Origin of the sequence: Pedobacter arcticus A12 (assembly GCF_000302595.1) — a bacterium.
Lineage (GTDB): Bacteria > Bacteroidota > Bacteroidia > Sphingobacteriales > Sphingobacteriaceae > Pseudopedobacter > Pseudopedobacter arcticus.
In genome coordinates this window covers 334,894-565,579 of sequence record NZ_JH947126.1, presented here as the reverse complement: position 1 = coordinate 565,579, position 230,686 = coordinate 334,894, and the positions used below count along the sequence as shown (strand labels likewise).

Sequence of the window (230,686 nt, the reverse complement as noted above, 5' to 3'; positions counted from 1 at the left end):
TCCGGTTCAAAAATAACATCTATACCTGATGGAATTAAAGATTGCAGTGGGCTTAAAATAATATCCATGGTTCATGCCAGATTGAACAACATCAACGTTAATCTCGGTAAGATGAAAAATCTTAAATCCTTAAATCTTGCGATGAATAAAATAAAAGTTTTCCCCGAGGAAATCTGCGCATTGGAAAATCTTAAATTTTTAAGTTTTGGGAGAAATTCAATTTCAAAAATTCCTGCTGATATTAATGAACTGAAGAATTTAGAAGTTTTGGACTTGTCTAATAATAAAATAAGCATTTTACCAGCTGGTTTAGCTAAACTCCCGAAACTAAAAAGCTTAAATTTAAATGGGAATTTACTAAGCGAAATCCCACCTGAATTGTTGAAAAGTCATCATATATCAGAGTTTACTTTCTACAATAACCAAATAGCGGATAAAAAGATTTATAACCAAGTGAGAACGCAATATGGTAGATTGGTTATTGAGTAGTTAATCATTCAAACCCTTTCCTTCCAAAATCTGAGGAATAGTTTTTTCAACTCTTGCTTCACGGGTCTTGGCTTGTTTGGGTTGAGAAAAGAAAAGGTTGTAAGCCCGCTGTCTACCCGGTGTTAGTGCTTCAAAAGCTGTTTTTAACGGTATGTTTTGGTCTAGCTTGTTTTGAAATTCTGCCGGAAAAACCAAATCAGTGTGTTTTTTTAGTTCAACTTTTAATCCAGCTTTTTCAACTTCAATAGCTTCATAAACATAAGTTTTTAGCGTTTTTTCAATGGCTAAGATTTGATCTAAACTGGTAAATCGCATTTGACGGGCAGCTTGCACATTCTCACTCTGCTGAATTAACACGTTATCATTGTCTTTCAATAAAGCGCCTTTGAAAAACAGAACGGCACAGTATTCTTTAAAACCGTGAATTAAAACAACGTTACTATTGTTGAAAGTGTAGCAAGGTTGTCCCCATTTTATATCTTCAACCAAGGCACATTGAAGAATAACGGTTCTCAGTTTCTCCATTTCTGGTTTCCAATTTATGGTACTGCTTAAGAGTGTATCAACTTTTGGGTTCATCGGGTTTAGATTTTTTATATACATTTTAAAAATGAAAAACCAGTCGGTAACAAAAAAAGCGACTGGTTTTTCAATGATTTATCCTAAGATTGCTGTAATCTCAATTTCTATTAAAATCTCGGGATCTATTAGTTTCGAAACTTCAACCATTGTAGTAACGGGCTTGATATCTTTAAAGAACAAACCATGAGCTTTGGCCGCTTCTTCCCATTGGCTAATATCCGTTAAAAACATCCGTGTTCTCACTACATTTTCCAAAGAAGCACCGGCCTCTTCCAATACCTTTGTCAGTTTGTCTAAAATGGCTTTGGTTTGGTCGTACATGGTTGTTAGGCTGTTGCCGTCTTCATCTTTTGATGCAGTTGTTCCCGCAATTTCAATGGTGTTACCCACTTTTACGGCTCTGCAATAACCGATAATATCCTCCCATGGAGATCCGGATGTGAAATTTTGTCTGTTTTTCATATAATTTAATAAGCTTGAAATATTTTGCAAAATAGTTTTTTGAATTTGTTTTGGGAAGTATAATATCATCAATAATTAAAACAAATTTTGTTGTCTTTGTGTTTTCAGAATGAGTGGTTTATCTCATTTTAAAAATTATTTTTCAATGCTTGGTAAATGTGACGTTACCTACAAAACTTGGCATTTGTTTTGGACTAAATTTTAATTAATTTAGTTGATTTATAAATCGATTTACTTTCAAAAAAAAAGTTTTAATCCTAAATAAGAACTAGTTTTAATTCTCAAGAGGTTATTATCTGAATATATGCTTAAACTACTAACAGCTGCTCAAACGCGTGATGCAGATAATTTTACCATACAAAGCGAGCCGATGCAGTCATCGGAATTGATGGAGAGAGCTGCCGTTGCTTTTACCAAGATTTTTACTGACAAGTTTCCGGATAAAAAGAAGAGTATTTTAATATTTTGTGGTAAAGGAAACAACGGTGGAGATGGATTGGTAATCTCGAGGTTGTTATTTGATGAAGGTTATCATCAGATACAGACCTTTATAGCAGATTTTACAGAAAAATCCAGCGAAGATTTTGACTTAAATCTTGAGCGTTTGCAGGAAAAAGATGTTTCGATTTTTTACCTGAAACAAGCTAGTGATATCGAATTTTTAGAAGCTGATTTTTTAATAGATGCCTTATTAGGCTCTGGCTTAAATAAGGCTTTAACAGGAGAATGGCGTAACTTGGTCAAAAAAATTAATCAGTTTTCTGGCTATCGGATTGCCGTAGATGTGCCAACAGGAATGCCTTGCGAAGGCGAACTGTTTGATGATGTGATTGTAAAATCCGACTTTACCATCACCTTTCAAAGACCCAAACTCAATTTTTTATTACCGATTTCTAGCGCTTATATCAAAGAGTGGAAGGTAGCCAACATTGGTTTAGATGAAAATTTTATACAAAGCACCAGTTCTCCGTTTTATTGGCTGTGGAAAGGTGGTGTGCAACGCTTTATCAAAGCTCGTCAACCGTTTGAACATAAAGGACTGTTAGGACATGCGTTAATAATTGCAGGTAGTGATGATACTATGGGTGCTGCATTAATTGCGGCCGAAGCTTGCGTTAAATGTGGCGCTGGTTTAACAACAGCCATGATTCCACACAGTGGTTTGCAATCGTTAAACTGTCGCCTCCCCGAAGCGATGTTTACTAACCGCCAGCAATATGAAACGTTAGATTGGAATAAATTTAAAACCGTTGGAATTGGTCCCGGTTTGGGCACTGGTGAAGAAAGTCTATCGCTTTTGAAAACCGTGTTGAAAAACTTTAAAAAGCCAATGGTAATTGATGCTGATGCGATCAATCTTATCAGTGAAAACCAAGATTTGATCAAGCAGGTGCCAGAAAAATCGGTGTTTACACCACATATGAAAGAGTTTGATCGCTTGTTTGGAACGCATGACAGTTGGTGGAAACGCATAGAAACTGCATTACAGCAATCGGTAACATTAAAAGTATATATCGTTTTAAAGAACAGATATACCATGATTTTTACGCCAGAAGGGATCTGTTATTTCAATTCGTCTGGTTCGCCAGCAATGGCAAGTGGTGGTATGGGCGATGCTTTAACAGGAATGATTACAAGTATGCTTTCTCAAGGTTATGAGGTGGAAAGAGCAGTACAATTGGCTGTATTTACCCACGGATTTGTGGGAGAACAGCTTGCACAAAAAATGTATGTAGTACCCGCTAGTGTTTTAATAAAACAACTGCCCTACGCACTGAGGGAATTTTTTCTGAAATAAAACCTTGTTAAAAACCAGAGGCTTCCTAGTTTGGAAGCCTCTGGTTTTTTATATGATTATTCTTCGATTTTTGGTGCTGGTGGATCTTTAGGGTCAACTAAAATTCCTTTTTGCAATTTTGAATGCTTTTTGCTGTAAACAAAATAAATAATTAAGCCTATCAATAGCCATATAAACAATCGTAACCAGTTGATCCATCCTAAACCGTAAATCATAGCTCCACAAACAATTATCCCTGCAATTGGAACAAACGGAACCCAAGGCGTTTTAAATTGTCGAGGTAAATCTGGATTGGTTTTTCTAAGGATAATAACCGCTGCACAAACTAGCATAAACGCGAACAATGTACCTATACTTGTCATGTCGCCAACAATATCACCCGGAACAAAAGCTGCAAATAGACCTACCAAAACCAAAATCATCAAATTGGCTTTATAAGGCGTTTTATATTTCGGATGTAAATCACTGAACATTTTAGGCATTAATCCATCAGCACTCATGGCGTAAAAAACTCGAGATTGCCCTAAAAGCATTACTAAGATAACGGATGAAAATCCAAATAATATAGCTACAGTTACGGCCTGGCCAAGCCACGTATAACCTATCATGTATTTATTAATTGCGAAAGCTACAGAAGCTTCTTTTCCGGTAGTTCTAAAATCTTCTACAGTTGCAACGCCTGTTAATACGTGTCCAAACAAAACATATAAAATAGTACAGATTACCAAGGAGCCCAAAATACCTATCGGCATATCGCGTTTTGGATTTTTTGCTTCCTGAGCTGTTGTACTTACCGCATCGAACCCGATAAACGCAAAGAAAACTACACCTGCGGCACCTAAAATTCCCATAATACCTCCATAATCATAAGTAACTCCCTGTGTGTCGGTGTAGGTACTTGCTGCTGGGATATAAGGAGTGTGGTTCGCAGGATTTATAAATCCCCAGCCAATAACAATAATTAATATTACGATAGAAACCTTTACCACCACAATAATACCGTTAACCAATGCAGATTCTTGCGTTCCTTTAATCAGCAAAAGCGTAAGCATCGTTACAATAAATAAGGCAGGTAAGTTTATAAAGCCGGTACGTAAACCGTCTAAACTGGTTTCAAAAGGCGAATGACTAAGTTCAAAAGGTATGGGTTTTACACCCACAACGGTAACCAATAAGTTATTCAGATACTCTGTCCAGGCAATACCAACTGTTGCAGCACCTACGGCATACTCTAAAATCAAATCCCAACCGATAATCCAGGCAACCAGTTCGCCCATTGTAGCGTAACTGTAAGTGTATGCACTTCCTGCAATTGGAATAGAGGAGGAAAGTTCTGCATAGCAAAGTCCGGCCAAGGCACAACCAATTGAAGCAACTATAAAACCTATTGTTACAGCTGGTCCGGCGTGTTGTGCAGCTGCAGAAGCGGTTCTAACAAATAAACCAGCGCCAATAATAGCTCCAATTCCTAAGGCAACCAAAGAACTGGCCGAAAGAGTCCTTTTTAAACTTTTTTCCGATTCTGCCGCATCTAGCAACAGTTGGTTGATTGACTTTTTTATGAATAGACTCATTTTAGGGATGTTGATTTTAAGATTATCACTTGATAATCGCCGTCTAAAATAAGTTTAATTTGATAAAATATCTGGTTTTTTTTATCCCGAAATCTATAAAAAATCATCGATGTGAATTGAGGCTAAAAGATGGCCTGTTAATGTATAGATGTGGTTTTGTTGGGGGTTGTTTCTGTAAAAACTAGACTTTTACGTTGCCAAACTAATCTAAAATACACTATAGGTCTACTTTTTTCGGAACAAAAAAAAGGTCCTGAAATTAAATTCTCAGGACCTTTTCTGTGGTTTTTATTTACCGATTATAAAGCTTCAGAAACTACTTCTTTAACCTCCGGAATCATTCTCTGCAACAAACTTTGTATACCAGATTTAAGCGTGATGGTTGAAGAAGGGCAACCACTGCAAGAACCTCTAAGTTCTACGGTTACAATTCCGTCAACATAAGATCTATACGTAATTGCACCGCCATCTTGCTCAACAGCTGGCCTTACATAATCGTTCAAAATCTGCTGAATCTTTATCTCTGTTTCTGTTCCTTGGAAATCCAGATCTTCCTCTTGTTCTTTATCCTGTACGGCGTATTCAGATTCGATGGCTCCTTTTACAAACTCCTTCAATAAAGGTTCAATATCCGCCCAGTCAGCGTCTTCTGTTTTGGTAACAGTTACAAAATTACTTGCAAAAAATACACCGTTAACAAAATTGAATTTATAAAGCTCAGATGCAAATTTAGAGTGTTCGGCACTTTCTTTAGTTGCGAAATCTACACTGCCATTAATCAAAAGCTTATTTACAATAAACTTCATTGTTGCTGGGTTCGGTGTTGACTCTGTATATACTGTGATATTCATTTTATGCTTTTTTTTGTAAAAGTACTTATCATTACGATAAACAATGCATGCCTTAACCTGTTTTTACCTCTTGATGACTTTTTTAAATTCCCGTATAATTTGATGGTGAAATTGCTTTTAACTCCATTTTTATACTATCGCTTACAGCTAAGGTTTCTATAAAATCGCTCATCACCTGTGCATTTATCTGTGTGTTGGTACGCGTTAAATCTTTCAATGCTTCGTAAGGATTTGGATAGTTTTCTCGTCGCAATACGGTTTGTATAGCTTCGGCAACTACTGCCCAGTTGTTTTCCAGATCTGCTTGGATTTCTTTTTGGTTAAGCAATAGTTTATTTAATCCCTTTATGGTTGATTTTAATGCGATGATGGTGTGTGCAATTGGCACCCCGATATTTCTTAAAACGGTAGAATCTGTTAAATCACGTTGCATCCTGCTCACCGGTAACTTAGCCGCCAAGTGCTCAAAAAGAGCATTCGCAATTCCAATATTTCCTTCCGAGTTCTCAAAATCAATTGGATTTACTTTATGAGGCATTGCAGACGAACCAACTTCGCCTTCTTTGATTTTCTGCTTAAAGTAGTTCATGGAAATATAAGTCCAAAAATCACGGTTTAAGTCTAAAATAATGTTGTTTATTCTCTTTAAACCATCAAACTGTGCAGCCATATAATCATAGTGCTCAATTTGGGTGGTATTTTGTAAACGTTTAAGGTTTAATTTTTTGTCGACAAAGTTGTTTCCAAAATTTTTCCAGTTAATTAAAGGAAAAGCTACGTGGTGCGCATTAAAGTTTCCCGTTGCGCCACCAAATTTCGCACCGTAAGGAATTGCTTTTAAAAGTTCGATCTGGTTTTCTAATCGTTCAACAAAAACCATTACTTCTTTACCTAAACGGGTAGGAGATGCAGGCTGGCCATGCGTATGTGCAAGCATAGAAATATGCTTCCATTCTTTTGCAAGATCAGTTAGGATATTTACCAGCTCCTGTAGTTGTGGGTAATAAGTAACCATCATTCCCGCTTTAAATGAATAAGGAATTGCGGTATTGTTTATATCTTGTGAGGTTAAACCGAAATGGATATACTCCTTATATTCAGATAAGCCTAATTCGTCGAATTTTCGTTTGATAAAATATTCAACTGCTTTAACATCGTGGTTTGTTGTTTTTTCAATTTCTTTTACCGCTAAAATATCTTCTTCACTAAGGTCGTTTATGGCTAATCTAATTGCGTCAAAGTTATATTGAGCTAATCCTTTTAATGCAGGTAATGGCAATTCGCAAAGCGCAATAAAGTATTCAACCTCAACAAATATTCTGTATTTAATTAAAGCAGCTTCAGAAAAATAAGCACCTAAATCTGCAGTTTGTTGGTGGTAGCGTCCGTCTATAGGAGAAATAGCATTTAAAGTCGAAATGTTCATTGTGTTTTTTTGTACGCAAAAATACAAAAATGAGTGGCTTTGTAAACTTTGTTTGAGGTTTTGTAGCGATTATCGCTTAAACAGCGTAATTGTAATGTAATTTATTTTCTTGGAAACTTTGGGAATGAAAAAAGTTTCCATAGTTTTACGCCGAAATAAATAACGCATGGTGAAAGTTGATAATTACATTTTAGATGAAGCAGAGAAGTTGTTCATGAAGTTTGGGATGCGAAGCGTTACCATGGATGATATTGCAAAGCACTTGAGCATCAGTAAAAAAACCATTTACGCAAACTTTAAAGATAAGAATGAGTTGGTGCTGAACATGGTTTCGAATATGCTGATCAAAGATGAGTGTAATATAAACGAATGCCACGCTAAAGCGGAGAATGCAATTGATGAGATTTTCTTGGTTATGGATTTTTTGAAAGAAATGCTGTCTGCAATTAATCCTATTGTGTTTTACGATTTAGAAAAATATCATAACGAAGCGTATAAAATGATGATGAATTTTCATGAAGTGCGGATTTACAGTTTGGTGAAAGCTGGATTAGAGCGGGGTATTAGAGAAAATATTTTTAGAAGCGACATAAACGTAGATATTCTAGCAACAGCCCGTGTGGCGCATATCAACTGGGTTTTTCAGTCTGATTTGGTAAGGAGCGGGAAATACAGTTTATACCAAGTGATAGAGGAACTTACCACGCATTTTCTTTTTGGAATTTGCACATTAAGTGGACATATATTAATTAACAATTATACAAACAGAAGCAAAGAAGCCATATAAATGAAAACAAAAACAATGTTATTTACCGCTGTTTTAAGTTTTACAGTTTTGGGTTTATGGGCACAAACAGAAACCCCTAAAACCTATACTTTTAATTTAGAACAATGTGTAACCTATGCTTACGAGCATCAAACAACCATGTTAAATGCAGCAATAGACCAGAAAATAGCCGATGCAAAGGTTAAGGAGACAATTGGGATAGGTTTGCCACAGATTAGTGGAACGGCTGACTTGAAAGACTTTCTTAAAGTGCCAACGTCCTTATTACCAGGTGAATTTTTCAATCAGCCGGGAACCTACGTTCCGGTAAAATTTGGAGTAAAATATAACTCTACCTTGGGAGCATCAGTAAACCAGTTGATTTTCGATGGAAGTTATCTGGTTGGTTTACAGGCATCAAAAACTTATAAAGAATTATCGCAAAAAACATTTAACAGAACACAGATTGAAACTAACGTAGCCGTTACCAAGGCATATTATATGGTTTTGGTGAGTAACAAACAGTTAGACTTGCTAAATGCAAATGTTTCGCAACTTAAGCTACAATTGGATCAAACTACAGCTTTATTTGATAATGGTTTTGCCGAGAAAATTGATGCGGATCGTTTAAGAGTAATCTACAACAATCTGTTGACTGAGAAACAGAATATCGAACGCTCCTTAGGTTTGGGCATTACTACACTGAAGTTTCAAATGGGAATGCCGGTAACAGATCGTTTAGTTTTATCTGGCAGTATTGAGGATGTTAAATTAGATAAAACTGCTTTTAATAAGGATAGCACTGCATATGCCAACAGAATTGAATATTCTTTAGCACAAACCGCTATAAAATTGAATCAGTTAGATTTGAAAAGATATAAGTCTCAATATTTACCAAGCTTGTCGGCTTTTGGTTCTGGATCTTATAACTATCAAAATGATAATTTTAAAGACCTGTACGATCAAAGTTTCCCCTCGGTTTTGGTTGGTTTACAGCTAAACGTTCCAATTTTTAGTGGAGGGCAACGCTACCAAAAAGTAAAACAAGCTGAGTTTGCGGTAAAGAAGTCACAAAACGATCTGTTCCAAGCAAAAAACGCCATCAATTTCGATATCGAGAACAGCATTACCAATTATACCAACAGCATAAATTCTTTAGAAAGCCAACAAAGTAATCTGAATTTAGCCAACGAAGTATTACGGGTTACCAAAATTAAGTACGAGCAAGGTGTAGGTTCATCCATAGAAGTTACTCAGGCGCAAACATCGCTTAAAGAAGCAGAGAACAATTATATCAACGCATTATATGATGCATTGGTATCTAAAGTAGATACCGAAAAAGCAACCGGATTAATTAAATAGAGATTCACATTTTAGAATAATATAAAACAATGAAAAAATTATTAATAGCATCACTAGTTCTGTTTTTAGCAGCTTGCGGAAACAATCCGAACGATAAAAAAGCAAAGCTGGAAAAACTAAAAAAGGAGCAGGCTAAAATCAACGAACAGGTTGCTGAGTTGGAGGCTGAAATTGGTACACAAAAGACAGCAGTTTCTAAAGATGTTGAAATTTACACGGTAGCGCTTAGCACTTTTAGAAATTATATAGAGATACAAGGCAAAATTGATGCGGAGCAAAATGTGCAGGTTAACCCAGAAGCAATGGGTGTAATTACCAAGGTTTATGCAACAATTGGTCAAAATGTTTCTAAAGGACAAGTGCTTGCACAGATTGATGATGCAGTATTGCGCCAAAATATAGCGCAGCTACAGACTTCTTTAGATTTAGCCAACAATTTATATGGCCGTCAGAAAAACTTATGGGACCAAAAAATTGGTACCGAAGTACAGTTTTTAAATGCTAAAACTCAAAAAGAAGGTTTAGAGAAGCAGATGGCTGTTTTAAAACAACAGGCATCTATGTATAAAATTAAATCTCCAATTTCTGGTACCATTGATCAAATGGACTATAAAGTAGGCCAAGCGGTACAGCCTGGAGCTCCCGGAATTAGAGTAGTTAACGCAGATGATCTGAAAGCCAAAGCACAGGTTTCTGAAGCTTACGCAGGAAAAATTAGCCAAGGCGACGATGTTTTGGTGATTTTACCAGATGCGGCTGACTCTGTTAAAGCAAAAATTTCTTTTGCATCAAAAACCATTGATCCAATGAGCAGAAGCTTTAATGTAGAGGCCAAATTACCCAGCAGAAAAAGCTTTAGACCTAATATGATTTCGGTTTTAAAAATTGTAGAGTACACCAATGCAAAAGCCACTACTGTACCTATCAAAGCGTTATTGAAATCTGAAGCAGGTGATTACTTAATGGTAGACGAAGGTGGAAAAGCGAAAAAAGTACCCGTAAAAGTTGGAAATATTTATAACGGACAGGCCGAAATTTTAAGCGGTATTAAGGCTGGCGATAAAGTGATAACCGTTGGGTTAAACGGTTTAAACGAAGGTGATACGGTAAGAATATAATTTTACATTTTATTTATCCTCCATAAAAAATACGCTAAGTGAAAGATTTAGATAAAGAATTTAAGCCCTCAAGTTGGGCCATTGAAAATAAAACAGCGATATATGTTTTAACCTTTATGCTATTGATAGCGGGTTATATCGCCTATTTGAATTTACCAAAAGAAAATTTTCCAGAAATATCTATCCCTAAGATTTTTGTACAAACCGTTTATCCGGGAACCTCTCCGGGTAATATGGAGAATTTGGTAACCAAACAAATTGAAAAGCAGATTAGATCTACGCAAGGTTTAAAAAAGGTAACCTCTAATTCTTATCAGGATTTTTCGATCATCACCGCAGAGTTTAACTCTAACGTTGATATTGTGGTTGCCAAACAGCGTATTAAAGATGCTGTAGACAAAGCAAAAACAGATTTACCATCGGATATGCCAGATGATCCCGTGGTTATGGATATAAACTTATCTGATCTGCCAATTATGTTTTTAAATATTTCTGGAGATTTTGACCTAAAAACCATTAAGCGTTACGCTGATGATTTAAAGGATAGGATAGAAACGCTTCCAGAAATATCGGGAGTGGATATTGTGGGTGCTTTAGATCCAGAAATGCAGATTAACGTGGACATGAACAAAATGGCTGCTGCCCAGATTTCGTTCATGGATATTCAAACTGCCATAGGTTATGAAAACAAATCTGCTTCTGGCGGAACTGTACCTATAGATGGGGTTAGAAGGACTTTAAATATTAAAAAAGAGTATAAATCTGCAGAAGAAATTGCAAATACCATAATCAAAACACCAACGGGTGGGTCTGTTTATTTACGAGACATTGCCGAAGTGGTTGATGGTTTTAAAGAACAGGAATCTTTTGCGAGACTTAACGGTAAAAACGTAATTACGTTAAATGTTAAAAAGCGATCTGGCGAGAATCTGATTGAGGCATCTGATAAAATTAGAGAGATTATTGCGGAGATGGAAGCCAAGCAGTTTCCAAAAGGTTTGGACATTGTAATAACTGGCGACCAATCCGATCAAACACGTGTTACCCTGCATGATTTAATCAATACCATTATTATAGGATTTATTTTGGTAACATTGATTTTGATGTTCTTTATGGGAATAACCAACGCATTGTTTGTGGCAATGTCTGTTCCTTTATCAATGTGTGTTGCATTTTTAGTGATGCCAGTCCTCGGGTTTACCATGAACATGATTGTACTTTTTTCTTTCCTTTTGGCTTTGGGAATTGTAGTGGATGATGCCATTGTGGTGATTGAAAACACCCATAGGATATTTGAAAATGGAAAGGTGAGCATTAAGCATGCAGCAAAAATGGCCGCGGGGGAAGTATTTTTACCAGTGTTTTCTGGTACAATGACAACGCTTGCACCTTTTGTTCCACTGGCATTTTGGCCGGGTGTTATTGGCGATTTTATGTTCTTTTTGCCAATTACCCTTATTATTACATTGTTAGCGTCGTTAGTGGTTGCTTATATTATCAACCCTGTTTTTGCGGTTGATTTTATGGAATCTCATGACGGACACGAAGCGCATAAGCCAAGTTTTGATAAAAAAGTTAAAAAGGTTTTAATATGCTTTGCTATCGTAGCGATAATTGCTTACTTAATCAGCTTTGCTTTTGGGAATTTTGTAGTAATTATAGCGCTGTTCTACTTGTTGCAGCACTTTGTGTTAGAGAAAGTAATACGCAGATTTCAGACCGAACTTTGGCCACGGGCACAAGCAAAATACGGTAGGTTTTTAGACTGGGCCTTGCATCGCCCTTACACTATTTTGGGTAGTACGCTTGGGCTACTGATTTTTTCCGTTGTACTCACCGGTGTTTTTCCGCCTAAGTTTGTTTTCTTTCCCTCATCTGATCCAAATTTCGTTTACGTTTATACTTCCCTACCTGTTGGTACAGATCAAGCATACACTAACGAGATTACCAAAAAGATTGAGAAGAGAGTAACGGCAGTGGTAGATAGTCTAGGTAATCAAAACGTGTCGTCTATTATATCTAATGTAACAGTTGGCGTAACAGATCCACAAGATGAAGATCAAGGGAATTATCCAAATAAAAGTAAGGTTACTGTTGCTTTTAAAGAGTTTGGAAAGCGAAAAGGAAGACCTTCTACAGAATATTTAACGGCAATCCGTAATGCGATTAAGGGAATTCCAGGTGCCGAAATTTCGGTTACGCAGGAACAATCCGGTCCGCCAACTGCAAAGCCAATCAGTATAGAAATTACTGGCGACGATTTGGATAGTTTGGTAACCACTTCCGAACGTTTAAAAAGTTATTTGGTTGCAAAAAGTATTGGGGGTATTGAGGAGTTAAAGTCGGATTTTCAGAATAACAAGCCCGAAATCATTTTCGATATTAATAGAGAAAGAGCCAATAGACAAGGAATTGCAACACAGAGTGTGGTTTACAATGTAAGAACTGCATTGTTTGGGATGGAAGCTTCGAAGTTTAGAGATTTGGACGAAGATTATAAGATTAATGTAAGAGCAAAAGAAGACCAAAGAAACAGTTTGGAGGCGCTCAGAAATATTCAGATGACGTTTAGAGATATGGCGATGGGCGGTGCAATCCGTCAAGTCCCAATTTCTTCTTTCGCAGATATCGATTATGTAAATACATACGGTGGTATCAAGCGTAAGCAAGGTAAACGTATCGTGATTTTATCGTCTAACGTACTTACCGATTTTAATCCAGGAGAGGTAAATAAGAATATTGAAAGCGCTATTCGCGATTTTAATGGACCAGACGGAGTGGTGATTAAGATGGGCGGTGCAGAGGAAGAACAAGCAGAAACTTCTGCTTTCTTGGGTATGGCTTTGGGTGTAGCTTTCTTTTTAATCTTGATTATTTTGGTAATCCAGTTCAATTCTATTGGTAAACCTTTGATTATTTTGAGTGAAATATTATTCAGCATCATTGGAGTGCTACTTGGGATCACTATCTTCCAAATGGAAATGTCGATAGTAATGATGGGTATTGGTATTGTAGCCCTTGCGGGGATTGTGGTGCGTAACGGTATCTTGCTGGTAGAATTTGCCGATTTAATGATTGAGCAAGGAATGACCCCGTATGATGCTATTTTAGAGGCAGGAAGAACCAGAATGACACCTGTAATTTTAACAGCAACAGCAACGATGTTAGGTTTAATACCTTTAGCAGTTGGTTTAAACCTCGATTTCACGTTACTATTAACAACCGGAAATCCACATCTTTATTTTGGTGGAGATAACGTTGCTTTCTGGGGTCCATTATCGTGGACAATGATTTTTGGATTAAGCTTTGCCACTTTTTTAACCTTGATTTTGGTACCTTCTATGTACCTGATTAGGGCTAAGGTTAAAGCCAGAATTGCAAAATGGAGAAACAAAGAATCAGTTAAATTAATCGAAGAATAGTAATTTTATGATAAACAACAAGGCCCGATTGGATAGCTTCCAATCGGGCCTTGCTTTTTGCTCCGTTTTTATAGCACTAAATTTTTCTCCTCGGCCATTTTCTTTCCCGTCATTTGAGAGATTTTAATCCGATAAACTACAGTAACGCCTGTTGAATAAACATCACTCGTAAATTCGCTGATAAACTGTGGTTTTCTATTTTCTTTTTTGCTGATTACTCTTTTAACACCTTCGGCAAATTCATGCAGTATAAATTTAGCTTCTGGTCCATGCATTTCCTCAAAAGTACCATGAACCAAAACAGAACGCCACTGGTCAACGTCGATGATTTCGTTAACCTGAAGTGAAACATTGGGATTTTTCCGCATGGCTTCGATTTTATGACCTTCGCTAGCGTATGCCAAAATCGAATCTTTTTGGTTGTAATAATAAGTAATCGGAATTGTAAATGGTTTGTTGTCAGCAATAAATGCTATATGACCTATATAATTCTCGTTTAATAAACTGAGATTTTCTTTGTTTTCTAGATTTTCCATGACCGAGGCATTTAATGGGTTAACTGATTATTCAAAAGTATTGAATCTTTTGCTGAGCATAAATGACGGGCATCATAGGCAATTACGTAAAAAATCAAATTTTGTGAAAATCCAAAACCTAAGTTTCTGTTTTTTTGCTATTGAGCAGATAACCTCGCATTTAAATTTCCAATAGTAGAAATATCAGGCTTTGCCGTAAAAATCCCTGTTTGCAAATCACTGCGTATTCCTCTTAAAAAAAGATAGATTACGCCGCCAAATTGATATTTGTAGTTGAAGTTAGGTAAACGGCTTTCTAAGTATTTTTTTATTGCTAAAGCGTAAATAAGATATTGCAAATGGTAGTTGCTTTCGTTCATTGCTAAGTTTAGATTCCCTTGTTCATAATCAGCTACAGAATCGCCTAAAAAGTTTGATTTCCAATCTAAAACATAGTACTTATTATTGTGCTCAAAAAATAAATCGATTTTTCCATTCATAACACCTTCTAAAATTGGGAAGGGTTTGGCATCAACCAATATATCGGTAGTGCTCAGCTGGTTTAAATTTCCCGGAATAAAGTTTTCTACGTTAAAGTCGAATTCTAATTCGTGGATACATTTAAAAGAATTTACTTCGGATAACTTAAAAGACTCGTCATCGATGCTTATGGTAGCGCCTAAAACATGGTGCAACATTTCCATTAACATGGGTTGGTAAACGTTTTCTTGTTGAGGTACAAACCTTTGTATGGCTTGTTCAATTACGTTTGGCCACTTTGAATTATCATGAAAATGGATGTTTTCGAAGATAAAATGAAGCATGTTACCTGTTTTTGCTCCTTTTCTTAATTGGTTGAAAATGAAATCATCATAACCTTTTAACTCAGTTTGTTGTTTTAGTTTGATGCTCATCGGGTGATCTGCCCGAAGCATAGAATAACTCATTCTCCGCCAATTTTCTTGCGATAGCTTAAAATCGATTGGCTTTATTGGATGGGTTGTTTCGTCTGCACCGGTTTTTTTGTATTTATAGCCCGCCGGGATAGCTAAGTCGTCGCTTGATTTAAACCTAATGAGCTTGGTTTCCAGCTTTTTTAAAGTATCGGTAAAAAAGCTGAGCGACGATGTTTTATAATAATTGCTTTTGTAGATGTAGCATTGAGACACTGCTCTGGTGATTGCAACATAAACCAATCTTCGGTTTTCTTGTTCTGCCTGTTTAACAACCTCGGCTAATTCCTCTGGTGTTAAATCAGCTTTTTCGGCCGAAATATAATCTCCATTTTCGCTCCTAAAACTACAGTCGGTATGTTTGGTGTTGGTTACTAAATCCAAAGTTGGCGCAAATACAATTTTATATTCTAAGCCTTTGCTTTTGTGTATTGTTACAATTTTAATCGCATCTTCATCATTTTCAATACGCTGTTCAAACTCGTCGCCATCGGTTTCCATGCCTTCAATTCCACGTTTTAACCAGCTGATTAGTTCTAAGCTATTTAAGTTTTTACGGCTTTGGGTTTTGTGCAAAAGTTCAATTAACTGATACAGATTGGTGATGGTTCTTTCGCCATCGCTGTTTTGTGCGTTTAGTAGCTGACTTTCTATCGAGAAATCTTTAGTAAAAGCTTTTAACGCGGTGTAAATCCCATCTTTATCCCAAGCTAGTTTGTAGCGCCTAAACAGCTCAATAATTAGATCATGATCTAAGGCTAAAATATTGTCGGCGGTAAAACCGGTGAAAGGGGAGAGCAAGGCTTTGTTTATACTTGCTCCACTGATGTCTGTAATTGCTTGTAAAAAATAAAGCAAATATAGCGCTTCTTCAGACTGTAAAACTTTTCCATCATCAATGGTTATTGCCGGAATCCCATGTCTCGTCAGTAGTTTTTTGATCTTGATGCCCGCTGCCTTATTGCGGATTAATATGCCAATATCTTTGGGCAAAATACCTCTCGTTACGCCATCAGCTTCAATCTGGAAGTTTTTATCGTTAAACAAGGTAATAATCTGAGTAGCAACAGCCTCGTATATACCATCATTTTTAGCACATTCTGTGATTTCGATAGGTGTTGTTGGCGAATTATTGTACAACAGATTTCCTTTTTTGTTGTTGCTTGGGGACGCTACTTCCAAATAATTTATACGCTGTTCTAGCGATGCATTGCCAAAATGAAAAGTGTCAAAGTTTTCTTCAGGTTTAAAAAAAGTATTCATCGCATCAATCAATTTTGTTGATGATCGATAGTTCTGATTCATTCCATACTTTTTATCGACTGCGTTTTTTGCTTCAAAATAAGTGTAGATGTCTGCTTTTCTAAAAGCGTATATGGATTGCTTTGGATCGCCTATGTAAAATAAAATGGTGTTTGTGCCAAATGCTTTTTCGAAAATCTCATATTGTAAACGGTCTGTATCTTGAAACTCATCAATAAAAACAGCTTTGTATTTTTGCTGTAAACAGTCAACCAGCTTGGTGCTTTCTCGTTTTACCAATGCATGGTGAAGTTTTGAGATCAAATCATCGAAACTAATTTGATTGTAACGGTTTTTGTAATAGGCAATACCGGCAGAAATCTGTTGGATTCCGTTACAGGTTATTTTAACAATTACTTTTTTAGTTATGGCAATTTTTTGCTTTTTTAGCTCGTCTAATTCAGCTAAAAAGTTTATAATTTCGGGTAAAGTTTTTTGTACGTTAGCTTTATCGCGTTTGCTGTTAACCGCTTCGATAAAACTTTCTGCATCATTGATGTAAGGAAGTATATCTTTTCTGCAATAAGCATTTCCTTCACAACTTTTTACAAGATCTGCCTTATTGTTTTGGCAATAATCAACAATACTTTCCCAATGCTTATCAATCTCCTGCTGTTTTAAATCTATTTCTTTCGCTGCATATTCGTAATCGGCGTCGCACATGGTGTAGTTTTCTCCCACCTTATAGTGGTAATAGTTTTGCCCAGAAAGATGGCTACGGACTTTATTTTTAATTGCGCCTTTAGCAAGTCCATCATTAATCAAGATCCCTAACATTTCTGTGGGGATTGTAGTAACAAATTGCCGCCAAAATTTATTGGTTTCATCCTCTAAAATTGCAGAACCATCTTGCATCAGGTCGATACCGAAAAGCTGGTCGGTCTCGAATGCAAATTCGCCTAAAGTCTGTTGGCAAAAACTGTGGATGGTTAATACCGATGTTTCATCTAAAAACAAAATGGCTTCTTTTAAAAGTTCTTCAATTTCTTGCGGACTTTTATCGCTTACGTTTTTTACCAAAGCGGTAATTGTAGCGTCTTTAATTGTTTCGCCTTGAGCTACTTTATACGCCAAACGCACAAATAAACGAATGCGTTCTTCTAATTCGGCAACAGCGGCCTTGGTAAACGTGACCATTAAAATTTCTCTAATGGCAATGTTTTTCTCTAATAATAAACGCAACACCAAAACCGCAATGGAGTAAGTTTTTCCGGTTCCGGCACTTGCTTCAATTAAATTGCTACCTGCTAATTCTACGTTGCTCGCGTTAAAATCTAAAAATTCTTTGGGCATATTTAATGATTGAATTTTGAATGATAGAAGGATTGAATTTTAAATGAATGTTTTGTCTTGTTTCTTGAATCTTTGCTGTTGAATCTTTTTACTACTTATAATAAGAAGGAAAAACTTGTACTAAGGGGCTTATGATTTTATTGTAGTTCTCTTTAAAACTTACGAAAACTTCGTTTTCATCCTGCTCATCAACAGCTAGTTCATTGTCGAAAAAGCCGTCTCTGTATTTTTGTAAAATATAGGGATCATTACAAGGGAACTGGAAATTGTTTAGTTTGTCATCCACCGCTTTTCTGAACTTTGTATAAGTTATTGTTTCAATATCTTTTGGTTCAATTTTGAAATCGGGGTAAAAAGAAAGGATTTCATCATGTCCTTTAATGTATAAATCACTAAGCTCCAGTAATTTGTTTTTGGCTGTGGCGGAGTCAATTTTACTTGCTTTATAAACCGTTGCGTGGTTACTACTGATAAAGTTTAGTTCCAGGTTTAAACCAGATGCCTGCGCCATAAGGTATTTTAAATATGCTTCTAACAGATATTTAGTTTCATTTTTAGACCAAGAAATCATTATCATTTTATCTCCATAAATTCCATCGATTTTTCCAGAAAAACGAGTGCTAGCTTCTTCGATATTTAAATCAATAGTTATGGTTTCTTCACCATCCTTACCTATACATGCTTTAAATAAATCTCTAATCTCGGCTACCGTTTCTTCTGTATTTGTAAAAACCACTTTTGCCATGTTTTTAAGTGGTAAACTACCTGTTTTTAACAAGCGCTGCTGTAAAGAACTTTGATCATTTACATCGGTTAAAAGCAGGTTTTGCTTCAAATTCCAGCTTTGTAAGTTGTCTAAACCAAATATTTCAGTCTCTGTTAAAAGCGAATCTTCTGAATAATAATTGATCGATAAAACTTTGTTGAAATATGCTTTAAATGGATTTTTGAAAAAATTGATAAACTCGTTGATACTGATGTTGGCGAAGCTTAAAGTTTCTTTCTGTTGCGTTACCAAAAATTCGCGTTTGGCAGTTTCGCTTGTTTCTATATAATTGATTTTCCCGTTTTTGTTGTTTTTAGGGCTAAAACTATGTAAGCTGTGTTTTTGAACGATGGTGTTCGCTAACTCATCACTTTCTGGGAATTTTGCCTGCAGGTAATCAATTAGCTCATCAACCAAAGCAGATGGCGGAATGGTTCCGTTATCTTTTACACTTTGCCCGATGTAACTGATGTAAAGGTAATCCTGTGCAGAAAGTAGGGTTTCTAAAAACAAGTGTTTGTCGTTTTCTTTTACGTTTCTATCGCCCTTACGGGGATTTTGAGTAATTAAATTGAAGTTGATCTGATTCTCTTTCCTTGGGAATTTATCGAAATTTAAACCCAACAATGCAACCACTTTAAAAGGGATGCTTCGCATGGGAATGAGCGAACAGAATGTAATCCCGCCCCCAGCAAATGAGCCCGAACGCACTGAAGCGCTAACAGCACCTAAAAAACTGTGACTAAATAAAGGATAGCTTATTTCATCAGTCACCAAATCGTTTACTACGTTGTATTTTTCTAATTGCTTTATTAAAACGGTATAATCTTCGTCGGCATTTTCTCCGGGGTCAAAAACCAAATCAATAAGTAAGCGTTCCACATATTTCACCCAGTCGCTGATGCTGCGGTTTTTATCCCTATCGGTGAGTGTAGCAATTAGCACTTCCACAAAATGTACAAACTTAATCAACTCGTACGATGCACTTCCCTCAACCATATCCAAGGGAAATAAGCTATTATCTTCGGTAAAATATTCTTCTTCGCCACTCATGCAAATGCCATAGATAATACGTTGTAGTCCATAATTCCAGCTTACGTAAACGCTGTCATCGGAAAGGTCGCCATTTACACCAAACCTAATATTTGCGTGGTTTACTACTTTTCTTATCAAAGCCAAATCAGTAATACCAAACCGTTTTCTGATGTAGCCAAAATCCAAAAGCTGTAAAACTTCCTCCGCTTTTAAGTTTTGGAGGTTCATTTCCATCAATGCAATAAGGGAAGCTGCAATGGTGTCATTTGAACTAAAACTTTCATCGGCAATGCTGAAATAAAACTGGTAGGGTGCATTCCTAAAAATGGCTTTAATGTAAGGTGCGTAGGTATCAATATCACTAACCATTACCACAATATCTCGTGGCGAAAGCGCCTCCTTCTTCTGGTCTACAAGTCCAACTAAAAAGTTGTACAAAGCTTCAACTTCGCGGGCAGGAGTGTAGCAAGCGTGGATGCTTAAAGAACCGTCATTAATGTCCGCGAAATTTAAATTCTCTCTTTCTGCATCACTTAAATTATAGAAAATATCACTTTGAATTTTATGCAGTAAACTATCTTTTCTGGGTGCTAACAGTGCAACTTCTTCGTAATTGTTAATTAGGTCGTCACTTTTAAAAAGCATGGAGAAAGTGTGCTGAATTACTTTGCCCCAACTGGTCAATAAATTGTTGCCGAGGTTACTGTCGGCTTTTTGCATAATGCCTTTCCGTTGCAAGCGGTAAGCTTGTTTCTCGCTTAAATCCTCGAACCAATAAATGTTTGGAGAAGGATTGATGAGGTAGTACGAAAAGTCGATAACATGCCCAACTTCATGAAAAATATGCAAGTGGAAATCGGTAGTTACGGATAAACCAAAAAGAAAAACAGCAGGCATTTTATTTTTTAATTGCTGTTGCTTTGCCGGATCTTTTAACTGCGCTAAAATGTAATCGCCAATTCTAGTTTTATCTGGAATGTTATCATTAGTCAGCTGGTTTGCCTTTACCCAAAGGTATTGTTGCCAGTCGTCGACACCAATATTGTTTAACCCTTCGGTATTCCATTTTTGGATAATTTCCTGACGATAAATTTGATACTGGTCAAACAAATCGGCAATTTTTTCTGCTAAGGCAATGCGTTTTAAATCTTTGTCTGGAGTGTCGGTGGTGTAATAAGTAGAAATATCTTTAAAGCGCTTAATAAAATCTTTTTCACCTAAGATCTTAAAAATCAGCCAAGCTAAGTTTTCTTGTGTAAGCGCTTGCAAAAACTCGCCGCCTAAGGCTGCGTAAATCTGGTTAACTAAATCATTTGGCTTTAAAAACTTGTAGTTGGCTGCAATACCCAGGTTTTCTGCCAGTTGTAAACGCAACCAATTATTCATTCCCTCGGTTTGGGTAACCAGATAATAAGGTTTAAAAACAGCGGTATTTTGCTGCTTTAAGTCTTCGCAAAAATACTTTGCTAGTATGGATAAGGAATTGGAAACCTGTAAACGGAGTGCCATAAAAAATACCTGATAATTTAACCGTGAGTTTTGGATCTTATTTAAATGTGAATTTCACCTCTGTTGCCTTTTCAGCACAGCCTTGCCTGCCCTCATGCCGGGCATCGGCATTTACTTTTTTTCCGCAAAAAAGTAAACAAAAAACTCTCGACTACGCCCTTTGCTACAAAGGGAGTGTTTTTACTCCCCTCATCTATACCGCAAAGTTCTAATGTCGAAAAAGACGTTAACATTGGTCTGTGCTTGGTCTGGATTGAACGGAAAACAGTCGTAACTTGCATTATTCTAAACATATCATATTCTATATGATCACAATTAAACCAAAACTCACCTTTAATTTAAAAATCTGTTACTTATGCCCGATGCTCTTTTTACTTGTGCATTGGCCGCATCTAAAATTGAATTTGTGGTAGCTTGTAAAACCACTTTGTTTTTTGCTCGTGTAACGCCTGTATAAAGCAGTTCTCGCGTTAAAATGTTAATACCTTCACTTTCTGGCAATACAATCAGTACTTTTTCAAACTCCGAACCTTGACTTTTATGTATTGTCATCGCAAAAACCGTTTCTGCGCCTGCCAATAAACCAGGTAAAAAAATGCGTTCTTCACCGTCGCTAGGTTCAAAGTGTGCCTTTAAAACACCGTTTTTATCTGTCCTCACAATCCCGATATCGCCGTTAAATAAACCTAATTCATAATTGTTTTTGTTCATAATAATAGGTCTATTCTCATAAAACTCTTTATCTAAGGTCAGCAGGTTTTTTTTGGCTAAGTATTGTTCAATTTTTTTGTTGGTCATGTATAAGCCATGTTCACCTTCGCGTATGGCACATAAAACGCGTAACTGGTTAAACTTTTTTAAAGCTTCGTATATATCTATTTCTTTAATGTAAGCTTCGTAACCCAAAATAAACTCTTCAAAAACCGATGGTTTAAACTCCGTATCAATCAACACGCGTTCATCATCATTCAGCTTTATAAAATTGTTTAGTTCCTGAACGTTGTTGCTGATAATGGCATTGCTAAATTTACCAATACCTTCTTCACTATTAAAGCGATGGCTAAATTGTAGTTCTACAATATGTTGAAAAAGTGGGTGCTGCGACTGTTGGGGTTCGGTTCTGATTTGCGAGGACGCGTCTGTGATAAACGAATTGATAAACATTTGCCTTTCGGTGTTGAAAATGTTCAATTCGGGTTGTGCCATACATAAATCACCAAACAAGCTTCCTGCTTCTACAGATGCCAACTGGTTTTTATCACCAAGTAAAATAATCCTAGTTTTGCGATCAACAGCGTCTAACAGTTTCGAAAATAGAGCAACATCAATCATGGACGATTCGTCTACAATAATCACATCGTAGTTTAAAGTATTGGCTGCGCTATGCTTAAAATACGGCGAATCCGGTATGTAACCCAATAAACGGTGCAATGTAGAAGGCTGTATTTCTTGAAATTTTTGTTTGATGCTTTCGGAAACGTTGAGCTTTGCATTTTTCAAAGATTCTGCCATCCTTGCAGAAGCCTTTCCGGTAGGCGCCGCTAAACCGACTTTTAAATCGGGGTTTAGGTGAAAAAGGATGGCTAAAATATTGGCGACGGTAGTGGTTTTTCCCGTTCCCGGTCCGCCGGTAATGATGCTGAAATTATTGATATAACTACTTAGTGTAGCCACCAGTTGCCAATTGGTAACGTTAGGTTTATTTAAAAACAGTGAACTTATAAAATCTTTAATCTCCAAAAGTTCGGAAACTCTGTTTTCTTCAGTCTCGTTTTCGCTAGCGACAAAAGCTTTTATCCGGTCTAAAATTTTGCTTTCGTAATTAAAATAACGTTGCAAATACAAGCGATTTTGGTGTAACACAAAAGGCTGTTTTGCTTGAGGATTTTGTGTCACTAATTTATTATTGGGCAAACTTTTAATTGCCTGTTCAAAATCTAAATAATAAGGTGGGAGCTCGCTTTCTTGGATGTCTTTATCTTTTAAATCGATGCAAATATGCCCTTCTGATAGTTTTTTAGAAACTAAATAAGCCAAAGGTTTTAACGATTCGCTTTTAAAAAAGGACGCAAATTGCTGGTGAATATCGTTGTAGGTTTGCATGTTTTTAAATGTTGGCGTAACCCTCCTTAGGTCGGGTCGGGCTATTCGTTACAATCTTTATCTGCCGCTGGCTGATAAAGGATTTTCACTACTATCCCTTACGCAAATTAACCTTCGTTTTTATATCGCTTCAAGATATGAAAAAAGTCTTTTCGACTAAGGAATTGTGGAAAGCTTTTCTGAATTTTCATTGCGATTTTCTAATAATCCACTGATTATCTTATTACCTTCAACCTTTAAATTTATTTTTTAAAAGTGCTAAAAAGTATATGCCCTAAATTACCAATGCGTGATAAAGCAATCACTATTGGGTATTATGAGAAGTTAGGCTTCAACATTATCGGTAATTACGAGGGATATTTGATGGTAACGAAAGATGAAATAGAAATTCATTTTTTTGAGTACAAAAATCTTAATCCTTTAGAGAATTACGGACAGGTTTATATCAGAGTGGAAGATATTGCAAAATATTACCAAATACTTTTAGATAGCAATGTTTTAATTCACCCAAACGGAGCCTTACAGCAAAAGCCTTGGGGCCAAAAGGAATTCGCCGTTTTAGATCCTGACCATAACTTACTCACTTTTGGACAATCTTTGTAATTAAAACACATGGACAAACAAATATTATTGGATTTAGTTAAAGAACGAATGCACTTTGGAAAGTATAAAGGACGTTTACTTTGCGATTTACCGGTTTCTTACCTCGAGTGGTTTGCATCCAAAGGTTGGCCTCCCGGAAAATTAGGACATCAATTAGCAACCATTTATGAAATTAAGATTAATGGTTTAGAGGACTTGTTGAAGCCTTTTAGAAGAGGTTAAACTATCCGTTCTTTTTTAAAAGAGAAATTACGTTGCGAAAAATAGCTGAATAAGGTTACTACTACAAATGTGAGCATATAAGACGGCGTTGGGTACCATCCCCACAGATCTACAAACAGTTTCATAAATACGTAATTCAGCAGAATACATACGCTAACTACCGAAAAATAACGAATTAGCTGAATTCTTTTGAGTAAATAAGAGCCACCAAAAACTACGTAAGTATTTAAATAAAATCCAATTGGGAATGTAATGCCAAAAGCTACCAAAAACGAGAAAATGTGTGAGCTGATTGCGATGTTTGGTAGCACATGAACAATCTGCTTTTTTACAATAAAGTTTTCTGTTACCGCAAAAATGATGAAGTTTAACACCGCATTTCCTCCGCCACAAACTGCGTAACGGTACGTTTGTAAAGGCATCAGCTTTTTAAATAGCGGATAAAAGCTATCGATGATCATTAAAAGGAATTTCTGAAATTGTTTGTTTAAGCTACTGATCATCAGAAAATGGATTGTTTGTTTTCTTTATTTTTAGTTTGTGCGATTTAAGCTTCTGTTTGCTAATATTACACTAATTAAAACCAATATTGAACAGAGTAAAAATGGCGCTCCAGGAAAATGAATTGGTGTGTCATCTGCTGTAAAATAAGAAAATATCCCCGTCATTAACGGTGGCGCAAATATAGTAGTTGCACTCATTAAACTTGTTAAGGCTCCTTGTAATTCGCCCTGTTCGTTAGCCGGTGCATGACTGCTGATGATGCTTTGTAAAGCTGGGTTAGCAATTCCACCTAAAGAGTAGGGGATTATAAAAGCAAACATATATATGCCATTTGGAGCAAATGCGAATAGTAAAAAGCCAATGCTGTATAAAGTTAACCCAATGTAAAGACTTCGTTCCTGTCCAAACTTGGGTATTGCCCATCTAATTAAACCACCCTGTACAATACCAACCACTAAACCAATAAATCCTAAAGAGTAACCAACCCAAGCTTCGTTCCAACTAAACTTCTCCATTCCGTAGTATGACCATACACTTTGCAAACCATTATTTGCGGTATAAATCAAAATTAGGGTTATAATTAAACCACTTACGGCCGGATATTTTTTCAAGGCCATTAAAGAACCTATTGGATTTGCTCTTTTGAGTTCAAACGGACGCCTGGATTCTACCGGTAAGGATTCTGGCAGCACAAAAAATCCGTAAAGCGTATTTAAAAAACTAACGCCTGCTGCTGCAAAAAACGGAACGCGAGAACCAAATTGGCCCAACAACCCACCTATAACTGGACCCAAAATAAATCCCAAACCAAAGGCTGCACCAATGATCCCGAAATTTTGCGCTCTCTTTTCTGGTGTGCTAATATCTGCTATATATGCAGAAGCGGTAGTAAAACTTGCACCAAATATCCCTGCAATAATTCTACCCACAAAAAGCCACCATATTGTTGGCGCAAGCGCTAAAAACAGGTAATCAATTCCAAATCCGAATAAGGAAAGCAATAAAACTGGGCGTCTGCCAAACCGATCGCTTAAATTGCCGAGTATGGGTGCAAAAATAAACTGTGTAAATGCGTAGGCAAAAGTTAACCAACCGCCGTAGCTGGCTGCCTGGCTTAAATCGCCTTTGATAAGTTCTTTGATTAAAGTTGGTAATACCGGGATAATTATTCCTAAGCCGGTAACATCCAATAATAACGTTACGAAGATAAAACCTAAGGCCGCTTTGCCGTTTTTAGCCATTTAATGTATTGATGATTTTTGGGTTGTAATGTTGTATAAGTAATATGCCCAAACTTTGTGGATTTGGGCATATCGTTTTTTTAGATGTATTTATTGCCGAATTTCTGTTTTACATCGGCAACTACCTGCTTAACATGCTGTTCTTTATCTCGCGGACAAATCATTAAGGTGTTGTTAGATTCTACCACAATAAAATCGTGTAGATCTTGTAAAATAACCAGCTTGTCTTTAGGTACGTTAACCATACAGTTAGAGGAGTTGTACATCATCACGCCTTCTTGGTTAATTACCGCATTGCCTACGTAATCCTTTTCTGCTAATTCGTAAACAGATGCCCATGTTCCTAAATCAGACCAGCCAAACTCGGAAGGCATTACATATACATTTTCTGCTTTTTCCATAATCCCATAATCAATAGAGATATTGGTGCATCGCTGAAAAGCAGATTGTATAAAATCTTTTTCTGAAGCAGAGTTATAGTGGTTTTTTCCACTTCTAAAAATCTCGCTCATTTCTGATAGATGCTTGTCAAAAGCATCAATGATCGCAGAAACACTCCAAATAAAAATCCCAGAATTCCATAAAAAATCGCCACTTGCTAAAAAGGTTTGGGCAATTTCTAGCGAAGGTTTTTCGGTAAATGTTTTAACCTTGTGTAAATTATCCTCGATACTTGCTTCTGAGTATTGGATATAGCCGTAACCCGTATCCGGACGAGAAGGCTTAATACCTAAAGTAATTAAACAGTTATGCGCTTTACTAGCGTCTAAAGCGGTGTTAATGATGTTTACAAAATTCTCTGTTTCTAAAATCAAATGGTCTGATGGCGCTACAACAATTTGTGCATCAGGATTTAACTGCTTTATTTTATAACAACCATAAGCAATACAAGGTGCTGTATTACGCATAATTGGCTCGCCAATAATCTGGTTGTCAATTAATTCTGGTAACTGTTCTTTTACTAAGTCAAAATAGTTTTCGTTGGTAAGGATGTAGATGTTTTCAACAGGGACAATTTTTTTGAATCGTTCAAAAGTATTCTGGATTAAGCTTTTCCCTGTTCCCAAAACATCTAAAAACTGTTTAGGGTATGTGGTTCTGCTTACAGGCCAAAACCTGCTACCGATACCACCTGCCATGATCAGGGCATAATTATTCTTATTCATAGGTATTTTATATAATTCCTTCTCGTAATAAGTCGTGTAAATGTACCACGCCTTCGTATTTATTGTTTTTTGTAACAATTAACTGGGTGATGTTAAATTCTTTCATCCGGTTAAGCGCAACAACTGCCATCTCGCCTTCGTCTATCGTTTTTGGGCTTCGGTTCATAATGTCAACGGCTTTCAAATTTTCAAAAGATTGATACTTCTCCATCATTCTTCTTAAATCACCATCGGTAATAACGCCGCTAAGTTCAAGATTTTCTACAATAGCCACAACCCCTAATCGCTTTTTGGTGATTTCTAGTATCGCTTCCTTTATAGATGCGTTGATGCCGATTGTTGGTTTCTCGTTAAGTCTGCTTAAATCAGCCACTTTTAAATATAATTTTTTCCCTAAAGCTCCACCCGGATGATACTTTGCGAAATCTTCTTTTGAGAAAGCCCTGCATTCTACCAAACAAATAGCCAAAGCATCACCTAAAACCAGTTGAGCGGTGGTACTGGTGGTTGGTGCTAAATTATTTGGACATGCTTCTTTATCGATACTTGCATCTAAAACATAATCGGACTGTTGGGCTAAGTATGATTCTTTTTCGCCAACAATACAAGCCAAAGGGTTGTTGCCTTGTTTAAGCAATGGAATAAGGACTTTTATTTCGGCTGTATTTCCGCTTTTTGATAAGCAAAGCACTAAGTCGTCTTTCTGTATAATGCCCAAATCGCCATGAACGGCATCCGCAGCATGCATAAAAATAGCGGGGGTTCCGGTAGAGTTAAAAGTTGCAACTAATTTTTGAGCGATGATGGCGCTTTTGCCAACACCTGTAACAATCACCCGTCCTTTTATCTTTAATATTTTTTTTACGAGCTTTTCAAAATCATCGGTTATTTGAGTGGACAGTTTTTTAAGAGCCTCTGTTTCAATGGAAATTGTGCGATGTGCAATCTCTAAAATTTCTTTAGATGACTTCAAATTGTAAAAGTTTATAATTAAATCTATTTATTTCACAAAAATATGTTATTTTGATTGCTAAAATCAGCATGAGCTGTTTTTTTTGATGATAAAAATGCAGATTAAGAAATCGTTAATAGACAATTTACAAACATTTTTTGGATTTGATAATTTCAAAGGTGACCAAGAAGCTATCATAGACAGTGTATTAGAGGGAAATGATACCTTTGTAATTATGCCCACGGGTGGCGGCAAATCTATTTGTTATCAGTTGCCCGCTTTAATGAGTGAAGGTACGGCTTTGGTGATCTCTCCATTAATTGCGTTGATGAAAAACCAAGTGGACCAATTAAGGGCTTTTGGAGGTCGAGAAAGTATTGCGCATTTTTTAAACTCATCTTTAAATAAAACGGAGATTGCTAAGGTGAAGCAAGATGTGCTTGCCGGAGAAACCAAGTTGTTATATGTTGCGCCAGAGTCTTTGACAAAGCAAGATAATATTGACTTTTTGAAGCTTTTGAAAGTTTCTTTTGTAGCTATTGATGAGGCGCACTGTATTTCTGAGTGGGGACATGATTTTAGACCCGAATACCGTAAAATACGCCAAGTAATTAATAATATTGACGATAGTATAGCTTTAATTGCTTTAACTGCCACCGCAACGCCTAAAGTACAATATGATATACAGAAGAATTTACAGATGACAAACGCCAATCTGTTTAAATCTTCTTTTAACCGACCTAATCTTTATTATGATGTACGCCCGAAAAACAACGTCATCAAAGAAATTGTCAAATACATCAAAAATCACCAAGGCAAATCCGGGATTGTTTATTGCCTAAGCCGTAAAAAGGTGGAAGAAGTGAGCAATGCTTTAGCCATCAACGGTATAAAATCTTTGCCTTATCACGCAGGCTTAGATCCAAAAGTGAGGGCAGACACACAGGATAAGTTTTTGATGGAAGATGTAGATGTGATTGTAGCTACAATTGCGTTTGGGATGGGGATTGATAAGCCAGATGTTAGGTACGTAATTCACCATGATATACCTAAAAGTATGGAAGGCTATTACCAAGAAACCGGTAGGGCGGGTAGAGATGGCGGAGAAGGTGTTTGTGTAGCTTTTTACTCGGAAAAGGATATTGATAAACTGGCCAAATTTATGAAAGATAAGCCGGTTTCTGAACGTGAAATTGGTACACAGATATTAAAAGAGGTTATAGATTACGCTGAATCTGCAGTTTGCAGAAGAAAGCAGATTTTACATTACTTCGGCGAGAACTTTAACGAGGTAGGCTGTAACAACAATTGCGATAATTGTAGGGCACAGAAACAATATTTTAGTGCAGATGCACCTTTGACCAAGGTTTTAACCATGATTAAAGAATTTGGCGAAAAGTTTGACGACCATTATATTATTAATGTATTGATGGGTGTGGAGACAGCTCAGATTCAATCATACAAGCACCACCAAACAGAATATTTTGGCTCGGGTAAAGAAGATGGAATTCTGGTATGGAAATCTGTTTTGCGCCAAGCTTTATTAGATAATTACATTGCAAAAGACGTAGATAATTTTGGATTATTAAGACTTGCAAAATCTGGTCGTAATTATTTAGAAAACCCTCACTCGTTTCGTTTTATTTTAAATCGAGAAATGGAGGCAATCAAGGATGATGAAGATGACCATGGTCAGCAGGGCGGGGCAGTAGATACGCAACTTTTACAAATGTTAAAAGATTTGCGAAAAAAACTAGCCAAGCAGAAAAATCTACCGCCGTTTGTTGTTTTTCAAGATCCATCTTTAGAAGAAATGTGTACGCATTATCCAATAAATATGGATGAGCTGAAGCATATTTCGGGTGTTGGAAATGGTAAAGCAGCAAAGTTTGGTTCGGCTTTTATAGAACTGATTAAAAAATACGTCGACGATAATGATATTGACCGCCCTATTGATTTTGTGGTAAAAACAACCGCAAATAAGTCAGCATTAAAGGTTTCAATTATCCAAAATATTGACCGACAGATTTCTTTAGAAGACATTGCAGCTTCAAAAGGTATTTCTTACGAGGATATTTTAAAAGAAGTGGAATCTATTGTAGGCTCCGGAACCAAACTAAATCTTAACTATTTTATTGACGAAGTTATTGATGATGATAGGCAAGACGAAGTTTTTGACTATTTCAGAACTGCTGATGTTGATTCTATAGAAAAAGCGCTTGAAGAGTTAGGAACTGATGATTACAATTTTGAAGAAATTCAGTTGATGCGTATTAAGTTTATGTCTGAACTGGGGAATTAGTTCGCTAAGTTTAAAGTAGAAAGTCAAAAGCTTAACGCAGACTGCGGTGAGAAACAATCATTCACTCATTAAAATAATTACAAAAAAGCATTCATTCACTTATTCAAAATGACCTTAAACATTCCAAAACTAAAAAATACAGATTCAAATAATTTCTTTTTAATGGCTGGGCCTTGTGCAATAGAAGGCGAGGAAATAGCATTTAGAATAGCCGAAAAAATTGTAAAAATCACTGATAAACTAAATATTCCCTACGTTTTTAAAGGTTCATACCGTAAGGCAAACCGTTCAAGATTAGATTCTTTTACCGGAATTGGAGATGAAAAAGCATTGATGATTCTAGAGAAGATTGGAAAAGAATTTGGTGTTGCAACAGTAACCGATATTCACGAAAGTGGAGAAGCTGAAATGGCGGCCGCGTATGTTGATGTGTTGCAAATCCCAGCGTTCTTGTGTAGACAGACAGACTTATTGATTGCTGCAGCAAAAACGGGTAAAGTTGTCAACGTAAAGAAAGGGCAGTTTTTGTCAGCTGGATCAATGAAATATGCGGTTGATAAAATCACCGAAAACGGGAATCCAAATGTTTTACTAACGGATAGGGGAAATACCTTCGGTTATCAAGATTTGATTGTAGATTTTAGAGGAATTCCAGAAATGCGGGCTTTCAACGTTCCGGTAATTATGGATTGTACACACTCTCTACAGCAACCAAATCAGGCTTCGGGCATTACTGGTGGAAAACCAGCTTTAATTGAAACCATTGCTAAAGCAGCTATCGCTGTTGGGGCTGATGGTTTATTTATAGAAACCCATCCTGATTTAGCAAATGCAAAATCTGACGCGGCAAATATGTTGCAATTGGATTTATTGGAAGTTTTGCTAGAGAAGTTGGTAAGAGTTAGACAGGCGGTGATTTAATTCTTTAATATCCGGTTTAGTACCATTTAACAATAAACAAAGTCCCTTAAAAATAATTCTAAGAATTATTTTTAAGGGACTTTTTCGTATAGATGAGTTAGGCAAAACTTATTTCATAGTTATATTGAATATGAAGTGTTTTGAATCTGCTTCAATTTGGATAAATCGATCTAGCATCTCAAGCCATACGCAGTAATCAGGAACTGTGTTTTTTTACCAATTTCAATCTTAAGATATATTAAGCATATAATCACGATAGATTATTCATGTTTTCTGTTTCTATTTCTCTTAAACACGGTATTTACAAAGCCATATAGTCAAAATTGAAATTAAAATAACCAAAATTGGAAGACGAAATGACTGCTTCTGGATAAGTTTGGAGTAACCAATTAATAAAATTCATGAAAAAAAAACTAACCTTATTGCTAGGGCTTTGTTGTATGTCAGTAATTGTGCTTGCTCAAATCAAGGGCAAGGTTATAGATGAAAAACAAACACCTCTGCCAGGCGTTTCTGTTACCGTAAAAGACGGTAAAAGCGCAACCGTATCAGATCTAAATGGAGCTTTCTCTATCAATGCCCCGTCAGGATCAACATTGGTTTTTTCTTATATCGGATTTATCCAACAAGAGAAAAAGGCAAATGGCAACACTATTTCTGTTGTACTTGTTGATGATGTTAAGGCACTTAATGAAGTAGTAGTTACCGCATTAGGCATCACCAAAAAAACAAAAACCCTTGTTTACGCTACGCAAACAGTAGGTACTGATGAACTTACAAAAGCTAGAGAGTTGAACGTAGTAAACTCGCTCACCGGAAAGGTGGCAGGGCTTGATGTTGTTCGTTCTTCCTCTGGATTAGGCGGTTCTTCAAGAGTTACTTTACGTGGCGACCGATCTATAAGTGGTAATAACCAAGCGTTAATGGTAGTTGATGGCGTACCAATTGATAACTCGAGCACTCAAGCTACTCGTGTGAATAGCGGAGGAAGAGACTCGGGCGATGGTATTTCCAGTTTAAACCCTGATGATATAGAGTCTATCAACGTTTTAAAAGGTGCCTCAGCAACCGCATTGTATGGAAGTAGGGCTTCTAACGGGGCAATTATTATTACTACAAAAAAGGGGAAACAACGCAAAGGCGTTGGTATAAGTTATACTGGCGGTTTGCAAGTTGAACAGCCAATTTTCTTGCAAAAATTTCAGAATGAGTACGGACAGGGCGCTTCTGGAGTTTTTAGTACCACAAACGAACAAAGCTGGGGTCCAAAATTAGATGGAAGAATGGTACCAACTTGGAGCAATGACCCAGCCGATGCCGGAAAAACAAACAGCTATATTGCGCATCCGGATAATTACAAAGATTTTTACAGCAACGGTACTAACCTAGTGAATAGTATCGCGTTAAATGCTGGTTCAGAGCAGGCACAGGTTTATTTCTCGTATACCAACACAGATGCTACGGGTATAATTGATAATAATACTTTAACCCGTAATAATTTTAACCTAAGAGCCAGCGGAAAGCTTGGCGAACGGTTTACTGCTGATGTAAAAGCTACTTACCTAAATCAACAAATTGCAAACAGACAAGCTATTGGTGGCGGAAATGATAATCCTAATCTTGGTATATACAGGGTGCCACGAAATATTGATCCCGAAAACCTTTTAAATTACGATTACCTAACCGGTTCTGGGTTTTTACGTCAAAACTATTGGAATCCTGGAGCCACTGGGGGTGCAAATCCATACTGGACAAAAAATCGAAATCTGTCTGATGAAGAAAGAAACAGAATAACAGGATTCGCATCGTTAACTTATAAAATTTCCCCAGTATTAAATGTAATGTTACGTTCGGGTATTGATAGCTATAACGACGATGGTGAATTTAAGTTTTACAACGATACTTATACAATTGCGCCACTTGGAGACTATCAGCTTAGTAGAAGAGATGTTAGAGAAGTTAATCACGACATCTTATTTTCTTACAATAAAAGCTTATCAAAAGACTTTAACTTGAGTGCAAACTTTGGCGGTAACATTCAAAAAAATAATATTATTAGTACTGGTACGCGAAACAATAGTTTAATCATCGAAAACGTATTTACAGTAGGTAATACTCCCTTATCAACTCCCACAAGAGATATTTATCAGAAGGAGAAACAGGCTATTTACTTAACAACAGATTTAACGTATAAGGATTATTTAACTTTAACGCTTACTGGTAGAAACGACTGGTCATCAACGTTGCCGAAAGAAAATAATAGTTATTTTTTCCCGTCGGCGGGTATTAGCAGTGTAGTGTCCGATATCTTTCGTTTACCAAACTTTATCAGCTTTGCTAAAGTGAGAGGCTCTGTTGCGCAAACAGGTAATGATGCCGACCCGTATAACCTTTCTCAAACGTATACTTCTTTTCAGGGTGGTAACAGCGTTACAATTGGTAGAGATCCTTCAAAACCTATACCGGGACTAAAACCTGAAATTACCACTGCTCAAGAGGTGGGTTTAGAAGCTAAGTTTTTTAACAACCGCTTGGGTTTTGATTTTACTTGGTACAATAGTAACTCTAAAAATCAATTGTTAGCCATAACACTTCCAGCTGGTTCTGGTTGGGCTAGTCAATACATTAACGCAGGTAATATCAAAAACGATGGTATTGAAGTAACGCTAAACGGCACACCAGTAAAGACCAAGAGTTTTAAATGGGATGTTGCAGTTAATTATGCGAAAAACAATAATAAAGTGTTAGAGATATCCCCAACGCTAAACGAGTTTCTACTTACAACTGGTGGAGATTTTATGAATAGCGTTAAGATCGTAAAGGGCAAACCTTTTGGTGAGTTATATAGCCGTGGTTATATACGTAACGCAACTGGTCAAATTATGGTTGATGGTAACGGTCTTCCAATGATTAGTGGTGCACAGAATGTATATGTAGGGAACACCCGTCCAGATTGGACTGGAAGTTTAATCAATAAGTTCTCCTATAAAAGTTTTTATACAAGTTTTGTAATCAGCGCCCGCATGGGAGGTGTGGTTTCATCGTTTACCAATGCTAATATTTACGCTGATGGAGTTGCAGCAAAAACAGCAGAAAACAGAGATGGATTTGTGTTTGACGGTGTGCTTGCTAACGGTACTCAAAACACTAAGCAGATTACTGCAGAGCAGTACTGGAAAAAAGTTGGTGGAAAAAATACGCCAGCCGGTGAAGTGTTTACTTATGATGCGTCTAATATTAGGTTAAGAGAATTTGTGCTTGGGTATAACTTAAGCGGTAAGTTAGTGAACGGAACGCCGTTTCAATCGGCTAGTATTTCCCTTACAGGCCGTAATTTATTCTTTTTGTTAAACAAGGCTGATGGCTTTGACCCTGAACAAGTAATTGGAAGTGGAAATTCAACAGTAGGTATTGAAGCTTTTTCGCCACCAACTACGCGTAGTTTCGGATTATCTCTAAATCTTTCTTTTTAATATTATCATACCCGAAAAATAATTCATACAAAATGAGATCTTATATAAAAAACACGTTGAGTGCGTTGCTTATGGCAACCGTACTCCTTTCATGTACTAAAAACTTCGAGGATTTAAATACCAATAAAACTAAAATTTCTACGGTTGATAATGCAACGCTTGAATATTTGTTTTCAGCCGCACAATACAGAGGTGTTTTTGGTTTAAATACCACCAATGCTGGAGCTACATCATATCAGCGTTTCTCTCATCGTTATTCGGATGCACAGGCGCAATACTTTGCAAACACTTCTCAATCGGCAGAATCAGACCGGAATGTAATGGTAGGTAGCTGGCTTGATTACGGCTGGGTGCATTTTTACAGCAATGCTAACGCTCAATTGAGTGTGGTTATGGAGCAAACTAAAGATGGTGGTCCATTGCAAGATCCCATCAAACATGCTATTGCAAAAGTTTGGAAAGTTTACATGTTTATGCCCGTGACAGATAATTTTGGCGCTATTCCGTATTTTCAAGCAGGTAATGGCGAAACCGAAGTTATGTATGATAGCCAAGAAGATATTTACAATGATTTCTTTAAATTACTGAAAGAAGCCAATGCAACTTTATCTGCCTACAGCGGTCCGACTAAATTTTTTGAAAAAGGCGATCTTATTTACGGTGGCGATGTAAAGAAATGGACAAAATTCTGTAATTCTCTTTGGTTAAGAGCCGCTATCAGGGTTTCTAAAAAAGCACCTGCGCTAGGTAAACAACAAGCTGAGGCTGCGGTTGCAGCAGCGGGAGGAATGATTATCACCAATGCTGATAATGCATTTATGAAAGTTAGTTCTTCAACACCTAACCTTACTGCATCCATATCATCATTTAATGAGTTTAGGATGAGTGCTGCAATGGAAAGTGTATTAAAAGGCTATAACGACCCTCGTTTACAAAAGTTTTTTGACCCAACAAGTTCAGGGACTTATAAAGGCATCAGAAATGGTTTGTCACAGGTTCAGCTAGGAATTGCACAAAACGCGGTTGCAAATAATAGTAATATTAATTCTTCGTTTGGTTTTGCTAATCGTGGTGTTGCTCCATGGAAAATTTTTACTGCATCAGAAACCCTTTTGCTGCTTGCTGAAGCAAAGTTAAATAACTGGAATACCGGGTCGTTAACTGTGCAAACTTATTACCAACAAGGTATTGATGCGTCTATGGCACAATGGGGAGTTACCGATGCCAGCGTAATTAGCACTTATAAAGCAGGTACAACTACACCAGCCGCTTTGGGTGATATTTACAGCACACCTGGAATGGTAGGCACTCCAGTTGCTTTTGGAAGTACTGAACCTGTACAGCGAGAACAAATAGCTACTCAAAAGTGGTTGGCACTTTATCCATACGGACAAGAAGCTTGGGCAGAGGTTAGGAGAACAGGTTTTCCGAGATTGTACCCTCGCTTAAATTCAGATAATATAGATGCACCTGCTAGTGACCCAACGAGTATCAAAAGACTTACTTATCCACCTATTGAAGCGTCTTCAAATGCAAATGGCTTAGCGTCTGGTATAGCTAAACTAGGAGGTCCGGATAAAGTAACTACAAAACTTTGGTGGAACCCTTAATATTAGAAAGGTTTACAAAGAGAAAAGGTTTTGCAATCTGCAAAACCTTTTCTGTTTAGTAGGAAATTATTCTAGCAAACCATTATTCGCAGTTTATGAAATAAGGCTAGTCTGTTTAACAGAACCATATTAACTGTTGTAGTAGAGTCTATCCAGCAATAAAAGGGTTTATAGAGTCATCTTTCTGAAGAGAAATAACTCGTTTTTTGCGTAGCTTAAACAACAATGAAACCAATTTTTAGATTGTTTCCTTACTACGGAAGTATTTAAGCATTGCTTTTTTTAGTTTTCTTGTAACTGAAGCATATGCTTTGTCTTGTACCACATTAACTTTCTCCAAAGGGTCTTTCTGGTAATCATATAGTTCATCTCCAACCACAGAAGAAGCCTTAAACGGTTGGTTACTTCTAAAATTATCCATCCAGATGGTGTAGCGATACCTTTTTGTACGCAAAGAATAACCCATCACTTTAGCAGTTGAATCTATCATTCTTTCCGTTTCCTCTGCGTTTGAACTCCGCGGATATTGACTCATGGCAAACTTTTTTATCGACGCTTTATTGTTTCGCATTAATGGGACAAGGTTTTTACCATCAAGATGAGAAGGAACGGGGAGGCCTGCTAAATTACACAGCGTTGGAAAAACATCTACAAACTCTGAAATAGAAGTTGTCGATGAAGGTTTGATACTTGGAGCCGAAAAAATTAAAGGGCTGTGCGCTGCTTGTTCAAAATTGGAGTGTTTACACCAAAGATTATGATCACCTAAGTGCCAGCCATGATCGCCCCACAATACAATAATTGTGTTTTCAGTTAATCCCAATGAATCAAGTGTGTTTAGCAAAATTCCAACTTGAGCATCAACGTATGAAACCGCAGCGTAATATCCTTGTATTAATTGCTTTTGTCTGTTTAAGGGTAGGGTTACGCCGAAATCTTTTTGATCTGTGAAAGAGAGTAAAGGAGGGATATCCGAGTAAGCCCTTAACTCTCCAGAATTATGATAGGCAACATCCACTCCATTTTTGGATTTTTCTTGAAATTCGGCAACCGGCATTTCATCTTGGCGGTAGAGGTCCCAGTATTTCTTCGGCGCATTAAACGGTAAGTGCGGTTTAAAAAAACCCATCGCGAAAAAAAATGGTTGTTCTTTTTGATTGAGTTGTTTTAAAATATCTATTGCCTGCAGGGTATTTGCTCCATCAATGTAGGCATTATCAGGTACGTCAACGGTTTCCATTGACGGTCTTATGGTAGCTAATAAATCTTTGTCGGTTAAATATTTTTCAGGAGAATCGCTTCTCCGCTTTTCAACAATAGCTTTAGTTTCTTTAGCCTGGTAATAATTTAAAACGGGCTCACCTGTAGAGACAGCGTAATATTTTTTGTCCGTTCTGTAATGCGGAACGGTCCAACTTGGCTTATCCAGATATTCATCTACGCACCGTGGATCGTAAATTTTACCAATGGCTTGAGTTGAGTAGCCTTGACTAGCAAAATATTGTGGGATGGTAAGTATATCTGGATTAACATCTCGCATTCTTGTTTTGAGATCCCATATTTTAGTTACATCCGGACGCATTCCGGTCATAATACTTGCTCTGGTTGGTCCACAGATGGCTTGCTGACAATAATTACTTTTAAAAACGGTTCCTCGTTTAGCCAAGCGGTCAATATTGGGTGTTTTAATTAGCTGGTCGCCATAGCATCCTAAAACAGGCTTTAAATCATCAATCGCAATAAATAGAATATTGGGTTTATTTGATTTTTGAGCAAGGGTTACAAAACTATTTGTAATTAAAACTAGTAAACAAGCTAGCCATGTTATTTTGGGTCTTATAATCATGATTTTTATTTTTTACCCAGAGATATTTTTATGGTCTGAGGTTTATCAGAAGCCGTAGTAAAGTTAATGGTAATTGGATATGCTTCTACACCAGGAAACGGCGACCAATATTTATCTTCATCTACGCCTAATACTATTTTGTATGGTGCGGTGCTGCTTAATATTTTTAGTTTCCACTCATTTTTTGATGAAGCCGATTTGATGATAACAGTACGGCGGTTTTTTAGATGAAATGTTGATCCTTCACTTTTTACAATAGGTTCGATAATGCGATAATTTTGTTGGGTTCCATTTAAAGTTATTTCTTTTACCAAATGCGTATTATAAAAGCGGTTTATTATGTTGTATCTAACATCAGATTTAGAGCCCTTGATGGTCTGCATATTTCCAATAGTTAGTACTTTAATATGATCAGCTTCTTTGGATACATCCATGGAAGCTTCTGCTTCGAATAAATTTGAATAAAGGTTAGTGTCTTGGTTAAATTCGACCCGTGGTGTAAGGGGCAGAAGCTCAGTTTCAATGGGCATGTGCATTTCCTCAATTCTTTGATACACGGAAGTGGATGAAGACTGTAAAAAGCCATTCGCTCCAAATCCATCATACCATAAATTGGTGACACTTCCACCTCTACAAACAGATTCGCGAGGATATCTTCTTATTTCGCCGTATGCAGAAACAGTAGCCATCATTTTAGGTGTACGGATAACGGCAACTTTAATATCAGGGAAAAATTTATACCAGCTATCTGTTTGGGTGTTTAAGGAAGACTCACGCTGTGTTTTCGACTTTGAACCGTATTCTATGGCTAAGGCAATACTTTGTGCTCTAGCAAAAGTACTGTAATTGCAGGGTGGCGAAGTGCTTATGTGGTTTATTGCGCTTGGACCATAACCAATCCAGCCATTTTGCAGGGATTGAGTATTTAAATAGTTCAAGCATCGTAAACCGAGCTTTTCGAATTCTGGGTCCATATCTGCCAGTAAGGCGAAACTGAAATAAACACCGGGTGCAGTTTTTGTTCCACTTTCGTAATTCCACTTAAAAGATCGGGTTCCCCAAGAGTTATCAACAGATCCGTTGGGGTAAACGAATAAGCTATGTGTTTTAAGTAGGTCGGCAGCAATTCTTTTAATTTTTAAATCATTTTTTAAGATAGCGTAAAGAGCGATATAACCAATGCTTTGCGCAATATTATAACCCTCGTCAACGCCTTTTCCTTCGCCATGTAAAAGGTTATCAGCGGTAATTTGATTTAATGTACTGCTGTTCATTAACGAGTCTGCTTTTAGCAACCATATTTGTTTTGGTTTATCGGTAACGTGGTAAGTGTATAGTAAAGTAGCAGCACCTGTGGGGTTATAGTTTACATTCCCGATTGGAAATGTTCTAACAATATAATCGGCAGCCAGCGTCATGGCATAATTCCATTCGTTAATTTCGGCTGGACTTAACCAAGGCTTTAAAATTGCATATGAGCCGGCTAGCGATATCAATTGATCTGTAGTAGTTCCATACCAACCTTTTTGTTGGGGATCTGGCCAACTTTCGCTCCATCCTCCTTTTTTCTCACCGCGAAGATCCTGGTTTTTTATCAGCCAATTACCTAATTTAATCGCCGCATCCCGATATTCTGGTTTATTGGTAAGTTTATAAGCTACTGAAAACGGATAAACTGCCTCCGCTGAACGGGAGTGTATAGGATGATCATCAGGATTTACGGACGGACAAACTAAAGCGCCAAAATTAGGGTCGGTAGGGGAGTTTATTTGAGTGGTGAGTAGCACATCACACAAAGACCTTAAGGTAGCCTGGTATGTATTCACCTGTGCCGATACATTGCTGATTGAAATGATAAATAGAAAAAAAGCGAACGGTTTCATCTTATTATTTATTTTCGATTTCATAATATCTATCAATTATTTTTATAATAAATAAACTGATATCATCTGTTGGCAATATCATAATCACCTACTGAATTTCTTTCGGGTAATAGAATTTCCTGCCTGCTTTGTTTTTTTTGATGCCCTCTTGTATATCTGCTTGTGTATAGAGCTCATCTATGGTTAGTGCACCAAGATTTACAAGAATAGATCTCACTTTTACACCCAGCCCCATACGGTCTTGTTCCTTTTTATCTTGTTCTGCAACAATAGACTGAAAAGTAGCTGTGTAATTCTGAAGCTTTTTCTTTTCAACAGGGTACCAAGTCAGGGTTTCTAAGGATGAATATGCCGGGTCTGAATTATCTTTGAATAAGCTAATCAATTTCTTAACCCCTAAATCAAACTCGCCTAGGTAACAAACAGCTTCGGAAGCCATTATAGCAACTTCGGGAACTTTGTCATTCATTGCTTGCTTTACAGCAACAGGGAGTTTGGTGATTTTCTTTTGCGAGCCTAATCTGCAAAAACCAACGACTCCCCAGTATCTAATCTCTGCATGTGGACTCTTTAAGTATTTTAACAATTGTGGAACATCGGCTTTACCGGCTACACTGGCCAATTCAACTGCATTATAAAGTTCATCTAATGGAAAATTAGTATCTCTTACCCATTGGTAAAGGCCATTTTTCTTGGTGCTACGTACTTCTCTTGGAAAAAAGCCTAAATCTTTTGTAGATCTTATCTGGTTTGAAACAGCTGTTCTAAAAAATGTTAGCTTTTCTTTGTAGGCAGGGTTTTTAGCAAGGTTGTTTAATTCCCAAGGATCTTTTTCAATGTCGAAAAGCAATTCACTTTCCTTGGCTTTGTACTCCATCAACCAATCTTCATTGGTGCATTTACCAGATAGCACATATCTATCCCAAGCCATGTTTGCTGGCATACCGGATTGGTATAAGTTCCTTAACGCAAAAGGCTTATAGGTAATGTAATTTCTAATGTATTTTAATTTACCATCAGTTACTGTACGGCATGGGTCATAATGGTAGTTTTCTTGATTAGATCTGAAGCCATACTGTAATTCTCTTGGAGCCGTTTCATACTTACCTAAAAATGCTTTTCCTTGCATGTATGCTGGAGTTTTTTCTCCAATTAAACTTAAAAACGTAGGTGCAAAATCAACAAATCCAACATTTTTAGTTTCCACGGTGTTTTCTTTGGTGTTCATCTTTTGCTGTAACGCGGGAGGTATGTAGACAACCAAGGCGATACGTAGGCCACTTTCAAAGGGGAAACCTTTACCTCTTGGTAAACAACCTCCATGATCGCTAAAAAAGAAAACAATGGTATTGTCTGCCAAACCTTTTGCCTTCAGGTTGTCAAGGTGTCCTTTTACCCAAGCATCAGACTCTTGCGCAGCTTTTAATTTATAGGCTTCATCAGACCTTGTTTCTGGAAAATCTGGAACATGTGGTGGAATAAAAATTTTGTCTACATCAATACCAGAAGCTTTAAAGTCGGGTCTTCCCTCTGTGGTGATGGTTCTAATAAGCCCCATGTGAGTAGCTTCGGTATTAAACACTGCAAAAAACGGCTGACCTGGTTTCCGCTTTTTGCTATTGTAAGTGGCTAGCTTTCCAGATTCATCCCACATTTTTTGAGGGTCTGCAGTACTGTTGTAATCGGTTTTAGCATTGTTTGTGCAAAAGTAGCCGGCCTCCCTTAAAAAGGTAGGATAAAATATGTTTTGTGGGGTGATAAACTCTTCACGGTGGATATCCATTCCATAAGTAGTGGCATAAACACCTGTAATAAGCGTAGATCTAGCTGGAGAGCAATGTGGAGCATTAGCACTCGCGTTCGTGTATCTAATGCCTTTTTTAGCGAGGCTATCTATTGTTGGTGTTTGAATAGACTTGTTTCCATAGCAACCGAATTGGTAAGGGCTCGTATCTTCTAAAACTAAACAAACGATGTTAGGTTTTGATTGTGGTAAGGTTTGGCTAGTTGCAGGTTGCCATAAACCTGTTAAGAAGAGTAGTAGAAATAGTTTTTCGATTAATTGCATAATTAGGATATTAATGGAAAGAAAGGTTCGAAAATTTATAACTAAGTATTGATGATCTTTCTAAGAATGTTTTCCAACGTTGCTAAGAGATGCTGATGGGCATATTCCCGCCGTTTCAAAATTCCAGAAATCACATCTCTTAGTCTTAACTAATGAGTTCGAATACCGAACTCATTAGTTAAATACATGTTGCTTTTAATGATTTATTGCATCAAATTGTTTGAAAATCAAAGAGTTTTAGATGTTCAAAAATTCACTTACAGTGTTCATGTACTTAAGTAGCTATAATCCTATCTTAGAAAACGATAGTTTCCTTCAGTTCCTTCAAAATAAAGGATGCCGTCATCGCTTCTTACAGAAAGGGCCGGATATATTACCTTTCCATCTTTTAAAACTTGCCAGGTTCCTGGTAAAAGATCAGTGATGGTAAATTTAAATGTTCCTTTACCGTTAACAGCAAAGTTAAAAGGAAGGTTTACTATTTCTGAGTTTTTACTGAAAGTAACAATCCTATCTGCAAGTTGAACACCAACTATTTTATCACCATCAATACGTTTAACGTCGTGTAATTTTTGTTGCGTATTGTCGGCAACCTGCATTACATTAAGGTAATAATCTTCGGTAGCAGCTTTTTTAGGAGTAATTTCCACTCGCCATTCACCGCGTTCCATTGCTTCGTCTGTGCCTGGTTTGCGGTCATTGGTGTAATTGGTGCCAAAAACCCAGAACTCTTTACCTTTACCGCCCACCGCTTCAATATTTGCATTGGCTAAATCAGGTAATAAAGCTTTGTTCACTAACATGCCGCTATCACCGTTTTTTGTACGCTTAATCGTCATCTGATTTCCTTTAATTTCGGGCTTTTCGATGCTATGCAACAACCAAAACTTTTTAAAACTTGGGTCAGCAGCAACAACTTTATCAAAAACGATTAAAGCCGCCGGAACTTTGGAATCTTTTAAATTAAAGAACATGAAAGAACGTTTTACTTCTTTTACTTTTTTGGAGTAAGCTTCGGTGATGTCGCCTTTTAAATAGGTGTAATCAGGTGCTTGAACGTTAGAGCCGAAACCTTGAGCAAGAATTTGTCCGGTTTTAAAATCACCAGCCAGCATTTCCTCCAATTCTTTTGGCGCAGTCCAACCTTTTCCAGGTAAGCGTTGGCCTCCGTCATTTGTTGCGAATGGTGTTTGACCTTCTCCGCCGTATCCAGAGGTGCTGAAAGTTTCTTTTGGGTCGTAAATCAGTAAACTATTGTGTGCAATAGTCCGCTTAAAAAAGTTTTTATTGTGCGGACTGTTATAACCGCCAGAAGAACCAGTATAAGATCCCGCGTCAATGGCTAGCGGACCTTTGTAGTAAATTTGAAATGCGCCAGCATCTTGGTGCTGATGATTTAAAAAAGAGTATTCGTTGATTTTCATTTCCGCAATCACACTTTCCTCTCCCCAGCCGGTACGGGCAATCATCCATCCAAAAGGAGAACCAGAATATCGTGAAAGTGGTAAATCATCTGGTTTTCTGCTACCTAGTTTGGTATCTCGCCACAAAAATTCAAATAATTTGGTATGTGGTTCAAGTTTAGGATTTTTCAAAAATTCGTAGTTCAGATATTCGTCTTTATAATAACTGCCAGCCAGTAAAGCAGGCATTGGATAATACTTCGGCTTTTTTCTGGAGTAATCCATATCGCCACTTGCCAAAATCTGACCATCAGGGCGACGTTTGTAAATCATATCATAAAGAACAAACTGTTGGCCTGGATTAAAAACATTGCCAGCACCCATACGATCTAATATCCATAAGGCAAAAAGATCATTGGTAAACCTAACGTTTAGGTACGACATTCCCTGGTGGTAATTGTGGGAAGGGTAGAACCAGTTACGAGCAACCAAATGTTCTTTAAAAAAGCGACCAGCGGCCAAATTATACATTTCAGGAAACTCATCGTAAATAGCTATACCTACGGATAAAAGATCTCTCATAATCATCCACTCAGATGCGTGGCCTACGATAGATTTATCTTTTACCGGTGGATAACCTACTTCAAGCATCTTAGCAAGCCTTACAAAAGCTTTTACAAAACGTGTTTTTTCTTCTGGCGTTAACTGATCATAGCACCAATCATAAACGATGGCACCAGTAACCATAAACAAGCCAATACCTCTAGAAATATCTCCAGCTTTTTTAAAAGTTGCTATTTCTAGCGTGTCTATTATCGTGGTAATGGCTTTTCTTCCAACTTTTGGGTCCTTATTCATCAAATAGTCCAAAGCCAAAAGTTCTGCCGTTACCGTAATCCCTTTTTGGTTAAAGTAAAAACGGAAATCTTTAACTGCAGGAATATCTTCTGGTTTCCAATCTTCCTGCATCTTTACGATATCGGCATAAACTTTTTTCAGTTCCGGATCGTTCATCCGGTTTTTGAGATCGGCAACCTGGTTTCCACGAAGGTATAACCGCGGATGGGCGTTTGGTGGTGTTGGGATTGATACGCCATCTACATCTTTCCAAACCACATCAGGTAACGTTTGAGCTTGTACTTTTATCGCGGTAAAGCAAAGAACAACGATGGAAAAAATCAAATAGTGAGCTAGTTTTTTTTTCATAATCAAGTTTTTAGTATCGGGTTGTAGTCTGGTTAATTAGATAAGAGCTGTACTTATAATAATTTATCCTTTAAAAATGTCTTTAAACGCTATCGTTTTATTGGCTATCAATGGCTTGGCATAATTGGCTAGAAACAAAATGTAACCTAACGTTATATATAAAAACATCATCGCATAGCGGAGACCAATAAAATCGCCAAAGAAACCTATGATAAAAGGTACAAGCGCACCACCAAATATTCCTGAACATAATATCCCAGAGAAAGAACCATGGTGATCTTTGTAAGAGTTAAGTGCTAGAGAAAATATAATAGAGAACATTACTGATATGCAGAAACCGCTAATTGGAAAAGCGTAAAGCGATACTTCTTTTTCGCCAAAAAGCGCAAATGAAACTGCAAGAATGGTTAGTAGTACTGCTGTTTTAAGTATGATTTTAGAGTCCCAAATTTTTAGTAAAGCTAAACCCAGAAAGCAACCTAAAGACATTAAGCCCCAAAACCAAGCAATAGTTGTAGCGCCTTCCTCTGCCGGATTAACGCCGTGGTAGGTTCTTAAAAACTCCGACATCCAGTTGGCTAAAGCTTGTTCTGTACCTACATAGGCAACAATCCCAAAAAAGAAAAGGATTACTTTTTTGTCTTTTAAAAGGCTAAAATAAACTTCTTTGGTGCCTGTTTTTTCATCGTCTTTAAGTTGTACCGTGGGTATTTTTATCAATAACAGCGTTGCAATGATCAAAATGAAAATAAAGCTAAAAATCCAATATAGAATAGTCCAGTTTAATCCGTTTACTGCAAGACCAGACAGAAAAGAAAGCAATGCATTGCTCTCTGAGGATGCAGAGAAAGAACCGATTAGGTAAGAAAAAGCAAAAGGGCTTACAAATGATGCTAGGCCAAAGACTAACTGTGCCAGTACAGAAAAGAAAGCGAAATTTTCCTCGCCACCCGCGGTACGCATTAAAGGATTGATAATAACCTGAAGCATGGCCATCCCAATTCCAATAGTGAAAAGAGAAGCAAGCGCAACCAAATATTCGGGGTAGATAGCAAAAGCTAAAGAGCCAAGCAGGTTTAAGGTAAATGCAATAAGCATCGCCTTTTTTTCTCCTAATTTTTCAATAATTATACCAGCCGGAATAGACATGATTCCGTACGCCAAGAAAAATGAAAAAGGTAAAAACGCGGCTAAAGTTAAGCTAAGATGATAAGTTTCAATAATGATTGGCATTAATGGACCTAAAATGTTTGTAACAAAAGAAATTACAAACCAGATCAGCAGGATAACGCCTACTAATAAATTGTTACGCTTCATGTTTTTGGAGTTGGTTTAAATAAGATAAGTTTTGGAACACAAGTCCGGCACAACCTAAGAGTCCGGCATTGTTTTCTAACGCAGCAGCTACAATTTCTGTATTGCTAATGGTATCAGTCATTACTTTTTTATAGACTCTTTTTTTAATTTCCTCAATGTAGAAACTGCCAGAAGCAGAAATTCCACCACCGATGATTACTTTTTGCGGACTGAAGATATTAATCAGGCTAATTACACCTGTGGCGAGGTAGTCAAAGTGACTTTGCATAACTTGTACAGCTTCTACCTCATGCTCTAGATACTTTTTTGTAATTAACTTACCGTTTACCGTTGCTGGGTCTTGATTGGTGAGCTTAGCATAGTTTTCAACCAGAGCAGTTACAGATGCATAGGCTTCTAAACATCCAATGCTTCCACAGTTACACTTAATGCCATCATGTTTGATAATCATATGCCCCATTTCTGTACCTCGGTTTCTAAAACCACCATATAATTGGTTGTTGATCACTAAGCTACCACCTATACCTGTACCTACTGTTAGAAATACAACATCACTGCAGCCTTTTCCGGCTCCGTACATCGTTTCTCCCCACGCCATCATATTTGCATCATTATTTATAATGACCTCTAGTCCGGTTGATGAATAAATACTGTTTTTAAGATTGAAATTTGTAAAGCCGGGTAGGTTATCCGCACCGCCTAAGATTACTCCGTTTTCTACAATGCCAGGAAAGCCGATACCTACACCCACAATGGGTCCTGGAGCATGATTAGCACATTTTCTAATGGCCGCATTGATCAGTGCAATTACTTCTCCTTCTGTAAATGCATCATTTGATGGCATTAAAAAAGAGTAAATAATTTCTCCGTCAATATCTACTAATCCACATTTTAAAGCGGTGCCGCCAACGTCTATCCCTATAGCGTATGTCTGTGTCAATTTTATGTTTGGTTAAGGTTTATGGAAAAGCGGTTAAATACCGCAATCAATAATTATTAATCGAAAGTAGTGGAAAAGCGATTTAGACGATTTTAATTATGTCTTTTATTGTTTCGATTTTGATTTAAAAGACTTATTCTAACTCTTTTTTGTTATGTGTTTCACTCTAAGCAGGGTTTCTGTTTTTGAGAATCTTGTATTTATTTATTACATCTCAGATTTTAATATCAAAATCCTCCCGGCTCATTGCCGCCGGAACGGCTATTTCTTTTCGGATGAAAGAAACAAAAATCTGTTTTTGTTGCACATCAGAAAATCAAGTGCGCTGATTTTTACTCGTTCCAGTGCTGAAACAACGTTACTACGACTCCGACGTAAAACCGCTTTCGCTATATGCTTGGTAGTGCTGTCACAATATTTGTGCTACTGATTTTCTGATTTCCTAGCACTGCCACCGCTCCTTATATTATGGAAGCCTATGTTACGGATAAATTTAAACAGTTTCTTATTCTAACTCTTTTCTCGCAATATATTCTGTTGGCATGCAATTGTAATATTGCTTAAAAGAAGTTGAGAAGTAGGAGGGAGAGTTAAAGCCAGACATGTAAGCAACCTGTGCAACAGTGTATTTTTTTGTTTGTAGCAATTCAATTGCTTTTTTAAATCTTATTCTTTTGATAAAGTCTGTTGCGGATTCGCCAGTGATGGCTTTAAGTTTTAAGTAAAGGTTAGAGCGGCTCATCCCAATTTCTTTACTGAATTTATCTACAGAGAATTCTGCATCAGTTACATTTTTCTCCATAATAGCAATGGCATTACGTAAAAAATCTTCATCCAAACTATTGAAAGCGATGTTTTCTGGGACAATTTCCGTTGAGCTTGAGTAAAATTCTTTTAGCCTTCGTCGAGAGCGCACAATGTTTTGAAGCTTAGCTTCTAATATTGAAATAGAAAAAGGCTTGGTCACGTAATCATCTGCACCAACTTCTAATCCTTTAATATGATGGGTTGTTTCGTTTTTGGCAGTTAACAGAATAACCGGAATGTGGCAGGTACTGATATTTTGTTTTATTTTTTTACAGAACTGGATGCCGTCCATTTCAGGCATCATCACATCACTAATGATGAGGTCGAAATTTTCTTTTTCTAACAGCTCTAATGCTTCTAAGCCATTGTGGGCTACACTGGTGTTGTATGTTTTACTAAAATAGTTTTTTAAATAGGCTACAATTTCGTGGTTGTCGTCTACAATCAGTAGCTTTTCAGTATCTGTACCTGTAAAGTTAGTTTCATCATTAATTGTTTCTGGCTCAACTGTCTGTAAATCATCTGTTGGGGAGTCATCATCGATAGCGATTGTATGATCAATAAACTCATGTTGTAAATGCTCATCCAAAACGTAATAAGAATCGCTTATTGGTAAGCTTACAATAAAGCTAGAACCGTTGCCTAATTGGCTATCTACTTTAATTTCGCCGTGGTGTAGTTCTACCAATCTTTTGGTAAAAGCTAAGCCAACACCCGATCCAAGGTTCATCTCGTTGTTGTTAACTTGGTAAAATCTTTCGAAAATCTGCATTTGATCATTTGGCGAAATACCCACACCATCGTCACTAACTTTAATAATGATTTTATCACCGTTAAGGGATAACTGCATACTTATATTGCCTTCTTTTTTAGTGTATTTAAAGGCATTTGATAAAAGGTTGAAGGCTATTTTCTCTAGGGCATCAGCATCAAAGCTAAACCACAGCTCGTTTATGGTAGTCTCAAATTTAAAATTGATCAAATTTCTTTCTGCAAGTGCAGAAAACGACGAATGAATATCGCGTAAAAAGCTAACGATATCACCGTTTTTAACCTGCAGTTTTTTTGTGCCTAATTCGGCTTTTCTAAATTCGAACAACTGATCAACCAAATGATAAAGCCGTTTTGCATTTACCAAAATAAGCTCGTGATATCGTTTTAACGATTTTTCTAAAGGTGCTTTCTGTATCAGTTCTTCTAACGGTGCAATAATTAGCGTAAGTGGCGTACGAAATTCATGAGATATATTGGTGAAAAATTCCATTTTCACTTTGTTGATATAGTCTACCTTTTCTCGTTCAAGATGGGCTATTTTTAACTCCTGCTTGGTACGTATTCTTTCGGCAATAATTTTGTAAGCAACATAAACTCCACCTATTATAAAGCAAGCCATTATAAGGTAGAACCAATTGCTACGCCACCAGGGCGGTAGTATTTCTATTTGGAGTGTTCTCTCGGGGCTTGTTTCCCCAAGCGGGCCCACAGCTTTTATGTGTAGGGTATAACTACCAAACCTGAGGTTGGAAAAGGTTGCGCTATTTTTGTTTTTACTTGGTTGCCAATCATTATCAAAACCAGTTAGTTTGTAGTGATACTTGATTTTATTGGGAGAGATATAGTTGAATGTGTTGAAAAAAACGGTGAACTGTTTATAGTCTGCGCTAAGCTTTATCGTTTCTTGGTGATCTATTTGTTGTTGCAGAATATCATAGCTGTCGCCAACTACAACGGGTTTGTTTAAAACCTCTAATCCAGTAAAAGTTACCTTTAAACTAAAAGGTTGCTGCACAATAGATTTTGGATAAAAGTAGGTGATACCATTTATTCCCCCAAAAAGAATCATACCGTCTGATGTTTTACAAAAGGCATTAAGATTAAACTGACTGTTTTGTAGGCCGTCTTTATTATCAAAAAGTTGAACTTTTTTTGAATCGGGGTCAAACTTGATCAATCCGGTGTTGGTGGAAATCCATAAATTCCCGCCGTCATCTGGCTGTACACCATAAATAACCCCTTGTACTAATTTATTTGGACCGTTTAGCTTAGCGAAATTCCGTTTGTTTTCGTTGTATAGGTTTAGGCCATCTCGGGTGCCCACCCAAATTCTTCCTTTTTTATCTTCGGTAATGCAAGAAACCACATCATGGCTCAACATTTCCCCTTTATAGATTTCTAGCTCTAACCTATCCGGGTAAAAAATATTAACGCCTTTGGTAGTTCCAATCCATATTCTTCCTTTACTATCTTCTTTTAAGTAGGTTATTTCATCAGAGGTTAGTCTTTGTCCGGTTTTGTCTAAATAAAAACGGGTGAAAGTTTTTTCTGAGGGATTGAAGCGATTTAAACCAGACCGCGTACCTACCCAAATTCTGTTTTTTGAATCTGTTAATAGTGCGTAAACCATATCGCCCGATATGGAAGAGGAGTTTTCTGGGTTATTTTTATAACGGGTAATTCGATTTGTTTTCCTATCTAGGTAATTAAGCCCCATATTATGCGTTCCAATCAGTACATTTCCGGTAGCATCAAATGCTATTGATTTGACGTTGTTGGAGCTTAAAGAATTTGAATCTCCTTCTTTGGCTGTAATGTAACTGATAACGTTCCGCTTCCTGTCCCAAAAGTTAATGCCTTTATCGTTGGTGCCAATCCAGATATTTAATTGCGGATCTTCTTTTATAACGTTTATTACTTCATCGTTGAGCGATAAAGGACCCATGTTTTGGTTCAATAAACGGAACTTTATATCGTTCTGATGATAGTAATTTAAACCGCCATAATAAGTACCCAACCACATTCCGTTTTGCCTATCGCGATAGATGTAGCGTACAGAGTTTTGGCTAATGGTATAAGGTATTGTGGATTGATGGTAGTGGTTTTCGAAAGTTTTAGTACTTAAATTAAAGACAGATAGTCCTCTAAACGTACCAATCCAGATATTTCCGTTATTGTCTTTAGCCAAACTTCTAACATCATTATCTGCAAGGCTTGATTTGTTGCCAACGGAATGCTGGTATTTTTGCAGATTTCCGTTTTTAGTGTTGAAAACGTAAAGTCCTGCACCTTCTGATGCAGCCAACATATCATCATCATTGAATAAAATCTGGTTTATTTTGGTTTTTCTTTCTTTGAAGTTTATAAACTGGATAGTTTTAGCGCCTAAAGCCATTCGGTAAACCCCAACATCTGTGGCTATATAAATGGAGTTGTTATGGAAAAATAATTGCGATATGTTGCTGATCTTAGCTTGGGTGTTATTGTAGTTATGTACTTGAAATGTATCTGATTTGGAATTGTACGAGTAGATTTCTCCAGTACTTGTACCTAACCACATTTTGCCAGTTTTATCTTTAATAATGGTTGTTACGTACCATTCTCCGGTACGTATAGGTAGGTGGTAATTTTTAAATTTTTCTGTTTTAGAGTCATAGCTGCTAATTCCTTTATCACCGCCAACCCAAAGCACACCAACATTATCAATTAAAAGGCTTCGGATAAAGCTCGATTGCAAACTTTGCGGATCATTTCTATTTGGTCGGTAAACTTTAAATGCTTCACCATCGTATCTGTTAAGCCCATCTTGAGTGGCAACCCACATAAAGCCCAAAGAATCTTGAATAATAGAATATACAGTGCTTTGTGATAAGCCCCGATCTACAGATATGGTACGGAAATACTTTTCTGCTAATTTTTTATCAATGCCGTTGTCTGCAAAAGCAGTGATTGCTAACAACATAACTAGTTGTAGAACAATTACTTTGTTTAGGAGCTTTTTTAGAATTAGCATGCGCATTCGATTTTTATTTTTACAAGTTGTTTAACTTCGCTTAAACAAGTAATATCTGATACATAATACGGAGATTATCCCGTACTGATACTATTGAAATGCATTATTTTTTAAAAACTGTGTTTTTATAGAATCTGATAAGTTATCCATAAATCTAACTGTTCTTGAAGCTTGCTTGTAAGTATCGAATTTAAGAGCCTGTTTAAAATTTATCTAATAATTTGTTTATGCTTTTTTTTGGCTACAAAATTTGCCTTGTTTAGCTCAAAAATAACCTATAAACATTCTTACAATACAAATTTAAACAGACTTAATAACTAATTCCAAGCATTAAAAGAATCTCCATGTTGTGCACCCCATTGCTTAAGGTGCTTGCGCATAGCTACAATTTGCTTTTTAAATTTGGTGTTTGCTGCTAAGTTGTTGGTTTCTCCAGGGTCTTTTTGCAAATCAAAAAGCTGTTCGCGGATATCGCCTTTGTCATAAACAATGTATTTATACTGATGTGTAATTACGGCTCTGCCTTTAATGCCCAACATGGTGGTATTATCTGCAAAATCAGTTTCTATTACCAAAGTATCTCTTAGCTTGTACTGAGGGTTATCAATTGCTTTTTTAACATCGGCACCTTTTAAATAGGAGGGGCCTTTAATACCAGCGTAAGATAAAATAGTAGGCATAATATCAATGCCGTTACAGACCAGGTTATCGTTTGTACTAGGTTTCCATTGACCCAGTTTGGAGACAATAAATGGAACTTGTGCAGATTCTTGATAAAGAACTTGTTTTTGGTTCCATTGGTGTGCTGCGTATCCATCGCCATGGTCACTGGTGAAAATAATGATGGTATTATCTTCCAAGTCGTACTTTTTGAGTCCGGCTAAAACCATTCCTACATACTCGTCTACTTTTTCTACCAAGCGGTTATAAGTCCAGCGGTATTGTCTCCATTTGTTTTCTTCCCAATTTACAGAAGGGTAGGTTCTTGCGTTAGATAGCTGTTGCTCACGAATAATAGCAGGTTCATTAGCCTGAATTCTCCAGTTTGTTGGTAATACTGGGCATAATTCTGGTGCAGGCGCTAATGGAAACGGATTCATTTTCATTTTATCGTCTCTGGCCCATTCGCAGATATCATGAGGGTTTAGAAATGAAGTAACCAATAGAAAAGGTTTGTTTTTATTCGTTTTCATAAACTCAGTAGCCGCTGCCGGGTTGGCTGCGTCCATAAAATCACGGTTTTCTACGTTCTGCATATATTCAAAACCATGTTGACTCACTTTATCAATTGGAATTGGTAAATGCCATTTTCCAACGTAGCCCGTTTTGTACCCCGCATCCTTAAAAATCTTCCCCATTACCAATAAAGAATCAGGCCATTGGCCATCTTTCTCTTCTCTGTTACCTACAAAACCAGTTTCTGTAGGCATTCGTCCGCTAAAAATAGAAACCCTAGATGGCGTACAAAGTGGTTGGGCACAATAGGCTTGGGTAAACCGAACGCCATTGGCAGCCAATAAATCCATTGAAGGTGTGTTTAGCTCTCTGTTTCCTGCGTTACTCATCGCTTCTGCCGTTTGTTGGTCGGTCATGATGATGAGGATATTAGGTTTTTTAGCAACTGCTGTTTGTGCATTTGCATAGAGGCTTGTTACAGAAAGTAGTATTGCAACTACTGCTTTTTTATTGAACATATTAAACATGTTTTATGATGATGTTATATTCTTAAAATCGGTTTTTTTTTCGGTTAACGATTGCAGCGACATCCTTTTTTTGTCCTTCGACTCCGCTCAGGATGACAAAAAAGATATAGCGTAAAGCGTGTGTAAATGCCCAAAACATTTTTAACGCTAACGAGGTTGTTTTATTTAAACCAAAAAAGCGCCTTCCTTAATAAAAAGGAAAGCGCTTTATTTATCAAATTTTATTTAAGATAATTGTACATGGTATCTAAACCAAATTCCTTAATAGCTTCTTTGCTGGGTTTTGGTGTTTTATCTATCTCGCTGAAATAGTCTGTGCTATCCCAAATAATTTTCCCGCCTGTTTCTCTGGGGTCGTTTGTCTTTTTTAAATAAGCAACCATTTTATCCGAAAGGTCTTTTTTTACCTTAGCAAACTTAGGGTCGTTAGCGATGTTGTGCAATTGATCTGGATCGTTTGCAACGTCAAAAAGCTCTTCGGCAGGGCGTTTAGCAAAAGCTAAATCATACATTGGTTTTACAGCTGGCTCATCTTTATGTTTTAATATATAAAACTTAGCCGGACCAGGGTAGTTTAGCATGTAAGGGTCAACATCTCCGTACAATGGTGGGTCTCCAGCTGGCCATCTTGATGCTTCGTAGTTTTTGATGTAAAGAAAATCTTTGGTTCTAATGGCTCTGCCAGGGTAACCTAAACCTTGTTGGCGTACAAAAGCATGGCGTTCTCTGGCTAAAACCACAAAGTCTCTTTCTTGATGCTTTGGCGCATCTTTTTGTACAATTGGCAAAATGTTAAAACCTGTCATCTGCTTTGGTATTTCTGCATTCGCGATACTTAAAAATGTAGGTGCAAAATCTGCTAAAGTCATTAGCTCATCAGTAACTGCATTGGTTTTAAAGTTTTTAGGCCATGATATAATCAATGGAACACGGGTTCCGAAATCGTAAAGATTTGCTAAACCACGTGGCATCTGCCAGCCATTGTCTGCAACAACAATTACAATGGTATTGTCTAATTCGCCAGTTTCTTTTAGCTGTTGCATAATTATGCCCACCTCATCGTCAAAAGTTTGAATCGCCGCGTAATAATCTGCAATATCTATACGCACATCTTTGGTATCTGGCAGGTATTTTGGAACGGTAATTTTACTTAAATCAATCCCTGCTTTTTCTCCAGAACCTACTACATAAGGGCGGTGTGGGTGTAAGCTGTTGAACCAATAGCTCCAAGGTTCTCCTTTTTTGCTGTTTTTGATAAAGTCTGCAAAGTTTGCGTATTTATCACCTCCTGGGTTACGGGTTCTGCCGTTGGCCTCGTAACTTCCGGGGCCCCATCCTTTACCATCAAAACCAACTCTATAACCTGCTTTTTCTAAAAGGTCGGTAAAAATTGGAAACTGCGTAGGCAAAATTCCCCATAAGTTTGCGCCTTCTTCTATTCTCCATATATCCTGCCCGGTGAGCATAGCCGCTCTGGCTGGCGTACATGACGGAGAATTACAATAAGCATTGGTAAAGCGGACGCCTTCTGCAGCTATTTTATCAATGTTGGGTGTTTTTACCACATCATCACCATAAACACCAACGTGGTTCCATGACTGGTTATCAGACATTAAGAGTAAAATGTTTGGTCTGTCGGGTTTATCCTCAGATTTACAGGCTGCCATAAAAAGTATAGCAGCTAAAAAGATGTTTCTAGAAAACGGTTTCATAAAAATCTATTAATTATTTATAGTTGGATTAGTGTCTTTATATTGTTTTTGGAGCTTAGTCAATTGAACTTTTAGGTCAACAAGTGTTTGCTGGTAAGCAGGGTCTTGGTAAAGATTATGCATTTCATGCGGATCTTTTGCTAAATCATAAAGTTCCCACTCGTCAATATCATTGTAAAAATGGATGAGCTTATAGCGTTGCGTTCTAATGCCATAGTGCCTTTTTACCATGTGCCAGCTTGGGTATTCGTAATAATGATAGTAAACTGCTTTGCGCCAATCTGCGGGAGTTTTTCCGGCATTATCCATAATTGGTCTTAGCGATTTTCCCTGCATATCTTCGGGTATTGTTACACCTGCATAATCTAAAAGGGTAGGAGCAAAATCCAAGTTCATAGCTAGGGCAGTTGTTTTAGAACCAGCTTTAATTGATTTTGGATATCTTACCAAAAGCGGTGTTCTTAGGCTTTCATCGTACATAAACCGTTTATCAAAAAAGCCATGTTCGCCTAAGAAAAAGCCTTGGTCTGATGTGTAAACGATGATGGTATTGTCTAATTCACCAATTTCTTTTAAGTAATCTAGCAAACGGCCTACGTTTTCGTCAACAGAAGTTACACACGACATGTAATCTCTCATGTACTGTTGGTATTTCCAACTAACCAATTCTTTGCCTTTTAAGTTTAATGTTTTAAACTCGGCAATTCTTTTACTGTACTCTTTGTTCCAAACGGCTTTTTCTGTACGGTTCATCCGGTTATAAACTTCAAAAAATCTTTGTTTATCGGTTGATTTATCGTTGGCGTTTTTGAAATCACCTTCTTTACTGTCTTTAAATTTTGCTTTTTGCGGAGATTTTTCAAAAGCATTAAGTTCTTCTTCTGAAACTAATTTTAAGTCCCAAGCATCCATCATATCTGTAGAGATATTCATCATCTGCTCTTTTGCAGCTCGGCCTCTGTTGCTAAAATCATCGAAAAGATTAGCTGGCTCTGGAAATATCTTATCATCATACATTCCTAAATGACGAGTAGCGGGCATCCAGTTTCTGTGTGGTGCTTTTTGCTGATAAATCATCATAAAAGGTTTGTTTTTATCTCTTGCTTCTACAAATTTGATGGCTTTATCGGTCACTAAATCGGTAACATAACCTTGTTCTGTAATCAGTTTTCCGTTTTCTAAAAAATCTGGCTGGTAGTACTGCCCTTGGTTTGGTAAAATGCTGTAATAATCAAAACCCATAGGTGTAGAGCCTAAATGCCATTTACCAATCATTGCGGTTTGATAGCCTGCTTTTTTTAGCAATTGTGGGTAAATAACCTGGGTGCTATCAAACACTTTTGAATTATCGGTTAAACCGTTTAAATGGCTGTATTTTCCTGTTAAAATGGTTGCCCTAGACGGGCCACAAACGGCGTTGGTTACAAAGCAGTTTTCAAACAAAATACCTTCGTTGGCTAACCTGTCTAAATTTGGTGTTTCAATATATCGCTTATCATAAGCACTCAAAGCCTGGGTGGTATGATCATCAGTCATGATGAAAATAATATTGGGTTTCTTTTCTGTTGGCTGATCTTTGTCTGCACATGCGCCAAGCAATAGTAACAGCGCAAATGCTGCTATGTATTGAAATTTTAAGCCGTTTGTTATCTTCATTTTTAAAAAATGTATATGTAAAGCTGATGTTAAGCTTTTTATAATTGGAACGTGAAATTAGCGAAGGTAGCCGGTTTTAGCTTTTGGATTTGTTTAAAATGCTTTCGATTTGGTTGAAACCAAAATTAAATGGTGGAAAGGTACGCTTATAACCTGCTTTGGCAATTACTAGGGAGTTTTATAAAATGGGAGCGATAATGTTTGAGGAGTGTGATGTGTGCTTGCGAAATAAGAAATTGGGCAAATGATTAACAATTCCACTGAAGTGATGTGGAGGTAAAAAGAAAACATCGCATCACTATTTGATAATGATGCGATGTAGAAATTTGAATGCTGGTTTTTAACGCAAATGGTATTTTAATTTATGAGATTTTCCGTCAACCGTTACTTTAACTTTTAGCGTATTTCCGTTTGTTTTTAAGAATTTAGCATCAATGCTAGGCACAACTGCTATGCCGCTAAACGGAACAATTACCGTTAAAAACCGAGGTGTTTGGTTTTCGGTTTTGGGCATTTGTATTGCAAAAGCCGGACGTTTTATTTTCTCGTTATATTTGTAGGAAACAAAATTTTCTTCGGCCACCATATTAGCGTTTTGTGGTGCAAAGGTTTTAAGGGTAATATTATTTAAATCGGCGTTGGTGGTGGTTATAGATTTTGAAATATAATCTGCGTCAACTACACCCTCTTTAAATGCAAAATGAATTGCAACATCACCGGTTGCTTTGCCAATAGCTTCATCAGCAATTACAAAAAACTTTTTGTTGACAAAAAACACTGATCTTCTATGTTTTAGGTTTTCGTAACTAGGGTTTTCGTAAACCAGTACGTCTAATTTGTTGCTTGTACTCCATTTTAGTTCTTTGGCATCAACCGTTAAATTCTGGTTATCTAGCGTTAAAGTGTTGTGCAGTTTGGTTTGGCGGAAATAGTCTCTCTGTTTGTTAACTGCTGCATTGCCCGAGTAAAGAAAAGCTCCTGGGTCGGGCATAAAATTTCTGCCTTTTACCCAAATCTCAAAAGTTCCATTATCTGGCTGACTGTGCCAAAAAGCTGGTTTACTTGCTTTTAATATCAAATTGGTAGAATTAGTGTCCCAACCACTTCTGAAAGCGTAGATGCCGCCGTCTGGCAATCTGTGCGAAGTGTGATTTGGCAACGAACCTTCTTTACCATCTGTTGCGAAATATTTTAAAACTTTGTTGTTAGGGTAAACTGAAGACCAATCTTTAAAGTTTTTCATCATTACAGATTTACTTGTTAACCACGAATCACTGAACATTGGGTGGCTATAATCTGGGAATGAAAACTCGACAACAGCCATCATCATTTTTTCTAATCTATCAAGGTAAAATTGCGGAAACTGGGATGCTATGCCATTTAAATCAAGCATCCTCAAAGCTTTGTAAAAGGTGTTCGCACTGGCAATATGGTAATGAAATGCCAGTTCATCATGCATGCCATCAGCAAAAACCTGAATGCCAATTTGCTCGTTTAACTTTGTTATTCCGCTTTTTTGCCAGTTTTTTGCATCGGCTAATTCTGGAAAAACAGTGCCTGCGTATATTACGCGTTGCGCTTGGAACAATAGATGATTTCCCTCTGTAGAGTAATTGTTGATTACCCGTTCGGCCTGTTTGGCATAGTTGGTTAAAAAAGTAACCAAAAAATCTTCGTCAAAAGCTTTTGAGTTGATGAAGTAGAAGAACAGTTTTGATTGTAGCTCTAATCGCTCACTAACCTCTAAACTTCTCCAAGCAAAATTGTCGTTATCTTCAGATAAACCTATCGGGTTTTTACGAACCCAGTCTGCGTACTCAAATACCCATTCCTTAGCATAGCGCTCGTCATTTGTAGCAGTGTAGGTTTTAGCCATAGCATCCCACCAAGCCATACGGTGTATTTGCCATTTGAGCTCATTGTCTTTAACTGGCCAATATTGCCAGTTGATGTCTTTTCCATAATCAAAGGCTGGGTAGCCATTCATAACAAAAAAGGTGTGGTTTAAAGCGTCGTTTGCCCTTTTTAAATCTGTTTCGGCTAAAGTTCCAACAATTGGTTTTCCGGTACTAGCATTTACTGTTAAATCCGGATGGATGATGTTTTTTCTGGTTTTGTAATAAACCAATAAACTCTCAATAGCTTTATCTGCTTTGCCTGCCAAGTAATAGGTTTTTACTTGAGCTAAGCCAGACCGGTTAAGGTCTAGCTTAGCAAGTAATGTTGTTTTGTTATTTGTTTGTGCAACTGAATAGCTGACACTGAATAGAATAATTCCGCAAATAATGAGACTTAACTTAGACGAAATCGCCGTTACTACTCTAGCAGTTTTAATTTTTGTTTTATTTTCCATGTTAGCCTTCAGATGTTTTTGTTTTGCCCACACTCATCTTTAATTCATTATTGTGTAAATTAAAAGAGGAAGAGGACTTAATTAAGTGCAGTGATTTTTACGTCATCATGGTATGCAATACGTGTTAAAGCGTTATCAGTAAAGCTTGTTCCAGCTTCTCTATACACTCCCCATTTAATGTATCCATGTTGTGCTGCAGTTCCAGTGTAGGTAACTGTATTGAGACGTTGTAATCGGATGGTGTAATTTTGTTCTCCAGGATACCGAGTGTAAATCTTTAAATAGCCAGTTGTTGTGTTTGACCAAAGCACATCAATCCGAAAATCAATCCATTGATTGATGTAAGGTCTGAAGTCTGTAACAAGATTATCTTGAGCAGTAGCACCAGTTCTGGTTACAATTGAGTTTCTTTTGGTTAATATTCTAATGGGTACGGATGCGCCGGAAGTAATTTTACATTGGAAAAGATTATCGCCGTAGGGTGGGTTACTTGAATTCCATTGCTCCCAGTCTTTTAAGTAAACACTAAATTCATAGCGACGCTCATCACCGGAAGCAAATCTGGCAGCGGGAATATTGTCTGCGTCACTTTCACTTCTGTAGGCGTCGTTTGAAAAATAGCCAGGAAGTCCGAGCGTAACTTTGTGCGCAACTGCATAATTGCCATTTCTGCCTGGGCTTACCATGTAAACGGCATCGGAAGCAGTAGCGTTGGTGGGGTTTACACCAGTAATTCCAGAGTTGGTGGTACCTGTTTCATAATCCACATTAAGCAAAACACTACCACTTGCTTGTGTTTTAATACTGGAATGTGCTATGCCATTTTCTGTGGTCAGAGAAGCTTGTTTTTCTACCACTCCATTATTTTTGGTACAGGCAAAAAGTAAAGTTGTACAAGTTATTAACGTGTAACTTCTTAAGTTAAATCTGCTTTTTCTCATTTCATTTTATTTTTAAAAGGTTTAATTAAAAAAGTGAGGATGATATTTAGAACCTGTTTAATTACATAGAGTCATTATTTAATTTCATAATCAATCATTATAATGTGTTATTATAAAGGTTTTTAGCTTTAGGCTTTGTGCATTCTGCTTTTAGCCTTTATATAAAACTCCATCAAATCTCCAATTCTGGCAATTGATCTTTTAAAGAAACAGTTTTACCATTTTCTTTGATTACTGTAGTGCCGTCGTAAATTACACTTAGCGGTTCTTTTGTGTTTTTTATAGCGAAGGTTGCTTTGCCTGTTACAGCTAAGTTTACTTTAATAATCCAGTTATCAACCTCAATGGTATTTGCGTCAATATACTTAGGTGTAATTGCTTTACCGTCTTTACTGTGCGTACTAATTACCGTTGCAAAACGATAAACTTTACTATTGGGAGTTGTGGCTGTAAAATGCCAATGATTTTTGTAAGGTTTAAATACACCGTTATCATCGGATTTTAACCAGTTTATTGCCGGAACAAAAAACTTATCGGTTTGGGTAGTCTTCAACTTATCTTTAGAGAAAAGGTAAGCGTCAGAAATTCCGTTTAGGTTGTTTGCCTGTACATGAACAAAATCTTTATCATTTGCTACCGTCATTGGGTTTTCAATGCTATGCAGTAAATAGCTCCAGGTTATTGCACTATCGGCTTCTAATTCATCATAAATAAAAACCAGATCGGCGCCGCCCAAACTCACAATGTGCCTGCGAAATGTTTTCACATGATTGGTGTCCCAGCCATTTTTTGGCGAGTATTCTAATTTTGAAAGTCTTCCTCTTTCTAACCAAAGGGGCGAAGCTACCTTACCATAAGCATTAGAAGCATCACCTAAAAAGTAACTGATTTTTTCGCCGTTATAATATCGTGGCATCCATCCGTAACCTTCGGTACCTATTTTTTGTCCCATTCCGTTGGCCAAAATACTGTTATGCGCCCTGGTGCTTCTGTGGCTGTAAACACCATGCTCGTCGATAAAACTGGTGTGGTGCCCACTGCTATAAAATAGAGGTTTACCTGCATAAAAAGTGTTAAAGGCATTCTGATTTGCTAAAGCATGAGAGGTAGAACCATATGGGCTCGATCGAAATGACAGCATGGCGCTTTGTTTGATGTTGCCCCAATTAGACATTACACTTGCTAAACCTGTATTTGGGAAAACATACGATAATGATAAGTCTTTAAGGCCCTTACCCTTTGGTAAAGTTTTATCCGATTGTAAGCGGAACCAAGATAAATCTCCTGGTTTAGCCATAAAGCCTGTTTTTAGGATGTTTGGCTCTTCTTTTCTAATTACATTTACATAGTCGGCTAAATAAGTATTGTTGGTCAATTTAGCAATAGCATCTGCATAACCAACCCTGGTGCCGTTTGGTTTTACAACATTTTGATGCGAGCTTCCGTTACCTCCTGATTTTGAAAAAGGAGGTTGCTGATAAATTACGTACATAGCAGAACCTCGATACCAGGGGTCGCTAAAAAAATCGTAACCACTCAGCTGACTATAAAAATACGGCACTTCTACTAAGGTTCTGATGTTTACATGGAAATAGGAATCTCCATTATGCCAGCCACCATCGTTATTTACGCCAGGGAAGCGGGCAATCCATAAATTGTAACAGTAATCTGCCCATTTTGCTGCTTCGGGCAGCTCGCCGTAAGCAGAAAAAGCAGCCATGGTTAAAATACGGAGCGTCATTTGTACAGAGTGGTTATCTGCAATATGTGCTTCTAAATGGTTTGCAAATTCCTCAAAAAAACTATTGCCGTTTTCTTTAATCTCTGCTAAAAGTAATCGCTTCTGATCTTTAGAAAGTATGTTGTAGAAAGAATCATAAGCCATTGAACTTAATGAAAGCAGGGTAGATTGGTTAAAATCGCCAGCTAATAAGCCACTGTTTCGCCAACTGATGATTTCTTTTACCCTATCCATTGCTGCTTTAAAGTAACGCTCGTCTTTAGTTAGCAGATAGGAACGGATTAAAACTTCCGTGTTAGCCTCTTCCTTATCTACAACTCTTCTGCTTTCGCGGATGAGCATTGCTTTTTGTTTAAGTTTATCGTTTAGTTCGGCAACTTTACTGGTATCGATAGTATTACTGATATGAAGTATTTTTGTTTTTAGAAGCTGGTTAGCTTTATCTAAATACCATCCTCTTTCTTCTTTACCAACACTATTTTTTATAAAAGTATCCCACGTGTTTTGCTGCGCCCAAACTCTGGGGTGAGTTTTAGGAAGTTTTGCGATTAAATCTTCAAAAGTTGGTGTAGAAAATTTAGCTGTACCATTTTTAAGCGTAAAACGCAGCGTTTTAGACCAAGTGGTTTTTCCCTTATCCACGTAAGCGTATTGCCAATACCAAAGACCACTTTCCATTTCAACAGCTGGGTTATAAAATGCCCATGAAGTCTCTGCAGTGATTGTACCTTTCTTAAATTTTTTGTTTTTGGAGATCCGTATCTTGTAATTTACGGCGTTAGGATCTGGTTTCTTTGTTGAAGTATCAGAAACGCCGTCCAAAACAGAACCGGCGTTTCCTTTACCCAATAAAGGCCACATAAATGCTACTTTTTTATTAATTATCACAGCGGCATTTAACGGAAACGGCGTAGCTCGCATCTCGTTCATCAAATTTTCTTGATTTATCTTTATTCTGGGTTGCGCAGTAGCTTCAAATGCGAAACATATTACAATTAAAGCACTAACAAGTTGCAATCCATTAGATAAAATGCGCTTCATCATTTAGTAATTAGGGTTTTGTGTTAAGTTAATATTTAGTTCTCGCTCTCTTGTTGGGATAGGGTATAACTCGTGTTTATTATCTACAAAATAAGTTCCTGCGATATAAGGGAAGCCGGTAGAGTAAGCTTTTAACGCTGTTTCGGCACTTCGAAGTGTTTCGCCTAAAATATTCCATCTAATTAAATCCCCTTTTCTCAATCCCTCGTATGCTAGTTCTAAAACTCTTTCTTCTTTTATTTTTTCAAAAAACGGCAAGCCTGTTACAGTAGTTGGAATATCTACCGCACTAACTGTTCCCAACGGTAAACCATAAGCTCTTCTTCTTACTTGGTTAATCGCTAAATAAGCTGCAACATTTGGTTGTTCATTATTAGACATCCATTCTGCTTCTGCTCTCATGAGTAGCACATCCGAATATCTTAACAAAGTCCAATTTAAATCGGTATTGTTTGTGCTTTTTGGTGAAGTTCCCTGCCAGTTACGTCTCCATTTACCCGGCGCCCATTTCCGGTCATTGTTTGTTCCTGCTTTTAATGTGGTGGTATCGCCAGTAGCGGTAATTTGGAATGTCGCAATAGTTACTTTTTTCCTAGTATCTGTTGCTGCAAACTTTTTGTAGAATAAAGGAGATACTTTATAAAACGAATTAGCTCTTCCAAAAGGGGCAGCGGCATCACATATTGGACTGTTCCATGAACCCACATAACTGCTATTGTCATTGTCGCCGGTTGCATTGTAAAAAGCAACTTCAAACATCGACTCCTTTGGTTCCAGTTTAAGAGTGCAATAGTTTCTGAAGATGTTTTCGAAGCTCAAATTTAACGAGTGCTCCCCCGACTCCATGATTTCTTTGGTTAGTCTAGCAGTTTCTGCATAATAATCTTTATAATTAGCAGGACGTTTTCTGGTTCCGTCTTGTCTTAAAGAATATCCTCCTCTGTATAGATAAACTCGAGCTAAAATACCTTTAACTGCACCTTTGCTCACGCGTTCATCATTTACTTTCTGTGATACTTCTGGAATATCATCAATCGCCTCTTTCATATCGGTGATGATTTGATCGTACACTGTTTCTCTGTCAGTTCGAGCTAACTTTAAATCGTCTGATGCTTCCGTAAACTTTAACTTCAGGGGCACATCGCCAAATAAGCGTACCAAATCAAAATAATACATTCCTCTTAAGAATTTAACTTCTGCTAAACATCTTTTCAAGTCTTTCTTTTGTGCCTCTGTTCCATTGCTGTACAAATCCATGGCTGGTATTTTAGCAATAGCCAGATTGGCTCTATCTATTCCGTTATACAAACTAGTCCAACTTTTTCTGGTGTAATTATGGCCCGGAGATACATTGTAGTGAGCGATAGTTCTGTTGTCATTGCTTAAGCCAGTTCCGTCCATATGACCAATGTCTGAATCGATATCATAAACCAGGGACATGTAAAACCCGTAAGTCTCTAACTTCGACATGGTTTCATAAACTCCTAAAGTTGCTTTTTTAGCATCATCAACCGTTTTAAAATAGGTTTCTGCAACATATAGGGAGTAGGGGTCTTCTTCTAGCCATTTTTCGCAAGATGAAGCCAAGGTAAGCACTGACGCGGCTAAAAGTCCGACTACTGCGTACCTTGATATATTTTTAGAGATGCTTTTATTCACTTTTCTCATGATATTATATTTAATTGATTAAAATGATAAGTTTAGACCGGCAACAAAAGAGCGACTTCTTGGGTAAGCCCCAAAGTCGACACCAGGTGTTAAGCCGCTGCTGTTTCTTGTGCTTACTTCCGGATCATAACCAGAGTATCCGGTTATTGTGCCTAAATTATAAGCAGTAACGTATGCTCTTGCTTTGCCAATTTTTAGTTTTGACGTTAATTGCTTAGGTATGTTATACCCGAAACTTATGTTGTTTATTCTTAAGAAAGAACCGTCTTCAATTATTGAATCATAAAGTTTAACATCTGTTCCGGCACCGTTATAGGCTGGAACTGTTTTACCTTTATTTAAATCGGTTAAAGCCTGAGGATCTGTTAACCTATTGCCACTAGCATCAATAGTCAACCATCTGTCTGCAACAAAGCTTAATGCACTTCTGTAATCTAATCTGGTTTGGCTACTGTATAACTTATTCGCATTATAAACATCATTACCGTAAGACCAGTTTAAAAATACACTTAGATCAAAGTTTTTGTAAACGAAAGTGTTGGTTAAACCACCCACATGAATTGGATAAGCGTTCCCAATTACCACCCTGTCGTCTTCTGTTGTAATAAATAAATTATCAGCAGGGTTTTGATTCACCAATTTTAAAAAGCCAGGTTGTGGACTGTTATTGGTATCGTAAGAAATACCTGGTTTTAAAGTGTAAACTTGGGTGGTTGGGTTAAAATCGAAATCATTCACTTGGTAAAATCCATCAGACTGGTAGCCGTAAATTTGACCCAATGATTCTCCTACACGAACGATATAATCACTTTCTGAAAGTACACCCCAATTAGATGATGCATACATGAATGATTCTCCGCTGGTTAAGCTTAACACTTTGTTTTTATTAAAAGAGATATTAAAACTAGTGTTCCATTTAAAATCTTTTTTATTGATGTTGGCGGTGTTTAGGGTAAACTCTAAACCTTTATTACTGGTTGAACCTGCATTGATCAGCATGTTGGTGTAACCAGATAGCATTGGTACTTCCGCGTTAAGCAATAAATCTTTGGTTTTGTTACTGTAAGCCTCTGCTGTTAACTGAATTTTGTGGTTAAGAAAACTTACATCTACCCCTAAATTTTGCGAAAACGTTTGTTCCCATTTTAGATTGGGATTGGGTAATGTATTTGGATAAACCGTAACATTATTTGCATCTCCTAGCGGATAGTTACCCACATTTAGTAAAGATAATGAGCTATAATTGGCTATACGATTGTTGCCGGCATTACCAACACTTAAACGTAACTTCAAGTCAGACACTACCGTTTGATTCTTCATAAAATCTTCTTCGATAATTCGCCATGCGGCCGAAGCAGCAGGGAAGTAGCCATATCTGTTACCTGCTCCAAATTTTGAGGAACCATCTGCTCTTAAGCTCGCAGAAAACAAATACTTATCCTTAAAAGAGTAATTAGCTCTTGAAAATAAAGAAAAAATCTTCTCATCTTCAATGTTACTGGTGGCTAAAAAAGTAGCTGCTTCTGATAGCTTGTTCAATCCTAACGTTTCAAACGGGAAACCATTAGCCTGGATGTTTTTGTATGTGGTAATGGTGTAGTTTTGCTCCTGACCAAGTAATAAATCAAATTTATGGAGCTTATTGAAGGTGTTGGAATAGGTTAAGGTATTAGAATAGTTCCAGCCATGTCTGTTATTATCGCTTATTTCTCCAAACGGTCCGTTGTTTCTTCTAGCTACTACAGATCTACTATTGTTAAATATAGTTCTGTTAGAATTCGCATCTCTAAAACTTACCAAACCTTTATAAGTAATGTTTTTTAGCAGTTTATATTCTAAACCAGCGTTTAAATAAAGATATTTGGTGAAATTCTGTCGTTGTTGAGATTCTGCATTGGTTAAAGGGTTCTGTAAAGTATTGCCAGAATTTCCCTCCAAAATAGGATCTTGATCTAAATCCACTAAATCTTGGTCATTACCTGCTTTTCCAAAAGTTGGCCTATAAGTTAGTACGTTTTGCAACTGGTTAAAATTGGAGTTTCCTTCTCCAGTGCCAATTCCATTTACTTTTTGGTCCGAATAGCTAATGCTTCCGTTAAGTTTAAGTTTTTCGTTAGCTGTATGGTTCAAACTTAATTTCGCTACCTTTTTCTTTGCACCACTGGTAACCATTATTCCTTCATCGTTGTTGAAGGAATAGAACAAGTTGAATCTGGTTTCTTTATTTCCGCCGTTTACGCCAACCTTATGATATTGACTATTTGCAGTACCAAAAACTTCATCTTGCCAATCAATTCCTGGTCTGTTTGCGTAAAGCGATGCTAACTCTGCGAATGCTCCATAGTTAGTGATAAAAGAAGCAGTTTTAGTTGCATCGCCTAAGCTTCTTTCATATTGCAAAATTGTGTATTGGTAAGGGTTTAATACATCTAACGTTCTTGCAATTTTTTTAGCTCCGTAATAAGTATCGTAGGTAACTTGGGTTTTGCCTGGCTTATGCTGTTTTGTGGTTACTAAAACTACTCCGTTTGCTCCCCTTGCCCCATAAATAGCAGTGGCCGCGGCATCTTTTAAAACATCAATACTTTCTATGTCTGTTGGGTCTAAAAAGTTTAACCCTTCCGTTTGGGGAATCCCGTCAACAACGTATAGTGGCTCATTGCTTTGCGTAATAGATCCACCACCTCTTACAGTGATAGATATTCCAGCACCCGGCGCTCCTTCAGAAGCAGTAACCTGTACACCAGCCAAACGCCCCGTCAAAGCAGAGGCAACATCCTGCACCGGAACATTACTTAATTCATCTCCTTTAATAGAAGATACAGCACCGGTGTAATCTTTACGCTTGATGCTTCCGTATCCAACAACAAGTACTTCATCCATCATTTTATTGTCGGCACCCAGCTTTACATTCAAGCTTGATTTATTGCCGATTTTTTCTTCTACTGTAGAAAATCCAATATAGGAAAATGATAGTACCGCATCTTTGGAAGCCAGTTTTAAAGCGTATTTTCCGTTTAGATCTGTTACGGTGCCGTTTTTGGTTCCTTTTTCTTTAATGTTGACTCCGGGAAGAGGAATGCCCTCGGTATCTGTTACTGTTCCCGTTACGTTTAATGATTGTGCGAAGGAGGTATTTGCACAAATCAATAATACGAGCAGCATAACTGCTCTACTTAGTAGTTTTAGCTTCATGTTAGTTATAATAATTGGTTAAACGAATTTAGCTATTATAGTTAACGAGGACTTTTAAATTCATCTTAAACTCTTTCGTTTTTGTTGAATTGCCCCATCATAATCGCTTAAGTAAACCCAAAATCGATCTTTCCTGATTAACATGTAAAAAACAGGAAACAGGGTAATATTCAGTTTTAATCTGTCTTGCTTAGCGCTTATTAGGCAAAATCTTTTGGTAAAATTTATAAGGTTTTTTGTGCTGGATTTTGAAACTTTAAAAAGGGCAGTTTAATGTTCGCTATATTTTTTTAAAATAAGCAATCATCGCAATACACGCTAATTTTTTAATATTTTTTCTGATTTGGAATGAGAGTCAGCAGTGAAAACTAGATGTGTTTGCAATCCGTGAATAGAGCGTGTGAAAAACTTTGTTATTTAACATGAAAACAAAGATTAGCCAATATTGAAATCATATTAATCAGAAGTGAAATACATAAAAATAGATTTAAACGAGATTTGCTAAAACAAGGACACCAAAAGTAAAAGGATTTAGATCCGTTTAACCAAAACACCAAAAACAAACCATTTATGCCAATTAAACTGTGAGTATGAAGTATTTCATTTACGCCATTACACTTTTTACACTTCTTTCGTGTAAAAAAGATCCGATCAAGCAAGTCAACACTAACCCTGGAGGCACTGGAGCCATAAAACCTAACGGAGTGATAAACACTCAGATTTTTGAGGTAATTAATTTAAGCTATCCAGGTTTGGAAAAAGCTAAAGCATTACACGATGCAGACAAGCCTTACGAATCTGTTAAAGCTATTCTCGAGTATTATCGATCACGTACAACCGTTGTTAATCCAAGCTTGTCGTTAATTAACGTAAACTCATCAGAAGATGATAAGCTTAAGGCTGATTATGCACTAGATAACAATAGGTTTTTTGTAAATAACTATTACGAAGATGCTGTTAAGAAAATGCCTTACTCATTGGGAACAGGAACTATCAATTGGTTATTTAAGCCAGCCGGAGCTGATGATGAATATCAAAAGCAATTACACAGGCACCAATGGTTTGTTCCGCAAGCGAAAGTTTACCGCACCACTAAAGATGAAAAATATATTCAATCTTGGATTAGCGTATATAAAAACTGGTTAGAGAAAAACCCCATGCCAGAAACAGGTACCAATACCACAACATGGTGGCAATTACAGGTTGCTGAGCGTGTTATGGTACAAACTCAGTTGTTTGAGTACTATAAAAACTCCGTAAATTTTACGCCAGAGTGGTTTTCTGAATTTATGGTTCAGTTTGCCCAGCATTCAGATTTTTTGGTGAAGTATCCTTATCAGGATGGAAATATTTTAATATCTCAAGGCGGTTCACTTGCCTTTGCCGGAGTGTTGTTTCCCGAATTTAAAAATGCATCTGGCTGGATGAATACAGGTTTTCAAATATTGGGTACAGAAGTTAAAAAGCAGTTTTTAGACGATGGTATGCACTTTGAGCTTGATTTAAGCTACCATATTGCTGCCATAGCAGATTTTTACGAAGTACTTAAACTTGCGCAGGCCAACCCATTAATTGTTGGTAATGCAGGTGCCGACTTTAACCAATACCTACTTAAGGCCGCTCAAGTGGTAATGAATTTCACCTATCCAAATTACTTCACAAATACAGCTTCAAATAGCCAGTATGTTCCTGGTTTTAACGATACCCGCCAAAGCTCTTGGAGCAGATCGGTACTTAACAAAAACTTTGTAAGGTATCATGAAATGTTTCCAGATGATAAGGAGCTATTTTATATGTCTTCTTACGGAAAAAGCGGAACGGTTCCTTCTTCTGCGCCAAAAGCTTTTACAAAATCTGGCTATTACGTATTGCGTAACGGTTGGGATAGGTTATCAACCATGTTGGTTTTAAGCAATAATTACTCAAATGATGCTTTTGCGGTTTGGAGCCATAATCAACCGGATAACGGTACATTTGAACTTTATCATAAAGGGCGTAATTTCTTCCCGGATGCAGGTGTATTTGCCTATTCTGGTACAGATAATACAGACAGAGAATGGTATCGCCAAACAAGGGTGCATAATACCATGACGCTGAACAGCAAAAATATTACTACTGGAAAAGGTAAATCATTAGCTGTAGTTTCAAACGGACCAACAGAGGTAATTGCGGTTGAAAACCAAGGATACAGCAACTTAAAGCACCGCAGATATGTGTTTTTTGTAAACAAATCTTTCTTTGTGTTTGTAGATGAAGGAATAGGAAGCGCAACGGGAACTGTTAATCTTAACTTTAATCTATGCGAAGGCGATACTGAAGTTGTTTTAGCGGGAGATAAGAATGGCGCATACACAAATTTTTCTGATGGTAATAACGTGGTTGTTAGAACCTTCGCAGACGAAACTTTAACCACTGTTCCGTTTAACGGAAAATTATCTTACACGCCAGGTGTGGAGTTTAGCCGTAAAGCCTACGGCGTAAATATGGTGAAAACTGCCGGACAAACGGCTCGTTACATTACTGTGGTTTACCCAAGTATCCAAGCGAGTGCAGTACAGTTGAATGCGGTATTTAAGCAAGCTTTTAGTGAGAACGGCGTAAGCTTAGAAGTTACCGTTGATGGCACAAAATATAATCTAAATTGTAATCTATAAAATCATATCATATGTTGAAGTTGATAAATACAAAACCAAACGTAAAGCGATACATTTCGTGGGCTTTTGCACTGCTCTTTATTGTGGCAGCTTGTAAAAAAGAAGAAGTTATTGATAATGGACCTTTTACAATCTACTATAACGGTATGACGGATATTGGACCATCCATGAGCGGGATTATTTCTTCTCCTTCTTACAACGGCGGTAATCCTAGCGCTTTCGAAATTACAGGCATTACATTAGATGGCGTTGCTTATACAGGAACTAGCTTTGAGGTTAATCCCGATAACGGATCCATCAGTATTAAAGACACCAAGGATTTGTCTATTGGTTTATATAAACTAACAATCAGTTGCATGTCTGGCGGAAAAATGTACCAGTTTAAAGATGCGGTTGAAGTTAACATGATGAGACCTGTACCGGAAGGTATTACCGTAGAACCAAACAAGCTTACTGTTAACTATGCAGATGTGATTGATGCAGCTAGTACTGTAGAACTGCCTACTGCGCAGGTAACTACGAATGGCGATCACGTTTCTATCAGAAAATACGAGATAGCTAAAACCGACTATTCTAAATACTTTGCCGTTTCTTCTACAGGTTTAATCTCTATTGTAAGGGGCGACGCAACGTTATTACCAGGCAAATATGTGCTTTCGCTGAAGTTAACAACGGGAGCATCAGCAGGAGATGAAGGAATTTTTCAGAACGCAATAGAAATCAACGTGATTTCTAAACCCTTGGCATTAACTTATGCGCCAGCTACTGGGAAAATTGAAGAGGAGAGTGTACAAAGCGGAAAAACCTCTTATACCAGTACTGTGCCAGCGCTTAAAGGTTCTTTAGATAATGTGGCATATGCAATTACAAATGTAACACCTACTACAGACAAAATTAAGATTGATGCAAAAACGGGTGTTATAACGGTTGCAGAAAACCACAGCTTTACAGCTGGGCAACAATATAAGGTTAACGTAAATGTAAAAAATGAGTACGATCAAGCTGGCGTAGTTTTTACAAATGCATTTACTTTAGATGTGGTTGAGTTTATTGAGCCAATACAGCAATTCACTTACGCAAATAAAAATGCTATTCAAGCAGTAGCGTTTGACTTAAGCCCTGCGGCAGGTTTTAAAGGAGACGAAGTTCGTTTTGAGTTTGTAGACTTACCAGCTGCTTTACAAGGGAAAATTACTTTAAATGCGCAGGGAAAAATTAGTGCGGTTAAAGGCAACAGCATTGCTTTAGGTACTTATACGGTTAAAGTAAAAGCAACAAATCCTAAAAATGAATCAACAGCTAGTTTTGCCTTAACAATAGCCGAAAATCCTAATTATTTTACTTACGTAAGATATGGTAATAACCTTGGTTTAGCCCCAGCACAAAATTATGCCAATCAGTTTAGGGTAGCTTCTGGCGCTGCACTTTCAACAGTACAGCCATCACCAACAACAGATGCAAAGGTAAGTGTGACTTACGAAATCAGAAACGTTCACCAAGGATCTGGAACAACCATAGATGCTGCCACCGGAGAAATAATTCCAAAAGGTATCAGTGCTGCACAAATTGGTGTTTTTATGGTTACGGCTACGGCAGGTAAAGGCACACCAGAAGAGTTTTCAGTACAAACACCAATATTTATCCATAACTCACAACCTGTAAAATCAGCTACCAGTACCGAAATGGTTACTGTAGAATACTCTCCTTTTGTTTATCAGGCAAACCCTACCAAAGGCGGACGTTCAACAGTTCCTGTAATCGCCGGCGTTACTGATAAATCTAAGTTTACGTTAGATTACAGACGTACATTCAATTACTATAACTTCTTCGGACCACATTTAGACGGGCAACCATCTGTAGCAAATTCATTCCTACGTGGACTGTGGGATAACTATGCAGCCGGTCGGGGTATTAGTCCAAATTATGGGTCAAGAGATCCACTTTCTTATTACGGAAATGTTAATAGCGTTACACAGGCTATGGCTTATGTAGATGCAGCCACGTTTGAAGTTGTAGTTAACCCAAATAAATGGATTGTGGATGGAGAACCAGCAAACGGAGTAATGAGTGGGCAGATCACTTTTGGAACAGATGGAAAGGATCCGCAAAGTGGAGGACAATTGTTTCCGATTATTTTATGGTTTGATTCGAAATTTTAAAGAGAACAAAAATGTATAATATGATAAAGAAAGCGAATATGTGTAAGGGAGTACTGATGGCTATTGTAGCTGTGATGTTTTCGATAAGTACCTACGCACAACAGGTTACATTAAAAGGGAAGGTGTTTGGGGAGGGCTCAACTCCATTGGCAGGTGCAACAATCACCATTATAGGAAAACCAGCCAACGCCATAACCGATGAAAAAGGTGCTTTTCAATTGCGTGTGCAAAAAGGAGAAACCTTAATGGTTACTTACGTTGGTTACGTAGAAACTGCACTTCGTGTGAGTGATCAAAATGATTTGGTAATAAGACTAGTCCCAGAAAACGCAGCTTTGCAAGAAGTGGTGGTTGTTGGTTATAGTACAGTAAAACGTGGCGATCTTACCGGAGCGGTTGCAAGTATTAAAGGTAAAGATGTTGAAGGTTTTAAGGCAGGTTCTGTTTTAGCTGCTTTGGGCGGACAAGTAGCCGGCGTACAAATTACCCAGTATGATGGTGAACCAGGTTCTGGTTTTAATGTCAACATTCGCGGTGTAGGTACCTTGACTGGTGATGCCTCTCCACTTTATATTGTAGACGGATTTGAGGTGGCTAATTTAAGTTTCTTATCTAATTCTGATATTGAATCTATCGAAGTGCTAAAAGACGCATCGTCTGCTGCTATTTACGGAGCAAGAGCAGCAAATGGAGTAGTATTGGTAACCACAAAATCTGGAAAAATAGGTAGCCCAAAATTGACTTATAGTGTTGCAAGTACCAATCGCCAGATTGATAAAACATTGGAGCTTTTGAGTCCTTATGAGTTTGTTAAGCTTCAGGCAGATGTAAACCCAGCATATGCTAATACCTATTATAGATTAGGAGATGATGTTGATGGTACACCTTTCAAATACCAATCTGCAGAAGATTATATTGGGGTTAAAGGTATAAACTGGCAAGATGAAACCTTCAGACCAACTTGGTCAACAGATCATAATATTTCTGTAAACGGAGGGATAGAAACCACCAAGTACAATTTCTCTTTCAATAAATATAAAGAGAACGGTATTTTCAACAACAGTGGTTTTGATAAAACCGCTGCGAAAATCAGAATAAACCAAAAATTAACTAAAAGCGTAACTGTAGATGCAACCATAAATTATGCAAACACAGATAGGTCTGGAGCTGGAACAACAGCAGACGGCGGTAGGTTTAATATGCTTGCGCAAATTTTTAGTGCGAGACCAACAGGTGGATTAAAAGTAGATGATGATTTGCTTTTATCATCGGCTATTGACCCCGAAATTTTGGAAGATGGAGCTAGTTTAGCTCAGGTAAACCCAATTTTACAAACTCAATCTGTTGTAAATAACAGAAATGCAGAATTATGGTCAACCAACTTAGCTGTTAATTGGGACATTATGAAAGGTTTAACCTTCCGTTCTGCGGGAACTTATAACACCAATAATACCCGTAACGATGTTTTTTACAAAGATGGTTCAAAAGAAGCGTACCGTAACGGACAAAAACCTTATGGACAAACGCAAATGGGTAAAAGTGTAAGGTGGATCAACTACAACAACTTAACATATAAAAAGAAGATTGATAAAAAGAACAGCTACGATGTAATGGTTGGTCAAGAAATGTCTTTTAATAGCTCCGAGTACCTGTTAGGACAAGCGATGGATTTTCCGTTTGATAATTTGGGAAACAACAACCTAGGCGTTGGTGCAACTCCTAGCCGTGTTGAATCAGATTATTCAGATAAACAATTACTGTCATTTTTTACCAGAGCTAATTATAACTACGATAATAAGTATTTACTAACAGCAACGTTAAGAGCAGATGGTTCAACCGTTTTTGCCAACAAAAACAAATGGGGCTATTTCCCATCTTTTGCGGCAGCATGGCGAGTGTCTCAAGAAGATTTTATCAAAAATATTGATGCTATTTCTGATCTTAAGGTTCGTTTAGGTTGGGGAGTTGTAGGTAACGATAGAATCTCAAACTTTCTTTCATTAGATCTTTACGAAACCAGTAAATACGGTATTGGTGGTTCAACTGCTACTGTATTAACGCCTAAACAACTTAAAAACGATAACCTAAAATGGGAAGGTTCATCAACCATTAACCTAGGGATTGATTGGGGATTCTTAAAAAACAGAATCACCTTAACAACAGATTTATTTGTTAAGGATACAAAAGATCTATTGCTAGCACAATCTCTTGCACAGGTAACAGGTTTTTCTTCTCAATACCAGAATATCGGAAAAATAAGAAACAAAGGTTTGGAGCTAAGTATAACAGGAAAGCCAATTCTTCAGAAAAACTTTTCTTGGGAAACCAATTTCAACATTTCCTTTATTAAAAATGAGCTAGTTGCTTTACAGTCAGGTACCAATGCAATGTACACACGTTCTGGTTTCGATAGTAACTTTACCGAGAATGATTATGCAGCAATCGTTGGTCAGTCTTTAGGTATTATTTACGGTTATGAGTTTGACGGTATTTATCAGTCAAATGATTTTAACACAACCCCAGACGGAACTTTAGTGCTAAAAAGCGGCGTCACCAATAACAAGCGCTTAACAGGTTTAGCTCCAGGAATGGTGAAATATAAAGACCAAGATGGAGATGGTATCATTACAACCAACGACCGTACAGACATAGGTAACGCAATACCTAAATGGTTTGGTGGTTTTAACAATACGTTTAACTACAAGAAGTTTGATATGGGTGTGTTGGTTCAGTTTAATTACGGAAACGATATCTACAACGCAACTCGTTTATACGCAACACAGTCTCGCTCTGGTCGTAGAAATATGCTTGCAGAAGTTGCAGACAGATGGACACCTACAAATGCGTCTAACAAAGTACCATCAACCAACGGATATACTACAAACGATGTGTATTCTCGTTTTGTTGAAGACGGCTCTTTTTTAAGGTTAAAGAGTATTTCATTGGGTTATAACTTACCAACTCAGTTTATCAAAAAGGCAGCAATGTCAAAAGCTAGATTATACGTGTCGGCACAAAACCTAGTTACTTTCTCTGGTTACAGTGGTTACGACCCTGAAGTGAGTACAGCGGGCAATAACCCAATGACACCAGGCTTGGATTGGGGTGCATACCCTAGAAGTAAGGTGTTCACATTCGGATTAGAGGTTCAATTTTAATTAAAAAAGAAAAAGAAATGAAAAGAGTAATTTTTATTCTAACATCACTTGTGCTTATGATAAGTACCTCGTGTAAAGATATCTTGCTTGAGGAGTCAAAAACAGACATCGACAAAAGTAAGTATATGTTGAATGCGGCAGAAGCCAAAAACGTACTGTTGGGTGTTTACCGAAACATGGTAAGCGATGATTTATATGGCTATCACTTATCTATCCTACTTACTTTAGGAACCGATATCGCACAGGTAGAAGGAAGTACAAATGAGAACTTCCGTATCATCCCAACCAATTCATTTACTGCTAACCAAGCAGAAGTACAGCGCACTTGGGGAACTTTGTATAATTCTATTTATAATGCCAATGATTTTATCGAAAGTCTGGAGCAAAAAATGGTAAATTATACAGAAACAGATAAGCAACTGGCACAAATTTATTTGGGCGAAGCCAGAGGTTTACGTGGGCTTTACTATTTTGAATTGGTACGTAGATACGGTCACATTGCTTTAATTACTAATACGGCAATGTCTAACCAGGCACCATCAACTTTTGTGCAAGAAGATCCGGCAAAAGTTTATGAGTTTATAGAGCAAGATTTACAGTTTGCTATTGAAAACCTTCCTTACGCCACAGATGATACTTTTAGAGGAAATAATAGTTTCCGTTTTTCTAAAGGTTCTGCATTAGGTTTGTTAGCTAAGGTTTACGCAACATGGGCTGGTAATCCGGTTAAAGATGTGTCTAAATGGGAAATGGCCGCTAAAACTGCTCAAATATTAATTCAATCAAATAAACATGGCTTGCTACCTAATTATGAGCAGTTGTGGAAGAATTCTGGCGCAGGTGTTTGGAACCCAACAGAGAGTTTAATTGAAGTTTCTTTCTTTTCTCCAACCGCCAGCTTAGGATCTGATCCGATAGGGCGTATTGGTAAATGGAACGGTGTAAAAGCTACAACCATTGCTGGCGAACGTGGAAGTAATGCCGGTAACGTAAAGGTAGTTCATACTTTTGTGCTCGACTGGCGTAACTCTCCGCTAGATTTAAGGAGAGATATTTCTATAGCTAACTATCAATATAATCCATCAAAAACTTTATATGCCCAGAGTGCTTCTGATACAGATCTTATTGGCCAAGCTAACGATGCTGATCCAACAAAAAAGCAAAAGGAAAAGCAGAATTATACCCCAGCTAAGTGGGACACAGAAAAATACGTTCCGCAAAGCAACAAGTTAATCAATAATGATAAATCTAATGTAAATTGGTATGTGTTGCGTTATGCCGACGTATTACTGATATACGCAGAAGCAATGAACGAGTGGAAAAAAGCACCGAATGATGATGCTTATGCAGCTGTTAATATGGTACGCAGACGTGGTTACGGTTTGCCAACAGGTAGCGGTAGTTCTGTTGCAGATTTAACCGCTGGCTTAGATTACCTAGCCTTCCAAACTGCAGTTCGTAAAGAAAGAGCTTATGAATTAGCCTTTGAAGGAAGCAGAAGAATGGATTTAATACGTTGGGGTATTTATTTCGAAACTGTAAAAAGTACTAGTCAGCAACTTGGTATATGGTGGCTTTCTGCTGGTGCGCCAAACTATGCAGTAGCCACTCCAGGTTATACTACTAAAACCAAACACGATTTATTTCCTATCCCACAAAGAGATATGGACTTAATGCCAAAGTTTGATCAGAACTTCGGTTGGTAGGTAACACCAAATAAGATTATCAGCATGATTGGATTATAGCAATCATTTTTGTCCAAGCAGGGTCTCTCGCGGGAGGACCCTGCGTAATCAAGCTTAACACAATTTATTTTAATCCCCAATTCGAAAGAATTGGGGATTTTATTTTTAGGAATTTTGACAAGCTATATAAATTGTATAAGGAGGGTTCTTCGGTTTTTAAAATCGAATGATAACTGGTGTAATTTCTATTCCTTTCTGACTAGCAAATTTTCAATTTATTCATCGATAAGCTATTGTGGCGGTAGTTTTAGAGGTTTGGACGATAGCGAATACGATAAATCGTTAATCTATTTATGAGTTTGCCGGTAACATTTGATTTTTTGTTCAATAGACGACGCCTAGTGAATAATAGCTCTTCTAGCCGGTTCGCCTTTAATCGAAGAATGCATCTTCTGTTATAATTTCATCAATCTTTAAAGAAGGGATGATAAACTTATTGAACCGAGTGTTTTCTGTTTTTGCAAACAAAACCCCTCTTGTTGTGCCAACAGTGATGATTAAAAGGTGTGATAAAAAATCTTTTGGGATTTGTAAACCTTGCTTTTGTGCATGTTTGAATTGTTCCCAGGAATGATTAGGGATTTCGAAATGGCAACTCACTTCTATTTTTATAAATATCTTTTTTGCTTGTGAAAATGTGAAATCTGCAAATACGCCAACTTGCATAGTTTCTTGATCTAACCTAAAAGATACAGATGTAGCTAAAGATGTTTCGTTTTTTGGATTATAGTTGTCCTCCAAAATAGCAAACTGTTCAGTTTTAATCTGTTGGAGTTTAAAATCAATTTTTTTTACTTCCTTTTTCATTACATCTCTTCTAACCAATCGTCGCCTTTATTTATCCTTTTTGGTAAGGTTATTATCTTCCCTTGCTCGGTATAACTTTGATGAATTGCAGAAACAGCTGGTTTATAGGATTCATCTTTTTGAAAACTTAAAATCTCTTCAGTATGTTTAGATGATTTTTTTTCATAATAACTCGCAAGAATAGGAATGTCTAATAAAACTTGTAGTTTAATTTGTGTTTCAATGGTGATATTCTCTTTCCCTTTTACAACCTTATTGATGTATTGTGGACTAACATTCATTTTTAAGGCTAAGTCTTTTTGGCTCCAACCCAATACGTCTAGTTTCAAAATCACCTTTAAAGCAATGCCTTGAGCTTCCTTAAGCATGCTTCTGTTTTTGATTCTGTTTTTGTTTTGTTCTAGCGTATCCGTTTTTACGGGGGATACTAGTTGTATGAATTTTTCTTTATTAGTCATTTTCTTCAGTTAATAATTCAAAGAATGATCCTGAGTCATATACATCATTTGCTTTCAAATATTGTTGAGCAAAATTTAGTTTAATTAGTTCATTTTTGGTTTCTTCATGGTCATCCATTTTTTGACTCATTTTAATGGCACCTCCTGTAATTACAAAACAATGTTCATCTATTTTAACAGCATAAATACGTAGTTTGTTTTTTGGAATTTTACCCTTTTGAAGAGATAGGATTTTAAAACCAATCTCATGATTGTGAAGTGGCATGAAATAGCTTTCAAGACGTTGTGTTTTTTGTTCAATTTGATATAAAATATCCTGTAATTCATCTGCTTCTTCTAAGCGTTCTAGAACAAATTCTTTTATAGAATGAATATGGTTTTTGATGGCAAAATTTTTCAAATAATCTACATCTGTCCAAAGTTCCATTAATCTGTCATACTCATTTATAGTGCCATTTCCGTAACAGAATGAAAATAAATAGTCTTCAAATATAGAAACGATTTTCATATTATCAACCTATAAGTTTATTTTAGTTTAAAAAAATTAAGAAATATAGATTGATAAGTCATTGATAACAAATGTGATGTTTGATCTTTAGGACATATTTAATCAATTGTCGGTTTTAAAACAAATTATTTACTCAGTTTTTACTGTTTGTTCTGTACGTTAAATTTATATGAGCTATTTGAAGTTGCTTTTTGTAGTGTTCAGAAAGTAATCTAAATGAAGTAAATAAAATACAGATTTCTTTTCAGTAATCTTCTAGCCGTAAGCAGACTCACACAAGACGAAAAGCTCGAAATCTTGGTTTTATTCAGTTTATTCTATCCACAAAGCCCACATTCAACAAAACCTAAACTAATTTAGATAATACTTAAATTCAAATTATCCTTCCTGTGCTACCTTCATCATTAAATTATAAACGATATATTAACATGAAGAGAATCGCAAGTCTACTTATCGGTTGTGCGCTTATCACAATTGGTAGCAGTAGTAATCTACAAGCTCAGGAAAACTTAAATTGGTTAAAAAATGCTAAAACGACTATTGTCCAACAGTTGAAGAAAGCTGGAGATACTTATACGCCTGGGTTAAACCCAAGATCTGTTTACCCGACAGGAAAGGTAAGATTAACACATAACAATGATTGGACAACCGGTTTTTTTCCGGGAAGCTTATGGTACGGGTATGAAATGTCCGGAGATAACAAACTTAAAGCCGATGCCAGAAAATTCACTTTAGCTTTAGATTCTGTACAATATGTTAAAGATAATCATGATGTTGGTTTTATGCTTTATTGTTCTTATGGCAACGGCTACAGATTAACGAATGATAAAATTTATCTACCACCTTTAAAGAACGGTGCGCAAAACTTGGCTAACAGATTTAATCCAACAGTTGGTGCAATAAGATCTTGGGATTTTGGAAAATGGCAATATCCAGTGATTATTGACAATATGATGAACTTGGAGTTTTTATTTTGGTCGGCTGATAAATTTAAGAAGCCAGAGTTTGCAAAAGTGGCCGAACAGCATGCCATTACCACGATGAAGAATCATTTCAGAGAAGATATCAGCTCATATCACGTGATAGATTACGATACGCTTTCTGGAAGAGCAATTTCCAAAGGAACTTATCAAGGTTTAACCGATGAATCAGCATGGTCTAGAGGACAAGCATGGGGTTTATATGGCTATGTAATGTCATACAAAGAGACTAAGAATAAAATATTTTTAGATTTTGCCGTACAAATTGCGTCTTTTATTATGAACCATCCAAACACAGATGTTGATAAAATACCGTATTGGGATTACGATGTACACAATAACGGAGAAAGAGCTTTTAAAGATGCTTCTGCCGGGGCAGTAATCGCTTCTGCATTGTTAGACTTAAGCAAGGAAGTAAAAGACGGTCAGAAGTATTTTGATTATGCAGAGTTTATGTTGAAATCCTTATCGTCTCCAGAGTATTTAGCAGCACCAAATACGAATCATTCTTTCATTTTGAAACATAGCGTAGGAGCTTTGTTGTATAACTCTGAAGTTAATACTCCTATAAACTATGCAGATTATTACTATTTGGAAGCGTTACTAAGATATGCATCGTTAAAGAATATTGATTTAAAAACCATCAACTAAAATAAATCCATGAAACTCAAAATAATTTCTAGTTTACTTTTCCTGTTGCTGCCATTTTTATCCAGCGCAGTTGCAAAAAGCGACCTTACCAAAGAAAGCTTTGATGCCATTAATTTGGAATCACCAGGTTTAGGGAAAGTTAAAAGTTTGGTAGTCAGCAAAAAGTACGATGCGGCTGCAAAAGCTTTGTTGAAGTATTACCAGCAACGTAGCGACATTAAACACCCAGACTATAATAAGGAAGACAGAGCTAGTTACGCTGGCAAAAAACTACCTGCTGGTGTACAAGAAAAAGCAGATAAAGCTTTAGATCACAAGTTTTTTGTACATAAAGGTTATGGCTTTATTGATTATGGCAAAGATATCAACTGGCAATACTGGCCAATTAAAGATAACGAAATCCGCTGGCAGTTACACCGTACTTATTGGTGGGAACCTCTGGGTTTGGCTTATTGGTCATCAGGTGATGAGAAATATGCAGCAGAATGGGTTTTCGAATACTTAGATTGGATCAAAAAAAATCCGCTGGGTTTATCTAAAGAAAACGACAGGTTTGCTTGGCGCCCCTTAGAAGTTGCAACCCGCATACAGGATCAAACAGGTATGTTTAATATGTTCATTAGCTCTCCGCATTTTACTGCCGATTTTTTGATGGCCTTTTTAAACAACTATCAAAAACATGCTAATTATATTTTGAACAACTATTCCGAAAAAGGTAACCATTTGCTTTTTGAGGCACAAAGAATGATTTATGCCGGTGCATTTTTTCCAGAATTAAAGGGTGCAGCAACATGGAGAAAAAGTGGGATCGAAATTTTAAATGAAGAAATCAAAAAGCAGATTTACCCTGATGGGCTTCAGATTGAATTATCGCCAAACTATCATGTAGCTGGAATCAATATCTTTTTGAAAGCTTACAGAATGGCTCAGCTAGCTAATATGGCTGATGAATTTCCAGCATCGTACAAAAAAACAATAGAAGAAATGATTGTAGCAACTGGAAATTTTTCTTTTCCAGATTATACTTTTCCTATGTTTTCTGATGCGAAGTTAGAGACCAAAAGTAGTATGATTAAAAATTACAAAGAATGGGCAAAGGTTTTTCCAGATAATAAACTAATTGAATATTATGCAACCGACGGGAAAAAAGGACAAGCACCAAATTTTCTTTCTAAAGCATTAAAAGATGGCGGTTTCTACACTTTCAGAAACAGCTGGAAAGATACGGCAACAGTAATGGTTTTAAAAGCTAGTCCGCCTGCGTTTTGGCATAGCCAGCCAGATAACGGCACTTTCGACCTTTGGGTTAAGGGGCGTAATTTTATGCCAGATGCTGGTGCTTACGTTTACGGTGGCGATGCCGAGATTATGAAGTTGAGAAACTGGTACCGTCAAACTAAAGTTCATAAAACTTTGACGCTTGATAACCAGGATATGGATACCTGCGATGCCAAGTTGATGATTTGGAAAACCACGCCAAAGGCAGATATCTTGGTTTACAGCAACCCGAGTTATAAAAATCTAAATCACGTAAGAACGGTTTTGTTTTTAGAGAATAAATATTTCGTAATTTTTGACCAGGCCAATGGCGATGCTACCGGAAACGTTGGTGTTCACTTTCAATTGGTAGAAGGCGATGCAATTTATAACAAAGCAAAAAATAGTGTTCAAACTAACTTTAAAGATGGTAACAACCTTTTAGTAAGGAACTTCGATGTAAATACAGCGAAGTTTACCGAAGAAGAAGGTAAAGTTTCTTATGGTTATAGAGAAGAGCTTAAACGCCCAGCTTTTGTTTTCGAAAAACAAAAAACGGATGCTAAAGCAGTAAACTTTACTACGGTATTATATCCTTTTAACGGTAAAAATGCACCAGAGATTAATTTAATCGAAGGTAAAACTAACAACCCACAGAAGGGTATTATTGATATGATCATTACCATTGATGGTAAGCAACATACTATAAAACAGAATTTTTAATTATTCGTTTTTTTAAACTTAGAATCGCCTGTGTTATTTTTTAGCACAGGCTTTTTTTGTGTCAAAGGTTTAGCTATAAGTCATTTAACCAAAGGTGAGTTTTGGGTCTATCGACATTATCCAGCCCAAGCACTACCCTTAATTGAGCTCCTTTTCGCCCTTGGCGGTTGCGGAAACGATGAAGAAATTAAAGCACTTCCATTGTAGCAACCGGCGCAGGCGAGAGTTTTTTGTTTACTTTTTTGCGGAAAAAAAGTAAATGCCTTTGCTCGGCATGAGAGCAGGCAAGACTGTGCGGGAAGGCTAAAATTACCATTTAGGATAGTTTTATACAAAAGAAAAGACCCATAACTCACGCCATTTGTAATAAATCCTTAACTAAAAAAAATGAAAGTCTCGTTTGTTTTGCTCATAAACAATCATTCAACAAAAACGAAATAGAATTAACTAAAATCAAAACTCGCTGTAGTCTATCTCTGCTACATTAGTTCTATCAAATAATAACCAATTTATTAAAATCAAAAATTATGAAAAGAACATTTCTACTCTTATTAAGTATTGCTGTGTCACAAGTTTCTATGGCACAATTTACCGCCGACAATTTGGTGGTGGTTAAGGCGACTTCTCCATACCCAGGAACTCCAACTAATTATAAAAATGTTGGTTCGGTATCTTTAGTTGAACTGAATACGAGTGCACCTAACCAAACAGGAACAGAAACCGCAATTCCTAATTTTTTGGTAGGGCAGTCGGCTAGCACATTGAGCACTGGCTACCTCAAATTATCATCAGATCGAAACTATTTAACGATGTATGGTTATAATTTAGGGTCCTTACCTGCTGATGCGGCGAACGGAAATCTACAACCTTCTACCAACTCTCGAACACTTGTTGTTGTTGATGTTGCCAAGACGGTTAGTAGCATCAATATTCCCAATATCCCGGCACCTACACCAGAAGATCCAAACGCAGTACTTGTACCACATTCTGGAACTCATCCTCGTTCAGCCATAGCGTTTTATAAAAGCGCAAATACATATGGTGTGTATTTTGCTGGTGGGAGTGGCGTAGCAAATGGGGGTATTCTGTATACAGAGCTGAACACTGTTTCTAAAACTTTGGCAGCTCCAACTCAAATCGCTGATTTAAATACAGGTAGTATTTCAATTTTTAACGGAGAGTTAAACAGTTCTACAGGCGCTACTAACAATCCTCAAACAAACATGTTTAATCAAATAGGATCGGGGTTACCAACTTCAGCAGCTACAGCCGTTGATCTTACAGCTAAGATAGCTGTTAGTCCAGTAATTCAACTTCCAGGTGATTTTGTGTTTTTTGGAAACAATCTACTTTATATTGCTGATGAAACTGCAACAACTGGAGGAATATATAAGTTTTACTCTGCTGATAACGGTGTAACTTGGACAGCTAAAGGAAAAGTTGATTCCGGGATATCTGGTGATTTGTTTTTTAGAGGTATGACAGGAAGATTAGAGGATGGAAAACCTACATTATATGCTGTAACAAGCAAGTCGAAAGGGAATAATGTTGTTAAAATAATTGACAAAACCGCCGCAAACTCAACCATTTCTAATACAATTACAGATGCAACAGTATCAGTTCTAGCCACCGCAACAAGTTCTACCAGTTTCCGTGGTATTTCTTTTACACCGGGTTCTACCATCACTTTACCTATCGCTTTAGATAACTTTACAGCTAAAAATGTAAACGGCGCAGTAGAACTAAACTGGTCAACAGCATCAGAGCAAAACAATAGAGGTTTTGAAGTTCAACACTCAACAGACGGGCAAACTTTTACAACCATTGGCGAAGTAAAAGGTAACAACAATTCAAGCGCAAAAAACACGTACAGCTTTACAGATAAAGGCGCTGTTGCAGGAACCAATTATTATCAATTGAAACAAGTAGATAATAACGGTGATTTTAAAATATACGGACCAAAAGCAGTTTCTATATCTTTTAGCACTAACGATCTAAGCGTTTATGCAAATTCATCGTCTGTAAACGTTAACCTAAACAGTGCTTTAAATTTAAACAACGTAAGTATAACAGTGGTTAACGCTAATGGCCAAAAAGTAGCTAGTAGCAACGTACAGCTTGTTAAAGGAGCAAATGCAATTACAATACCTGCAATGCTTACTAAAGGTGTTTATGTACTAAACATCCAAGGCGATGGTTTAAACGATGTTAAAAAGTTTATCGTTAAATAATAAAAAATAGAAGCAATCGGTTTAATATTAAGCCGATTGCTTTTAAATATATATTGAGTTTAATTCATTAAATATCCCATGGAAATAATAAAGATCTCACTGCTTTCTGCCTTTTATGTTTCGTTAGCGCTGGTTAGCCACGCTCAGAATAAGAAATTAACACCATTACAGGCTAGGGTAGATGTGCAAGGTGACTCAGCTAAAAAAAGTCAGATTATCGGTGGCGAATGGGTAGGCGTGGGTATTAAAAAGCCTGAAGCTATCCAACTTGATTACACAAATTCGTTTAAAGGAAAACCTTCCTATAAGTTTTATTTAGGCGCAGATGATAATACTTTAGCAGGATACAGCGAGGGAGAAACAAAAGGTAGAGCAGAACTTTCTTATGCTTACGCTACCCATGCTGATTTTCAAAAATATCCCACAAAATATTTTGATGATGCACAAAAAATGAAAACCGTTTACCACCATGGTAAAGGGATTATCCCACAAGGCTCGTCAAGTACTTTTACGTTTTCGTTTTACTTACCATCATCTTTCCCTAAAGATGGAAAAACCATTTTTGCGCAGTGGCATGGTATGCCAGATCGCACCTTAACATCATCACCAACTGGTGAGGTGAGAAAGCTGAGTACCGACGAATTCTTGGCGCTTTATGATAAAATGGTTTTCAAAAAAGATCAAGGTTATGATATCATCAGTAAAACTGAACAAAAAGGAAAAACCGTAATTAAAGTCGACAAAAAGCCGAACGGTTGGTTTGTGGAACAAGGTGGTTATCCGCCTTTAGCTTTCGGATTTTCTGATGGTTATTTTTATATCAAAGCCAATTCTGATCGTAAATATCTAACTGATAAAAGCGACCGCACCAATGCGAGCCTTAAACGAGGTGGAAACATGGCAGTAGAAAAATCTGATTTTAAAGAATCTACGATTGCCTATAAAATGCCATTCGAAGATTTCCCGAAAGATACTTGGATAACTTTTAACATAGCTATTGATTGGACCCAGTACGGAGGCGAGAAAGAAACCATTGTTAAGCCTGGGAAATTAGATATTAACATGTCTTATTTAAAAGATAAAAAACAGCTAAACAACCATATCGTAAATAACGAGAAAATTATGATTGGGAGAAATGATGAAGACGGTTATTACTTTAAATTCGGGATTTACCGAGTTGGCGGTAGTACGGTACCCGTTGAGTACAACTTATCTAACTACTCGCAAAAGATAAAATAATTTTATTGCTTTAACAGCTAAGCTTAGGTTTATTAATTATAAACTTAAGCTTTTTTTTTGCCTAATTCCGGAACTCGTATCTAAGTTAAATAGTAGAATCCTCTTCAAATTGTATTAACAAGCTTTCACTGGTTTTGAACTATTTTTTAATTCAAATTACTCAAAACCGAAAGCATTTTACCGAATATCAAAACGCTTTAAACGCTTATAAGCCTATTTTCGATAAATCAATTATTAACCAATATTGTACAATTACCTTCTTAAGCCTATTCAAAAGCTTAGTCTAAAAATTTTTGGCGTTTTACACCTAAAGTTTTAAGCTATTTGAGTGCTAATGGATTGATGAGGATTTACAAACAACACTGACCAATAAATGAAAAAAACGATAATTCTGCTCCTAATTGCAACGCTAAACTTTTCGGTAGCTAAAGCTGATGATATTGATGACATTTCTAATAAGTACATGTCGTGGATTTTAGGCTCCGCTCAAATTGACTATTCAAATTCTTTAATTAAAGAAAGGTATAAGGCAATATTAGGCTACGTAGATAAAGCTAACAAAACCTATAATCGTTTCAATTTCGATTCAACTGATGCTTACGTACTAACCGCCAAAAACGGTCAGGAGGAGGTGAGAGATATATTTCGAAATATTTTATTCCCGCTCTCTTTGGGATATCAATTACCAGGAGGTCCTGCAAGCCCCAATCCTGATTATAAAAACCCCAACACTTTAAAGAAAATTATTTCCGTATTTCAATACCTCCATAAGAAAGGATGGAAAAAAGGATTAGATATGGGTTACGGCAAGTTAGATTCCTACAAAGAAACCGGCGTTATAGGTTTTGGTGGATCTATGGGGAACAATGTTTTGCCTTATGGTCTTTCTGTATATTTAATGAAAACCGAACTATCAGCAAAAGGTATGTTTGCTACTGAAATTGAGATGTTAGACTGGATTTCAAATTCTGCTGGCACAGCATCAGATTTCCCTTTACTTTGGGAAGAAACAGGTTATAACAGCGATGGTGTTAGAGCGATGTTCAACACCAGACTTTGTTACATACTGAGCTTACCAAAAGACAGTCCATCGAGGAAAACGGAAATGCTTTTTTTGCAAAAACTTTTCAATAAAGCTTTACAAATTTCAAATGGTTGGGCCGATTTTATCAAGTCCGACTATTTAGGTTATCACCATAAAGGTGCTTATCTGTCCGCTTATGCTCCCGGGGCTTTGCACACGGCATCGCTAATGACTTATCTTTTAAAAGGCTCGAGCTATGAAGTTGGAGAAAAAGCGATAGAAAATCTTTCAAAAGCAATCTTAACCACGCGTATTTATTCCAATAAGTACGATGCACCAAGGGCTTCGAACGGAAGGTTTCCAACAAACTTGGGAGACTTGCTTTACAATATGCCTTATTTCTTATATGTAGCTAATAACGATAATCCTTTACAGCAGGAATTGAAGTCGGCATTTATGAGACTCTGGAATCCGAAGGAAAATGATTTTAAATCTTTTTTAGACGATGTTACTGGTGGCATTATGTATCATGGTTCATTAGGTGCTCTTGAATTAGCCATTAATACCACTCATCAAAATATCGCTAGCGAAAAGGCGCCAAACGGTTATTGGTATTTCCCTAACGGAGGACTGACTATTTACCGTCAACATGAGTGGCTGGTATCATGGAAAGGAGTTAGCAAGTACATTTGGGATTATGAATCTGGTCCGGGGCAGAATGTTTACGGACGGTACGCTAGCGCCGGGGTGTTAAGTATTTTGGCAAGCGGAAATCCAATATCTACCGTAGCAAGCGGTTATGGTATTGACGGTTGGAACTGGACAAGGTTGCCAGGAGCTACCACTTTTGATTTGCCCAGCGAAAAAGTAAAGACTCGTAAAACCCGAAGTTTTATCCCCGAAAGTTACTTGGGAGGAGCTAACCTAAACGGCAGTTTTGGTGTAAGCGGAATGAACTACATGGATCCTTTTAGTAGTTTAAAGGCAAACAAAAGCGTTTTCTTTTTTGATGATCATTTGGTTGCTATAGGTAGTGATATTACCGCGATAAATGACGAGCATTTGGTGCAAACTACTTTAGCGCAGTTGTCTATCACTAAAGAAAATAGTATTTCTTATTTTAACGATAAAAAGATAACAAGTTTAAATACCAAAATCAAAAATGATGGTGGCAAAGTTGCAACCTATGTTGATGTTATGGGACATGCCTATTACATTAAAACATCAGACGAAATCTTAGTTGAAAGAACAACGCAAACAGAGCCACAACAATCCGGTAAAAAAACCGCCTCGGGTGATTTTGAGACCGCTCGAATCATTCATGGTACCAACCCAAAAAGTAGTTCGTACCAATACGTAATCAATGTAAACGGAGGGATACAAGGAGCAAAAGCGCTTAAAAGTAATTTTAGTAAGCTCTTTAAAGTTGTGCAACAGGATAGTGTTGCCCATATCGTAAGCTACCTACCAAAAAACATTACCGGGTACGCAATTAGAAAAGAAAATACCTCATTAGCCGATGGACTGGTTCTTAGTGCCACCAAACCTTGCTTTGCCATGGTTGGCCAAGAAAAAGGAAATCAAATGAAACTGTCAGTTTCAAATCCTGAGTTGGGGAGAACAACAGAATTTAAACCATATAACGATATCGTTTCAAGAGAATTATGGCATGCAAAAAGTACCGTTCAACCAGTCCGACTTACTTTAAAAGGAAGCTGGAGTATAGCGCCAGGTTCAACGCCATCTGATGCGAAGATTATTTCAAAAGGTGCAACCACTGTTATTGAGTTTAATTGTTTCGATGGAAAAACAATCCAAGTTGACTTAGTTAAAAAATAAAATAAGCCTAACTAGATAGGTTCAATATTCCATATGGGCGTTCCAATTGATATTGAGAAAGGTTCAAACGGACAAGATGACGAAGCGTCTTGGACGCAGCATTTAAATAAGCCAAGGTGACGAATGGAGAAGAAAGGGAGAAGCCGATGCAGTGATGGAAACCCAAAATCTAAATTTTACATGAAAAAACTATTACCATTTTTTTTAGGGCTGTTTTTAACTTCCCAAACCTTTGCGCAAGAAGTTCTTTTGGCTAACTATTTCGATATTAAAACGAATCAAGTAGCAGGTACGTCCGTTACGGGGAAAGTCAACCTAAAAAGTAATAAGGATGTGGAGAAAACCCCCATTCCAGCTTCTTACAGGTTTTCGATTGAAAATAACGCAGATATTTTTGAGATAGCAACTGAGTTTGACGATAAGGGAAGAATTTTCGGTGTTTTAAAAGTAGCTACGGGTAAAAATTCGGGAGGTGCTAAAGACTATAATTTAAATATTCTGTTAAAGGATGGAGCCACCCTAAAAGCCACAAAAAGCATTGTAATTCATGTAGCAGAAACAACGCTTTGGACACAGTTAAAAGATTACTATACGCCGATTACCATTTCAGAATCCAGAATGTATGGACGCACAAAATTTTCTGATAGTCAGTTAGTTTCTTATTTAACACAATTAGAGAATAACAATGGAAAGTTTTCTGGGTTTTCATTTTACACCAAGCATCCATCAACGTTTGCTAGTGGCGTGTTGGAAGCAGAATATCAAAGTGTTTCAGAATTGATAGGAGGCTTGGGCTACGCCTACGCAAAATCGACAACTTATGGCATTCCTAGCGGAAACGCAACAAACATGGCTCGTTTAAAGCGGGCTATTTATAAATCGGTTATGGCGTATATGAATAATGTGCCAATTTATGGGAATGATTTATTGATTGGGGGCAAACCCATTGGAACAGAGCTGGGCGATGGAATTAGTAAAATGAGCGAGCGTGGATTCGTCAGTCATAATTTTTTAACGCACCAGTGGCGAGCAACTGACGCTTTAAGTGCCCCTTTAGTTTATATCTGGCCAGAACTGTTAAAAGATATCGAGTTTAACGATGCAGAAGCCAAACAGGTTTATAGCTCGGTTATTCGCTTTTATCAACTGTTTTTTTCTGAAGTTCCTAGCATGAGAGTGATGAATGACGACGCTGGAGTTTGGGGAAATATATCCAATCTAAATTATTCTGAGGGTGCATGGTCTGATGGTAACCTAAGTCACCGCATGCGCACATTGATGACGCTACCGATTTTATGGGCAGACTATAACAGACCAATTACTTATGTGCCTTACTGGTATGATGACTATTATAACAACACACCATTAAAAGGAAAAACGTTTGCTCATAATTGGTCACCAAACGGCGTGTTGGCTGATGTAAAGCATTGGTGCGGAAGGTTGTCAACACCAACCCAAGCATTTGATCAATCTGGTTTTCATCCTGATGGAACAGTGACTCACCATAAAGGTTATAATGCTTCAGACGTGGCCATGGTTGCCTACGGTTTTGAATGGCTGATTACAAATAATGATGCCTCTAAGTACTTTAAAAACACGCCTTTGGAAATGGACGACAAAGGTTTGCAGTTCGTTTCCGATCGTATAAATTACTCGTACAGAAGACTTATCTACAAAAACTCGCTAGACTTTTTAGTAACGGGACGTAGTTTTTTTGCAGATTTATCAGCTTTTGGATCTAAGGATATTAAAAATACGATTGATGATTTGATGATCGCTAAGAAGTCTTCTACAGTAATTGCTAACCAAACAGAATTGTTAAGCTTAAGGGCTAATTTAGTCAACGGAACACATACGCATACCGAAACTACTTCTTTTTGGGATGCTGATTATTTGATGCACAGAAAAGAAGAGGGGAATGAAAATTACTATTTTTCGGTAAAAAACAAATCGGTAAGAACCGCAGGATCGGAAGATTTTGACAAGATCAGAAAATCATGGCATGCGGGAAGTGGTGTTTTCTTATTGCGGGTTACAGGCAATGAATACAACCAAAAAGTATTGCAGAATTTTGATTGGCATGTATTGCCTGGCGTAACCGAAGAGTGGCGTACCGATGCAATGCCAACCGGTGCTGCTTCGGATTCGAAACCTGGAGGGAATATTTTTTCGGGTATCCTTTCTGATGGAACTTACGGAATATCGGGTTATCACCACAAACCAATCGACACTTATACCGGTGCAGAAGCTTTAAAATCATATTTTTTAATTGGTAAATACGGCACTGCTGTTGGCACCGATGTAAAACGAAAAGCAAGTTCGTCTGGAAAAGAGATTGTAACAACAATTGACCAGTCGGAGCAATTAGAAACAATTACCTATAATATCAACGGCACAAGCAAAACAGTTACAAAAGGATCTAGTGTGAATTTGGTTGAACCTTTAACAGGCCCAACTTGGATTCATCATAACGATAAAGGCTATCTGGTATTTCCAAAAACGGGTCAAAATTTATTGATCAAAACCGGGAGCAACATTAACATTACAGCAACAGATTTGGGATTAACGCAAAGCACAAATTATATTTTAGCCTTAGACCACGGTGTAAACCCAACAACCCAAAAAAATGGCTACAAATATGTAATGGTTGCAAATGTAACCTTGCAGGAAATGCCTGATGTTTTAGCTTCTTACATTGCTAACACCCAAATTTATAGTGCCGATGGAAATTATCATGCGGTTACAGATGGTGTTGAACAGCTTAAACAAGTGACTTTTTTTCAAGCTAACCGTGTCAATTTCGACGATGGAAAATGGATAGAAGTTGACAAACCAGCTTTAGTGATGACAAAAGAGTTTGAAAGTGATTTAAGACTAACAGTTCTTAACCCATTACATAGTTTGAGCACCTCAGAAATAACGGTAAAAATACCGCAGGTACTTAAAGCAGGGACGTACAACTACAGTCTACCAGGCGTTTCTAGAATTGCGGGCGAATCTGCCCGTGTTACAACCAATGGAACCACAGAATCTACCATTGTAGTTTCCTTGCCGAGCACTGGCGACGGTATTTTATATAATTACCAAGAACAGGTTTATGCAGGTGCTCCAATAGTAATAACACTTCAAAAAGGTATTCCGCTTTCTATAGACCTCCCAATAAGCGTAAAAAACACTAAAGTAAAGATTTACCCAATTCCTGTTAAAGACAATAGTGTGGTGGAGGCAACAGATGGTAGCTCTATACGTAAAGTTGAAATTTACAACATGTTGGGTCAGCTCCTTACAAGCCAAAGCTATACCGGTAAATTATCAAAAGTAAAGCTACCACTTGAAAAGTATTTAATAGATAAGCAGGAAAACTTGGTGGTTAAAGTAACAACATCCAAAGAAATAACATTTATTAAGTTGATGTAAGTGGCGAAAAATTAAAATAGAATTGAATTATCTCAACCCAAAGTCACAATTAGCTTTATTCTTGCTTATGTAACAAAGTTCTGCTATCATCGGGGTTAATCATTAAAATTAAAAAATCATGTTTAAAAAGCTGGTTGCTGTTGAACCTTTAAATTTAATTACCTCTGCCGAGGAAGCGCTAAAGAATTTTGCCGAAGAAGTTGTGATGTTCCACGATGTGCCTGCTGATGCAGACGAAATGGCGCTAAGAATAGGAGATGCCGATGCCGTTTTACTAAGTTACACGTCGCCATTGGGGGCTGAAGCGTTAGACAAATGCCCAAATGTTAAATACATTGGCATGTGCTGCTCTTTGTACTCGCCAGAAAGTGCAAACGTTGATATTAGGTATGCTGAGGAAAGAGGAATTGCCGTTACGGGAATCCGTGATTATGGTGATGAAGGGGTGGTAGAATATATCGTGAGTGAATTGGTGCGTTGCCTACACGGTTTTGGAATTACAACAGATGGTAAACCCAGACAACCTTGGGATGGTGTTCCTAGAGAAATCACCGGAATTAAAGTCGGGATTGTAGGTTTAGGAAAATCAGGTGGTATGGTGGCTGATGCTTTAAAGTTTTTTGGCGCAGAGGTGTCTTATTTCTCTAGAACCAGAAAGCCCGAAGAAGAACAAAAAGGCTTTAAGTTTTTGCCTTTAAAAGAATTATTGGCGCAAAGCGAAGTGGTAATTACCTGTTTAAATAAAAATACCGTTTTGCTACACGAAGAAGAGTTTGAAGCTTTAGGCGACAGGAAGATTTTATTTAATACAAGCTTATCACCAGCATGGGATGCAGAACCGTTTGCAAAATGGATAGCCAATGATAACCTGCTTTATTGTGATACGCTGATTGCTTTAGGTAACGATAAGCTTTTAACGCATCCACATGTAAACTGTATGCGGGTTTCTGTTGGGCGTACTCGCCAGGCTTTTGATCGCCTGAGCGAGAAAGTTTTGGCCAACATTGTTGATGTTCTTAAAAAGCAATAGGAGAGGTAATGTTCCTCAATGTGTTTACTACGCTCCACCCAGCAATTTGCGCAGTTGAGCTATAAACATCAATCACCGCATGGACTTGGTCATTTTTGACCTCTATGCGGTGATTGTCACCTACAAAACCTGGAGTTGAAGTCATAGAAACTTTCATCTGCTCTGGTCCAACGGAAGCTAAAGAAGCTGCCACAGCTACATTTACGGAAGTTGGAAAAAGTGCGATTGCCTCAACAGCATCACCTTTAAAAACCTGTCTTTTTTCGGTTTGCAAAGCGTCATCATAAACAGAGGAGTTTCTTAACGAATATGGTCCTTTCTCGGTATCAAAAGTAGCAGTGCAATTTCCCATCAAAGCAGCTGTACGCAAAACATCAAAACCTCCAATCGCTCCAGAAGCTAAGTGCATTCTAGTATTGTTCTCTCTAGCGACTTGCTGAACTTCTTCGTAAAACTTTTGATCTGCCAAGGCACCAATAGATAATGTTACAATAGAAGAACCTCCTTTTAAAGCTGTTAGCGCAAACTCGCGTAAGGAAGCGGGAGAAGCGGTTTCTACAATGTAATTTGGTTTTAAACTCAATAATTCTTCCATAGAATCGCAAGCTTTAGCTCTAGACCCTTTTGCTTTTTCTGCAATATGTACTGCTTTTGCTTTGGTTCTTGAATAAGTAGCAATAAGCTCGTAATCCAACAACAAATCTTTGTTTAAAGCATCAACAATAATGGATGCTAATTTACCGCAACCAACAATGGCTAAAGTGTATTTCTTCATAAGTTACAACATAGCCGTTTTTCAAGAATTGTCAAAATGCTAATCGCGTTTAAATGCCTTTGTTACGTTATTTTGACGGTAAATCAAGTGTTCTCCTAAAAAGAAAGGGATCAGAGAGTGGATTTAACGAACGATGCTGATTTTCTGCGAATAAATTTTGTTCCCAGTTTTTATAGTTATGATGTAATTACCAGTTGCATAGTTTTTTACATTTATTACATCAGCTAATTTGCCCAAAATATTGTTTTGCTTTTTCTCATAAACGATTTGCCCGAATAGGTTGCTGATAGAGATATCAACGTCCTCTTTCTTCAAAAGCTGTAAACTATAATTTAGTATTTCTGATGCTGGTACTGGGAAAATTTTAAGACTGATTTCTTCTGGGTCTGCTGGTTTGATATTTGAAAATATGTAATTGAAATTGGCTGATTTAGAATTACACCCTGAAGCGCTTATTGTTTCAACTTGGTACACACCCGATATTGTGGGCGTGTAGGTTTGATTGGTTGCACCAATAATTACCACATTATTCAAATACCATTTATAATTATTTGCCGAATTTGTTGTTAACACAGTGCCGTTTTGCGTAATCATCGGTTTAGCAACGGTAACCGCCAACCTGTTAGCGTTAGAACATCCCAAAGATTTGAACAGCATCCTATAAAAATAATAGTAAGCATTGGTGATTGTGCCATTCGTTTCTGAGTAAGCACCACTTAGCTTAACAAGATCATTCTCCAAACTTATTGGGATATTGTTTACACCAACATTACTCCTAAAAATAGTTGCGCCATTAAAATCTATACCAATATAATAAGTGCCGGCAGCCGGGAATTCTAAACCGATTTTGAACATTTTGCCGGGGTCATTAACATCATCATCTATCAGATTAGCTGTGGTTTCCACATCAGTAGTTGTTTTTGTACGTACTACATCAATGGTTTTTGAACTTAAGATTAGCCCATCTGGTGTTTCAACCGTGAAAGTAAGCTGTCCGCTTTTGCTGATATACAATAAAGCACTGTCTAACACCATTGGTGCTGCTACGGTGATGATCGGTTTAGGTCCAAAATTTCCAGAATAACTGCCACCTGCGTAAACCTTTTTATTATCAGCACCAAAGTAAGTTCTAAAATCGTTTAAACCAACATAAAATGTGTTGGCGATCGGTTGTCTATTGGTGAAGGTATTGTTGCCGTATTGAAAAGGTACAGTTGCATTTGCGGTGCTGTACCAATATAAAGTGCCATCGCCATTACCATTAAGTTGATAATAGCCCGAAACATTGTCGCAGGCAGCAACACTTAAATCGGTAGGGTTTTGCGGACTTGTAGTTGTTATGGTTTTGCTTACTGCATTGTTTTTTGAAATAACATCGGTGCTGTAAGCGGTTTTAATATCTACTGTAAATGTGGTATTGGCTGGCAAATCTACACTTGTTGCGAAAGTAAAGTCAGCTTCAGCGCTAGGCTCAATTGTGCCCGTAAAGTTTTCTGTAAAGGTTTTTAATACGCTACTATTGCTGGATAAAGTAAATATTACCGGAATGTTAGCAACAGCAGCGCTTCCAAAGTTCTTTATTTTAACCGAAAAATTCTTAGTGGTAGCAGCACATAAATTATCCAGTTGATCGTTGATTGCGATAGCCCCAACATCAGTGGTAGATTTAATAAAGTTGATTTTATAGTCCTGCGTTTCTCCTTTTTCGTAAGTACCACAAGCAGAAACGTTATCGGCATTATTGGTTTGGTTAAGCACAATGCGTAATAAACTTGTATTGCCAGCAATTACACCTTGAGGAATATTCATAGTTCCAGTGAACGTTCCGCTACCATTATATACGGCAGATTTCGCTACGCTTTCGTTAACATCATCAAAGTCGCCATCACCATTCCAATCCGCATAAATTGCGGCAATCTTATCGGCATTTACTCCGCAACTACCTACGTTTATCGAAAAAGGATAAGTCTTACCTTCTTCTAAATCAGTGCTTAAGGTGGTGTAATTGCTATAAGTTCTACAACTGACCGGGATGCTATTGTTTATACTCCCAATCTGTACTTTTTCAATAATTGCATCACTGCTGGATGATGGAATAGAGCTGCAATAGACTTTTCCACCAATGCCAGAAACGACGATTGAATATTTTTGCGGCCCTTTTACCAATGTGCCTTTATGCGATACTTTTAGGGTATAAGTTTGCCCCGGTGTAGCGTTAGCAATGTAAATTTGTTCTACGTTATCTAAAATATTGTCGCCCGTTATTGTGGCAGCTGTTGGGTTTAAGGGATCTAGTTTAAACGGAAAGTAGGTTGTTGCGTCTTTTGATAACCTTAAATCTAAATCGTTAACCAGTTTCGGTGTTCTATCGTTGATGGTTCCGTCGGGCTTAGTTGCTCCTTCAGGGTCTGTCCAGCAAATGGTTGCTCTTAAAGGGCCAAAGCCAGATGTTGTTAGCTGTAAGCTATAAACTTCTCCTTGCGCTAGGGTACGCTCGCTGATGATGCTTTTTGTACCGTTCAATTTAATGAGCTTTCCTGCGTTTTCAACGTTCAATAATCCCCAGCCAAAAATATAATCTGGGCCAAAAGAAGTTCCTGCTTCATCAGTAGTGTTAATTGCCAATCCTTTCAAAGTGGCAGAGCGCATAAAAGAACCACCATTATTCTGTGCGTAATACTCTTGCAAAAGCACTAACGAGCCACTTACGTTTGGAGACGACATGGAAGTTCCGCTTAAACTGGCGTATGCTTTTGGATTGTCGCTACTGGTGGAAGTAACTGAAACCCCATCAGCGACTAAATCTGGTTTTATTCGACCATCATCCGTAGGTCCCCAACTGCTAAAACTTGCTATCTTAATATCTGCTGGTTTATTAGCACCATAGGGTAGCCCTGAAACCGCACCAACAGTTAAAATATTTTTAGCAGTGGCCGTGGTTGCAATAATATCATAACCATTGTTTGAGCTAATACCAGCAGGTCTTTTTCCTTTGTTCACAAACGTAGAACTACTTGCGCTTTCGTAACCGTAATAATCTTCACCTATTGCTGGTCCATTCAAATTCCGGCTGTTGCCAGCAGAGGAAACTGGTAAATAATAAGGTGCATTGTAGCATATAATATCCCAATCTTTTGCACTGGAATCGTAAAAACCAAATTTGTAATCTTCTGTGCTACCAGGCGCCCCGTAATATTCCCAGCGTGGAGGGTTGGTGTCTGAATTATAATCCCAACCCGCGATATAGCCATAAGAGTGGTTTGATACCAGCATTCCAGCTGTGGCGGCTTTAGTCATCTCCGAGGCATCGTTATTAAAATCCCATGCATAAAGCTTTTGCAAACCCCAAGCCATGCCTTTTGCTTTTGCATAAACCCCTTTCGCCATCATTGTACCTGCTACGTGGGTGGCATGTAAGCTCAAACTCGATGGATTATCTTTTTGTTCGATACGGTTTACGGCGAATTCCTGATGGCTTAAAAGTATGCTTCCACCATCCCAAATACCCACTTTCCCAATTAAACTATTACTAGAACCGTTAATATTTGCGCCTAAACTACCCCCAGCGTATAAACTATTTGTTCTGGTTGTTCCTGCAGCAATGATGTTATCGAATGTTTTAAGGTATAATGGGAAGCCGAGATCATCCAATCCCTGTAAAGAAATAATTGAACCGTTTTTTTGTACCCTAAAGACCGGCCAATTGTTCTTTTTGGCCATAGAAAACGCTTTTTCTCTGTTCTGTTCTCTCTTGGTAGAAAGATTAACAGCGAGCAACGTTAGTGTCTCGGTCTGTTTTTTTGTAACTAATGTTTGTTGATCTTGTGCAAAAGCTGTTTCGCCAAAGAAAGTAACAATCAACAAAAATATTAGAGTTCTTAGCATATATGGTTTAATGCCTTGGTTTTTAGGTTGTATAACACAATTCAATTTAAAAAAAAATACCAAGTGCTTATGGTACTGCTACAGTTTTTTATTTTGGTTCAATTTTAACTCAATTTTAATATCCTTCTCGTTCTTTAATCCAAACAAATAATTCATCAATTGGTTTTTCTAATACTTTTCCGAAATTGATATCGTATTTGTCTGTTACTTCTTTTAATATTTCTTGAAAATGGAAAGCTATGGAACCCACAAAATGACAGTAGTGGTCTTTGTAGTTGGGGTAGGTGAGGATGTGGGTTTTTACAAATTCATCAAAACCAGTGTATAATAGGTTTTGTATGTAAGGATGATCGTAACAAATACTCATGAAAGGCGCAAAAGATGCCAAAAAGTGATTCGGCATTGCTTTCTGGTACAGATTCTTAATAACCGTTTCCTTATCTAACCTGTATTCTTTGTTGAATGCTTTTTGTATATCCTCTGGTGCTGTTTCGTACAAAAAGTCTGTTATTAATATCTTACCAAAGTATGTTCCAGAACCTTCTTCGCCTAATACATAACCTAAACCTAAATTGCTAGGAAAATCTTCTTTACCATTATAAAACGATACGCTAGAACCCGTACCTAATGTAGAACAAATGCCTGATGTGTTTTTACAGCAGGCAATAGCAGAACCTAAAGAATCGTTTTCTACTGAAATAAAAGCATTTTTAAAACGGGTGCTCAGTGCGTTTGATACCAACTCTCGTCGGTCTGGGCTTGTACAGCCAGCACCATAAAAATAGATTTCTGTTACCTGATCGGCAATGGTGTTAAAGGGCTTAAAATTGTTTAAGCTTCTGATGATCTCTTTTTCTGACCAAAAAAAAGGGTTTACGCCTCCAGTAGTATGTTTTTCTGTGCTATTGTCGTCTAGCTGTAAAATCCAGTCGGTTTTAGAGGAACCGCCATCTGCAACAAGTAGCATTCTTAAATTGTTTTTAACAAGTCAGTAGTCAAAGGCTTGCCTAAGAAATCGGTTACGTTATTGAATTCAATCACTTTTTTATGATCATTTGGATCTAAAGAAGAAGATAATATAACGATTTTAACGAATTGTTTATTAGGAGATTGTAAGTCTTGAAACTCTACCAAGAAATCAAATCCTGTTTTAACAGGCATTCTGATATCTAAAAAAATTACTTCGGGTAGGTTCTTGTTGTTTTTATCTAAATCATGCAAATAATTAATTGCAGATTCACAGGACTGTTTGATTACGATTTCTGCGGCAAAATCACAGGTTTTCAAGATTTTTTCATTGATCATGTTGTCAATAAAGTTGTCATCGACCAATAATGCGCTATTGTACTTGTAATCTGGCATAAGTGAAAAATTATATACAAATATATAAAAAGTATATGTTAAAGTTTTTTTAAGTAATGTATTGTTTATAAAGCAATGGTTCCTGTAATCTCTTTTAAAGTAATTTCGCTTATTTTGGCTTGGTATAAAGCATTTGCATACCTCGCTGTAGCATCCATATAGTTTCTTTGAGCCTCTCTAAGCTCTAAAGGTACAATGCTTCCAAGTTTGTATTTCTCTAAGGTGATTTTTAAATTTTCTTCCGCCACTTCCACATTCTTTTCTTCTAGCGAAATCAGCTGTAAGCTGGTTTGGTAATTTTGAAAGCTGGTGAGCAATTGTGCATCAACATCTTGTTTAATGCGTTCAAGATCTAGTCCAGAGTTGTCTGCAAGTAGCTTGGCATTTCTCTCCGAACGGTTTTGTTGCCCACCGTTAAATATATTCACAGATGCAGTTAAGCCATAGTTAAGTCCTCGGGTATTAGATCTTAAAGGTGCAAAACCATTTTGAAGTGGTGTTGATTTTGCAAAGTTATAACCCGAGTTTAATGAGATTACCGGATATCTATTTGCCTTAACCTGCTTTACATATATTTCTGATATTTTTTTATTGATTTGAGCAGTTTTTAAATCTGGGTTCTGGCTATCTATCAATGTTTTTAAAGTTTGGTAAACCAAGTCTTTATCAATCAATATGTCATCGTCAATTTCAAAACTGGTTTCCAAGTTCCGGGCCATCAACTGGTTTAAATTGACTTTTTCATTTCTAATACGGTCCTGTTGCATCAAAAGTTGCGTGGTATCGGCATTTAAATCAACCTTTGCTGCCAATAGCTCCAATTTAGAACCTTTACCTAAAGTATATCTTGATTTTGCATTGTTTAAACGTATAGTTGATACTTCTAAAGCAGTTTCTATAGCTACCAACTGCTTTTTTTGCGATGCTAAATTATAGTAGCTTTCAACAACAGCGGCAATGGTGTTTTGTACGGTGAGTTGTGCATTCAATTCGCCCAGTTTTTCAAGTTCTTGCAATCTGTCGTAGTCTGCAAACATTTTAAACCCGTCAAAAACTTTCCAGTTTAAACCAACTCCGTAATTTAGGTTACTCGTTTTCGCATTATTTACATCGCGAACATCCCCGTTTGCTAAATCTGTTTTAGAAGTTTGAATATTGTTAACGTCAGTTAAGTTGCCGGTAACACTCGGTAAAAAGCCCGCGTTTGCATAATTCAAATCGTTTTTAGCAATGGCATTTTCGTTATTGCTGAGCTTGATACTATAGTTGTTTTCAAGCGCTATGGTTATGGCATCTTTTAAGTTCAGTTTTTCTTGGGCAAATAAATCGCCAAAAGGCAAACAAAACAATAAAGCGCTATATAAAAAAGTGGTGTGTTTCATTTTAGGCATTTTTTTCTGCGAGTTTAATTTCTCTTTCCGCTTTCTCTGCTCTGCTCTCTTTGTATTCTTTAGACCAGTAGGAGTAGATTGCGGGGATCACAAACAAGGTAAGTAATAACGAAAATAAAGTTCCACCAATAATCACGGTACCCATACTCATTCTGCTTTTTGCAGCTGCTCCAAATGCCATTGCAATAGGTAAAGCACCTAGCGCAATTGCTAAACTGGTCATTAAAATAGGACGTAAGCGAGACACAGAAGCTTCTCTGATGGCTTGGGCAACCGGCATTCCTTTTTCTTTGAGCTGATTAGCAAATTCTACAATTAAAATACCGTTTTTGGTTACCAAGCCTATGAGCATAATGGTTCCGATCTGGCTAAATATATTCCAAGATTGACCCAATAACCATAGCGAGAAAAATGCACCGGCAACAGCCATTGGAACCGTTAAAATGATGATAACAGGGTCTATAAAGCTTTCGAATTGAGCGGCTAAAATTAGGTAAACCAATAATAAAGCTAGTCCGAAAGCAAAAGAGGTGTTTGAATTACTTTCGGCAAAATCTCGGGACTCGCCAGCTAAATCTGTCGAAAAGCTGTCATCCAATATTTTGTCCTGTGCTTCTCGCATGGCTGCTATTCCGTCGCCAATAGATTTTCCGGGCACAACCGCACCAGACACCGTTGCAGAAACAAATCTGTTATTACGGAAAAGCTGTGGCGGACTGCTTTTTTCTTCCACGTTTACCAGGTTGTCTAACTGGATGAGTTTACCGCTAGCGTTTCTTACATAAATAGCACTTAAATCGTAAGGATCGCTTCGTTTGTTCTTATCGAACTGACCAATTACCTGATACTGTTTGCCATCCATAATAAAATAAGCAAACCTTTGCCCGCTTAAAGAAAGCTGTAAAGTTTGTGCAACATCTAAAACAGAAACACCTAAATCCTGTGCTTTATTTCTATCAATTGATACGTAAAGCTCTGGTTTGTTAAACTTTAAGTTTACATCTGTATTGGTGAAAACTGGGTTCTTGCCAATTTCATCCATAAATAAAGGTAGTTTCTCTCTAAGTTTTTCAAAGTTGGGCGCCTGTATTACAAACTGTATAGGTAAACCTCTAGACCGGCCCACAGCAATAGTTGCTTGTTGAATGACAAAGGTTTTTGCACCGTTCAGCTTTTTTAAATCTTTGGTGAGTTGCGTAGCGATATCACTTTGTGATCTTTCACGTTTGCTGGCATCTTCTAACCGTAATCTAAAAAAACCCGTATTTGCTGCGCCAGAACCCGAAAAGCCAGGCGAGGTAACGGATAAATCTGCTGCCACTTCTGGGATTGAATCTTGTATCAGCTTGTTTACCTGCAACATGTAATCATCTGTGTATTCAAAAGAAGAACCTTCTGGAGCGCTAATGGATAAAGAAATATAACTTCTATCGTCTAAGGGCGATGTTTCTTTAGGGAGGATTTTCCAAAACAATACAATAATGCCGATACAAACAATTACAATAGGGAAGGCCAACCATCTTTTCTTCAAAAACTTTTCCAATCCTTCATGGTAGCTGCTGTTCATTTTTTGGAAAAACGGTTCGGTTTTGATGTAAAACTTAGATTTTTCTGTTCCTTTAATAAGGTATGCGTTAAGCATCGGTGTAAGCGTTAAAGAAACAAAAGCAGAAATAAGTACCGCAGCACCAATTACAATCCCAAATTCCCTAAAAAGCCGCCCCACAAATCCTTCTAAAAATATGACAGGTAAAAATACCGCGGCTAAAGTAACCGAGATGGAAATTACCGCAAAAAATATTTCGTTTGCACCTTTAATGGCGGCTTCAAAAGGCGACATTCCTTCTTCCACCTTTTTATAGATGTTTTCTGTAACCACAATACCATCATCCACCACCAGACCGGTGGCCAGCACTACCGCAAGCAAGGTTAATACGTTTACCGAAAACCCGAAAAGGTACATGATAAAAAACGTAGCGACTAAAGAAACCGGTATATCAATTAACGGCCTAAAGGCGATGCTCCAATCTCTAAAAAACAGGTAAATGATCAAAATAACCAACACCAAAGCGATCCCCAGTGTTTCTGCAACCTCAATTACCGAGCGTTTAATAAACACGGTATTATCTAACGCAATGTTTAGGGTAAAATCATCTGGTAGTTCTTTTTTTAGCTCATCATAACGTTTGTAAAATTCCGTAGCTATATCAAGATAATTTGCGCCTGGTTGTGGAACAATAGCTGTTGCAACCATGGGGGTTTGGCCAGATCGTAGTACAGTTTCTTCATTCTCGGGACCCAGTTCTGCATGACCAATGTCTTTCAGCCTGATGATGTTTAGCCCGTCATTTTTGATGATTAGATTGTTGAACTGTTCTGGGTTTGATAGGTTACCAACCGTTTTTACGGTTAACTCGGTGTTCTGTCCGGTAATTTTTCCGGATGGAAGTTCAACGTTCTGCTTATCTAAAGCATTTCTAACGTCGAGCGGAGTAAGTGCGTAGGAGGCAAGCCTGTCGGGATCTAACCACATGCGCATGGCATATTTCTTTTGTCCCCAAATCTGTACCGTAGAAACACCGGGGATTGTTTGTAACCGTTGCGCAATTACGTTTTCGGCGTAATCGCTCAGTTCCATAATGTTGCGCTTGTTACTCTGTATCGTCATCGATATGATAGCGTCAGAGTTTGCGTCGGCTTTTGATACTACGGGCAAGCCATCAATATCTTTAGGTAAACTACGTGATGCTTGCGATACTTTGTCTCTAACATCGTTGGCTGCTTCTTCTAAGTCTTTATTTAAGTTAAACTCAATGGTAATGGAGCTCGAACCTTGGTTGCTTGATGAAGATATGTTTTTGATACCGTCAATTTGGTTGATGTATTTTTCTAAAGGCTCGGTAATCTGCGATTCAATAATATCGGAGTTTGCGCCAGGGTAATTTGTACGCACAGAAACAACCGGTGGGTCAATTGACGGGTATTCCCTTACGCCTAAAAAAGCGAAACCGATAATCCCAAAAATCAACAATAAAAGGTTAATAACAATGGCTAAAACCGGTCTTCTTATACTGGTGGTGGATATACTCATGCTATTTCTTTGTTTCGTTAGCTAACCTAACCTCAACCGGAGTGCCTGCTTTTAAAGCCATAATACCGCTCGTAATTACGGTGTCGCCAGTATTTAAGCCATTGCTAACTAGTAATTTATCAGCAGTTCTAACGTCTGATACGATGTTTACTGAAGTTGCTTTTCCGTCTTTTACTACAAAAACCTGCTTACCGTTTAATACTGGTGTAACGGCAACAGAGGGAATTAACAATGCATCTTTAATTGACCTAAGCGTAATTTTTACGTTTGCAAAAGTTCCTGGGATAAGGTAATTGTTACTGTTTTCTGCCAAAGCTTTTATCACCAATGTTCTGGTAGTGATATCAATTGCAGGTTCTTTTGCGTAGATCACGCCATCAAAAATCTTTGAAGTACCAGCTACGGTAAAGCGTATTTTTGAGCCATCGTTAACTAGCTGACTATATTTTTCTGGGATAGAAAACGATATTTTAACTGGGTTTATGCTTACTAAGTTTGCAATAACTTGGCTTGGTGTTACGTAAGCACCATTGGAAACGTTCCGTAACCCAATTCTTCCAGAGAAGGGCGCTCTAATAGATGTTTTCGCTAACTGTGCTCTAATTAATTGTGTTTGCGCCTGTAAAGATTTTAGTTCAGCTTCGGCATTGTCAAACTCTTCGATACTTATTGCTTCAGACTTTAAGAGCTTAGATGCTCGGTCTGCAGTTTCACTAGCTAGCTTTTGTTTGGTTAATGCTTGTGCATATTGCGCTTGTAATTCGCTATCGTCAATTTTTAACAATAATGATCCCTTGCTTACTGCGGTACCTTCTTTAAAGTTGATACTTTTGATCAATCCAGATATTTCACTACGAATCTCAACTTGCTCATTTGCCTCAATACTCCCAGAAACACTCACCTCATCAGAAAAATCTTCACTAGTTGCTACCACACCATTCACTACGATTTTATTGGAGTTTGCATTTTTAGAAAATCCTTTACCTTTTGTGTTTGTTTGGTTATTTTTATTGATTCGGTTATAGATTAAATAACCTAGCAAAATTGCGATAGCAGCATACAGAATGTATTTTATCTTCATAGCTTATATTTTTGATTTGATGTAGTTGACAGTGATTTGGTGTACATTATCAATATTTAAATTAATTTCCAACTGTTGGATAACCTCGAAAAATAGCGCTTTGTTTGCGTCGCTAATGCCGTTCAAAGCTAAATTATTTGTTTTTTCAATGGCTTGGTTAATCATTGGGATATATTGATGCGCCTTTTCTGTGAGTTTAATTAAATGCTTTCTCCTATCCTCCATACTAGTTTCTCTGTAAACAAAACCATTGTTTGATAGGTAATCAATCATCGTTACCATAAAAGATTTATCAACGTGGAAGTATTCCGCTAAATCTTTCTGGGTTAGACTTTCTTTATGATCGTAAATATACAAAAGAGCGTAATGATACCTCTCTAGAGGAATATGATGTGTAAAGTCCGCAAAGGTACTTAAGTACTTTTTTGTAATCACCATTAAATGATGTATGATAGGCTGATTGGTTTTATCAGTGGTTAGCATCTTTCAAAAATAATTATTTGTTGCATGTTTAGTTGGTAGTATCAACTATATTACACTTTTGTGATTATTTAACTAAATTGGATTTTTTAAAAACACTAACCTAGCTTATAGAAGTATGTTTAAACGATTATCACCTTTATTTTTTATTATTCCAGTAATATTTATGAGCATAAACAGTCAGGCGCAAAACAACAGTGATATTGCATTCGAAGTGTCTTTTACCGAGCCTCAGGCCCATTATGTTGATGTTGAAATGACCATCAACAACATTAAAAAAGACGACATTATTTTGAAAATGCCAGTATGGGCACCGGGATCGTACTTGGTAAGGGAGTTTTCAAAAAATGTAGAAGATTTTACAGCAAGTGCGAATAATGAAAGACTTGCTACAGAAAAAGTAAGGAAAAACGCCTGGAAAATCAATACCAAAGGTAAAAAATCCATTACAGTTAAATACCGAGTTTACAGTTTTGAGGTTTCTGTGCGTACCAGTTTTGTAGACGAATCACATGCGTTTTTATCTTCCACGGGTGTTTTTATGTACCCAGAAGGAAGTTTAAATCAGCCATCAACTGTTACTGTTATTCCTCATAAAAACTGGAAAAAAGTTTCCACAGGTTTAGAACCAGTTGCGGGTAAAAAATTTACCTATTATGCCAAAAACTTCGATTGGCTTTTTGATTCACCAATAGAAGTTGGTAATCAGGATGTTTTTGAATTTATGGCATCGGGTGTGCGACATGAAGTTGCTATGGTAGGCGGCGGTAATTACGACAAGGAAAAGCTGAAGATAGATATGGCTAAAATTGTAGAACGTGAAACTGCTGTATTCGGCGAAAATCCAAATAAATATTATGTCTTTATTGTGCATAACTACCTGTCGGGCGGTGGTGGTTTAGAGCATTTAAACTCTACCGTATTAGGCGCTTCTCGCGATGGATACACCAATCCAAAAACTTACCAGGGCTTTTTAGGTTTGGTAGCTCATGAGTATTTTCACTTGTGGAATATCAAACGTTTGCGCCCAGTAGCTTTAGGACCTTTTGATTACGATAATGAAAACTACACCACCAACCTTTGGATTGGCGAAGGTTTTACCGCTTACTATGATAATATAATAGTACAGCGCATTGGTGCATATACGCCAAATCAGTGGCTCAGCGTGATTGAGGATGAACTTAATGCCGTTGATAACAAGGTAGGAAACAAATCACAAACCCTTAGCGAAGGCAGTTTTGATGCTTGGATAAAGTATTACCGACCAAACGAAAACAGCAACAATACCACCATTTCCTATTATATGAAAGGTTCTTTGGTAGCCTGTTTGTTGGATTTACAGATTATAGAGGCTTCGGGTGCAAAACAGTCTTTAGATGATGCTATGCGTTATGCTTACAACGAATATTATAAGAAAAAGGGTAGGGGTTATACCGATGCCGAATTTAAAGCTGTTCTGGAAAAATTCACCAAACAGAATCTTGATCAGTTTTATGCAGATTATATCAACGGTACAAAAAGTTTGGACTTTAATAAATACCTTAATTATGCAGGTTTTAAATTGGTTGAGCAAGCAACAGATCAAACCAAACCATATTTGGGCATTAGCGTATCAAAAACCAATAGTAGTGAAATTGCTACCGTAAGTAGAAATACTGCTGCTTGGAATGCAGGTTTAAATGTAAAAGATGAGATTATTTCTATAAACGGCCAAAGGGTAAGCAATGCCTTAACTTATGTAGAAAATGTAGCGGTAGGTGATGAGTTGGATTTTTTAATCAACCGCGATGGGATTATGAAGAACATCAAAGTAAAAATAAAAACTAGTCCTTCTAAAAAGGTCCGCATGCAACAGTTAGAAAGCCCTACAGAAAAGCAGAAAGCTGTTTTAGAAAAGTGGCTGAGCTTGTAAAGAAAGAAAGCCTTAGGATTTTAAAATCTCCTAAGGCTTTTAAATTTAAACTTAAATCTGTTTTTTGATATTAAAAAGTGTACCTAATGGTAAGCGCTACCTCCATATCTAAAAACGGACCTTTTGCCAGTTCTAACCTTGGGTGTAAATCTAAAGAAGCAGCTATTGGAATATCTGGTACCTGCCATTCCAATCCCAAAATACCATCAGCACCTAGTAAAATACCGCTATCGCCGTAATACCTGTCTTTTCCGTAGGCTTCATAGTAACGGTCGCCACTTATTCCACCAATATGTGCACCAGCACCATAAAACCAATTTAATGATGGCTCTGCAAACGCAATCGCCTGTTTTTCATATAAACCTGTGAAAACAAATCCACCTCGCCTAAATCCTAAAATACCTTCTAAAGCAGTATCCGAACTGATGAAATGTTTCAACGAAATTCCGTTTTCATAACCTCCTACTCTTAAGCCAATTGCAGAGTTGTAGTTGGATTGCGCAGCTACATTGGCAGTTAACCCAAACGTAAATGCCAATACAGCCACCAGTTTTAATAAATTCTTTCTCATTTTATGTTAAATCAATTTAATTCGCTCAGGCACAAAAGAGATGCCAAGCGGTATTTGAATTACTTTAACGCTTGTTTTATTTATAAAGTGCTGATTTTTATTTAATTAGTTTTTGAATCTCCAGACTGTTAAAATGGCAAACGGCAGTCTAGTAATAATTTCAATACCTAAAAACTATAAATGAGAGATTTCTTAGGTTTTGTGCTTTAATTTTTTATTTTTGATTAAGGGCGTTTTATGTTTTTATTAGGCCTTATATAAACCAATTTATCTTTTAATCTTAGTAATTATGGAAGCTATAAGTAGAATTTTTGACTTGTTGAAGCTCAACAAAGAAAAATATAATAGTCAGGATATTTTAGCAACAAAAGTTAAAGGTAGTTGGGAGAAATATAGTATTGATGATTTGATCAATTTTGCCAACGATGTAAGTAGAGGCTTGTTGAAGCTAGGTATTAAAAAAGATGATAAAGTCGCTATCATGTCTCCCAATCGCCCCGAGTGGAACTTTTGCGATTTTGGAATTATGCAGATTGGTGCAGCACAAGTGCCAATGTATCCCACATTAGCAGAAAATGATATTAATTTTATTCTACAAGATGCAGCCGTAAAATTGATTTTTGTTTCTGATGAAATACTTTTTAAAAAGATTGATAAGATTAAACAAGAACTAAATCTTGAGCTTACCATTTATACTTTTGACAAGGTTGACGGAACTAGTTATTGGAAAGAAGTGCAAGAGCTTGGAAAGCAAAATTCGTCCATCGACCTAGAACCGCATAAAGCTGCCATCAAGGCTGATGATTTACTCACTTTAATTTATACCTCTGGCACAACAGGAACACCAAAAGGTGTAATGTTAACGCATGAAAACCTCATGAGCAACGTGTTGTTTTCTGCGCCAATGTATCCCAAAGAAATACGTAGAGCGCTAAGCTTTTTGCCACTTTCGCATATTTTTGAAAGGATGGTGGTTTACATGTATTGTTATTTAGGGATTTCTGTTTATTACGCCGAGAGTATGGAAACCATTGTAGACAACCTTGCAGAGGTTAAGCCACATTGTTTTACAACTGTTCCAAGGCTGTTAGAAAAAGTTTACGATAAAATTGTAGCAAAAGGCCATGCTTTAACTGGTGTTAAAAAGAGCCTTTTCTTCTGGGCTCTGGCTTTAGGACATAAATATGAACTAGACGGTAAAAACGGATTTTTTTATGAGCTACAACTAAAAATAGCCAGGAAACTTATTTTTAGTAAATGGCAAGCGGCTTTGGGCGGAGAGATTATTGCTATTGTTTCTGGCGGTGCTGCTTTGCAAGAACGTTTAGCAAGGGTTTTTTGGGGCGCTGGAATAAAAGTGTTAGAAGGTTACGGTTTAACGGAGACTTCACCGGTAATTGCAGTAAACGGGCCCTTCCCGGGGCAAACAAGGTTTGGTACGGTTGGTAAGGTTTTAGAAAACGTAGAAGTCAAGATTGCCGAGGATGGTGAAATTTTAACCAAGGGACCAAATTTAATGAAAGGCTATTATAAAAGGCAAGATGCTACTGACGAAGCAATTACAGACGGTTGGTTCCATACTGGTGATATTGGAAATTTAAAAGATGGTTTCTTAGCAATTACCGATAGAAAAAAAGAAGTGTTTAAAACTGCAGGTGGAAAATACGTTTCGCCACAAGTGTTAGAAAACAAACTGAAAGAATCGGTATACATAGAGCAGGTAATGGTGGTTGGCGAAAATAGAAAATTCCCTTCGGCGCTGATTGTACCTAATTTTGAAAAGCTATTGGAATGGGCTTCTAGAAATGGAGTTAGCGAAACGAAACCAGCTGAGCTGATCAAAAATGAGAAGGTTTTAGATAAGATTTGGTTAGAGATTGAAAAACTAAACGCCAATTTCGGAAATTGGGAAAAAATCAAAAAGTTTGCAGTTTTACCCAATGAGTTTACGATTGATGGAGGTGAAATGACACCTAAGTTAAGTTTGAAGCGTAAAGTTATTTTAAGTAAGAACGCAGATTTAATCGAAAAGATTTATGCGGAAGGCGGGAAAGAAGATCATCATGTTTAGTAACGTTCGTCATTTCGGGCAACGGGTAGCCACAGTCCTCACGCTGGTTCGAGCTTGTAGCTCGTTCCAATGATGTTTATGGAATAAAAAAAAGAACGAGCTGCAAGCTCGCACTAGCACTGATTAAAACCACGCTGGTGCGAGCTTGCAGCTCGTTCCAATGATGTTTTATGGTAATAAAAAAAAGAACCAGCTTCAAGCTCACACTAGCACTAAGCTGGAACGAGCTTGCAGCCCACGCTGGTTTGAGCTTGTAGCTCGTTCCAATGATGTTTTACGGAATAAAAAAAGAACCAGCTAGAAGTTCACACCAGCACTGATTAATACCTGCTAGCTTGGAAGCAAGTATTTCATATAAATCAATATGAAACGATGTTAAGGCTCAAATTTGTCACCAATACAAGGGGGTGTCACCCTGAGCGGAGTCGAAGGGGAGCGTTGGGCTTTATGCTTCGACTCCGCCCAGCAGGACATAACGACTCTGATAACCACGCTAGTGCGAGCTTGTAGCTCGTTCCAATGATGTTTTATGGAAAAAAAAAGGACCAGCTGCAAGCTCGCACCAGCGGTGTTAGAGTTTTAGAAATAGATTATGTTTGAAATGAAAGAGGTATATAGAAAAGGTACGAGCTGCAAGCTCGCACCAGCGGTGGAACAATAAACCAGATGAAGAAAAGAAAAAAGGATGAAGTTTAGCGACCTCATCCTTAACCATTAATTTTTAACAAAACCTGCAATAAATAAAAGAGAGCCTTACCCATTTAAGCGCTATTGTACCAGTCGCGATAAAACATCAGAATTAGCTGTTTGCCCTTTTCTACCTACCGCTTTCATACGTCCGTAAATTCTTAAACCGCTACGTAAACCCTTTAGGGTATATTCTCTGGTACTGGTAGGCACAAATTTCCATTGCGTTGTTTCTGCAGGTACTTCATCTGTATATTCTACCAAGTAAGAGACTGCGTTCATCACCCTTTTACAGCTAAATTTTAATTCGCCAGAATTAAGGCCATCCAAAATTTTGAAATCATTAGGAATACCAATACTTGACGAAGCCTCGTTTGTGCTCGCCAAATCAAAGCCACTGCTCAACAGCATGGCTTTGTCGCCATTACCCTGCGCATCAATATCCATTGCTAATTGACGCATGCCCGCCAATAAATCTTCTCTAATCTTATTTTTTGAAGCTATGTACTGTCTATTGCCAGATAAAGAATCATTTAAGGCACTGGCGTACGCAACTTGCAATAAGGTAAAGTTGGCTAGGGATGGTGTGGTAGTTGGAAAATTCGGATTGCCCGTTAGTCCATTAACAATACTTATGGCCTTTAAGTTTAAGTTGGCATCAGATAAGCGCCCATAGTCTAAAATCAATTTCTGATTTTTCATATAAATGGTGATAACATTGAGGTTTATTCCCCAAATCTTAACCCTAAATTAGGTATGTGCTAAACCAAACCAATACCCAAGGAGCAGATTAACCATAATTGAGTTGAAATGAATAAAATTGATTGTAAAATGATATAGTCCACCCTAAACGATAAATTATAGGAGATTTGATAGCTAAATGCTTTAAAATGGAACGTTAAAAACATATACAGCCCTTTGTTTAACAAACAAAGGGTATTGTTTTGTTTACAATACCTTTTGTTGAGGCTACAAAGCTTGATGTTTTTTTTACAAAGCTTATTGAAGCGCAAACAAAAACACTTGCTTTTTTAACATGGAATAATGTATAGGATACAATGGGACGTGTTTGCTTAACAAGCCGTTTTGTTTAAGCTACAAAAGCTTTGGCATGCAATACCAAAAAGAGTATTTGGTAAATTTCGAAAAAAGAGGTGCTTTTAAATTGAGATACGATCAATCCTGTTTATCATCACCCAAACAAAATCCATCCACAATATCCTCTAGGGTGAGCTTAAGAAGGTCTCTAAAATGATAAATGGTTAAAGCACTGTTTTTATTTAAGCCCAACGTTTCTTGATACTTGCCATAGTCTTTGTAAACGGCACTATCTGATTTTCCAGACCAGCGTTTAAGATCGGCAGGATATACTGCTATCCTTTTATATTTACGACTCATAGGTTTTAGGTTATTAGGTAAACACAAGATAAACAGTTTGTTACGAATTATCAAAATTTTTGTTACAGTTTTTTTACGTTTAAAGAAATAAAACATGGCAATGTGCGCCTGTTTAAGTAATAGGCGTTTTTATGTAACTATGAATCTTTAAAAGAACAAAAATTTATAAAACGTAAAATTTAAGATGATTTGAGCGATAAATTTTATACATTTAAAAAGATATAGGTGGATGGTGGATTGGTTGTATACAACAAGGGTGTGTTGTATATGTCTGACTGAGCTGCACATATATGTAAGTTAGCGGTAAGCTTAAAACAACTCTAATGAAGGACAAAATTATATATTTAATTATTTTACTTATTGTATGCTTTGATTGTGTTGGTCAAGTAAATCCAAATTATCATTATGTTAAGGGACATATTAGAGCAGATGGAATATATGTCAGGGGTTATTACAAGACGAATAATAACCAAACTAATAGAGATAATTACTCTACAAAGCCCAACATCAATCCCTGGACTGGAGAAGCAGGTTATATAGAACCTGATGTCTATTATTCTGAAAGTTACAGTTCTACAAATAAATCTGAATACTTATCTGAAGATTTTAACAAGGCGATAGAGCTAAATGATAACAAGAACTATGTTGAGTCTATAAAAATTTGTAAAGAGGTAATTAAAAAATATAATAAGGCAATATTTACAACAGAACTTTTAGGCTGGAATTATTTAGCTATTAATGAAAAAAAATTGGCACTCGAAGCTTTTAAATTCAATTATGAAAAAAACTCCAAATTATCTTTTTCAGCCAGCATTCTATATTTAGCATATTTAATAAACAATGAGCCCTTAAAAGCTAAAGAATTAAAAAGCAGTCTAAAAGATGGTTTAAATAGTTTTAATGGCAATCTGATAGAAAATATTAGAAAATACAATTTGATGATAGGAATACCTAATCTAGAAATCTTAAAACTGATTCTTGATAATGAAAACCTGTATTTAGACCAAAACCTTCTTGTGGCGTCTGGTCAATGTTCGAATTGCAAAATTGAATTCATTTCTAATAATATTATTGATGTTGGAGAAAAATTTCTCAAAAAGAGGTTCATCTTGGAAGACGGTATCGAAAGTAATTGTGTATCTGTGGAAATAGAATGCCCAATTGAATTTAGAGAATCTATTAAAAATGTCTTAAGCGAGCTTAATTTCTCTGAGAAAAGATATATCCAGAAACCAGTTTTAAGAAAAAAAGGAGACCTAAGAGAAAAGTCTATCACATCTGAACTGTATATACGAGAAAAAAACAACAAATTATCTGGCGTAATTATATGCGATTTAGATTTAGATGGAGAATTGAATAAAAGTTTTTTCACTATTATGATTCGAAAATAAATGCCTAACCGCAAACAGCAAATTCCTACTCAAAAATGGCCGACGGTGGTTCAACTTAGGTTTTTTGTTAATTATTTAGTTTTATGAGGTACGACATAGGTTCTGCAAGCAATGCCGTTCCTGCACAAATGCGCCAACCGTTGGCAATAAGCTTAAACCCAGAATATCTATACATTTTCAATCGTTAATTTTATGAATAATGAACAAATTAATAAACCCTCCTACAGACTAGAAAAAAATCCTAAAGTTGACGTTTTAATTAGGATTTATGACCTACCTCCTGTACCAACAAAACAAGATGCGTATAAACCATTAAATGCATGGCAAGTTAACAAAGATGGGACAGAACAAATATTAAATAATATCTATTCAAGAAAACCCAATAATAATACAATTAAAGATTTTCACACTTTGCTAAGCAAAATAGCTAAAGAACACTTTCCCGAAGGACAAATTTTTAAAAAGCCTTCGCATGTTGAAGTTATAATTAGTATTTCTGTAACAGAAAAAAGATTTAAATCGGTTGACGTTGACAACTTGGCAAAGACCGTACTGGATGGACTGAATAATATCGCATTTGAGGATGATTCACAAGTTGTAAGTTTGATTTGCAATAAACATATACACCCAACGAAAAAGAATGGAATCCTCATTGGGATAACAAAACTGACAAACGAAAATCAAGGTTTTATTGGCGACATTACATTATATAATATGATACCGAACGACGATTTGTTAAGACTAATGAATCCTATTATTGAAAAGCTAAAAAAAGCCAACCGCTAACCACAGGTTTGCAAAATCGCGGACGAAGTGCTGATACTTTCTTCAACTTTTTTTATTTAAATTGGTGCGGGCAGAAAGTTGTTCTCGGGGTAATCTCCCGCAACTTCGCAAACCCGCCAATCGTTAGCGGTCATTGTAACAGACAAGCACTAGAATGTCAAATAGACGAAAAGAAATAATAATATCGGAAAATAGACAATGAAGCTCAATCACATCAATTTAGTTGTTTCAAATGTTGCAGACGCAATAATTATTTTTGAAACATATTTCAATTTCAAATGTACCGACATAAAGGGAGACAATATTGTTGCAGTTTTAAAAGGTGCAGACGACTTTACACTTGTTATAATGAAAAATAAAGACGGACAAGTGAATTACCCTGACGCTTTTCATATAGGTTTTATGCTAGACGACACAAACTCTGTGACTGAAACGTATGAAAAACTTAAAAGCGGTGGCGTTGCAGTTGGACAAGAGCCAAGAAAAATAAGAGATAGTTTTGGGTTCTACTTCACCTATGACAACGTAATGATAGAGGTTGGACATTATCTAAATGAAATTGAATGAAGAAAAACAACGAACCGCTAACAGGCGTTTGGAAAAAAAGCGGGTTCTGTGGCATTATGGAGAAACTACTAACCAGCTGTGTTAGAGAGTTCAGCGAAGCATCTCTCCAGATTCAATAGCGTAGCTGAGGTACTACAATACCCATTTGGCGAACCTAAGATTTATGCTTTGAAGCAAGGTTACCAAGAAACAAGCGCTTTGATGGGGTAACAATTTATAAGATCAGTTGATATATAGCAAAGAACTTAATATCAACATTAAAATTAAATCTTATGAAAGCCTTAAAAAATATATTCTCATTATTAGTGGCTATTGCTTTTAACTATCAAGCCAATGCGCAAAGTAAAGTGGTGAACACAGTAGCAGATCAAAAATCGTACTGGCAAATCTCTGCAAGGGGCGGTTATGACTTCCCTCTTTTTCAAGAAGATTTTCAATACATAGATTACAAAGGTGGTTTAATGGGCGGTATATCTGTCAATCATTATTGGAAATGGATTGGTATACAAGCAGATTTTGATTATATCCAAAATAAACCCGTTACGAATATTGGTGATTCTACGAGTTATTATACAACCGGACCTAATGGTCTTACAAATTATCCGTTAGATGTAGTTACCCAAAGAACCACACTAACCAGAATGTTTGCTGGAGTTGGTCCATCATTTAAGCTCCAGAGTAAAAATAATAAGCTTACCGCAGAACTCGCCCTTTTGGGAGGTATGGCGCTTATTAATGGAGGCGAGATTTTGGTAGAAGGCAAAAATTCAACCTTGACCCCTCAAAATGTACCTTTAACCTATCATTCGGGTTTCGATAATGAAAAAGCATTGACCGGCAAAGCACAAGCTAGATTTAATTATTTCTTTACCAACAGCTTAGGGATTAATGTTGGCGCTTATTACATGAATCATTTTGGAGTGAATGAATCTCAAAAAAACCAATTGCTAATTGATAACGGCTACCTCGCAAATAATACGAATGGCGGGTTATACTATGGAGCAATGGGAACTATCCAAAACCCAGATATCAACGAGGGAAACCCAATCTTTTCAAATTTCAAAACCGAATCAATCAGTAGAGTTTATGATGGGCAGGGCACCAACCAAAGAGAAAAAATAAAATTATCATCTGTAGGTGTATTTGCTGGCTTAACTTATCGGATAATGCCTAAAAAACAAAAACCAATTGTAGAAACTAAAACGGTAGTCACTACCCCAATTGTACAAAGATACAATCTGCAAATAACAGCCAAAGATAAATACACCAAAGAGGTTTTACCAAATACGGATGTAGCTTTAAAAAATAGCAAGGGCGAAGTTTTAAAAACCGGTAAAACGGATGCTTTTGGAGCTGTTTCCTTTAAAGATATCCTTGCAGATGATTATTCGATCGCTGGTATTTTAAATACAGTTGCGCTAGACAGTGCCTCGGCAAAAACAGGCGATTTTAAAAACGGAGAAACATTAAGAAAAGAAATTTTATATACCGACAGGAACTTTATAGTTACCGGGAAAGTGTTTATGTGCAACACCAGTACTTTCTTAACTGGAACCAACGTGATTTTAGAAAACAACGATAAAGCCTTTAGAAAATCTACCTTATCAGATAGTGAAGGTAATTTTAAGTTTCAAATGCCAGAAGCTGGAGTTTATAAATTGTACAGCAAAAAAGACAACTACTTCTCTCAAATTGAAGAGATTACGGCATCAAATTATAACAGAGATAAATCACTTTTTGTGAAACTTGAAATTTGTGCTGAAGAAACGGATTGTGGCAAAGCCATTAACCTTAAAAACATTTTGTTCGATTTGGATAAGTTCGTGATTAGGGAAGATGCTAAAAAAGAATTGAACAAGTTAGTGCGCTTTATGCAAGACAATTCATTGGTTAAAGTAGAATTAGGTTCGCATACAGATAGTAGAGGAAGTGCGAAATACAACCTAACTTTATCACAAAAAAGAGCAAATGCTTCAGTAGCTTATATCATTTCTCAAGGTATAGAAAAAAGCAGAATAGCTGGTAAAGGTTATGGAGAAAGCAAACTATTAAATGAATGTGCTGATGGTGTGGACTGTGAAGAAGCACAGCATCAATTAAACAGAAGAACAGAATTTAAGGTAATTTGCCCTAAATAAAATAGCTCATTCCTTTTATCAAACCCAATCAGTTTCTTATATAACTGATTGGGTTTTTTAGTGCAACAGAGGTTTTGTAATGGAGCCTCATCTAGCGCAAGTCTTATGAACGTTGGAAAAAGAGAAGTCGGTGATTTATGCTTTAATAATGTAAACGTATAACAGAGTTAATCGACTAAACTGTTAACTTATTTTAGGACGATACCTATTAACCAAAGCGATTAATGCGTAAAAAAAGATTTAGAATAAAGAAAAGCCCTCGCTGGTGCGAGCTTGCAGCTCGTTCCTTCAATGTTTTAGAGATAGACTTGGTATAAAGAAGTAAAAAAAGAACGAGCTTCAAGCTCGCACTAGCGGCGATAACCACCTTATAGAATTAGACACACATACTGAAATGTTTGAACAAAGACTGGATTATCTGCACAATAACCCGGTAGATGCTGGTATAGTTGAAAAAGCAGAGGATTATTTATATAGCAGTGCGAAAGATTATCAGGAAGGTAAAGGGTTAATAGAAATAGATGTATTACAATAAAATATATACCTGGAATTTAGCTCATTCTTCCGAGTGAAGGCAAATAGTGTTGGGGTTGAAAAAGCACAAGTCAGGCTTTGGCACAAACCAGCCCGCTAAGACTTGCGCTAATGGGGGAACTATCCAAAGCACTTTGTCGGTAAAAAACTGCAAAAGGGTAGCTTCTACGAAGCACAATACCTATATAGCAGCAGAGGTTACAAAGCGGTAGCTCCTAACGGAGCAGGTTAATGTTTTCCTCTCGCTGGTGCGAGCTCGCAGCTCGTTCCTTCAATGTTTTAGAGATAGACTTGGTATAAGAATTAAAAAAAGAACGAGCTGCAAGCTCGCACTAGCGGCGTGTACTAAAGTTTCTTGTTCCTCGAAATGACGGCGTGGGGATAAAAAAAGCTATCTTAAAAATAGCGCTGAATGATAAGACGAAACTCCCTTAAAACAAAAAAGCTACTTCAGAAAACTGAAGTAGCTTTTTATAAGAGTTAAAACTAACCTTAGTTAAATAAGGTAAATTCAACTCTTCTGTTGTTTTGACGACCTTTTGCGGTAGCTATTAGTGTCAATTGGCTGGCTTTCGCCGTAACCCGTAGCTTAAACTCTCGCTGGTGCGAGCTTGCAGCTCGTTCCTTCAATGTTTTAGAGATAGACTTGGTATAAGAAGTAAAAAAAGAACGAGCTGCAAGCTCGCACTAGCGGCGTTTCTTGTTCCTCGAAATGACGGCGTGGGGATAAAAAAAGCTATCTTAAAAATAGCGCTGAATGATAAGACGAAATTCCCTTAAAACAAAAAAGCTACTTCAGAAAACTGAAGTAGCTTTTTATAAGAGTTAAAACTAACCTTAGTTAAATAAGGTAAATTCAACTCTTCTGTTGTTTTGACGACCTTTTGCGGTAGCATTAGTGTCAATTGGCTGGCTTTCGCCGTAACCAGTAGCTTCAATTCTAGAAGCGTTTACACCTTTACTTACCAAATAAGCTTTAACAGATTCTGCTCTTTCTTTAGAAAGCTTCATGTTGTAAGCATCACTTCCTTGACTATCTGTATGACCAGCTAATTTTAAGCTTAAGTTTTTAGATGAAATTAAGTCAGCAACTTTGTCTAACGTAGCAAAAGATGTAGATCTGATTGTCGCTTTTGCAAGATCGAATTCTAAGTTTTTAATTGCATCTGCAACTACTTTTTTATCTTCTTCAGAGATAATGTAGGTAACAGGTTTTTGTACAATTGTTTTACTTACTGGAAGCGGACAACCTGCACCATCAACTGCAACACCTGCTGGCGTATTTGGGCATTTATCATAAAAATCAGAAACACCGTCGCCGTCTGCATCACTAGAAAGTTTGTTTACTTTGTCGGCCATTGCAGGATCGTTCTTGTTAGCATCGAGTTCAGCTTTTAAAGCGTCATATTTAGCAATGTAGTTTTTTTCTAATATTGCTGCAGGATTCGCGAACGCTAATTGTGGTTTTGCTTTGTTTCCTAAAGCAAACTCTAAACCTGCGTATCCGTAAGAAAACTTATCGGCTGATTCTCCTCTTCTGTAGCCATCTAAATTATCAGTATCTACAAAATTCATTTTGTAACCAAGGTCAATATTTACACCTCTAGCAACCATAAATTTCAAACCCACACCAACGGGAACTACCAATTCGTGGATGTTCTCTCCGCCATTCAACGTTGATTCAGCGTTTGCTAAATCTGTAGTTGTTGGTCGGTAACCCATTAAGCCTGCACCTGCAGAAATGTAAGGAGTTACATAACTTTGACGGCTTAAGATATTGAAGTTAGCGATGTTGTATACCGCACTTAAGGTACCGCCCCATTTTATTTCGGTCTCAAAGCTTTTGTAAGGAGAGCCAACTGGTGCAGTACCTGTTGAATTATCAGCCTTAAGCGTACCCCTAAAGAAATCTCCCTGGATACCGAAGTTGTGCGTAAGTTGTTTTTTTAAGTATCCACCGTAACCTGCTCCAAGTTCAGAATTAGAGAAATCGTTTTTTCCACCGATAAATACAGATGGAGTCATTACGCCACCAATTACGCCGAATGACCATGTTCTGTAAGCGCCTTTTGCGAATGGTTCTGGTGTGGCAGTATTGTCTTGTGCGCTAGCATATGTTGTCATAGCAACTGCTCCTAGCAACATTATACCTTGTTTTAATATTGTTTTCATAATAATTATTTTGTTTTATTTTAATACCCATACAGTCATAATTGCGCCAAACCTTAATTATAGAAATAATTATTTTCAAATACTTGTAAATCAGTGTTTAATGGAACAAAAAAAGACCTAGCGATTAGGCTAGGTCTTTTCTGATAGTATTAAATACAATACAAATTACCAAAGTTTTGCAGGGTAAACCCCTTCTTGAACCAATTTGTTGATGTTTTCCTGTACAATTTCTTTGTCCTCTTTGTAAGTAACACCAAACCACTTTGCATCCGTTGGGATTACTTTAAAGCTTGCAATATTGTTTTTGATCAGGTAATCGGCAATTAAAGGAATAAAAAATTCCGACTTTGGATCATTCTCATTATTGGCTACAAAATCAACAAAAAGTTTTTCTGTGGTTTTAAACACTTCTGGTGTAAAGCCCCAAAAATTCATAGAAACCGGAGTTGAAGCATCTAAAGGAGTTTCTGTGCCATTCTCTTCGAAAACAATACCACCATCTTTTGGGTACACTTTAGTACGTTCTGTAATTTCTGTCATGTTTCCGCTAGCATCTGTTTTACAAACACCACGAGATACAGAACCGTTCGCTGATAAAGTATTACCAATTTTATAACCTACAATACTATATTTATTTTCGGAAGCTTCGGTGGTTAAAAAATCAACCATGCTTTTAAAAGCTTCGTAACCGTAGTAATCATCGGCATTAATTACGCAGAAAGGCTCGTGAATCTGATTTTGAGCTTCTAAAATAGCGTGACCCGTTCCCCAAGGTTTAGCTCTTTCAATTTCTTTGTCTATACCATACTTTTTAAGGTCAAAAGTTTGGAAAACATAATCTGTTTCAACTTTGCCAGCCAATTTAGCATCGAAAATCGCTTTGAAGTTTTCTAAAAACTCTTCTTTAATGATGAAAGTGATTTTTCCAAATCCAGCATTTATAGCGTCGTAAATTGAGTAGTCAATGATGGTTTCGCCGTTAGGTCCAAAACCGTCAATCTGTTTCATACTTCCATATCTGCTTGCCATTCCTGCAGCAAGAATTAGTAAAGTAGGTTTTTTCATGTTATAAGTTATTTAGTTTGTTAATTTTTTAGTTGATTCGTTTGTTAGTTCGGTTGTTAGGTGGTTCGTTTGTTAGGTGGTTTGGTTGTTAGACGACTGGCTTTAAAATCCAAACAAGCCACCACTTCTGCTGGTTCGCGGTTTTTTGCCGGTAATCATGCCAAAGATTCCTCTTACAATTTCACGACCTATTTGGCGGGTTATTGGTGCATTTAATGCCTGTTCAACCATGCTTTTTTCTGCTCGTTGCGATGTTGTTTTTGGCGCAACAGCTATTTCTGCTTGTTTTTCCTCCATTTTTTGCTGTACCCTTGCATTCAGAATCTCAAAAGCACTTTCAGGATCTAAGGTTTCCTGGTACTTTTTGTACAAGTCAGAAGACTGCATCAATTTTTCGCAATCTATGTTAGCCATAGGTCCCATTACTGCTCTCGGCGGTGTAAGATGTGTGGCTACTACCTCAGTTGGAATTCCTTTTTCGTTAAGTACCGTGATTAATGCTTGGCCTGTGCCTAAGCCTGTTATTATTTCATCAATTTGGTAAAAGCTAGATTTGGGATATGTTTTTACTGTTTTTCTGAGTGCATCAACGTCGTTTGGTGTAAAAGCTCTTAAAGCATGCTGTACTCTGTTTCCTAGCTGTCCTAAAACACTTTCGGGGATATCCGTTGCGGCTTGGGTACAAAAGAAAACACCTACACCTTTTGATCTGATGAGTCTGATTACCTGTTCAATTTGCTCTAAAAAAGCTTTTGATGCATTATTGAATAGGAGGTGGGCTTCATCAAAGAAGAAAACCAGTTTTGGTTTGTCTAAATCGCCGGCTTCTGGTAAACTGTAAAAAAGTTCTGCCAGCAGACTTAATAAAAAGGTAGAATATAAGGCTGGTTGATCCTGCACATCTGCAATATTCAACAGGCTTATTACGCCTTTGCCGTCAATTTTTTGAAATAGATCTTCGGTATCAAATGAGCGTTCGCCAAAAACAGCACCTAAACCTTGTTGTTCAACTGCCACAATTTTGCGTAATACTGTTCCGGCGGTAGATGATGATATTTTGCCGTAGTCACTTTTAATTTCAGCAGCGCCGTCGCCTTCAGATAAATAACTTAATAATTTTTTTAAATCATTAAGATCAATGATGGCCATTTTGTTATCATCGGCATATTTAAAGATCGCCGCTAAAACACCAGTTTGGGTGTCGTTAAGATCTAAGATCTTACCTAACAAAACCGGACCAAATTCTGTAACGGTGGCTCGCATGGTTGCGCCCAGCTTTCCGCTCAAGGAATATAGCTCAACCGGAAAACCGTTTGGCGAGAAAGGTTTTTTTAATGCTTCTCCACGTTCTTCGAGTTTTGCGTTGGTTTGCCCAGCTTGATTTAAACCAGATAAGTCGCCTTTTACATCCAACATAAATACTGGAACGCCAGCTTCTGAGAGCTGTTCGGCAATAAGTTGTAGGGTTCTTGTTTTACCGGTACCTGTTGCGCCAGCAATTAAACCGTGGCGGTTCATCATCTTCAACGGGAGGTTAACTTCTGCTTCCGCAATAATTTCTCCATCTAAAATTCCAGCACCTAAATAAATGGAAGCTCCGGATGTTGTATATGATTTGATAATCTTGTCTGCAAATAAATTAGGATCGTGTGCCATAACGCTAAGCTAATAAAATTTACTTTTTGTTTTTAACATAAGTGTCTAACCAAGTATTCATCTCCCAAAGCATGTGTAATATAGATTCTTTAGCTCGGTAAGAGTGCGCTTCGGAAGGTAACAGCACTAATCTTGAGGTGGCGCCAAATCCTTTTAACGCACTGTAGAACCGCTCACTTTGCATAGGGAAAGTTCCCGAATTATCATCTGCTTCGCCATGGATCAATAATAATGGAGTTTTAACTTTATCAGCGTAAGCAAAAGGCGACATTTTATTGTAAACATTTGGTGCTTGCCAGTAGCTTCTTTCCTCGGCTTGAAAACCGAAAGGAGTAAGGCTTCTGTTGTAAGCACCACTTCTTGCAATGCCTGCAGCAAAAAGCTTGGTATGCGCTAATAGGTTTGCCGTCATAAAAGCACCGTACGAGTGACCACCAACGGCTATTCTTTTTGGATCGCCGATACCCATAGCAACAATTTTGTTCACTGCGGCTTCCGCATTTTCAGTAAGTTGTTCAATAAAAGTATCGTTTGGTTGATCGTTACTTTCGCCCACAATTGGCATATCTACGTTATCCATAACGGCGTAACCTTGCGTTACCCAATACAAAGGGGAAGCCCAAGAAATGGTATTAAAACGATAAGGAGAGCCTTTTACCTGTCCTGCTGCGTTAGCCGTTTTAAATTCGCGAGGATAAGCCCACATTAAAACAGGCAACCTTCCTTGTGCAGGTGTGTAACCTTGCGGAAGGTACAGCATGGCGCTCAAACTTAATTTATCGGATCTGGTGTAGGTAAGCTTTTGCTTGATGATGCCGAAAAGTTGAGGGTATGGATTTTTGAAAAAAGTTAGCTGCTGCGTTTTTCCTTTTCTAAAATCTAGGTTGAAATAATTTCTTGGTTCTATTGCCGATTCTCTGCTGATCACTAAATTGTCTTTATTATCATAAAAGATTGGGAGTTCGTAAAAAGGTGCTCTCGAACGGAAAAGCGTATCGGTAACTTTTGTTTTTACGTTAAACTGCAATAGAAAAGGCCTGTCGCCCTGTGGAGATGCGCCTTGAGAAATTGAAAATATATTTACATTATTTGGGTCGGCAGCTCGTCTAATTACATTGTATTCCAGCAATAAAACGTTGCGGTTATACTGGTTTCTTGTTTTTACAAACTCTCCCGGATCCGAGTAAGCGTCTTCAGAATACCTATCCCAAAGGTTTACACGGTAGTTAGCATTTCCAGGTTTTATAAAAACGCGTCTTTCTCCGCGGGTTTTCCACCAACGTTCGGTAATCAAGGCTATTTGATCGTCGCCCCAATCTATAGAATCAAAACGCAGGTAACAGTCGGCCAATTTTCTCCTGTTGTTGCTTCCCGCTTCTTGCGTATAAAGTATATCTCTAATTGTTGTTCTGTTGTTTGGATCGCCACCGTCTTGCGCTTCTGCCCAAAAAACAGTTTGTGGTTTATCAGCTCGCCAAGCAAAAGCTCTCGGCCCTTTAACCACGGCATCAAAGCCTTGTGGTAAATTATCAGCTAACGGAACTTTAGCCAGTTCACGTGTTAATTTTCCATATTTATCTCTAAGCTCTACTTTGTAAGCAAAATAAGAAATAGGTACTAAATAGGAGTAGGGCTTTTGAATTATCGAAAGCATGACCAAATCGCCATCGGGCGAAAAATCAAAGTTTTTGTAGATTTCTGGTCGGCTGAAATTAATGTTTTGCCCGTTAAGATAAACCAGTTTTAGTTGCGAGGTGAGGTAGTATTCGAAAGCTAGTTCGTCGTTCGCGTTTTTTAATAAATCTTGGTAAGTACGGTTTGGCGCTGCTTCTCCAGTCGATTGGCTAATATTTGGTCCGTTTTCAACAGCGCTTAAGTTTTGTAAAGGTTTTTGATCTGCTATACAGTTCGCCAAAATGGCATTTCCGTCTGGTGCCCATTTATACAGTGTGCCGTAAATGTCATTCAGTGTCACATCTGCTAATCTTCTCGCGGTTTTAGATGCTAAATCACCAATCCATAGCTGTATCTGGTACTCTGTAGTAACACTAAATGCTACCATTTTTTCATCAGGCGAAAAGCTGAAATCCTTTATTTTGGAATTCTTTGGAATACCCGAAAGTTCAAATTCGTCGCTAGTTCTAAGATTTTTTACGGTTAGGTTGGTGTAATAACTTGATTTGGCATTGCTGCGATTTTCAGGGTCGACCCGTAAACCAGCCAGCTTTACAAGGGGTTTTGATATTTCCGTTATCGATGGGTAACCTTCACTTTCTAAAATAAGCATGAAATTTCCGCTCCCACTAACGATTACAGCTTTTGAGTTAGATGCTTCAACAATATCAACGAGGTCTTTCGGAGGTTTCTGATAACCAGAACCCTCCTGTGCTAAAGACCAATTTGAATGTGCTATTAAAAGTGCAAAAAGGGTATAGTACCCAAGTTTTTTAAGGTTAAACCCCATTGGTTTTATTTGATGTATTTAAAGTCCTGATCTTTTTTTATAGCCAACAAAGAATGATAAATTAAGCTGATCACATTGTCAACATCTTCTTTATGGATCATTTCTACCGTGGTGTGCATATAACGTAAGGGTAAAGAAATTAGTGCGGATACCACACCTTCATTTGAGTAAGCAAAAGCATCAGTATCGGTTCCGGTTGAGCGTGAGGAAGCTTGTCTTTGAAACGGGATGTTGTTCTTTTCGGCAGTTGCTACCAATAACTTGTTCAAATTAACCTGAACCGCTGGGGCATAAGAAACTACCGGACCTTTACCACAGGCCAAGTCACCTTGGGTGATTTTATTGATCATCGGAGTGGTGGTGTCGTGGGTTACGTCGGTAATAATCGCTACATCAGGTTTGATACGGTGTGCAATCATTTCGGCACCACGCAAACCAATTTCTTCTTGTACAGCGTTAACAATGTATAGTCCAAAATCTAGTTTCTGCTTATTTTCTTTAAGTAAACGGGCAACTTCGGCAATCATAAAACCACCTGCTCGGTTGTCTAAGGCTCTACCAACGTAGTACCTGTCGTTTAAAATCATAAATTGGTCTTCGTAAGTAATTACGCAACCTACATGAACGCCCAGTTTTTCCACTTCTTCTTTGCTGGTGCAACCGCAATCCAGAAATATATTTTTTAATTGTGGCGTTTCTTCTTTCTCACCACCGTGGCGGGTATGTATTGCTGGCCATCCGAAAACAGCGGTAACAGGACCATTATCTGTATGGATAATTACGCGTTTTGATGGTGCAATCTGATGGTCAGAACCGCCGTTTCTAATCACATAAATTAAACCATCGCTGGTAATGTAATTTACGAACCACGATATTTCATCAGCATGCGCCTCAATAACTACTTTGTATTTTGCCTTTGGGTTGATTACACCAACTGCAGTTCCGTAATTGTCTACAAAAGTTTCGTCAACATAAGGCTTAATATATTCTAACCAAAGTTTTTGACCTTCCCACTCAAAACCAGTTGGAGATGGGTTATTGATATATTTCTCTAAAAACGATAAGGACTTTTTATTAACAACTGAAACGTGTTTATGGTCTTTTGTATCTTCTTTTTTCTTAGCCATTATTTTTTATGTATTGATTATAAACAAATATAAAAAACCTGAGATAAGTGCAGGTCATTTAATTTTTTTCTTTACCTGCTTTGAGTGTTAACCACCCCAACCCCCGTCCGCCGGCTGGCGGGGGGACACTTGTATTGCGGAAAGCTGAATAGGTGAAATTGATGAAAATGTTACTTAGTGAATTTGCTGAAGAAATCCCAAAGCACAATGCCTGTGCTGATCACAATATTAAAGGAATGCTTAGTGCCAAACTGAGGTATTTCTAAGCAAGTATCAATATTTTGCATCACCTCTTCGCTTACGCCGTTAACCTCGTTTCCAAAAAAGAAAGCGTATTTTTTTTCTTTCTCAGGATTAAAATCTAATAAACTCACGCTGTTTTCAGCTTGCTCAATCGCTACAATCTGATAGTTGTTTGCTTTTAGTTTTTCTACCGCAGCTAAGCTATTCTCAAAATATTCCCATGCAATGGATTGTGTTGCCCCCAAAGCGGTTTTTTCAATTTCCCGGTGTGGCGGTTGTGCCGTTATTCCGCATAAATAAATGGCTTCAACTGCAAAACCGTCGGCCGTTCTAAATGCAGAACCTACGTTGTGTAAACTTCTTACGTTATCTAAAACTACAACTACCGGTAGCTTTTCTTGAGTCTGAAATTCTTCGATTGTTGGTCTATTAAGCTCATCAAGCTTTAGTTTTCTCATGTGCGCAAATATAGCAAGCTATTGTAATTATTAGGGATTACGTTTTGTGTTTTAGGTGATTAAAAAAACTATTCTTCCAGATCAATAGCTTCTGTTCTAAATTTATGGGCGTGACTACTTGCCTCAATTGGTTTTTTTAGCTTATTGCTGATGGCATCAACTAAAGAGACACCATAATAGAAGATAAATGAAGAATAGAAAATGAACAGCATCACCAATAAAATCGCACCTGATGTACCGTAAATTTCGCTGATGTTGGAATTGAGTAACAGGGTGCGCATAACCAGTTTACCAACCGTTAACAAAACGCCAGTAAAAACAGAACTCAGAATCACGGCTTTCCAAACAGGTCGCCCGTTTCCGGTAAACCTAAAGGCAATGCAGAACCATAACGTTGTGGTCATAAAAAACACCACCTCATTGATAAAACCATTTAATATTGGGATTGTGCTGTGTAGTTTGTTCTCTAAAAACAAACGAACCCCTTCAAAAGCAAATGCAATAAACAACAAAATGCCTCCCATAGTAATAATTCCCAAAGATTTCAACCGTTGTTTTAAATTGAAATAAAACCCCGAATTCTCGTTCAGGCGAATACACCAAAGTTGATTAATGGAGTTTCTGATGATGATAAAAAGTGTGGTTGAAACAAAAAGCAGAAATACAAACATCAAAATAGCGAAGAACCAATTGTTGCCTAAATGCATTAAATTCAACAGTATATGACGGATTTCCTCGGCACTATTGTTTCCAATAATGGTGGTTAGTTTATCAATGATGTTGCCACCGAACTTCCGGCGGTTTAAAAACGTTCCGAAAATCTGCAGTATTACCACTAAAATAGCTGGGATTGCAAACGTCCCAAAAAAAGCTGTGGACGCAGCAATCCGCAAGGGGTCATTATTCACCAGGTTTACCGTAGCTTGCCGTAATACAGAAAAGGTTCTTTTTAGATTTTTATTTTTCAATAATTGCATTCGATAACGTTTTAACAAAGAATGTGCTATCTTTTTAATTTGCACATTCTGAATGGTTGTTTTAAGATACGTTTATGTTTTTGTACCCTAATATCTTAAATTCTATTATCTTTGACGCATCAAATAGGGGTGCCCTAAATTTTCGGGCTGAGAACATACCCATTTTTGAAGTATAAAGTCAAAAGTATAAAGTTAAAGCATTTAGTTTTTAACTTTTAGCTTTCCACTTTTAACTTTAGAAAGCACCTGATCCGGATAATGCCGGCGTAGGGAAATAGGTAAAAGAGAATTTTTTCTCCCTTGTTTGGATTAATATTTTAATATTTTTTCAAATGAACATTTCAGAATGGTTTAATTTATTAGTGAGTCAGATCTTAGCCACCGGATGGCTGGAGTGGGTGGCGGTGCTTTTTGGTGTAACCGAGGTTTTGTTGGCCCGTAAGAACAAAATTTTGCTTTATCCGGCCGGAATTATTTCTATTGTAACTTCTGCATTTTTATTGATAGAAGCTAAGCTTTACGCAGAAACTGCGCTAAGTATGTATTATTTGGTGATGAGTATTTATGGTTGGGCAGTTTGGAACTCACGAAGTAAATCTGCTGCCAGTTCAATCACTAAGAGCTCTAAAAAAGAGGTTGTTATTACGTTGAGCATCGCTTTTTTAGGATGGGGATTTCTGTACATCATCTTAAAAAACTTCACCGATTCTGACGTACCGATAATGGATTCTTTTGTTTCGTCAACCGCTTGGGCGGGTATGTGGCTTTTAGCTAAACGGAAGCTCGAAAATTGGATTTGGTTAAACATTTCAAATTTGGTAGCCATACCTTTACTGTTCCATAAAAACTTGGTGATGTTTGCACTGCTCACCATATTTTTATTTGTAGTTGCAATTTTTGGTTACTTGGATTGGAAAAAAATATTGAAACAGAAAACACATTTAGGCACTCAAACGTTGTAATCTGTAAATAGAATGGAAAGCTCCTTAGAAAAGATAACTAGCCAATTGGCTCAAAAAGCAGAAGAAATAGCGCAACTACCTGCCGAATTGTTAGCTGTTATTTATGAAGAAAAATGGTTTAAGTTATTTGTTCCAAAATATTTGAACGGCTTAGGCTTAACTATGCCTCAAGCTTTAGCAGTGGAAGAAAAACTGGCTAAAAAAGATGGTAGTTTAGGATGGACGGTAACACTTTGCGCCGGCGCAGCCTGGTTTGTTGGCTTTTTAGATCCCGATTTAGCAACAGAGGTATTCAAAGATCCAAAAGTTTGCTTTGCCGGTAGCGGTTTTGTTGGCGGTACAGCAGATAAGATAGGTGAGGGATACTTGATAAACGGAAACTGGACCTACGCCAGCGGTGCACTCCATGCCACCCATTTAACAGCCAATTGCCAAATTTTGGAGAATGGGCAGCCTGTTTACAGTAAAAGTGGAAACCCTTTAATTAAAGCGTTTCTGTTGAAAAGGAATGAGGTTGAGATTTTAGATGGTTGGAGTTATATGGGAATGGTAGCTACCGCTAGCCACGCTTTTGAAGTGAAAGCGAAAAAAGTACCATTAAATAGGAGTTTTGAGATTTTGCCAGAGCAAACCACTTTGCCAGATCCGGTGTTTAAGTACCCGTTTTTACAGTTGGCAGAAGCTACATTAGCAACGAATGTGCTGGGTATTACCTTGCATTTTATTGACCTGGTTGATGATTGTTTTTGGATAAGAAATGAAAAACGTAAATATGATGCGCTACATTTAAACTATTACAAAGAATTACGGGCTAATGCGCTTCAAGATATTTTGAACCTAAAAATGGAGTTTTATAACATCATTGAAAAATCTTGGGAACAGTTGGTAGCCAAGCATAAGATTACTGAAGATACCTTAAAATCAATAAGTGAGATTAGTAGGAGCTTAGCTGTAACCTGTAGAGAAAGTAGTTCAAAACTTCATCCATTTGCAGGATTAGAAGCAGCCAAAAGATATACCGAAATCAATAGGGTATGGCGGGATATGAATACGGTGAGCCAGCATGCATTATTGATTTTCCCATTTTAAATAATCCAATCATTTTTGCGACTTTTAATTTAATAAATACGGTTAGATCAAGTCAAAAGCTCTTGCGTATTTGGTCAATTCAAAGAAAGAGTTTGTCCCTAGTTTTTTTCTGATATTTTTTCGATGCGTTTCCACAGTTTGCGAAGAGATAAATAATTTTTCTCCACAATCTGTAGCGCTTTCTCCTTTTGCTAGGTATTTCAATATTTCAAGTTCGCGTGAAGTGAGTTTTGAAAAAGTATTGATATTTGCTTTTAAAAAATTGTTCTCTTCTAAGATCTTTTCCGCTTTTAAAGACATGGTGTGCATGGTATCAATTGGAATTGATTGGGTAATTATTAGAACGGGGTTTTTAAGATGATCACGCATAAATATGCGGGTGCTGCTCATGTGCCAAGTCCATTCCTCTTGTCCATTTATTTTAACTTGCTGAAAATAAGACACACATTCATCATCATTATTCCTTTCTAGCAAGCCAAGTATTTTAGGAATATAGTCTTCAGCATCTTCTGGATTAAAATACCTGCCATAGTAATCGTCTTTCCCTAAACTTGTTAGCGTGTTTAAATCTATATCCAACTCTTTTAGCCCTCGTTTGCACATCCATAAAATAGAAGCGTCTTCTATTTTATGCACCATAGTAATACACGGCGACAGTTCCGAAAACTTCTCAATTATTAACAGTTGAGCTTTTGCTTTTTCGTTTAGATCCATGTGAAAGGCATTTGCCTCTAAAATGGGTAATTTGTTTTACATATCTACCCATTTTTGGGTAGATATGTAAAATAGTTTAGAATAGGGATTGAAAATTAGGGCTTTTAACTCCTGTTTTAGGTTAAAGTAATATGGATTGAAAGCCAAAAAGAAAAGACGACCATTTTTCTTTTCTTAAATTGTTTTTTTTAAATCTAAACCCAATCATAATCCCGCTTTAAATCCAGCCCACGGACCGTCAATTTTCATTTTTGCACCTTTGCTGTTAACGTCTGTTTTGGCAAATACCTGTTACAGTTTTTAGTTTAAATGTTGCATAAACATCATAACCTTAACTTATCAAAAACACTAAGAATTGGGTATTTTAAAATCCAGATATTATTAATATAGAGATTAATGAAGCAGTGTGCTGTTATGGTAAATGTGGGTTCTTAAATCTTCGATCAATTTTTTAGTTCTAATTTCACGACCGTTTTTATTAAGGTGATAAACAGTGTCGTAAAATAAAGGATCATTAAAAATATAAGCTTTAGGCTTGTCTAAAAACTCAATCTCGGGTAAGTTATTTCGTAATTTTACATCTAGTGCTTCAATTCTTTCTTTGTTTTTACCCACGTACTCAGATTTAGGGTAGGGTGGGTAACTGATGAGAACGCTTACTTTACTTTTTTTACACTTTTCAGCAAAGTCCTTTAGCAATCGTAACGAATGGCTAAGCTCTATCGGCTTAATTGGTTTACGATCAATCAAAGTTGGAGGCGGGGTTTTGTTTAAATGTCCCAGATTATCTCCGTAAATATTAAATCGTTGCCTATTGAAAACTGGGTCAACTCTAAAATCATCAGGTGTAAAGTATTTTTTAAACTTTTCATAAACACCCTCTAAAGTTTCTTTGGGTGTAAAATGATAGTACACTTTAGTATTTGGGTCTATTTCTTGCATAAACTGGATAAGGTCAATATCCGGATTAAAATCGTCAAGATATAGTGGATACTCAGGAATCAACACGATAACATCGCCTTTCTTCATCAGATGCGCAGCTTGGTTCAGCATAAAAGTTAAACTCAAACCTGCGTGTAAACCTAAGTTTGCAACTTTTACAGGGAGTTTTTCTTCTATTAGTTTGGAGTTTATGCCAAAAGCAAGGTTTGAACCTCCTACAATAATCATACGATTACTATCCAAGCTATTCAATCGAGCTTCTTTATCAATCAGCGTAGCTAGGTAATCTGTTTTTAGATCGTACTTGCGCTTAAAGTTAAATGCGAAATAGAATACCACAACAGCAATAAGCAAAAGAAATATAGCAGATTTTATAAAAAACTTTTGCATAAACTTAAAATTGGAAGTAAATGAATTGTTTATCGTCAAAAACTCCTGTTAACAATATAACCATCACCAGTATAAAATAAACGAACCATCGTAAAACCATATGCGATTTTAGAAACTTAGTGGTGATATTGTATTTGTCTTGTAGGTAATGTACCGTTTCTAAAAAGATGATTAAAAATATAGGCCAAGCTTTATTGGTTCCTAAGTATTCAAAAACAAGATTTCCATGCATGAAGTCGCTACACATTTGAGGCAGGCCATTGAATATATTTGTTAAAATATACATAGCGATGTGCAAATTGTCGGCTCTAAAAAAAATCCAGGCAATACCCACTAAAATAAAGGTTGTAAGTGATGCTAGTAATGGGATTTTATCTAAAAAAAGTCTTTTGCTTACCTGGTTTCGGAATTTCTCTGTTACGCTGCCAAAGATGATATAGAAGCCATGTAAGGCACCCCAAATTACAAATGTCCAATTTGCGCCATGCCATAAACCGCTCACTAAAAACACGATAAATATGTTTAGATACCATCTTGGTATAACCACTCGGTTCCCGCCCAACGGAATGTATAAATAGTCTTTAAACCAAGTAGAGAGGGAAATATGCCAACGCGTCCAAAACTCATTAACACTTTTTGATTGGTAGGGACCATTAAAATTTTTCATCAAAGTAAAGCCCATTACCCTTGCTGCACCAATTGCCATATCTGAATAGCCCGAAAAATCACAAAAGATCTGGAAAGCAAAAAATACGGTAGCGATAATTAAACTAGAGGTAAGGTGTGCTTCCGGATTGTTATAAACCGTATCTACAATAATAGATAAACGATCTGCGATAACTACTTTTTTAAATAAGCCCCAAAGCATTAAGCGTAGGCCACTGGTGATACGGTCATAATCAAAATCGTACTTTTGTCTAAACTGATGTAATAAGTTTTGAGGTCTTTCAATTGGCCCTGCAACCAATTGTGGGTAAAACATCACGTACAAGGCATATATACCGAAATGCCGTTCTGCTTTTTGATGGCCGCGGTAAACTTCAATAGTGTAACTCATGGCCTGAAAAGTGTGGAAAGACAAGCCCACAGGCAGTAAAATGTTTAGATATGGGATAGGATCTTTTAAACCAAAGCCATGCATTAAAAATGCAAGGTTATCATTTAAAAAATTATAATATTTAAAAATGCATAATACGCCAATATTGGCAATTAAGCTGATAATGAGCCACCATTTTCTTTTTTTACCTTGAGCGTTTTCTATAAATATCCCTGCGTAATAGTCAATAACAATAGTAAATCCTAGTATGAGGATGTATATCGGCACAAATGCCATGTAAAAATAGCAACTAGCTGCCAGCAGTAAAAACCAACGTTTGTTATAGGGTAATGTAAAGTAAAGGCTGGTGACAATTATAAAAAAGATTAGAAACTGGAAAGAGTTAAAAAGCATTTCTTTTAAATAATTGTTGTTTTACGGTAGATTTTTAAGTTTCCAAATATAGTATTTAAAACTTTTATTGGAAATAGAAATATTAATGTTGCTATTTTGATGTTTGTTTTCGGTAATAAATAAAATTCTATCTGAAATTACGGATTATAACTTAAGTCTTTTACGTTTGTACTATAACTGATATTATCTATTTTTGCAATCCAAAGAAATAACATTATGGCTAAAGCTGGAGATTTAAAAACAGGAAACGTAATTCGCTTCAACGGCGAGTTGGTTACAATTGATGAGCTGATACATCGTACACCTGGAAAAGGTGGTGCTTTTTATACTGGTAAGATGCGTAGCATTAAAACTGGGAAAATTATTGAGCTACGTATGCGTACAGATGAAGAAGTAGACATATGTAGAGTAGAAACTAACGATTACCAATATCTTTATGAAGACGGTGACTATTATGTGGTGATGGATAATGTAAGCTTTGAACAATTTAATGTTCCTAAAACGTTGTTCGGAGATTCTGCCCGTTTTTTAAAAGAAGGAATGAATGTGCTAATTTCTATGGAGAGCGAAGAGCCAATTATAGCGAAAGCACCTAATAATGTGGAGTTAGAGATTGTTTACACAGAACCTGCAGTTAAAGGAGATACATCTACAAATGCTTTAAAAAACGCAACGGTTGAAACGGGTATCGAAATTAAAGTGCCAATGTTTGTAAACCAAGGAGATAAAGTACGTGTTGATACAGCAACTGGTGCTTACATTGAGCGTGTGAAGTAAGCTGAAGGCTTAAAGCGGAACGCTGATTTGCAAAGTTTATATTCGTTCAATTTTTGAATGAAAAAGATCTAAAATAATTCAACAAAACAAAAAAGCAAACTTTTCAGTTTGCTTTTTTGTTTTGAAGTAAATATATGTTCGTTTTCGGCTTTCTGCCTTTAGCTTATCTAAACCAATTCGCCGTAAAGCGCTAAACGTTGTTCTTTAACTGTTGCGTTAGTGATATACTCGTCATAATCCATCAGCTTGTCTAAAACACCTTTCGGTGTTACTTCAATTACTCTGTTTGCAACGGTTTCTGTTAATTCATGATCTCGTGATGTAAATAAAATAACACCTTTAAAATCAGTCATACCGTTGTTTAATGCGGTAATAGATTCCAGATCTAAGTGGTTGGTAGGTTCGTCAAACAATAAAACGTTTGGTGCTTCCAACATCATTTTAGAGAACATACAACGCATTTTTTCTCCTCCCGAAAGCACACTTGATTTTTTAAAAACCTCTTCTCCAGAAAATAACATTCTGCCTAAAAAGCTTCTGATAAAGGTTTCGTCTTTTTCATCTTTAGAATACTCACGCAACCAATCTACCAAGTTGTCATCTTTTCCTTCAAAATAATGATGATTATCTATCGGTAAGCTTGCAGGAATCACGGTTACACCCCACTTGAATTCGCCTTTATAATCAGTATCACGTCCGGCTAAAATATCGTGTAATGCGCTAGTTGCTAAAGAATTTTGCGAAAGCAAAGCTACTTTATCTCCTTTATTAATGGTAAAGCTAATGTTTTTGAAAAGTGTTTCGCCGTTAACTACTTTGCTTAAGTTTTCAACCTGTAAAACCTGATCGCCTAAATCGCGACCCATTTGGTTAAACATAATTGCTGGGTATTTACGGCTTGATGCTTTGATCTCGTCCACATTGATTTTATCCAAAGCCTTTTTACGAGATGTTGCCTGCTTGGATTTTGACGCATTTGCCGAAAAACGACGGATAAACTCCTGTAATTCCTTGATTTTGTCTTCTGCTTTTTTGTTCTGATCAGAACGTTGACGCAAAGCCAGCTGTGACGACTCGTACCAGAAACTATAGTTACCCGTGTAGATATTCATCTTGCTGAAATCGATATCAACAATGTGCGTACAAACGGTGTCTAAAAAGTGCCTATCGTGAGAAACCACCAAAACTATATTTTGATAATCGGCTAAGAAGTTCTCTAGCCAACCTACGGTTTCAATATCTAAATCGTTGGTAGGCTCATCTAGTATTAAAATATCAGGGTTTCCGAAAAGAGCCTGTGCTAAAAGTACCCTTACTTTCTCGTTACCATCTAAATCTTTAATTAATTTATAATGCTTGTCTTCTTTGATTCCTAAATTGCTCAATAAGGTAGCCGCATCATTCTCTGCATTCCAGCCATCCATCTCTGCAAAAACATTTTCCAGTTCGCCAGCTCTTAAACCGTCGGCTTCCGTAAAATCTTCTTTCATGTAAATAGCATCTTTCTCTTTCATGATGGCGTAAAGCTCTTTCCAGCCCATCATTACGGTTTCTAAAACCGAGAACTCATCAAATTCATAATGATTTTGGTTTAAAACCGCCATCCGTTCGCCGGGAGTAAAGCTGATTGAACCGCTTGTTGGGTCAACCTCTCCAGCCAATATTTTCATAAATGTAGATTTCCCTGCACCATTTGCTCCAATAACTCCGTAGCAATTTCCCTGTGTAAATTTGAGGTTAACGTCCTCAAACAATGTACGTTTTCCAAAACGTAATGATAAATTTGAAACTGTAATCATAATTAGCGCAAAGGTAAGGTTTATGTGTTACAAATTTTAAAGCGCAAAACATTAAAAATGTAATTGATAATTTGCTGACAATTGTACCAAAAAATAAGGCTAGGGGATATTACACGATGGTTTTTTTTGAAATCATTTTTCTGATCAGCAATACAGCTAGTAAGCCGAACATCAACCAAAAACAAATAAGGGCAATTTTAGCCAATGTTGTATTGCTACTCACGTAGGCTAATAAAAAAGAAACAACAGTTAAGGATGCAACAAGGTAAATGAAACGCATTAAAAATAATTTTCATCTAAATTAAATGCCCCGGATTATGAGGATTTATAAATGCTTTTTTAGACTATTTTTAAATGCTATAAGTACATTAAGCTTGTTCTTTTTTTGAGTTTTTGATGATTTTTCCCGAAAACTCTTTTGGGTTTACCTGATATTTAGCTTTGAACAGTCTGGAGAAATAACTTTTGTTGGCAATGCCAATATTGTTGGAGATTTCGCTAATGTTAAGTTCGCCAATCATCAATTGGTCGCGGGCATACTCTAACCGCAGTTTGTTTAGATAGTTGTTAACCGTTAGGCCGAAAGTGTACCTAAAACCCTCTTGTAATTTACTAGGATTTGTACCTATTTCTTTTGCAAGTTCTGCAATGGTTAACGGTGAACTTAGGTTTTGTTTAAGTAAGCTGGCTGCCTTTTGGATATTACCCAATTCAGATTTTCTTAGAATCTGTCGTTTAGGCTCTTTTTTCCTATCGTCTTGGTAGTCTTGTATTTGGATGCTTAAAATCTCGTTTGATTTGCCTTCCAAAAACAATCTTCGTGTAAAACCATCAAGTCTGGTAGTTTTGATATGGTCAATACAATCAGACATGGCCATGCTGTAATTGCCGTGATAATAAAAAAGATTACGAGCATTTAAATCTCTAAATAGCTTTCTAAGATTTACATCAACATGGTTTAAATCACAGTCGATTTTCTTTTTAAACTCTTTCCTGCTAATCTCCAAGCTGTTTAAATGAATGTTTGTGTTTCTGGGGAAAATCAAAATATGCCCGTTTTTGGCTGTGCTTGCAACAATTGCCGTTTGGAACTGGTCTATGGTTTGTAGCGTATTCTTTTCTTCGAACTGGTGTTTGATTGCCCCTTCAGAACAGTAAATAAACTTTAAAGGATGCGTTTGATTGACCGAAAAATGGATTTTTAGCGAGCTTTTAAAGAAACAACGATACTCCAACAGTCCAAAGCCGTTATCGAAATTTATTCCTCTGATAAATCCAGATCCAAATTGTTCTGGAATATTAATTTGATATTCATGACAACGGTTAAAATAAACCGTATCAAACGCCTCTGCAAGGTTCGCAATTACATCCTTTAAAGGCAAAGATTTTACAAATATTTCTGTCATACAAATTCAAATAAAGCCGAATTTATAGATAAAAAATGGATTTAAATTTGGCGATTTTTGATTTGAATAAATTTTCAGAGTTAAGCTTTGGCTTGCAATAATTGCTGAATTCTAATCCAAGTCGATTGATTCAATTACAAAAATAAGATCTATTTTTGTTACTTATTTTATGCATAGATAATGAAAAAACTAGTCGTCGTTTGTTTCTTCGTTTTATTTTCTTTGTTGTCTAACGCTCAAGAAACCGTTAGAATTGAGTTTTACAACAACTCGGCAGGCGATTATGACCTGATGATAAAAAAGGTATTGGAATTAAACGGCTATACAGCCTTTGTCAACTATGGCAACAACAATAAGAACGCAGATTATGTTCTTAAATATTATACCCAAGCAAGAGAAAATTATGATGAATTGCAAAGTTTTCGATTTGAATTATTTACTGCGACCGATAGTTTGAAAAACCGAGTAGATAAAGATATTTCTTACTTTAACTTAGGTATTAATGAGCAAAAAGAAATATGTAAAGGTTTAAGTAAGCTTTTTAACAAGAGCTTTGCTGTTGATAGCTTTAAGAAAAAAAAAGAGGTTAAGTATTTCAATATTCAGTTTAATGTACACAAGCTGGATTCGGCAATCTATGCCATCACTGCTAAGGGAGCTGCAGTTAGATCTTTAGAAGCGGTAACAGTGGCTTTTAAGGAAAAAGCATCACAATATCTTGCTTCATATGACTACTTTGTGGCAGATACAGTTTATACTTACGGAGCTGGTTACAAAGGTTTTAAAGTGTATGGGGTTATCAAGTCTCCTACAAATTTGGATAAAATAGAACAACTGTCCGAACCGCCGATAGTTTTTGTTGAAGAGTTTTTTAAATAATAATAGCGATAGACCCTACTCATATTTACAGTTAAAAAGAATTGTAAAAGGCATAGGAGCTAAGCACCCTGCGGGAAGCTGTGTTTGTAATTTCAGCAATTCCGAAGCAAAGAAGAATATCAGATAGATCAGTGTTATCTTTGTCCAAGCAGAGTCTCTTTTTTTAGGGACTCTGCTTTGTCTTAGTGTGCCTTTTTTACTTTTAGCTTGTAGCAGTCCTTTTGTATTTAGGTCACCCTCAGGTATGTTTTTTAACAAAGATGAAAAATCATTAGTGAACGCATAAGAGCAGTATATCTTAGATTTACCGTTCCATCAGCTCGTAAGTTGCCAGCTAGTATGTTTAATCTTTTATGTGGGTAGATGCTCTTCAAAATAAAAACTTATTCTACTTTATAATGTGCGTTCCATCTTCTATTTGAGTGATATAAACATTCATTCCAATGTTCATTTTATTAAAATAAGCTTCTTTGATTCGTTGTACAATTCCTTCAAGTTGGTCTTCTTTTACTAAAGAAATTACACAGCCTCCAAAACCACCACCCATCATTCTTGCACCTAAAATACCATCTTCTTTTTTGGTACATGACACTATAAAATCAAGCTCAGGGCAACTCACTTCATAAAGTTCACTTAGTCCGGCATGGGTTTCGTACATTTTTTGTCCAAAATCAGCAATCTTATTTTGCTGTAAATCTTGGCAAGCAGCTAGTAAACGGTTATTTTCTTCCACAACGTATTTACATCTGTCGTAAATATCATTGCTTTCGTTGGCTAAACATTCTTCAACCATCTCTATTGTAGCATCACGTAGTGTTTTTACTGCTGGATATTTCTTTTGGATAATGGAAACTCCTTCGCTGCACTGGCTGGTTCTAACGTTATATTCTGATGATGCTAGCGAGTGTTTTACCATGGAATCAAACAATACAATTTTAATTCCTTCTAACTCAAACGGAACGTATTCGTATTCTAATGAACGGCAGTCTAATTTAACCACGTGGCCTTTTTTGCCAAAAACACTGGCAAACTGGTCCATAATTCCACAATTCACACCCACAAACTCGTTTTCGGCCTTTTGCGCCAATTTTACCATTTGCATCTTTTCTAGCGATAACCCGAAAATTTCGTTCAGCCCGAAAATGGTTGCACATTCTAGCGCTGCAGATGAAGACATTCCAGCACCCAAAGGCACATCTCCAGAAATAACAGCATTAAAGCCGCTCACATGTTTATTGATTTTTTGTAACTGCTCAACAATACAAATTACATAATTTGGCCAGCCCTTGTCTGAATAGTTAAGTTTTGAAACCTCTGTGGTGTAAGATTCATCTAAATCTGCTGCAACCACAAAAATAGTGTCATCATCGCGTTTGGAAATCGCAATATAAGCAGCCTTATTTATCGCAGCAGGCAATACAAAGCCCATGTTATAATCGGTGTGTTCGCCAATTAAGTTTACCCTACCCGGAGAACAAACCACCAACGGCTCTTCATTAAAGGTTTTAAGAAAAATGCTTTTCACAAGAGTTTGCGGATCGTTCATTGTATAGTTTTACGTTTTATGAAGGTTAAATGGTTGATTATAAATTTATTCGAAATTCAATGCCAGCAAGGTATCATATGTGTAAAATAATAAACTAGATTATTTTATGATAATGTTGGATTATTTTATTACGTTTAATTTCTGCTTTTAGCAGTCAATAGCAAATTACAATGGCAAAAAAAAAACAAGGTTTTGCAGGGCAACGTATCATTGAGCTTTCAAAAGAAGCGATAGGTGGCTATTGCGCTAAACACCCCTCGTTTAAAAATGGCTATTTTACCAAGGTCGGCTTTTTTCCGGATGCGAAATATCAATTTATCGAAGAAAATGACGGTAGAGCGGAATACGTACTCATTTACTGCGTAAAAGGTTATGGTGTAGCAATTATCGATCATAAAATATTTCATATCTCACCTGGCGATTTCTTTCTGATTCCGTCAAACACTCCGTTTTCGTATTACTCAGATAAAATTAAGCCTTGGACAATCTATTGGTTTTTTTTTAAGGGCGAAGCTATTCAAGAAATAGCAGATTTGTTCGTTAAATCAGCCAAGTCATACAAAGGGTATCTGCCTTATAATGATGAACGTGTTAAGCTTTTTAATAAAATTTATAAATTTTTGGAGCAAGGCTACGGGAAAGAGAACCTCATTTTAATCAATATGTGTTTGCTAAATTTGATATCATCTTTTGTGTTGATTACAGCAGATATTAGTATCAAAACGGATAAGTTTCAGCTTATCATCAATAGCAGTATGCAGTTTATGAAAGAGAATATCGAAAACAACCTCAATCTAAATCAGCTTGCAGCTAATGTAAACCTTTCTGTGTCTCATTTTTCTTCCGTTTTTAAACGGATCACTGGAGTTTCGCCGATGAATTATTATAATGATATTAAAATTCAAAAGGCCTGTGAATATTTGAAGTATAGCAACACTTTGGTAAAAGAAATATCTTACAAATTAGGGATTTTTGATGTTCACTATTTTTCAAGATTGTTTAGTAAAACCATGGGCATAACGCCATTAAAATATCGGTTACATCATCGGTCAATTTAGTTGGAACCTTTTACTTATTTTGCTGTTTTGGCGCTATTGTTATCACTTTTTTGCTAAATAAAGCGCACTTTTTATAAAGTGACTATAATTATGTTTATTTCTGCCAAGTGTTTACATTCGAATTTTTTATTATTAATTTTAACCTTATATTAATTACCAAAATAACAATCAAATAACCGGTATTCTTGTTTATATACTCAATTTAAAAACTTTTATTAGCGATTTTTGTTGAAATAGTGTTAAAAAAACCATTTTAAACATAAAATAGGGGTTATTTATTTGGTTATTGATGGTTGCTTATTCACATAATTATTTAAATTTGTAGCAAAGCGAAATATTACTTTATGTCAGAAACTGCCCAACTTATACTAGACGGAATTACTTACAATTTACCAATTGTTGAAGGTACTGAAAACGAAAAAGCTATAGATATAGCTAAACTTAGAGATCAAACAGGTTATGTGACATTAGATAGTGGCTTTAAAAACACAGGCGCTACTAAAAGTGCAATTACGTTTTTGGATGGAGAAAAAGGTATTTTAAAATATAGAGGCTACGGAATTGAACAGTTAGCAGAAAAATCAACTTTTTTAGAAGTTGCTTATTTGCTTATTTATGGTTCTTTACCAAACCAAACGCAGATACAAGATTTTCAACATCAGATTAGCCGACATACATTGGTTCATGAGGATATGAAAAAGTTTTTTGACGGATTTCCGTCAAAATCTCACCCGATGGGGCAACTATCATCCCTAGTATGTTCATTATCTGCTTTTTATCCAGAATCTTTAGATCCACAAGCAACAAAAGAAGAGTTTGACCTAACAATTATCAAATTGTTGGCTAAAATGGCAACAATAGTTTCTTGGATTTACAAAAAATCTTTAGGCCATCCGGTTATTTATCCCAAAAATAAATTGGATTATGTAACCAACTTTCTGAATATGACTTTCGGTCAGCGGACGGAAGAGGTAGTGATAGATGATGTGGTTGTAGACGCCATGAACAAGCTTTTGATTTTACATGCCGATCATGAACAAAACTGTTCAGCATCTACGGTAAGAATAGTTGGTTCTTCTGATTGTAATTTATATGCTTCTATATCTGCAGGTTGTTCGGCGCTTTGGGGACCGCTACACGGCGGTGCTAACCAAGCGGTAATTGAAATGCTTGAAAAGATAAAGAATGATGGTGGCGATGTTGACAAGTGGGTTAACAAAGCAAAAGATAAAAATGACACATTCAGGCTGATGGGGTTTGGACACCGAGTTTATAAGAACTTTGATCCGAGAGCAAAAATCATTAAAAAGGCTTGTGACGATATTTTAGAAAAATTAGGAATAAATGACCCTGTTTTAGATATAGCTAAAAAATTAGAAGAAGTAGCTTTAAGCGATCCTTATTTTGTAGAAAGAAAATTATACCCTAACGTAGATTTTTATTCAGGAATTATTTACAGAGCATTAGGTTTCCCTACAGAAATGTTTACGGTGTTATTTGCTTTAGGCCGTTTACCAGGATGGATTGCACAATGGAAAGAGATGAGAGAGAACGGTGATCCGATTGGTCGTCCACGCCAGATTTACGTTGGCGAAAACGACAGAGAATACGTTGATATTAGTAAGCGATAAAAGCTTTTACTTATAAAGTAAAAATCCCTTTTCTAAAAAAGAAAAGGGATTTTTTTATGTGTCTGTTTTAAAAAGGCTATACGGAAAAATTTAGATTACACTAAAAATCACAAGTGCGTAAATATAAAAGCGTAAGAATCTAAAAAGCGCCCAAAGTAAATAGTGTTTAAAATTGTATTTGATTAAACCGCAGGCAAAACTCACAATAGAGTGAGGCAAAGGCAACATTGCGCCAACCACCACAAAAATACTTCCCCATTTACGTAAGTTTTTAATATGTACTGCAATTTTATTTTCAATATAGTTTTGGACTGCAGGTATCAAAAAGGTTACTTTCCCTAAGTAATAAGCTGTTATGCCGCCTAAATACGAAAGTGTAGCTAAACCCGTAAGGTAAAGCCACGGATGACTCATTTTAGAGCTCCACGCTATAAAAATTTCGGGTGGTAAAAGACCTAGAATAGTCTCAGAAATATAAAATATAATTAAAATAGTTTCTCGTGAGTAATTGTTTACCAACGAAGCAAATATTGCTTTTGTATCCAAAAAGAAATAATCAACAATAATAAAAAGCACTACAAAAACAGCTATAGTAGCACCTCCTTTTATAGCGGTGCTTTTTAAAAAATCGTAAAACTTGGTTATTTTATAATAGCGGTTAAGCGCTACCATCTTATTTCTTCTGCTCAAAATTTTCTACTGTAATTTTATATCAAACTATATTGAGGTGTGTTTTATTGTTCTCAAATATAATTTATATTTCGATTTAAAATCAATTGATAATACATATTAGGTACTTATTCTTTTAATCTGGAAATTACTTAGAATCTGAGAAGGATTGTTGATAATTTGGACGTTTTAACACGCTATATCTTTTTCGTCCTATTCTTCGACTCCTTTCGGTATGACGTGGTGGTGAGTATAAATTAAAACAAAAGCCCTCCATCCATTTACGGATGAAGGGCTTACAAATATATAAACGAACAATTTATTCTGCTCTTTTCAAACCGAATTTATCAATCTTGCTGTATAAATGACTTCTTTGTATTTCTATATCTTCTGCGGTTTTTGATACGTTCCAATTGTTTTTTTCCAGTTTAAACTTGATAAATTCCATTTCTGCATGGTCTTTAAAGTCTTGGAAATTAGAGAAACCCTCATAATCAAATCCTTTAGTCGGAGCTGAACTCTTAGTTTCAAAGGCGTTTTCTGGGTTATAAATACTTCCGGTTGGGTTAGCAAAAGTTCTTACATTTTCTTCGGTAATTGTTTTGTCGCTCAAAATGATCAAACGTTCAATTACGTTTCTTAGCTCCCGAATATTACCGGTCCAAGGCAAAGATTTTAATGCGCTAAAAGCTTCGGGACTTATTTTTTTAACCGGCATATTGTACTCGTTGCAAATTTCTTCACAGAAACTTTGAGATAAAAGTGGAATATCTGAGGTTCGCTCTGCCAAAGGTGCAACGTGGATATGAATTACATTTAAGCGGTGGTATAAATCCATCCTAAAATTGCCAGCTTCAATTTCTTTCAACAGATCTTTATTTGTTGCGGCAATTACTCGAACGTTTACGTCTATCTCTTTTTCGCCACCTACGCGTGTAATTTTATTTTCCTGTAAAGCTCTTAGCACTTTGGCTTGCGCCGACGGACTCATGTCGCCAATCTCATCTAAGAAAATAGTACCACCGTTAGCTTGTTCAAACTTTCCGATACGTTGCTTAATTGCCGATGTAAAAGAGCCTTTCTCATGCCCAAACAGTTCAGATTCTATCAGCTCCGATGGAATTGCAGCACAATTTACCTCAATTAAAGGAGCGCTTGCTCTGCTTGATTTCTCGTGTAACCAACGGGCAACCAATTCTTTACCGCTTCCGTTTGCGCCAGTTACCAATACTCTAGCATCTGTAGGGGCAACTCTTTCGATAGTTTCCTTAACTTTTGCAATAGCCGGAGATTCACCCAATATTTCACGGGTTTTTGATTTGGCAACTTTTTGCTTAAGTACTTTGGTTTCAGTGACTAAAGTCCCTCGGTCAAGAGCGTTACGTACAGTAATTAAAAGCCTATTTAAATCTGGTGGTTTAGAGATAAAATCGAAAGCACCTTTTTTGGAAGCTTCAACTGCTGTTTCTACCGTTCCGTGACCGGATATCATAATAAACGGAAGATCAGGATGCGAGAGCTGAGCACTCGTCAATACTTCCATTCCGTCCATACGATTCATTTTTATATCACATAAAACCAAATCGTAACCGATGTTTTTAATCATCTCTAAACCATCAGCACCGTTGTCTATATCGTCAACTTTATAGTCTTCGTATTCTAAAATTTCCCTTAGTGTATTTCTGATTGCTCTTTCGTCGTCAATGATTAAAACTTTAGCCATAGTAAATTATTTGTTTGTTAAAAGTGTATATAATTTTGGACAATTTATGGGTTTAGGAAACAAAAAAAGTCCTGCAAATTGTTGCAGGACTTCAAAATGCTTGTAATAATGCAAATTTGTAAGCCGGGTTCTGTCATCCCAAAACAATTCAGGATGTCTCTATCATTTATCTTGCCATAATATCGCTATTACAGTCTAACGATCTACCCTTCCTGATAGTGATTGAACACAGCGGAACGAGTCGCTCCGGCGTTCAGGATTTATTTGACCTTTCAACTCCTGAGGTTTACCACGATGCATGTCGCCATACAAAGTCGTGAGCTCTTACCTCACGTTTTCACCCTTACTATGCCGAGGCATAGCGGTTTATTTTCTGTAGCACTTTCTGTCGCTCTATTACAAAACGCCTTCCCGTTAGGAAGCAGGATACTCTGTGTTGCCCGGACTTTCCTCCGCCCCAAAATTAATTCGAGGCCGCGATAGAGCCATTTGCGTTACAAAGATAAGGATTTATGCAGGCAAAAAGCGAACTGCAGTAAGCCAAAAGCTAAAAAATGTTTGGCCCTGTATGCTCTTTAAAAGTCAAGTTACTTAATCACACTTCCTTAAATTTTTTTCTACTTCTGATAATTCATAAATTCCTTGGTTGTTGCCGAAAGTATTGGTGATGTAGGTCAGTAACTTAGCGATTTCTATAGGTGCTAAATGGGTTTCGGCAGGCATAACGCCATCATAAGTTTTCCCATTGATTACAATGGTGTCTTTGAGCCCGTAAACTATAAAGCAGGCTAGCTTTTCGCGATTGTTTTTTAAAAATGTAGTGTCTGTTAAAGGTGGAATAAGTGCTTCTAATCCTTCTCCATCATCCATATGGCAATTACTGCAATGGGTCTTGTAAAGTGCCGATCCGCTAGAATAGTAACTTTGGTACTTGATGGTTTCCTCGTTACATGCGTTCAAGAAAATGATGATCACTAATCCACAAAAAAAGAATGGAAGCAACAGTCTTCTCATTTTTTTACCGATTTATACTCATTGAGCAAAATGTCAATATCGTTGGTTAAATTTTCTACCTGTTGTTTGTCAGTACCATCATAAGCACCTCTAATCCTTCGGTCTTTATCTACCAAAATAAAATAACCCGAGTGTTCCACTCCGCCCGGGATGTCGGCGTTTTCCTGGGCATAATTCATATAGCCATGTCTGGCGATATTATAAACAGTATCCCGATTACCTAACAAAAAACTCCACTGTGTGCCTTCAACGCCAAGTTTATTTGCATATTTCTTTAAAACAGGGATGGTATCATGTTTAGGGTCAATCGTGTGTGATAAAAAACGAACTTCATTATTTCTCTTGTATTTTTTGTAAACAGAGAGCATGTTTTTGCTCATGATTGGGCAGATTGAAGGGCAGCTGGTGAAAAAGAAATCGGCAATATAGATGCTGTTTTTTAAAGAATCGTTATTAATGACCACACTGTCCTGATTTACGAAACTAAAGTTGGGAATGGTTTGGTAAAAAGTGTCTATCACTAGTTTTCCGCCCTCCATTCTGTCAATCGTTTGCATCTCTCCTAAAAAAGGTAATCTTTTCCCGTTTTGGCTACATGAAAAGAGTAGAGTGCTTATTGATAAAATGGTGATGTATTTTAAAAATTTCATAATTTTAGTTAATTGAGCTCATTTAGTTTATTAGTTCATTGAGTCATTAGACTTTGTATTGAGGGTAGTCTGTTCATGAGTAGATTTGCTTTGAAAATCAGCAATGAGAAGTTTTTATAATAGAAAAATCGTCAAGTCTAGCTTCTTATATTTCACTACTCACTACTCACTACTCACTACTCACTACTCAAATCTAAATAATCCTCAACTTAGCGAATTTTAGTAACAATTGCTTCTGTCCAATCTCTTTAAAAAAGATGGTTGCTTTGATGTCTTGCTTGCTTCCTTCTAAAGTTAAAACTTTTCCATAGCCAAATCTTTCGTGTTCAACCTCGTGACCAACCTGTAAATTAGACGTGTCGCTAGGAGCAAAGCCCTCACTTGGAACATGCGCTTTAGCCAATAATGATGTTGTTTTTAAAGGCTTGGCTGCAGGTTTTGGTTTCGAGTAAACATCGCCTTGCGCTTGTGTGAAACTTGATTTGCTTTGCCATTGCGAGCGTTCATCGTCGAAACCGTCTTTATTTGAAGAAGATGCTCTTTTTGGAGTGTCAATTTCTAAGTATCGGGTGTCAATCTCGTCTAAAAAGCGAGAGGGTTCACAATTGATTAAAGTCCCAAATTTAAATCTTGATGTGGCATAACTGACGTGTAGTTTTTTCTCGGCTCGAGTTACTGCTACGTAAAATAACCTGCGTTCCTCTTCCAAATCGGCTCTAGAATTTAAAGCCATTTGCGAAGGGAATAGATTTTCTTCTAATCCCACAATATAAACCTGTGGAAACTCTAATCCTTTGGACGAGTGAATGGTCATCAGAGAGACCGTATCGTTGTCGTTACCCTTGTCTTTATCGTCATTGGTGAGCAAAGCAACATCCTGCATAAAAACATCTAAACCACGATCTTCAATATCCTCACGTTCCGAAAACTCCTTAATTCCGTTTAACAATTCCTGAATATTCTCGTATCTACTAACACCTTCTACAGATTTATCATCATATAAATCTTTCAATAAGCCAGATTGTTGCGCAATGTGCAAGGCCGTGTCGTATGCAGTATTGGTTTTTGCAGTTACCGCAAAGCTTTGAATTGCAGTTGCGAAATTACCAACTGCTACCGCTGCTCTGTTCTCTAAATATTGTGGTGCATCACAGATGATCTCGAATAAGGTTTTGTTTTCGGTGCCGGCTGCTAAAATGATTTTATCTAGGGTGGTTTTTCCAATGCCACGAACTGGATAATTGATTACCCTCTTAAAAGCTTCTTCATCAGCTGGATTAAAAGTAAGCCTAAAGTAGGCAATTAGATCTTTGATTTCCTTGCGTTGGTAAAAAGAGGTTCCTCCGTAGATTTTGTAAGGAACGCCTAACTTCCGCAACGCTTCTTCCATGGAACGCGATTGTGCATTGGTACGGTAAAGAATGGCAAAATCTACCCAGTTTAAGGATTTGTCTGCCCGTTCCTGAGCGATGGATTCTGCTACCTGCTTACCTTCTTCATTATCGGAAAAAGAGCGACTGATTTTTATTTTATCGCCAGTCTCGTTATCAGAGAATACATTTTTCTCTAACTGATTTTTGTTATTGGCTATAATGCTATTTGCAATGTTTACGATATTTTGCGTGGAGCGGTAATTCTGCTCTAATTTGAAAACCTTAACATCGGGATAATCTTTTTGAAAGTTGAGGATATTTTGGATGTTTGCACCCCTAAAGGCGTAGATACTTTGCGCATCATCACCAACCACACACAAATTCTCTCTAACTGCGGCCAATTTTTTTACAATCAGATATTGGGAAAAGTTAGTATCCTGATACTCATCCACCATCAGGTATTTGAATTTCTGCTGGTATTTATTTAATACCGAAGGATGTTCTCTCAGTAAAACGTTTGTTTTAAAAAGTAAGTCGTCGAAATCCATAGCACCAGCTTTAAAGCAACGGTTAACGTAGGTTTCGTAGATCTTTCCCAGAAAAGCTCGTCCAGATGTAAAATCATCTGCTTGGATTTGCTCATTTTTTTGATATTCGGCTACAGAAATCAGGTTATTTTTAGCCATTGAGATACGACCGTAAACATAGTTTGGATGATAAAGCTTGTCATCTAAACTCATTTCCTTTAAAATAGTTTTTACTAGGCTTTTACTGTCGTCTGTATCGTAAATGGTAAAATGGTTTGGGTAGCCAATGTGGTGCGCTTCCACCCGGAGTATTTTAGCAAAAACAGAGTGAAAAGTACCCATCCAAATGTTTTTAGCTTCGGCACCAATTACCGTAGTGATACGGTTACGCATTTCTTTTGCGGCTTTATTGGTAAAGGTTAGAACTAAAATATGGAATGGGTCAACCTTTTTTTGAATAAGGTGCGCAACGCGGTAAGTAATTACCCGGGTTTTTCCTGATCCGGCGCCTGCAACAATCATTACTGGTCCTTCGGTTTGCTCTACAGCTTGTCTTTGAGTTGGGTTTAATCCTGCTAAATAATCCAAATTGTATCCTGTTTTAAGAAAAAGCAAAAGTAAAAAAAATGAGGCGGAGATTTTAGTTCCGCCTCATTTTAAGTTCTTAACAAACCTAGGTTAGCTTAAGCCTTTTCTGCTCGAATCATGTAAGGCCTCGTTTATTCCCATAATTTGTTCATCTATATCATCTACGCATTTTTTTATTTGTGGCGCAACTTCTGCACTTTCCACAAGTTTATCTTCCACCAACATCATTAATCCTTTTAGAGTTGCAACTGGACCCCTGATTTGGTGGGAGAGGTGAGAGGAATATTCGGATAATTTTTGATTTTTGATGATGAGATCTTTTGTTCTTTCTGCGATAAGCTCTTCCAACTGATGGTTAATTCTATCGACGTTATTTTTTTGCCTAATTACTTCTTCATTAAGTATGGTAAGCTTTTCATTGGATGTTTTTGATTTTCTATTGGTTTTTACCAATAAAAAGATAACAAAGAAACAAAGTATAGCAACACTGCCAATCGCCAAGGATAGGTTCTTTGCATTTCGCTGGGCTTGGATCGTGAGCTCATTTTCTTTTTGGGTTTGCTGTTGCTTTATGGTTTCTTGGATGAGGTTGATGTTGGAAGTAATCGTTTTTGTGTAGTTTATGCTATCAAGTATGTTTATTTCTCTTAAATAATAGAGCGCCTTTTTGTAGTTTTTCCGTTTCTCCTCTAATTTATAGCTGATAAAAGTTAAATCGTATGTTTTTTTTTGGTCACTGGTTAATTTTGAGAGCGCAATCCCTTCTTTGATGTATTCTTCCGCCTTTTTGAAATTATTTTTCTTCATATATATTGAAGCCAACGTCATATTCATTCCAGCTATAGTATTGTTTAATTCATGTTTTTTTGCTTTTTCATGGGCATCAAGTAATAATTTCTCGGATTGCTCTAAATTATTTAGATGGTAGTGGATCACGCCCATGTTCTGTAAGCTTAGGGTAGTACCGACTGGATTATCGATTTCAGTAAATACGCGATTACTTAATTCAAAATATTTTAAAGCGGTATTATACTGCTTTTTGCGGTAATAAGTATTTCCTATGTTCATGTAGCTACCGGCAATCAAATCTTTTTTATTATATTTTTTAGCAATTTTTAAAGCCTTCTGATAATAACCTAACGTTACATCGTAATCTATTTCTGTCCATAAGTTACCGATATTGTTCAATACTTTTGCTTCGCCCAGTTCGTCATGGATATACTGAAACTGTTTCATAGCAAGAAGATAACGGTTTAATGCGGAGTCTTTTTCCGTCAAATAATAAAACCCTATTCCAATCACCCGGTTAGCTTCGGCAATTTCTTTAGTAAGATTCAGCTCAGTGGCTATTTCATGTGCCTGTTTTCCGATAGCTACCGTCTTTTTAGGGTCCGTTAAGCGAATATCATAGGCTTTTTTATTTAATGCTTTAGCCGTTTGTTCGTCGTGTTTTATAGCCTGTTGCTGAAATCCTTTTGCGCAGCAACAACATAACATGATGACTAGGAGTATTTTGTAGCGCATGAATAAGTTAATTCAATTGAGATTTAAAGGTATTTATAAAATTTTAATTTATAACCAATTCTATAAAATACATACAGAATTTAATTGAAACGTAATAATTTTTTAATTGAAACGGGATATTGTTTTTTTGTATATGAATATTTCGTTTAAAATAAATTTACCTTAACATTTGTACTGTATTCACCATTAAAAGTTTCAAAAACATGAAAAAGATATTAGTAGCATTATTAATTGTTAGCGCAATAGGCGTAACATCTTGCAAAAAAGATGCAGAAACAGCACCAGTAAAAACTTTAAAAGTAAATGGGTCAAGTACTAACCTTAACAGAAACGATACAAGTACTTGGGACTAAACCACCTCCTCTATACTTTAGTTATAAATTAGCTAAAGTATAAAATCATATATTTGCATAAACACGTATTTTATGCAAGTAGTAAAAAATTATATTGAGCAAAACCGTCAACGTTTTCTTGACGAATTGTTTGAGTTATTGAGATTCCAGTCTGTGAGTGCAGATCCTAAATATAAAGGTGATGTGCTTAAGACTGCAGATTTTGTTGCCGAGAAACTTAAGGAAGCAGGTGCAGACCAAGTTGAGGTTTGTACAACAGAAGGCTATCCGATTGTTTACGGTGAAAAAATAATAAATCCGAATTTGCCAACGGTTCTGGTGTACGGACATTACGATGTACAACCACCGGAACCGTTGGAACTTTGGCATACGCCACCTTTTGAACCAACCTTACGAGACGGAAAAATTTACGCTCGTGGAGCTTGTGATGATAAAGGCCAGTTTTATATGCATGTAAAAGCTTTCGAGCTGATGATGCAAACTGAAACATTGCCTTGCAATATCAAGTTTATGATTGAGGGCGAAGAAGAAGTGGGTTCTGATAATTTGGGGAAATTTGTAGCCCAAAACACCGAGCGTTTAAAAGCTGATGTTGTTTTGATTTCAGACACTTCCATGTTGAGCATGGAAAATCCATCCTTGGAAACCGGTTTACGCGGATTATCCTACATGGAAGTTGAAGTTCAAGGACCAAATAGAGATTTGCACTCTGGTGTTTATGGTGGTGCAGTTGCAAACCCCGCAACAATTTTGTGTCAGATGATTGCATCTCTGCATGATGAAAATAACCATATTACCATTCCGGGTTTTTATGATAATGTAATTGTACTTTCCGAGGAAGAAAGAAAAGCATTAAATGATGCTCCATTCGATTTGGAAGAATACAAAAAAGATTTAGGAGTTGATGCTGTTTGGGGTGAGGATGGTTATTCTACAATAGAACGCACAGGAATTAGACCAACTTTGGAGGTTAATGGTATTTGGGGCGGTTATACGGGGCCAGGTGCAAAAACAGTTTTACCTGCTAAGGCCAACGCTAAAATCTCCATGCGTTTAGTTCCCGGTCAGGATTGGAAAAAAATATCAGACCTTTTTAAATCACATTTTGAAAGTATTGCTCCAAAATCTGTAAAGGTAAGTGTGATAGCACATCATGGTGGTACGCCTTATGTAACTCCTGTAGATTCTATAGCTTTTAAGGCGGCTTATAAAGCAATCGAAGATGCTTTCGGGAAAGAGCCAGTACCAACCAGAGGCGGAGGAAGTATTCCTATTGTTGCATTATTTGAGCAAGAATTAGGCATTAAAACAGTATTAATGGGTTTTGGTTTAGATAGCGATAACCTGCACTCTCCAAACGAAAAATATGATGTTTTCAATTACTATAAAGGAATAGAAACTATTCCCTTGTTTTATAAGCACTTTACGGAGTTGAGTAAGTAATAACCATATTTTTTAGCATATTTTAATTTTAAAGACAGCGCCAATAAGCACTGTCTTTTTTTGTTTTGCATCTTTTTTTTAAAATAAAAACGAAACATAATCAACATGTAACCGTCATGAGAATGTTTTAGGTTTACTGTTCGATTAATTCTTTATATTTTTGCGCATTAAAAAACGAATATACAGCGTATTAATATGCCAGTTAAAATACCAGATAATCTTCCAGCAATAGAGCTTTTAAAAAAAGAGAACATATTTGTAATGAGTGACTTGAGGGCAGATATTCAAGATATCCGCCCAATGCGAGTGCTAATTCTTAACTTAATGCCTATTAAAATTACCACAGAAACCGATTTTGTAAGGTTATTGTCTAACAATCCCTTGCAGGTAGAGGTAGAGTTTTTACGGCTAGATTCTCATACATCCAAAAATACATCCGAAAAGCATCTACAACAGTTTTATAAAGGTTTTAGCAAGGTGAAGGATAATTATTACGACGGAATGATTATTACAGGAGCACCTGTGGAGATGTTGGATTTTGAAAAGGTAAGTTACTGGGATGAGGTAACCAGTATTTTCGATTGGGCCAAAACACATGTTACGTCAACATTATATATTTGTTGGGCATCACAAGCAGCGCTTTATCATTTTTATGGAGTTCAAAAAACACCTTTACAAGAAAAGTTGTTTGGCGTTTTTAAACATACCGCAACGGCTAATAAACATCCCTTATTCCGCGGTTTCGACGATGAGTTTTTTATTCCCCACAGCAGGCATACAACCATCCTGAAAAATGATATAGAAAGCAAGGAAGCTGTTTCTGTTTTGGCAGAGTCTGACGACGCGGGGATTGCAATAGCATCGTCTAGGGGAGGGAGGGAGTTTTACTTAACTGGGCATTCGGAATATGCTCCATTAATGCTTCATAACGAATATCAGAGAGATATTGATAAAGGTCTTTCTGTTCCTGTTCCATTCAATTACTACAAAAACGATAATCCAAAAGAAGGACCATTGGTTTGTTGGACCGGGCATGCAAACCTACTTTTCAATAACTGGTTGAATTATTTTGTTTATCAAGAAACTCCTTTTGATTTAAAAGATGTGGCGCATTTGGGCGAGTTGAAGGATCATAGTTAATGTCTTGATTCTTGCGGTTTTACAAGCTTCGTTCAAATTCGGCTTAATTGTAAAGGCCTCGTTTTTAAATAAAAAAGGTTCAATGTATTATTGATACATTGAACCTAAATAATTTTAATAATAAATTTTACTTATTGCTTTTAAAGCGTTTGTCTGGTGTGCCGTCTTTTTTAAGCGGACCAGCTGCATTAGTTTTTGCTTTGTAACGTTTGTCTGGCGTTCCGTCTTTTTTAAGAGGAACGTTTGATGTGGTTGTTACCGTATTTTTTGTCGTTACCGTTTTTGGAGCGGTAGCAGTTTTAGCTACAACCGTTTTGCTTTCATCTTTCTTTACAGCCATCGCCTTCGACTCAGTGATTACCTTTTTTTCTGCTTTTTTTGTGCTTGTTTTTACAGGAGTTGTTTGTGCAAATGTGGAGCTCAAGCCAAATGCAACGCCAATGGCGAACATAAATAGTTTTTTCATGATCTTAAAATTAGATTCAAATGATTAACATAAATTTAAACCTTTTTTGGTGTTATTTATGAATGAAATAAAACGTAATTTTTGGATATTAAAATATTTAAAAAGGAATATGTTTTTATTTGATAACCACAGCTTTTCGACGTTGGCTGATCAGTGAATTTCAGAGCGTTTAAAATTTGTGTATGCTGTCAACTAGTAACGCTAAAAATCACATAACAAGCGTTTCATTTCACAAAACTTATTAGATTTTAAAACATGGCTTTGTGTTTTACTCCAACTCGAAATCGGCGCTTAAAACCAAATCAAGCTTTAATTGCCCATCTTAATTTTGCAGATCTTGCCCTTGGGTTACTGTTGATTTCTTCAGCCGATGCTTTGATAGGGTCTGGCGCAACTTCACTGTAGATACCACCTCTATAAAAAGCTTTAAATATTTTTTTCACCCTGCGGTCTTCGCCAGAATGAAAAGAAAGTATGGCAACTCTACCCCCTGGCGCCAAAGCGTCCGGAAGCTTTTCTAAGAATTTTTCTAATACGCCAAATTCATTATTTACCTCAATTCTTAAAGCCTGAAAACAGCGTTGACAAGTTTTTTTAACTTCTTCCGCTCTATTAGTAGGCGGAAGGAAAGTCAAACTTTCCTTAATAACCTCTTTTAAATGCGTGGTGGTTGTAATTTGTTCGCCTCTTTTAATTGCCTGTATAATTGATGTTGCTACTTCTTCGGCGTAAGGTTCGTCGGAATTATCAATAAACAGGTCTTCTAGTTTTTCATGCGATATTTTTTTTAATAAAGTAGCGGCGGAAATTCCGCTATTCGGGTTAAGCCGTAAATCTAAGGGACCATCAATTTTAAAAGAAAAACCTCTGTCCGGGTTATCTATTTGCATAGATGAAACTCCTAAATCTGCGAGTACAAAATTTAAGGGACCAGCTTCTTCTGCGATTAAGTCGATATTGGAAAAATTCATTTTCTTAACGGTCAAAATCTCAGAGCCATAACCTAAAGCAGCCAAACGATCTCTTGTTTTTGGCAATTCAAAGGGGTCAACATCTGTAGCATATAAATGCCCATTCGGCGCCAAACATTTCAGTATTTCCAAACTATGTCCGCCATAGCCCAAAGTAGCGTCCATTCCAATTTGTCCGGGTTGGATATTTAAAAATTCCAAAATCTCGTGTACACAGATGGAACGATGCATTCCTGCTGGTGTACGTCCTTGTTGCATCACTTTCTCTACATCTTCCGAGAAGTTTTCGGGGTTCAGTTCCTTATATTTTTCTTTGAAAGATTTAGGGTGAGTGCCTTTATAACGAACGCGACGGGTGCTTTTTGGTGTTTGGTCTTCCATGGAGGCAAAAGTATGGAATTGTAGGGGAATAAATTAGGTTGACCTGTACTTGAAGGTAACTCTTTTTATCAAAAGGTTTTGTTCTCAGTACCTCTGTGGTACCATTAGCCAGTTTTACCTTTATCCTATGGCAAGGAGATACTTGTTAAACTTGAGCGTGGGAGAAGATTTTTTTGAACTACAAACAGTTAAAAAAATCCAGATGCTTGGGATTAACATCTGGATTTTTAGCAGTTAATGATGTGTGTCGATTATGATTAAGGTTTTACCAATCGCAATGTTTTGTTGTATTTATCATCGATATATTTTAATAAATATATTCCCGGTGCGTACTCATTTATATAGGGCACAAAACCAAACTACCATAAGCGGAAAAATTAAAAAGTGGCAAAATTAAGCCTTTAACACAACGTTAAGGGCTTTTTTGTGCGTTTTATTACGCTGGCATATTTGATACCAAACTTCTAAAAATACCATTTGCTACCATTTACCTACCATTATAACCGGCACAACTAGCCGAACCATACACCAAACTACCACTTTACCCATTAAATAGCCTTTAAAAGGGAATTAAAGCGGATAATTATGCCTTAAATATCTTGATAATTTGGGAGTTTACGACGACAAATATTAAATTTTATATACGGGGAAAATTTGGGTAAATTTTATTTAGGCGGACAAATAGACGGACAAATAGACGGACATTTTATGTTAAAAAAGGACGCTACAAAACCCCTATAAGTATAAAAAAATACTACTTTTTGCTATAAAATACACGATAGAACCCCCTATAAAACCATAGGTAATTGAGCAAAAGCAATCTTTAAGGCTATTTAGTGGACGTTTTTGAGGCTTTTTTGAATTAATGAGTTGTGAAACGTGGTTATTAGGTGCTTTTTGTACTTAGTTCTCTCGGTACGGTCCGAGAAGAAACATGGGTATTGTCCGGCGGGCTGGTGGGGCTTTTATCCTTAGGAGAGATTAAGCGGTCTTGTAGGTCTATGATTTTACTTTGCAATACGTTTATTTTTTCTTTTAGCTCATTTATCTCAATGTCTTTTTTAGTATGGTAAATACTTTTTGGCTCTGCGAATGCTTCGGAGTTAGTTTCGACATCTCCCAAAACATACTCGTAACTTATTTCGAGCTTCTTTCGTAACATGATGATAAAATCAAGTTTTGGCACAACCTTTTTGCGGTAATTTCTGATATTAGCCTCGCTTGTCTGCATAAAATCCGCAAATTTCACATTATTTCCGTCAAAATACTTTAAAGCTATCTCGTTGATTTTCTTATTGATACTCATATTATTTTAAATAAATCGAAACTTATTTCGTTTTATACTTGTATAAGTCGAAATAAGTTTCGATAATTGTATCGTTACCAGTAACGAAATTAAAAACAATGGAGCAGACGAAAGAATATAATGTGAAATACCCTGAAAACCTCTACTTGAAAGAGGAGGTTGATAAAAGCGGGTTGAAAGTAAAATTTCTTGCTAAGCGTGTTGGTGTAAGTTTAAGGGTTACCAGTCAGGTAATCAACGGACACTACAAAGGCGACAACATTGTGCCAAAATTGAGAATAGAGTTAGGACTAGATAAGTAATATCATACATGATAACCGAGCAAGAATACAAGGCGCACAAAAGCTTGTCAAAGCATTTTTTCATTGACAGAAAGTACTTTAAAGAAGTTTACGGGCTTCCTTTTTTACCTGCTACTTATCAGCAATACATCATTTTAAGAAACTTATTTAATTCAATAATCATGATAAAAACAGAAATCAAACACGAATTGACCCCAGCCGGTGGCGAAACCGAGAAAATGAGAGTAGAAAAAACCGTGAAAACGGTTAAACTATTCGGGATAACAATATACCGAAAGGTGTACCATTACCCCGAATTAGAATACTACGATGTAGTAGGCATTTAACTAATGCCAGTTTTGGAGAATCTTTTTTGCCTCAGCAAAAAGTTCTTTAAGGTACGAGCTTGAAGGCGCTGAACGGGTTTTACCCTCTAGTTTTTCAACACGCTTTGCCAAATGCACAAGCACAGCCTCAAGCTCTTTAACTTTTTCATCATTCATAATGCTACAATTTTAAGTGAGATTATAAAAGTAGCAAAATTCCCGAAAGCGTTACCCTGTCATCGCTACAGGGCGGGAACATAACAAAGCTAAAACATGAACACATCAGCTTACGAACTTTACAACGACAAAATAGGCATCAAACTGAGCTACCTCTTATCTGATATTGATAAGTGTACTGATGATAGTTTGGCTGTGTTGAGCTATTCAGCTTACGAAAAAAGGGCGTTGCGTGTTCCTGGCTTTAGATTGAAAGAAGGCAGAGGTCCCGGAAACGAGGTGTTAATCGATATCGACGCTATGCCATCCGATTGGTACGATATGGCTGTTAAACGCTTTTCGTTGCCAAAGCAGGAAACCCACCCGATGGCAAACTTTTTTAAGATGGATGCCGATGCCCGTATATTTTACGATAAATATCAGTTTGAAAGCAATGGCGAATTTTTAACGCCTGCACAGCGGAAGCGTTACACCATTAACGCCAGCGTGATGGGCGCACTGGCAAGCCTTAAAACTGTTAGAGAAATGGCTAAAAAAAGCCGTGGAGGCAGAGCCACCGGTATTTGGGCAAGTTTAGTGGGCGACTGTATTTCCTTTAACGATTATCTGAAAGCTAAGCACAGCTGTAGCCACTCGCTACCAAAATCTGAAAAGATGTTGCGAGAGCGTTATAACCGATGGATTGACCACAATTACGAAAGCATTATTGACGGACGTAACAACAACAGCAATGCGCAATTAGTAACGCCAGAAATGATACGCTTATGGCAGGATATTTACGCCGGACAGCTTCCGTACAAGCCAAGCTACAACGAGGTAAGCGAAAGATACGACCAGTTTTTAGCCGGTCAAATTAGCATCGGCATTAGAAAAGATTCTAAAAATGAAGATAGCCCAAATTTTAAGTACGCTGGCGAGATTTACGACAACACTTTAGAGTGTTACAAGCCCGCAAGCGAAAGTACTGTTTACGCTTACCAAAGCGCATGGGAATTAAAAGTTGTTAGCCACTCTTTACGTAGTGGAGATAGGCAACGTTTTAAAGGGCTTTACATACCATTCCATAAATTAAAACAACCTGATTTTGCAGGGACTATGATATCCATTGATGATAGAAAGCCACCTTTTGAATATGCTAAGGGTAAAAGATTATGGTTTTACTGCGGTGCTGATTTAGGTAGTGAAGTAATTACAACCTATGTATATGGCGAAACTAAAGAGGGAATTATAGAAGAGTTTTACCGCCAAATGGTTCGCAATTATGCGGGCTGGGGCTTAAGTCTTCCGTATGAATTAGAGTGTGAAAGTTCTTTAAACAGTACCTATAAAGATGATTTGCTAGCACCAGGCTCAATGTTTACCGAGGTTAGGATTGAGGCAAACAATGCAAGAGGTAAAGCAATAGAGCAGTACTGGAGACAGATACGTTACGGAAAAGAATTTGATAAAAAACACCACGCTTGGATTGGCCGCCCGTTTAGCGTAGGCGAAAATAACCAAAGGGCAGTTGAAAAGGTGGAGTTTATGCCGAAGGTTGATATAGTTAAGAGTTCTATTGACACCATCCAACTTTGGAACTCGCAATTACACAGCAACCAAACACTACACCCGGGCATGACCCGTGAGGATGTGTTCTTAGAAAAACAGCACCCAGAGTTAACGCCAATTAATTGGGCGGGCATTCTTCCGCATATCGGTTTCTCTCAAAAAAGCAGTATGAAAGCTGGGCGTATCATTCTACAGGGACTGCACAGAGTAGTCGGCTTTAACGGGGAGGTTGCTCTTGGAGAAATCCTTATCCAAATTCTGCAAAAAATTGAGGGGCAAACGGTACAGCTTTACTGGCTTGATGATAATGAAGGCGATGTTTTAAAAGCCTTGGTTTATGATTTACAGGGCACACAGATTTGCGAGTTACTGGGTGATTTAGAATATAGCAGGGGTAAGTTAGAAAGTAAGGATAGTGATAAAGATTATCGCTCGATAATGAGCGCATACGAGGCAACAGTACAGGGCTACATTAACCGCAACGCCAAAGAGATCAACAGCATTACAATTATTGATGAGGAAGTTAAGCCAGCCCGAAAAAACAGGCTACAGTTTAAAAACGTGGAGCAATACCGCCCAGCGGATAAGCCCGCAGAAATGTTGGCGCCAATTGAAAGCGAGTTTGAAACTCCTTTAAAACCAAATACAAGTTTCGACACATCAACTAAATCACGTTTCAGATGAATTTAACAGAAGATTTTAAACAAAAAGTATTAGTCGCCTTAAAAGAGCAACGCAAAAAACACGGTGGAAATGATAAGTCTTTTGCTGTCAGCTATGGCATGAACCCATCTATTTGGAGCAGATTAAAAGGCGGAGAAGCACCAGGGCAACTTATCAAAGAACCTCACTGGATTGATATGGGAATGCGGTTGGGCGTTAATAATAATGTAAAGGCATGGAATTTCGCAAAAACAGAGGTTTACGATTCAATTAAGAGCGATGTTCTTTTTTGTAAGGAGAACTCAAAGGCAATGATTTTTGTTGACGACTGCGAGATAGGTAAATCAGCCAGCGCAAAACACCTCTCTAAGACTATAGAAAACTGCTTTTTGATTGATGCTAGCCAGTGCCCAACTGAGCATTTGTTTGTTAGGGAATTAGCGTCAAAACTTGGCGTTGACAACAACGGACGTATCAACGATGTTAAGCAACGCATTAAATACTACCTAGCCAATGTTTTGATAAAACCGATTGTAATTATTGACGAGGCGGGTGATTTGGATTATAAGTCTTTTAAATTCTTAAAAGCATTATGGAATGCAACGGAGTGGGTTTGTGGATGGTATCTAATCGGTGCAGACGGATTAGAAGAAATCATTACTAAAGGTATCGAAAGAAAAAAAGTGGGTTATCGGGAGATACTAAGCCGTTTTGGCGGGAACTATATGAGTATTACACCGGTAGACCCACAAGAGAAGCAAATGTTCTACAGAAAATTAATAACGGATGTTTTGGAGCATAATGTAGAAGACAAAAAGCTGATTCCTAAAATAGTAAAAAGCTGTTTAGCGAGCGGTTTAGGATTGGCAGGGCTTAGGAGAGCAGATATTTTATTGCTTTTGGAAAAGGTTGCTTAATGGCGGAAAGGATAAAGCGGGCTTGGACTCCCGATGATATTTTAAATAAAAGCTATGAGGTTATTGAATGGGGCGAAAAATGGCAGGCGGCATTTGCTAAACCGGAAGCATCTGGGTTGTGGTTTATTTATGCCCACAGTACCAACGGTAAGGGAGCATTTATGATGCAGTTGGTTAAAGAGCTTTCAAAACTGGATAGACGAATTGTGGTGAACGATATGGAAGAGGGCGACAGTATGACCATCCAAGAGGCGCTAAACCGTCACGGCATCAATAATAGCAACACCAAGGGCAAGTTGATATGGACTAAAGAAACCATGAAGCAACTGGAAGAGCGATTGGCTAAGCCGAAAAGCCCTGGGGTTGTCATCATCAACAGCTACCAATACACCCGAATGAACTTTAATAAGTTCTACGATTTTAAAGAACGGTTGCGGAAAAAGGGAAAGTTGATCATTGTGTTTTCGCAGATGAAAGGCAATAACCCAAAAGGACAGGCGGCCATTGACGTAATGTACGATGCGGATTTAAAAATATTTATAGAGGGATTTGTTGCCTACAGCAAGGGCAGATACATAGGAGAAAACGGCGGGCAATTCGTCATCTGGCAAAAAGGTGCAGACGATTACCACGGTAAAATTTAACAAAGCAAATGAAAACAACCACCACCAAAAAGCAAACCCACATAGCCAAGGTAAGGGCTACGCACCAAACGCAGAAAGAGCGGGTGTGTGAGATTTTAAACTGGAGTGAGGAGCGTTACGCTGACCACCAGTTTGAAGTTTATTTAAAGGTTTTAAACAAGCTACATATTGGTTGCCCCTTGATAGAGCAACGCTTGGCTTACTCTTCTGTTTTCCGTGGGTTTTTCAATAACGAGTGGGAGCGCCGTAACCGTGAGGAGTTTTTGAGTATTGTGGGAGTACAGGACGGTGGGTTGTGCATTAATGTAAATGGCGCAATTGATTTTTTGGAGGAGCGCAAAGAGACTGACGATTACAACTATCAAGAATATATTTTCCTACACTCCGCAGATAGGCTTTGCCAGGATCATGAGTTTTTAACTGCGCATGAGTACATAATGGACTTAGTTTTTTAGGATATGAATTTACAGAATGAAATAACCGCTGTGATGAACGCAATAAAGCCCCGCATAGCAAATACTCCAGAGCAACTGCTTTTAATGGTTTGCCAAAAACTGGGCATAAGCACAGCCGATATAAAAGGCAGTAAACGTACGCAGGATTTAGTAGAGGCAAGAATAGTTGCCACACAACTGATCAGAAACAATACCACCCTAAAAGACGCAGAAATTGCCGATGTGCTCAACCGTGAGCGGACTACGGTTTATTACTACCTAGATATGTTTGAAGTGGTTAAAAGGCAGAAAACAGGCGCACAAAAAATAAAATTGGTTAATGAGATAGATGTAAGGCTATGCGAGATATAGAGCAAGAGATTGCCGATATAAAAGACCGGCTGGCGAGAATACCGAACCACCAACTTGATGGACGGATTGAACTCCGCAGAAAATTGGCGGACCTATACCGTGAAAGCCTTCAAACAACAGATAAGCAAAATTTAACAAAACCCGATAGATAATGAAAATCACAGATTTAACACCCGAGCAAAAAGCCGAGCTAAAAAACGAGCTGGCTAATGAAGAAAAAGCCGAAAAGGCAAAGCGTGAAGCCGACAAAGTGGCTTTAAGAGAAATGATTGATACGATGGTAACCAACAAAACACCCGAGCTGGTTGATTTTGGCGCAATGCAAAACAAAGTTGTGGATAGTGTTTTCAAAGATTTTGAATCTATCATCAGCCTTAAAAATGAGCTGTACGGAATTAAGGAAGGGCAAGCCAGCCACACGTTTAGCGCAAGAGACGGAAATTCAAGTATTACCATGGGCTACAATGAAACCATAGGATTTGACGGCACAGAGGGCGCAGGAGTTGCCAAAATTAAAGAAGTGATTGCCAACCTATCATCCGATGATGACAACCGTGGCGTACTTGCCGACCTGCTTAACACATTTATGAAGCCCGACAAAAAAGGTAACCTAAACCCAACCCGTGTTGCCGAGCTGAACTCTAAAAAAGAAAAGGTAAACAACCCGCTGTTTACCGAGGGCGTGGACATCATTATTGATGCCCAATTTAAAACCCGTACCAGCATGTACATAAGAGGCTGGCAACGTATTACGGGCGAAAATGGCAAGGAAGTAAAATTAACATTCAGCATAACCGCAAACTAACATGGCACACACCACCAAATATTATAAAGCTAATAAGTACCTGAACTGGCTCATGTACTTGGTTGTAATAGTTTGGGCGCTGGCAGTTATTCACATTGCTATAACTCATCTTTTTAAATAGTTAACCCGACTGGTAGTCGCCACGGTTCGAGACCGTGGCGGGTTCGATGGTAATGTTGCCACAAATTAAATTCAATACAATGATCACTCAAGCAAACAAAGTTAAAGTAATGCGCTCCTTGCTGAACAACTTTCCAAGTCAGAACATTAAGGGAGCGGTAAAAGACTCTGGAGATGTGGAGCAAATTGCTTTCAATACAAATGAAATTAACCATGATCAAATAGTTTCATTAGCGGATTTGCACTGCGAGACACAATGTCAAATCAGCTTAAAGCGGTCAGGTACTGGAATTACAATTAAACTTTTTTAACCAACCGCCGCCTTAAACTGGGGGCTTTAATAAAACAAACATAAAATAATATGAAAACAACGATCAACATCAACAACCAAGAGGTAGAGATACAACTCACTACCGAGCAAGTAGAGGCTATTAAAAAAGCTTCCGAAAAAATTACGGACAGGGTAAAGACTTTTGACGATGCGCTTAAGATAGTGGGTGCATCTGATAACTTGAAAACCCTGCTTTCATACAACGGACAGGATACCGATATGATTGCAAGCGTAGCACATGCAAAATTAGGAATTGTTGCCAAAGCCCTAAATCAAGGCTGGCAACCCGACTGGAGAAACTCAAACGAAGCCAAGTATTATCCATGGTTTAAAACGGTTGGTTCGGGTGTCGGTTTCTCGTGCCACGACTACTACTACGGTTACTCGAGTTCGGGTGTCGGCTCCCGCCTCGTGTTCAAAAGTAGCGAGCTAGCTGTTTATGCAGGCAAACAGTTCATTCAATTATATAACGACTTATTCACTCTTTAAAAATGAAGCATTTAGAAACTTTTGAATCGGCTGCAAAGTCGGTGGGTATTGACCCAGCAATTTTACCGGTAGTAACGGGATTGCCCGAAGCACACGGAAAAGCAATTATAGCGGGCTATAAACTTTTTGTCATCAGCCAAGCTTCATGGGAAGGTAAAAAAATTGATTGGAACGATTACGATCAGCGTAAATACTTCCCTTGGTTTGATATGGAAACGTACGAAAAGGACAAAGCAGAGCAGGTTGGTTCGGGTGTCGGTTTCTCGTACGACGTCTACGACTTCGATCGCTCGGTTACGGGTGTCGGCTCCCGCCTCGTGTTTCCTACTAGCGAAATTGCAAAGTACGTGGGCAAAACCCATTTATCAATTTACCGCGATTTAATGGTGATTGAGTAATTAATTAACCGGTGGTGTACCGCTTTAGCTGTAGTTGGTTCAGGTGTCAGTTTCTCGTACAACGACTACGACTACGATAACTCGAATACGAATGTCAGCTCCCACCATTGTACAAAGAAACAAGCGGTACAGACCATGCCCACATGGCAAAAAACAACAACAAGTTGAGGGCGCTTTGGTAAGCTTATAAAAGTTGAAAAAGAGCCAATATACAGAGGCAAATGAAAAGGATAAACAATTTATACGAAAAGATTTACAGCTACGACAATCTTTATTTGGCTGATGAAATTGCAAGAAAAGGCAAGGCAGATCAGTACGGTGTAATTACCCATTTAAAGAACCAAGATGCAAATATTTTCAAACTGCATAATATGCTGGTTGATAAAACCTACAAAACGTCTGCTTATGCAACGTTTAAAGTTTTTGAGCCCAAAGAGCGTGTAGTTTATCGTTTGCCCTACTTCCCCGATAGAATTACACATCACGCTGTAATGAATGTGCTTGAGCCAATTTTTATGGCAACGTTTACCAATGACACTTACAGCTGTATCAAGGGTAAAGGAATACACGCAACTGTTAGAGCCGTTAAGTCGGCTTTAAAAGATGTGGAAAGCACTAAGTATTGTTTGAAGCTAGATATTAAAAAGTTTTATCCCAGTGTTGGCCACGATATTTTAAAATCGCTTTTACGTAAAAAGATAAAGGACAGCAACCTGCTTTGGTTATTGGATGAAATGATAGATAGCGCAGACGGATTGCCAATTGGTAATTACCTAAGCCAGTATTTTGCCAACTTTTACCTCAGCTATTTCGACCATTGGATCAAAGAGCAAAAAGCGGTTAAATATTACTTTAGGTATGCGGATGACCTTGTGATACTTTCATCAGATAAAAAGCATTTACACGCTCTTTTATCGGAGATTAAACGCTATTTAAGCACCAATTTAAAGCTAGAGGTTAAGGGGAATTATCAAATATTTCCGGTTGATGCCAGGAGCATCGATTTTGTTGGATACCGCTTTTACCATACCCACACACTTTTAAGAAAATCAATTAAACAGCGCTTTGCCCGCATGATGGCTAATAGAAGAAACAAAGCCTCAACCGCCTCATACATGGGCTGGGCAAAACATTGCGACAGCAAAAACCTAATCAAAAAACTATTACATGAAAACCTTTAAGGATTTTAATATTACCGTGGCTCACTCTGCCTTTACGGGCGATAAGATAAAAATAAGCAAAATTTTAAACCGTGAAATAACGGTTAGCGATTACAAAATAGACGATTCAAAGTTTAAAGGGAAATGCCTTTGCCTGCAAATAGAGCTGAACGGTACTGCGCATGTGGTTTTTACCAGCTCCATTATTTTAATGGAGGCAATAAAGCAAGTACCTAAAGACGGAATGCCATTTAAGACCACCATTATTCAAGAAAACGAAAGATACGAATTCACATAAATTTTTAAACAAATGACAGTTTACACCGCAATATCAAAAAAAATAGGATGGGAAGGCACAGCCACCATCCCCACCATAGCCGAGGCTAAAGAGCTTAAAGAGCTGGTACAAAAAGCAGACGCTTACGCCTTTGAGAAAGTATTTAGAATACACCGATTTGCAAGCCATGACCAACTAAGCGAAGCGAATGAGGAGGCAATGAAAATTATTTATGAAGCCTTTTGTTTAGGCGATCCAATATTTAGAGCAAAGGAGGCAAAAGCATGAGCGAGACAGAACTATTAGAAAAAGTACAGGCGATTACACTTCTTATTGAAGTTGCTAAAAACAAGGGAGAATCTATTGCCTACCTCAGCGGTAAAGTGACTGGATTGTTGACGCTGGACGTAACAAAGAAGTTTGCGAAGGACGCCGAATTATTGAGGTTAAACGGGTATTTCGTTTTTAACCCAACCGAATGGATAGATGCCGATTGCCACTGGCAAACTGCAATGAGGCTATGCTTGGCAATTTTACCGCTTTGCCCCGTCCTCTATATGCAAGATGACTGGTTTGATAGTGAGGGCGCATTTTGGGAGGTAAGCACCGCCCGCCGTTTAGGCCATAAAATTTTAACTCTTTAATTATGACTTTAGGATTTTCACAACAAATTAACGGAAAGCCCAATTATTTTATCGACAAAATTTGGGAGGGATTGTTAAACGATCCAATTTCACTCGATTATACAAATTATTTAGAGGCGTACAAAAATAAGTTTGGCAAACATTGGGACAGAAAGTTTCACGAGAACGGTGATCAAAAAGGCGACTTAGTAAATATTGCACCAAAACTCCACACCATTAGAGCCGGACACCGCTGGCATGTTGGAATGCTTATACACCCGGTAATTGGTAACCGCACAAAAAACCGCTTTCAGTTTGCTCCAGTAATACCATGCGTAAGCCAACAACGCATCTTTATGACTTACGATTGGCGTTTTGAAGTTTCAATAGGCGATAAGTATTTATACAAGCCTGATTTGGAGATTTTGGCTGTAAATGATGGATTTGAAAACAGAGAGGCATTTGAAGACTACTTTATAAAGGCGATGGGAAGAGAAAAAAAGTTTTCCGGACAAATTATTCACTGGACTGATTTAAGGTACTAATGAAATACATCATCCAACCAATTGCCATGGGCATATTCTTTATTTTAAAATTTATACTGGTCTTGGTACTGCTTTCTATTTACGTAATGATTGGGATGATCTCTTTTTTATGGAATTTCACTTGGGAATCTGAAGAGTGGAATTTAAAGGATAACTTTTTAGGGCTTGACACAGTGAGATCAGGAGAAACCCAAACCTATTACAAAACCCCAATTGATTTTTTGTTTGATAAAAGGAGTTATAAAATTAAGGAGTAATGAAAAGAGATTACCGCCCCATCTTCGCTATTTGCAAGGCAAACGGCTTAGAATACAAAGATAAGGTTGCCGAATTTACCAACGGACGAACCGACAGCCTAACCGCCCTATCCGATGCGGAGTTTAGGGAATTTAAAAGGCAGATGCACCAGCTTAGCCCCACCGAGTTTGTGGCAAAGCCCGGCGACAAACAGCGCAAAAAGATGATAGGCTTAGCCCGCAGTATGAGAAAAGAAAACCCCTTGCAAGCTGTTGACGACTGGTGCATACAATACGGAAAATTCGCCAAGCCTTTAATGCAACACAGCGTTGACGAACTTAACTATGTGTTATACATTTATGAGCATAAGGTTTATAAGGAATTTTTGGAGGAGCTGAATAAGTAGGTTTTAAGTAGAAAGTTTAAATTAAAAAGTATGAAAAAGGCTGGCGTTTCAGAGCAAATAAAAAAGCATTACAAAAATGAATTTAGTTCTTATCCAAAAAGCATTGATGAAAATGAAATAGCTTTCATTGAAGAAAATGACTGCCAATGTACAAGCTGTGGCAAATCAATATTTGAACTAGATGACTTTCCGAAAATTCTGATAGAGGATAAGGAGCTTTTATGTGAAGATTGTTATGATGAAAGGTATAGAGAAGATTGTCCAATATGTGAAGAGTACTACGATACTAAAGATTACACAAGTGACTACATAGTGATAAACGAGGAACTATCGAAAGAAACCCGAATGACCTCCGGAATTTATAAAATACTCGAAAGACCTTTTTTCTTTGGTAGCATTTTATCAGGGTTTGATGCTTTTTTCGATAATACGTTAGAGCTGGTGGTAGATATTAAAATTAATGAACATAAAAAAATTGATTGTGGAGATAATTGTCAAGAGGTAAATTCCGGGTGTATATGTCCTGACTGTGAGCAATCCTTCGTTCACGAGAAAATGCTTATAAAAACAGAGGGAAAACCGTGTATTTTATTTAATAAACACAATGATTTTTTTAAAGATTACACCCAAGAATGCCTGCGTAAAAGCAGGCAACATTTAATTAACAATAGAATTACGCTTAGGGGTATGATTGAGAAAGGCAGGATTAAACTGGATTTAAATGACCATTAAAGAGATATTAAATTTCTGCCACGCACAGATAAAAGAGGGCAACCACCCGGACGTGATGCGGGCAATTATCAAAGCATTTACAGATAAGAAGCCGAAAGCTCCGCCCAATTACCAACAGTCGGTGCAATTATACAAGGCTTTTTTAACGCAACACAAACTACCGTTTTTAATGGATGCCAGGAACGGAAAAGCGTTAAAGGATTTATTGCAAAAACTAAAGAACATTAGCACAGAAAAAACCGACGAGAGCGCACTGCTAAGCCTGCAAGCCATATTGAGCAACTGGCAGAAAGTAGGCGAGCATTTGGGCAAACAAAAAAGCATCAGCGATATTAACCGCAACCTTTTAGAGATTATAGACAAAATAAAGAATGGCGCAACAAAAAAACAAACTCATACTGATAGAGCCTCTGATAGAGCCGAGCTTGGTAACCTCGCCCGCCAAGTACTTTTATCAAAGCAAAATCAAAACGGCGGTGGCTAGTTTGCAATCTGCAAAGCCAAATATTGCAACCATTGCCAAAGCAGATGAGGAAACGCTTGTTGCTGCGCTTACTATTTTAATTACAGATGTTGCCGATTTCTTTAACGTAGGCAAAAACTTTAACGCCTCGCAAATACAAAGCACCGTTTATTTAATGATTGAGTGCTACCCATATTTTAAAATTGATGACTTTGTAATTTGCTTTAACACTGGGAAAAAAGGGCATTACGGCAAGCGTTACGATAGCATGGACGGTAACATCTTGCTTGACTGGTTAAATATGTATGATGATAAAAGGTCTGCGGATATTGAAGCCTTAAGAGCCTCCGAGAAGAAAACGCAAGAACTTGAACTTGTCAAGCTACACGCTGGTACAGATAAAAAACCTTTTGAGCTCCCGCAAGAGATTAAAGATTTTATTAACCGACCGCCCGATAATAGGCGAAAGGAAATTAAACCGCCCGCCGATATTGAAAACCCAATAAAAGAAATTTTGGTAGATAAAGCAAAGCGAGATATTGAACGCTGGGACAGGCAGTTTAACAACCTTTATTACAAATATAAAAAGCTCTCGGTGTGTAACGGTGGGCGTAGGTTTTTAAAGGTTGGAGGGGTTTGTTTGGGGTTGCAGGAGTATTTACAGTATAAAATGAAAAATAAATAAATTAACATTATGAACTTATATCAAACAAAAAAACGGGCCTCCAACTCAGCGCATGACTTTGAAATTAAGAAGTATATAGTCGCCAGTTCTTTAGCGGATGTTGCTAAAGAATATCCTGAGGCGGATGAGATTATTTTTATTGAAAAAAATATTACAATAATTGGTGAACAAATATTAGAAAGATAAAACTATGAATTGGAACGATTTAAAAATCTTTTGCAACTCATTAGATGAGGTGCAATTACAACAGAATGTAATTTTGTGGCGTGAAGATGAGGCGGTAACGGACATTAAAGCAATTGAATTGGATAAAACAATTACTTTGTCAGAAGGCGACGAATCTATTAAAGACATCGACGCTATTCAGTTAGATTCAGAGCAATATATTGAGCCGGAAGTTATCGGAGAGGGATGCTTTCCAAAATGGGAAGCTGAAGATATTGTAAAAAACCAGCCAGAAGACTACCCAAACGGTTTGGCACACTTTCAAAAGGTTTACGACAAAGGGCATCCAGTATTAACGGAAAACTTTTAATATTATAAAGCCCGATTAATCGGGTTTTTTTATGCTTTTTACTTTGATTAAATTTTGTATGTTTGTGTTAAAGCAAAATATTATTTTGTTTAATGGCATATCACAGAGGCAATCATCTTAAAAAAGTTAATTTTATTATGCAAGTTTACGCCTCGGTAAAAGAGGAGGATGTACCTGATACCCGTATTTTACGCCATGTGTTCCCAAAGCATGGTATTTTCATAAGTTACCGCCAATGGATGAATTTAAAAGGCTTAAAACCGAGTGAGTATAAAGGGCAGTTATCTTTATTTTAGTGGCTATTTAGTCCATAGTCCATAGTCCATGGTCGGCAGTCCATAGCCTGCGTGGCTAGGCTTCGACTCCGCTCAGCCTGACAAAGAGCCTAGCAAAGAGCCTAACAAACCAACCACCTAACCCCTAACAAACTAAACAGCAAACACTACCGTATTAAATGTCAAGTTCATTACTTTCAACTGGTCTCTGCGGTTTTCTTCAAGCATGCTCGTTAGCTCTAAGGGTTTGTTAAATACAGTTAAGTCTATTGCGCCGTCTAGCTTTGCTTTTACGGCATTAACCAAGGTAAAGTAGTCTAAGCTTTCGGCTAAAAGTTCATCACTGGCGGTGCTGTCTGTTGTACCGCTATAATCCCACACTAATTTTATGATGATACGGGCGGTGTACTTTTTAAGCTTGCTGTTGTACTTTTCTATTTTAGGAAAATCCACTTTAATTAATGAGGCGGGAAAAGCAATTGGCGGATGGCTCTCGTAGCTTGCGGTTTGTCCTTTGTCGGCATCTGTCCAAGCGTTGCCAGGCGTTGCCATTAGTTGGGTGCGGAGGTATTTGAATAGTTGGTCCATTTTTTCGGGTTGTTAGTTTGTTAGGTTGTTAGGTTGTTAGATTTGATTACACAGATTTAGGGATTACACAGATTTTTGTTAGGTGGTGCTGTATGCTATAATTCGTTTGATAATGCGTTGGTTAAGTTCTTTGGAATAGCCCATAAATTGGCGCTGTGGCATGCTGTATTTATAAGCTTTAAAGCTGTAGCCTTGGGTGTTGTTTGTAGCGCCACGTTTAAACCTGCCCTTGTTTATTCCTTTTTTTACTCGGTTGCGCATAAATGTTTCAGACCTTGCAACTCTGCTGATCTGGTCGCCCTCGTTATGTACTCTAGCATAAGGCACTTTTGAACTTCCGGCTGACATGATTACTTTTTGCGGTGATATGGTTGTAGGCCTAATGCTATTTACCAAGTTTGAGCTCCGCACCATCATTGTCCCGCTTTTAGGCTTGTAGCTTTTGTTTAGTGCTGGCCAGGCTTTGCCGTCAAATTCTTTTTTAACAAAACTTTCCCTAAACACCTCGTTTGCGGTTTCGGCAATTATTACCGGTACTTGCTCATCAAAGTATTGGTTGAAGCGGTTAAAAAAATCGGTTAACTTTTGTTTATTGTCCATCATTGTGCTATACTTGTATATAAGGTTCTTTTAAATCGGTAAAGAAGCGCCAACACCTTGCAGATGACGGGGGCACAACTGGCTGTAAAAACAGCGATTTAAAAGAATTACAATCTGTATAAAGCCTGTGTTTAAAAATGCAGGCTTTATTTTTTTGCAAACAATAGCAAGCCCTTGCGCCAGCGTTCTATTACTTTTTTAGCCTCCTTCAGCGGAAACCACGTCGCCAGCTTTTCAACCTCGCCACCCTTAACTTTTGCCGATACTATGAGCGTTACATCTTCATAATACTTGATATAAACCATGTCCTCTAGCTTATCGCCTTTCATCCAAACCTCGTTAGGGTTTTGCATGGTGTCTTTTAGCGCATCCATGTATTGCACCCGGCTTTCCTTGCTTTTGGTGGTGTGGCTTTTTAGGGTGTTTTCGGAAAATTCTACAGGTCTGTTTTTATAATCTTTTAAAACCTTTTGCCCGTCCAGCTCGTCCAGCTTATTCCAAAAGTCATCAGCTGTGCCCTCGTATTTGCTTACGGGTTCTGTGGCTTTCTTTTTAGCCTCGGCATAAGATTTTAAGCCATATTGCTGTGGCTTAAGCTCGTTGATTTCTCTTGCGCCGGTTTTCGGGAACTTGTTAATGTATTGTTGGTCTGCGGTAAATACCTCGCCACTTTCTGCCCGGTTTACGCCCCAGCCTTGCGCCTCTGCCTTGGCAAACTCTGCGCCCTCTAAAAATCCGTCAACTGCTTCACGAGAGCGTTTAATATCTGCGCTGGTCACTTCATGCTTCATTTTGGCAATTACAAAGCACCTGCATTTCCATCCGTTAGGCGGAAATATCTTTTTCCACCGGGGATCGTTGTATGGCAAAACAATGTTGTGTAATAGCTGATGCTCAGGGCGTACGGCGTCATCCTCAACGGTTTTATATTGCCAGTACGGAAACGCCTTGGTGTTTGCCATTAAGCGGTGATAAGTGGTGGCAGATGCGCCCACGGCAATGGCGTTGTTATACTCGGTCTCTAGCCACGTTTTATTAAAAACGTCAAGCTTTAATTTGGCGTTTTGGTAAAATTGGTCGAAGCTTTTTGCATCTCTAAACAGTCGGTTAAGCTCTTGCGATTCGGCAAGGGTTTTAGCAGCTGAAAATCGAAACAAGTTAGCCTCGTAAGCGGTAAGCATTGCGGGGTCATCTTTGCCATACTCTAAACCTAAAGCCACCAGTTTAACGCCCTCATCTTTCCAGCCCTTTTTAAAGCCTTTTAGTAGGGTGTTGGCGGTATGGTAAAACAAACCGATATCAAAACTTAGTGTGCCTTTGGCATCGTAAAAACGTTGTATTAAATCATCATCGCTCCAAGTATTACTCGGTAATGCCAAAGTGAGGTGATTGCAACACAAGTGAACCGCCCCGCTTATCCACGGGGCTTGGGGAAAAAAACTTAACTTTTCTCCTTTCTTTTTTGTTGGATCCGGCTCGCCGGGATCATCCTCTTTTTTTGGTGGGAGTTCCTTTTTCTTCTGGGTAACTTCAACGCCAAATTTTTCTTTGATCCATTTGGGCTCAACATCATAGTCTGATAAAAAGCCTTTCGTGAATTCAAACAGCTGTTTGGTGTCCTCCGCTTCGCTGAACTCAAAGCTTACGCCTTGCGGTAATACGCCAATATTTACCAATGCTGGGAAAATAGTGTTGTTCATGTACTGCTCAACCAAGCGCATATCTGCCTGCACCAATAGCCACAGCATTTCTTGCGCTGCCTCATCTTTTGAGCGACTGCCGTTTGTTGTATCCTGCCCAATTAATGCGCCGGTGGTAAGCAATGAAATTTCGGAGTTACAGAAAGCAATCAAAGATTTGTAAACATCGCCATTGGTGGCTACGCCTTGAGCAAAATCCAACTGCTCGGTTTCGTCGATAATGAAATATGCAGCTGCGCCCATGTCCTTCATCATCTGCTCGCTACGGGAAAGCATGGCGGTATCTTGGGTGTTTGTTTTTAATACCCTTGGCGGGATGCCGTATATTTCGCAAAGCTCGCTCCAGCAAGATTGCGCAAAGCGTTTAAATAGTACGTGTGGTACTGCTTTGTTCAATAATCCTAAGTCGCCGTTATCAAATTCTAAAACCCAAGTTCCAAACTCTCGTATTTCACGGTAAGGTGTGGGGCTATTATCATCGGTATAATCTTTATAGAAAAGCCCTTTTTGTGGCACTACGTTGGTACGTGGCAATGTTTTGGCAACTAATTGCCCTTTGTCAAAGGAAAGCTCTACCAAACTATTGCCGTAAAACTGGCTTTCAAAAATTGCCGTTACTAAACTAGAATAGGCTTTCATATTGCTGAGGGCTTTACTTGCACCGTCTTGCACCTCGTCATTCAGTTTTATGCTGAACTGGGCAGAAAATAGCTGTTGCTTTCTGTTTTCCAATTGGGAAGTCAACAGCGCATCTTTCATGATCTCGTTATACAAAAGCTGTTGTGGCCAAAGCTTAGGCTCTTCCGCAAATTGCGCCATTGACTCGCTTTGTTTCCAGCTTTGTATATCCTGCCTGCTTACGCTCACGCTTTTAAGCTTCCACGGTAATACAGATTTTTGGGTGGTTTTGCCTATTTTGCTATTAGTTGATTGCTTTGCCATTGATTAGTTTGTTAGTCATTAGTTTGTTAGGTGGTTAGGGCTTCGACTCCGCTCAGCCTGACAGCGTGGCTACTCGTGGTTAAACTTTGGTCTGCTACCCATGCGGAATGTTTTATTGATGCTTTCCGCCTCGGTTGGCTCGGGTAAAATGGGCAGGGTTAAATCTGTGGCATCTCCGCTGGCTAAGTCTTTTAAATATTCTATCGCCCTGTCATACCTTGCCTCTATGGTTTCGTATTGCACCCCTGCGTTTCCTCTTACTATTAAATGCCACATTGCCACCAATTTGGTATATGCCAGGATCAAGGGATTTCTTTCCTCGCCTGTTTGGGCAAAAAGTGCATCAACATCATAACGGGTTCGCCCGTCGTAAGCTTCCCGCTTGCTTGATGGCGTTAGCCTGCTCCGCACTTCGGTAATTGCCGAGTTAACGCATTCTTGTATAATGAGGTCATCTGCACCGGCTATAACTTGTATATGCTCTTGGCGGGCAATGGTTTTTAATTCTTGGATGGTTAGAAACATTTTTTAGTTTGTTAGGTGGTTAATTTTAGTCCATAGTCTGGGTGGTTAGCTATTTATGGCAAAAAATGGATGTGTGTGATAAGCCAGTAAATGCCCGTAATTATTTTTATTGCGCCGTAAACAATTCCAAACAATGCCATTACCAGCATGAAAATCCAAAAGCCTTTAGGCCCTAAATCAAAACCGCCCATTATGCCCTCCTTTTTAATTTAGCATTATGCCCTAAGCGGTTGCGATTGCTTTTTTTGATGTTGCTTTTGCCATTGCCGTAACGCTGTCCGTATTCTTTTGGGCTAAGCCCGTAGTTTGGGTGTATGGTCTCAATATCTAGCCCACTATAATGGTTGTTGATGACCACGTTTTTTCTGCCGATGTTTTCCACACGGGCGGCCTTTTGTTCTTGGATTTGTTGCGCTTTAACCAATGAAATACTAGGTATTGATACCATAGCGCCAATAGCTCCCGCTAATCCCAATCCCACTACTGCAATTTTTCTTAAGTTCTTTTTCATGTATGATTAAATTTGGTTTGCCCCTAACCCCTAAGGGGGATAAGGAATTGTTTAATAATGTCTATTTGCTCGTGGCATGCTTCGGTAGTTATTGGCTTTTTTGTGCGTCCGCATGTTTACATAGTTGAATGCACCGTGTACGGCATCGGGTCCGTCATCATGTGCCTGGCTTCCTTTTTCAAAGGCTAATAGCTGGTCAATGAGGGTTTGCATATCGCTGTTGCGCATGGTACTGGAGAAAAAAACGTTATGTCGTTCAAAATGTCCGGATAGGCTTTCTATCCTGTCGAACTTATCGCCTTTGGCTCTTTTATCAGCAACTACTGGGATATGATAACCTCGTGAGTCGCCCTCTAAATCAAAGTCGTTCACAAAGTCATCCATCGCAAACAATCCCTCAATTAAGTAGCGGATATTTACATTTTGCAACTTGTTATCCTCGTAGGTATCGTAAAGCCAGCGGGCAACATCGCCCCGTGATTTTTGGCGCACATAGCAAATTAGGATGTGGAATTGCCTGCCCTTTTTGCCCACTAATACCAATGCTTTATAATCGCCCTGGGCTTTATAACTTAAATCGCCGTAAAAGCATAAGGCATCATATTCTTTAAGCTTGTAAGGCTCGCAGTAAAGAATATCATCAAATTTGAAAATTGCGCCGTCCTCTATATGGGTGTTCATATATTCCCGCATAAAAGAGCGGTAAGGCATGTTCTCAAATTTATCCCGCCAATAATCTGCGGTTGTTTTCTCTGGCCAGCTTGGCTCAAAAGTGGAAAGGTCTTTTACCGCATTTACCGAAAGAATCTCGAACAGGGTTTCTTTAGCCCTTATTTTGGTTTTGATATTGTGCTTTCTGTCTGATTGCCTTTTATCAACCTTCTTTTGGATTTGGTCTTTATAATAGGTTTTAAGCCTATTGGTAATGCTCTTTTTGTTAAAGTTGTTATTTGTATAAACAAAGCGTTCGGTGGCGTCGTCATCGGCATCAAAACAGCCCCAAATATCTTCGGTGATATAATCAACGCTATCCTCCATAATGCGGTCATTATTGAGGTGTTTTTTACCATCGACATCATCGCAAACTATGTAGTCGGGGCGTTCGGCATCTTCACGCACACCACGGGGATCACTGCCGAAACCTAAGGCCATAAACTTTACACCATCGGAAGTGGTAAAATCGCCATCAGCCCAACTGCCATGGTTGAACTTTTCGCCATAATCATTAATTAATCGCTTATTGAATTGCAACTGCCCTTGTATGCCCGATATTAAGGTGTTTGCCTTGCTTTGATTTTTGCCGATTAAAAGCATAAACTTTAATTCGCTTTTAACCAGGTATAAAAACAGGGGAATCCCCATTGCTACGTGGACGGACTTTCCCGCAGACCTGAACATTTCAGCAAGTAGCCTTATCCGCTTACTGGCTATGAGTATGGCGGCGAGTTTGATGTGAAACCAAGCGCACTTTTTTTTTGCAAAGTTTGGGAAGTAGTATTCAAACCATTTTACATAATCTTTCTCCAGCTCCGCTATTCGATCCCGCTTTTGGCGTTCAGTTTCGTGTATGTTAACCGTAGTAGCCCTTGCAATGCGTAAGCAATGCTTATCATAATCGGCAATTAACCGCTGGTATTTAGTGCTGTTTGCCATTATTCAAGGTCAATTCTATGCTGTAAAAAAAGTTTGTGGTATTTGGTGCATTTGCCAGCGAATGCCGGATCGTCAACAGATATAAAATTGTCGAGGTCTTTTAAAATTCGATGCACCACAATGGGGTCGGCTTTGCTATCGCACCTGTCTAGGCTTGCCATTATTTTACTTAAAGAATCTGCTTGGATGGTTGGCTTATTGCCCTGCGCTACCAGCATGGCTTCACGCTGTAAAAGCTGTTTTATTTTTACGGGCGAGGAGTGATAGTCTAAGCGCTTTTCTTCCCAGTTGTACTTCTTGCTCCATGCGCCGACTGTCTTTTCGGTTATCTTAAATAGTTCGGCACATAATTTTTGTGATCCGTCGTTATTTTCGATGTACCACTCTTCCGCCTGTTGCCTTTTCTTATCTAGTTTACCTGCCATAGCCTTAATTATAAAGGCAAAACAAGCCCTAAAAACAGCCGATTTTAAATAACTGCGCAAGCATTGCACACATAATTTGCCCCCCTGTTTTTGTACCGCACTTTTGGGCTTTAGCAAAGAGCAAAGCAGGTATCTAGTATCAACACATGGCAAAAAAGAGCTTCATTTTAAACGACGAAACCCAAACCAATAGCAACGGCTTTAGAGTGCCGAATGATAAAATTGATTTGGAGCGGTTTAAAGCAAATGCGGTGCTTTTGTACATGCACAAGCGTGGCGAGGTACATGGGCGGTGGGAAAACATACGCATTGAAGGAACTAAGCTGATGGCTGATCCGGTGTTTGATATTGATGACCCCGAAAGCAAAAAAATAGCTGATAAGGTTGAGCGTGGATTTTTAAACGGTGCCTCCCTTTACTTAGCCTTTGGTAAGAATACCACATTTGTAGAAGGTGCTGACGGCAATTTAGAGCTCCACAACACCGAAGTTCATGAGGCGTCTATTTGCGATATCCCAAGCAATAAGGGCAGTATTACACTTTTTGCAGATGGCGAAGAGCTGACCGGCGAAAAATTAAAGGGCATTATGCTCAGCCTCACCGCAACCCTCTCCCAAGGAGAGGGAGCTAAAAACCTTTCAGAAACGAAAAAGAACGACGATAAATCAAAACAAACAGAAATGGAAAAATTCAAATTATCAGCGGCGGCGGTTGCCGTACTGGTTGGCTTGGGCTTAAGCGCCACGGCAGAATCAGAGGGCGAGGTGAATAGCCTAATTACGCAAATGGGCGCAAAGCTTAGCGCAGAAACTACGGCGCACAAATTAGAGAAAGAAGCCCGTGAAAAGTTGGAAAATCAGGCGAAAGCTGAAAAGGCGGTTAAGTTGACTGCTTTAGTTGACCAAGCAGTTACCGACGGTAAAATCGTGGCAACACAAAAAGAAACTTTTGTTGCCCTGGGCTTTGATAGCGCAAGCGCAATTTTAAAGGACTTGCCGGGCAAAGTAAGCCTAGGTGCACAGGTAGACAACCCTGCTGGTGGCGGAGCGGTTAACCCAAAAAATACAGACGAGTTTCAGGCGCTTTCTTTAGAGCAACAGTTGAGCTTTAAAAACGGAAACCCTGCGGGCTACGCCAAATTATTTGCATAACCGCCAGCCACGGTGTATTAACAAATAATTTAAACTTAATTTTTAGAAAAAATGGCAGGCAATTTCCCTGAAGTATGGAAGCGTAGAGTAAAAGAAAAACTTTCTACAGACCATGTAGCAAAATTTTTAGACGGTATTGATGAACTGGAAGGACCGGTAAACGTTGACCCGATTACGGACAAAAACACCATCAACATTCCGTTAGAAACCTTTACGCCGGGCGTATTGTTAAACAATACAACTTACCCTATTGATGTTGAGGATCACACGGATGGTAGCAAAACCATCAATTTGGATAAAATCCAAACTAAGGCGACCAGGATTGCCGAAGACGCAGCGTTGGGCGCAGCTTACGATAAAATTGACAGCGCCACTAAAGGGCACATCAAAGTTATCAACCGTACCAAGTACAAAAAAGCAATACACGCTATTGCGCCGGCTTCAAACTCGGCAAGTACTCCGGTTATTTTGTTGCCAGCAAATTACACCTCTGACCATGTGTATCAAGCGTTGGTAACCCTTAAGGGCAAGTTTGATGATGCGCAAGTTGATGAAGATGGTAGACGAATTGTTTTGTCATCTCGCCAGTACAACAAGCTGTTGGAGGATAGAAACCGCTTTGGCGATGTGCTTGTTGACCATGCAACTGGTAAGGTAAATAAGTTGATTGCAGGCTTTGAGGTTTACACTTATATAGCTAACCCATTTTATACAAGCGCAGGCGTTAAGCTGGCTTGGGGCGCAGTGCCAACCACAGAACAACAAGCTTCTGTAGCTTTCCAAGTTGATAACATTGGTAAGAAGACTGGTATTTTGAAACAATACTACGATATGCCGACAACAACTGGTCAGGCGCATTTAATTAACTACCGTCATTACTTTATTGCTTTGCCAATCAAAAATGAGGCAATAGGCGCTATTGTAGAAGGAGCCTAAGAAATGCGGAACTACTTTGAAAGGCTGTTACAAAGCTTTGATTTTGATAGTGCAAGCTCGTTTTATGCGAGCCTTGCACCATCATCAAAGTATGCCTACTTAGGTAGTGCAACTGTAGCCGTTAGCTCGGTTTCGGTAGTGATAGAACGGGTGTTTGGGCTAGATAGCCTAGCATTTATACTGCTTCTGTTTGGCTTTTTGGTAGAAGTTGGCAGTGGCTTAATAGCCTCTATTGTTAGCAAAGTGCCCATTGAAAGTTTTAAGGCAACACGCTTTACCGTTAAAACAGTTTGCTATATGTTACTTATTGCCCTGCCCTATGTGCTGTCTGTAAGTTTCGAAGCGAGAGGAAAAACGGCAATTACGGTGGTATTCGACTGGCTTTATCTGTTTTTTCTTTGCCAAATAGTTTGGGAGCTAACAATAAGCATTCTTGAAAATGTTGCGGTAATCAGCGGAAAAGACAAAACCCACTGGATTAAAAAACTACAGGATAAAATTGGAGGATTGCTACAATGAAAACCGTCACGTTTATAGTAGAGGCCGCCAAGTATTACGTAGGCTATACCGAAAAAAAAGGAAACAAGGGCTTTACCAATGCCAGCTTTGAAAAGGAGTTAAAATCTGTTGGCTGGTACGTTGGCGCTCCGTGGTGCGCATTCTTTGTCCGCTTGATCCTGGTTAAAGCTTACCGCAATAACCCCGAGTTATTGGCAAAGGTTAAAACACTAATGAGCGGTAGCACACAGCTAAGTTATAACGCATTTGTAAATGACGGAACATTTACGGTTGATGACACGCCAGCGGTTGGCGCAATAGTGATTTGGCAACACGGCGATAGCACAAGCGGGCACACCGGAATAGTGCAAAGTTTTGATCTGGCAACTAACACCATGAGCGTGATTGAGGGCAATACAAATGCAAGCGGAAGCCGTGAAGGCGACCGGGTAGCAGTTAAGCTACGAACAGTTAACCGATCCGTTAGGGATGCAGGTTTAAATTTAAAAGGATTTATTCATCCCCTTGAGGCATGAGAAAAATATTAGCATTACTTATAGCATTGTCTTTATCCGTAGTGGCTGGATGTAAGAGCAGCCGAAATATGCAGTTGAGCAAAGTTAGCACCGAGATGAAAGCTACGTCAACTGAAAACGTACAACTAAAGGCTGAAACCACCTCGCAAAAAAAGACAGTGCTATTGAGTGATGAAACCGGGCAATTGGTGGCAGTGCTTACCAATTTCAGCGGAAAAATTAACCCCGACGGAAGCGTTGAGGGAACGGCGGAAAGCGTAGGGCTTAATGCCAAAAGCCGAAAGCAAAAAGCGAAAAGCGAAGACACCAACACCAGCACCAAAAAAGATAGCACCGGTTTAAAGAACAATAAAACAGCGTTTAAACAGGATTTAAAAGATAAAGAGACGCACACAGTGCGCAATGGTTTACCGTGGTGGGTTTGGTTGATAGGATTGGTTGCCTTAATGGCAACCGTCCTATTGTTTAATCCTAAGCAAATATTTCAAAAACTTAAAACAGCATATTATGAATTTAGAGGACAAAAAAAGAGCGGTGTTTAAGCAACACCCCAATGAAAAACAATTCCACTTTACAAGTGACGCCACAGCATTTTATAATGAAAGTGACGCCAAGGTTTATGCCAACACTTTAGAAGACAATAGCGTGGAGCTGGTTAAGCGAAGCGATGTTTTGAAAGTAGTAAGTAGTAAGTCGGAAGTAGAAAGTACTGGTGAAGTTGAAAGTAAAAAGTCGAAAGTCGAAAGTACTGATAAGGGCGAAAGTAAAAAAGCGAAAGTAGAAGGTACTGGCGGGGATGATGAGCGTACTGGTCTGTTTGCAAAACTGGAAGCCTTAGGAGGTAAAGCCCCAAAGAATATCGGTTTGGAAAAACTGAAAGAGAAAGTGGCGGAACTGGAAAAGGTTGAAAGCGGAAAGCAAAAAGAGGAAAGCCCTGAGGGCGATAAGTAGCAAGCGTTCAGTATCAAGTATCAAGACGTTGCAAGGCTCTTGATACTTGATACTAGCATCTTAATACTATCAAAAAAATCAAATAATTAATCATTAAAAATAACGAACGATGTTAAGTTACGGAGTTACAAAAGCAGAGGTAGGCGTTTACAGCAATGTAGATGGCACTGTTGCCGGATGGGCAGAAATGGATGTTTATAAAGACACCTTTACGTTAGAAGAGGCTGACCCTACAAAAACAGAACACTTTAAGCAGGGTGAAGCCAGCCCAAAATTGGTAAGGCAAAAGGCGGCAGGTTTAACTATCAAATTTTCTTTGATGGATTTAAGCGCTACCAATAAAGTACTTTGGATAGGCGGTACAAAAACAACGGTTGAAACTGTAGATACTTGGCATCCACCAAGGGTAAAAACTGGGCTAATTAAGGCGCTGCGCTTTACGCTAGAGGACGGCTCTATTGTTACCATCCCTAAAACGGATTGCTTTACAAAAGCCAATGTTAAAGCGTCTGATGCAGACATCAATTTAATGGAGGTAAGCGGTTCAATCCTTGATCCTGGGTTTGAAGATGTTTTCGTGATGGCATGGACTGATGCACCTGCGGTATAAGCCATAACAATGGAGCAACTGCATACAGAACTGCATGTGGCCAATACCTTATTACAAAGGGGCGTGAAGGTAAAAGCCCACGCCCCTTTGTTTTTGCGAATGTTTGGCAAAAAAACCATTACCCTAACACTACGCCAACTACACGCAGGCACTATCCACAGGGCAAGCATATACTACTTGCAAACAGGAATAAGCCGGGCACAACTGCAAGATATTAGCACCGAGGAAGCCTTGGTACTAATGGCAACACACGGGAAAAGCATACATAAAGCCGTAGCCTGCTCAATTATAAACAACTGGCTTTTGGGCTGGTTTTTTACAAAGATTTTGGCGTTTTACTTACGCGAAAGTTTGGGAGAAAAGGCAATAACCACGCTAATGGACATAATAATTACCTACGGCGGGCTTGCGGATTTTATGACTACTACCAGATACATCAGGGGGATGAGGCTGACCGCTCCGATGCTGGGCCAAAAAGCGAAGGGGAGTTAGAAGCCGGTGGCATGAATAGCCCCTTCGGACTGATTTACAAAATAGCACAGGACACCGGCTGGACGGTGCATTACATACTTTGGAAGGTAAGCTGGGCGCAAATACAAATGATGCTTGCCGATGCGCCAGGTCTCCGAAAAAAACCAAAACAGGTTAAAAAAGGCACAAAAGACGAAACCTTGGCAATGATGAAAAGGAATTATGGAAAATCTTAGTATAGGAGTTGAATTTCCGATTGAAAACGATAAGTTTAAGACAGATGCTGCCGTGAGCGAGCGTATCGCCACGGGTGTCGGAGATACCGTAGAGGCGCAAACTAAGCGGGTTGCCAATAAAATAAATGAGCTTTCTAAATCCTACGCTAATCAAAACGGTTTAATTGAAGAACAAAACACTTACTTAAAGGAACTCAATCAGCTAAAAGATAAAAGCAACGATGTTACCGCCATAGCCCGTTATAATCGCAGAATTGAGGAAACCACCGAAAAGCTTAACCAGCTAAAAAACGCTGGGCGTGTTGGTTTTGATGAGTTTGGAAATAAAGAAGCCATTGCTTTAGAAAAACCTATAGGTAAACTCAACAGGCTGATTGCATTGCAGAAATATTATGCGCAGGCTTCTGCAAAATCATCAGACCCAAAGTTTATAGAGCAATACAACCGGAAGCTTCAGGAAACAGAGGTGCAAATTACCCGTACCAAAAACGTAGGCAAAAAAGGATTTGACGAACTGGGGAATGCAATAAAAGGCAGTACAAACTATTTAGGTAAAGCTTGGGGCGCAGTGAGACAACTTGCATATCTATTGCCAGGCTTTGGCGTTGCTGGAATTTTAGCTTTCGCTTCCGAACCCATTATAAAATATATTGTTTCGCTTGATCTACTCGGACTTAAACTTTCAGACACCGAACAGGCGCAAAAAGATTTAGCCGATAAAATGGGGCAAGCTGGTGAAGCCAGCGGAAAAGCAACCATTGAAATTGATTTGCAAAAGCAAGCTTTTGAGCAAGCCCGTAAAGGAGTAATTACCAAAACAGAGGCGTTAAAACTTTACAACGATAAAATAGGGAAAACTTTAGGCTTTACAAACGACATCAACGTTGCCGAAGAGCGCACCATTAAAAACGGGGATGCGTATATCCAATTGATGTTTAAAAAGGCTAAGGCTGCTGCGCTTTTGTCTCTTTATCAAGAGCAAATTGCAGAGCAAGCAAAGGTTGATGCTAAAAGTGATGACGATGCGGGCGGTTATATCAATAGCGGGTTAAAAAACGGGGGCGCTGGGGCCCAAGCATTATTTAAAAAAGCGGCGCAAGGCAATAGGGATAGAGAAAAAGCGCCTTTTGTTGCTAAAGCAAAAGCATTTGAAAAGCTGATTTTAGAGACTGATAATGATATTAAAAACTTTGCTAAAAAGAACTCACTCAGCTTTGATGAGCTGACAAACCCCGATAAAGACGGCAAAAAATTTGCAAGCGCAGCTGCACAAGCATTAAAAGCTATGGCGGCACTCCAAACCCGTGTCGACGATTTAAACGCAGGTGCTAACCGCAAAACCTTAACCAAAAACGAGGAAGAAATACAAGCGATAAAAGACAAGTTCAAGAAAATTAGCGACGAGGTTACTAAGTTTAACGCTGACCCTAAAAACAAATTTAAGGTTGACGGAAGTAAACTAAAGGGCGCTGAAGATGGCGCAATAGCTGACGCAACCTATCAACAAAAAACCGTAGCTATTAAAACGGAGCTTGATAAACAAAAACAACTTTATACCGATTACGAAGCCTATAAATTAGAATTCGGCAAGGAAAAAGCCAACGAACGCTACAAAGACGAAATTGATGTTACAAAAACCTATCTGCAAAAAGTACAGGACTTGCAAAAGCAGTTTGACGGCAAAACTTTAAATGGTGGCGAAAAAGACAGGAAAAAAATAATTGATGACGTTGCAGATGCCACGGCAAAAAATGAAAAGGATAAAAGGGATAAAGACTTTGCCGACGCCTTAAAAGCCTCCGAAACCTACGAGATAAAAAAGCAAGCCATTGCCGATAAATATGCCAAACTAAAAGGCGATTTGCTAACGCTCCCAGCAGACGAATATGCCAAAAGAGCGGCGGTGCTGGATGAAGCCCTAAAAGCCGAAAATGATAAATTAAACGATGATCAAATAAAGAAGCTTAAAGTTTTTGAACCTCTTTTCTCTGGTTTTGAAGAGCTCAGCAGAAAGAGCGCAAAAGAAGTCATCAAAAGTTTAACTACTGTTTTAAATGGCATGGTTAAAACCGGTGATATTTCAAAAGAGTACGCCGATCAGATAAAAAAAGCATTAAAAGCCACGGATAAATCTGTAACAGATAAGTTTTATACCGGTATAGAAAAGGCCGCAACGGCAGTTGGGCAAATGGCTGGTTTTGCCTCTGATTTTAACGGTCAGCTAGGTGACAGTTTGGGCTTATTGGCGAACGTTTTATCAAACGTCAAACAGGTAGGCACAAGTTTAAAAGACTATCAGAAAGCCAAGGACGACGGCGATACAGGCGGACAAATAACGGCAGGGCTTGGAATTGTTGGCGCCGCGTTTAGCGTTGGTAAAGCCGTTGTTGGTTATTTCAAAAATTTAAAGGCCGCGGCGGCGGCGGCCAGGGCAGAGCAAAAGAAATTTTACGACGATGCCATAAAAGGCGAACGCGAATACCAAGCACTCTTGCGTTCGCGTGAGCGGGAAAGTGCGAAAGCACAAGCCGACAGAATTTCGGGACTGCAAAAAGAATACGCCCTTTTAAAGTCGCAAAGTGGTGATATTCAAAAAGAGTATGACACCATCATGCGTAAGCTCCAAAAAGAGCAATCAATTACTGGTAGCGAGTACAAACACGGCACATGGGTACGAAAAGCCAAAACAACTTATAGTTACGATAGCCTTGCCGGTAAAGATTATAATCAGCTGGAGCAACTTTACACACAGGGCAAACTAACCGCAGGCGCAAAAGATTTATTCGAGCAACTTAAAAAGCTGAAAGAAGAGGGTGGTGATGTTGCAGCGGCCTTAGAAGATGTTGCCAAACAGGCGGCCGAAATCTTCACAGGCACAACCGCCGATGCACTTACGGATAGTATTGTGCAGATGTTTAAAGACGGTAAAACCAGCGCCCAAGATTTTGCCGATTTCTTTGAGGATGTAATGAGCGATGCGGCATTGAGCATTTTTAAAGACAATGTTTTAAAATCATCAATGCAGGACTTTTATAAAAAATTTGCAGAGGATGCCCAAAGCGGAGGCGTATTGGATGCCACCGAAAAGGAAAATTTGAAAGCACTCTTTTTAAAGCTCGGCGAAGATGCTAAAAAACAGTTCGACGATTTACAGTCGATAACCGGGACTAAAATTGGTGGGGCTGATCCCAACTCAAACCCAAACACCATCCGTGGCAACGTTCAAAACATTACCGCCAACCAAGCCGACGTATTAAGCGGAAACATTGGCGGGATGCGCTTGGCAGTAATTGAAAGCAACGGCATCCAGCGGGAAGGTTTCGGCAAGATAGCCCTCAGCGGAAGCGAACAGTTAGCCATGCTAAAAACCCAGCATTTAACACAAATGGAAATAGCATCGAACACATTACGGACGGCTAACAATACCGATAGGTTAAAAGCAATTGAGGAAGGTATCACAAAAATGGCAAATAGCTCCAACGGAGTGCGAGCGGTTGGCGGCCCTTAAAAAGGAGCAGAGATGGAAAGAGCCAAGAATAAAGACAACCTGCAAAGCCTAACAAAAATCTGTGTAATCCTAAAATCTGTGTAATCACATGACAAACTTCAAAATTAACGACATACCAACCGAAACCCTAGGCATAACCATTTTAGAGGGCGTATATAGCGAGCTTTTGAAATTGCCTAAACCTAAGGACACGCTGGTTAACAACTGGAAAGATGAACACGGTACAGAAAGAGACTTGGCGGCCAGGGTTTACGAAAGCGCAGTGATCAACATTCCTGTTTTATTAATAGGCTCAACCGTTGCCGATTTTGTAGCCAAGCGTACGGCTTTTAACGCTATGATGTTAAACGGTAGGTTCAATTTAAAGTGCTTGGATATTAACCGCCAGTTCGATTTGGTTTATACCGATACCACCAATTTTAAAGGCGATGATTATTACGCATCATTTACACTCGTTTGCGCTGATGATTTTCCACAGTTGAATACACCGATAGTTTAAAGTAAAAAGTAGAAAGTATCAAGAGCCTAACAAAAAAAAATCTGTGAAATCCTTAAATCTGTGAAATCACTTTAAAACTAACAAACTAAATGCTATACCAATTCTACAGACCAACCAGCGGAGCAGACTTACTAATAAAAGAAGTCTACCCAACAGGATCACAAAGCCCCGAGGCAATGGGTGCGGACGTGGTAGATATGGCGTTTGAACTGCCCGAATATATTGATTTTAGGATCAATGATTTTTGCATGGTTTACGGCAAAAAGTATAAAATTAACCGTACCCCGACCGTAACCAAAGAGGGAAACCGACACTATATTTATAAAGTTCAGTTAGAGGCGCATTGGTATGATTTGGCGAAGGCATCTTACCAATTCCTTAATCCGGCTAACGATTTGTTGGAGCAAGATTTTTCCTTAATGGGGAACGCCTTAACTTTTGTTACGCTGGCAGTTCAAAATGCAAATCGTCAATCGCCCGGGTGGACGGTTGGCGTGGTAGATGATACCGATTACAAAAACCTTCCGTTTAACAAACAAAACTGCTTGCAGGTTTTACACCAGCTGGCGCAAGTTTTTGAAACCGAACTTTGGATTGATAACCAAGTTGTCCATTTGACCAAACGTGAGGTAAGTAGTGGATATACGTTTGAATATGGCAAGGGCAAAGGTTTAAACAGCGTTACCCGCCAAAACAAAACCGACATTAATATTTTTACCCGCCTTTATGTGCGTGGTGGCTCAACCAACTTACCAACTGGCTACGGCTCGGATGCCTTATTGATGCCCGGTGGCGATTACTTTTTAGAAGACCCTGCAAAGGTGGCGATGTATGGCTTTGCCGAGGACAACGAAGAGTTTACCGATATTTTCCCAAAACGTGAGGGCACAGTAACAGGCGTTACCGCTGGCGATGACAATTGGATGTATCTTTTTGATACCGCCTTAGATTTTGATATAAATGAGCAAGCCTCGCCCGTTGGCGATGCTAAAATCGCTTTCAACACAGGGCAACTGGCGGGCTACACATTTACAATCGGAAATTACAACCACGCCACCAAGCGCATAACCATCAACAAAAATACCGAGGAAACTAACTTGGATATTCCGAGCAACACCTTGCGCCCAGGCATCGGCGATAAATACGTGTTGATTGATATAATTATGCCTACCTCTTACGTAACGGCTGCCGAACAACTATTGAAAGATACGGCGCAAATCCATTACGATAAGGGTAGCGACCCAAAGTTTCAATTAGCTTACTCCGCCGTTACCGATACGCTATTTATGAAGGCGAACAACATCGATGTAGTTTTAGGCACTACCGCTATTTTGTTGGATAATCAGATAGGCATCAACAGCGAGTTGAGAATCGCAAAATATACCAGAGACTTACAAAACCCCGATTTATACACCAACATCGTGTGGAGCGATACCATTGGCGCAAACGAGATTATCCGCCAGTACCAACAGCAAAAACGCACTTTACAATTGTTAGAAAGTAGCGGTTTGCTCGATATTAACCAGCTACGCAAAAACATTTTTTTAAACCGATTGAGCGAAAGCGAAGGCTATTTGTACCTAGCAGGTCAAAAAATAAAAGCAGGCTTAGCCGATTTAGCAACCAACGCACTACACGCCGATTTAGCCGATTACGCCTTAGATGCCGATAAATGGGACGGGCGGGATTTTGCCGACTACTTAGATCAGCCGGTTAGAGTTAACGACGATGTTCGCTTCAAATCCATTAGCTCACCATCTTTTGTTAGCGGTGCGCTTGGGAGCGGATTTAGAATTGACGAATACGGAAATGCAACTTTTGACAATTTAACCGTACGCAAAGAGTTCAATGTTTACGAGTTGGTTTTAAATAAAATCAGTGGCACAAATGGCGCTTTAGCTGTAACGGATACCATAAAAATTGACACCGTAACCGAAACTATAGACGGCTACGATTGCACCATTGACACAGGCGAAAACACCGTTGCCGTTCCATTTCAAGTTAATGATTTGGTGCGTTGCCAAGTTTTTAACGGCACTGCGGTTAAATATTATTTTGCACAAATAACGGCAGTTGGTAGCGGTACGTTTACCATTGTAAAAGCTGGTAAAGTTGGCGCAGGCATTCCCGCACCGGGCGATACAGTTGTACGCTTTGGTAATACCACCGATGCAGACCGCCAAGGTTTATTATACTTAACTGCTAGCGACAGCGGAGCACCTTACCTAGATGTTTTAGACGGCGTAACCTCTGATAATTTAACAGGCAAAACAAAGGTTCGTTTAGGGAAATTGGACGGTATTATTGATGCAGATTTAGGGGCGCTGAGCGGTTACGGTTTGTATGGACAAAATGTTTATGTTAAGGGTAAAGTTCATGTAACTGGCGGTAATGCTCAAACAATTGCAGGTAGCCAAGTGCTGGCGAATGTTGCGGAGGCTAATGCTATTTCGTTGGCTTCTTCGGATGCACAAACTAAAGCCAACTTGGCGCAAGCGAATGCGGCGGTCTTGAGCCAACAGCTGGTTAATGGGGTTAAAATTGGTGGGCGTAATTTAATTTTAAATTCAGCAAATATTACCACTTCGCTTGCTTCTTACTTTATCGAGGGGTTTAATGATGGCGAAGAGGTTACTTTACAGATGTGGGGGCGTGGCGTTATATCATTATGGGCTGATAACGGCTGGACAAACTGGTCGGGCAACCTAGATACAAGAACTGGCGAGCCATATTGCAAGGTAACACAGATTGTGAATCCTTACACATCTAGACCCGACAAAAACAACGGAACTGTATTGGTGCGCCTACAACTCACAACCGCTGTAAAAATAAAGTTAGAACGCGGCAACAAAGCCACCGACTGGACACCAGCACCAGAAGACGTACAAACCGCAATTGACACCGCAAACGCCTTAGCACAAACCGCACAGAACAGTTACAACGCTTTAACCGCCAGTTTAAAAAGCATGGCTTACCAAGATGTTGTAGAGCTGAGCAAATTAGGTAGTACTTTAATTGAGGGCGGTAAAATAAAAACCACTTTGCTGGATGCCGATTACATTAGAGCAAACGTGGTTAATGCCGGCTACATTAACACCTTGGAGCTAAGCGCATCAGTTATTAAAAGTGGCACTATTGACAGCGCAAGGATAAATGCAAGCCAAATACTGGTAAACGCTGGCGGAGCAACTACTGCACAGGTGGCAACTGCCAAAACCGAAGCGATAACCTCTGCAACAACGCAGGCACAGGCAGACGCAACGGCGAAAGCCAGCGCAGCGCAATCGGCAGCAATAAGTGCAGCGGCGGCGGATGCTACAGCAAAAGCCAACACGGCACAGGGTAACGCTTCCGCCGATGCCCAAACAAAAGCAACGGCGGCACAAACGGCGGCAGAAAATTATGCGACAGCACAATCAGCTTATGAGCGTGAAATTGCCAAAGCTTACGCTGATGGAATAGTGAGTGCAGAGGAGCTGGCAAGAATTGCGGATGTATCTGCAAAACTTCAATTGGCAAAAGATGATGCCACCGCAAAAGTAACGGCAGTGCAAGCAGTTGTTAATGGCTACACAGATACCAAGTCGTTAGCTACTTTGTCCAGTGCGCAATCTTATGCCGATGCAAGCGCAACATCTAAAGCTAACGTAGCACAAGCCAATGCGGTTTCCTTGGCTTCTTCTGATGCCCAAACTAAGGCGGATGCAGCGCAAGCGGCGGCAGCGGTATTGAGCCAACAACTGGTTGATGGGGTTAAGATTGGGGGGAGGAATTATTTCGGAAAAAATATAGAAACATCTGGGTGGAGCGGTAATGATGGCGGATTTGGCTCTATAAATTATACTTTAGGTTATCTGCGATTATCTAGTGGCTCATCGATAGGGATTTTTAGATATATTAATCTGACAGACGACCTGCTTAACACGCAACTTACATTCTCTTTTGATGCGAAGAGTGATGTCGATTTATCACATGCGGCATTATATTTTGGAAGCGGAAACATCGGTGGCGACTTTAATTTCACCACAAATTTTAAAAGATACTCCTTTACTTTCTCAACGCCAGTTAATAACCAACCTATTATTATTACTAGCGTTACACCTTCTAGAGTATTACATTTCAAAAACATTAAACTCGAAAAAGGCAACAAAGCCACCGACTGGACGCCAGCCCCCGAAGACGTACAAAGCGCAATTGACACCGCCAACGCCTTAGCAGTAACCGCACAGAACAATTACACCGCCTTAACCGCAAGTTTAAAGAGCATGGCTTACCAAGATGTTGTAGAGCTGAGCAAGTTGGGCAGTACATTAATTGAGGGCGGTAAAATTAAAACCACGCTGTTGGATGCTGATTATATACGGGCAAATATTGTTAATGCGGATTATGTACGTGTAAAGGTTTTAGAAGCTGATTTTATCCCCGGCATTATTACCGATACCATTAACGCTGATTATATCAACGCCTTGGAAATTGTGGCTAATACCATTGAGGCTGTTAGCGGCACTATCTCCGGTTTTGTTTTGCATGATAATTTTATAAAACAAGGTGATACAAGCGATTATATCATGATTGGTGGCGAATCGGGCGGTAAAGGAATCAAAGTTTCGAAAGACACAAAAGGTTATGTAGATATAAGTGCGGGTACAATTGTGGCGTCAAGTTCGACAACTACACCGGCATTGGTGACCAGTGGAAATGCGATCATGTACGGTTTGCCAACTACCGCCACCATGACAGGGTTTAAATATTTAGTAATTAAGGATAGTGATAGCAAAATTTATATAAAGACGTAAAAATCTAGTATTTAAACTCAATGGTGTCATTAAAAAAATCCTGACCGTTGACAATAATACTGTAGGTTTCATTTGGTATAACATCATGCATAAAGGTGTAATTATAGGGGCTATTCCTCACAAAAGTATAAACAGCGTTAAAATTGCGAGGAATGCTTGTCACGTCAACCTTATCGTATTTAAGGTCGAAAATAAAAGTTTTAAAACCGAATTGAGCCCTCGGGTCATTAGGTATAGGTACACGGGCGGCGAATTTGATATAAGTTAAACCGCCGACAATGTTTATTGTTCGTTTTGAACCATTAGCAGTCATAGTTGCAGAAAATGGAGGTACTGTAATCGTTGAATCCTCTTTTTGTACAGGCGTTATTGCTGGAGGATTAATAAAGTTGTCGTCTTTTTTGCAAGAAGCAAAAACAAATAATAAAATGAGAATAGGTAGTAATTTTTTCATACACAAAAGTAGCAAATAACATTAAAATGAAAATAGATTTAAAAGCGATCGAAATTAAAGACTTAAACGGTGTCGTTTACAAGGTAGATGACCTCCCTAAGCAAATTGGAAACTTAATATTTACCAACGCCAGCACCATTGAGGTTAGCGATATAGCCCGCAAGCTTCACGCAGGCAAACCAGCCGAGGTAAGTAATGATGAGCTAGAGCAGATCACTGCAATAGTAGAGCAACATCCGTATTACAAGCCATTTGCCCATGTGCAGATATTGGCGTATTTGAAAGAAAAATTAACAATTGAATCTGTGAAATCCTAAAATCTGTGAAATCACAACTAACTAACAAATCTGTGAAATCCTAAAATCTGTGAAATCACAACTAACTAACAACTAAAAATCAATAACATGAAAACTAAAAGAACAAATGTACAGACCACCACCAAGTTTCAAGATGAAATTGTTGGCGACGGATTTAAAACCTCATTTGAGTATGAAACTTTAAACGGCAAAGTAACCGGGAGCGTTAAAGCTGAAATCAAGAAAAACGGTAAAACGATTTTCGTAAACAAATCTGTGGACGGCAACGGGCAATCCGTAAACGGCGACTTTGCAGATGAGTTGGAATTGCTTGGCGTTACAGTTACTGAGATTAATGCCATTATAGCTGAGAACAGCGAGCCAGTAAAAAAAGGGTAAAAAAACCCTCGACTTTGCTTCCGGTTGTTTCTCAGGCAAACCGGAAAACAATTAAGGTACGACTATACCAAGCCAAGGGCAATGCCTTTGATTGCGGTATAGTCGTACCTTTTTTTATGAATGCCTGAGAGCAACAAAACTAAACAAATAATTAAATAAAATGGGAAATTACACGTATAAAGAGCAGTATGGCGTTGTCGTCATCTGTAAAAATGAAAAAGAGCAAAAGCGCATTTACGCAACGCTTAAAAAATTAGGTTTAACCCTTAAAGTTGTAGTAGTATGAAAGTAGAAATTAAACACAGCTGTGCGGAGTTTGATAGCTACAGAGCGGCAAGGGTGAAAAGTTTGTTTAACGCAGAAAGCGGGAGCAATTGGGAACATGTGGCTGATATTCCATTAGAAGATGAGAACTGGCGAATTGGCGTGGTGGTAGGTCCCAGCGGATCGGGCAAATCTAGTATTGGTAACGCCGTTTGGGGCGGTAATCAAATTGCTGACTTATACGCCGGTTGGAATTCAGAGAAACCATTAATTGATGACATCGCACCCGATGACGAATTCAACAAAGTTACCGCTGCACTTTCGGCGGTTGGGCTTGGCGATGTTCCGGCGTGGCTGAGACCGTTTAAACTCCTAAGCAACGGCGAGCAGTTTAGGGCGGGCTTAGCAAGGTTGATTTGTGAAGCTCCGGAAAAAGCGATTGTAGATGAGTTTAGCTCGGTAGTGGACAGGCAGATTGCAAAAGTCGGCGCATCGGCATTTGCTAAGTCCTGGCGCAAAACCGGAAAAGGGCAAATCATTTTATTAAGCTGTCACTATGATATTTTAGAACACGTCCAACCCGATTGGGTTTACGACACACGGGAGGCTCGCTTATCGCGAGACTGTCTTCGGCGACCATCGGTCGAGTTGGAAATATATCGTATCTCAGGCAGGGCATGGAAATATTTTAAGCCGCATTATTATTTAGACCTTCCACACCCAGTGGCGGCGCAATATTTTGTAGGCGTTATTAACGGCGAGGCGGTGGCGCATTTAGCGGTTTGCCCGTTGTTCACAGCAAACGCTTACCGAGCTACTCGGTTGGTTGTTATGCCCGAATGGCAAGGCGCTGGCGTTGGTACACGGTTTTTAAATGCCATTTGTGAAATGCACTTACAAGGTGGCGGGCGTTGTGAAAGAAAGCTTGGTACTTTCTTTCATACCTCGCACCCGCAGTTATGCGGAGCATTGAGAGCCAGCCCACTTTGGAAACAAACCAACGGAACGCTTTACGGCTCAAACAAGGCAAGGAGCGCAAAGAGCATGGCAAAAACAGTAACAAAAGAAAGAGGCGCTAAAACGGGATACGGCGGACATTTTAGAGCCGTTCAGGCGTTTAAATATATAGGAGGTTCAAATGAAGTTTAAAGTGTTTATAAGCGGTCAAAAATGGTTTGGCGAGCAAGTGCTAGATTTATGCCTAAAGAAAGGCTTTGAGGTTGTGGGCGTGTGCTGTCCCATTGGAGATAAGTATATTGGTAAGGCGGCGGCCATTCGGGATATACCAATTATCAACGCCAGTACATTAACCGCCGATACAATGCCCGACGGTGTCGATTTAGGTATTACCGCCCACTCATTCGATTATATAGGTAAGCTTACCCGTTATAAGCCCCGGCTTGGCTGGATTGGTTATCATCCGTCGCTCTTACCACGACACCGTGGGCGTAGCTCCATTGAGTGGGCAATACGCATGGGCGATAAAATAACCGGCGGTACTGTGTTCTGGCTGAACGCCGGAATAGATAGAGGCGATATCGCTTATCAAGACTGGTGCTGGATTCCGCCAGCACTTTTTAATAAGCCACCGCCTGATGGCGCTAAGTGGCTGTGGAATGAGGAGCTTTTACCTATGGGATTACGCTTATACTCGCAGGCTTTAGATGATATTGGCAACGGGGTTATCATTAAGACGCCTCAAGACCCAACGTTAAGTACGTTTGAGCCATCTACAAACGTCAAAGATGTTTACAAGCCTGATTTATTAATGCTGGAATGCTAGTTGATTAAAGCCTGTTTAAATTAAATTTAAACAGGCTTTAAATTGTTATTCTGTGATTTTTTCGGAAATTTGGTTTTGCAAACTCGGAAATTTGGTTTTGCCGTTTATATTTATCCCTAACAAGGTAGCTTGAGATGATATCTTAATTTCTTTTAGCAGCTTGCCAGATAAATCTAACAGTTGGGCCCTTGCCGAAGTACCAATTTTACCTGATATATATAGTTTTGAATCAGTAGTTATTGGATTTGGTGCTATCCATAAATCCTGTTTAAAAAGCAGGGCAGATTGAAGCGCTATAATTTTAGAATAACTGCTTTTACCGTTTAAGTCTACTTGTTTAAGGCGGTAATAATTTACACCCGTATCAAAATTTAAATCATTAAAACTATAATTCAATAAAGTTTGACTTGTGCCTTGTGGAGCTTTGCTCTCAACCTTAGCCAAGCTAATAAAGTGATTCTCATCGGTGCTCCGCTCTATCAAAAAATGACTGTTGTTATTCTCCGAGGAGGTTTTCCAGCTCAATAAGTTATAGTTTCCGAATATTTTTCCTTCGAAACTTAATAACGCTACAGGCAATGCGCCTAGCGTAGATTCTTGGTGAAAACCTTGCGTTAAAATAGCGCTGTTTCCGATGGTGGAAGTAGCTGTTTCGCCCACCGTAAAATCCATAATATATCCCCCGGGTAAATTAGCAGTAGCTCCTGAGCTTGCAATTACATAGGGCATAGCTTCTTGTGCTTCTGCACTACCTAACGAAACCATGGTTAATAACAGATAAACAGCTGCTCTAAATTTCTTTTTCATTTTTTTAAATTTAAAGTGTGGAATATTAGTCAATGTTGATTCCGCCACTTGCATAGCCATTGATCGTATTAACCAATGTTAAGCCTGTAGCTGTTGCACTGTAAACCATTAGGTAGCGCTCTCCTGCCGTAACGGTAATATCCAATCCGGTATTGCTTCCATTTACGATTTGACCTGCCGAAGCTATCCCCGTCAATCCGGTCATACTTGCAACAGCGCCAGATACAGGGGAGAAGGAGTTGCTACCGGCACTGGCTTTATAAAGTTGTGCAGTCAAATTTACAGTGGAACCAATTAAGGACATTGCTTGAGTAATACTATACATTGCATAGATAGAGGTGATTTTTCCGTTTCTCGGCATGATAAAAGCCAAATTAAGCAAGGTGCCCGTTTGTCCGGTAAGGTCAATCATGCCAGATGTAATAGTTGCTGTTGCCGAATTACCAAAACCTAATACCGCTACATTACCGCTTAAACCGCCAACCACGGTTGTTAAGGTAGTTGTACTGCCCGATGCGAAAGGAATAATTGCACCTGTTGTATTCGGCTCTGGCGTTTTACTACCGGTAGCTAGCCTGTTCCATAATGTTCCATCGTAAAAGTAAAAGCCTGGGGCATCATCTGTTTGATAAATCAGCAAGCCATTTACGGCTGAAGCAGGTCTATTAGCTTTAGTAACTCTTGGAATTAGTAAACCTTTGTTAGTAGCAGAAATGTCCAGTTTTGCACTGCTTTCCGCACTGCTTCCAATACTTACTGTACCCGTATTATTGTTCTTAATGTTGTTTCCAGTAATATCCCAACGGTTATCATCGCTAGTGCCCGCGTTTAGGGAATATGGAACGCTTACCAGCTCCACGGTTGATACATCGGTGTAGCTATTGCCACCTGCAATATCCACTTCCAGCTTAAGAAATTTATTTCCCGTAGCCCATTCTATACTTGCTAATGTACCACTTAAAATAGTACCATCTCCAATTTTGAGGTTAACCAGGCCAAAAGCATTGGTTGAGATTTGATGCGTTTCTGCATATTTGGTAGTACCTGATGCTCCTTGTAGGATACTGATTTTCAAAGACACCGCTTGGTTGATGAGCGCTTGACCAGTAGTGTTTCTTATTACTGCTTGGTAATTGATTTTTTGAGGCACTTGTGCCGTTATTGTTAAACCTGAAAATAAAATCAGTAGTACTAGAAATAATTGGGTTTTCGCTTTAAATTGTTTGATTAGTTTCATGTTTATTGAGTTGTTTGTAAAAAATTAATGGGTACTTGATTTAAAAATAATAGAAAAGTATTAGCTATTGGATAGCCCTTAAAAGCATTTTATACTTGTTTGAGCCAGCGTTAAGGGAATTGTATTTGGAATAGATAAGATATGGGTGCAATGTGCTTGCTAGATGATTTGTAAGGAAATGTGGCAGAATGCTTGTGGATTTAAATTGAATTGCTCAAATGAATTTTTACTTCTATACAAAAAATAAACCCAGCAATAGTATGAGCGCTTGCTCCATTATGGCTTTTTAAACGATGTTTATGCTACAAAGGTTACAAAAAAAGGGATATATAACAAACTTTAGATTTTATTACCTGGTTAGCAGCTTCTATAGCTCGTACAACATCAAAAAAAGCTTATAGAAGTTTTTTATATTAGCATCATAAAAATTTATCGTTTGGAAAAAAATCACGCAGATCAGTTTTATATAGACGGGTTACTGGCTAATAACAGCAAAGTGATCAGCCAGATCTACACAAAATTTGCCGATAAGGTAAAGCGTTACGTTGTTGCAAATAGTGGAGACGAGGATGATGCTGGAGATATATTTCAGGAATGTTTGATTGACTTGTACAACCAAGCAAAGTATAAAGGATTAAAATTGAGCTGCCCGTTTGAAGCATTTTTTATGATGGTTTGCAAACGCAAATGGTTGAACGAATTAAAAAAAAGAGCAGTTATACCGGTAACAAAAAGCGAAGACGATTTATTAAACATTAGTGAGGATGTATTTCGTCAGGCTGATGAACTGGAAGAACAACAGCGACAATCTTCTCTTTATTTAATGATGTTTCAAAAACTGTCTGAGCGTTGTCGAGAAATTATTACGTTGGCGCTATCAGATGAGCATCAGGAGAAAATTGCAGAACAGCTTGGCGTAAGCTACGGTTATTTAAGGAAAAAAAAATCGGAGTGTTTGGCATCTTTAATTCAAATGATTAAAACGGAGGAGCATAAAAATCATGGATAAGTTTTCTGAAAAAGATGTAATCAATTATGAGGATGGCGAAATGGAAGCCAACGATATTCCTGGGTTTGAGGAAGCGTTGAGCCAGCGCTCCGAATTGCAGGCCAGTTTAAAGCTCTATAGAGATATAAAGGGAACTTTAAAGCCCAGTTTATCGCCAGAGGAAAGTGATGTGGCTTTTAAAGCAAACCTAGCACAGTTTACGAAAGAGCACTTTAAAAAGCAGAAACCTAGCGCAAAAATTATCGCGTTTAGCAAAATATGGTATGCTGCAGCAGTATTGGTAATTGGGTTACTGGTTTGGGCACCTTGGAATAAAAATTTGTATAATAAATACAGTGATACAGAAATGATTTCTTTTGCTGAGCGTGGCGAGAATGATCAAACAGTGCAACAGAAAGCAACCGATGCTTTTAATAGTGGAGATTACGAGGAAGCAAAGGTGCTATTAACATCAATAATTACCAAGGAGCCAAATAACGATATGTTCCGATATTACCTGGGTATTGCGCAATTGAAATCAGCTAAAGCTAGTGAGATTGATAGCGCAAGATCTAACTTAACAACTGTTGCTGCTAAAGAATCACTTTTAAAATACGACGCTATGTTTTTTATCGCCTTGAGCTATCTAAAAGAAAAAGATACGGCAACATGTAAAACTTGGTTAAACAGAATACCAGAAGATGCCGATGTGTATGATAAAGCACAGGCTTTGTTAAAAGATCTTTAAAAAAATTAGATCATAATCCGTTTTAAATAATATTCCAAGGCTTTCATTACAATGAAAGCCTTTTTTTTGCAAATTTCCCCAACATCATCATGTCTTAGAGGGTATGTTAATTAATGTTAATTCTGACGTTTGCCGGATAGGCCGGTTAAACCTTGGTTCTCCGTATGCATCATACCTACAAACAATGAAATTTAAATAAAACAGATATGAGGAATTTAGCAAAAACACTAGCATTGTCAGCCACTTTGGTTTTAGGTTTAACGATTGGCGCATCTGCTCAAAGCAATGATAAGCCAGTAGGAAAAATGGAAAGGGCTGAACGTCCGGAATTAAATTTAACGGATGCCCAAAAAGCGCAGATGAAAGCAAATCGCGAAAGTATGAAAGCAAATCAAGAGAAGTTTAATGCTTCGCTTAGTGCAGATCAGAAAGCAATTATGCAAGACAGGACGCTAAAAGGAAAAGAAAGAATGGAAAAGCTGAACACAACGCTTAATGCAGATCAAAAGGCGGTGTGGAAAGCGAACATGGAAGCAAGCAAAAAAAACCATGAAGCGTTTAAAGCAAGTTTAACCCCAGAGCAAAAAGAGAAGATGGAGGGTATGAAAGGTGGACGAGGAGAACGTGGTTACGGTGCTCATAGTAAAGGAAAGAAAAATTAAGCACCGAATTATCTTTACGCCAAAGCGCAGGCTAAATAATATATTTTTCCTGCGCTTTTTGCTGTAATAATTTTCGTTTTTGTAGGATTTAGTTTACCAATCCCGGTTGCATCGTACCGCGATTACCTTAAGGAGCGTACGCATTTACAAAAATACATATAGCATATTTCATCGATATTTGACCCAATGCAAAAGTGGAATTGGTTGATGTATAAATGTTTAGCTAGAATGGGAGTAGCTTGTTGAAATCGCCCTCATATTTTGAGCAATTAAAAATAAAATTATTTTAATAAACCGTTTGTATAACAAAAGCTAAATCATATATTTGCAATCCAAAATAATCACAAATTATTTTGGAAAATACAATCCTAAATGCGGAAGTGGCGTAATTGGTAGCCGCACCAGACTTAGGATCTGGCGCTTCACGGCGTGGGGGTTCGAGTCCCTTCTTCCGCACTTAAAAACGTCCCTCCCACAAAATGGGAGGGATTTTTGTATAGAGACGTAGCAATTAAAAAAAATTAATTCAGCATGAATATTACACAGGAAAAGATCGATGATCTTAATGCAGTATTAACCGTTAAAATCACTCCTGACGACTACCAGGAAAAAGTGAATAAAGCAATCAAAGACCAAGCGAAAAAAATGAAACTTCCAGGATTCCGTCCGGGAATGGTTCCATCTGCACATGTGAAGAAGATGTATGGCAGAAGCATTTTGGTTGAAGAAGTTAATACCTTACTATCCGAATCCGTAAGTAACTATATCCAACAAAACGAAATTGAAATTTTAGGTCAGCCTTTGCCAAAAGAAGACGAAACTCAGTTTAACTGGGATTTTAAAGACGAGTTCGTATTCCAATATGAGTTAGGACTGGCGCCAGCTGTTGACGTTGCGTTTTCTGATAAAGACAAATTAACCCAGTATATCATTAAAGTTGATCCAGATACTTTAGCCGCAAGAACTAAGAATATCAGAAAAAGCTATGGTAAAATGACCAATCCAGATGTTGTTGCAGACGGAGATGTTATTTTTGGGCAATTTCAACAATTAAATGCCGACGGATCTATTTTTGAAGGCGGTATAGATGTTACAACTTCTTTAAGAACAGAATCTGTTAAAGATGCTTCCGCATTAAAAGCTTTAATTGGGTTAAAAAGAGAAGATGTTGTAGAAAGCTTTGATTTGGTTAAAGCTGTTGACGACGAAAGACAACTGGTTAAAATTTTAAAACTAGATGAGGAAAATGCAATTATTCCAGAGTCGAAATTTAAAGTAACCGTAAAAAACATCAATAGATTAGAGGAAGCAGATTTAAATCAAGAATTTTTCGATAAAATTTTTGGAGAAGGAACCGTTAAAAATGAAGAAGAATTTACGGCAAAGATTACAGAGGAGTTAGAATCAATGATGACTCAGGATGCTGATAAGAAACTTGCTGGCGATTTATACAAGTATGGTTCTGAGAAAGCAACGATGAAATTGCCCGACGAGTTTTTAAAGCGTTGGTTAAAAGTTGCCAACAAAGAAGTTAACGACGAAGAATTAGAAAAAGGTTACGAAGATTTTGCTAAAAATCTAAGATGGACTTTGGTTGAAAACAAAATTGTTAAGGACCAAAAGTTGGAGATTAAGTACGAAGACGTTTTTGAAGCTGCGAAAGCAAGATTAGACGGTCAGTTTAGGATGTACAGCCCAACACCGCTTACAGAAGAGCAATTAGGTCAATACACCGCTCAGTTTTTACAAGAAAAAGAAAATGCTAACCGTATTTTTGACGAAGTAAAATCATCAAAAGTATTTGATTATCTGAAAACAGTAATCAGTTTAGATAAAAAAGAAATTGCTTTTAATGAGTTTGAAAAATTAGCTAACGAAGCTTAGTTGCTAAAATCAAATATTTAAAATAGAGCAGTCGAATTGTCGGCTGCTCTATTTTTTTAAGGAAATGTCCCTAAAAAAGGAGATGTTGCATGAAAATGGAGAGAAAAATCAAAAATTAGTCCCTAGACATTTAAATAGACTCTTGATTTCTTTGGTATGGATTTTACCATTTACAGTAAGTTTTTCATCAAGTTATAGAAATTCCAATTCCGGCATTTCCTGGGATGTGATTTTCAATTTCATCTAATTTGTTTGAGCTGATCATAAATTCAGATCGTGAAAATCTGCCCCTAAAATCAAAACCAAACTGCCGATTTGTTAAAAAAATAAAATTCCTTCAATTCTCCCTATTCCTTCCGCATAAATTTCATAATTTCACAACATGTCAGTAAATGTAAAAACAGCACTTATTACAGGGGCAACCGCTGGTATAGGCGAAGCTTGTGCAAATATTTATGCTGAACACGGCTTTAATCTCATCATCACAGGACGAAGAGCAAATCGGTTACAAAAACTTAAAGAAAAACTCGAGTCGCAATTTCAAGTTCAGGTAATTACATTAAACTTTGATGTAAGCGATAAAAATGCTGTAGAAACGCAATTAAACAGTTTGTCTTCGGATTTTAGGAAAGTTGATGTGCTCATAAATAACGCCGGATTAAGTCAGGGCTTGGACGATTTCCAGGATGCACTATTAAGCGACTGGGAAACCATGATCGATACCAATATCAAAGGTCTACTTTACGTTTCCAAAATCGTTTCTAACTGGATGATTGATAACAAAAAGGGGCATATTGTAAACTTAGGTTCAATTGCAGGGAAAGAGGTTTATGCAAAAGGCAATGTTTACTGCGCTACAAAACACGCTGTTGATGCGCTAAGTAAATCTATGCGTATAGATTTGTTAAAACACAAGATTAGAGTTACTGCAATTCATCCCGGTGCGGTTGAAACCGAGTTCTCTGAAGTACGCTTCCATGGAGATAAAAAGAAAGCAGAAAAAGTTTACGAAGGTTATCGGCCCTTGCTAGCTAGTGATATCGCCGAGACTATTTACTTTGCAACCAGTAGACCGGCTCATGTAAACATCAATGATCTGGTAATTATGCCAACCGTTCAGGCATCAGCTTTTTATTGGGATAAAGGTTAGTTATTTAGTTTTTAGTTAGTTAGTTTTTAGTTTCAAATTCATTTAAATTTAACAATATGTTAGAAACCACCATAAATCAAGATATAAAAACTGCCATGTTGGCAAAAGAAGAAGCTACGCTAAGAAGTTTAAGAGCAATTAAAGCGGCTTTACTTTTAGCTAAAACAGAAAAGGGTGCTGCCCAAGAAATTACCGAAGAAGTAGAACTTAAAGTTTTACAAAAACTGGTAAAGCAGAGAAAAGAATCAGCGGAGATTTACCAAAGCCAAAATCGTGATGATCTTTATAAAATAGAAGCAGAAGAAATTGCAGTTATCGAAAAATATTTACCAAAGCAATTATCAGAAACAGAGTTAAACACTTATATTAAAGCACTGATAGAAAAACTTAATGTGACTAGTGTTAAGGAAATGGGGAAAATTATGGGTGTAGCCAACAAAGAACTTTCTGGCAAAGCTGATGGAAAAGCCATTTCTGCAGCTATAAAAACTTTGTTACCTTAAAACTAAATATTTATTTAAAATAGGTTAAATCATATTTTTTTTCTCAATTAGCATAGTTTTTATACCCAAATTAAAAACAGACTATTAATTTGCACAATTAATGCACAACACCTTTGCGATATTTTATGGAGTACTTAATTAAAGAAGAAGACGGTTTTAAATACATTGAGGAAGGCAAAGGGGAGGTTTTACTTTTACTGCATGGCTTAATGGGTGCGCTAAGCAACTGGGAACATGTGATTGAACAGTTTAAAGATCGCTATACGGTAGTAATCCCAGTCCTCCCGATATATGATTTACCGTTGCTAACCACAGGGGTAAAAACACTAGCAAAACACATACATAAGTTTATTAAGTACAAGAAATTTGAGAAAGTAACACTTTTGGGAAATTCTTTAGGCGGACATGTAGGTTTAGTTTACACCTTAGCCCACCAAGAATTTGTTAAAGCGTTAGTGTTAGCTGGAAGCTCTGGCTTGTACGAAAACGCTTTCGGAGGTTCTTTTCCAAAAAGAGAAAGCTATGATTTCATCAAAGAAAAAGTTGAATATACCTTTTATAGTCCGGCTACAGCAACCAAAGAAATGGTTGACGATGTTTACGAAACTGTAAATAATAGAAATAAAGTTATAAGAATTTTGGCAATGGCAAAATCAGCTATTCGACATAACATGGCCAAAGATTTATCTAAGATTAAAGTCCCTGTGGGATTGATTTGGGGTAAAAACGATAAAATTACACCGCCAGAGGTTGCCGTTGAATTTAATCAGCTTTTACCAGATAGTGATTTAAGCTGGATTGACGAATGTGGACACGCACCTATGATGGAACAACCTCAAGAGTTTAACAAACTACTTGAACAATTCTTAGCAAAGAGAGGCCTTTAATGATTGCAAGTGAACTTATATCTGCTGTAATATCTCCATTGAAAATTTCTGACACTGTTCAGAAGGCTTTGGATTATATGGAAGATTTTAAGGTTAGCCATTTGCCAATTGTAGATGGTTCGCACTTTTTGGGTTTGTTATCAGAAGATGATCTAATTGAGGAAACAAATACCGAAGAGTCGGTAGCGCTAATCACGCTTTCGCTGATTAATCCTTACGTGTTAGAAAATCAGCATGCTTACGATGTTATTAAAGCGTTTAGTGAACAAAGGCTTAGTGTTTTGCCCGTACTTGATGAAAAGATGAATTACCTGGGCACCATTGTTATAGATGATGTTGTAACGTATTTAGCAACTTTAACAGCCGTTGCGGATCCAGGTGGAATCATTGTTCTTGAGATAGGAAACCGCGATTATTCATTGGCTCATATCGCCCAAATTGTAGAGTCGGATAATGCGCAGATATTAAGCGCATACTTAGATGAGCATACAGATTCTACAAAACTTACCGCTACTATCAAAGTAAATAAAATAGATGTTACGCAAATTGTTGCAGCTTTTTTACGGTATGATTATGTGGTATTAGCCACATTTAATAACACCAATCAAAAAGCCGACGGTGCAGATAGGTATGATTCGTTGATGAATTACCTGAGTTTCTAAACAAATTAAAACGAAACCATCATAAGTTTATCGAATACATGGTATTTATAATTATGATTGCTTCATCACCAAAGAAAAATAAATAAACAAACAGATGAAAATAGGCGTTTACGGCAGGCAGTTTAACAACACCGTTATCCCATACGTTCAACAGGTTTTTGATTGTTTGGTGACTTGCGGGGTAGAGGTTGTAATTTATCATGATTTTTACGACTTTTTGAAAGACAAGCTGTTTTTACCTAAAACTTTTAATGCCTTTGAAACTCATGATGAGCTGGTTAGCGGAAAAGTAGACGTGATGATTAGTTTGGGAGGCGATGGAACAATGCTGGATACGGTAGCGCTGGTGAAAGACTCTGGCATCCCGATGATCGGAATCAACTTTGGGCGTTTAGGTTTTTTAGCGAGTATTAATAAGGAAGGTATAAAAAGCGCAATTGAAGGTTTAGTTAATCGAGATTTTACGCTGGATGTCAGGAGGTTATTGAAAGTTGAAACTTCATCTGGTTTATTTGGTGACCTTAATTTTGCATTGAATGATTTTACCATCATGAAACGCGATACTTCTGCCATGATATTGATTCACTGTTATTTAAATGGCGAGTTTTTAAACTCTTATTGGGCAGATGGCTTAATAGTAGCAACGCCAACAGGCTCAACAGCTTATTCCTTAAGTTGCGGTGGACCGATTGTTTTTCCACAATCCGGTAATTTTGTAATCACTCCAGTTTCTCCGCATAACTTAAACGTAAGGCCAGTTATCCTTTCGGATGAAAATGAACTGACTTTTGAGATTGAAGGTAGAAGCCCAAAATATTTAGTAAGCTGTGATTCAAGAACAGAAGTAATAAATGCAGGGACTCAGTTGCGTTTAAAACGGGCAGATTTTGATATAAATTTAGTGAGGTTGAGCAATCAAACCTATTTATCAACGTTAAGAAATAAATTGCTTTGGGGTATAGATACCAGAAATTACTAAGCCATCTTAATGACTCATTTTATCAAAGTATTTATACTTTTTGTTCTAATTAGTACAAATGTTGCGTATGCCCAAACCTGGGAGGTTGGCGTTACCGGCGGTGCAATGGGTTATATGGGCGATTTAAATCAAAATGGTATCTTAAAATTAAATCATCCAGCTTTTGGTTTTGTAGTGAAAAGAAATTTTGATAGCAATTGGGCTTTAAGGGTTTCGGCTTTGCAAGGAAAAATAAGCGATGATGAATCCAAGTCAAAATATCAGCAAGAGATAGACAGAAATCTTAGTTTTTATTCGCCAATTACCGAAGGAAATGTTTTAGTAGAATTCAATTTTTTCGATTACGGGTTCGAATATCATCAAAAACGTTTTACCCCATTTTTATTTGCAGGAGTTGCATTAACCGGTTTTAATCCAAAAACAGATTATAAGGGCAGTACATACGAACTAAAGTATTATAAAACCGAAGGTCAGCCCGAAGAATATAAAACCATTACCTATTCTATTCCTTTTGGTGCCGGCGTAAAATATAATTTTGGACGTTACCTTAACTTAGTAGGAGAGATTGGTTACAGAAATACCAGCACAGATTATTTGGACGATGTGAGTGGTGTTTACCCAGCTATTACCAGTATGCAGGAGAATGATCCTAATAAAACTGCCTTAAGATTCGATTTATCAGATCGTTCTGTGAACAAAATAGGTGTTCCAGGTACACAGCGAGGCGATTTCAGAAAAAAGGACAGTTACCTATTTGTAGGTATAACCTTATCTTATACCTTTGTGAGCCAAAAATGTCCTTTTTAAATTAAAATATTGCTTTTTAGTAAATGAGTTTCAGAGAAAAGTTAAATCTTGATAAATTACCACAACACATAGCCGTTATTATGGATGGCAACGGTAGATGGGCTAAGGAAAAAGGTAAATTGAGAGTTTTTGGACATAAAAACGGAGTTCTTGCTGTAAGAGATACAGTTGAAGGCGCTGCAGAGCTAGGTGTTAAAAACCTTACGCTTTATGCTTTTTCTACAGAAAACTGGAATCGCCCTAAGTTGGAGGTTACCGCGTTAATGGAGCTTTTAGTAAGCACCATTAATAAAGAAACCAAAACATTAATGGAAAACAACGTACGCCTAAATGCTATTGGCGATCTATCGTCTTTACCAAAAAGATGTTACAATGAATTACAGGAAGCAATTAGCAAAACCGCAAATAACAGTGGCTTAACATTAACTTTAGCGCTCTCATACAGTTCAAGGTGGGAGATTGTTAACGCCACCAAAAATATAGCCTTGGCTGTTGCAAGCGGAAAAATAAAGCAAGAAGATATCGACGAAAAACTTTTTGAAAGCTACCTTTCCACACATAACCTGCCCGATCCGGAGTTAATGATCAGAACCAGCGGTGAACACCGTATCAGTAATTATTTATTGTGGCAATTGGCTTATGCCGAGCTTTATTTTACACCAAAACTTTGGCCAGATTTCCGACGAGAAGATCTATTTGAAGCTATTTTTAACTATCAACAGAGAGAACGCAGATTTGGCTTAACCAGTGAGCAACTCAGCTAATTTTACTTTTAACAAAAATTAACAAAGAATAGGAGTATTTTAGCCCCATAATCAAGTAAATGAAGAATTTTTTTATAATCATATTTCTAATTACCCTTTCCGTAAAAGGGTTTTCGCAATCAATTCCGTCTTTAAGGTCTTCCAGTTCAACTCAAGAAAATCAGAACAAAGATTTAGATTTCCTAAATCCAAAAGAGTTTGTAATTGGCGCTATAAACATCAATGGTGTTGAGTTTTTAGATAAAGCTGTTTTAGTAACCATTACCAAATTAGAAGTTGGCGATCGTATTTTAGTTCCTGGAGACGCAACATCCAATGCGGTAAAGAACCTTTGGGCGCAAGGTTTGTTTGACGATGTAACCTTGTTAATTAACCACATCAGTAACGATACTATTTTCTTCGATATTAACCTGGAAGAGCGCCCTAGGGTTTCTAGAATAGCGTTAAAAGGTTTAACTAAATCAGAAACTACTGATATTCAGGAGAAACTGAACAGCCAGAAAGGTAAAATTGTAAACGAGAATTTGAAAAATACCATCAACAATGTAATTACTAAGCATTTTGCTGATAAAGGATTTTTGAATACCACGGTTAACATCACAACCATAGCAGACACCTCAGATGCAAATAGCAAAATAGTAAATGTTGTTGTTGATAAAAAGAGTAAGGTAAAAGTTCACGCGATCAATATTGAAGGTAATAAAGACTTTAGCGATGCCAAGCTGAGAAAGTACATGAAGAAAACGCATCAGCAGGCGTGGTACAAAGTTTTCGGTTCGGGTAAATTTATGCGTGATAAGTACGAGGAGGATAAAGAGAAGATGGTGGAGAAGATGAGGGAGAAAGGTTATCGCGATGCAGAAATTATCTCCGACTCGGTTTACAAACACAACGAAAAATCTGTTAACATAGATATCAAGCTAAACGAAGGTAAAAAGTATTATTTTGGTAATGTAACTTTTGCAGGAAATGCTAAATATCCATCAAGCCTATTAGAGCAGATTCTTAAAATAGAAAAAGGCGAGGTTTTTTCTGAAGCTAAACTGGAAAAAACATTAAGAAGTAGCCCGTCAAGCAATGACGTTTCATCACTTTATTTAAACGATGGTTATTTAACTTTTAACGCCGACCCTGTTCAAACTCGTATTTATAATGATACGGTTGATTTAGAGATCAGAATTTACGAAGGTCCGCAATACACTATCAATAAGATTATTTTAAAAGGTAACGAGTTAACCAACGATAAAGTAGTTTTAAGAGAGATTAGAACCAAGCCAGGTCAAAAATTTTCTAAAGATATGTTGGTGCGTTCTCAGCGCCAAATTACACAATTAGGAAATTTCGACGAGCAAAAAGTAGATATTAAACCTATTCCTAACCCAACAGACGGAACAGTAGATATTCAATATACCGTGGTTGAAAAACCATCCGATCAAATTGAGCTTTCGGGAGGTTTTGGTGGCGGAAGGGTAGTAGGTACTTTGGGTTTAACGTTCAATAACTTTTCTGCAAGAAACATATTCAACCTAAAAGCTTACAAACCTTTACCAAAAGGCGATGGGCAAAAGCTAAGTATTAGAGGTCAAACAAATGGTAAATACTACCAATCATACAGTTTTTCTTTCTCTGAGCCTTGGTTTGGTGGTAAAAAACCTATTTACTTAGGTATTAGTGCTTTTACTTCTTTACAGAGTAATGGTTTGAGCAATAGCAATCCTAATTTACAGAAAATCAGGTTAAACGGTTTAACTTTTAGTTTGGGTAAGCAGTTAAAGTGGCCTGATGATTATTTTAGGATTGATTATGCCGCAAACCTACAACAGTTTAAATTAAGAAATTACACAGGTTATTTATTTGAAAACGGTGATTCTTACGATTTAAGCTTAAGTCAGGTATTGAGCAGAAACTCCGTTGATGCACCAATCTTTCCAACTTCAGGGTCGAATATTAAATTTACAGTACAAGCTACCCTACCGTATTCATCGTTTAACGGAAAAAACTATGCAAACTTAGCTACCTCAGATAAGTACAAATTTGCCGAATACCATAAATGGAAGTTTGAGTCTCAGTTTTTCCAAAAAATATACGGTAAGTTGATTTTAAAAGCACAGGCACAATTCGGTTTCTTGGGCTACTATAGCGAAAGTGTTGGTCAGGCTCCATTCGGTCGTTTTAAAGTGGGTGGAGACGGTTTACAAGGATTCGACTTTTTACAAGGATCAGAGGTTATTGGTTTGCGTGGTTACGCCAATAACTCCGTAGTGCCAGAAGGCGCTGCGAGTACTGCGGGATCTCCAATTTTCAATAAATACGTTTTAGAATTAAGACATCCAATTACTTTAGGAGAGTCTGCTACTGTGTTTGTATTGGCTTTTGCCGAAGGCGGAAATACATGGAATAAGTTTTCTGAATTTAATCCGTTTAATGTTAAACGTTCTGCAGGTGTTGGTGCTCGTATATTTTTACCAATATTTGGATTGTTAGGTATTGATTATGGTTATGGCTTTGATGCTATTCCAGGAAACAGCCAAGCTAACAAAGGACAGTTTCATTTTAGCATTGCTCAACAGTTAGGCGGATTTAACTAAGAATTGTAAATTTTAAGCGACAATAAATGAAAAAATATATCATTCTTCCTATATTCATCGTTATGCTTTGTGTAACAGCAAAAGCACAACGTTTGTCTTATGTAGATTCAGAATATATATTAAAACATATTCCAGAATATTCATCCGCACAAAAACAGCTTAATGCTTCAGCTCAAAAATGGCAGAGCGATATTGACGCAAAGTTTGTTGAGGTTGAAAAGATGAGGAAAGATTTTCAGGCAGATCGGGTTTTGCTGACTGACGATATGAAAAAGAAACGTGAAGCAGCTATATCGGAGAAAGAGAAAGAAACCAATGATATGCAACAACAGAAATTTGGCTATGAAGGCGAACTTTATAAAGAAAAATTAAGATTAATAAAACCAATACAAGATAAAGTTGCAAAAGCCGTTGAGGAATATGCAAACTCGGAAAGTATTGATATGGTGGTAGATAAAAGTACAGTAACCTTGTTGTTTGCAAGGCCTAACTTTGATGCAACCAACCAGGTAATAGTTAAATTAGGTTATAAGCCTGGAACATTTGCTAAATAGCAATATTTATTTTAAACTCGTAGAATTAAATTAACACCCAATTAGAAGAATGAAAAAATTATTTAAGATTGCATTAGTAGCAGGAGGATTATTATTTGCAGGTAATTTGGTTAATGCACAGCAAAAAATTGCTCATATTAACTCAGCAGAATTAATTAAAGCTATGCCAGAAGTAGCCACTGCAGATAAACAGTTAGCAGTTTTTAAAGAGTCTTTAGATGCTGACGGAAAAACAATGTACACAGAGTATCAAACTAAAGTGCAGGATTTCCAGGGTAAAGAAAAAACTTTGAGCGATGCATTGAAAGAAGCTAAAGTGAAAGAAATTCAGGACTTGCAAAAGCGTATTGAAGAATTTCAACAAAAAGCTGGCGAAGATTTCGAAAAGAAAAGAGGTGAGTTATATGACCCAATCTTGAAGAAAGCGGAAGATGCTGTAAAAGTTGTAGCAAAAGAAAAAGGTTACGCTTATGTTTTTGATACTACACAACCGGGTATTGTTTACTTTGATGGTGGTATAAATATCATGGCAGAAGTTAAAACAAAATTAGGCTTAAAATAATTTTGCTAAAAGCCGAAGGCTTAAAGCAAAATGCGAAGTGGATAATAATCTGCTTCGCATTTTTATTTTATACCTCTTCTTACCCAATCGCTTTTAGCCATAAACATAAATTAGTATTTTCGTTCAACAGCTTTCAGCCTTTAGCTTTGAGCCTTTAGCTTACAAAATGAAAAATTCAAGTCCAATAGGAATTTTTGATTCAGGTATCGGTGGTTTAACCGTTGCAAATGCCATCCGTAAAGTGTTGCCTCATGAGAACATGATTTACTTTGGTGATACCGCACACATGCCGTACGGCGATAAATCTGCGGAAGCCATTAAATACTACAGTTTAAAAATAGGTAAGTTTTTACAATCAAAAGGATGTAAGGCCATTGTAATTGCTTGTAATACGGCATCTTCTCTAGGTTTTGCAGATTTAAAAGAATTTTTAGGGGATGCTTTGCCTATTTTAAACGTAATTGACCCCGTGGTAGATTATTGCGCTGAGCAACACCACTATCAAAGAATTGGCGTGATTGCTACCAAGGCAACCATCAAGTCAGACATATACGCGGTAAAGCTAAAGGCGTCTATAGCAGATGTAAAAGTGCAGTCACTTGCTACACCTTTACTTGCACCAATGATTGAAGAAGGTTTTTTTCAGAATAATATAAGTAAAACGATTATAAACGCATACCTGTCATCTCCAAAGCTTAAAAAAATCGACTCTTTAATTTTAGCATGTACCCACTACCCGCTCATTCGTAAAGAAATTGAAGAATATTTCAATAATAAAGTGGAGATTTTAAACACAGCAGAAATTGTTGCCGACGATGTAAAGCGAAAACTCACTGCATTAGACCTGCTGAATACCTCGTCAGAAAAACCGAAATACCAGTTTTTTGTGTCTGATAAAACCAGTTCTTTCGAAAGCAGTACACAGCTCTTTTTTGAAGATAAAATTAACCTAGTTCAAAATAATATTTGGGGGAAATAGGACTGCTGAAATAGAAAAGATATTTTACAGTTTACTTATTTAGAACGTTTCTTAATAGATAACATTTTTGTTATCATTAGCTCCTATACTTTGCTATTCGTATTTTTGCAAATTAAATTACATCAATTTATAATATCATGAAAAAAAGCTCAATCATCGGGATGATAATTATTGCCATTGCAATTGGTGCAATTGTCAGTACTTATGCAGATAGCAGTACTTATGGTTCTTTTTCAGAAGCAATCAAAACCAAGAAAGAACTTCATGTAGTGGGTAAATTAGATTTAGCAAAAGAAATGTTTTACAACCCACAGCAGGATGCAAACTACTTTTCTTTTTATGTAAATGATAACAATGGTGAAAACTGTAAAGTAGTTTTTACAGGCGCTAAGCCACAAGATTTTGAACGTTCAGAACAAATTGTTTTAACCGGGCAAATGTTAGGTAATGAGTTTCACGCCAGCAAAATTTTGATGAAATGTCCATCAAAATATACGGAAGACAAAATAGAGGTTACAGAAGTTTCAGCTCAAGGAAAAATATAAGTTTTAATGGATATCCAATTTACAGGTGAACACCTGTTGCCGGGAAAGCTCGGTCAGTTCTTTATTGTCCTATCTATCGGTACATCAGTTTTAGCACTAATCAGTTATTTCTTTGCAACAATAGCTAAAGATAAATTAGATCTATCATGGCAAAAAATCGGTAGGTTAGCTTACCGCCTTAACCTTGTTGCGATAGTTGGCGTTGGAGCATGTCTGTTTTATATCATCTACAACCACCTTTTCGAATACCATTATGCGTGGTCGCACTCGTCTAAAATTTTACCGGTCTACTATATCATATCTTGTTTTTGGGAAGGTCAGGAGGGAAGTTTTTGGCTTTGGACGTTTTGGCAAGGATTACTTGGCTGTATCGTAATTGTAAAGGCAAAGAGTTGGGAAAATAGTGTAATGACTATTATTTCGCTTTCACAGGTGTTTTTGGCGACGATGATTTTAGGAGTCGAGATCTTTGGGGCTAAAATAGGTTCATCGCCATTTGTATTGCTGAGAGATGCAATGGAAGCGCCAATTTTTGCTAGAGCAGATTATTTATCACTTATTCAAGACGGTAATGGTTTAAATCCATTATTGCAAAACTATTGGATGGTGATTCACCCACCAACCTTGTTTTTAGGTTTTGCGTCAATGATTGTTCCATTTGCTTATGCTGTTGCGGGATTATGGCAAAAACGATATACGGACTGGGTTAAACCAGCTATGCCTTGGGCGCTTTTTGCAGTAATGATTTTAGGAACTGGTATTATCATGGGGTCTTTTTGGGCTTACGAAGCTTTGAATTTTGGAGGCTTTTGGGCTTGGGATCCGGTAGAGAATGCATCAATTATTCCATGGTTAACGTTAATTGCGGGAGTACACGTAATGATTGCTTTCAAAAACACAGGTCATTCTTATTTTACGGCTGCATTTCTAGTAATAATCAGTTTTGTGCTGGTTTTATATGCTTCTTTCTTAACCCGAAGCGGTATTTTAGGAGAAACATCTGTGCATGCATTTACCTCTATGGGGATGGATACGCAGTTGCTTGTTTATTTAAGCGTGTTTTTCTTCCTTCCTTTGGTTTTGTTCATCATCAACTGGAAAAAATTACCAATCACTAAAAAAGATGAGGATACCTATTCACGCGAATTTTGGTTGTTTATAGGTGCTGTTGTATTATTTGTATCGTGTATACAAATTATTGCTACCACTTCTATTCCTGTTTTTAATGCGATTTTCGGGACGGATATTGCACCGCCTACAGACGCCATTCAGCATTATAATAAGTGGCAGATCGCTTTTGCTTTTGTAATTGCAACCATCTCGGGTTTTTCACAGTTTCTTAAATACAAACAAACTAACATCCGTAAGTTTTTTATAAGCCTTTCTGTTTCATTTGTTGTAGCCATAATAGTAACAGCCATTGTGGTTTACGTGGTAGATATCTACGGAAACGTGATGTATATTTTAATGACTTGGGCGGCTATTTTTTCCATTTTATGTAACGGAAATGTGTTGAGCGAAGCTTTTAAAGGAAAATGGAAACTTTCGGGTTCGGCAGTTGCCCACATCGGATTTGCAATGTTGCTAGTAGGTGCCTTAATTGCAGCTGCGAACAATAAAGTTGTATCATTAAACACTACAGGAATAGGTTTTGGTGATGAGTTTGCGAAAAACAATAATCCCAGAGAGAACATCATTCTTTATAAAAATGAACCCACTAAAATGGATAAGTATTCTGTTACTTACCTTGGTGATTCTACATCGGGTGTAAATACTTATTATAAAGTGAACTACAAGGTCACTAACTCGGAGGGAAAAATTACAGAAAACTTTAATTTATATCCAAACGCACAACAGAATGCTAAGATGAAGCAGATTATCGCTTCACCTGATACGAAGCATTACCTACTACATGATATTTACACACACGTAAGCAGTGTGCCATTGAAAGAAGAGGAACATCATGAAGATCATGAAGGGCATTCGGATGATGAAAACTACCAAAAGCCAGTGGTGCATGAAGTAGTTGTTGGTGATACCGTACGTTTTAGAAATGGATTTTTATTGGTGAAAGGCATTAATAAAAATGCTAAAATCAATGATATTCCATTAACGGATAAAGATGTTGCCATTGGCTTAAACTTAGAAGTCCATGCTAATGAAACGGTTTACAACGCAGAACCGATCTTTTTGATTAAAGGAAATGCAAAAGTTGATTTTGGTAAAAAAGTAGATGAAGCAGGGTTAAAGCTAAGGTTTACCAACGTACTTCCAGAAAAAAACAAGATGGAACTCACGGTTTACGAGAAACCAAAGGAAGAGAAAAAGGACTGGATAGTGCTTAAAGCGATAGAATTTCCTTATATCAACTTGTTTTGGGGCGGTACCATTGTTATGGTCATCGGTTTTATTTTGTCAATTTTCAGAAGAGCAAAAGAAGTTACTGGCGCATGAGGATAGCGATGCTAGGTGCAGGGAATGTTGCCACGCATTTAAGTAAAGCTTTAATCAAAAGCGGAAATCCAGTTGTTCAAGTCTGGAGCAGAAATAATCAAAACGCAATAGAATTAGCTCTTCAAATTGGAGCTAATTCTATTGTTGATTTTAAAGACATCAACCAAGAGGTTGAACTTGTTATCATTGCCGTGAACGATGATGCAATCCTTTCAATTGCCAATCAGATTCCGAAAAGAGAAGGGCAAATTGTTGTACACACATCAGGTTCTACAGCTCTTTCAGTGTTAAATACGCACTCTAGTTCAGGAGTGATTTATCCGATACAAACTTTTTCCAAAGACGTAGATTTAGACTTTAAAAAAATTCCTTTATGTATCGAAGGGAGCGATGATGAAACGCAGAAATTACTCTTTAACCTTGCGCAGAAGCTATGTGATAGCGTAAATATTGTGGATTCCTCGGCTCGCTTAACGCTCCATATCTCTGCAGTATTTGCATGTAACTTTACTAACTATTTATTTGCGATTGCCCAAGAGTTATTAGAAAAATCATCGTTAAGCTTTGATTTGATTAAACCCTTGATTTTCGAAACCGTAAATAAAATCGCTATCAATCTTCCGGAAAATGTACAAACCGGACCTGCAAAAAGAAATGACGAGCAGATCATGGCAAAGCATCTTGATATATTGCGAGCTAATCCCGAATCGCAGGAAGTATATCGCTTAATCAGTCAAAACATCGTAAAAAAGCACCATCAACCTAAAAGCACAGTCAAATAAATTCTTACTTTTACGGCAGTATGAATATTTTTAAACTCAAGATAAATTTCGAAGAAAAAGGACATGAAAGTATAGAGTTACCTATCGCTGTAGGGGAATCTGTATTGGACGTTTGTTTAGATAACGGAATAGAATTACAACATAATTGTGGTGGCGTTTGCGGATGTAGTACTTGCCATGTCTATTTAAATAAGGGCGAAGATAACGTTCAAGAGATTTCGGATAAAGAAGAAGATTTTATCGATAGGGCGGTTAACCCAAAAATTAGCTCCCGACTTGGTTGTCAATGTGTGTTAATTGATGGCGACATTGAAGTTACTATTCCCGATCAATCAGAATTTCTAGGACATTAAAAATAAAAAATGGATCAAAACAAATTTGCGCTTCCAATACATTGGAACGACCATGAAGATATATGCATGGGATTATATGAAAAATTTGGAGACGACTTTGGTGAATCACAAATTTACCGCGTTAGATTTACCGACTTAATGGATTGGGTTTTAAATTTGCCTAATTTTAAAGGAACAAAAGAAGAATGTAACGAGGGACATTTAGAACAGATTCAATCTGGCTGGGTGTACGAATGGAGAGATAATCAATAACTAACAAGAGGGTTTTATTTATAGAACCCTTTTTTGTTTCATTATTTTGGGCGCTTAAACACGCTGTCCGTTTTATCTTTTTTTGTCCTAATTGCCACTCTGAGCGGAGTCGAAGAGGGAGCCGAAGGACAAAAAAAGGATACCACTTCCATCGTTAGCGCAAACTACACCTTAATTCTAAAAATTCAGATTTGAACAAACAACACTTTAAATCAAGTAATATTTTTGATGTCCTAATCATTGGGGCAGGTCCAATTGGTTTGGCTTGTGCTATTAAAGCCCAAGAAGCAGGATTAAGCTATGTGGTTATTGATAAAGGATGTTTGGTGAATTCGCTTTACAACTATCCCCAAAATATGACCTTTTTCTCAACCTCAGAAAAACTGGAAATTGGCGGTGTGCCTTTTGTATCAAACAACCCGAAACCAACTAGGGCAGAGGCGCTTGAATACTATCGAAGAGTAACCAATAAGTTTGAACTTAAAGTAAACCTTTTCGAATCAGTTGATAGCGTAAATAAAAATAAAGAGAACAATCTTTTTGAAGTAACCACCGCTAAAGATAATTACCAAAGTAAGAAAGTAGTTATCGCAACGGGTTTTTACGATATCCCTGCCTTGTTAAATATCCCAGGAGAAAATCTTCCTAAAGTTAGCCATTACTATAAAGACCCCCATTTTTTTGCTATGCAGAATGTGTTAGTAGTTGGCGCAAGTAATTCTTCTGTTGATGCCGCTTTAGAATGCTACCGTAAAGGTGCAAACGTAACTATGGTAGTTAGGGCGAGTGAAGTAGGGGAACGGGTTAAATATTGGGTTCGTCCAGATATTATCAATCGAATTGAAGAAGGAAGTATAAAAGCGTATTTTAATTCGGCACTTAAAGCAATTACTGGGGAAACAGTAACCATAGAAACAGAAAATGGGGAGGTGAATATTGCTAATGATTTTGTGCTGGCATTAACAGGTTATCAGCCAAATTTCAACTTCTTACAAAAAATGGGTGTACATTTAAGTGATGATTTTCAAAGATATCCTCAACATAACCCAAAAACAATGGAAACCAATCAAAAAGGAATGTATTTAGCAGGTGTAGTTTGTGGCGGAATGGATACACACCTTTGGTTTATTGAAAACTCCAGGATCCATGCAGATTTGATTATTGAAGATATTTTAAAGAAAAATATTTAGCCCCTAAAACTCATTCGTTAAAATTAGTTCTACCTGAGTTTTTAACGCTTGTAAATCTTTCGATGCGTAAAAGATACGTTCCATTTTAACCCCATGATACTCGTGGATAATAAAATTTCTAAACGATTTTGGAATATGCCAAGGGTAGGGATATTTTTCTAAAATACCATAATCGATATATTTTACCGCCTCACCAATAATTAAAAACTGGTATTGCACTGCGCTTTGCAACTTTACGTCTTCTAAAAAAACACCTTCTGTAATTTTATTCACAAAACTTTCTATTAAACAAATGGCATTGAATATATGGATAACTCGCTCCTTTAAAGCTATCTTATCCATATATTTTTATTAAATCGTTTTCGGCAGTAGTTAAAGAAAAATCTTTTAAATAGCCTTTTTCAACAATATCAACTTTTCTTTTAATAGGCTGGCCCAGTAAATGTTCTAAATCTAATAAATCAAACATCGAATACTTTTTGTCGCTTTTCAGCTCAACCATTAAATCAACATCACTACTGTAGTTGGCCTCGCCTCTGGCCAAAGAGCCAAATAACCAAGCGGCATTTACCCTACCATCCATGCTCAATGTTTTTTTAATAATTTCAATAATATTAGAAACCGAATTTTTGGTGGTACGGTAAATCATTTTATCCTCAGCAACTTGCAATGCTTTTAACGCAATATCTTCATCTGCCAATTCAACTATTAATTTATCAGACAACCACGCAATTAAAAGCTCGTCTTTATCAGCTTCGAAATATGTGGCTATTTTTAACACAAAATCGCGGTTTGCGTTTCTCAGACCGCGTTCAATTTTACTTAAAATAGCTTGATCAATATCCAAATAAGCCGAAACGACCCTTAACGGAAGGTTTTTAGCTTCTCTAAGCTCTTTGATGATATCGCCAAAAGTTTTCATTTTGAAAAATTATATTTTGACAAATTTAGTCAAAAAATTTATTTTATCAAATGTAAAATTTCTCCCAAAGGTTGATCAATCTCAATCTTAATTCCCGTCATCCCAGCGGCTTCTGCAGCTTCAACATCTGTATGTTTATCTCCAATAAAGTAGCAAAGCGATGGAGTTAAATCAAAGTCTTTAATTCCGTGTAACAGCATCCCTGGCTTTGGTTTTCTACAATCACATTCACCGGTAAAGTTGGGGTGGTGCGGGCAATAGTAAAAATGTGAGACAGTAATTCCATGTTTTAGGTAATCTTGCGCAACGTGATCATGCATTTGTTGCAAAATTTCCTCGGTGTACCAGCCCTTTGCCAATCCACCTTGATTGGTGGCAACCAAAATCAAATAACCTCGCTCTTGTAGTTCCTTTAAAGTATCGTAATTATGCGGTAAAATCTCAAAGTCCTCCATTTTACATACGTAATCTCCGAGTTCTTTATTGATTACACCATCTCTATCTAAAAATATTGCTTTTTTATTGTCCATAGTTAATTTTTATAAAACGAAGTTAGGCAAAATAAAGCTTATAGAACTGAATAGAAAACATCCCATAAATTGCCTTTTTGTTGTTTTTATATCTAAAAAAAAATATTAGTTTTTGTAAAATCTGACGTTTTAGGAGTGTTTATTGCTGTTAAAACCTTAAAATGTTGATTTTCAAAAGGTCAATAAAATACAATTTTATTACGAATATTTCAAATAATTAAATAATATTTTACACTGTTTTTAATATTTAACGTAATTAGATATCGATTTGTTGAATATTTCATAAAAAAAACAGCAATTATTTAGATACTAATATTATTTCATACTTTGACAGCCCAATCCCAACTTTAATACACTTTAATGAATCAACTCGATCAAACTCAAGAAGGACTATATGATGCTAAGTTTGAACATGATGCATGTGGTACTGGATTTATCACAAACATTAATGGAAAAAAATCGCATCAGATAATTGTTGACGCACTTACCATGTTAGAAAACATGGAGCATAGAGGCGCTTGTGGCTGTGACCCAGATAGTGGAGACGGTGCAGGTATTATGATACAGATACCTCATGAATTTTTTCTTGAGGAATGTATGACCGATGCAATAGCTTTAAGAGAACCCGGCGATTACGGAGTAGGGATGATGTTTTTACCTAAAAAAGGTCATGACAGAAAAGCATTAAGAAAGCTTGTAGAAGCATGCGCTACGCAAATGGGGCTTCCTGTTTTAGGCTACCGAAAAGTACCCGTAAATTCTGAGGTAGTTGGTGAAACCGCTAGATCTGTAGAACCTTTAGTTAGACAGATTTTTATAGGTAAGCCTGATCATATTATTGATAATGATGATTTTGAACGTAAGCTTTATGTACTAAGAAGGCTGATTAGCAAAACCCTAACTGAAAACGTGGGTGTAGCAGAAGGAGAATTCTACTTTACTTCACTTTCTTCAAGAGTTATTGTTTACAAAGGTCAGTTAACTACGTATCAAGTACGTCAATACTATCAAGATTTGCAAAATGATAAAGTGGTGTCTGCTTTCGGTATGATCCATTCTCGTTTTTCAACCAATACTTTTCCATCTTGGAAATTGGCGCAACCGTTCAGATACATCTCTCACAATGGTGAAATCAATACGTTAACAGGTAATTTAAACTGGTTTTATGCTGGCGTTAGATCTTATATCTCTCCATACTTCACTCCAGAAGAAATGGAAATACTATTGCCTGTTATTGATAACAACCAATCCGATTCTGCTTGTTTAGATAATATCGTGGAAGTTTTAATGCATTCTGGACGTTCACTACCTCATGTAATGATGATGTTAGTGCCAGAAGCTTGGGACGGAAATGAAGCGATGGATCCGCTGAAAAAAGCCTTTTACGAATTCCATGCAACCATTATGGAGCCATGGGACGGACCTGCAGCTTTAACTTTTACCGATGGCAAGCTGATTGGATCTATTCTAGACAGAAACGGATTACGCCCATTAAGATACGTAGTTACCAATGACGATAGAGTTATTGTTGCTTCAGAAGCTGGGGTATTAAAAATTGATGAGAAAACGGTTATCCGTAAAGGACGTTTGCAACCTGGTAAAATGTTCTTGATTGATATTGAGCAGGGAAAAATTATTACAGATGAGGAGATTAAACATCAGATAGCTAATCGTCAGCCTTACGGCGATTGGATTGATAATTATAAAATTAGGTTAGAGGAATTGCCAGAACCTCGGGTTTCTTTTACAAAAATGTCTAAGGAATCGGTTTATCGTTACCAAAAAGTATTTGGTTATTCCCGCGAAGATATTGACACCATTATTAAGCCAATGGCCTTGGATGGTAAAGAACCAATCGGTTCAATGGGTACTGATGTTCCATTGGCGGTTTTATCAGACAGGCCGCAACACCTTTCCAGTTATTTTAAGCAGTACTTTGCGCAGGTAACTAACCCGCCAATCGATCCAATTCGTGAGCGTTTAGTCATGAGTTTGGCAACTTTTATTGGTAACAATGGAAACATCCTTGATGAGGATAAAATGCATTGCCATTGTGTAACGTTAAAGCAACCAATATTAAACGATAGTGAGCTAGAAAAATTGAGGAGTATAGATACAGGCCTATTTAATGCCAAAACTTTACAAACTTATTTTAAAGCTGATGGTTTAGAAGGTTCTTTACAGAGAGGTTTGGATAGACTTTGCCGTTATGCAGAAGATGCTGTAAATGATGGTTTTGAAGTTTTGATTTTATCAGATAGAGCAATTGACTCTGAGCATGCGCCAATTCCATCTTTATTGGCAGTATCTGCAGTTCACCACTTTTTAATCAAAAAAGGATTAAGAGGTGCTGTTGGGCTGGTGATGGAAGCTGGAGATGTTTGGGAAGTTCATCATTTTGCTTGTTTATTGGCATTTGGTGCTACCGCGATAAACCCTTATTTAGCTTTAGCATCTATCCATGCGATAAAAATTGATGAAAGATACGATACGCCTTTAGACGAAACCGTACTCGTGAAAAATTATGTAAAATCTGTTTGTGATGGTTTATTAAAGATTTTCTCTAAAATGGGAATCTCTACCTTACAATCTTATCACGGTTCTCAGATTTTTGAAATATTAGGAATCAGCAAAGAGGTTGTTGACCAACATTTTTCTGGAGCGGTTAGCAGAATTGGCGGTTTAGGTTTAGATGAAATTGCTCGCGAAGCTTTATCTAAACATGTGTCTGGCTTTAAAGATGATGCAGAACAGTTATTACCCGAAGGCGGTATATATCAGTGGAAACGCAGGGGCGAAGCACACTTATTTAATCCAACAACTGTTCACTTGTTGCAGCATTCTACAAAAACTGGTGATTACGAAACCTATAAAAAATACGCACATGCGGTAAATAATCAAAAAGAAAAGATGTACACCTTACGTGGACTTCTGGATTTTGCCAAACACCGCGAATCAATTTCTATTGATGAAGTGGAACCAGCAGAAAACATTATGAAACGCTTTGCAACGGGGGCAATGTCTTTTGGGTCTATTTCTCACGAAGCACACAGTACTTTAGCTATTGCCATGAACAGAATTGGCGGTAAAAGTAATACAGGAGAAGGTGGTGAGGATGAAATGCGTTTCAAGCCATTAGAGAACGGCGATTCTATGCGTTCCGCAATTAAGCAGGTTGCATCTGGAAGATTCGGCGTAACCATTAATTACTTAACAAATGCTGACGAGTTACAGATAAAAATGGCTCAAGGTGCAAAACCTGGAGAAGGTGGACAATTACCAGGGCATAAAGTTGACGATTGGATTGCCAGAACCCGTCACTCAACGCCGGGAGTAGGTTTAATTTCTCCGCCTCCACACCATGATATTTATTCTATCGAAGATTTAGCACAGCTGATTTTTGATTTAAAAAATGCAAACAGAGCTGCTAGAATAAATGTAAAATTAGTTTCTAAAGCAGGCGTGGGTACAATTGCAGCAGGTGTTGCTAAAGCGCATGCCGATGTAATTTTGATAGCTGGTTATGACGGCGGAACTGGAGCTTCTCCAATAAGCTCTATCAAACATGCTGGTTTACCTTGGGAGCTTGGTTTAGCAGAAGCACATCAAACGCTTGTTAAAAATAAATTGAGGAGCCGTATTGTATTACAAGCCGACGGACAACTAAAAACAGGTAGAGATTTAGCGATTGCAGCTTTACTAGGTGCCGAAGAATGGGGTGTTGCTACGGCTGCTTTAGTGGTCGGCGGTTGTATCATGATGCGTAAATGTCATTTGAACACTTGCCCCGTAGGTGTTGCTACTCAAGATCCAGAGTTACGTAAATTATTTACCGGAAAACCAGAACACGTGGTTAACCTGTTCAAATTTATGGCCGAAGAGATGAGAGAGATTATGGCAGAACTTGGCTTTAAAACCATTAACGAAATGGTTGGTCGGGTTCAGTTTTTAAAAGTACGCCCCGATATCACACACTGGAAAGCTAAAAAATTAGATTTTTCGGCATTATTGCATCCAATGGTTTACCCCAAAGGTTTAACCTTATATAATAGTGAAGGTCAGGACCATGGTATGGATGAGATTATTGATTGGAAACTTTTAGCAAATGCAAAAGTAGCTTTAGAAAGTAAAACGCCAGTTTTTGGAGAATTTACATTAAAAAACACCGATAGAACTGTTGGTACAGTACTATCGAATGAAATAGCTAAAATTTATGGTTCAGCTGGCTTACCAGATAATACCATTAATTATAAATTTACCGGTTCTGCAGGTCAAAGTTTTGGCGCTTTTGCGGCTAAAGGTATTTCTTTTGAATTAGAGGGAGAGGCAAATGATTACGTTGGTAAGGGCTTATCGGGCGCACAGTTAGCAGTTTATCCTTCAAAAGAGGCTACGTTTAAACCAGAAGATAATATGATTGTGGGTAACGTAGTACTTTATGGTGCAACCTCTGGAGAACTATTTATTCGTGGGCAAGCAGGAGAACGTTTTGCAGTAAGAAACTCTGGAGCAACAGCTGTTGTTGAGGGCGTGGGAGATCATGGCTGTGAATATATGACTGGCGGTATCGCCTTAATTATTGGTAAAGCAGGAAGAAACTTTGCAGCAGGAATGAGTGGTGGAGTTGCGTTAATCTATGATATAGATGGAAACTTTGCTGATAATTGTAATATGGAAATGGTGGATTTAGATCCGTTGGATATCAAAGATGAGGAGCAAATTATCAAATTATTGCGTAAGCACAATCAATTAACAGGCAGTGCGGTAGCTAAATATTTAGTTGAAAACTGGAAAGATGAATCATCAAAATTTATCAAAGTATTTCCAAAAGAGTTTAAACGAGTTTTAGCAGAAAAAAAGCAATTACAATCAACTTAAAAAAAATGGGAAAAATTACAGGATTTATAGAGTTCGGCAGAGAACTACCGGAAAAAGTACCTGCAAAAGATAGGGTAAAAAATTATAAGGAGTTTGTAGGTACGTATTCGGAGGAGAAACTGAATCAACAATCTGCAAGGTGCATGAATTGTGGCATTCCATTTTGCCATAATGGCTGTCCGCTTGGGAATGTTATACCAGAATTTAACGATGCCGTTTACAAGAAAAACTGGCAAGAAGCATATAAGATATTAACGTCTACCAATAATTTTCCGGAGTTTACCGGTAGAATATGTCCGGCTCCTTGCGAATCAGCTTGCGTTTTAGGAATTAATAAGCCCGCAGTTGCTATTGAAGAAATTGAAAAGCATATTATAGAGATTGCTTACGAACAAGGTTTTGTTAAGCCATATAATCCAATTTTAAAAACAGGGAAATTAGTAGCAATTGTTGGATCTGGACCTGCTGGTATGGCAGTTGCAGCGCAGTTAAATAAAGTTGGGCATGAAGTTACTGTTTACGAAAGAGACGATTATGCTGGCGGACTTTTGAGATATGGTATTCCAGATTTTAAACTAGATAAAGCGGTTGTTGAGCGTAGGATTGATGTGATGAAAGAAAGTGGTATCAACTTTAAGTTTAATACCGAAGTTGGTAAAGATATTTCTGCAAACGAGTTGGTAGCTAGTTTTGATGCTGTTGTATTAGCTGGTGGCTCAACCATTCCTCGTGATTTGCCAATTCCCGGAAGACAGTTTAAGGGTGTTTATTACGCCATGCAATTTTTAAAACAGTCAAATAAAAGGGTGGCAAGTATAGCTTTTGAGGAAGAGGAGATTTCTGCCAAAGACAAAAATGTAGTAGTAATTGGCGGTGGCGATACCGGCTCTGATTGTGTTGGTACATCAAACAGACAAGGTGCGAAATCGGTTACGCAGTTTGAATTGATGTTTCAACCACCGAAAGAAAGAACGATTAACATGCCTTGGCCACAGTATCCAATGTTATTGAAAACAACAAGCTCTCACGAAGAAGGTTGCGAACGTTTTTGGGCGATTAATACCCAAGAGTTTATTGGAGATGCTGATGGTAATTTGACCGGCTTAAAAATCAGTGAAGTAGAATGGGAAAAGGACTTTTTAGGTCGACCAACAAAATTTACGGGTGTTGAAGGAACAGAGAAGATTATCCCTTGTGAAAGAGTTTTCTTGGCAATGGGTTTTTTAAACCCTCAATATGAAGGAATGCTTGAGCAGTTAGGTGTAAATCTTGATGGACGTAAAAATGTAGACGCTGTAGAAGGCAAATATAAAACAAGCGTTGATAAAGTATTTGCTGCTGGCGATATGCGCAGAGGACAGTCTTTGGTTGTTTGGGCGATATCAGAGGGTAGGGAAGCGGCCCGTAAGGTTGATGAATACTTAATGGGACACTCTTCTTTAGAAAGTAAGGATGCTATTAATTTGTTTGAAGACGCAGTTTAGTAATAACTAATAAATTACAAAAGCCGTTAGATTGTTTATCTAACGGCTTTTTTGTTGATAATGAATAAAAAAGGTTTTGTTAATGTTGCAAGTCAACTAATTCTTCTTTAATATGTTTGTATTTAAAGATAAAAGGGAATATGATGGCTAGCAATAAAGCATAACCAGCAAAAGAGAACCAAATGTACTCCCAGTTTCTAACACCGTTAACTGTAAAGTGATCAACTACCCAACCGCTTAAAATACCTCCAAAAAAAGCGCCTAAACCGTTAGTCATAATCATAAACAAACCCTGCGCACTTGCTCGAATAGTAGGGTCAGATTCACGTTCTACAAACAATGAACCCGAGATATTGAAGAAATCGAAAGCCATTCCGTAGATAATCATAGAAAGTACTAATAGGTACAAGCCGTCGCCCGGATTTCCAAGTCCAAAAAGTCCAAACCGTAAAACCCAAGCTAAAATACTAAATAGCATTACCTTCTTAATTCCGAATTTTTGCAGAAAGAAAGGGATGGTTAGAATGAATAAGGTCTCTGAAATTTGAGAAATAGAAAGTAGTAAATTTGGATGCTGTACACCGAAAGAATCAGGATAAACATTCTTGAAATCGTCTAAAAAAGAACCTCCAAACAAATTGGTGATTTGTAACGCTGCTCCTAAAAACATAGAAAAAGTAAAGAAAACAGCCATCTTTTTATTGCGGAACAATACAAAAGCATCTAAGCCAACGCTGTTTGCAAAACTCCTTACATTGCGAACTTTTGAAGGCGGGCGCTTAGGCATCGTGAAAGAATAAAGTCCTAAAAGTAAACCCGCTAAGCCTGCAACATAAAGCTGATTTGCATTTTTTGTCCAGCCCAAAAAATCGACAGTCCACATGGCGGCAATAAAACCAATAGTTCCCCACACCCTAATAGGCGGGAATGATTTAATAATATTTAACCCGTTTTTTTCTAAAGCATTGTACGACACCGTATTTGCCAAAGCAATAGTTGGCATGTATAACATCGAATTAAAAAGCATGATGATATAAAGGGTAGGATAGTCTGTTACGTGGGCGGCAACTAACAAGAGTAAAGCTCCAAAAATATGGCACAAGCCTAAAACTTTTTCTGCGTTGTAAAAGCGATCGGATATGATACCCATAATGGCGGGCATAAATAAAGAAGCAATACCCATTGTGGAAAAGATACTGCCCACTTCAACCCCGGTAAACTTTAAGGTCACTATCATGTAGCCACCTAAAGATATCAGCCAAGCTCCCCAAACAAAGAACTGGAGAAAATTCATGACAATTAGACGTACCTTAATACTCATAAATGAATGCTTAAATTAGAAATAAGAAGCCTAATATATGTATTCTCAACAATATTAAATGCAAAAACTGAGTATGTAATTTTGAAGAATAATCTCTAAAACCTAATTAGCTTGGCGCTTGGTTATTTCGTCACGAATTTTAGCGGCTTTTTCGTAATCTTCATGGGCAAGTGCTTCGTTGAGTTGCTTTTGCAACTCCTCGTCTGAATGGGTGCTGAAAGTATTTCCGGACTTTTCTGGAGTTTCAGTTTTAGCAGGTTCAATGTTGTCTAAAAAAACGAAGTCGGTTCCTTCAATAACAATCCCCGCTGAGGCTAAAATAAATTCGTAAGTGTAAATAGGGCAACCAAAACGTACCGCAAGCGCAATTGCGTCGGATGAGCGAGCGTCAATTTCAATGTTTTTCTTACCGTCGTTACAAATAAGTTTACTAAAAAACACACCTTCTACTAGGTTATAAATAATAACTTCTTGAACGTTGATATGGTAAGCATCAGCAAAAGATTTGAATAAATCGTGAGTAAGTGGCCTACTTGGGGTCATTTTCTCAATCTCGATAGCAATAGCCTGCGCTTCAAAACCACCAATGATAATTGGCAATCTTCGTCGTCCGGTTACTTCTCCTAAAACCAAAGCGTACGCTCCAGATTGTGTTTGGCTGTATGATAAGCCTATGATGTCTAATTTTAGTTTCTTCATCCTTTATCTAATCCCCAAAAATAAAAATATGAGCTTTTTAAACGTTTCGTCATTTCGAGGTACGAGAAATCTCACAAGTAAAGTGGACATATAGTATTTGATACCGAGTTGTGAGATGTTTCCTGTCGTCGACATGATGGAACTGCTAATCCCTCACGCAAAGGCGCTCATAAAAACAAAATACATCTTGACAAACTTAAAGCCAAAATGTATTTCAGTTTTATTTCATCGCGAATTTAAGAATTTGCTTTTAAAGATTTTACTGCTTCTATTAATTTAGGTACAACTTCAAAAGCATCACCTACAATTCCGTAATCTGCAACCTTAAAAAATGGTGCTTCGGGGTCTTTGTTAATCACTACAATTACTTTTGATGAAGAAACACCTGCCAAATGCTGTATAGCACCTGAAATGCCGATAGCAATATATAAGTTTGGTGAAATAGCAATTCCAGTTTGCCCAACGTGTTCGCTGTGTGGGCGCCAATCTGCATCTGAGACTGGTTTTGAACAGGCCGTTGCAGCCCCTAATAAATTCGCCAATTCTTCAATCATTCCCCAATTTTCAGGGCCTTTTAAACCACGACCAGCACTTACTACCAGTTCGGCATCAGGCAAAGAAACCTTGTCGGTTGCCCTTACAATTTCTTTAATGATGGTTTTAAAATCAGAATCTTTATTTTCTGAGGTAAAAACTTCTACGTTTGCGCTTCCACCATCTTCTACAACTTTATAGCTGTTTGGCGTTAAAGAAATAACTTTGTTTTCAGCGGTAACTTCAACCGTTGCAAATGCTTTACTTGAAAAAGCAGTGCGTTTGATGGTAAAACTTCCACCATCGGTATTTGGTAATTCAATAGCTCCGCTAATTACAGCAGCATCTAATTTAACACCAATACGTGGAGCCAAACCTTTACCCGAAAACGAGTTGGATAATACCACCACATTTGCATTTTCTTTTTTTGCAGCTTCGGCGATAACCGATGCGTAAGCTTGGTTTATAAACGATTTTAACTTCTCGTTGTTAACGTTTAAAACTTTGCTTGCACCATATTTACCCAAGTTTTCCAGTTCGGCAGAAGCTACATCACCAATGGAAATAGCGGTTAAGCTGGTGTTTAGTTGGGTTGCGATTGTCTTTGCATAAGAAACCGCTTCGAATATTGATTTTTTGAATTTGCCCTCGGCATTTTCTACATATACTAAAACAGACATATTTTATATTTTTAGAGATAACGCTTTAAGTTATCAGGGTTTTTTATTCTCTTTTCTCTTTTGAAGAAGCTTTTCTCGTTCGGATGATTTGCGTTAGGGATAGGAGCGACATCCTTTTTTTGTGTGCCCTTCGGATCTGCTTAGGGTGACAAAAAAAGATATAGCGGATAGCCCGCCCGAACGCCCAATAGCTATCGGCACTAAATCACTTTTGCTTCGCTGTGTAAAAGTTCAATCAACTTTTCTGGCTCTGCGGCATCAACTAACTTTACTGTTCCGCGAGGAGCTGGTGTTTCAAACTTCACAATTTTTGAAAGTGATTTTACCTCAATAGCTTCTAAAACAGCTAAAGGCTTAGTACGAGCGCTCATAATCCCTCTCATATTCGGGATTTTCCATTCTGCAACACCTTCAGCGGTACCAGCTACAAAAGGAAAAGGGATTGTGATAATTTCTTTACCGCCTTCAATTTCTCTTTCTACGGTAGCTTTATCACCGTCCACATCTAGTTTTTTGATAATAGAAACAGAAGGAATATCCAATAATTCGCCCAACATGGCGGTAACTTGGGCACCATTATAATCGATGGATTCGCGTCCTGCTAAGATTAAATCGAAAGACTGATCTTTGGCGTAATTGGCAATTTGCTTAGCTACAAAATAAGCATCGGTAGGTTTAGCGTTAATTCTTACCGCATCAGTTGCTCCAATGGCTAATGCTTTTCTAATAGTAGGCTCTGTACTTGCCTCGCCAACGTTAATTACAGTTACTGTTCCGTTTCCGTTCTCTGTTAATTCAATTGCTCTGGAAAGGGCAATCTCATCATAAGGGTTTAAAACAAACTGTACTCCGGCTTCATTAAAATCGGAATTATCATTCGTAAAAGTTATTTTTGTGGTCGTATCTGGTACGTTGCTAATACAAACTAAAATTTTCATATTATTGTGGTTTTTACAAATTTAATTTTTTAATACGTAATTATAAATGACGATAGACAGATTAGGACGCTTACTTGAGTTTTTAAAAAATGAACCCAATGATCCGTTTTTAAAATATGCGCTTGCTACTGAATATCTTAGGTTAAATAACACCGAGGAAGCCCTACGGTTTTATTTAGACTTGGTAGATAAACATACAGATTATATTGGAACTTATTATCATTTAGGGAAATTATACGAGCAATTAGAACGGCAAAATGACGCTTTGAAGACGTATGAGCAAGGTATTGAAATTGCAAAACGAATAAAAGACCAACATGCTTTGAGCGAATTATTAGGCGTGTATAATAGTTTGCAGGATGAGATGGAGGACTAGTGTTAAGTTAAAAGTAGAAAGACTTATATTGTTGATAATAAGTTTTTTACCATGATATTTTTATGTCGTATTATACTTAGCTTAACACTAGTTTAGTATAAGGAGTTTTAGGCATTAGACTTGGGTGGAGGATGGGTAGAAAAAAGCTCATTGGTCATTAGGCTTTATTTGTTAATAAAAAGAGTTCACTAGTTGTATTGGCTTTGAAAAAGAGGGTTTCCATTTTCAGGATAATTTAGTCTTGATTCTTTTATTTTGCTTCTTAAATAAATACTCATCAGTTGAAAGGAAAACGATTTAGAAAACTAATTTTTTTAAGAGACGTTTTGGCGTTTATGCTTACTTCTTTTGGTGGGCCACAGGCACATTTGGCAATTTTGCTGAATGATTTTGTAAAGAAAAGAGCTTACTTAACAGAGGAGGAGCTAATGGAGCTTTATTCTTTGACACAGATTCTCCCTGGTCCGTCATCTACGCAAACTGTGGTGGGGGTAGCTTATAAAGTGGGTGGGCTTTCTTTAGCAATAATCACCTTTTTGATATGGGTTGTTCCGGCAGGTGCAGTAATGTGTTTTATAGCAATCAATCTCGAAACTTTTTCTTTAAATGCTAGTTTTTCTAAAGTTTTAACGTTTATTCAACCTATTGCGTTGGGAATTGTGGCTTATGCCACATATTCTTTTGGTAGAATTGCTTTAAAAACAGACATCAATTTGATTTTGGCAGCTTGCGCAGTTGCAGCGAGTTTAATTTTACGCAGTCCGTTTGTATTTCCCATTTTAATACTTTTGGGTGGGATTATCAGTTCCGCAACTGACGCACCACATGAAGAAGACCAATTGAGGGTAAAGCTTTTCTCTAATATAAATACTAAAAAGGTAGCTTATTTTATCGGTATTTTATTGCTTTTTGGTTCCTTGGGAGCGATAATTAGTCGTACATCTCCTTTTAGTTTACCTATCAGACTTTTTGAAAATTTTTACCGTAACGGGATCATCATCTTTGGCGGAGGGCAGGTTTTAGTGCCTTTAATGTACACCGAATTCGTAGACGTTAAGCACTATTTGACGGGGCAAGAGTTTTTGTCTGGATATGCACTTCAGCAGATTATTCCAGGACCAACATTTTCGTTCACCTCTTTTGTCGGCGCAATGTCTTTGGGGAATAGAGGGTACGGGATTAGTGGACAAATTTTAGGGAGTGTAATTGGCGTTTTAGGAATAAACGCACCAGGTGTAATTCTAATTCTTTTTATTGTTCCCTTTTGGGAAGATTTAAAAAAAATAACCCGTATAAAGCGATCTTTAAGCGGGATTAACGCGGTTGCAGTTGGTTTTATGGTAGCTGCCTTTGTTTTATTAATGAAACCTGTTGGGATCAATTACATGAATATTGGAATTATAGTAGCCACTTTTTTGGTGCTCAAATTTACCTCCACTAAAACACCATACATTATTTTAATGGGCGTTTTGGCTGGGATATTTTTAGCTTAATATTCCGAGATTTTCTATTGAACTACTAACTCGATGGTATTTTACAGAATATTGGAAAGCGAGGTTCTTAATCACATCGTAGTTAGAAATAAGATCCTAACCAAAAAAAGCTGCCCCAATTAAGTGACAGCTCTCCGTTTATTTTCAAAGTTTTCTACTCAAAATACTCTTTCATCCTATCGAAAAAGCTTTTTTCGTT

At 37.7% G+C, this 230,686-nt stretch carries 190 protein-coding genes, 1 tRNA gene and 1 other RNA gene (2 of these 192 running past the window's edge); 107 read left to right on the top strand and 85 right to left on the bottom strand.

Annotated features, from left to right (window positions below; genetic code table 11):
* Positions 1-489, top strand: partial view of a leucine-rich repeat domain-containing protein gene (locus B176_RS0109380; RefSeq protein ID WP_193372304.1) — the end only. 1,332 nt of this gene lie to the left of the window's left edge; 489 of the gene's 1,821 nt are visible here — the last part of the coding sequence; its start codon lies beyond the left edge, outside the window; the stop codon is at positions 487-489.
* Here the strand turns inward: B176_RS0109380 and B176_RS0109375 are convergent, their stop codons facing one another.
* Complete coding sequence (locus B176_RS0109375; RefSeq protein ID WP_040540228.1) at positions 490-1,092, bottom strand: YdeI/OmpD-associated family protein; 603 nt, start codon at positions 1,090-1,092, stop codon at positions 490-492.
* A 54-nt stretch (positions 1,093-1,146) separates the two neighbouring features.
* Complete coding sequence (locus tag B176_RS0109370) at positions 1,147-1,533, bottom strand: RidA family protein (RefSeq protein WP_026063250.1); 387 nt, start codon at positions 1,531-1,533, stop codon at positions 1,147-1,149.
* Positions 1,534-1,837: 304 nt separating this feature from the next.
* Here B176_RS0109370 and B176_RS0109365 point away from each other — a divergent pair, with 304 nt between their 5' ends.
* The gene (locus B176_RS0109365; RefSeq protein ID WP_017258547.1) at positions 1,838-3,331 is read left to right on the top strand and encodes a bifunctional ADP-dependent NAD(P)H-hydrate dehydratase/NAD(P)H-hydrate epimerase; all 1,494 of its coding nucleotides are present in this window, start codon (positions 1,838-1,840) and stop codon (positions 3,329-3,331) included.
* Positions 3,332-3,387: 56 nt separating this feature from the next.
* Here the strand turns inward: B176_RS0109365 and B176_RS19350 are convergent, their stop codons facing one another.
* The 3 genes from B176_RS19350 to purB form a co-directional block, all read right to left on the bottom strand.
* Positions 3,388-4,905 carry an amino acid permease gene (locus B176_RS19350; protein ID WP_017258546.1) on the bottom strand — a complete coding sequence of 506 codons (1,518 nt, stop codon included), beginning with the start codon at positions 4,903-4,905 and terminating at the stop codon, positions 3,388-3,390.
* Between the two features lie 299 nt (positions 4,906-5,204).
* On the bottom strand, positions 5,205-5,756 hold the full coding sequence (locus B176_RS0109355; RefSeq protein ID WP_017258545.1) for a NifU family protein: 552 nt from the start codon (positions 5,754-5,756) through the stop codon (positions 5,205-5,207).
* A gap of 82 nt (positions 5,757-5,838) precedes the next feature.
* A complete protein-coding gene (gene purB / locus B176_RS0109350; RefSeq protein ID WP_017258544.1) occupies positions 5,839-7,182 on the bottom strand; it encodes an adenylosuccinate lyase in 1,344 nt (447 codons plus the stop codon).
* A 166-nt stretch (positions 7,183-7,348) separates the two neighbouring features.
* Between purB and B176_RS0109345 the strand changes: the two genes are divergently transcribed.
* Genes B176_RS0109345 through B176_RS19345 form a run of 4 tightly spaced genes read left to right on the top strand, consistent with a single transcriptional unit; the run spans position 7,349 to position 13,850 of the window.
* Positions 7,349-7,969, top strand: a complete 621-nt coding sequence (locus B176_RS0109345) for a TetR/AcrR family transcriptional regulator (protein ID WP_017258543.1) — start codon at positions 7,349-7,351, stop codon at positions 7,967-7,969.
* Entirely contained in the window at positions 7,970-9,310 is a 1,341-nt protein-coding gene (locus B176_RS0109340) for a TolC family protein (protein ID WP_017258542.1), read from the top strand.
* Positions 9,311-9,339: 29 nt separating this feature from the next.
* Positions 9,340-10,428 carry an efflux RND transporter periplasmic adaptor subunit gene (locus tag B176_RS0109335; RefSeq protein ID WP_017258541.1) on the top strand — a complete coding sequence of 363 codons (1,089 nt, stop codon included), beginning with the start codon at positions 9,340-9,342 and terminating at the stop codon, positions 10,426-10,428.
* A 38-nt stretch (positions 10,429-10,466) separates the two neighbouring features.
* Positions 10,467-13,850, top strand: coding sequence for an efflux RND transporter permease subunit (locus B176_RS19345; protein WP_017258540.1), 3,384 nt, complete (start codon positions 10,467-10,469; stop codon positions 13,848-13,850).
* 68 nt (positions 13,851-13,918) lie between these two features.
* Here the strand turns inward: B176_RS19345 and B176_RS19340 are convergent, their stop codons facing one another.
* The 4 genes from B176_RS19340 to recD form a co-directional block, all read right to left on the bottom strand.
* A complete protein-coding gene (locus B176_RS19340) occupies positions 13,919-14,386 on the bottom strand; it encodes a pyridoxamine 5'-phosphate oxidase family protein (RefSeq protein WP_017258539.1) in 468 nt (155 codons plus the stop codon).
* Positions 14,387-14,523: 137 nt separating this feature from the next.
* The gene (gene recB / locus B176_RS0109320; RefSeq protein ID WP_017258538.1) at positions 14,524-17,913 is read right to left on the bottom strand and encodes an exodeoxyribonuclease V subunit beta; all 3,390 of its coding nucleotides are present in this window, start codon (positions 17,911-17,913) and stop codon (positions 14,524-14,526) included.
* Between the two features lie 91 nt (positions 17,914-18,004).
* Positions 18,005-21,223 carry an exodeoxyribonuclease V subunit gamma gene (gene recC, locus B176_RS0109315; protein WP_017258537.1) on the bottom strand — a complete coding sequence of 1,073 codons (3,219 nt, stop codon included), beginning with the start codon at positions 21,221-21,223 and terminating at the stop codon, positions 18,005-18,007.
* A gap of 333 nt (positions 21,224-21,556) precedes the next feature.
* The gene (gene recD / locus B176_RS0109310; protein WP_017258536.1) at positions 21,557-23,326 is read right to left on the bottom strand and encodes an exodeoxyribonuclease V subunit alpha; all 1,770 of its coding nucleotides are present in this window, start codon (positions 23,324-23,326) and stop codon (positions 21,557-21,559) included.
* A gap of 285 nt (positions 23,327-23,611) precedes the next feature.
* Between recD and B176_RS0109305 the strand changes: the two genes are divergently transcribed.
* Positions 23,612-23,929 carry a bleomycin resistance protein gene (locus tag B176_RS0109305; protein ID WP_017258535.1) on the top strand — a complete coding sequence of 106 codons (318 nt, stop codon included), beginning with the start codon at positions 23,612-23,614 and terminating at the stop codon, positions 23,927-23,929.
* A 9-nt stretch (positions 23,930-23,938) separates the two neighbouring features.
* Positions 23,939-24,151 (top strand): DUF3820 family protein, encoded by a 213-nt coding sequence (locus B176_RS0109300; RefSeq protein WP_017258534.1) that lies wholly within the window; start codon positions 23,939-23,941, stop codon positions 24,149-24,151.
* Here the strand turns inward: B176_RS0109300 and B176_RS0109295 are convergent.
* The 4 genes from B176_RS0109295 to B176_RS0109280 all read right to left on the bottom strand — a co-directional run bounded on the left by B176_RS0109295 (position 24,148) and on the right by B176_RS0109280 (position 28,035).
* Positions 24,148-24,612 (bottom strand): GtrA family protein, encoded by a 465-nt coding sequence (locus B176_RS0109295; protein WP_237739817.1) that lies wholly within the window; start codon positions 24,610-24,612, stop codon positions 24,148-24,150. The genes B176_RS0109300 and B176_RS0109295 overlap by 4 nt on opposite strands.
* A gap of 72 nt (positions 24,613-24,684) precedes the next feature.
* On the bottom strand, positions 24,685-25,896 hold the full coding sequence (locus B176_RS0109290) for a TCR/Tet family MFS transporter (protein ID WP_017258532.1): 1,212 nt from the start codon (positions 25,894-25,896) through the stop codon (positions 24,685-24,687).
* Positions 25,897-25,976: 80 nt separating this feature from the next.
* Positions 25,977-27,062 carry a mannose-1-phosphate guanylyltransferase gene (locus B176_RS0109285; RefSeq protein WP_017258531.1) on the bottom strand — a complete coding sequence of 362 codons (1,086 nt, stop codon included), beginning with the start codon at positions 27,060-27,062 and terminating at the stop codon, positions 25,977-25,979.
* A gap of 7 nt (positions 27,063-27,069) precedes the next feature.
* The gene (locus B176_RS0109280; RefSeq protein WP_017258530.1) at positions 27,070-28,035 is read right to left on the bottom strand and encodes a KpsF/GutQ family sugar-phosphate isomerase; all 966 of its coding nucleotides are present in this window, start codon (positions 28,033-28,035) and stop codon (positions 27,070-27,072) included.
* A 94-nt stretch (positions 28,036-28,129) separates the two neighbouring features.
* Between B176_RS0109280 and recQ the strand changes: the two genes are divergently transcribed.
* From recQ to B176_RS0109255, 4 genes are all read left to right on the top strand, one after another.
* Positions 28,130-30,316 (top strand): DNA helicase RecQ, encoded by a 2,187-nt coding sequence (recQ, locus tag B176_RS0109275; protein WP_026063248.1) that lies wholly within the window; start codon positions 28,130-28,132, stop codon positions 30,314-30,316.
* Between the two features lie 108 nt (positions 30,317-30,424).
* Positions 30,425-31,237: a 3-deoxy-8-phosphooctulonate synthase gene (gene kdsA, locus B176_RS0109270; RefSeq protein ID WP_017258528.1), complete on the top strand. Its 813-nt coding sequence runs from the start codon at positions 30,425-30,427 to the stop codon at positions 31,235-31,237.
* A gap of 401 nt (positions 31,238-31,638) precedes the next feature.
* Positions 31,639-34,710, top strand: a complete 3,072-nt coding sequence (locus tag B176_RS0109260; protein ID WP_017258526.1) for a SusC/RagA family TonB-linked outer membrane protein — start codon at positions 31,639-31,641, stop codon at positions 34,708-34,710.
* Positions 34,711-34,742: 32 nt separating this feature from the next.
* The gene (locus B176_RS0109255; RefSeq protein WP_017258525.1) at positions 34,743-36,320 is read left to right on the top strand and encodes a SusD/RagB family nutrient-binding outer membrane lipoprotein; all 1,578 of its coding nucleotides are present in this window, start codon (positions 34,743-34,745) and stop codon (positions 36,318-36,320) included.
* A 238-nt stretch (positions 36,321-36,558) separates the two neighbouring features.
* Here B176_RS0109255 and B176_RS0109250 read toward each other — a convergent pair whose 3' ends face one another.
* From B176_RS0109250 to B176_RS0109175, 15 genes are all read right to left on the bottom strand, one after another.
* Positions 36,559-38,166, bottom strand: coding sequence for a sulfatase (locus B176_RS0109250; protein WP_017258524.1), 1,608 nt, complete (start codon positions 38,164-38,166; stop codon positions 36,559-36,561).
* Positions 38,167-38,171: 5 nt separating this feature from the next.
* Complete coding sequence (locus B176_RS0109245) at positions 38,172-40,049, bottom strand: hypothetical protein (protein ID WP_237739816.1); 1,878 nt, start codon at positions 40,047-40,049, stop codon at positions 38,172-38,174.
* Positions 40,050-40,137: 88 nt separating this feature from the next.
* Positions 40,138-42,117 carry a sulfatase family protein gene (locus tag B176_RS0109240; protein WP_017258522.1) on the bottom strand — a complete coding sequence of 660 codons (1,980 nt, stop codon included), beginning with the start codon at positions 42,115-42,117 and terminating at the stop codon, positions 40,138-40,140.
* Positions 42,118-42,407: 290 nt separating this feature from the next.
* Positions 42,408-44,726, bottom strand: coding sequence for a heparin/heparin-sulfate lyase HepB (gene hepB / locus B176_RS0109235; RefSeq protein ID WP_017258521.1), 2,319 nt, complete (start codon positions 44,724-44,726; stop codon positions 42,408-42,410).
* Between the two features lie 63 nt (positions 44,727-44,789).
* Positions 44,790-46,043, bottom strand: a complete 1,254-nt coding sequence (locus tag B176_RS0109230; protein WP_017258520.1) for an MFS transporter — start codon at positions 46,041-46,043, stop codon at positions 44,790-44,792.
* The gene (locus B176_RS19335) at positions 46,033-46,983 is read right to left on the bottom strand and encodes an ROK family protein (RefSeq protein ID WP_017258519.1); all 951 of its coding nucleotides are present in this window, start codon (positions 46,981-46,983) and stop codon (positions 46,033-46,035) included. The genes B176_RS0109230 and B176_RS19335 overlap by 11 nt, the downstream gene beginning before the upstream one ends.
* Positions 46,984-47,488: 505 nt before the next feature.
* Complete coding sequence (locus B176_RS0109220; RefSeq protein WP_040540363.1) at positions 47,489-51,577, bottom strand: hybrid sensor histidine kinase/response regulator transcription factor; 4,089 nt, start codon at positions 51,575-51,577, stop codon at positions 47,489-47,491.
* A gap of 317 nt (positions 51,578-51,894) precedes the next feature.
* Complete coding sequence (locus B176_RS0109215; protein WP_154647937.1) at positions 51,895-53,271, bottom strand: sulfatase family protein; 1,377 nt, start codon at positions 53,269-53,271, stop codon at positions 51,895-51,897.
* Positions 53,272-53,501: 230 nt separating this feature from the next.
* Positions 53,502-54,992 (bottom strand): sulfatase family protein, encoded by a 1,491-nt coding sequence (locus B176_RS0109205; protein ID WP_026063247.1) that lies wholly within the window; start codon positions 54,990-54,992, stop codon positions 53,502-53,504.
* Between the two features lie 9 nt (positions 54,993-55,001).
* Positions 55,002-56,648 carry a sulfatase family protein gene (locus B176_RS0109200; protein ID WP_017258514.1) on the bottom strand — a complete coding sequence of 549 codons (1,647 nt, stop codon included), beginning with the start codon at positions 56,646-56,648 and terminating at the stop codon, positions 55,002-55,004.
* Between the two features lie 340 nt (positions 56,649-56,988).
* On the bottom strand, positions 56,989-59,001 hold the full coding sequence (gene hepC, locus B176_RS0109195; RefSeq protein ID WP_154647936.1) for a heparin-sulfate lyase HepC: 2,013 nt from the start codon (positions 58,999-59,001) through the stop codon (positions 56,989-56,991).
* Between the two features lie 77 nt (positions 59,002-59,078).
* Positions 59,079-59,942, bottom strand: a complete 864-nt coding sequence (locus tag B176_RS19330) for a heparin lyase I family protein (RefSeq protein ID WP_017258512.1) — start codon at positions 59,940-59,942, stop codon at positions 59,079-59,081.
* 172 nt (positions 59,943-60,114) lie between these two features.
* Positions 60,115-62,727 (bottom strand): DUF4962 domain-containing protein, encoded by a 2,613-nt coding sequence (locus tag B176_RS0109185; protein ID WP_017258511.1) that lies wholly within the window; start codon positions 62,725-62,727, stop codon positions 60,115-60,117.
* Positions 62,728-64,392, bottom strand: coding sequence for a RagB/SusD family nutrient uptake outer membrane protein (locus tag B176_RS0109180; RefSeq protein WP_017258510.1), 1,665 nt, complete (start codon positions 64,390-64,392; stop codon positions 62,728-62,730). It lies immediately after the preceding gene.
* Positions 64,393-64,410: 18 nt separating this feature from the next.
* Positions 64,411-67,587, bottom strand: a complete 3,177-nt coding sequence (locus tag B176_RS0109175) for a SusC/RagA family TonB-linked outer membrane protein (RefSeq protein WP_017258509.1) — start codon at positions 67,585-67,587, stop codon at positions 64,411-64,413.
* Between the two features lie 590 nt (positions 67,588-68,177).
* Here B176_RS0109175 and hepC (B176_RS0109170) point away from each other — a divergent pair.
* Genes hepC (B176_RS0109170) through B176_RS0109155 form a run of 4 tightly spaced genes read left to right on the top strand, consistent with a single transcriptional unit; the run spans position 68,178 to position 77,264 of the window.
* On the top strand, positions 68,178-70,241 hold the full coding sequence (gene hepC / locus B176_RS0109170) for a heparin-sulfate lyase HepC (protein ID WP_017258508.1): 2,064 nt from the start codon (positions 68,178-68,180) through the stop codon (positions 70,239-70,241).
* An 11-nt stretch (positions 70,242-70,252) separates the two neighbouring features.
* Entirely contained in the window at positions 70,253-72,400 is a 2,148-nt protein-coding gene (locus B176_RS0109165) for a surface glycan-binding family protein (RefSeq protein ID WP_017258507.1), read from the top strand.
* Between the two features lie 11 nt (positions 72,401-72,411).
* The gene (locus B176_RS0109160) at positions 72,412-75,558 is read left to right on the top strand and encodes a SusC/RagA family TonB-linked outer membrane protein (protein ID WP_026063243.1); all 3,147 of its coding nucleotides are present in this window, start codon (positions 72,412-72,414) and stop codon (positions 75,556-75,558) included.
* Between the two features lie 17 nt (positions 75,559-75,575).
* Entirely contained in the window at positions 75,576-77,264 is a 1,689-nt protein-coding gene (locus B176_RS0109155; protein WP_026063242.1) for a RagB/SusD family nutrient uptake outer membrane protein, read from the top strand.
* 411 nt (positions 77,265-77,675) lie between these two features.
* On the opposite strand, the gene B176_RS0109150 is transcribed toward B176_RS0109155, so the two are convergent.
* The 3 genes from B176_RS0109150 to B176_RS0109140 are packed head-to-tail and all read right to left on the bottom strand — an operon-like array spanning position 77,676 to position 79,076.
* Positions 77,676-78,110, bottom strand: a complete 435-nt coding sequence (locus tag B176_RS0109150; protein ID WP_017258504.1) for a hypothetical protein — start codon at positions 78,108-78,110, stop codon at positions 77,676-77,678.
* On the bottom strand, positions 78,110-78,568 hold the full coding sequence (locus B176_RS0109145; protein ID WP_017258503.1) for a helix-turn-helix transcriptional regulator: 459 nt from the start codon (positions 78,566-78,568) through the stop codon (positions 78,110-78,112). Before B176_RS0109145 ends, B176_RS0109150 begins: the two co-directional genes overlap by 1 nt.
* Positions 78,561-79,076 carry a hypothetical protein gene (locus B176_RS0109140; protein WP_017258502.1) on the bottom strand — a complete coding sequence of 172 codons (516 nt, stop codon included), beginning with the start codon at positions 79,074-79,076 and terminating at the stop codon, positions 78,561-78,563. The genes B176_RS0109145 and B176_RS0109140 overlap by 8 nt, the downstream gene beginning before the upstream one ends.
* 428 nt (positions 79,077-79,504) lie before the next feature.
* Between B176_RS0109140 and B176_RS0109135 the strand changes: the two genes are divergently transcribed.
* From B176_RS0109135 to B176_RS0109100, 7 genes are all read left to right on the top strand, one after another.
* Positions 79,505-80,707: a glycoside hydrolase family 88 protein gene (locus B176_RS0109135; protein WP_017258501.1), complete on the top strand. Its 1,203-nt coding sequence runs from the start codon at positions 79,505-79,507 to the stop codon at positions 80,705-80,707.
* A gap of 9 nt (positions 80,708-80,716) precedes the next feature.
* Complete coding sequence (gene hepC, locus B176_RS0109130) at positions 80,717-82,687, top strand: heparin-sulfate lyase HepC (RefSeq protein WP_017258500.1); 1,971 nt, start codon at positions 80,717-80,719, stop codon at positions 82,685-82,687.
* 527 nt (positions 82,688-83,214) lie between these two features.
* Positions 83,215-84,918, top strand: a complete 1,704-nt coding sequence (locus B176_RS20250; protein WP_083852699.1) for a T9SS type A sorting domain-containing protein — start codon at positions 83,215-83,217, stop codon at positions 84,916-84,918.
* Between the two features lie 78 nt (positions 84,919-84,996).
* Entirely contained in the window at positions 84,997-86,157 is a 1,161-nt protein-coding gene (locus tag B176_RS0109115; RefSeq protein WP_017258497.1) for a heparin lyase I family protein, read from the top strand.
* Positions 86,158-86,530: 373 nt separating this feature from the next.
* Positions 86,531-89,020, top strand: coding sequence for a chondroitinase family polysaccharide lyase (locus tag B176_RS0109110; RefSeq protein ID WP_017258496.1), 2,490 nt, complete (start codon positions 86,531-86,533; stop codon positions 89,018-89,020).
* A gap of 180 nt (positions 89,021-89,200) precedes the next feature.
* Complete coding sequence (locus tag B176_RS19320; RefSeq protein ID WP_161603020.1) at positions 89,201-92,437, top strand: polysaccharide lyase family 8 super-sandwich domain-containing protein; 3,237 nt, start codon at positions 89,201-89,203, stop codon at positions 92,435-92,437.
* Between the two features lie 118 nt (positions 92,438-92,555).
* Complete coding sequence (locus tag B176_RS0109100) at positions 92,556-93,467, top strand: D-isomer specific 2-hydroxyacid dehydrogenase family protein (protein WP_017258494.1); 912 nt, start codon at positions 92,556-92,558, stop codon at positions 93,465-93,467.
* Here B176_RS0109100 and B176_RS0109095 read toward each other — a convergent pair.
* From B176_RS0109095 to B176_RS20240, 8 genes are all read right to left on the bottom strand, one after another.
* On the bottom strand, positions 93,454-94,242 hold the full coding sequence (locus tag B176_RS0109095; RefSeq protein ID WP_017258493.1) for an aspartate dehydrogenase domain-containing protein: 789 nt from the start codon (positions 94,240-94,242) through the stop codon (positions 93,454-93,456). The two genes, B176_RS0109100 and B176_RS0109095, sit on opposite strands and share 14 nt — an antisense overlap.
* Positions 94,243-94,365: 123 nt before the next feature.
* Positions 94,366-98,127 (bottom strand): S8 family serine peptidase, encoded by a 3,762-nt coding sequence (locus B176_RS20245; protein WP_154647935.1) that lies wholly within the window; start codon positions 98,125-98,127, stop codon positions 94,366-94,368.
* Positions 98,128-98,242: 115 nt separating this feature from the next.
* Positions 98,243-99,094, bottom strand: coding sequence for a hypothetical protein (locus tag B176_RS0109085; protein ID WP_017258491.1), 852 nt, complete (start codon positions 99,092-99,094; stop codon positions 98,243-98,245).
* Positions 99,095-99,096: 2 nt separating this feature from the next.
* Positions 99,097-99,489, bottom strand: a complete 393-nt coding sequence (locus B176_RS0109080) for a response regulator (RefSeq protein ID WP_017258490.1) — start codon at positions 99,487-99,489, stop codon at positions 99,097-99,099.
* Between the two features lie 65 nt (positions 99,490-99,554).
* Positions 99,555-100,871: a TolC family protein gene (locus B176_RS0109075; protein ID WP_026063240.1), complete on the bottom strand. Its 1,317-nt coding sequence runs from the start codon at positions 100,869-100,871 to the stop codon at positions 99,555-99,557.
* A gap of 1 nt (position 100,872) precedes the next feature.
* The gene (locus B176_RS0109070) at positions 100,873-103,971 is read right to left on the bottom strand and encodes an efflux RND transporter permease subunit (protein WP_017258488.1); all 3,099 of its coding nucleotides are present in this window, start codon (positions 103,969-103,971) and stop codon (positions 100,873-100,875) included.
* A gap of 1 nt (position 103,972) precedes the next feature.
* A complete protein-coding gene (locus tag B176_RS0109065; RefSeq protein ID WP_017258487.1) occupies positions 103,973-105,052 on the bottom strand; it encodes an efflux RND transporter periplasmic adaptor subunit in 1,080 nt (359 codons plus the stop codon).
* Positions 105,053-105,055: 3 nt separating this feature from the next.
* A complete protein-coding gene (locus B176_RS20240; protein WP_017258486.1) occupies positions 105,056-105,535 on the bottom strand; it encodes a MarR family winged helix-turn-helix transcriptional regulator in 480 nt (159 codons plus the stop codon).
* 163 nt (positions 105,536-105,698) lie between these two features.
* On the opposite strand from B176_RS20240, the gene B176_RS0109055 reads away from it, so the two are divergent.
* Entirely contained in the window at positions 105,699-107,444 is a 1,746-nt protein-coding gene (locus tag B176_RS0109055; RefSeq protein ID WP_017258485.1) for a M61 family metallopeptidase, read from the top strand.
* A 70-nt stretch (positions 107,445-107,514) separates the two neighbouring features.
* Here the strand turns inward: B176_RS0109055 and B176_RS0109050 are convergent, their stop codons facing one another.
* Positions 107,515-108,015, bottom strand: coding sequence for a hypothetical protein (locus tag B176_RS0109050; RefSeq protein WP_017258484.1), 501 nt, complete (start codon positions 108,013-108,015; stop codon positions 107,515-107,517).
* Positions 108,016-108,304: 289 nt separating this feature from the next.
* Between B176_RS0109050 and B176_RS0109045 the strand changes: the two genes are divergently transcribed.
* Positions 108,305-110,086, top strand: coding sequence for an AMP-dependent synthetase/ligase (locus tag B176_RS0109045; protein WP_017258483.1), 1,782 nt, complete (start codon positions 108,305-108,307; stop codon positions 110,084-110,086).
* A gap of 768 nt (positions 110,087-110,854) precedes the next feature.
* On the opposite strand, the gene B176_RS0109030 is transcribed toward B176_RS0109045, so the two are convergent.
* The gene (locus B176_RS0109030; protein ID WP_017258481.1) at positions 110,855-111,475 is read right to left on the bottom strand and encodes a hypothetical protein; all 621 of its coding nucleotides are present in this window, start codon (positions 111,473-111,475) and stop codon (positions 110,855-110,857) included.
* 474 nt (positions 111,476-111,949) lie between these two features.
* Positions 111,950-112,171: a hypothetical protein gene (locus B176_RS0109020; protein WP_154647934.1), complete on the bottom strand. Its 222-nt coding sequence runs from the start codon at positions 112,169-112,171 to the stop codon at positions 111,950-111,952.
* A 323-nt stretch (positions 112,172-112,494) separates the two neighbouring features.
* Here B176_RS0109020 and B176_RS19305 point away from each other — a divergent pair, with 323 nt between their 5' ends.
* The 6 genes from B176_RS19305 (at position 112,495) to B176_RS20945 (ending at position 117,588) form a co-directional block, all read left to right on the top strand.
* Entirely contained in the window at positions 112,495-113,562 is a 1,068-nt protein-coding gene (locus tag B176_RS19305) for a hypothetical protein (protein WP_017258478.1), read from the top strand.
* Between the two features lie 192 nt (positions 113,563-113,754).
* On the top strand, positions 113,755-114,348 hold the full coding sequence (locus tag B176_RS19300) for a RusA family crossover junction endodeoxyribonuclease (RefSeq protein WP_017258477.1): 594 nt from the start codon (positions 113,755-113,757) through the stop codon (positions 114,346-114,348).
* A 198-nt stretch (positions 114,349-114,546) separates the two neighbouring features.
* Positions 114,547-114,915, top strand: coding sequence for a VOC family protein (locus B176_RS0109005; protein ID WP_017258476.1), 369 nt, complete (start codon positions 114,547-114,549; stop codon positions 114,913-114,915).
* On the top strand, positions 114,912-115,034 hold the full coding sequence (locus tag B176_RS21490) for a hypothetical protein (protein ID WP_017258475.1): 123 nt from the start codon (positions 114,912-114,914) through the stop codon (positions 115,032-115,034). Before B176_RS0109005 ends, B176_RS21490 begins: the two co-directional genes overlap by 4 nt.
* Before the next feature lie 153 nt (positions 115,035-115,187).
* Positions 115,188-117,053: an OmpA family protein gene (locus B176_RS20235; protein WP_017258474.1), complete on the top strand. Its 1,866-nt coding sequence runs from the start codon at positions 115,188-115,190 to the stop codon at positions 117,051-117,053.
* 394 nt (positions 117,054-117,447) lie between these two features.
* A complete protein-coding gene (locus B176_RS20945) occupies positions 117,448-117,588 on the top strand; it encodes a hypothetical protein (RefSeq protein ID WP_017258473.1) in 141 nt (46 codons plus the stop codon).
* A gap of 836 nt (positions 117,589-118,424) precedes the next feature.
* Here the strand turns inward: B176_RS20945 and B176_RS0108985 are convergent.
* The 7 genes from B176_RS0108985 to B176_RS19285 form a co-directional block, all read right to left on the bottom strand.
* Positions 118,425-119,759 carry a DUF6089 family protein gene (locus B176_RS0108985; RefSeq protein ID WP_017258472.1) on the bottom strand — a complete coding sequence of 445 codons (1,335 nt, stop codon included), beginning with the start codon at positions 119,757-119,759 and terminating at the stop codon, positions 118,425-118,427.
* 165 nt (positions 119,760-119,924) lie between these two features.
* Positions 119,925-120,824: a nucleotidyltransferase family protein gene (locus tag B176_RS0108980; protein WP_017258471.1), complete on the bottom strand. Its 900-nt coding sequence runs from the start codon at positions 120,822-120,824 to the stop codon at positions 119,925-119,927.
* 102 nt (positions 120,825-120,926) lie between these two features.
* Positions 120,927-122,480 (bottom strand): helicase HerA-like domain-containing protein, encoded by a 1,554-nt coding sequence (locus B176_RS0108975; protein WP_017258470.1) that lies wholly within the window; start codon positions 122,478-122,480, stop codon positions 120,927-120,929.
* A gap of 19 nt (positions 122,481-122,499) precedes the next feature.
* Positions 122,500-124,944 carry a S9 family peptidase gene (locus B176_RS0108970; RefSeq protein ID WP_017258469.1) on the bottom strand — a complete coding sequence of 815 codons (2,445 nt, stop codon included), beginning with the start codon at positions 124,942-124,944 and terminating at the stop codon, positions 122,500-122,502.
* A 5-nt stretch (positions 124,945-124,949) separates the two neighbouring features.
* The gene (locus B176_RS0108965) at positions 124,950-126,071 is read right to left on the bottom strand and encodes a M42 family metallopeptidase (protein WP_017258468.1); all 1,122 of its coding nucleotides are present in this window, start codon (positions 126,069-126,071) and stop codon (positions 124,950-124,952) included.
* A gap of 170 nt (positions 126,072-126,241) precedes the next feature.
* Complete coding sequence (locus B176_RS0108960; RefSeq protein WP_017258467.1) at positions 126,242-126,772, bottom strand: RNA methyltransferase; 531 nt, start codon at positions 126,770-126,772, stop codon at positions 126,242-126,244.
* Between the two features lie 68 nt (positions 126,773-126,840).
* Positions 126,841-127,749: a YihY/virulence factor BrkB family protein gene (locus B176_RS19285; protein WP_017258466.1), complete on the bottom strand. Its 909-nt coding sequence runs from the start codon at positions 127,747-127,749 to the stop codon at positions 126,841-126,843.
* A 332-nt stretch (positions 127,750-128,081) separates the two neighbouring features.
* Here B176_RS19285 and pnuC point away from each other — a divergent pair, with 332 nt between their 5' ends.
* Both pnuC and B176_RS0108945 read left to right on the top strand, forming a co-directional pair.
* A complete protein-coding gene (gene pnuC / locus B176_RS0108950) occupies positions 128,082-128,711 on the top strand; it encodes a nicotinamide riboside transporter PnuC (protein WP_017258465.1) in 630 nt (209 codons plus the stop codon).
* Positions 128,712-128,723: 12 nt separating this feature from the next.
* The gene (locus B176_RS0108945) at positions 128,724-129,800 is read left to right on the top strand and encodes an acyl-CoA dehydrogenase family protein (protein WP_017258464.1); all 1,077 of its coding nucleotides are present in this window, start codon (positions 128,724-128,726) and stop codon (positions 129,798-129,800) included.
* Positions 129,801-129,842: 42 nt separating this feature from the next.
* Here the strand turns inward: B176_RS0108945 and B176_RS0108940 are convergent, their stop codons facing one another.
* From B176_RS0108940 to B176_RS0108930, 3 genes are all read right to left on the bottom strand, one after another.
* Positions 129,843-130,514 (bottom strand): helix-turn-helix transcriptional regulator, encoded by a 672-nt coding sequence (locus B176_RS0108940; protein ID WP_017258463.1) that lies wholly within the window; start codon positions 130,512-130,514, stop codon positions 129,843-129,845.
* Between the two features lie 393 nt (positions 130,515-130,907).
* A complete protein-coding gene (locus B176_RS0108935) occupies positions 130,908-131,846 on the bottom strand; it encodes a hypothetical protein (RefSeq protein WP_017258462.1) in 939 nt (312 codons plus the stop codon).
* Between the two features lie 4 nt (positions 131,847-131,850).
* Entirely contained in the window at positions 131,851-133,296 is a 1,446-nt protein-coding gene (locus B176_RS0108930; protein ID WP_017258461.1) for an MBOAT family O-acyltransferase, read from the bottom strand.
* Positions 133,297-133,512: 216 nt separating this feature from the next.
* Here B176_RS0108930 and efp point away from each other — a divergent pair, with 216 nt between their 5' ends.
* Positions 133,513-134,073, top strand: a complete 561-nt coding sequence (gene efp / locus B176_RS0108925) for an elongation factor P (RefSeq protein ID WP_017258460.1) — start codon at positions 133,513-133,515, stop codon at positions 134,071-134,073.
* A 167-nt stretch (positions 134,074-134,240) separates the two neighbouring features.
* Here efp and B176_RS0108920 read toward each other — a convergent pair whose 3' ends face one another.
* Positions 134,241-135,872 (bottom strand): ABC-F family ATP-binding cassette domain-containing protein, encoded by a 1,632-nt coding sequence (locus tag B176_RS0108920; RefSeq protein WP_017258459.1) that lies wholly within the window; start codon positions 135,870-135,872, stop codon positions 134,241-134,243.
* A gap of 368 nt (positions 135,873-136,240) precedes the next feature.
* Positions 136,241-137,278 carry a helix-turn-helix transcriptional regulator gene (locus B176_RS19280; protein ID WP_017258457.1) on the bottom strand — a complete coding sequence of 346 codons (1,038 nt, stop codon included), beginning with the start codon at positions 137,276-137,278 and terminating at the stop codon, positions 136,241-136,243.
* 180 nt (positions 137,279-137,458) lie between these two features.
* Here B176_RS19280 and B176_RS0108905 point away from each other — a divergent pair, with 180 nt between their 5' ends.
* Complete coding sequence (locus B176_RS0108905) at positions 137,459-138,157, top strand: hypothetical protein (RefSeq protein WP_154647933.1); 699 nt, start codon at positions 137,459-137,461, stop codon at positions 138,155-138,157.
* 388 nt (positions 138,158-138,545) lie between these two features.
* Here B176_RS0108905 and galK read toward each other — a convergent pair whose 3' ends face one another.
* Positions 138,546-139,703 (bottom strand): galactokinase, encoded by a 1,158-nt coding sequence (gene galK / locus B176_RS0108895; RefSeq protein ID WP_017258454.1) that lies wholly within the window; start codon positions 139,701-139,703, stop codon positions 138,546-138,548.
* A 170-nt stretch (positions 139,704-139,873) separates the two neighbouring features.
* Here galK and B176_RS0108890 point away from each other — a divergent pair, with 170 nt between their 5' ends.
* A complete protein-coding gene (locus B176_RS0108890) occupies positions 139,874-140,761 on the top strand; it encodes an AraC family transcriptional regulator (RefSeq protein WP_017258453.1) in 888 nt (295 codons plus the stop codon).
* Between the two features lie 344 nt (positions 140,762-141,105).
* Entirely contained in the window at positions 141,106-142,392 is a 1,287-nt protein-coding gene (locus B176_RS0108885; RefSeq protein WP_017258452.1) for a citrate synthase, read from the top strand.
* 90 nt (positions 142,393-142,482) lie between these two features.
* Here B176_RS0108885 and B176_RS0108880 read toward each other — a convergent pair whose 3' ends face one another.
* The 7 genes from B176_RS0108880 to B176_RS0108855 form a co-directional block, all read right to left on the bottom strand.
* Entirely contained in the window at positions 142,483-143,082 is a 600-nt protein-coding gene (locus B176_RS0108880; protein WP_154647932.1) for a YqaA family protein, read from the bottom strand.
* 298 nt (positions 143,083-143,380) lie between these two features.
* Positions 143,381-144,784 carry a sigma-54-dependent transcriptional regulator gene (locus tag B176_RS0108875; RefSeq protein ID WP_017258450.1) on the bottom strand — a complete coding sequence of 468 codons (1,404 nt, stop codon included), beginning with the start codon at positions 144,782-144,784 and terminating at the stop codon, positions 143,381-143,383.
* Positions 144,785-144,887: 103 nt separating this feature from the next.
* Positions 144,888-145,280: RNase P RNA component class A (gene rnpB / locus B176_RS20305), an RNA gene on the bottom strand.
* 95 nt (positions 145,281-145,375) lie between these two features.
* Positions 145,376-145,798 carry a c-type cytochrome gene (locus B176_RS0108870; RefSeq protein ID WP_026063237.1) on the bottom strand — a complete coding sequence of 141 codons (423 nt, stop codon included), beginning with the start codon at positions 145,796-145,798 and terminating at the stop codon, positions 145,376-145,378.
* Complete coding sequence (locus tag B176_RS0108865) at positions 145,795-146,448, bottom strand: SCO family protein (RefSeq protein ID WP_040540219.1); 654 nt, start codon at positions 146,446-146,448, stop codon at positions 145,795-145,797. The genes B176_RS0108870 and B176_RS0108865 overlap by 4 nt, the downstream gene beginning before the upstream one ends.
* A 193-nt stretch (positions 146,449-146,641) precedes the next feature.
* Positions 146,642-148,936: an ATP-dependent helicase gene (locus tag B176_RS0108860; RefSeq protein ID WP_017258447.1), complete on the bottom strand. Its 2,295-nt coding sequence runs from the start codon at positions 148,934-148,936 to the stop codon at positions 146,642-146,644.
* Positions 148,937-149,026: 90 nt separating this feature from the next.
* Positions 149,027-150,433 carry a tetratricopeptide repeat protein gene (locus B176_RS0108855; RefSeq protein ID WP_017258446.1) on the bottom strand — a complete coding sequence of 469 codons (1,407 nt, stop codon included), beginning with the start codon at positions 150,431-150,433 and terminating at the stop codon, positions 149,027-149,029.
* A gap of 230 nt (positions 150,434-150,663) precedes the next feature.
* On the opposite strand from B176_RS0108855, the gene B176_RS20940 reads away from it, so the two are divergent.
* From B176_RS20940 to metA, 3 genes are all read left to right on the top strand, one after another.
* Positions 150,664-150,813 carry a hypothetical protein gene (locus B176_RS20940; RefSeq protein WP_017258445.1) on the top strand — a complete coding sequence of 50 codons (150 nt, stop codon included), beginning with the start codon at positions 150,664-150,666 and terminating at the stop codon, positions 150,811-150,813.
* Between the two features lie 72 nt (positions 150,814-150,885).
* Positions 150,886-152,256, top strand: coding sequence for a dipeptidase (locus B176_RS0108845; protein WP_017258444.1), 1,371 nt, complete (start codon positions 150,886-150,888; stop codon positions 152,254-152,256).
* Between the two features lie 195 nt (positions 152,257-152,451).
* A complete protein-coding gene (metA, locus tag B176_RS0108840) occupies positions 152,452-153,396 on the top strand; it encodes a homoserine O-acetyltransferase MetA (protein ID WP_017258443.1) in 945 nt (314 codons plus the stop codon).
* A gap of 127 nt (positions 153,397-153,523) precedes the next feature.
* On the opposite strand, the gene B176_RS0108835 is transcribed toward metA, so the two are convergent.
* From B176_RS0108835 to B176_RS0108820, 3 genes are all read right to left on the bottom strand, one after another.
* Positions 153,524-153,862 carry a hypothetical protein gene (locus B176_RS0108835; protein WP_017258442.1) on the bottom strand — a complete coding sequence of 113 codons (339 nt, stop codon included), beginning with the start codon at positions 153,860-153,862 and terminating at the stop codon, positions 153,524-153,526.
* Between the two features lie 302 nt (positions 153,863-154,164).
* Positions 154,165-155,214 carry a 16S rRNA (cytosine(1402)-N(4))-methyltransferase RsmH gene (gene rsmH, locus B176_RS0108830; protein ID WP_017258441.1) on the bottom strand — a complete coding sequence of 350 codons (1,050 nt, stop codon included), beginning with the start codon at positions 155,212-155,214 and terminating at the stop codon, positions 154,165-154,167.
* An 886-nt stretch (positions 155,215-156,100) separates the two neighbouring features.
* The gene (locus tag B176_RS0108820) at positions 156,101-156,520 is read right to left on the bottom strand and encodes a MerR family transcriptional regulator (protein WP_017258439.1); all 420 of its coding nucleotides are present in this window, start codon (positions 156,518-156,520) and stop codon (positions 156,101-156,103) included.
* Between the two features lie 98 nt (positions 156,521-156,618).
* On the opposite strand from B176_RS0108820, the gene B176_RS19275 reads away from it, so the two are divergent.
* Together B176_RS19275 and B176_RS0108810 are read left to right on the top strand one after the other, a co-directional pair.
* A complete protein-coding gene (locus B176_RS19275; protein WP_017258438.1) occupies positions 156,619-156,822 on the top strand; it encodes a hypothetical protein in 204 nt (67 codons plus the stop codon).
* An 8-nt stretch (positions 156,823-156,830) separates the two neighbouring features.
* Entirely contained in the window at positions 156,831-157,148 is a 318-nt protein-coding gene (locus tag B176_RS0108810) for a hypothetical protein (protein ID WP_017258437.1), read from the top strand.
* On the opposite strand, the gene B176_RS20935 is transcribed toward B176_RS0108810, so the two are convergent.
* Positions 157,149-157,304 (bottom strand): hypothetical protein, encoded by a 156-nt coding sequence (locus B176_RS20935; protein WP_017258436.1) that lies wholly within the window; start codon positions 157,302-157,304, stop codon positions 157,149-157,151.
* Between the two features lie 96 nt (positions 157,305-157,400).
* On the opposite strand from B176_RS20935, the gene B176_RS0108800 reads away from it, so the two are divergent.
* The 22 genes from B176_RS0108800 to B176_RS0108690 all read left to right on the top strand — a co-directional run bounded on the left by B176_RS0108800 (position 157,401) and on the right by B176_RS0108690 (position 169,984).
* The gene (locus B176_RS0108800; protein WP_017258435.1) at positions 157,401-159,536 is read left to right on the top strand and encodes a hypothetical protein; all 2,136 of its coding nucleotides are present in this window, start codon (positions 157,401-157,403) and stop codon (positions 159,534-159,536) included.
* Entirely contained in the window at positions 159,533-160,432 is a 900-nt protein-coding gene (locus B176_RS0108795) for an ATP-binding protein (RefSeq protein WP_017258434.1), read from the top strand. The genes B176_RS0108800 and B176_RS0108795 overlap by 4 nt, the downstream gene beginning before the upstream one ends.
* Positions 160,432-161,076: a hypothetical protein gene (locus B176_RS0108790; RefSeq protein WP_017258433.1), complete on the top strand. Its 645-nt coding sequence runs from the start codon at positions 160,432-160,434 to the stop codon at positions 161,074-161,076. The genes B176_RS0108795 and B176_RS0108790 overlap by 1 nt, the downstream gene beginning before the upstream one ends.
* A gap of 8 nt (positions 161,077-161,084) precedes the next feature.
* Complete coding sequence (locus B176_RS0108785) at positions 161,085-161,531, top strand: hypothetical protein (RefSeq protein WP_017258432.1); 447 nt, start codon at positions 161,085-161,087, stop codon at positions 161,529-161,531.
* 3 nt (positions 161,532-161,534) lie between these two features.
* Positions 161,535-161,882, top strand: coding sequence for a helix-turn-helix domain-containing protein (locus B176_RS0108780; protein WP_017258431.1), 348 nt, complete (start codon positions 161,535-161,537; stop codon positions 161,880-161,882).
* A gap of 151 nt (positions 161,883-162,033) precedes the next feature.
* A complete protein-coding gene (locus B176_RS0108770) occupies positions 162,034-162,687 on the top strand; it encodes a DUF3164 family protein (RefSeq protein ID WP_017258429.1) in 654 nt (217 codons plus the stop codon).
* Between the two features lie 200 nt (positions 162,688-162,887).
* Positions 162,888-163,118, top strand: coding sequence for a hypothetical protein (locus B176_RS0108765; RefSeq protein ID WP_154647930.1), 231 nt, complete (start codon positions 162,888-162,890; stop codon positions 163,116-163,118).
* A gap of 50 nt (positions 163,119-163,168) precedes the next feature.
* Complete coding sequence (locus B176_RS19270) at positions 163,169-163,627, top strand: hypothetical protein (RefSeq protein WP_017258427.1); 459 nt, start codon at positions 163,169-163,171, stop codon at positions 163,625-163,627.
* Positions 163,628-163,629: 2 nt separating this feature from the next.
* A complete protein-coding gene (locus B176_RS0108755) occupies positions 163,630-164,025 on the top strand; it encodes a hypothetical protein (protein WP_017258426.1) in 396 nt (131 codons plus the stop codon).
* Positions 164,026-164,246: 221 nt separating this feature from the next.
* Positions 164,247-165,206 (top strand): RNA-directed DNA polymerase, encoded by a 960-nt coding sequence (locus B176_RS0108750; protein ID WP_017258425.1) that lies wholly within the window; start codon positions 164,247-164,249, stop codon positions 165,204-165,206.
* Positions 165,193-165,483 carry a hypothetical protein gene (locus tag B176_RS0108745; RefSeq protein WP_017258424.1) on the top strand — a complete coding sequence of 97 codons (291 nt, stop codon included), beginning with the start codon at positions 165,193-165,195 and terminating at the stop codon, positions 165,481-165,483. The genes B176_RS0108750 and B176_RS0108745 overlap by 14 nt, the downstream gene beginning before the upstream one ends.
* Before the next feature lie 12 nt (positions 165,484-165,495).
* A complete protein-coding gene (locus B176_RS0108740) occupies positions 165,496-165,750 on the top strand; it encodes a hypothetical protein (RefSeq protein ID WP_017258423.1) in 255 nt (84 codons plus the stop codon).
* A complete protein-coding gene (locus B176_RS0108735; RefSeq protein WP_017258422.1) occupies positions 165,747-166,106 on the top strand; it encodes a DUF4406 domain-containing protein in 360 nt (119 codons plus the stop codon). The genes B176_RS0108740 and B176_RS0108735 overlap by 4 nt, the downstream gene beginning before the upstream one ends.
* 2 nt (positions 166,107-166,108) lie before the next feature.
* Entirely contained in the window at positions 166,109-166,630 is a 522-nt protein-coding gene (locus B176_RS0108730) for a hypothetical protein (RefSeq protein ID WP_017258421.1), read from the top strand.
* On the top strand, positions 166,630-166,887 hold the full coding sequence (locus B176_RS0108725; RefSeq protein ID WP_017258420.1) for a hypothetical protein: 258 nt from the start codon (positions 166,630-166,632) through the stop codon (positions 166,885-166,887). The genes B176_RS0108730 and B176_RS0108725 overlap by 1 nt, the downstream gene beginning before the upstream one ends.
* Positions 166,887-167,273 (top strand): hypothetical protein, encoded by a 387-nt coding sequence (locus tag B176_RS0108720; protein ID WP_017258419.1) that lies wholly within the window; start codon positions 166,887-166,889, stop codon positions 167,271-167,273. Before B176_RS0108725 ends, B176_RS0108720 begins: the two co-directional genes overlap by 1 nt.
* A 30-nt stretch (positions 167,274-167,303) precedes the next feature.
* Positions 167,304-168,005, top strand: a complete 702-nt coding sequence (locus B176_RS19265; RefSeq protein WP_017258418.1) for a hypothetical protein — start codon at positions 167,304-167,306, stop codon at positions 168,003-168,005.
* Positions 167,995-168,489: a hypothetical protein gene (locus B176_RS0108710; RefSeq protein WP_017258417.1), complete on the top strand. Its 495-nt coding sequence runs from the start codon at positions 167,995-167,997 to the stop codon at positions 168,487-168,489. The genes B176_RS19265 and B176_RS0108710 overlap by 11 nt, the downstream gene beginning before the upstream one ends.
* A complete protein-coding gene (locus B176_RS20230) occupies positions 168,482-169,153 on the top strand; it encodes a hypothetical protein (RefSeq protein ID WP_017258416.1) in 672 nt (223 codons plus the stop codon). Before B176_RS0108710 ends, B176_RS20230 begins: the two co-directional genes overlap by 8 nt.
* Before the next feature lie 9 nt (positions 169,154-169,162).
* A complete protein-coding gene (locus B176_RS20930) occupies positions 169,163-169,339 on the top strand; it encodes a hypothetical protein (protein ID WP_017258415.1) in 177 nt (58 codons plus the stop codon).
* 4 nt (positions 169,340-169,343) lie between these two features.
* Positions 169,344-169,688, top strand: a complete 345-nt coding sequence (locus tag B176_RS0108695; RefSeq protein ID WP_017258414.1) for a hypothetical protein — start codon at positions 169,344-169,346, stop codon at positions 169,686-169,688.
* Between the two features lie 92 nt (positions 169,689-169,780).
* Positions 169,781-169,984, top strand: coding sequence for a hypothetical protein (locus B176_RS0108690; RefSeq protein ID WP_017258413.1), 204 nt, complete (start codon positions 169,781-169,783; stop codon positions 169,982-169,984).
* Between the two features lie 132 nt (positions 169,985-170,116).
* Here B176_RS0108690 and B176_RS0108685 read toward each other — a convergent pair whose 3' ends face one another.
* The 8 genes from B176_RS0108685 to B176_RS19255 form a co-directional block, all read right to left on the bottom strand.
* On the bottom strand, positions 170,117-170,551 hold the full coding sequence (locus tag B176_RS0108685) for a hypothetical protein (protein WP_040540214.1): 435 nt from the start codon (positions 170,549-170,551) through the stop codon (positions 170,117-170,119).
* Between the two features lie 78 nt (positions 170,552-170,629).
* On the bottom strand, positions 170,630-171,154 hold the full coding sequence (locus B176_RS0108680; RefSeq protein ID WP_237739815.1) for a phage virion morphogenesis protein: 525 nt from the start codon (positions 171,152-171,154) through the stop codon (positions 170,630-170,632).
* A 143-nt stretch (positions 171,155-171,297) separates the two neighbouring features.
* Entirely contained in the window at positions 171,298-173,793 is a 2,496-nt protein-coding gene (locus B176_RS0108675) for a phage portal protein family protein (protein ID WP_017258410.1), read from the bottom strand.
* A 69-nt stretch (positions 173,794-173,862) separates the two neighbouring features.
* Positions 173,863-174,318 carry a hypothetical protein gene (locus tag B176_RS0108670; protein WP_017258409.1) on the bottom strand — a complete coding sequence of 152 codons (456 nt, stop codon included), beginning with the start codon at positions 174,316-174,318 and terminating at the stop codon, positions 173,863-173,865.
* 53 nt (positions 174,319-174,371) lie between these two features.
* Positions 174,372-174,509, bottom strand: coding sequence for a hypothetical protein (locus tag B176_RS20925; RefSeq protein WP_017258408.1), 138 nt, complete (start codon positions 174,507-174,509; stop codon positions 174,372-174,374).
* Complete coding sequence (locus B176_RS0108660) at positions 174,509-174,829, bottom strand: hypothetical protein (RefSeq protein WP_017258407.1); 321 nt, start codon at positions 174,827-174,829, stop codon at positions 174,509-174,511. Before B176_RS0108660 ends, B176_RS20925 begins: the two co-directional genes overlap by 1 nt.
* Positions 174,830-174,880: 51 nt before the next feature.
* On the bottom strand, positions 174,881-176,482 hold the full coding sequence (terL, locus tag B176_RS0108655) for a phage terminase large subunit (RefSeq protein ID WP_017258406.1): 1,602 nt from the start codon (positions 176,480-176,482) through the stop codon (positions 174,881-174,883).
* Positions 176,482-176,907 (bottom strand): hypothetical protein, encoded by a 426-nt coding sequence (locus tag B176_RS19255; protein ID WP_040540327.1) that lies wholly within the window; start codon positions 176,905-176,907, stop codon positions 176,482-176,484. The genes terL and B176_RS19255 overlap by 1 nt, the downstream gene beginning before the upstream one ends.
* Positions 176,908-177,053: 146 nt before the next feature.
* Between B176_RS19255 and B176_RS0108645 the strand changes: the two genes are divergently transcribed.
* From B176_RS0108645 to B176_RS0108590, 12 genes are all read left to right on the top strand, one after another.
* Positions 177,054-178,058: a hypothetical protein gene (locus B176_RS0108645; protein WP_017258404.1), complete on the top strand. Its 1,005-nt coding sequence runs from the start codon at positions 177,054-177,056 to the stop codon at positions 178,056-178,058.
* Positions 178,059-178,109: 51 nt separating this feature from the next.
* Positions 178,110-178,994, top strand: coding sequence for a hypothetical protein (locus tag B176_RS0108640; RefSeq protein WP_017258403.1), 885 nt, complete (start codon positions 178,110-178,112; stop codon positions 178,992-178,994).
* Between the two features lie 3 nt (positions 178,995-178,997).
* The gene (locus B176_RS0108635; protein WP_017258402.1) at positions 178,998-179,513 is read left to right on the top strand and encodes a phage holin family protein; all 516 of its coding nucleotides are present in this window, start codon (positions 178,998-179,000) and stop codon (positions 179,511-179,513) included.
* The gene (locus tag B176_RS0108630) at positions 179,510-180,028 is read left to right on the top strand and encodes a CHAP domain-containing protein (protein ID WP_017258401.1); all 519 of its coding nucleotides are present in this window, start codon (positions 179,510-179,512) and stop codon (positions 180,026-180,028) included. Before B176_RS0108635 ends, B176_RS0108630 begins: the two co-directional genes overlap by 4 nt.
* Complete coding sequence (locus tag B176_RS0108625; RefSeq protein WP_017258400.1) at positions 180,025-180,570, top strand: hypothetical protein; 546 nt, start codon at positions 180,025-180,027, stop codon at positions 180,568-180,570. The genes B176_RS0108630 and B176_RS0108625 overlap by 4 nt, the downstream gene beginning before the upstream one ends.
* Positions 180,536-180,979: a hypothetical protein gene (locus B176_RS0108620; protein ID WP_017258399.1), complete on the top strand. Its 444-nt coding sequence runs from the start codon at positions 180,536-180,538 to the stop codon at positions 180,977-180,979. Before B176_RS0108625 ends, B176_RS0108620 begins: the two co-directional genes overlap by 35 nt.
* 109 nt (positions 180,980-181,088) lie before the next feature.
* On the top strand, positions 181,089-181,589 hold the full coding sequence (locus B176_RS0108615; RefSeq protein WP_017258398.1) for a hypothetical protein: 501 nt from the start codon (positions 181,089-181,091) through the stop codon (positions 181,587-181,589).
* A 9-nt stretch (positions 181,590-181,598) separates the two neighbouring features.
* On the top strand, positions 181,599-182,081 hold the full coding sequence (locus B176_RS0108610; RefSeq protein ID WP_237739814.1) for a hypothetical protein: 483 nt from the start codon (positions 181,599-181,601) through the stop codon (positions 182,079-182,081).
* Positions 182,082-182,092: 11 nt separating this feature from the next.
* Positions 182,093-182,296 carry a hypothetical protein gene (locus B176_RS19250; RefSeq protein ID WP_017258396.1) on the top strand — a complete coding sequence of 68 codons (204 nt, stop codon included), beginning with the start codon at positions 182,093-182,095 and terminating at the stop codon, positions 182,294-182,296.
* Entirely contained in the window at positions 182,283-185,804 is a 3,522-nt protein-coding gene (locus B176_RS0108600) for a hypothetical protein (RefSeq protein WP_017258395.1), read from the top strand. The genes B176_RS19250 and B176_RS0108600 overlap by 14 nt, the downstream gene beginning before the upstream one ends.
* A gap of 88 nt (positions 185,805-185,892) precedes the next feature.
* The gene (locus B176_RS0108595) at positions 185,893-186,303 is read left to right on the top strand and encodes a hypothetical protein (protein ID WP_017258394.1); all 411 of its coding nucleotides are present in this window, start codon (positions 185,893-185,895) and stop codon (positions 186,301-186,303) included.
* 89 nt (positions 186,304-186,392) lie between these two features.
* On the top strand, positions 186,393-191,099 hold the full coding sequence (locus B176_RS0108590; RefSeq protein ID WP_017258393.1) for a phage tail protein: 4,707 nt from the start codon (positions 186,393-186,395) through the stop codon (positions 191,097-191,099).
* Between the two features lie 4 nt (positions 191,100-191,103).
* Here B176_RS0108590 and B176_RS0108585 read toward each other — a convergent pair whose 3' ends face one another.
* A complete protein-coding gene (locus B176_RS0108585; protein WP_017258392.1) occupies positions 191,104-191,553 on the bottom strand; it encodes a hypothetical protein in 450 nt (149 codons plus the stop codon).
* A gap of 26 nt (positions 191,554-191,579) precedes the next feature.
* Between B176_RS0108585 and B176_RS0108580 the strand changes: the two genes are divergently transcribed.
* The 5 genes from B176_RS0108580 to B176_RS19245 all read left to right on the top strand — a co-directional run bounded on the left by B176_RS0108580 (position 191,580) and on the right by B176_RS19245 (position 194,295).
* Complete coding sequence (locus tag B176_RS0108580) at positions 191,580-191,870, top strand: hypothetical protein (protein ID WP_017258391.1); 291 nt, start codon at positions 191,580-191,582, stop codon at positions 191,868-191,870.
* Positions 191,871-191,957: 87 nt separating this feature from the next.
* Entirely contained in the window at positions 191,958-192,248 is a 291-nt protein-coding gene (locus B176_RS0108575; protein ID WP_017258390.1) for a hypothetical protein, read from the top strand.
* Positions 192,249-192,408: 160 nt separating this feature from the next.
* On the top strand, positions 192,409-192,534 hold the full coding sequence (locus tag B176_RS21485) for a hypothetical protein (RefSeq protein WP_017258389.1): 126 nt from the start codon (positions 192,409-192,411) through the stop codon (positions 192,532-192,534).
* A complete protein-coding gene (locus tag B176_RS0108565; protein ID WP_017258388.1) occupies positions 192,531-193,661 on the top strand; it encodes a GNAT family N-acetyltransferase in 1,131 nt (376 codons plus the stop codon). The genes B176_RS21485 and B176_RS0108565 overlap by 4 nt, the downstream gene beginning before the upstream one ends.
* Before the next feature lie 37 nt (positions 193,662-193,698).
* Entirely contained in the window at positions 193,699-194,295 is a 597-nt protein-coding gene (locus tag B176_RS19245; RefSeq protein WP_161603019.1) for a formyltransferase family protein, read from the top strand.
* A 45-nt stretch (positions 194,296-194,340) separates the two neighbouring features.
* Here the strand turns inward: B176_RS19245 and B176_RS0108555 are convergent, their stop codons facing one another.
* Both B176_RS0108555 and B176_RS20225 read right to left on the bottom strand, forming a co-directional pair.
* Positions 194,341-195,102 carry a hypothetical protein gene (locus B176_RS0108555; RefSeq protein ID WP_017258386.1) on the bottom strand — a complete coding sequence of 254 codons (762 nt, stop codon included), beginning with the start codon at positions 195,100-195,102 and terminating at the stop codon, positions 194,341-194,343.
* A 25-nt stretch (positions 195,103-195,127) separates the two neighbouring features.
* The gene (locus tag B176_RS20225; RefSeq protein WP_017258385.1) at positions 195,128-196,339 is read right to left on the bottom strand and encodes an exosporium glycoprotein BclB-related protein; all 1,212 of its coding nucleotides are present in this window, start codon (positions 196,337-196,339) and stop codon (positions 195,128-195,130) included.
* Positions 196,340-196,775: 436 nt separating this feature from the next.
* On the opposite strand from B176_RS20225, the gene B176_RS0108545 reads away from it, so the two are divergent.
* The 22 genes from B176_RS0108545 to B176_RS0108440 all read left to right on the top strand — a co-directional run bounded on the left by B176_RS0108545 (position 196,776) and on the right by B176_RS0108440 (position 216,632).
* Positions 196,776-197,348 (top strand): RNA polymerase sigma factor, encoded by a 573-nt coding sequence (locus B176_RS0108545; RefSeq protein WP_017258384.1) that lies wholly within the window; start codon positions 196,776-196,778, stop codon positions 197,346-197,348.
* The gene (locus B176_RS0108540) at positions 197,341-198,075 is read left to right on the top strand and encodes a tetratricopeptide repeat protein (RefSeq protein ID WP_017258383.1); all 735 of its coding nucleotides are present in this window, start codon (positions 197,341-197,343) and stop codon (positions 198,073-198,075) included. Before B176_RS0108545 ends, B176_RS0108540 begins: the two co-directional genes overlap by 8 nt.
* 206 nt (positions 198,076-198,281) lie before the next feature.
* On the top strand, positions 198,282-198,737 hold the full coding sequence (locus B176_RS19235; protein WP_017258382.1) for a Spy/CpxP family protein refolding chaperone: 456 nt from the start codon (positions 198,282-198,284) through the stop codon (positions 198,735-198,737).
* 374 nt (positions 198,738-199,111) lie between these two features.
* Positions 199,112-199,193 (top strand) — tRNA-Leu (locus tag B176_RS0108530).
* 75 nt (positions 199,194-199,268) lie between these two features.
* Positions 199,269-200,621: a trigger factor gene (gene tig, locus B176_RS0108525; protein WP_017258381.1), complete on the top strand. Its 1,353-nt coding sequence runs from the start codon at positions 199,269-199,271 to the stop codon at positions 200,619-200,621.
* A gap of 382 nt (positions 200,622-201,003) precedes the next feature.
* Positions 201,004-201,771 (top strand): SDR family NAD(P)-dependent oxidoreductase, encoded by a 768-nt coding sequence (locus B176_RS0108520; protein WP_017258380.1) that lies wholly within the window; start codon positions 201,004-201,006, stop codon positions 201,769-201,771.
* Between the two features lie 56 nt (positions 201,772-201,827).
* Positions 201,828-202,274, top strand: a complete 447-nt coding sequence (locus tag B176_RS0108515; RefSeq protein ID WP_017258379.1) for a GatB/YqeY domain-containing protein — start codon at positions 201,828-201,830, stop codon at positions 202,272-202,274.
* 125 nt (positions 202,275-202,399) lie between these two features.
* Positions 202,400-203,161: an alpha/beta fold hydrolase gene (locus B176_RS0108510; protein ID WP_017258378.1), complete on the top strand. Its 762-nt coding sequence runs from the start codon at positions 202,400-202,402 to the stop codon at positions 203,159-203,161.
* A complete protein-coding gene (locus B176_RS0108505; protein WP_017258377.1) occupies positions 203,161-203,823 on the top strand; it encodes a CBS domain-containing protein in 663 nt (220 codons plus the stop codon). Before B176_RS0108510 ends, B176_RS0108505 begins: the two co-directional genes overlap by 1 nt.
* Positions 203,824-203,917: 94 nt before the next feature.
* The gene (locus tag B176_RS0108500; protein WP_017258376.1) at positions 203,918-204,802 is read left to right on the top strand and encodes an NAD kinase; all 885 of its coding nucleotides are present in this window, start codon (positions 203,918-203,920) and stop codon (positions 204,800-204,802) included.
* A gap of 9 nt (positions 204,803-204,811) precedes the next feature.
* A complete protein-coding gene (gene porG, locus B176_RS0108495) occupies positions 204,812-205,609 on the top strand; it encodes a type IX secretion system protein PorG (protein WP_017258375.1) in 798 nt (265 codons plus the stop codon).
* A 23-nt stretch (positions 205,610-205,632) separates the two neighbouring features.
* Entirely contained in the window at positions 205,633-206,373 is a 741-nt protein-coding gene (locus tag B176_RS0108490; RefSeq protein WP_017258374.1) for an isoprenyl transferase, read from the top strand.
* A gap of 59 nt (positions 206,374-206,432) precedes the next feature.
* A complete protein-coding gene (gene bamA, locus B176_RS0108485; RefSeq protein WP_017258373.1) occupies positions 206,433-208,961 on the top strand; it encodes an outer membrane protein assembly factor BamA in 2,529 nt (842 codons plus the stop codon).
* 26 nt (positions 208,962-208,987) lie between these two features.
* Positions 208,988-209,515 carry an OmpH family outer membrane protein gene (locus tag B176_RS0108480; protein WP_017258372.1) on the top strand — a complete coding sequence of 176 codons (528 nt, stop codon included), beginning with the start codon at positions 208,988-208,990 and terminating at the stop codon, positions 209,513-209,515.
* Positions 209,516-209,564: 49 nt separating this feature from the next.
* Positions 209,565-210,077, top strand: coding sequence for an OmpH family outer membrane protein (locus B176_RS0108475; RefSeq protein ID WP_017258371.1), 513 nt, complete (start codon positions 209,565-209,567; stop codon positions 210,075-210,077).
* 166 nt (positions 210,078-210,243) lie between these two features.
* A complete protein-coding gene (gene murI, locus B176_RS0108470; protein WP_017258370.1) occupies positions 210,244-211,056 on the top strand; it encodes a glutamate racemase in 813 nt (270 codons plus the stop codon).
* Between the two features lie 137 nt (positions 211,057-211,193).
* Positions 211,194-211,601 (top strand): cytochrome c maturation protein CcmE domain-containing protein, encoded by a 408-nt coding sequence (locus B176_RS0108465; RefSeq protein ID WP_017258369.1) that lies wholly within the window; start codon positions 211,194-211,196, stop codon positions 211,599-211,601.
* 6 nt (positions 211,602-211,607) lie between these two features.
* On the top strand, positions 211,608-214,055 hold the full coding sequence (locus tag B176_RS0108460; RefSeq protein WP_017258368.1) for a heme lyase CcmF/NrfE family subunit: 2,448 nt from the start codon (positions 211,608-211,610) through the stop codon (positions 214,053-214,055).
* Positions 214,052-214,837, top strand: a complete 786-nt coding sequence (locus tag B176_RS0108455; RefSeq protein ID WP_017258367.1) for a Rossmann-like and DUF2520 domain-containing protein — start codon at positions 214,052-214,054, stop codon at positions 214,835-214,837. The genes B176_RS0108460 and B176_RS0108455 overlap by 4 nt, the downstream gene beginning before the upstream one ends.
* A 20-nt stretch (positions 214,838-214,857) precedes the next feature.
* Complete coding sequence (locus tag B176_RS0108450) at positions 214,858-215,190, top strand: 2Fe-2S iron-sulfur cluster-binding protein (RefSeq protein WP_017258366.1); 333 nt, start codon at positions 214,858-214,860, stop codon at positions 215,188-215,190.
* 9 nt (positions 215,191-215,199) lie between these two features.
* Positions 215,200-215,442 carry a Fe-S cluster assembly protein IscX gene (gene iscX, locus B176_RS0108445; protein ID WP_017258365.1) on the top strand — a complete coding sequence of 81 codons (243 nt, stop codon included), beginning with the start codon at positions 215,200-215,202 and terminating at the stop codon, positions 215,440-215,442.
* Positions 215,443-215,633: 191 nt separating this feature from the next.
* Positions 215,634-216,632 (top strand): YpdA family putative bacillithiol disulfide reductase, encoded by a 999-nt coding sequence (locus B176_RS0108440; RefSeq protein ID WP_017258364.1) that lies wholly within the window; start codon positions 215,634-215,636, stop codon positions 216,630-216,632.
* A gap of 3 nt (positions 216,633-216,635) precedes the next feature.
* Here the strand turns inward: B176_RS0108440 and B176_RS0108435 are convergent, their stop codons facing one another.
* From B176_RS0108435 to B176_RS0108425, 3 genes are read right to left on the bottom strand one after another with little or no spacing between them, the layout of a single operon-like run.
* A complete protein-coding gene (locus B176_RS0108435; protein WP_017258363.1) occupies positions 216,636-216,974 on the bottom strand; it encodes a HepT-like ribonuclease domain-containing protein in 339 nt (112 codons plus the stop codon).
* Entirely contained in the window at positions 216,967-217,554 is a 588-nt protein-coding gene (locus tag B176_RS21120; protein WP_017258362.1) for a nucleotidyltransferase domain-containing protein, read from the bottom strand. The genes B176_RS0108435 and B176_RS21120 overlap by 8 nt, the downstream gene beginning before the upstream one ends.
* A gap of 38 nt (positions 217,555-217,592) precedes the next feature.
* Positions 217,593-218,084, bottom strand: a complete 492-nt coding sequence (locus B176_RS0108425; protein ID WP_017258361.1) for a D-glycero-alpha-D-manno-heptose-1,7-bisphosphate 7-phosphatase — start codon at positions 218,082-218,084, stop codon at positions 217,593-217,595.
* A 360-nt stretch (positions 218,085-218,444) separates the two neighbouring features.
* Between B176_RS0108425 and gltB the strand changes: the two genes are divergently transcribed.
* Together gltB and B176_RS0108415 are read left to right on the top strand one after the other, a co-directional pair.
* Entirely contained in the window at positions 218,445-222,962 is a 4,518-nt protein-coding gene (gene gltB / locus B176_RS0108420; RefSeq protein WP_017258360.1) for a glutamate synthase large subunit, read from the top strand.
* 5 nt (positions 222,963-222,967) lie between these two features.
* Entirely contained in the window at positions 222,968-224,446 is a 1,479-nt protein-coding gene (locus B176_RS0108415; RefSeq protein ID WP_017258359.1) for a glutamate synthase subunit beta, read from the top strand.
* A gap of 79 nt (positions 224,447-224,525) precedes the next feature.
* Here the strand turns inward: B176_RS0108415 and B176_RS0108410 are convergent, their stop codons facing one another.
* The 4 genes from B176_RS0108410 to B176_RS0108395 all read right to left on the bottom strand — a co-directional run bounded on the left by B176_RS0108410 (position 224,526) and on the right by B176_RS0108395 (position 228,618).
* Complete coding sequence (locus B176_RS0108410) at positions 224,526-225,767, bottom strand: nucleoside permease (protein ID WP_026063232.1); 1,242 nt, start codon at positions 225,765-225,767, stop codon at positions 224,526-224,528.
* Positions 225,768-225,869: 102 nt separating this feature from the next.
* Positions 225,870-226,466, bottom strand: a complete 597-nt coding sequence (locus B176_RS0108405; protein ID WP_017258357.1) for a bifunctional nuclease family protein — start codon at positions 226,464-226,466, stop codon at positions 225,870-225,872.
* A gap of 236 nt (positions 226,467-226,702) precedes the next feature.
* Positions 226,703-227,680, bottom strand: coding sequence for an electron transfer flavoprotein subunit alpha/FixB family protein (locus B176_RS0108400; RefSeq protein ID WP_017258356.1), 978 nt, complete (start codon positions 227,678-227,680; stop codon positions 226,703-226,705).
* Positions 227,681-227,880: 200 nt separating this feature from the next.
* A complete protein-coding gene (locus B176_RS0108395) occupies positions 227,881-228,618 on the bottom strand; it encodes an electron transfer flavoprotein subunit beta/FixA family protein (protein WP_017258355.1) in 738 nt (245 codons plus the stop codon).
* Between the two features lie 46 nt (positions 228,619-228,664).
* Here B176_RS0108395 and B176_RS0108390 point away from each other — a divergent pair, with 46 nt between their 5' ends.
* Positions 228,665-228,994: a tetratricopeptide repeat protein gene (locus B176_RS0108390; RefSeq protein ID WP_017258354.1), complete on the top strand. Its 330-nt coding sequence runs from the start codon at positions 228,665-228,667 to the stop codon at positions 228,992-228,994.
* Between the two features lie 281 nt (positions 228,995-229,275).
* A complete protein-coding gene (gene chrA, locus B176_RS0108385) occupies positions 229,276-230,487 on the top strand; it encodes a chromate efflux transporter (RefSeq protein WP_017258353.1) in 1,212 nt (403 codons plus the stop codon).
* A 154-nt stretch (positions 230,488-230,641) separates the two neighbouring features.
* On the opposite strand, the gene dnaJ is transcribed toward chrA, so the two are convergent.
* Positions 230,642-230,686: the 3' end of a molecular chaperone DnaJ gene (dnaJ, locus tag B176_RS0108380; RefSeq protein WP_017258352.1), read on the bottom strand. Its footprint extends 1,128 nt past the window's final position; 45 of the gene's 1,173 nt are visible here — the last part of the coding sequence; the start codon falls outside the window, past its right edge; it ends in the stop codon at positions 230,642-230,644.

Excerpts from the sequence above, each read along its gene's own strand:
- B176_RS0108720 (WP_017258419.1), top strand. The coding sequence starts at position 166,887 with ATGAAAAGAGATTACCGCCCCATCTTCGCTATTTGCAAGGCAAACGGC.
- efp (WP_017258460.1), top strand. The coding sequence starts at position 133,513 with ATGGCTAAAGCTGGAGATTTAAAAACAGGAAACGTAATTCGCTTCAAC.
- B176_RS0109255 (WP_017258525.1), top strand. The coding sequence starts at position 34,743 with ATGAGATCTTATATAAAAAACACGTTGAGTGCGTTGCTTATGGCAACC.
- B176_RS0109365 (WP_017258547.1), top strand. The coding sequence starts at position 1,838 with ATGCTTAAACTACTAACAGCTGCTCAAACGCGTGATGCAGATAATTTT.
- B176_RS20235 (WP_017258474.1), top strand. The coding sequence starts at position 115,188 with ATGAAAGCCTTAAAAAATATATTCTCATTATTAGTGGCTATTGCTTTT.
- B176_RS0108845 (WP_017258444.1), top strand. The coding sequence starts at position 150,886 with ATGCAAGTAGTAAAAAATTATATTGAGCAAAACCGTCAACGTTTTCTT.
- B176_RS0108390 (WP_017258354.1), top strand. The coding sequence starts at position 228,665 with ATGACGATAGACAGATTAGGACGCTTACTTGAGTTTTTAAAAAATGAA.
- terL (WP_017258406.1), bottom strand. The coding sequence starts at position 176,482 with ATGGCAAACAGCACTAAATACCAGCGGTTAATTGCCGATTATGATAAG.
- B176_RS0108835 (WP_017258442.1), bottom strand. The coding sequence starts at position 153,862 with ATGAAAAAACTATTTATGTTCGCCATTGGCGTTGCATTTGGCTTGAGC.
- B176_RS0109160 (WP_026063243.1), top strand. The coding sequence starts at position 72,412 with ATGTATAATATGATAAAGAAAGCGAATATGTGTAAGGGAGTACTGATG.
- B176_RS0108595 (WP_017258394.1), top strand. The coding sequence starts at position 185,893 with ATGACAAACTTCAAAATTAACGACATACCAACCGAAACCCTAGGCATA.
- B176_RS0108810 (WP_017258437.1), top strand. The coding sequence starts at position 156,831 with ATGATAACCGAGCAAGAATACAAGGCGCACAAAAGCTTGTCAAAGCAT.
- B176_RS0108515 (WP_017258379.1), top strand. The coding sequence starts at position 201,828 with ATGTTAGAAACCACCATAAATCAAGATATAAAAACTGCCATGTTGGCA.
- B176_RS0108725 (WP_017258420.1), top strand. The coding sequence starts at position 166,630 with ATGAAATACATCATCCAACCAATTGCCATGGGCATATTCTTTATTTTA.
- B176_RS0108630 (WP_017258401.1), top strand. The coding sequence starts at position 179,510 with ATGAAAACCGTCACGTTTATAGTAGAGGCCGCCAAGTATTACGTAGGC.
- B176_RS19350 (WP_017258546.1), bottom strand. The coding sequence starts at position 4,905 with ATGAGTCTATTCATAAAAAAGTCAATCAACCAACTGTTGCTAGATGCG.
- B176_RS0108865 (WP_040540219.1), bottom strand. The coding sequence starts at position 146,448 with ATGAAATTTTTAAAATACATCACCATTTTATCAATAAGCACTCTACTC.
- B176_RS0109290 (WP_017258532.1), bottom strand. The coding sequence starts at position 25,896 with ATGGCTAAAAACGGCAAAGCGGCCTTAGGTTTTATCTTCGTAACGTTA.
- B176_RS0109055 (WP_017258485.1), top strand. The coding sequence starts at position 105,699 with ATGAGCATAAACAGTCAGGCGCAAAACAACAGTGATATTGCATTCGAA.
- B176_RS0109155 (WP_026063242.1), top strand. The coding sequence starts at position 75,576 with ATGAAAAGAGTAATTTTTATTCTAACATCACTTGTGCTTATGATAAGT.
- hepC (WP_017258500.1), top strand. The coding sequence starts at position 80,717 with ATGAAACTCAAAATAATTTCTAGTTTACTTTTCCTGTTGCTGCCATTT.
- bamA (WP_017258373.1), top strand. The coding sequence starts at position 206,433 with ATGAAGAATTTTTTTATAATCATATTTCTAATTACCCTTTCCGTAAAA.
- B176_RS0108985 (WP_017258472.1), bottom strand. The coding sequence starts at position 119,759 with ATGAAAACAATATTAAAACAAGGTATAATGTTGCTAGGAGCAGTTGCT.
- B176_RS0109075 (WP_026063240.1), bottom strand. The coding sequence starts at position 100,871 with ATGAAACACACCACTTTTTTATATAGCGCTTTATTGTTTTGTTTGCCT.
- B176_RS19340 (WP_017258539.1), bottom strand. The coding sequence starts at position 14,386 with ATGGAAAATCTAGAAAACAAAGAAAATCTCAGTTTATTAAACGAGAAT.
- B176_RS0108465 (WP_017258369.1), top strand. The coding sequence starts at position 211,194 with ATGAAAAAAAGCTCAATCATCGGGATGATAATTATTGCCATTGCAATT.
- B176_RS0108920 (WP_017258459.1), bottom strand. The coding sequence starts at position 135,872 with ATGATTACAGTTTCAAATTTATCATTACGTTTTGGAAAACGTACATTG.
- B176_RS0108635 (WP_017258402.1), top strand. The coding sequence starts at position 178,998 with ATGCGGAACTACTTTGAAAGGCTGTTACAAAGCTTTGATTTTGATAGT.
- B176_RS0109080 (WP_017258490.1), bottom strand. The coding sequence starts at position 99,489 with ATGCCAGATTACAAGTACAATAGCGCATTATTGGTCGATGACAACTTT.
- B176_RS0108795 (WP_017258434.1), top strand. The coding sequence starts at position 159,533 with ATGAATTTAACAGAAGATTTTAAACAAAAAGTATTAGTCGCCTTAAAA.
- B176_RS0108450 (WP_017258366.1), top strand. The coding sequence starts at position 214,858 with ATGAATATTTTTAAACTCAAGATAAATTTCGAAGAAAAAGGACATGAA.
- B176_RS0108960 (WP_017258467.1), bottom strand. The coding sequence starts at position 126,772 with ATGAGAAAACTAAAGCTTGATGAGCTTAATAGACCAACAATCGAAGAA.
- B176_RS0108475 (WP_017258371.1), top strand. The coding sequence starts at position 209,565 with ATGAAAAAATTATTTAAGATTGCATTAGTAGCAGGAGGATTATTATTT.
- B176_RS0108970 (WP_017258469.1), bottom strand. The coding sequence starts at position 124,944 with ATGGGGTTTAACCTTAAAAAACTTGGGTACTATACCCTTTTTGCACTT.
- B176_RS0108565 (WP_017258388.1), top strand. The coding sequence starts at position 192,531 with ATGAAAGTAGAAATTAAACACAGCTGTGCGGAGTTTGATAGCTACAGA.
- B176_RS0108640 (WP_017258403.1), top strand. The coding sequence starts at position 178,110 with ATGGCAGGCAATTTCCCTGAAGTATGGAAGCGTAGAGTAAAAGAAAAA.
- B176_RS0108415 (WP_017258359.1), top strand. The coding sequence starts at position 222,968 with ATGGGAAAAATTACAGGATTTATAGAGTTCGGCAGAGAACTACCGGAA.
- B176_RS0108580 (WP_017258391.1), top strand. The coding sequence starts at position 191,580 with ATGAAAATAGATTTAAAAGCGATCGAAATTAAAGACTTAAACGGTGTC.
- B176_RS0109375 (WP_040540228.1), bottom strand. The coding sequence starts at position 1,092 with ATGTATATAAAAAATCTAAACCCGATGAACCCAAAAGTTGATACACTC.
- B176_RS0108490 (WP_017258374.1), top strand. The coding sequence starts at position 205,633 with ATGAGTTTCAGAGAAAAGTTAAATCTTGATAAATTACCACAACACATA.
- B176_RS20225 (WP_017258385.1), bottom strand. The coding sequence starts at position 196,339 with ATGAAACTAATCAAACAATTTAAAGCGAAAACCCAATTATTTCTAGTA.
- B176_RS0108855 (WP_017258446.1), bottom strand. The coding sequence starts at position 150,433 with ATGTTATGTTGTTGCTGCGCAAAAGGATTTCAGCAACAGGCTATAAAA.
- B176_RS0109335 (WP_017258541.1), top strand. The coding sequence starts at position 9,340 with ATGAAAAAATTATTAATAGCATCACTAGTTCTGTTTTTAGCAGCTTGC.
- B176_RS0108690 (WP_017258413.1), top strand. The coding sequence starts at position 169,781 with ATGGCATATCACAGAGGCAATCATCTTAAAAAAGTTAATTTTATTATG.
- B176_RS0108785 (WP_017258432.1), top strand. The coding sequence starts at position 161,085 with ATGAAAACAACCACCACCAAAAAGCAAACCCACATAGCCAAGGTAAGG.
- B176_RS0108800 (WP_017258435.1), top strand. The coding sequence starts at position 157,401 with ATGAACACATCAGCTTACGAACTTTACAACGACAAAATAGGCATCAAA.
- B176_RS0109185 (WP_017258511.1), bottom strand. The coding sequence starts at position 62,727 with ATGATGAAGCGCATTTTATCTAATGGATTGCAACTTGTTAGTGCTTTA.
- B176_RS19285 (WP_017258466.1), bottom strand. The coding sequence starts at position 127,749 with ATGCAATTATTGAAAAATAAAAATCTAAAAAGAACCTTTTCTGTATTA.
- B176_RS0109030 (WP_017258481.1), bottom strand. The coding sequence starts at position 111,475 with ATGAAAAATCAGAAATTGATTTTAGACTATGGGCGCTTATCTGATGCC.
- B176_RS0108505 (WP_017258377.1), top strand. The coding sequence starts at position 203,161 with ATGATTGCAAGTGAACTTATATCTGCTGTAATATCTCCATTGAAAATT.
- B176_RS0108500 (WP_017258376.1), top strand. The coding sequence starts at position 203,918 with ATGAAAATAGGCGTTTACGGCAGGCAGTTTAACAACACCGTTATCCCA.
- B176_RS20930 (WP_017258415.1), top strand. The coding sequence starts at position 169,163 with ATGAACTTATATCAAACAAAAAAACGGGCCTCCAACTCAGCGCATGAC.
- B176_RS0108735 (WP_017258422.1), top strand. The coding sequence starts at position 165,747 with ATGAGCGAGACAGAACTATTAGAAAAAGTACAGGCGATTACACTTCTT.
- B176_RS0109370 (WP_026063250.1), bottom strand. The coding sequence starts at position 1,533 with ATGAAAAACAGACAAAATTTCACATCCGGATCTCCATGGGAGGATATT.
- B176_RS0108965 (WP_017258468.1), bottom strand. The coding sequence starts at position 126,071 with ATGGCTAAGAAAAAAGAAGATACAAAAGACCATAAACACGTTTCAGTT.
- B176_RS0108410 (WP_026063232.1), bottom strand. The coding sequence starts at position 225,767 with ATGAGTATTAAGGTACGTCTAATTGTCATGAATTTTCTCCAGTTCTTT.
- B176_RS0108710 (WP_017258417.1), top strand. The coding sequence starts at position 167,995 with ATGACCATTAAAGAGATATTAAATTTCTGCCACGCACAGATAAAAGAG.
- B176_RS0108585 (WP_017258392.1), bottom strand. The coding sequence starts at position 191,553 with ATGAAAAAATTACTACCTATTCTCATTTTATTATTTGTTTTTGCTTCT.
- B176_RS0109070 (WP_017258488.1), bottom strand. The coding sequence starts at position 103,971 with ATGAGTATATCCACCACCAGTATAAGAAGACCGGTTTTAGCCATTGTT.
- B176_RS0108425 (WP_017258361.1), bottom strand. The coding sequence starts at position 218,084 with ATGGACAATAAAAAAGCAATATTTTTAGATAGAGATGGTGTAATCAAT.
- rsmH (WP_017258441.1), bottom strand. The coding sequence starts at position 155,214 with ATGGAAGACCAAACACCAAAAAGCACCCGTCGCGTTCGTTATAAAGGC.
- B176_RS0108455 (WP_017258367.1), top strand. The coding sequence starts at position 214,052 with ATGAGGATAGCGATGCTAGGTGCAGGGAATGTTGCCACGCATTTAAGT.
- B176_RS20245 (WP_154647935.1), bottom strand. The coding sequence starts at position 98,127 with ATGCTAAGAACTCTAATATTTTTGTTGATTGTTACTTTCTTTGGCGAA.
- B176_RS0109260 (WP_017258526.1), top strand. The coding sequence starts at position 31,639 with ATGAAAAAAAAACTAACCTTATTGCTAGGGCTTTGTTGTATGTCAGTA.
- B176_RS0108740 (WP_017258423.1), top strand. The coding sequence starts at position 165,496 with ATGACAGTTTACACCGCAATATCAAAAAAAATAGGATGGGAAGGCACA.
- hepB (WP_017258521.1), bottom strand. The coding sequence starts at position 44,726 with ATGAAAAAAAAACTAGCTCACTATTTGATTTTTTCCATCGTTGTTCTT.
- B176_RS0109050 (WP_017258484.1), bottom strand. The coding sequence starts at position 108,015 with ATGAGAAAGAATTTATTAAAACTGGTGGCTGTATTGGCATTTACGTTT.
- B176_RS0109065 (WP_017258487.1), bottom strand. The coding sequence starts at position 105,052 with ATGAAGATAAAATACATTCTGTATGCTGCTATCGCAATTTTGCTAGGT.
- metA (WP_017258443.1), top strand. The coding sequence starts at position 152,452 with ATGCCAGTTAAAATACCAGATAATCTTCCAGCAATAGAGCTTTTAAAA.
- B176_RS0108875 (WP_017258450.1), bottom strand. The coding sequence starts at position 144,784 with ATGGCTAAAGTTTTAATCATTGACGACGAAAGAGCAATCAGAAATACA.
- B176_RS0109150 (WP_017258504.1), bottom strand. The coding sequence starts at position 78,110 with ATGAAAAAGGAAGTAAAAAAAATTGATTTTAAACTCCAACAGATTAAA.
- B176_RS0108675 (WP_017258410.1), bottom strand. The coding sequence starts at position 173,793 with ATGGCAAAGCAATCAACTAATAGCAAAATAGGCAAAACCACCCAAAAA.
- B176_RS0108790 (WP_017258433.1), top strand. The coding sequence starts at position 160,432 with ATGGCGGAAAGGATAAAGCGGGCTTGGACTCCCGATGATATTTTAAAT.
- B176_RS0108405 (WP_017258357.1), bottom strand. The coding sequence starts at position 226,466 with ATGAAGAAACTAAAATTAGACATCATAGGCTTATCATACAGCCAAACA.
- B176_RS0108890 (WP_017258453.1), top strand. The coding sequence starts at position 139,874 with ATGGCAAAAAAAAAACAAGGTTTTGCAGGGCAACGTATCATTGAGCTT.
- B176_RS0109140 (WP_017258502.1), bottom strand. The coding sequence starts at position 79,076 with ATGAAAATCGTTTCTATATTTGAAGACTATTTATTTTCATTCTGTTAC.
- B176_RS0108755 (WP_017258426.1), top strand. The coding sequence starts at position 163,630 with ATGAAGCATTTAGAAACTTTTGAATCGGCTGCAAAGTCGGTGGGTATT.
- B176_RS0109045 (WP_017258483.1), top strand. The coding sequence starts at position 108,305 with ATGGAAGCTATAAGTAGAATTTTTGACTTGTTGAAGCTCAACAAAGAA.
- B176_RS0109250 (WP_017258524.1), bottom strand. The coding sequence starts at position 38,166 with ATGATTATAAGACCCAAAATAACATGGCTAGCTTGTTTACTAGTTTTA.
- tig (WP_017258381.1), top strand. The coding sequence starts at position 199,269 with ATGAATATTACACAGGAAAAGATCGATGATCTTAATGCAGTATTAACC.
- murI (WP_017258370.1), top strand. The coding sequence starts at position 210,244 with ATGAAAAATTCAAGTCCAATAGGAATTTTTGATTCAGGTATCGGTGGT.
- B176_RS0109230 (WP_017258520.1), bottom strand. The coding sequence starts at position 46,043 with ATGAAGCGTAACAATTTATTAGTAGGCGTTATCCTGCTGATCTGGTTT.
- B176_RS20935 (WP_017258436.1), bottom strand. The coding sequence starts at position 157,304 with ATGAATGATGAAAAAGTTAAAGAGCTTGAGGCTGTGCTTGTGCATTTG.
- B176_RS0108730 (WP_017258421.1), top strand. The coding sequence starts at position 166,109 with ATGACTTTAGGATTTTCACAACAAATTAACGGAAAGCCCAATTATTTT.
- iscX (WP_017258365.1), top strand. The coding sequence starts at position 215,200 with ATGGATCAAAACAAATTTGCGCTTCCAATACATTGGAACGACCATGAA.
- B176_RS0108555 (WP_017258386.1), bottom strand. The coding sequence starts at position 195,102 with ATGAAAAAGAAATTTAGAGCAGCTGTTTATCTGTTATTAACCATGGTT.
- porG (WP_017258375.1), top strand. The coding sequence starts at position 204,812 with ATGACTCATTTTATCAAAGTATTTATACTTTTTGTTCTAATTAGTACA.
- B176_RS0108435 (WP_017258363.1), bottom strand. The coding sequence starts at position 216,974 with ATGGATAAGATAGCTTTAAAGGAGCGAGTTATCCATATATTCAATGCC.
- kdsA (WP_017258528.1), top strand. The coding sequence starts at position 30,425 with ATGACCTTAAACATTCCAAAACTAAAAAATACAGATTCAAATAATTTC.
- B176_RS0108885 (WP_017258452.1), top strand. The coding sequence starts at position 141,106 with ATGTCAGAAACTGCCCAACTTATACTAGACGGAATTACTTACAATTTA.
- B176_RS0109355 (WP_017258545.1), bottom strand. The coding sequence starts at position 5,756 with ATGAATATCACAGTATATACAGAGTCAACACCGAACCCAGCAACAATG.
- B176_RS20925 (WP_017258408.1), bottom strand. The coding sequence starts at position 174,509 with ATGGGCGGTTTTGATTTAGGGCCTAAAGGCTTTTGGATTTTCATGCTG.
- B176_RS0109020 (WP_154647934.1), bottom strand. The coding sequence starts at position 112,171 with ATGAGTCGTAAATATAAAAGGATAGCAGTATATCCTGCCGATCTTAAA.
- B176_RS0108460 (WP_017258368.1), top strand. The coding sequence starts at position 211,608 with ATGGATATCCAATTTACAGGTGAACACCTGTTGCCGGGAAAGCTCGGT.
- B176_RS0109205 (WP_026063247.1), bottom strand. The coding sequence starts at position 54,992 with ATGAAACCGTTTTCTAGAAACATCTTTTTAGCTGCTATACTTTTTATG.
- B176_RS19280 (WP_017258457.1), bottom strand. The coding sequence starts at position 137,278 with ATGACAGAAATATTTGTAAAATCTTTGCCTTTAAAGGATGTAATTGCG.
- B176_RS0109145 (WP_017258503.1), bottom strand. The coding sequence starts at position 78,568 with ATGACTAATAAAGAAAAATTCATACAACTAGTATCCCCCGTAAAAACG.
- B176_RS19255 (WP_040540327.1), bottom strand. The coding sequence starts at position 176,907 with ATGGCAGGTAAACTAGATAAGAAAAGGCAACAGGCGGAAGAGTGGTAC.
- B176_RS0109285 (WP_017258531.1), bottom strand. The coding sequence starts at position 27,062 with ATGAATAAGAATAATTATGCCCTGATCATGGCAGGTGGTATCGGTAGC.
- B176_RS19305 (WP_017258478.1), top strand. The coding sequence starts at position 112,495 with ATGAAGGACAAAATTATATATTTAATTATTTTACTTATTGTATGCTTT.
- B176_RS0108780 (WP_017258431.1), top strand. The coding sequence starts at position 161,535 with ATGAATTTACAGAATGAAATAACCGCTGTGATGAACGCAATAAAGCCC.
- B176_RS0108820 (WP_017258439.1), bottom strand. The coding sequence starts at position 156,520 with ATGAGTATCAATAAGAAAATCAACGAGATAGCTTTAAAGTATTTTGAC.
- B176_RS0108400 (WP_017258356.1), bottom strand. The coding sequence starts at position 227,680 with ATGTCTGTTTTAGTATATGTAGAAAATGCCGAGGGCAAATTCAAAAAA.
- B176_RS0108670 (WP_017258409.1), bottom strand. The coding sequence starts at position 174,318 with ATGTTTCTAACCATCCAAGAATTAAAAACCATTGCCCGCCAAGAGCAT.
- B176_RS0109005 (WP_017258476.1), top strand. The coding sequence starts at position 114,547 with ATGAAGCTCAATCACATCAATTTAGTTGTTTCAAATGTTGCAGACGCA.
- B176_RS19330 (WP_017258512.1), bottom strand. The coding sequence starts at position 59,942 with ATGAGAAAAAGCAGATTTAACTTAAGAAGTTACACGTTAATAACTTGT.
- B176_RS0108980 (WP_017258471.1), bottom strand. The coding sequence starts at position 120,824 with ATGAAAAAACCTACTTTACTAATTCTTGCTGCAGGAATGGCAAGCAGA.
- B176_RS0109200 (WP_017258514.1), bottom strand. The coding sequence starts at position 56,648 with ATGAAGATAACAAACGGCTTAAAATTTCAATACATAGCAGCATTTGCG.
- B176_RS0108620 (WP_017258399.1), top strand. The coding sequence starts at position 180,536 with ATGAATTTAGAGGACAAAAAAAGAGCGGTGTTTAAGCAACACCCCAAT.
- B176_RS0108645 (WP_017258404.1), top strand. The coding sequence starts at position 177,054 with ATGGCAAAAAAGAGCTTCATTTTAAACGACGAAACCCAAACCAATAGC.
- B176_RS0109100 (WP_017258494.1), top strand. The coding sequence starts at position 92,556 with ATGTTTAAAAAGCTGGTTGCTGTTGAACCTTTAAATTTAATTACCTCT.
- B176_RS0108695 (WP_017258414.1), top strand. The coding sequence starts at position 169,344 with ATGAATTGGAACGATTTAAAAATCTTTTGCAACTCATTAGATGAGGTG.
- B176_RS20240 (WP_017258486.1), bottom strand. The coding sequence starts at position 105,535 with ATGCTAACCACTGATAAAACCAATCAGCCTATCATACATCATTTAATG.
- B176_RS0108930 (WP_017258461.1), bottom strand. The coding sequence starts at position 133,296 with ATGCTTTTTAACTCTTTCCAGTTTCTAATCTTTTTTATAATTGTCACC.
- B176_RS0108750 (WP_017258425.1), top strand. The coding sequence starts at position 164,247 with ATGAAAAGGATAAACAATTTATACGAAAAGATTTACAGCTACGACAAT.
- B176_RS19270 (WP_017258427.1), top strand. The coding sequence starts at position 163,169 with ATGAAAACAACGATCAACATCAACAACCAAGAGGTAGAGATACAACTC.
- B176_RS0108770 (WP_017258429.1), top strand. The coding sequence starts at position 162,034 with ATGAAAATCACAGATTTAACACCCGAGCAAAAAGCCGAGCTAAAAAAC.
- B176_RS21120 (WP_017258362.1), bottom strand. The coding sequence starts at position 217,554 with ATGAAAACTTTTGGCGATATCATCAAAGAGCTTAGAGAAGCTAAAAAC.
- B176_RS0108940 (WP_017258463.1), bottom strand. The coding sequence starts at position 130,514 with ATGGATCTAAACGAAAAAGCAAAAGCTCAACTGTTAATAATTGAGAAG.
- recC (WP_017258537.1), bottom strand. The coding sequence starts at position 21,223 with ATGGCACTCCGTTTACAGGTTTCCAATTCCTTATCCATACTAGCAAAG.
- B176_RS19320 (WP_161603020.1), top strand. The coding sequence starts at position 89,201 with ATGAAAAAACTATTACCATTTTTTTTAGGGCTGTTTTTAACTTCCCAA.
- B176_RS0109300 (WP_017258534.1), top strand. The coding sequence starts at position 23,939 with ATGGACAAACAAATATTATTGGATTTAGTTAAAGAACGAATGCACTTT.
- B176_RS0109175 (WP_017258509.1), bottom strand. The coding sequence starts at position 67,587 with ATGAAGCTAAAACTACTAAGTAGAGCAGTTATGCTGCTCGTATTATTG.
- B176_RS21490 (WP_017258475.1), top strand. The coding sequence starts at position 114,912 with ATGAAGAAAAACAACGAACCGCTAACAGGCGTTTGGAAAAAAAGCGGG.
- recB (WP_017258538.1), bottom strand. The coding sequence starts at position 17,913 with ATGCCCAAAGAATTTTTAGATTTTAACGCGAGCAACGTAGAATTAGCA.
- B176_RS0109095 (WP_017258493.1), bottom strand. The coding sequence starts at position 94,242 with ATGAAGAAATACACTTTAGCCATTGTTGGTTGCGGTAAATTAGCATCC.
- B176_RS0108905 (WP_154647933.1), top strand. The coding sequence starts at position 137,459 with ATGAAAAAACTAGTCGTCGTTTGTTTCTTCGTTTTATTTTCTTTGTTG.
- B176_RS0108520 (WP_017258380.1), top strand. The coding sequence starts at position 201,004 with ATGTCAGTAAATGTAAAAACAGCACTTATTACAGGGGCAACCGCTGGT.
- B176_RS21485 (WP_017258389.1), top strand. The coding sequence starts at position 192,409 with ATGGGAAATTACACGTATAAAGAGCAGTATGGCGTTGTCGTCATCTGT.
- B176_RS0109135 (WP_017258501.1), top strand. The coding sequence starts at position 79,505 with ATGAAGAGAATCGCAAGTCTACTTATCGGTTGTGCGCTTATCACAATT.
- B176_RS0108590 (WP_017258393.1), top strand. The coding sequence starts at position 186,393 with ATGCTATACCAATTCTACAGACCAACCAGCGGAGCAGACTTACTAATA.
- B176_RS0108745 (WP_017258424.1), top strand. The coding sequence starts at position 165,193 with ATGAAAACCTTTAAGGATTTTAATATTACCGTGGCTCACTCTGCCTTT.
- B176_RS0109245 (WP_237739816.1), bottom strand. The coding sequence starts at position 40,049 with ATGAAACCGTTCGCTTTTTTTCTATTTATCATTTCAATCAGCAATGTA.
- B176_RS0108975 (WP_017258470.1), bottom strand. The coding sequence starts at position 122,480 with ATGGCACACGATCCTAATTTATTTGCAGACAAGATTATCAAATCATAT.
- B176_RS0109295 (WP_237739817.1), bottom strand. The coding sequence starts at position 24,612 with ATGATCATCGATAGCTTTTATCCGCTATTTAAAAAGCTGATGCCTTTA.
- B176_RS0108765 (WP_154647930.1), top strand. The coding sequence starts at position 162,888 with ATGATCACTCAAGCAAACAAAGTTAAAGTAATGCGCTCCTTGCTGAAC.
- B176_RS0109220 (WP_040540363.1), bottom strand. The coding sequence starts at position 51,577 with ATGCTAATTCTAAAAAAGCTCCTAAACAAAGTAATTGTTCTACAACTA.
- B176_RS0109110 (WP_017258496.1), top strand. The coding sequence starts at position 86,531 with ATGAAAAAAACGATAATTCTGCTCCTAATTGCAACGCTAAACTTTTCG.
- B176_RS19300 (WP_017258477.1), top strand. The coding sequence starts at position 113,755 with ATGAATAATGAACAAATTAATAAACCCTCCTACAGACTAGAAAAAAAT.
- B176_RS19275 (WP_017258438.1), top strand. The coding sequence starts at position 156,619 with ATGGAGCAGACGAAAGAATATAATGTGAAATACCCTGAAAACCTCTAC.
- B176_RS0109215 (WP_154647937.1), bottom strand. The coding sequence starts at position 53,271 with ATGTTCAATAAAAAAGCAGTAGTTGCAATACTACTTTCTGTAACAAGC.
- recD (WP_017258536.1), bottom strand. The coding sequence starts at position 23,326 with ATGCAAACCTACAACGATATTCACCAGCAATTTGCGTCCTTTTTTAAA.
- pnuC (WP_017258465.1), top strand. The coding sequence starts at position 128,082 with ATGAACATTTCAGAATGGTTTAATTTATTAGTGAGTCAGATCTTAGCC.
- B176_RS0108395 (WP_017258355.1), bottom strand. The coding sequence starts at position 228,618 with ATGAAAATTTTAGTTTGTATTAGCAACGTACCAGATACGACCACAAAA.
- B176_RS0108600 (WP_017258395.1), top strand. The coding sequence starts at position 182,283 with ATGGAAAATCTTAGTATAGGAGTTGAATTTCCGATTGAAAACGATAAG.
- B176_RS0108685 (WP_040540214.1), bottom strand. The coding sequence starts at position 170,551 with ATGGACCAACTATTCAAATACCTCCGCACCCAACTAATGGCAACGCCT.
- B176_RS0109305 (WP_017258535.1), top strand. The coding sequence starts at position 23,612 with ATGCGTGATAAAGCAATCACTATTGGGTATTATGAGAAGTTAGGCTTC.
- hepC (WP_017258508.1), top strand. The coding sequence starts at position 68,178 with ATGAAGTATTTCATTTACGCCATTACACTTTTTACACTTCTTTCGTGT.
- B176_RS0108625 (WP_017258400.1), top strand. The coding sequence starts at position 180,025 with ATGAGAAAAATATTAGCATTACTTATAGCATTGTCTTTATCCGTAGTG.
- B176_RS0108610 (WP_237739814.1), top strand. The coding sequence starts at position 181,599 with ATGGAGCAACTGCATACAGAACTGCATGTGGCCAATACCTTATTACAA.
- B176_RS20940 (WP_017258445.1), top strand. The coding sequence starts at position 150,664 with ATGAAAAAGATATTAGTAGCATTATTAATTGTTAGCGCAATAGGCGTA.
- B176_RS19250 (WP_017258396.1), top strand. The coding sequence starts at position 182,093 with ATGAATAGCCCCTTCGGACTGATTTACAAAATAGCACAGGACACCGGC.
- B176_RS0108680 (WP_237739815.1), bottom strand. The coding sequence starts at position 171,154 with ATGATGGACAATAAACAAAAGTTAACCGATTTTTTTAACCGCTTCAAC.
- B176_RS0108615 (WP_017258398.1), top strand. The coding sequence starts at position 181,089 with ATGTTAAGTTACGGAGTTACAAAAGCAGAGGTAGGCGTTTACAGCAAT.
- B176_RS19265 (WP_017258418.1), top strand. The coding sequence starts at position 167,304 with ATGAAAAAGGCTGGCGTTTCAGAGCAAATAAAAAAGCATTACAAAAAT.
- B176_RS0108935 (WP_017258462.1), bottom strand. The coding sequence starts at position 131,846 with ATGCAAAAGTTTTTTATAAAATCTGCTATATTTCTTTTGCTTATTGCT.
- hepC (WP_154647936.1), bottom strand. The coding sequence starts at position 59,001 with ATGGAAAATAAAACAAAAATTAAAACTGCTAGAGTAGTAACGGCGATT.
- B176_RS20250 (WP_083852699.1), top strand. The coding sequence starts at position 83,215 with ATGAAAAGAACATTTCTACTCTTATTAAGTATTGCTGTGTCACAAGTT.
- B176_RS19235 (WP_017258382.1), top strand. The coding sequence starts at position 198,282 with ATGAGGAATTTAGCAAAAACACTAGCATTGTCAGCCACTTTGGTTTTA.
- B176_RS0109340 (WP_017258542.1), top strand. The coding sequence starts at position 7,970 with ATGAAAACAAAAACAATGTTATTTACCGCTGTTTTAAGTTTTACAGTT.
- B176_RS0108870 (WP_026063237.1), bottom strand. The coding sequence starts at position 145,798 with ATGAGAAGACTGTTGCTTCCATTCTTTTTTTGTGGATTAGTGATCATC.
- B176_RS0108660 (WP_017258407.1), bottom strand. The coding sequence starts at position 174,829 with ATGAAAAAGAACTTAAGAAAAATTGCAGTAGTGGGATTGGGATTAGCG.
- purB (WP_017258544.1), bottom strand. The coding sequence starts at position 7,182 with ATGAACATTTCGACTTTAAATGCTATTTCTCCTATAGACGGACGCTAC.
- B176_RS0109345 (WP_017258543.1), top strand. The coding sequence starts at position 7,349 with ATGGTGAAAGTTGATAATTACATTTTAGATGAAGCAGAGAAGTTGTTC.
- B176_RS0108510 (WP_017258378.1), top strand. The coding sequence starts at position 202,400 with ATGGAGTACTTAATTAAAGAAGAAGACGGTTTTAAATACATTGAGGAA.
- B176_RS0109240 (WP_017258522.1), bottom strand. The coding sequence starts at position 42,117 with ATGCAATTAATCGAAAAACTATTTCTACTACTCTTCTTAACAGGTTTA.
- B176_RS0109180 (WP_017258510.1), bottom strand. The coding sequence starts at position 64,392 with ATGAGAAAAGTGAATAAAAGCATCTCTAAAAATATATCAAGGTACGCA.
- recQ (WP_026063248.1), top strand. The coding sequence starts at position 28,130 with ATGCAGATTAAGAAATCGTTAATAGACAATTTACAAACATTTTTTGGA.
- galK (WP_017258454.1), bottom strand. The coding sequence starts at position 139,703 with ATGAACGATCCGCAAACTCTTGTGAAAAGCATTTTTCTTAAAACCTTT.
- B176_RS0108540 (WP_017258383.1), top strand. The coding sequence starts at position 197,341 with ATGGATAAGTTTTCTGAAAAAGATGTAATCAATTATGAGGATGGCGAA.
- B176_RS20945 (WP_017258473.1), top strand. The coding sequence starts at position 117,448 with ATGTTTGAACAAAGACTGGATTATCTGCACAATAACCCGGTAGATGCT.
- B176_RS0108575 (WP_017258390.1), top strand. The coding sequence starts at position 191,958 with ATGAAAACTAAAAGAACAAATGTACAGACCACCACCAAGTTTCAAGAT.
- B176_RS0108945 (WP_017258464.1), top strand. The coding sequence starts at position 128,724 with ATGGAAAGCTCCTTAGAAAAGATAACTAGCCAATTGGCTCAAAAAGCA.
- B176_RS0108480 (WP_017258372.1), top strand. The coding sequence starts at position 208,988 with ATGAAAAAATATATCATTCTTCCTATATTCATCGTTATGCTTTGTGTA.
- B176_RS0109165 (WP_017258507.1), top strand. The coding sequence starts at position 70,253 with ATGTTGAAGTTGATAAATACAAAACCAAACGTAAAGCGATACATTTCG.
- B176_RS0109115 (WP_017258497.1), top strand. The coding sequence starts at position 84,997 with ATGGAAATAATAAAGATCTCACTGCTTTCTGCCTTTTATGTTTCGTTA.
- B176_RS0109085 (WP_017258491.1), bottom strand. The coding sequence starts at position 99,094 with ATGCTACTTGTTGCAGATGGCGGTTCCTCTAAAACCGACTGGATTTTA.
- gltB (WP_017258360.1), top strand. The coding sequence starts at position 218,445 with ATGAATCAACTCGATCAAACTCAAGAAGGACTATATGATGCTAAGTTT.